General features: G+C 67.0%; 198 protein-coding genes, 4 tRNA genes and 1 pseudogene (2 of these 203 running past the window's edge). 101 read left to right on the plus strand and 102 right to left on the minus strand.

The features are described from left to right. The 3 genes from ACSUZC_RS01025 to ACSUZC_RS01035 all read right to left on the minus strand — a co-directional run. A protein-coding gene (locus tag ACSUZC_RS01025; RefSeq protein WP_439031094.1) for an oxygenase MpaB family protein crosses the window boundary here: on the minus strand, positions 1-50 show its beginning. The gene continues 1,195 nt to the left of window position 1, outside the view; the window shows 50 of its 1,245 coding nt (coding positions 1-50); its start codon is at positions 48-50; the stop codon falls past the left edge of the window. Positions 51-127: 77 nt separating this feature from the next. After that, positions 128-925: a CPBP family intramembrane glutamic endopeptidase gene (locus tag ACSUZC_RS01030; protein ID WP_439031095.1), complete on the minus strand. Its 798-nt coding sequence runs from the start codon at positions 923-925 to the stop codon at positions 128-130. 73 nt (positions 926-998) lie between these two features. Continuing rightward, entirely contained in the window at positions 999-1,751 is a 753-nt protein-coding gene (locus tag ACSUZC_RS01035; RefSeq protein WP_439031096.1) for a DUF2470 domain-containing protein, read from the minus strand. A 153-nt stretch (positions 1,752-1,904) separates the two neighbouring features. Here ACSUZC_RS01035 and pheA point away from each other — a divergent pair, with 153 nt between their 5' ends. Then, positions 1,905-2,882 carry a prephenate dehydratase gene (gene pheA / locus ACSUZC_RS01040; protein WP_439033230.1) on the plus strand — a complete coding sequence of 326 codons (978 nt, stop codon included), beginning with the start codon at positions 1,905-1,907 and terminating at the stop codon, positions 2,880-2,882. Next, positions 2,882-3,541, plus strand: a complete 660-nt coding sequence (locus ACSUZC_RS01045; RefSeq protein ID WP_439031097.1) for a histidine phosphatase family protein — start codon at positions 2,882-2,884, stop codon at positions 3,539-3,541. Before pheA ends, ACSUZC_RS01045 begins: the two co-directional genes overlap by 1 nt. 2 nt (positions 3,542-3,543) lie before the next feature. Here ACSUZC_RS01045 and ACSUZC_RS01050 read toward each other — a convergent pair whose 3' ends face one another. The 4 genes from ACSUZC_RS01050 to ACSUZC_RS01065 all read right to left on the minus strand — a co-directional run bounded on the left by ACSUZC_RS01050 (position 3,544) and on the right by ACSUZC_RS01065 (position 6,478). Next, the gene (locus ACSUZC_RS01050; protein ID WP_439031098.1) at positions 3,544-4,044 is read right to left on the minus strand and encodes a hemerythrin domain-containing protein; all 501 of its coding nucleotides are present in this window, start codon (positions 4,042-4,044) and stop codon (positions 3,544-3,546) included. Positions 4,045-4,174: 130 nt separating this feature from the next. Continuing rightward, positions 4,175-4,525, minus strand: a complete 351-nt coding sequence (locus tag ACSUZC_RS01055) for a metallopeptidase family protein (RefSeq protein WP_439031099.1) — start codon at positions 4,523-4,525, stop codon at positions 4,175-4,177. A 4-nt stretch (positions 4,526-4,529) separates the two neighbouring features. Further along, the gene (locus ACSUZC_RS01060) at positions 4,530-5,699 is read right to left on the minus strand and encodes a septum formation family protein (protein WP_439031100.1); all 1,170 of its coding nucleotides are present in this window, start codon (positions 5,697-5,699) and stop codon (positions 4,530-4,532) included. A gap of 53 nt (positions 5,700-5,752) precedes the next feature. Then, entirely contained in the window at positions 5,753-6,478 is a 726-nt protein-coding gene (locus ACSUZC_RS01065) for a PaaX family transcriptional regulator C-terminal domain-containing protein (protein WP_439033231.1), read from the minus strand. A gap of 140 nt (positions 6,479-6,618) precedes the next feature. On the opposite strand from ACSUZC_RS01065, the pseudogene ACSUZC_RS01070 reads away from it, so the two are divergent. From ACSUZC_RS01070 to ACSUZC_RS01095, 6 genes and pseudogenes are all read left to right on the plus strand, one after another. Further along, positions 6,619-8,269, plus strand: a pseudogene (locus tag ACSUZC_RS01070) (acyl-CoA dehydrogenase family protein). Then, the gene (locus ACSUZC_RS01075; RefSeq protein ID WP_439031101.1) at positions 8,262-9,293 is read left to right on the plus strand and encodes a crotonase/enoyl-CoA hydratase family protein; all 1,032 of its coding nucleotides are present in this window, start codon (positions 8,262-8,264) and stop codon (positions 9,291-9,293) included. Before ACSUZC_RS01070 ends, ACSUZC_RS01075 begins: the two are co-directional and overlap by 8 nt. 78 nt (positions 9,294-9,371) lie before the next feature. After that, positions 9,372-9,785: an ankyrin repeat domain-containing protein gene (locus ACSUZC_RS01080; protein ID WP_439031102.1), complete on the plus strand. Its 414-nt coding sequence runs from the start codon at positions 9,372-9,374 to the stop codon at positions 9,783-9,785. Between the two features lie 66 nt (positions 9,786-9,851). Then, positions 9,852-11,111 carry a serine--tRNA ligase gene (gene serS / locus ACSUZC_RS01085; RefSeq protein ID WP_439031103.1) on the plus strand — a complete coding sequence of 420 codons (1,260 nt, stop codon included), beginning with the start codon at positions 9,852-9,854 and terminating at the stop codon, positions 11,109-11,111. A gap of 14 nt (positions 11,112-11,125) precedes the next feature. After that, complete coding sequence (locus tag ACSUZC_RS01090) at positions 11,126-12,061, plus strand: EamA/RhaT family transporter (protein ID WP_439031104.1); 936 nt, start codon at positions 11,126-11,128, stop codon at positions 12,059-12,061. An 8-nt stretch (positions 12,062-12,069) separates the two neighbouring features. Then, entirely contained in the window at positions 12,070-12,828 is a 759-nt protein-coding gene (locus ACSUZC_RS01095; protein ID WP_439031105.1) for a DUF6544 family protein, read from the plus strand. Between the two features lie 42 nt (positions 12,829-12,870). On the opposite strand, the gene ACSUZC_RS01100 is transcribed toward ACSUZC_RS01095, so the two are convergent. Next, entirely contained in the window at positions 12,871-13,446 is a 576-nt protein-coding gene (locus tag ACSUZC_RS01100) for a helix-turn-helix domain-containing protein (protein ID WP_439031106.1), read from the minus strand. Between the two features lie 74 nt (positions 13,447-13,520). On the opposite strand from ACSUZC_RS01100, the gene ACSUZC_RS01105 reads away from it, so the two are divergent. Next, positions 13,521-13,934, plus strand: coding sequence for a VOC family protein (locus ACSUZC_RS01105; RefSeq protein WP_439031107.1), 414 nt, complete (start codon positions 13,521-13,523; stop codon positions 13,932-13,934). 175 nt (positions 13,935-14,109) lie between these two features. Here the strand turns inward: ACSUZC_RS01105 and ACSUZC_RS01110 are convergent, their stop codons facing one another. After that, entirely contained in the window at positions 14,110-15,681 is a 1,572-nt protein-coding gene (locus ACSUZC_RS01110) for a DUF222 domain-containing protein (protein WP_439031108.1), read from the minus strand. Positions 15,682-15,938: 257 nt separating this feature from the next. Here ACSUZC_RS01110 and ACSUZC_RS01115 point away from each other — a divergent pair, with 257 nt between their 5' ends. From ACSUZC_RS01115 to ACSUZC_RS01130, 4 genes are all read left to right on the plus strand, one after another. After that, entirely contained in the window at positions 15,939-16,322 is a 384-nt protein-coding gene (locus ACSUZC_RS01115) for a hypothetical protein (RefSeq protein ID WP_439031109.1), read from the plus strand. 84 nt (positions 16,323-16,406) lie between these two features. Further along, positions 16,407-17,291, plus strand: coding sequence for a hypothetical protein (locus ACSUZC_RS01120; RefSeq protein WP_439031110.1), 885 nt, complete (start codon positions 16,407-16,409; stop codon positions 17,289-17,291). Positions 17,292-17,359: 68 nt separating this feature from the next. Beyond that, positions 17,360-18,613, plus strand: a complete 1,254-nt coding sequence (locus tag ACSUZC_RS01125; protein ID WP_439031111.1) for a lipase family protein — start codon at positions 17,360-17,362, stop codon at positions 18,611-18,613. Positions 18,614-18,644: 31 nt separating this feature from the next. After that, on the plus strand, positions 18,645-19,151 hold the full coding sequence (locus ACSUZC_RS01130; protein WP_439031112.1) for a GNAT family N-acetyltransferase: 507 nt from the start codon (positions 18,645-18,647) through the stop codon (positions 19,149-19,151). A 121-nt stretch (positions 19,152-19,272) separates the two neighbouring features. On the opposite strand, the gene ACSUZC_RS01135 is transcribed toward ACSUZC_RS01130, so the two are convergent. From ACSUZC_RS01135 to ACSUZC_RS01150, 4 genes are all read right to left on the minus strand, one after another. Next, entirely contained in the window at positions 19,273-19,485 is a 213-nt protein-coding gene (locus tag ACSUZC_RS01135) for a hypothetical protein (protein WP_439033232.1), read from the minus strand. A 233-nt stretch (positions 19,486-19,718) separates the two neighbouring features. Beyond that, positions 19,719-21,170 (minus strand): lipase family protein, encoded by a 1,452-nt coding sequence (locus tag ACSUZC_RS01140; RefSeq protein ID WP_439031113.1) that lies wholly within the window; start codon positions 21,168-21,170, stop codon positions 19,719-19,721. Positions 21,171-21,268: 98 nt separating this feature from the next. Further along, entirely contained in the window at positions 21,269-21,883 is a 615-nt protein-coding gene (locus tag ACSUZC_RS01145; protein ID WP_439031114.1) for a TetR/AcrR family transcriptional regulator, read from the minus strand. A gap of 20 nt (positions 21,884-21,903) precedes the next feature. Then, complete coding sequence (locus ACSUZC_RS01150; protein WP_439031115.1) at positions 21,904-23,508, minus strand: Rieske 2Fe-2S domain-containing protein; 1,605 nt, start codon at positions 23,506-23,508, stop codon at positions 21,904-21,906. Between the two features lie 263 nt (positions 23,509-23,771). Between ACSUZC_RS01150 and ACSUZC_RS01155 the strand changes: the two genes are divergently transcribed. The 4 genes from ACSUZC_RS01155 (at position 23,772) to ACSUZC_RS01170 (ending at position 26,959) form a co-directional block, all read left to right on the plus strand. Continuing rightward, positions 23,772-24,434: a TetR/AcrR family transcriptional regulator gene (locus ACSUZC_RS01155; RefSeq protein ID WP_439031116.1), complete on the plus strand. Its 663-nt coding sequence runs from the start codon at positions 23,772-23,774 to the stop codon at positions 24,432-24,434. Between the two features lie 10 nt (positions 24,435-24,444). Further along, entirely contained in the window at positions 24,445-25,215 is a 771-nt protein-coding gene (locus ACSUZC_RS01160; RefSeq protein ID WP_439031117.1) for a lysophospholipid acyltransferase family protein, read from the plus strand. A 71-nt stretch (positions 25,216-25,286) separates the two neighbouring features. Further along, complete coding sequence (locus ACSUZC_RS01165) at positions 25,287-26,123, plus strand: lysophospholipid acyltransferase family protein (protein WP_439031118.1); 837 nt, start codon at positions 25,287-25,289, stop codon at positions 26,121-26,123. Then, positions 26,120-26,959, plus strand: a complete 840-nt coding sequence (locus tag ACSUZC_RS01170) for an HAD family hydrolase (protein WP_439031119.1) — start codon at positions 26,120-26,122, stop codon at positions 26,957-26,959. The genes ACSUZC_RS01165 and ACSUZC_RS01170 overlap by 4 nt, the downstream gene beginning before the upstream one ends. Before the next feature lie 115 nt (positions 26,960-27,074). Here ACSUZC_RS01170 and ACSUZC_RS01175 read toward each other — a convergent pair whose 3' ends face one another. Then, positions 27,075-28,784: an N-acetylmuramoyl-L-alanine amidase gene (locus ACSUZC_RS01175; RefSeq protein ID WP_439031120.1), complete on the minus strand. Its 1,710-nt coding sequence runs from the start codon at positions 28,782-28,784 to the stop codon at positions 27,075-27,077. A gap of 428 nt (positions 28,785-29,212) precedes the next feature. Between ACSUZC_RS01175 and ACSUZC_RS01180 the strand changes: the two genes are divergently transcribed. Next, complete coding sequence (locus ACSUZC_RS01180; RefSeq protein ID WP_439031121.1) at positions 29,213-30,796, plus strand: SpoIID/LytB domain-containing protein; 1,584 nt, start codon at positions 29,213-29,215, stop codon at positions 30,794-30,796. A 4-nt stretch (positions 30,797-30,800) separates the two neighbouring features. Here the strand turns inward: ACSUZC_RS01180 and ACSUZC_RS01185 are convergent, their stop codons facing one another. Continuing rightward, on the minus strand, positions 30,801-31,484 hold the full coding sequence (locus ACSUZC_RS01185) for a GAF and ANTAR domain-containing protein (RefSeq protein ID WP_439031122.1): 684 nt from the start codon (positions 31,482-31,484) through the stop codon (positions 30,801-30,803). A gap of 217 nt (positions 31,485-31,701) precedes the next feature. On the opposite strand from ACSUZC_RS01185, the gene glf reads away from it, so the two are divergent. From glf to ACSUZC_RS01250, 13 genes are all read left to right on the plus strand, one after another. Next, positions 31,702-32,910, plus strand: a complete 1,209-nt coding sequence (gene glf / locus ACSUZC_RS01190; protein ID WP_439031123.1) for a UDP-galactopyranose mutase — start codon at positions 31,702-31,704, stop codon at positions 32,908-32,910. Beyond that, a complete protein-coding gene (locus ACSUZC_RS01195) occupies positions 32,911-34,854 on the plus strand; it encodes a glycosyltransferase (protein ID WP_439031124.1) in 1,944 nt (647 codons plus the stop codon). Continuing rightward, on the plus strand, positions 34,835-35,593 hold the full coding sequence (locus ACSUZC_RS01200) for a phosphatase PAP2 family protein (protein ID WP_439031125.1): 759 nt from the start codon (positions 34,835-34,837) through the stop codon (positions 35,591-35,593). The genes ACSUZC_RS01195 and ACSUZC_RS01200 overlap by 20 nt, the downstream gene beginning before the upstream one ends. After that, the gene (locus ACSUZC_RS01205; RefSeq protein WP_439031126.1) at positions 35,590-36,510 is read left to right on the plus strand and encodes a decaprenyl-phosphate phosphoribosyltransferase; all 921 of its coding nucleotides are present in this window, start codon (positions 35,590-35,592) and stop codon (positions 36,508-36,510) included. The genes ACSUZC_RS01200 and ACSUZC_RS01205 overlap by 4 nt, the downstream gene beginning before the upstream one ends. Further along, positions 36,497-38,587 carry a hypothetical protein gene (locus ACSUZC_RS01210; RefSeq protein WP_439031127.1) on the plus strand — a complete coding sequence of 697 codons (2,091 nt, stop codon included), beginning with the start codon at positions 36,497-36,499 and terminating at the stop codon, positions 38,585-38,587. Before ACSUZC_RS01205 ends, ACSUZC_RS01210 begins: the two co-directional genes overlap by 14 nt. Positions 38,588-38,959: 372 nt before the next feature. After that, positions 38,960-39,949, plus strand: coding sequence for an alpha/beta hydrolase (locus ACSUZC_RS01215; protein ID WP_439031128.1), 990 nt, complete (start codon positions 38,960-38,962; stop codon positions 39,947-39,949). A gap of 391 nt (positions 39,950-40,340) precedes the next feature. Then, complete coding sequence (locus ACSUZC_RS01220) at positions 40,341-41,798, plus strand: alpha/beta hydrolase-fold protein (RefSeq protein ID WP_439031129.1); 1,458 nt, start codon at positions 40,341-40,343, stop codon at positions 41,796-41,798. Between the two features lie 295 nt (positions 41,799-42,093). Beyond that, positions 42,094-42,630 (plus strand): DUF732 domain-containing protein, encoded by a 537-nt coding sequence (locus ACSUZC_RS01225; protein WP_439031130.1) that lies wholly within the window; start codon positions 42,094-42,096, stop codon positions 42,628-42,630. A gap of 1 nt (position 42,631) precedes the next feature. Continuing rightward, positions 42,632-43,645, plus strand: coding sequence for a cutinase family protein (locus ACSUZC_RS01230; RefSeq protein ID WP_439031131.1), 1,014 nt, complete (start codon positions 42,632-42,634; stop codon positions 43,643-43,645). Between the two features lie 219 nt (positions 43,646-43,864). Continuing rightward, complete coding sequence (locus ACSUZC_RS01235) at positions 43,865-44,875, plus strand: LLM class F420-dependent oxidoreductase (protein WP_439031132.1); 1,011 nt, start codon at positions 43,865-43,867, stop codon at positions 44,873-44,875. 260 nt (positions 44,876-45,135) lie between these two features. Next, positions 45,136-47,037: a long-chain-fatty-acid--AMP ligase FadD32 gene (gene fadD32, locus ACSUZC_RS01240; RefSeq protein WP_439031133.1), complete on the plus strand. Its 1,902-nt coding sequence runs from the start codon at positions 45,136-45,138 to the stop codon at positions 47,035-47,037. 114 nt (positions 47,038-47,151) lie between these two features. Further along, complete coding sequence (pks13, locus tag ACSUZC_RS01245) at positions 47,152-52,470, plus strand: polyketide synthase Pks13 (RefSeq protein ID WP_439031134.1); 5,319 nt, start codon at positions 47,152-47,154, stop codon at positions 52,468-52,470. Positions 52,471-52,481: 11 nt separating this feature from the next. Continuing rightward, a complete protein-coding gene (locus tag ACSUZC_RS01250; RefSeq protein WP_439031135.1) occupies positions 52,482-54,032 on the plus strand; it encodes an acyl-CoA carboxylase subunit beta in 1,551 nt (516 codons plus the stop codon). Positions 54,033-54,134: 102 nt separating this feature from the next. On the opposite strand, the gene ACSUZC_RS01255 is transcribed toward ACSUZC_RS01250, so the two are convergent. The 7 genes from ACSUZC_RS01255 to ACSUZC_RS01285 form a co-directional block, all read right to left on the minus strand. Beyond that, complete coding sequence (locus ACSUZC_RS01255; protein WP_439031136.1) at positions 54,135-57,509, minus strand: arabinosyltransferase domain-containing protein; 3,375 nt, start codon at positions 57,507-57,509, stop codon at positions 54,135-54,137. Continuing rightward, on the minus strand, positions 57,502-60,885 hold the full coding sequence (locus tag ACSUZC_RS01260) for an arabinosyltransferase domain-containing protein (RefSeq protein ID WP_439031137.1): 3,384 nt from the start codon (positions 60,883-60,885) through the stop codon (positions 57,502-57,504). Before ACSUZC_RS01260 ends, ACSUZC_RS01255 begins: the two co-directional genes overlap by 8 nt. Before the next feature lie 92 nt (positions 60,886-60,977). Next, positions 60,978-62,186, minus strand: a complete 1,209-nt coding sequence (locus tag ACSUZC_RS01265) for a DICT sensory domain-containing protein (protein ID WP_439031138.1) — start codon at positions 62,184-62,186, stop codon at positions 60,978-60,980. Between the two features lie 338 nt (positions 62,187-62,524). Then, the gene (locus tag ACSUZC_RS01270) at positions 62,525-63,064 is read right to left on the minus strand and encodes a Dps family protein (protein WP_004018737.1); all 540 of its coding nucleotides are present in this window, start codon (positions 63,062-63,064) and stop codon (positions 62,525-62,527) included. A 178-nt stretch (positions 63,065-63,242) separates the two neighbouring features. Further along, positions 63,243-66,596: an arabinosyltransferase domain-containing protein gene (locus ACSUZC_RS01275; RefSeq protein WP_439031139.1), complete on the minus strand. Its 3,354-nt coding sequence runs from the start codon at positions 66,594-66,596 to the stop codon at positions 63,243-63,245. After that, entirely contained in the window at positions 66,589-69,954 is a 3,366-nt protein-coding gene (locus tag ACSUZC_RS01280) for an arabinosyltransferase domain-containing protein (RefSeq protein ID WP_439031140.1), read from the minus strand. The genes ACSUZC_RS01275 and ACSUZC_RS01280 overlap by 8 nt, the downstream gene beginning before the upstream one ends. Positions 69,955-70,009: 55 nt before the next feature. Next, on the minus strand, positions 70,010-73,381 hold the full coding sequence (locus tag ACSUZC_RS01285) for an arabinosyltransferase domain-containing protein (RefSeq protein WP_439031141.1): 3,372 nt from the start codon (positions 73,379-73,381) through the stop codon (positions 70,010-70,012). 134 nt (positions 73,382-73,515) lie between these two features. On the opposite strand from ACSUZC_RS01285, the gene aroQ reads away from it, so the two are divergent. Next, on the plus strand, positions 73,516-73,974 hold the full coding sequence (aroQ, locus tag ACSUZC_RS01290) for a type II 3-dehydroquinate dehydratase (RefSeq protein WP_439031142.1): 459 nt from the start codon (positions 73,516-73,518) through the stop codon (positions 73,972-73,974). Between the two features lie 101 nt (positions 73,975-74,075). On the opposite strand, the gene ACSUZC_RS01295 is transcribed toward aroQ, so the two are convergent. Then, positions 74,076-74,648: a TetR/AcrR family transcriptional regulator gene (locus ACSUZC_RS01295; protein ID WP_439031143.1), complete on the minus strand. Its 573-nt coding sequence runs from the start codon at positions 74,646-74,648 to the stop codon at positions 74,076-74,078. 131 nt (positions 74,649-74,779) lie between these two features. Between ACSUZC_RS01295 and ACSUZC_RS01300 the strand changes: the two genes are divergently transcribed. The 3 genes from ACSUZC_RS01300 to ACSUZC_RS01310 all read left to right on the plus strand — a co-directional run bounded on the left by ACSUZC_RS01300 (position 74,780) and on the right by ACSUZC_RS01310 (position 76,599). Beyond that, positions 74,780-75,676, plus strand: coding sequence for an oxygenase MpaB family protein (locus ACSUZC_RS01300; protein WP_439033233.1), 897 nt, complete (start codon positions 74,780-74,782; stop codon positions 75,674-75,676). Positions 75,677-75,800: 124 nt separating this feature from the next. Then, positions 75,801-76,289 (plus strand): SRPBCC domain-containing protein, encoded by a 489-nt coding sequence (locus tag ACSUZC_RS01305; protein ID WP_439031144.1) that lies wholly within the window; start codon positions 75,801-75,803, stop codon positions 76,287-76,289. Further along, positions 76,282-76,599 carry an ArsR/SmtB family transcription factor gene (locus tag ACSUZC_RS01310; RefSeq protein WP_439031145.1) on the plus strand — a complete coding sequence of 106 codons (318 nt, stop codon included), beginning with the start codon at positions 76,282-76,284 and terminating at the stop codon, positions 76,597-76,599. The genes ACSUZC_RS01305 and ACSUZC_RS01310 overlap by 8 nt, the downstream gene beginning before the upstream one ends. 179 nt (positions 76,600-76,778) lie before the next feature. Here the strand turns inward: ACSUZC_RS01310 and ACSUZC_RS01315 are convergent, their stop codons facing one another. After that, complete coding sequence (locus ACSUZC_RS01315; RefSeq protein ID WP_439031146.1) at positions 76,779-79,355, minus strand: AMP-binding protein; 2,577 nt, start codon at positions 79,353-79,355, stop codon at positions 76,779-76,781. Between the two features lie 284 nt (positions 79,356-79,639). On the opposite strand from ACSUZC_RS01315, the gene ACSUZC_RS01320 reads away from it, so the two are divergent. Both ACSUZC_RS01320 and ACSUZC_RS01325 read left to right on the plus strand, forming a co-directional pair. After that, the gene (locus ACSUZC_RS01320; RefSeq protein ID WP_439031147.1) at positions 79,640-80,026 is read left to right on the plus strand and encodes a nitroreductase family protein; all 387 of its coding nucleotides are present in this window, start codon (positions 79,640-79,642) and stop codon (positions 80,024-80,026) included. Further along, entirely contained in the window at positions 80,023-80,319 is a 297-nt protein-coding gene (locus ACSUZC_RS01325) for a nitroreductase family protein (RefSeq protein WP_439031148.1), read from the plus strand. The genes ACSUZC_RS01320 and ACSUZC_RS01325 overlap by 4 nt, the downstream gene beginning before the upstream one ends. A 22-nt stretch (positions 80,320-80,341) precedes the next feature. Here the strand turns inward: ACSUZC_RS01325 and ACSUZC_RS01330 are convergent, their stop codons facing one another. The 4 genes from ACSUZC_RS01330 to ACSUZC_RS01345 form a co-directional block, all read right to left on the minus strand. Further along, entirely contained in the window at positions 80,342-81,121 is a 780-nt protein-coding gene (locus tag ACSUZC_RS01330) for an MBL fold metallo-hydrolase (protein WP_439031149.1), read from the minus strand. Between the two features lie 5 nt (positions 81,122-81,126). Beyond that, the gene (locus tag ACSUZC_RS01335; RefSeq protein ID WP_439031150.1) at positions 81,127-83,175 is read right to left on the minus strand and encodes a galactan 5-O-arabinofuranosyltransferase; all 2,049 of its coding nucleotides are present in this window, start codon (positions 83,173-83,175) and stop codon (positions 81,127-81,129) included. Between the two features lie 30 nt (positions 83,176-83,205). Continuing rightward, positions 83,206-83,967 (minus strand): decaprenylphospho-beta-D-erythro-pentofuranosid-2-ulose 2-reductase, encoded by a 762-nt coding sequence (locus ACSUZC_RS01340; RefSeq protein ID WP_439031151.1) that lies wholly within the window; start codon positions 83,965-83,967, stop codon positions 83,206-83,208. A gap of 65 nt (positions 83,968-84,032) precedes the next feature. After that, positions 84,033-85,457 carry an FAD-binding protein gene (locus tag ACSUZC_RS01345; protein ID WP_439031152.1) on the minus strand — a complete coding sequence of 475 codons (1,425 nt, stop codon included), beginning with the start codon at positions 85,455-85,457 and terminating at the stop codon, positions 84,033-84,035. Between the two features lie 149 nt (positions 85,458-85,606). Between ACSUZC_RS01345 and ACSUZC_RS01350 the strand changes: the two genes are divergently transcribed. Continuing rightward, positions 85,607-86,530, plus strand: coding sequence for an AurF N-oxygenase family protein (locus tag ACSUZC_RS01350; protein WP_439031153.1), 924 nt, complete (start codon positions 85,607-85,609; stop codon positions 86,528-86,530). Between the two features lie 24 nt (positions 86,531-86,554). Here the strand turns inward: ACSUZC_RS01350 and ACSUZC_RS01355 are convergent, their stop codons facing one another. The 4 genes from ACSUZC_RS01355 to ACSUZC_RS01370 form a co-directional block, all read right to left on the minus strand. After that, positions 86,555-87,115, minus strand: coding sequence for a peroxidase-related enzyme (locus tag ACSUZC_RS01355; protein WP_439031154.1), 561 nt, complete (start codon positions 87,113-87,115; stop codon positions 86,555-86,557). A 152-nt stretch (positions 87,116-87,267) separates the two neighbouring features. Then, positions 87,268-87,681, minus strand: coding sequence for a DUF5313 domain-containing protein (locus ACSUZC_RS01360; RefSeq protein ID WP_439031155.1), 414 nt, complete (start codon positions 87,679-87,681; stop codon positions 87,268-87,270). A 134-nt stretch (positions 87,682-87,815) separates the two neighbouring features. Further along, positions 87,816-88,319, minus strand: a complete 504-nt coding sequence (locus ACSUZC_RS01365) for a MarR family winged helix-turn-helix transcriptional regulator (protein WP_439031156.1) — start codon at positions 88,317-88,319, stop codon at positions 87,816-87,818. A gap of 71 nt (positions 88,320-88,390) precedes the next feature. After that, positions 88,391-89,017, minus strand: coding sequence for a TetR/AcrR family transcriptional regulator (locus tag ACSUZC_RS01370; protein ID WP_439031157.1), 627 nt, complete (start codon positions 89,015-89,017; stop codon positions 88,391-88,393). Between the two features lie 185 nt (positions 89,018-89,202). Between ACSUZC_RS01370 and ACSUZC_RS01375 the strand changes: the two genes are divergently transcribed. Together ACSUZC_RS01375 and ACSUZC_RS01380 are read left to right on the plus strand one after the other, a co-directional pair. Further along, entirely contained in the window at positions 89,203-89,520 is a 318-nt protein-coding gene (locus ACSUZC_RS01375) for a hypothetical protein (protein WP_439031158.1), read from the plus strand. Positions 89,521-89,624: 104 nt separating this feature from the next. Then, entirely contained in the window at positions 89,625-90,038 is a 414-nt protein-coding gene (locus tag ACSUZC_RS01380) for a hypothetical protein (RefSeq protein ID WP_439031159.1), read from the plus strand. An 11-nt stretch (positions 90,039-90,049) separates the two neighbouring features. Here ACSUZC_RS01380 and ACSUZC_RS01385 read toward each other — a convergent pair whose 3' ends face one another. From ACSUZC_RS01385 to ACSUZC_RS01400, 4 genes are all read right to left on the minus strand, one after another. After that, positions 90,050-91,303 carry an MFS transporter gene (locus ACSUZC_RS01385; protein ID WP_439031160.1) on the minus strand — a complete coding sequence of 418 codons (1,254 nt, stop codon included), beginning with the start codon at positions 91,301-91,303 and terminating at the stop codon, positions 90,050-90,052. A gap of 2 nt (positions 91,304-91,305) precedes the next feature. After that, positions 91,306-92,070 carry an ABC transporter ATP-binding protein gene (locus tag ACSUZC_RS01390; RefSeq protein WP_439031161.1) on the minus strand — a complete coding sequence of 255 codons (765 nt, stop codon included), beginning with the start codon at positions 92,068-92,070 and terminating at the stop codon, positions 91,306-91,308. Continuing rightward, a complete protein-coding gene (locus ACSUZC_RS01395) occupies positions 92,067-93,032 on the minus strand; it encodes a FecCD family ABC transporter permease (RefSeq protein ID WP_439033234.1) in 966 nt (321 codons plus the stop codon). The genes ACSUZC_RS01390 and ACSUZC_RS01395 overlap by 4 nt, the downstream gene beginning before the upstream one ends. A gap of 86 nt (positions 93,033-93,118) precedes the next feature. Next, positions 93,119-94,165 (minus strand): ABC transporter substrate-binding protein, encoded by a 1,047-nt coding sequence (locus tag ACSUZC_RS01400; RefSeq protein ID WP_439031162.1) that lies wholly within the window; start codon positions 94,163-94,165, stop codon positions 93,119-93,121. Between the two features lie 303 nt (positions 94,166-94,468). Here ACSUZC_RS01400 and ACSUZC_RS01405 point away from each other — a divergent pair, with 303 nt between their 5' ends. Further along, the gene (locus ACSUZC_RS01405; RefSeq protein ID WP_439031163.1) at positions 94,469-94,912 is read left to right on the plus strand and encodes an MmpS family transport accessory protein; all 444 of its coding nucleotides are present in this window, start codon (positions 94,469-94,471) and stop codon (positions 94,910-94,912) included. A gap of 25 nt (positions 94,913-94,937) precedes the next feature. Continuing rightward, a complete protein-coding gene (locus tag ACSUZC_RS01410) occupies positions 94,938-97,886 on the plus strand; it encodes an RND family transporter (RefSeq protein WP_439031164.1) in 2,949 nt (982 codons plus the stop codon). A 5-nt stretch (positions 97,887-97,891) separates the two neighbouring features. Here the strand turns inward: ACSUZC_RS01410 and ACSUZC_RS01415 are convergent, their stop codons facing one another. Beyond that, positions 97,892-99,481: a phytoene desaturase family protein gene (locus ACSUZC_RS01415; protein ID WP_439031165.1), complete on the minus strand. Its 1,590-nt coding sequence runs from the start codon at positions 99,479-99,481 to the stop codon at positions 97,892-97,894. Positions 99,482-99,542: 61 nt separating this feature from the next. Here ACSUZC_RS01415 and ACSUZC_RS01420 point away from each other — a divergent pair, with 61 nt between their 5' ends. Then, complete coding sequence (locus tag ACSUZC_RS01420; RefSeq protein ID WP_439031166.1) at positions 99,543-100,373, plus strand: aldo/keto reductase; 831 nt, start codon at positions 99,543-99,545, stop codon at positions 100,371-100,373. A 106-nt stretch (positions 100,374-100,479) separates the two neighbouring features. Here the strand turns inward: ACSUZC_RS01420 and ACSUZC_RS01425 are convergent, their stop codons facing one another. The 6 genes from ACSUZC_RS01425 to ACSUZC_RS01450 all read right to left on the minus strand — a co-directional run bounded on the left by ACSUZC_RS01425 (position 100,480) and on the right by ACSUZC_RS01450 (position 107,882). After that, the gene (locus tag ACSUZC_RS01425; protein ID WP_439031167.1) at positions 100,480-100,992 is read right to left on the minus strand and encodes a GtrA family protein; all 513 of its coding nucleotides are present in this window, start codon (positions 100,990-100,992) and stop codon (positions 100,480-100,482) included. 131 nt (positions 100,993-101,123) lie between these two features. Continuing rightward, a complete protein-coding gene (locus ACSUZC_RS01430; RefSeq protein ID WP_439031168.1) occupies positions 101,124-103,751 on the minus strand; it encodes a dipeptide ABC transporter ATP-binding protein in 2,628 nt (875 codons plus the stop codon). After that, on the minus strand, positions 103,748-104,713 hold the full coding sequence (locus tag ACSUZC_RS01435; RefSeq protein WP_439031169.1) for an ABC transporter permease: 966 nt from the start codon (positions 104,711-104,713) through the stop codon (positions 103,748-103,750). The genes ACSUZC_RS01430 and ACSUZC_RS01435 overlap by 4 nt, the downstream gene beginning before the upstream one ends. 1 nt (position 104,714) lies before the next feature. Continuing rightward, positions 104,715-106,280, minus strand: coding sequence for an ABC transporter substrate-binding protein (locus tag ACSUZC_RS01440; RefSeq protein ID WP_439031170.1), 1,566 nt, complete (start codon positions 106,278-106,280; stop codon positions 104,715-104,717). Positions 106,281-106,431: 151 nt separating this feature from the next. Then, entirely contained in the window at positions 106,432-107,310 is an 879-nt protein-coding gene (locus ACSUZC_RS01445) for a TIGR03619 family F420-dependent LLM class oxidoreductase (RefSeq protein WP_439031171.1), read from the minus strand. Between the two features lie 98 nt (positions 107,311-107,408). Beyond that, positions 107,409-107,882, minus strand: coding sequence for a winged helix-turn-helix transcriptional regulator (locus ACSUZC_RS01450; protein WP_439033235.1), 474 nt, complete (start codon positions 107,880-107,882; stop codon positions 107,409-107,411). A 54-nt stretch (positions 107,883-107,936) separates the two neighbouring features. On the opposite strand from ACSUZC_RS01450, the gene ACSUZC_RS01455 reads away from it, so the two are divergent. Then, positions 107,937-108,764, plus strand: coding sequence for an acyl-CoA thioesterase (locus ACSUZC_RS01455; RefSeq protein ID WP_439033236.1), 828 nt, complete (start codon positions 107,937-107,939; stop codon positions 108,762-108,764). After that, a complete protein-coding gene (locus ACSUZC_RS01460; protein ID WP_439031172.1) occupies positions 108,749-110,173 on the plus strand; it encodes an MFS transporter in 1,425 nt (474 codons plus the stop codon). Before ACSUZC_RS01455 ends, ACSUZC_RS01460 begins: the two co-directional genes overlap by 16 nt. Positions 110,174-110,205: 32 nt before the next feature. Here ACSUZC_RS01460 and ACSUZC_RS01465 read toward each other — a convergent pair whose 3' ends face one another. From ACSUZC_RS01465 to ACSUZC_RS01485, 5 genes are all read right to left on the minus strand, one after another. Further along, the gene (locus ACSUZC_RS01465; protein WP_439031173.1) at positions 110,206-110,382 is read right to left on the minus strand and encodes a hypothetical protein; all 177 of its coding nucleotides are present in this window, start codon (positions 110,380-110,382) and stop codon (positions 110,206-110,208) included. Positions 110,383-110,535: 153 nt separating this feature from the next. After that, positions 110,536-111,456 (minus strand): galactofuranosyltransferase GlfT1, encoded by a 921-nt coding sequence (gene glfT1 / locus ACSUZC_RS01470; RefSeq protein WP_439031174.1) that lies wholly within the window; start codon positions 111,454-111,456, stop codon positions 110,536-110,538. Next, entirely contained in the window at positions 111,453-112,292 is an 840-nt protein-coding gene (gene wzt / locus ACSUZC_RS01475) for a galactan export ABC transporter ATP-binding subunit Wzt/RfbE (protein ID WP_439031175.1), read from the minus strand. Before wzt ends, glfT1 begins: the two co-directional genes overlap by 4 nt. A 13-nt stretch (positions 112,293-112,305) precedes the next feature. Then, a complete protein-coding gene (gene wzm, locus ACSUZC_RS01480; RefSeq protein WP_439031176.1) occupies positions 112,306-113,169 on the minus strand; it encodes a galactan export ABC transporter permease subunit Wzm/RfbD in 864 nt (287 codons plus the stop codon). 127 nt (positions 113,170-113,296) lie between these two features. Next, positions 113,297-113,851 (minus strand): bacterial proteasome activator family protein, encoded by a 555-nt coding sequence (locus ACSUZC_RS01485; RefSeq protein WP_439031177.1) that lies wholly within the window; start codon positions 113,849-113,851, stop codon positions 113,297-113,299. A gap of 60 nt (positions 113,852-113,911) precedes the next feature. Here ACSUZC_RS01485 and ACSUZC_RS01490 point away from each other — a divergent pair, with 60 nt between their 5' ends. Then, a complete protein-coding gene (locus tag ACSUZC_RS01490) occupies positions 113,912-115,108 on the plus strand; it encodes an aminotransferase class V-fold PLP-dependent enzyme (protein ID WP_439031178.1) in 1,197 nt (398 codons plus the stop codon). 149 nt (positions 115,109-115,257) lie between these two features. Then, positions 115,258-115,680, plus strand: coding sequence for a MarR family winged helix-turn-helix transcriptional regulator (locus tag ACSUZC_RS01495; protein ID WP_439033237.1), 423 nt, complete (start codon positions 115,258-115,260; stop codon positions 115,678-115,680). A 6-nt stretch (positions 115,681-115,686) separates the two neighbouring features. On the opposite strand, the gene ACSUZC_RS01500 is transcribed toward ACSUZC_RS01495, so the two are convergent. Further along, entirely contained in the window at positions 115,687-116,658 is a 972-nt protein-coding gene (locus ACSUZC_RS01500; RefSeq protein ID WP_439031179.1) for an NAD(P)H-quinone oxidoreductase, read from the minus strand. A 77-nt stretch (positions 116,659-116,735) separates the two neighbouring features. On the opposite strand from ACSUZC_RS01500, the gene ACSUZC_RS01505 reads away from it, so the two are divergent. Further along, a tRNA-Ser gene (locus tag ACSUZC_RS01505) sits at positions 116,736-116,823 on the plus strand. A 102-nt stretch (positions 116,824-116,925) separates the two neighbouring features. After that, entirely contained in the window at positions 116,926-117,798 is an 873-nt protein-coding gene (locus ACSUZC_RS01510; protein ID WP_439031180.1) for an exodeoxyribonuclease III, read from the plus strand. A gap of 164 nt (positions 117,799-117,962) precedes the next feature. On the opposite strand, the gene ACSUZC_RS01515 is transcribed toward ACSUZC_RS01510, so the two are convergent. The 3 genes from ACSUZC_RS01515 to ACSUZC_RS01525 form a co-directional block, all read right to left on the minus strand. Beyond that, entirely contained in the window at positions 117,963-118,763 is an 801-nt protein-coding gene (locus tag ACSUZC_RS01515; protein ID WP_439031181.1) for an ABC transporter permease subunit, read from the minus strand. Then, positions 118,760-119,713 (minus strand): ABC transporter ATP-binding protein, encoded by a 954-nt coding sequence (locus ACSUZC_RS01520; RefSeq protein ID WP_439031182.1) that lies wholly within the window; start codon positions 119,711-119,713, stop codon positions 118,760-118,762. Before ACSUZC_RS01520 ends, ACSUZC_RS01515 begins: the two co-directional genes overlap by 4 nt. A gap of 121 nt (positions 119,714-119,834) precedes the next feature. Further along, positions 119,835-120,923: a magnesium transporter CorA family protein gene (locus tag ACSUZC_RS01525; protein WP_439031183.1), complete on the minus strand. Its 1,089-nt coding sequence runs from the start codon at positions 120,921-120,923 to the stop codon at positions 119,835-119,837. Positions 120,924-121,075: 152 nt separating this feature from the next. Between ACSUZC_RS01525 and ACSUZC_RS01530 the strand changes: the two genes are divergently transcribed. Further along, the gene (locus tag ACSUZC_RS01530) at positions 121,076-122,338 is read left to right on the plus strand and encodes a hypothetical protein (RefSeq protein WP_439031184.1); all 1,263 of its coding nucleotides are present in this window, start codon (positions 121,076-121,078) and stop codon (positions 122,336-122,338) included. Here ACSUZC_RS01530 and ACSUZC_RS01535 read toward each other — a convergent pair. Next, positions 122,312-122,767 carry an acyl-CoA thioesterase gene (locus tag ACSUZC_RS01535; protein ID WP_439031185.1) on the minus strand — a complete coding sequence of 152 codons (456 nt, stop codon included), beginning with the start codon at positions 122,765-122,767 and terminating at the stop codon, positions 122,312-122,314. The genes ACSUZC_RS01530 and ACSUZC_RS01535 overlap by 27 nt on opposite strands. Before the next feature lie 292 nt (positions 122,768-123,059). Between ACSUZC_RS01535 and ACSUZC_RS01540 the strand changes: the two genes are divergently transcribed. Further along, complete coding sequence (locus tag ACSUZC_RS01540; RefSeq protein WP_439031186.1) at positions 123,060-124,037, plus strand: alpha/beta hydrolase; 978 nt, start codon at positions 123,060-123,062, stop codon at positions 124,035-124,037. A 14-nt stretch (positions 124,038-124,051) separates the two neighbouring features. Here the strand turns inward: ACSUZC_RS01540 and hisC are convergent, their stop codons facing one another. Continuing rightward, positions 124,052-125,119 (minus strand): histidinol-phosphate transaminase, encoded by a 1,068-nt coding sequence (gene hisC / locus ACSUZC_RS01545; RefSeq protein WP_439031187.1) that lies wholly within the window; start codon positions 125,117-125,119, stop codon positions 124,052-124,054. A gap of 118 nt (positions 125,120-125,237) precedes the next feature. Here hisC and ACSUZC_RS01550 point away from each other — a divergent pair. Continuing rightward, positions 125,238-125,329 (plus strand) — tRNA-Ser (locus tag ACSUZC_RS01550). A gap of 55 nt (positions 125,330-125,384) precedes the next feature. Then, positions 125,385-125,457, plus strand: a tRNA-Arg gene (locus ACSUZC_RS01555). A 62-nt stretch (positions 125,458-125,519) separates the two neighbouring features. Here the strand turns inward: ACSUZC_RS01555 and helR are convergent. Then, positions 125,520-127,670 carry an RNA polymerase recycling motor ATPase HelR gene (gene helR / locus ACSUZC_RS01560; protein ID WP_439031188.1) on the minus strand — a complete coding sequence of 717 codons (2,151 nt, stop codon included), beginning with the start codon at positions 127,668-127,670 and terminating at the stop codon, positions 125,520-125,522. A gap of 596 nt (positions 127,671-128,266) precedes the next feature. Here helR and ACSUZC_RS01565 point away from each other — a divergent pair. Continuing rightward, complete coding sequence (locus ACSUZC_RS01565; protein ID WP_439031189.1) at positions 128,267-129,163, plus strand: hypothetical protein; 897 nt, start codon at positions 128,267-128,269, stop codon at positions 129,161-129,163. Positions 129,164-129,224: 61 nt separating this feature from the next. Continuing rightward, the gene (locus tag ACSUZC_RS01570) at positions 129,225-129,878 is read left to right on the plus strand and encodes a putative glycolipid-binding domain-containing protein (RefSeq protein WP_439031190.1); all 654 of its coding nucleotides are present in this window, start codon (positions 129,225-129,227) and stop codon (positions 129,876-129,878) included. Between the two features lie 16 nt (positions 129,879-129,894). Here ACSUZC_RS01570 and ACSUZC_RS01575 read toward each other — a convergent pair whose 3' ends face one another. Beyond that, positions 129,895-130,869 (minus strand): prephenate dehydrogenase, encoded by a 975-nt coding sequence (locus ACSUZC_RS01575; RefSeq protein WP_439031191.1) that lies wholly within the window; start codon positions 130,867-130,869, stop codon positions 129,895-129,897. 78 nt (positions 130,870-130,947) lie between these two features. On the opposite strand from ACSUZC_RS01575, the gene ACSUZC_RS01580 reads away from it, so the two are divergent. The 7 genes from ACSUZC_RS01580 (at position 130,948) to ACSUZC_RS01610 (ending at position 134,075) form a co-directional block, all read left to right on the plus strand. Beyond that, entirely contained in the window at positions 130,948-131,490 is a 543-nt protein-coding gene (locus ACSUZC_RS01580) for a tRNA adenosine deaminase-associated protein (protein WP_439031192.1), read from the plus strand. 23 nt (positions 131,491-131,513) lie between these two features. Continuing rightward, a complete protein-coding gene (locus ACSUZC_RS01585; RefSeq protein WP_439031193.1) occupies positions 131,514-131,978 on the plus strand; it encodes a nucleoside deaminase in 465 nt (154 codons plus the stop codon). A gap of 121 nt (positions 131,979-132,099) precedes the next feature. Then, positions 132,100-132,369, plus strand: a complete 270-nt coding sequence (locus tag ACSUZC_RS01590; RefSeq protein WP_439031194.1) for a hypothetical protein — start codon at positions 132,100-132,102, stop codon at positions 132,367-132,369. 150 nt (positions 132,370-132,519) lie between these two features. Then, positions 132,520-132,729, plus strand: a complete 210-nt coding sequence (locus ACSUZC_RS01595) for a CsbD family protein (protein ID WP_439031195.1) — start codon at positions 132,520-132,522, stop codon at positions 132,727-132,729. 77 nt (positions 132,730-132,806) lie between these two features. Beyond that, positions 132,807-132,897 (plus strand) — tRNA-Ser (locus ACSUZC_RS01600). A gap of 316 nt (positions 132,898-133,213) precedes the next feature. Next, the gene (locus ACSUZC_RS01605) at positions 133,214-133,426 is read left to right on the plus strand and encodes a hypothetical protein (protein ID WP_439031196.1); all 213 of its coding nucleotides are present in this window, start codon (positions 133,214-133,216) and stop codon (positions 133,424-133,426) included. 25 nt (positions 133,427-133,451) lie between these two features. Continuing rightward, on the plus strand, positions 133,452-134,075 hold the full coding sequence (locus ACSUZC_RS01610; protein WP_439031197.1) for a DUF3558 family protein: 624 nt from the start codon (positions 133,452-133,454) through the stop codon (positions 134,073-134,075). A gap of 293 nt (positions 134,076-134,368) precedes the next feature. Here ACSUZC_RS01610 and ACSUZC_RS01615 read toward each other — a convergent pair whose 3' ends face one another. Both ACSUZC_RS01615 and ACSUZC_RS01620 read right to left on the minus strand, forming a co-directional pair. Beyond that, entirely contained in the window at positions 134,369-135,043 is a 675-nt protein-coding gene (locus ACSUZC_RS01615) for an MspA family porin (protein ID WP_439031198.1), read from the minus strand. A gap of 61 nt (positions 135,044-135,104) precedes the next feature. Next, entirely contained in the window at positions 135,105-135,773 is a 669-nt protein-coding gene (locus ACSUZC_RS01620; protein ID WP_439031199.1) for an MspA family porin, read from the minus strand. 198 nt (positions 135,774-135,971) lie between these two features. On the opposite strand from ACSUZC_RS01620, the gene ACSUZC_RS01625 reads away from it, so the two are divergent. Then, positions 135,972-136,664, plus strand: coding sequence for an AMP-binding protein (locus ACSUZC_RS01625; protein WP_439031200.1), 693 nt, complete (start codon positions 135,972-135,974; stop codon positions 136,662-136,664). Here ACSUZC_RS01625 and ACSUZC_RS01630 read toward each other — a convergent pair. After that, the gene (locus ACSUZC_RS01630; RefSeq protein WP_439031201.1) at positions 136,647-138,611 is read right to left on the minus strand and encodes a sigma factor-like helix-turn-helix DNA-binding protein; all 1,965 of its coding nucleotides are present in this window, start codon (positions 138,609-138,611) and stop codon (positions 136,647-136,649) included. The two genes, ACSUZC_RS01625 and ACSUZC_RS01630, sit on opposite strands and share 18 nt — an antisense overlap. A gap of 238 nt (positions 138,612-138,849) precedes the next feature. Here ACSUZC_RS01630 and ACSUZC_RS01635 point away from each other — a divergent pair, with 238 nt between their 5' ends. After that, complete coding sequence (locus ACSUZC_RS01635; RefSeq protein ID WP_439031202.1) at positions 138,850-140,271, plus strand: phytoene desaturase family protein; 1,422 nt, start codon at positions 138,850-138,852, stop codon at positions 140,269-140,271. 152 nt (positions 140,272-140,423) lie between these two features. Next, positions 140,424-140,819, plus strand: a complete 396-nt coding sequence (locus tag ACSUZC_RS01640) for a hypothetical protein (RefSeq protein WP_439031203.1) — start codon at positions 140,424-140,426, stop codon at positions 140,817-140,819. Here the strand turns inward: ACSUZC_RS01640 and ACSUZC_RS01645 are convergent. From ACSUZC_RS01645 to ACSUZC_RS01655, 3 genes are all read right to left on the minus strand, one after another. After that, positions 140,810-142,600, minus strand: coding sequence for a SulP family inorganic anion transporter (locus tag ACSUZC_RS01645; protein WP_439031204.1), 1,791 nt, complete (start codon positions 142,598-142,600; stop codon positions 140,810-140,812). The two genes, ACSUZC_RS01640 and ACSUZC_RS01645, sit on opposite strands and share 10 nt — an antisense overlap. 44 nt (positions 142,601-142,644) lie before the next feature. Further along, positions 142,645-143,124 (minus strand): hypothetical protein, encoded by a 480-nt coding sequence (locus ACSUZC_RS01650; RefSeq protein ID WP_439031205.1) that lies wholly within the window; start codon positions 143,122-143,124, stop codon positions 142,645-142,647. Positions 143,125-143,225: 101 nt separating this feature from the next. Beyond that, the gene (locus tag ACSUZC_RS01655; RefSeq protein WP_439033238.1) at positions 143,226-143,810 is read right to left on the minus strand and encodes a TetR/AcrR family transcriptional regulator; all 585 of its coding nucleotides are present in this window, start codon (positions 143,808-143,810) and stop codon (positions 143,226-143,228) included. A gap of 27 nt (positions 143,811-143,837) precedes the next feature. Here ACSUZC_RS01655 and ACSUZC_RS01660 point away from each other — a divergent pair, with 27 nt between their 5' ends. Beyond that, positions 143,838-144,797, plus strand: coding sequence for a DMT family transporter (locus tag ACSUZC_RS01660; protein WP_439031206.1), 960 nt, complete (start codon positions 143,838-143,840; stop codon positions 144,795-144,797). 41 nt (positions 144,798-144,838) lie between these two features. Here the strand turns inward: ACSUZC_RS01660 and ACSUZC_RS01665 are convergent, their stop codons facing one another. Further along, entirely contained in the window at positions 144,839-146,605 is a 1,767-nt protein-coding gene (locus tag ACSUZC_RS01665; protein ID WP_439031207.1) for a DUF3556 domain-containing protein, read from the minus strand. 184 nt (positions 146,606-146,789) lie between these two features. Between ACSUZC_RS01665 and ACSUZC_RS01670 the strand changes: the two genes are divergently transcribed. After that, positions 146,790-147,749 carry a hypothetical protein gene (locus tag ACSUZC_RS01670; RefSeq protein ID WP_439031208.1) on the plus strand — a complete coding sequence of 320 codons (960 nt, stop codon included), beginning with the start codon at positions 146,790-146,792 and terminating at the stop codon, positions 147,747-147,749. 13 nt (positions 147,750-147,762) lie between these two features. Here the strand turns inward: ACSUZC_RS01670 and ACSUZC_RS01675 are convergent, their stop codons facing one another. Next, complete coding sequence (locus ACSUZC_RS01675) at positions 147,763-148,485, minus strand: GNAT family N-acetyltransferase (RefSeq protein WP_439031209.1); 723 nt, start codon at positions 148,483-148,485, stop codon at positions 147,763-147,765. Between the two features lie 345 nt (positions 148,486-148,830). Here ACSUZC_RS01675 and ACSUZC_RS01680 point away from each other — a divergent pair, with 345 nt between their 5' ends. From ACSUZC_RS01680 to ACSUZC_RS01690, 3 genes are all read left to right on the plus strand, one after another. Further along, a complete protein-coding gene (locus tag ACSUZC_RS01680; RefSeq protein ID WP_439031210.1) occupies positions 148,831-149,433 on the plus strand; it encodes a hypothetical protein in 603 nt (200 codons plus the stop codon). 72 nt (positions 149,434-149,505) lie between these two features. Beyond that, positions 149,506-150,105 carry an LppA family lipoprotein gene (locus ACSUZC_RS01685; protein ID WP_388055585.1) on the plus strand — a complete coding sequence of 200 codons (600 nt, stop codon included), beginning with the start codon at positions 149,506-149,508 and terminating at the stop codon, positions 150,103-150,105. A gap of 5 nt (positions 150,106-150,110) precedes the next feature. Beyond that, positions 150,111-151,781 carry an alpha/beta hydrolase gene (locus ACSUZC_RS01690; protein ID WP_439031211.1) on the plus strand — a complete coding sequence of 557 codons (1,671 nt, stop codon included), beginning with the start codon at positions 150,111-150,113 and terminating at the stop codon, positions 151,779-151,781. A gap of 18 nt (positions 151,782-151,799) precedes the next feature. Here the strand turns inward: ACSUZC_RS01690 and ACSUZC_RS01695 are convergent, their stop codons facing one another. The 3 genes from ACSUZC_RS01695 to ACSUZC_RS01705 form a co-directional block, all read right to left on the minus strand. Further along, on the minus strand, positions 151,800-152,891 hold the full coding sequence (locus ACSUZC_RS01695; RefSeq protein WP_439031212.1) for an HNH endonuclease: 1,092 nt from the start codon (positions 152,889-152,891) through the stop codon (positions 151,800-151,802). 422 nt (positions 152,892-153,313) lie between these two features. Further along, positions 153,314-153,832 carry an OsmC family protein gene (locus tag ACSUZC_RS01700; protein ID WP_439031213.1) on the minus strand — a complete coding sequence of 173 codons (519 nt, stop codon included), beginning with the start codon at positions 153,830-153,832 and terminating at the stop codon, positions 153,314-153,316. 140 nt (positions 153,833-153,972) lie between these two features. Further along, positions 153,973-154,197: an amphi-Trp domain-containing protein gene (locus ACSUZC_RS01705; protein ID WP_439031214.1), complete on the minus strand. Its 225-nt coding sequence runs from the start codon at positions 154,195-154,197 to the stop codon at positions 153,973-153,975. A gap of 124 nt (positions 154,198-154,321) precedes the next feature. Between ACSUZC_RS01705 and ACSUZC_RS01710 the strand changes: the two genes are divergently transcribed. Continuing rightward, positions 154,322-155,920: an alkaline phosphatase D family protein gene (locus ACSUZC_RS01710; protein WP_439031215.1), complete on the plus strand. Its 1,599-nt coding sequence runs from the start codon at positions 154,322-154,324 to the stop codon at positions 155,918-155,920. A gap of 64 nt (positions 155,921-155,984) precedes the next feature. On the opposite strand, the gene ACSUZC_RS01715 is transcribed toward ACSUZC_RS01710, so the two are convergent. The 19 genes from ACSUZC_RS01715 to ACSUZC_RS01805 form a co-directional block, all read right to left on the minus strand. Further along, on the minus strand, positions 155,985-157,757 hold the full coding sequence (locus ACSUZC_RS01715; protein WP_439031216.1) for a penicillin-binding transpeptidase domain-containing protein: 1,773 nt from the start codon (positions 157,755-157,757) through the stop codon (positions 155,985-155,987). Positions 157,758-157,838: 81 nt separating this feature from the next. Further along, the gene (locus ACSUZC_RS01720) at positions 157,839-158,783 is read right to left on the minus strand and encodes a serine hydrolase (protein WP_439031217.1); all 945 of its coding nucleotides are present in this window, start codon (positions 158,781-158,783) and stop codon (positions 157,839-157,841) included. Beyond that, positions 158,780-159,658 carry a LysR family transcriptional regulator gene (locus ACSUZC_RS01725; protein WP_439031218.1) on the minus strand — a complete coding sequence of 293 codons (879 nt, stop codon included), beginning with the start codon at positions 159,656-159,658 and terminating at the stop codon, positions 158,780-158,782. The genes ACSUZC_RS01720 and ACSUZC_RS01725 overlap by 4 nt, the downstream gene beginning before the upstream one ends. A gap of 555 nt (positions 159,659-160,213) precedes the next feature. Then, positions 160,214-160,714 carry an LpqN/LpqT family lipoprotein gene (locus ACSUZC_RS01730; protein ID WP_439031219.1) on the minus strand — a complete coding sequence of 167 codons (501 nt, stop codon included), beginning with the start codon at positions 160,712-160,714 and terminating at the stop codon, positions 160,214-160,216. A gap of 316 nt (positions 160,715-161,030) precedes the next feature. Then, positions 161,031-162,791, minus strand: coding sequence for an NADH-quinone oxidoreductase subunit NuoN (nuoN, locus tag ACSUZC_RS01735; protein ID WP_439031220.1), 1,761 nt, complete (start codon positions 162,789-162,791; stop codon positions 161,031-161,033). Continuing rightward, entirely contained in the window at positions 162,788-164,413 is a 1,626-nt protein-coding gene (locus tag ACSUZC_RS01740; protein WP_439031221.1) for an NADH-quinone oxidoreductase subunit M, read from the minus strand. Before ACSUZC_RS01740 ends, nuoN begins: the two co-directional genes overlap by 4 nt. Beyond that, entirely contained in the window at positions 164,410-166,323 is a 1,914-nt protein-coding gene (gene nuoL, locus ACSUZC_RS01745) for an NADH-quinone oxidoreductase subunit L (protein WP_439031222.1), read from the minus strand. The genes ACSUZC_RS01740 and nuoL overlap by 4 nt, the downstream gene beginning before the upstream one ends. 10 nt (positions 166,324-166,333) lie before the next feature. Then, the gene (gene nuoK / locus ACSUZC_RS01750) at positions 166,334-166,633 is read right to left on the minus strand and encodes an NADH-quinone oxidoreductase subunit NuoK (protein WP_074852089.1); all 300 of its coding nucleotides are present in this window, start codon (positions 166,631-166,633) and stop codon (positions 166,334-166,336) included. Further along, complete coding sequence (locus ACSUZC_RS01755) at positions 166,630-167,418, minus strand: NADH-quinone oxidoreductase subunit J (protein ID WP_439031223.1); 789 nt, start codon at positions 167,416-167,418, stop codon at positions 166,630-166,632. Before ACSUZC_RS01755 ends, nuoK begins: the two co-directional genes overlap by 4 nt. Continuing rightward, positions 167,415-167,984: an NADH-quinone oxidoreductase subunit NuoI gene (nuoI, locus tag ACSUZC_RS01760; protein WP_439031224.1), complete on the minus strand. Its 570-nt coding sequence runs from the start codon at positions 167,982-167,984 to the stop codon at positions 167,415-167,417. The genes ACSUZC_RS01755 and nuoI overlap by 4 nt, the downstream gene beginning before the upstream one ends. Then, complete coding sequence (gene nuoH, locus ACSUZC_RS01765; protein WP_439031225.1) at positions 167,977-169,281, minus strand: NADH-quinone oxidoreductase subunit NuoH; 1,305 nt, start codon at positions 169,279-169,281, stop codon at positions 167,977-167,979. Before nuoH ends, nuoI begins: the two co-directional genes overlap by 8 nt. Further along, positions 169,278-171,695, minus strand: a complete 2,418-nt coding sequence (locus ACSUZC_RS01770) for an NADH-quinone oxidoreductase subunit G (RefSeq protein ID WP_439031226.1) — start codon at positions 171,693-171,695, stop codon at positions 169,278-169,280. The genes nuoH and ACSUZC_RS01770 overlap by 4 nt, the downstream gene beginning before the upstream one ends. Further along, positions 171,692-173,710, minus strand: coding sequence for an NADH-quinone oxidoreductase subunit NuoF (gene nuoF / locus ACSUZC_RS01775; RefSeq protein WP_439031227.1), 2,019 nt, complete (start codon positions 173,708-173,710; stop codon positions 171,692-171,694). The genes ACSUZC_RS01770 and nuoF overlap by 4 nt, the downstream gene beginning before the upstream one ends. Next, a complete protein-coding gene (gene nuoD / locus ACSUZC_RS01780) occupies positions 173,707-175,020 on the minus strand; it encodes an NADH dehydrogenase (quinone) subunit D (RefSeq protein ID WP_439031228.1) in 1,314 nt (437 codons plus the stop codon). The genes nuoF and nuoD overlap by 4 nt, the downstream gene beginning before the upstream one ends. Further along, complete coding sequence (locus ACSUZC_RS01785; RefSeq protein WP_439031229.1) at positions 175,020-175,727, minus strand: NADH-quinone oxidoreductase subunit C; 708 nt, start codon at positions 175,725-175,727, stop codon at positions 175,020-175,022. The genes nuoD and ACSUZC_RS01785 overlap by 1 nt, the downstream gene beginning before the upstream one ends. After that, the gene (locus tag ACSUZC_RS01790; RefSeq protein WP_004021558.1) at positions 175,724-176,278 is read right to left on the minus strand and encodes a NuoB/complex I 20 kDa subunit family protein; all 555 of its coding nucleotides are present in this window, start codon (positions 176,276-176,278) and stop codon (positions 175,724-175,726) included. Before ACSUZC_RS01790 ends, ACSUZC_RS01785 begins: the two co-directional genes overlap by 4 nt. A gap of 38 nt (positions 176,279-176,316) precedes the next feature. Further along, positions 176,317-176,724 (minus strand): NADH-quinone oxidoreductase subunit A, encoded by a 408-nt coding sequence (locus ACSUZC_RS01795; RefSeq protein ID WP_439031230.1) that lies wholly within the window; start codon positions 176,722-176,724, stop codon positions 176,317-176,319. 160 nt (positions 176,725-176,884) lie between these two features. Then, positions 176,885-177,295, minus strand: coding sequence for a hypothetical protein (locus ACSUZC_RS01800; protein ID WP_439031231.1), 411 nt, complete (start codon positions 177,293-177,295; stop codon positions 176,885-176,887). Positions 177,296-177,330: 35 nt separating this feature from the next. Next, entirely contained in the window at positions 177,331-178,407 is a 1,077-nt protein-coding gene (locus ACSUZC_RS01805; protein WP_439031232.1) for a D-alanine--D-alanine ligase family protein, read from the minus strand. A 68-nt stretch (positions 178,408-178,475) separates the two neighbouring features. On the opposite strand from ACSUZC_RS01805, the gene ACSUZC_RS01810 reads away from it, so the two are divergent. Continuing rightward, positions 178,476-179,789, plus strand: a complete 1,314-nt coding sequence (locus ACSUZC_RS01810; protein WP_439031233.1) for a UDP-N-acetylmuramoyl-tripeptide--D-alanyl-D-alanine ligase — start codon at positions 178,476-178,478, stop codon at positions 179,787-179,789. Positions 179,790-179,810: 21 nt separating this feature from the next. On the opposite strand, the gene ACSUZC_RS01815 is transcribed toward ACSUZC_RS01810, so the two are convergent. The 3 genes from ACSUZC_RS01815 to ACSUZC_RS01825 form a co-directional block, all read right to left on the minus strand. Next, positions 179,811-181,235 carry a glutamate decarboxylase gene (locus ACSUZC_RS01815; RefSeq protein WP_439031234.1) on the minus strand — a complete coding sequence of 475 codons (1,425 nt, stop codon included), beginning with the start codon at positions 181,233-181,235 and terminating at the stop codon, positions 179,811-179,813. Positions 181,236-181,284: 49 nt separating this feature from the next. Then, the gene (locus ACSUZC_RS01820) at positions 181,285-182,052 is read right to left on the minus strand and encodes a MerR family transcriptional regulator (RefSeq protein ID WP_439031235.1); all 768 of its coding nucleotides are present in this window, start codon (positions 182,050-182,052) and stop codon (positions 181,285-181,287) included. A gap of 144 nt (positions 182,053-182,196) precedes the next feature. After that, positions 182,197-183,354 carry a PucR family transcriptional regulator gene (locus tag ACSUZC_RS01825; RefSeq protein ID WP_439031236.1) on the minus strand — a complete coding sequence of 386 codons (1,158 nt, stop codon included), beginning with the start codon at positions 183,352-183,354 and terminating at the stop codon, positions 182,197-182,199. 666 nt (positions 183,355-184,020) lie between these two features. Between ACSUZC_RS01825 and ACSUZC_RS01830 the strand changes: the two genes are divergently transcribed. The 14 genes from ACSUZC_RS01830 to ACSUZC_RS01895 all read left to right on the plus strand — a co-directional run bounded on the left by ACSUZC_RS01830 (position 184,021) and on the right by ACSUZC_RS01895 (position 201,281). Further along, positions 184,021-184,590 (plus strand): cupin domain-containing protein, encoded by a 570-nt coding sequence (locus tag ACSUZC_RS01830; protein ID WP_156524291.1) that lies wholly within the window; start codon positions 184,021-184,023, stop codon positions 184,588-184,590. 40 nt (positions 184,591-184,630) lie between these two features. Continuing rightward, entirely contained in the window at positions 184,631-185,965 is a 1,335-nt protein-coding gene (locus tag ACSUZC_RS01835) for an MFS transporter (RefSeq protein WP_439031237.1), read from the plus strand. Further along, positions 185,962-187,203, plus strand: coding sequence for an amidohydrolase family protein (locus tag ACSUZC_RS01840; RefSeq protein ID WP_439031238.1), 1,242 nt, complete (start codon positions 185,962-185,964; stop codon positions 187,201-187,203). Before ACSUZC_RS01835 ends, ACSUZC_RS01840 begins: the two co-directional genes overlap by 4 nt. 17 nt (positions 187,204-187,220) lie before the next feature. Further along, complete coding sequence (locus tag ACSUZC_RS01845) at positions 187,221-188,135, plus strand: alpha/beta hydrolase (protein WP_439031239.1); 915 nt, start codon at positions 187,221-187,223, stop codon at positions 188,133-188,135. Between the two features lie 29 nt (positions 188,136-188,164). Continuing rightward, positions 188,165-189,538, plus strand: a complete 1,374-nt coding sequence (locus ACSUZC_RS01850; protein WP_439031240.1) for an FAD-binding oxidoreductase — start codon at positions 188,165-188,167, stop codon at positions 189,536-189,538. A gap of 426 nt (positions 189,539-189,964) precedes the next feature. After that, positions 189,965-191,056: a Glu/Leu/Phe/Val dehydrogenase dimerization domain-containing protein gene (locus ACSUZC_RS01855; protein ID WP_439031241.1), complete on the plus strand. Its 1,092-nt coding sequence runs from the start codon at positions 189,965-189,967 to the stop codon at positions 191,054-191,056. A 1-nt stretch (position 191,057) separates the two neighbouring features. After that, the gene (locus tag ACSUZC_RS01860; protein ID WP_439031242.1) at positions 191,058-192,245 is read left to right on the plus strand and encodes a thiamine pyrophosphate-dependent enzyme; all 1,188 of its coding nucleotides are present in this window, start codon (positions 191,058-191,060) and stop codon (positions 192,243-192,245) included. Between the two features lies 1 nt (position 192,246). Next, positions 192,247-193,221 (plus strand): alpha-ketoacid dehydrogenase subunit beta, encoded by a 975-nt coding sequence (locus ACSUZC_RS01865; RefSeq protein ID WP_439031243.1) that lies wholly within the window; start codon positions 192,247-192,249, stop codon positions 193,219-193,221. 9 nt (positions 193,222-193,230) lie between these two features. Next, positions 193,231-194,553, plus strand: coding sequence for a dihydrolipoamide acetyltransferase family protein (locus ACSUZC_RS01870; protein ID WP_439031244.1), 1,323 nt, complete (start codon positions 193,231-193,233; stop codon positions 194,551-194,553). Positions 194,554-194,770: 217 nt separating this feature from the next. After that, positions 194,771-196,159 carry a dihydrolipoyl dehydrogenase gene (lpdA, locus tag ACSUZC_RS01875; RefSeq protein WP_439031245.1) on the plus strand — a complete coding sequence of 463 codons (1,389 nt, stop codon included), beginning with the start codon at positions 194,771-194,773 and terminating at the stop codon, positions 196,157-196,159. Positions 196,160-196,497: 338 nt separating this feature from the next. After that, the gene (locus tag ACSUZC_RS01880; RefSeq protein ID WP_439031246.1) at positions 196,498-197,805 is read left to right on the plus strand and encodes an NAD(P)/FAD-dependent oxidoreductase; all 1,308 of its coding nucleotides are present in this window, start codon (positions 196,498-196,500) and stop codon (positions 197,803-197,805) included. Positions 197,806-197,959: 154 nt separating this feature from the next. Continuing rightward, positions 197,960-199,048 (plus strand): S-(hydroxymethyl)mycothiol dehydrogenase, encoded by a 1,089-nt coding sequence (locus tag ACSUZC_RS01885; protein WP_439031247.1) that lies wholly within the window; start codon positions 197,960-197,962, stop codon positions 199,046-199,048. Then, the gene (locus ACSUZC_RS01890; protein ID WP_439031248.1) at positions 199,048-199,701 is read left to right on the plus strand and encodes an MBL fold metallo-hydrolase; all 654 of its coding nucleotides are present in this window, start codon (positions 199,048-199,050) and stop codon (positions 199,699-199,701) included. The genes ACSUZC_RS01885 and ACSUZC_RS01890 overlap by 1 nt, the downstream gene beginning before the upstream one ends. 311 nt (positions 199,702-200,012) lie before the next feature. Next, positions 200,013-201,281 (plus strand): ATP-binding protein, encoded by a 1,269-nt coding sequence (locus ACSUZC_RS01895; protein ID WP_439031249.1) that lies wholly within the window; start codon positions 200,013-200,015, stop codon positions 201,279-201,281. A gap of 335 nt (positions 201,282-201,616) precedes the next feature. On the opposite strand, the gene ACSUZC_RS01900 is transcribed toward ACSUZC_RS01895, so the two are convergent. Continuing rightward, on the minus strand, positions 201,617-202,117 hold the full coding sequence (locus ACSUZC_RS01900) for a hypothetical protein (RefSeq protein ID WP_439031250.1): 501 nt from the start codon (positions 202,115-202,117) through the stop codon (positions 201,617-201,619). A gap of 84 nt (positions 202,118-202,201) precedes the next feature. Here ACSUZC_RS01900 and tgt point away from each other — a divergent pair, with 84 nt between their 5' ends. Next, complete coding sequence (gene tgt, locus ACSUZC_RS01905) at positions 202,202-203,476, plus strand: tRNA guanosine(34) transglycosylase Tgt (RefSeq protein WP_439031251.1); 1,275 nt, start codon at positions 202,202-202,204, stop codon at positions 203,474-203,476. Between the two features lie 7 nt (positions 203,477-203,483). Here tgt and ACSUZC_RS01910 read toward each other — a convergent pair whose 3' ends face one another. The 4 genes from ACSUZC_RS01910 to ACSUZC_RS01925 all read right to left on the minus strand — a co-directional run bounded on the left by ACSUZC_RS01910 (position 203,484) and on the right by ACSUZC_RS01925 (position 207,885). After that, positions 203,484-205,187: a DUF222 domain-containing protein gene (locus tag ACSUZC_RS01910; protein ID WP_439031252.1), complete on the minus strand. Its 1,704-nt coding sequence runs from the start codon at positions 205,185-205,187 to the stop codon at positions 203,484-203,486. 56 nt (positions 205,188-205,243) lie between these two features. After that, complete coding sequence (locus ACSUZC_RS01915; RefSeq protein ID WP_439031253.1) at positions 205,244-206,158, minus strand: SDR family NAD(P)-dependent oxidoreductase; 915 nt, start codon at positions 206,156-206,158, stop codon at positions 205,244-205,246. Positions 206,159-206,278: 120 nt separating this feature from the next. Next, positions 206,279-207,229: a carbohydrate kinase family protein gene (locus tag ACSUZC_RS01920; RefSeq protein WP_439031254.1), complete on the minus strand. Its 951-nt coding sequence runs from the start codon at positions 207,227-207,229 to the stop codon at positions 206,279-206,281. Next, entirely contained in the window at positions 207,226-207,885 is a 660-nt protein-coding gene (locus tag ACSUZC_RS01925; protein ID WP_439031255.1) for a class II aldolase/adducin family protein, read from the minus strand. Before ACSUZC_RS01925 ends, ACSUZC_RS01920 begins: the two co-directional genes overlap by 4 nt. 207 nt (positions 207,886-208,092) lie before the next feature. On the opposite strand from ACSUZC_RS01925, the gene ACSUZC_RS01930 reads away from it, so the two are divergent. Together ACSUZC_RS01930 and ACSUZC_RS01935 are read left to right on the plus strand one after the other, a co-directional pair. Further along, positions 208,093-208,545 (plus strand): MaoC family dehydratase, encoded by a 453-nt coding sequence (locus tag ACSUZC_RS01930; protein WP_439031256.1) that lies wholly within the window; start codon positions 208,093-208,095, stop codon positions 208,543-208,545. Then, complete coding sequence (locus ACSUZC_RS01935; RefSeq protein ID WP_439031257.1) at positions 208,542-209,426, plus strand: HpcH/HpaI aldolase/citrate lyase family protein; 885 nt, start codon at positions 208,542-208,544, stop codon at positions 209,424-209,426. The genes ACSUZC_RS01930 and ACSUZC_RS01935 overlap by 4 nt, the downstream gene beginning before the upstream one ends. A 66-nt stretch (positions 209,427-209,492) precedes the next feature. Here the strand turns inward: ACSUZC_RS01935 and ACSUZC_RS01940 are convergent, their stop codons facing one another. Genes ACSUZC_RS01940 through ACSUZC_RS01965 form a run of 6 tightly spaced genes read right to left on the minus strand, consistent with a single transcriptional unit; the run spans position 209,493 to position 216,477 of the window. Then, positions 209,493-210,086, minus strand: a complete 594-nt coding sequence (locus ACSUZC_RS01940; RefSeq protein WP_439031258.1) for a MarR family transcriptional regulator — start codon at positions 210,084-210,086, stop codon at positions 209,493-209,495. Between the two features lie 19 nt (positions 210,087-210,105). Beyond that, entirely contained in the window at positions 210,106-211,083 is a 978-nt protein-coding gene (locus ACSUZC_RS01945; RefSeq protein ID WP_439031259.1) for a DUF7064 domain-containing protein, read from the minus strand. A gap of 19 nt (positions 211,084-211,102) precedes the next feature. Next, a complete protein-coding gene (locus ACSUZC_RS01950) occupies positions 211,103-212,182 on the minus strand; it encodes a zinc-binding dehydrogenase (protein WP_439031260.1) in 1,080 nt (359 codons plus the stop codon). A gap of 19 nt (positions 212,183-212,201) precedes the next feature. Next, on the minus strand, positions 212,202-213,635 hold the full coding sequence (locus ACSUZC_RS01955; RefSeq protein WP_439031261.1) for an aldehyde dehydrogenase: 1,434 nt from the start codon (positions 213,633-213,635) through the stop codon (positions 212,202-212,204). Between the two features lie 23 nt (positions 213,636-213,658). Continuing rightward, positions 213,659-214,882, minus strand: coding sequence for an NAD(P)/FAD-dependent oxidoreductase (locus tag ACSUZC_RS01960; RefSeq protein WP_439031262.1), 1,224 nt, complete (start codon positions 214,880-214,882; stop codon positions 213,659-213,661). Further along, a complete protein-coding gene (locus ACSUZC_RS01965; RefSeq protein ID WP_439031263.1) occupies positions 214,879-216,477 on the minus strand; it encodes a pyruvate, phosphate dikinase in 1,599 nt (532 codons plus the stop codon). The genes ACSUZC_RS01960 and ACSUZC_RS01965 overlap by 4 nt, the downstream gene beginning before the upstream one ends. 202 nt (positions 216,478-216,679) lie before the next feature. On the opposite strand from ACSUZC_RS01965, the gene ACSUZC_RS01970 reads away from it, so the two are divergent. From ACSUZC_RS01970 to ACSUZC_RS01980, 3 genes are all read left to right on the plus strand, one after another. Beyond that, a complete protein-coding gene (locus ACSUZC_RS01970) occupies positions 216,680-217,996 on the plus strand; it encodes a hypothetical protein (protein WP_439031264.1) in 1,317 nt (438 codons plus the stop codon). A gap of 61 nt (positions 217,997-218,057) precedes the next feature. Further along, positions 218,058-219,059, plus strand: a complete 1,002-nt coding sequence (locus ACSUZC_RS01975; RefSeq protein ID WP_439031265.1) for a DUF7064 domain-containing protein — start codon at positions 218,058-218,060, stop codon at positions 219,057-219,059. Positions 219,060-219,099: 40 nt separating this feature from the next. Beyond that, entirely contained in the window at positions 219,100-220,860 is a 1,761-nt protein-coding gene (locus ACSUZC_RS01980) for a PEP-utilizing enzyme (protein ID WP_439031266.1), read from the plus strand. Between the two features lie 37 nt (positions 220,861-220,897). Here the strand turns inward: ACSUZC_RS01980 and ACSUZC_RS01985 are convergent, their stop codons facing one another. Next, on the minus strand, positions 220,898-221,896 hold the full coding sequence (locus ACSUZC_RS01985) for a helix-turn-helix transcriptional regulator (protein WP_439031267.1): 999 nt from the start codon (positions 221,894-221,896) through the stop codon (positions 220,898-220,900). 164 nt (positions 221,897-222,060) lie between these two features. Here ACSUZC_RS01985 and ACSUZC_RS01990 point away from each other — a divergent pair, with 164 nt between their 5' ends. The 9 genes from ACSUZC_RS01990 to ACSUZC_RS02030 all read left to right on the plus strand — a co-directional run bounded on the left by ACSUZC_RS01990 (position 222,061) and on the right by ACSUZC_RS02030 (position 230,273). Then, positions 222,061-222,477: a PEP-utilizing enzyme gene (locus ACSUZC_RS01990; protein ID WP_439031268.1), complete on the plus strand. Its 417-nt coding sequence runs from the start codon at positions 222,061-222,063 to the stop codon at positions 222,475-222,477. 6 nt (positions 222,478-222,483) lie between these two features. Next, positions 222,484-223,815 (plus strand): hypothetical protein, encoded by a 1,332-nt coding sequence (locus tag ACSUZC_RS01995; protein ID WP_439031269.1) that lies wholly within the window; start codon positions 222,484-222,486, stop codon positions 223,813-223,815. Positions 223,816-223,830: 15 nt separating this feature from the next. Then, the gene (locus ACSUZC_RS02000; RefSeq protein ID WP_439031270.1) at positions 223,831-225,027 is read left to right on the plus strand and encodes a cytochrome P450; all 1,197 of its coding nucleotides are present in this window, start codon (positions 223,831-223,833) and stop codon (positions 225,025-225,027) included. Positions 225,028-225,030: 3 nt separating this feature from the next. Continuing rightward, entirely contained in the window at positions 225,031-225,222 is a 192-nt protein-coding gene (locus tag ACSUZC_RS02005; protein WP_439031271.1) for a ferredoxin, read from the plus strand. Between the two features lie 97 nt (positions 225,223-225,319). Then, a complete protein-coding gene (locus tag ACSUZC_RS02010; protein ID WP_439031272.1) occupies positions 225,320-225,577 on the plus strand; it encodes a hypothetical protein in 258 nt (85 codons plus the stop codon). Further along, the gene (locus tag ACSUZC_RS02015; protein WP_439031273.1) at positions 225,574-226,377 is read left to right on the plus strand and encodes a tyrosine-protein phosphatase; all 804 of its coding nucleotides are present in this window, start codon (positions 225,574-225,576) and stop codon (positions 226,375-226,377) included. The genes ACSUZC_RS02010 and ACSUZC_RS02015 overlap by 4 nt, the downstream gene beginning before the upstream one ends. Positions 226,378-226,382: 5 nt before the next feature. Beyond that, positions 226,383-227,753 (plus strand): PucR family transcriptional regulator, encoded by a 1,371-nt coding sequence (locus tag ACSUZC_RS02020; protein ID WP_439031274.1) that lies wholly within the window; start codon positions 226,383-226,385, stop codon positions 227,751-227,753. 268 nt (positions 227,754-228,021) lie between these two features. Beyond that, entirely contained in the window at positions 228,022-229,335 is a 1,314-nt protein-coding gene (locus tag ACSUZC_RS02025; protein ID WP_439031275.1) for a hypothetical protein, read from the plus strand. A 44-nt stretch (positions 229,336-229,379) separates the two neighbouring features. Next, positions 229,380-230,273 (plus strand): DUF7064 domain-containing protein, encoded by an 894-nt coding sequence (locus tag ACSUZC_RS02030; RefSeq protein ID WP_439031276.1) that lies wholly within the window; start codon positions 229,380-229,382, stop codon positions 230,271-230,273. Between the two features lie 42 nt (positions 230,274-230,315). On the opposite strand, the gene ACSUZC_RS02035 is transcribed toward ACSUZC_RS02030, so the two are convergent. Next, positions 230,316-230,686, minus strand: partial view of a DUF7064 domain-containing protein gene (locus ACSUZC_RS02035; RefSeq protein ID WP_439031277.1) — the end only. 598 nt of this gene lie beyond the right edge of the window; only the last 371 of its 969 coding nucleotides appear in the window; the start codon falls outside the window, past its right edge; its stop codon occupies positions 230,316-230,318.

The following is a 230,686-nucleotide window of genomic DNA, read 5'->3' on the forward strand; positions in this document are numbered from 1 at the left end:
GCTGACGGATGGTCGGCCCGGGCCTGGCCGGTGGGCGCATCGACGGTCATGAGACGAATCTACCGAATCATCTCACCGGTTTCAAAGGTTCCGGCTCGAGGATCAGGGCTCTGACGCCCGCCGCGGGTCACCCGACCCAGGAGAGGTGGTCACGCAGCAGCGCATAGCCGACGAAGGCGATGACGTCGATCACCGCATGGGCGACCACCAGCGGCCACGCACGGCCGGTGACCTGGTAATACCTCCCGTAGACGACGCCCATGACCAGATTGCCCACCCCGGCCCCGAACCCCTGGTAGAGGTGATACCCGCCGCGCAGGATCGCGCTCGACGCCAGCGCCTTGCCGTCGGACACGCCCAGCTGTCTGAGACGCGTGATGAAGTACGCGACGACGACGATCTCCTCGGCGGCCGCATTGCCGATCGCGATGAGGATCAAGACCGGCCACTCCCACCACGTGTCGGCCTGGCTCGGCACGAGGCTCGCGTTGAGGCCCATCGCCCGCGCCACCGCGACGAGTGCGAGACCGGGTAACCCGATGATCGCCGCGAGGACCAGTCCGGCCGGGACGTCGCGACGGGGTGTCCAGCGGCCGAGCCCGACCCGGGACAATCCGAGTCCGCTCCGCCACAGGAGGTAGACACCGAGTGATGCGATCGCGAACAGACGCAGCCCGGACATCACCTGGCGGACCGCATCGATGAGGTCGAGGTCCGAGCGACTGGGGTTGAGCGCGACCGTCTGCTGGCCGATCCCGCCCGCGAGTTCGGCCTCGAGGAGCGCCAGCGCCGCCGACAGTGCGGAGAAGGCGAACGTCAGGACCCCGACGATGATCAGTTCGACGACGATGCCCCGCCGTTCGGTGCGGTCGGTCACGACCGGAATGCCGTGGGGTGGCGGCTTCAGGTACTCGCGCAAGGCCATGCCGGCCAGCCTAGGACCCCGCGACGGGTGGTGATGGTGCGCAGATGGCGCACCGTCGCCACGAGATGCCGTGTCAGTCCGGCATCGAGTTGAGGAACGGGCAACCCGCCAGATTGCGGAGTGCGCGCGACAGTTCGAAGACGTCGGAGACCGGCCGGGCGAAGGGCAGGCGTACATCGGAGTCGCCGTCGAGTCCCTCGATGCGGAAACGGATCCCGAATCGGTCGAGGCCCAGCGGCCGGACCCGACCGCGACGAAGGTCCTCGGGGAGCTTCCGCACGAGCTGGCCGACGATGTCGGCGTGATCGGAGTCGAGATGCTCGAGCCAGCTGCCCTCGTGTTCCCAGAACGGGTCGGGATCTGCATCGGCGAGTTCGGTGGCCGACACCGACGCAGCCCCGTCCGACGACGCGATGACCGCGGTGTCGACCTGCAGTCGCAGCATCGACGCACCATGACCGATGTCGAGGAGACCGTCGTCGGGATGTTCGGCGGCGATCTCGATGGCGAGGTCGCGCTCGAGATCCCGCGGGACCTCGTGCAGCGTGCCGTTCAGCCAGATCACCGAGCGGACGCGTTCCCGCAGGTCGATGGGCGCCCAGTCGGTCACTTCGAGCATGGCCGGCACGCCCTCGGCGTCGTCGACGGCCCGCATGGCCTCTCCCGTGGTGGGCACGAGGACGAATGCCTGCGATTCGAAGAGGTGGACGACGTCGACCGGTGTCGCGTCGGCACCTTCGACGGCCAGGATCGCGGATCCGACCCGACGACATGCCGTCTGGATCATCTCGGCATCCGTCGGGCGGGCGGTCGTCGTTTTCGTCATGACTGTCTCTCCGGTCGGCGTCGCGGGAACGCGTGCAGTTGAAAGGTAACCCTAACCTAAATTCTCCGGACGCAGGCGTCAACGGGGGAAGTCCGGGGGCGCACCGCCCGCCCGAGGCGCCGCGTCGATGTCCACTAGGCTCGTGGGGTGCCTGTGATCGCGTACTTCGGACCCCCCGGAACCTTCACCGAGATGGCACTCGATGCGATCCTCGACGCACACGACCCGGGCTTGGCGGGCCCAGATCTGTCCGGCCCAGATCTGTCAGGCCCAGTCGAGCGGGTGGCCGCGCAGAGTCCCGCCGCGACCATCGAGATGATCCGAAGGGGCGAAGCGGACTTCGGGTGTGTCCCGATCGAGAGCTCGCTGGAGGGGTCGGTCCCCGCGACCATGGACGCGCTCGTGCCCCCCGCCGCGGACGGGCCCGCGGGCCGGGTGCAGGCATTCGCCGAGACCGTGCTCGACATCTCCTTCACGATCGCCGCTGCCGACCCCATCGAACCCGCCGATGTCGCTACGATCGCCGCCTACCCGGTCGCCTCCGCCCAGGTGCGGCAACGTGTCGGTGAACTCTTCCCCAACGCCCGGTTCGTCACCTCGGCCTCCAATGCCGCGGCGGCACAAGACGTTGCGGCCGGAAAAGCCGACGCGGCGGTCACCACCGGGCTCGCGGCCAGACTGTCCGAACTCGTCGTGCTCGCCGACGGCGTCGCCGATGCCCGGGATGCGACCACGCGGTTCCTCCTGGTGGGCCGGCCCGGGATTCCGGCGCCGAGAACCGGTGCCGACCGGACCTCGGTGATCCTCGATCTGTCCAACGAACCCGGCAGCCTGATGGCGGCGATGAACGAGTTCGCCTCACGCGGAATCGATCTCACCAGAATCGAGTCCCGCCCGCAGCGCGACGAGGCGCAGGGCCGCAGCATCGCGGGCCGGTACCGATTCTTCCTCGACGCGGTCGGCCACATCGACGACGCCGCGGTCGCCGAAGCCCTTGCCGCACTGCATCGTCGATGTGAGCGGGTGGTGTTCCTCGGATCATGGCCGGCGGTGCGTACCACCGGTGCGGCTCCGCCCGATCACACCGAGTCCCTCGTCTGGGTCGAGTCGATGCGTCGAGGAGGCATCTGATGGCACGCCTGCACCTGGTCCGCCACGGCGAGACCACCTCCAACGTGATGCGTAGGCTCGACACCGCCCTGCCCGGCGCGGCACTCACCGATTTCGGTGCGCGCCAGGGTGTTCGGTTCGGACTCGAGAACTCCCTCGAACAGCCCGCGGTGCTGCTCAGCTCGCGCGCCCTCCGGGCCAGGCAGACGGCCGAACTGATCGGCTCGGTCTGGGACGTCGAGACCGCCGCGGTCGACGGCGTGCACGAGGTCCAGGCCGGAGACCTCGAGGACCATACCGACCGTGAAGCCCACGAGGTGTTCCACGGCATCATGCAGCGCTGGCATGACGGCGACCTCGATGCCCGCATTCCCGGTGGCGAGTCGCTGGCGATGGTCTACGACCGCTACCTGCCGACGGTCGAGGATCTCGCCGACATGTACCTGACCGGGCCAGACCAGCGTGACGTCTACCTGGTGAGTCACGGCGCGGCCATCCGGCTGATCGCGGCGCGGTTGTCCGGCATCGACTCCCGCTTCGCGGCTGCCACGCACCTCGGCAACACCGGCTCCATCGAGCTCGAATACGCCGACGGAGTGTGGGTGTGCCGGCGGTGGGGGGCGAAGTCGGCACCGTTCGAGGTCGTCGACGAGCCACTTGTCGACGAACCGATGGGTTAGCGCTATTTGATGATCGCGTCGACCGTCTTCTTCAGCGCCGACGGCTGCGACGGACGCCGGGGCGCCTTCTCCCTACGACGCAGCATCTCCTCGCCGATCGCCTGAAGGTCCTTGCGGCCGAGGGCTTCCCGCACCTTGGGGAACCACTCGTCCTCCTCTTCCTCGATGTGGTGTTCGACGTTCTCGATCAGGACGGTGGTCTTGGCGTCGAAGCGCTCGGCATCCGGACTCAGCGCGGCGAGTTCGACGACGAGCACGTCGGCGACGTGGTGCTCCTCGTACGACTCGAGAATGTCGTCCTCGAGCTCCGGCACACGCTTGCGGATCTCCGGGTACATCACCTCGTTCTCGATGTAGGTGTGCACCGTGAGGGCCTCGATGATCTTGTCGACGATCTTGCCCTTGGTCTTGGTGGCATTGGGTCCCTGCGACTTGAAGTCACGGAACAACTTGCGGATCTCCTTGTGGTCGTCCCTGAGGATGACAATGGCGTCTGAGGACATGGACGTACTCCTGAGATAGAGGGGCTGCTCGATCTGCACTCCCTCATACCGCATCGCCGCCCTGCTCAAACATCGGACGCCGAACGGCTGACGCCACCTCCGCCGACCCGGCGACCAGCTGACGTGTCGCTCAGCCCCAGCCGTTGGCATGCAGCCAGTCGTCGTCGATGCCGAAGTGGTGCGCGATCTCGTGCACGACGGTGACCGCGACCTCGTGCACGACCTCGTCGCGCGAATGACACATCGCGAGGAGCGGGGTGCGGTAGATCGTGATGGTGTCGGGCAGGTAGCCGCCGTAGTCGTGGTCGCGCATCGTCAGTGCGACACCGTGATACAGCCCGAGGATCTCCGGCTCCTCGGGATTGAACGGTTCGACCAGGATCACCACGTTGTCGATGGCGTCGGTGAGTTCCGACGGGATCGTGTCCAGCGCGTCGGAGACCAGCCCGTCGAACTCGTCGTCGGACATCGTCACGGCCACCGGATCAGCCCGCCGGTGCCGGAACCTGGTCGGGGTTCGGCGCGATCCCCGGAGGCAACGGAACCGGGGTCGGGAGCGCACGTCCCGGCGGTGCCTCCGGCGGTGCCACCGGTGCTCGGCCGTTGATCAGCAACGCCCCACCCTTGGCGTCCCCGACGATGGTCGCGAAGCCGCCGCGCTTGTCGGGAAGACCCAGATAGCAGACGACCTTTCGGCTTCCCGCGAGCCAGCTGGGTTCGCTCAGTACCGACCACTGGACGTTGAGCGTGGTGGAGTCGAGGGCTTTCTTGCCGCCGACGAAACGTTCGGCCTGCACGGGGCAGATCGAGCCCAGATAGTTGTTCTGGGCCCCGGTGGCGGGCCACGGCTTGTTCGACATCCGATCGCCGAAACGGACCGACAGGTCGACGATGCCGGTTGTTTGGAACGCGTGGGGCTCAGCGCAGTTCACCGCGAAACCGGTGGGGGCGCGGGTCTCCGGGTCGATGCCGACACACGTGCCCTCGGGCCAGACGTATGACTGGTTCTGATCGGCGACACGACCGGAGAATTGCGCGGGCTGCCCGTCTGCGCCGTTCTCCTGGACACCGCAGCGCAATTGCCGTGCGCCCTTGTCCCATTGCGCCTGCGACGGGTACATCATGCCGACCGCGAAGCGCCCCTGCGGGTCCAGTCTGCCCTGGAGATACTGGTCGACGATGACGGGGCACTGCTCGTCACGAATCGTCGCGAATCGTTCCGCACCGGGCCACGGTGCGTCCTCACCGAACTCGGCGCCCGGGACGAGAGCGGTGTCGACGCCCCCGGCCACCTCGAACCGGTGCTTCTGTTCGCAGCCGACCTTCAGCGGCTGACCCGGATTGCCGGCCGGCCAATCCAGGCAGTCGCCGGCCACCGATTTGGTGAAGGCGTTGTGGGTGAGACGCTCGCCCTCCCCGATGTTGCTGCCTCCGACGCTGCCGCTGTCGTCGAAGACGCCCATCGCGAAGGCGATACCGCCCGCGACAAGCGCGCCGACGACGATCGCGGCGAGGACCACATACACCGGGTTGCGGACCGGACGCCCGGGCCGCCGGCGTTTCGTCGACCTGGGGTCGTCGGATGTCGTCGCGGCCGGTGACCACTGGTCGTCGGCTGCGGTGGGGCGGGTCGGGTCGGGGTCGGGCGCGTTCATCGGGATCCATCATGCCTGGCCGGGTCAGCCGGGCACAGTCCCCGGTTGTGCCGTCACGCCGGTTCGGACGCGAGCAGGCGGGCGGCGAGTCCGGTGAGTTCCTGCCGGAAGTCCTCGTATCCGGCTCGCAGGCGGTCGCCCGGCCACCCCGGCGGCAGGAGTTCGCCGGGCAGGAGCGGATCGCGGAGGATATGGCGCACCACGGCCGCGGCGACGCCGAAACGGTCGGCGACCGTGGGCGCGGCCGCCAGCGCGAGGAGCAACTCCTCGGCCGACTCGGCCCACGACGCCGGTGCGAAGAGCCGGCCGACGAGCTCCGCGGGCGGTTCGTCGGGGACGGCGCGGAACATGCTCAACCGTCGTCGTACCTCAGGTGCGAAGTCGACGTCCAGGTTCGCGGGCCGGGACCAGACGCCCTCCCGGAGCTCGCCGAACCTGGCTCGCAGGAGCGCGTCGCGGAGCGCCGCGCGGTCGGACGAGGTCTCCGATCCCACGGTCACGACGGCGAGATCCCACTGACCGTTCCAGTCGCGCGTGGCCGGGTGCAGGGCGTCGTCTTGTCGCCGCTGTCGTTCGACGAGGCGGGGTGACAGGCGGTAGAGGTCATCGGCACGTTCGAGGTCGCCCGCCGCGACGAGTCGGGTGAGCGCCACCCGGACAGTGGCTTGACGGACTCCGAGTTCGGTGGTCAGTGCCAGGATCCTGCGCACCGGGGCTTCGGGCCTGTCCATGCCCAGCAGGCCACTGAGGATGACCGATCGCGCCGTCAGTCGGGGGATGTCCACGGGTGCGCCGGCCACGGTCCGATGCTAGCCAGGGGCCGGTTCCCCGGCGGCAGGAACACGTATTACAGAAGCTCAGCAAACGGAAGAGAAATGTAATATCGTGGCGCGAACAGCCCACCCAGGAAGGCACCGGCATGCCCACACACGCCGTCACCAATCAGGTCCCCGAGCTCGTCGACCACGATGCCGCCGACCATCCCGCGATCACCGAGGCCGTCCACCGAGCGGGTGCTGACCACATGCTCGAGGACCTGCATCGCATCGGCCGACTGGCGGGCAGCGCCGAGGCGATGCGCTGGGGCGACCTCGCAGAGGCCCATCCGCCCGAACTCCGGACTCATGACCGGTACGGCAACCGCATCGACGAGGTCGACTACGACGCCGCCTATCACCAGCTGATGCGGACGGGTATGGGCTTCGGGCTGGGCGGCACAGCGTGGGCCGAGCCGAGTCCCACCGCGCACTTCGAACGAGCTGCGAAGTCGAGCGTCTGGGGGCAGGTCGACGCCGGGCACGGCTGCCCGTTGTCGATGACCTACGGCGTGATCCCCGCGCTGCGCGCGAACCCGGAGCTTTCCAAATCGTTCGAACCGCTTCTGGTCTCGTCGATCTACGACCCGGGGTTGAGGGCGCCGCTCTCGAAATCGGGCCTGACGGCCGGCATGTCCATGACCGAGAAACAGGGCGGTTCCGACGTTCGTGCGAACGCGACGACGGCGATCCCGCAGCGTGACGGAACGTACCGGATCACCGGACACAAGTGGTTCACATCGGCACCCATGAGCGACGTCTTCCTCGTCCTGGCCCAGGCTCCCGGCGGCCTGTCCTGCTTCTTCGTCCCCCGGGTCCTGCCCGACGGCAGTCGGAACACCTTTCTGCTCCAGCGACTGAAAGCGAAGCTGGGCAATCACTCCAACGCCAGCAGTGAGGTGGAGTACGACGACACCGTGGCGTGGCTCGTGGGTGACGAGGGACGCGGGGTCCCCACGATCATCGAGATGGTCAACATGACCCGCCTCGACTGCACGCTCGGCTCGGCGACGAGCATGCGCGCCGGGGTCGTGCAGGCAGCTCATCACGCGAGCCATCGCTCTGCGTTCGGCGGCACGCTGGTCGACCAGCCGCTGATGCGTAACGTCCTCGCCGATCTGGCCGTCGAGTCGGAGGGGGCGACCATGACGGCGCTCTGGCTGGCCGAACTCACCGACAAGGTCGTGGCGGGAGACGACCGGGCCGATGCGCTACGGCGGATCTCGCTGGCGGTCAGCAAGTACTACGTGTGCAAACGCGCACCGGTTCACGCCGCCGAAGCGTTGGAATGCCTGGGCGGCAACGGTTATGTCGAGGAGTCACGGATGCCGCGGTTGTACCGGGAGGCGCCGCTCATGTCGATCTGGGAGGGCTCGGGCAACGTGGCGGCACTGGATGTGTTGCGAGCCATGGCAAAACAGCCTCACGCGGTGGAGGAGTTCCTCGACGAACTCGACCGTGCGGCCGGTGCGGATCGGCACCCTCGACGCCGCGATCGCCGACCTGCGAACCGAGTTCGCCGACCTCGACGGAATGCAGTATCGGGCTCGCCGTGTCGTCGGCCGGATGGCGCAGACCCTGCAGGCAAGCCTGCTCGTCCGGTACGGCCACCCGGCCGTGGCCGACGCCTACGTCGTCAGTCGGCTCGGCAACGACCGCGGCGACGTGTTCGGCACCCTTCCCCCGGGCGTCGACACCACCGCCGTCATCGAACGCGTCACGCCGAAGACGTCGCAGGTGACCGCACGTGGCTGACTCGGAACAGAATGCCGGAGAGCGTCCGGCCGCGTGGCGCGACGACCTCCGCCACGGTGAGGATTCGTTGTTCGCCGGACGCGCGGAAAGTGGATCGAGCAGCGAATACCGCACTCTCACCTACGATGTCACCGGCCGGATCGCCCGCATCACCTTCAACCGACCCGACCAGGGCAACGCGATCACCGTCGACACCCCCGTCGAGCTGGCGCATGCGGTGGAACGCGCGGACGTCGACCCAGGTGTCCACGTGATCGTCGTGTCCGGGCGCGGCAAGGGTTTCTGCGGCGGATACGACCTGTCGATCTTCGCGGAGAACGGTGGCGATCCGTCGCAAGCCGTCGATCCCCGGACCGGCACCGTCCTCGATCCCGTTGTGCAGGCGCGTAATCACGACCCGAACCGCACCTGGGATCCCATGATCGACTACGCGATGATGAGCAGGTTCAACCGCGGTTTCGCCAGCCTGCTCCACGCGAACAAGCCGACGGTCGCCAAGCTGCACGGTTTCGCGGTCGCAGGCGGCACGGACATCGCGCTCTACGCCGACCAGATCATCTGCGCCGACGACACCAAGATCGGGTACCCGCCGACCCGGGTGTGGGGGATCCCCGCGGCCGGTATGTGGGCGCATCGGCTCGGCGATCAGCGCGCCAAACGACTGCTGTTCACCGGCGACTGCCTGTCGGGTCGGCAGGCGCACGAGTGGGGGTTGGCCGTCGAGGCGCCGCCGGCCGACGAACTCGACGCCCGCACCGAGGATCTCCTCGAACGGATCGCGCGGATGCCGGTCAACCAGCTCGTGATGGCCAAACTGGCACTCAACAGCGCACTCCTGGCCCAGGGCGTCGCGAACTCGGGAATGATCAGCACGGTCTTCGACGGGATCTCACGTCACACCCGAGAGGGATACGCCTTCCAGCAGCGTGCCGCGACCGCCGGTTTCCGTGAGGCGGTCCGCGAGCGCGACGAGATCAACGGCGACTGGAAGCGGGCTCAATTCCGCACCCCCCGCGATTCGTAGCGAAAGTGGGCCTATAGCGCGCATTGTCGCTACGAAATCCTGGCGGGGATGTCCTGCCGCGCGCCTACACTCGCGGGCGTGGCAGCCCATCCCGACGATCGTCCCGATGCCGGCGTCCCGAGCCCCGAGGTCGTGGAGCTGGCAACCAGGCTCTTCGACATGGCCCGATCCGGTGACGCGGAGACCTTGAGGGGCTATCTCGATGCCGGTGTTCCGGCGGACCTGCGCAACCAGTCCGGCGATTCGCTGCTCATGCTCGCCGCCTATCACGGACACGCGCCTGCGGTCGGGGTCCTGCTCGGGTACGGCGCCGATGCCGACCTCGCCAACGACAAAGGACAGACACCGCTCGCCGGGGCGGTGTTCAAGGGCTTCGACGACGTGGTCCGGGTCCTCGTCGACGCGGGCGCCGACCCGTACGGCGGGACTCCGTCGGCCGACGCCGCGGCGACCATGTTCGGCCGGACGGACCTGCGACGGTTGTGGAGCTGACCGGGCGGGCTCGGTCGAGGTGGCGTGATCCGGTCGACACGTCGTCCTCAAGTAGGGTTTGAAGGCGTGATCGACCTGAAGATTGTTCGCGACAACCCCGATCTGGTCCGGGCCTCACAGCGCGCCCGCGGCGAGGACCCGGCCCTGGTGGACACCCTGCTCGACGCCGATGCGGCTCGACGGGCCGCCATCGTCGACGCGGACGCGCTGCGATCCGAGCAGAAGGCCCTCGGCAAACAGGTCGGCAAGGCGCAGGGCGACGAGAAGCAGGCGCTGCTGGCCAAGGGCAAAGAACTCGCCGAGCAGGTCAAGGCCGCGGTCGCCCGCCAGTCCGAGGCCGACGAGGCCGCATCCAAGGCACACCGGGCGATCTCGAACATCGTCGCCGACGGTGCACCCGCCGGCGGCGAGGACGACTACGTGGTCCTCGAGCACGTCGGAGAACCCCGCGAGATCGAGAACCCGCGCGATCACCTGGAGATCGGTGAGGCGCTCGGCCTGCTCGACATGGAGCGTGGTGCCAAGGTCTCCGGTTCGCGGTTCTACTTCCTCACCGGCCTCGGCGCCCAACTGCAGCTCGCACTGTTGAACATGGCCGCGGCCAAGGCGACGGCCAACGGTTTCACCCTGATGATCCCGCCGGTGCTGGTGCGCCCGGAGGTCATGGAGGGCACCGGCTTCCTCGGCGCGCATGCCGACGAGGTCTATCACCTCGACAAGGACGACGACCTCTACCTGGTCGGCACCTCGGAGGTGCCCCTGGCCGGCTACCACATGGACGAGATCCTCGACCTGTCCGACGGCCCGAAGCGGTACGCCGGATGGTCGACGTGCTTCCGCCGCGAAGCCGGGAGCTATGGCAAGGACACCCGCGGCATCATCCGCGTGCACCAGTTCGACAAGATCGAGGGCTTCATCTATTGCCGCCCCGAGGATGCCGAGGCGGAGCATCAGCGCCTGCTCGGCTGGGAGAAGGACATGCTCGCCGCGATCGACGTGCCCTACCGGGTGATCGATGTCGCCGGTGGCGACCTCGGATCGTCGGCATCCCGCAAATACGACTGCGAGGCGTGGGTTCCCACGCAGGGCACCTATCGCGAGCTGACCTCGACGTCGAACTGCACCACCTTCCAGGCGCGTCGGCTCTCCATCCGTTACCGCGACGAGAACGGCAAGCCGCAGACCGCCGCGACCCTCAACGGCACCCTCGCGACGACCCGCTGGCTCGTCGCGATCCTGGAGAACCATCAGCAGCCCGACGGCTCGGTCCGGTTGCCCGACGAACTCGCCCGGTTCGTCGGCACCGATGTGCTGACGTCGCGGTGAACTGAGCGCGCGTCGTGACCTCCGGCATCGTCATCGCGGTGATCGGTTCGCTGGCGTTCGCCGCCGCGGCGGTTCTCCAGGCTCTCGGCGCCGAGCAGGTCGCTCAGCGTGCGGCCATCCGTGAGGAGCGACGACGATCGGCGTCCGCGCACCCGTCGCTGCGCTCGACGGCGGCCACGATGCTCACAGCGCCATTCCTCGTCGGATTCGTGTTCGACATCATCGGTTTCGTGGCGACCATCGCTTCGGCGCGGCTGATCCCGCTGTTCCTGTCGCAGACGATCATCTCCGCGCGGCTCGTGGCCACCGCGCTCCTCGCCATGGTGGTCCTGAAGGTGGGACTCACGCTGCGCGACTGGATCTCCGGCGGGGTGGTCGTGCTGTCGCTGGTGCTGCTGGCGGTGTCGGCGGGTCGCGAGGGGGTCGAGCACACCTCGTGGATGCACTGGGCGGTGCTGATCGCGGGTCCCGCGCTCATCCTGCTCGGTGTGGTCGTGATGCGAAGGCTGCGCAAGCACATCGCCGCGGTGACCGGTCTGATCGCCGGCGCGGTGTTCGGGGTGATGGCCGTCGCCTCACGCATCCTCGACGGACTCAATCCGCTCGATCTGTCCGTCCTGTTCACCGATCCCGCCCTGTACGCCTTGCTGCTCAGCGGGATCGGCGGCTTCTACCTGTTCACGGTGGCGTTGCAGACGGGATCGGTCAACGGCGCGGCGGCCGCGCTCGTGGTCGGCCAGACTGTCCTGCCGGGGGCCGTCGGCATCGCGTTCCTCGGCGACGTCACTCGCGCCGGATGGGGTCCGGTCGCGATCGTGGCGTTCGGGGCCGCCGTCCTCGGCGGAGTCGTGCTCGCGTCGTCGGGTGCGGTGACCGCGGTCGAGACGGCCGACGCCACCAACGCTCCAGGCGGTTTCGGGCATCCGCCGCGGGAGGTCGAACGGAGATGAGCGCCGCGATGACGACAGTGCCGCGGGCAGCACGGTCGATCGCGTCCGCGTGGCACGGCCTCGAGGCGACCGGTGGTGACGGCGAGGTCTTCCGCCCGGAGATGTGCGCAACGTTGCCCGACCCCGTCCGGCGATGGCTGACCAGCTCGATCGCGGCGGGCTCGCCTCTCGCCCGGCGAGTGCGGTTGACGATGGGTGGCTCGATCTTCCTGCGTTCCTGGCGGACCTTTCATGCCGATCAGCTGATCGTCGCGGGGCACGGTTTCATCTGGGCGGCGCGCACCCGTGTGGGTGGCCTGTCGGTCCAGGGGTTTGATCGCTTCACCGGGTCCGATGGTGAGATGCGCTGGAAGATGGTGGGTCTGGTCCCGGTCGTGACGGCGACGGGCCCCGACGTCAGCCGGAGCGCCGCCGGCCGGCTGGCTGGCGAGAGCGTGCTGGTGCCCACGTCGCTCCCCGGTGCTTCGTGGAGGGCGGTGGACGCGGCGTCCGCAGAGGTGGTCTGGACACTTCCCGGGGGTTACACCGAATCCGTCACGATCGAGTGCACTGCGGCGGGCGACCTCCGGCGCATTCACATGCAGCGGTGGGGCGATCCGTTCGGCCAGGGATTCGCACGGTATCCGTTCGTCGTCGACCTGTCGGAGCCACGCACGTTCGGCGGGATCACCATTCCCACCCGGTGGGCCGCGCGCTGGGAAGATCCCGTCACCGCAACACGTCTGGAGTTCTTCCGCGCCGAGATCGCCGACGCCGTCTTCGGTTAGCCCCCCAGTTGCACGATGGCCCCAGTCGCATGATGGCCCCAGTCACACGATGGCAGCGAGCAACCGGTCGAGAGCTTGGTGTGTCCGGGCGCGGGCGTCGTCGTCGCCCGGTCGCTGCGCGAGCCACAGCGCGGCCTCGTTCATTGCTCCGGAGAGCTGTGCGGTAAGCGCGTCGACGAGATCGTCATCGACCCCGACGGCGGTGAGCGCATCACGCAGGTGGACAACGGAACTCGCCTCGTCGAGCCTGCGCCACTCCTCCCATCCGATGACCGACGGTCCGTCGATGAGCAGGATTCGTGCCGCCGGTCCATCGGTGATGGCGTCGACGAAGGCGTGTGAGCCGGCCGCCAGTTGGTTCGCCGGGTCGTCACCCGCGGCCTCGGCCGCCGCCACGACGGCGTTGCCCACCTCGATCTGACGCGCCGCGGCGACGGCGGCGAACAGCGCCTTCTTGTTGCGGAAGTGGTGGTACACCGCCCCGCGGGTCACACCGGCGGCTTCGGCGACGTCGTCGAGGGACACCGCGGTGAATCCGCGATCGGCGAACTGTCGTGTCGCCGTGGCGAGGATCGTCCGGGCGGTCTCGGCGGCAGCTTCGGCGGAGGCTCGGGGCACAGGGGTTCCTTTACGTACTCAGCGTATGTATAGTCCGGTGTTATACAAACACACAGTACGTAAAGGAGGCTCTGATGTCAGTGACCAGCGTGTATCCGGTGCTCATGTCCGACAATGTGACGGCGGCGTCGTCGTTCTACCGGGAGGTGCTCGGCTTCGAGGTCACCTTCGCCGCAGACTGGTACGTCAGCATGCGGACAGGCGATTACGAACTCGCCCTTGTGGACGCCGGACACCCGACCGTTCCCGAGGGATTCCGACGACGGTCCCAGGGTGTCCTGATCAACATCGAGGTCGATGACGTCGATGATCTCTACCGACGACTGACGTCCGAGCACGGGCTGCGTCCGGTTCTCGAACTCCGCGACGAGGACTTCGGACAGCGGCACTTCATCGTCGAGGGTCCCGATCAGATGCTGGTCGACTGCATCCAGCCCATCCCGGCGGGTGCAGAGTTCGCCGACGCCTACGTGACGGCCGCGTCGTAGGGCTGCTCCTGAGGTGCGGCAGCGTAAGCGACGAGCCGCGAAGGGTCGGGCGCTGCTGATACGCTCACCAGATCCGTTCCCGATCACCGAAATCCGATGAGCGAGAACGGAATCAGTGAGCGGATGCTGTGGCGGCGAGCCGCGACACCCGCACGCCGAACTGTCTGTTCGACGGTCAGAGTCGTGACAGGAGTTCGACGAGCTGCGCTTCGACAGCCGATAGCGTGGTCAGGGGTGTGCTGATGACCTCGCGCAGGTCCAGGCGTGCGGTATCGCCGGACGGGTCTGGTCCGTGAATGTCGTTGCGCACCTGGGCGAGATGTTTCGCCAGCTGTGCCGGTATGTCGGGGCTGCGGTTGATGTGGATCGGGTTCGGTGGCGCACCGGTGTGGGTGTTGAGTTGCCAGGCGCACCGGCCGGTGTCGGGCCCGGACCGCACGATGTGGGTGGTGTACTGGCCGGGGTTGTCTCCGACCATCCGGTTGTGCCGAGGGCACGCCGGGGTGAGGTGGTCGATGTCGGTGAGACCACCGTCAGCCCAATCGGTTTCGGCGTGATGCATGTCCACCTGGGTGGCGGGTTGATCGCATCCGGGTGCCGAACACACCGCGCCTTCCGGGCGGGCAAACGAGGCAAGACGCTGTCCGCGGGAGGCCAGCCGCCGGCCACGCCCGAAGTACAACGGCACAGTGGTGACCCGGTCGAACACCGCCAGCCAGGGCTGGGCGCCGGCAGCGAGCCGGATGACCTCGGTGATCGGCAGCAGAGTTCCGGTGGCGGTGGTCGCCACCCCGGCGCCACGCTGGAGATCGGCGAGGTCGGCCTTGATGATCAACTGGACCGGCAGGCCACGATGCGACTGCCCGAGGAGTCCGTCGTCGAACACTGCTGCCAACAATGCGTTCAGTGCGTCGTGGTTGATCTGCGCCGGGGAACGGTCATCGCGTGCGACCGCCGCCGCGAGAGCCTCCGCGTCGGCATCCTCGACCGACCCGCAGGGGGATTGGGGATCGGTCGGGTTGTTCATGCCGGGCCGGGCCCACACGGCGAGCATCATCGACAACCGGGCCACCAGTTCCGGGGTGAGGGTGCCGGAGAGTTTGGCGGTGCCGTCGGCGCGCTGCCGGTTGATCCAGAGGTTACGGCGCCGCTTGCGATCGGAGTCGTCGGCGAGTTCACCATCAGGGTCGAGATGGGCCAGCAGCCGGGCACCCAATTGGGTGATCTCGGCGGGGGTGTGGGCGATGGCGATCTCGGTCATCTGCCGCTCGGCCGCGACTGCCACATCGTGGGCCACAGCGTTGGGGATACGGTCGAGGACGTCGATCACCGCGTGCACGTGTGCTGTTCCGACCGCACCGTCGGCGAACGCGGCAGCCAGTCGGGGATGTTCGGGTGCAAGGAGGTCACCGCCGAGGGTGGTGTGGGCGGCGGTGGCATCCAACTGGTGGCGGCGGCGTGCCGGGTTCGACACCCGCAACCGGTGGGTCATGAACTGGATCAGGGTGCGGCAGCCGGTCTTCCGCGGCAGATCACGAGTCTGCGCATCGACGATCTGACGGTCACCGGCGACCGTCAACCGCGCGATCGCCCGCTCGGTGCCGGCCGCCACCTCTACCAACTCGGTATCCGAACATGCGCCCAGATCCACCGTCTGCAGCTCGTCGAGAAGCCCATGCAACTGCGACACCAACTCGGCCGCACGAGAGCACGGCACACCGGTGTCGACGTGTGTCGCGTCGGACATGGAGGTCACCTCCCGGGGCCGAATTCGAATATATGTTCGATGGTACCCGATGATCCGTTGTCTCGCAATGGCTATCGGGGTGGCGCAGGACTCGAGTATCTGTCGGTGGCCTCTGACAACGCCGCACCCGATTCTCCGGCCGCCTCGTCGAGCCGATTCGCGAGAGTCAGTGATCCGCAGCCTTATTCAGTGGACCCATGATCAGGGCGCCACTACTCTCACCGCGTTCCCCCGATATCGACCAGGCAGGTGATGAAGTGGAGTTCTTCCACGTCTCTTCGACGAGCAACCACGCGTCCATCGCGACTCACGGCCTGGATGTGAGCCGAATGGGTGCGGCCCCGGGCATTGCCGGCAGCCGCAGTCCCGAACAGAACGGTTGCTTTCTGGCCTGGAACGAGTGCGAGCGGGATTGGTTCGTACAGATGAACAACACTGGCGGTCCCGTCGACGTGTGGCGCGTACGTGGCGTCGACGCTGGTCGGCTCGTGACCTCGCCCCAGGGTTACAGCTACCTACCGGGCACCATCGCCGTCGAGCAGCTGACCCTCGACGACACGGGCATCGAGCCCGGGACGCGGCCGCTTCTCGGCGGTGGCCGCCCGGGCCGATCGTCGGCAACAGGGAGTACCGCGGACTGAGTCGACGCGCCTGACGTCACATCAGTGCGACGGGCGGTACCGAACCCACCGATCGTCGGCGTCCGAGGCGGCTACTGTTCGATCATGCTGATCGGGATTCTCGCGGCGGTGTTCGCGGCACTGGCGTACGGCACCGCATCCGTGCTGCAGGCGCGGGGCGCGCAAAGTGTGGACACGGGCGCGGCGCCCGATGCGGCACCGTCTTTGCGGTCCACCATCACCGCGATGCTGACAGTGGCTTTCATCGCCGGAATGGCGCTGGACGGTATCGGATTCATCGGCAACATGGTGGCCGCCCGGATGATCCCGCTGTTCCTGGCGCAGCCGATCGTCAGTGCGAATCTGGTGGTGACGGTGGTGCTCGCCACCCTGTTCCTGAACGCGCGACTCTCGCGACGCGACTGGATCGCGATCGGGGTCGTCGTGGCGTCGCTCGTGCTGCTGGGCATCTCCGCGGGCGATGAGGGGCGTGAACACGAATGGTGGCTGCACTGGGCGGTTCTCGGCGCCGGTGCGGTGATCCTCGGCCTCGGCGCCGCGGTGTTGCCGCGGATGCACAACCGGGTCGCCGTCCTGGCCGGCCTGTCCGGCGGTGTGCTGTTCGGCGTCCTCGCCGTCGCGGTTCGAATCCTCGACGGCCTCGACCCCTTCGACCTCGGTGAGATGCTCACCGACCCGGCCCTGTACGCGATCGTGCTGTGCGGCCCGGGCGGTTTCTACATGTTCACCGTGGCGCTGCAGAAGGGCGCTGTGAGTGCGGCGTCGGCGTCGCTGGTCGTCGGCGAGACGGTCGTGCCGGGCGTGATCGGCATCCTGGTGCTCGGCGACACCACCCGGCCGGGGTGGGGTGTGGTCGCCGTGGTCGCGTTCGTCGCGGCCGTGGTCGGGGCGGTGGTGGTCGCGATGTCGCCGGTGGTCGAGGCGGTCGAGCGTGCGGGCGAAGCCCCGGCACCCGATCGCGCGCCGTGACCTCGGGTCCGGGACGAGTCCGTATGAAACTGCCTGCGGGCCTCCCGTGCCGGGCATGATTACCGGTCATGCGTCCCTTCTTCCGCAGCATCGTCACCCTGACCGCGGTCTTCGGGGCCGCGGCCTCGGTATCGGTCCTCGCCCCGTCCGCTCCGGCGGAGCCGATTCCCACTCCGGTGGCCGCTCCCTCGCAGTTGCCATCGGAGGACCCGTTCTACGACGCGCCGGCGGGTTACGAATCGCGTACTCCGGGGAGTGCACTGCGCACGCGCCAGGTCGGATTGGGCTGGCGCGGAACAGATGTGCCGATCGTCGCGACGCAGATTCTGTACCGCACGACCGATCAGTTCGGCGGTCCCGCATCGACCGTCACCACAGTGATCTCTCCACCCGGTGCGCGCAACGGAACACCTCGACGCGTCATCTCCTATCACTCCTTCTACGACGCGCTGGGCTCGCAGTGCGACCCGTCGTACACGCTGCGCGGCGGTAACGCCAAGGAGGCGCCGATCGACATCACCCTGATCTCCGGGTTGCTCGCAGCCGGCTACACCGTCGCGGCGCCCGACTACGAGGGCACAGGTCTGCGCTGGACGATGGCGCGCGAATCCGGTTACTCGGCACTCGACGGAGTCCGGGCCGCGCTCGGTCACCTGCGCGCTCCCGCGCGAACCCAGGTCGGACTGTTCGGCTACTCCGGTGGTTCGGTCCCCACCGGCTTCGGAGCCGAGCTCGCTCCCCGGTATGCGCCCGAGTTGAACATCGTGGGCGCCGCGGCCGGAGGCGTGCTGGTGAACCCGGCGAACAACCTCGGATACGTGAACGGCAGCGAGAACTGGGCGGGTGTGATCCCGGCGCTCATGGCCGTCTACGCCGAGACCTATCGCATCGATCTGCAGTCCTACCTCTCGCCGAAGGGTGCACGGGTACTCCGCCAGGTCGCCGGCGAATGCATCGAAGCGTTCGCCGACAAGTATCCCGGCCTCACCGATCGTCAGCTCCTCGTCCCTTCGGTGAGCGGACTACTCGCCGTTCCCGGTGTGCGGCAGGCGATCTCCCAGAACGTGATGGGAACGCTGGGAACGCCGCGAACCCCGATGATGCTGGGGGTCGGGAACTCCGACGGCACCGGCGACGGTGTGATGCTCACCGCCGACGTCGCCCGGCTCGCCGGGTCGTACTGCGCCCGAGGTGTGCCCACCACCTTCTCCGAGTACCGCGGATCGAACCACACGCGCGCCTTCATCCCATGGAGCGCAGAGGCTCTGGGCTTCCTCGACCGTCGATTCGACGGACAACCGGCACAGGGATGCGGCCGGTGATCACCGGCCGGGCGGGCGTGCGAGTCGTGCCGTGAACTCATGGGTGACCCGGGCCGAGCGCGGCGGGGATGCGGCCGTCATCCGCGAGTTGCTGATCGCGGCCTTCCCGACCGCCGAGGAGGCCCGCATCGTCGACGCACTGCGCGCCGATCCGGACGCGTGGATCGATGGACTGTCGATCGTCACCGAGTCCGATGGGCACATCGTGGGTTACGCCTTGTACACCCGTTGTCGCGTCGATGAAGAGCCCGCTCTGACGCTCGGCCCCTGCGCGGTGTGGCCCTCACGCCAACGTACGGGTGCGGGGTCGGCGGCGATCCGGGCCGGGCTCGAGGCCGCGCGCCGACTCGGCGAGAACCTGGTCCTGGTGCTCGGCCACGCCGAGTACTACCCGCGGTTCGGTTTCGAACGGGCTTCGCGGTTCGGAATCCGCGCCCCGTTCGATGTTCCGGACGAGGCGATGATGGCGCTCGCGCTCGACGACGCCCGACCGGTCCCGAGCGGGACGATCGTCTACCCCGCGGCGTTCGGGGTCTGACGTCTCACCTCCCCAGACACCCAGTTCCCAACACCCGGTCCCGAGACCCCCTGGCCGGAGACACGTCCGCGCCCCGGGAGATGTACTCCCGGGGCGCGGAGGCGTGTGCTCGGCTGCGGTGTCAGTCGGCGTCGGCCGACGGACTGGCGTTGGTGCCGCCATCGGACACCTCGAAGTTCTTCCACTCGCCGTCGTCGTGCACCTGCATGACGGTGCCCAGACTGTCATCCGGGGCGGCGACGGTCTTGAACCAGTCATAGGCGCCGGTCGCGTCGTCGAACTCTTTCTCCTCGACGACGTTCTCATTGGCGTCCACTACTCGGTACTGGGCCATGATGTTCTCCTCACGGTCGATGTGTGCGGCGTCCGGCCGTCGTGCTCCGGCCGAAAGTCCTGGTGACATCGTATGAATCGGATTGCCACCGTCGGCCCGATGCGCGCCCATCGACGTCGGATCGTGTCTGCGCGCAACGGGTCGGTAACGATCGTCTCGGGCCGGTTTCTCCGCCGAACGGTGACTACCCAGTGGTGCGGCAGACAAACATCCACCGCTCACACACGTGGCGATCAGGGCGTCCGCGGCGGATTACCCAACTGCTGATTGATCGCCAGGGCGAGGTTGTTGCCGACGAGATTGACAAATGCACGCCACGTCGCAGGGTCGAGCGCCATCGATCCCTGGTCGCGCGTGGCGCAGCCGGTCTGTACGGGCTTGCCGTCGAGGCGGTCCCGCAGCCACACGATGGCCGGGGCGAAACCCTCGACGGCAAGGGTGACGTGCTCACTGAAGTGGTCGCGTACGTATCGCACACTCGCACCGTCAGCGCAGTAGGTGCGGACCAAATCGTTGACCGGGCCTACCGGGGCGATCCAGTCGGGATTCGACTGATAGATGAACATCGGGAACGCCGGCGTGGAACCGCTTCCGGAATCCGCACCCATCTTCAGCTGCCCCAACACCTTTCGCGGTACCGGGTAGTCCAGCGGATCGCCCGGCAGATTCACCAGGCCCTTGATGTTCACGAAGGGGGCGAGCGCTGCCTGATAGGTGAGGCACAGGGGATTCTTGCTCGCCAGCAGAGCCTTGCCGAGCGGGTTCATGTGTCGCTGCAGGAAGCGGTCGAGCTCCGGATACTCCCGGCTGACCCCGATGATGCCGGCCATGATCAGACCCGACGCCGCGTTCCGGTCGGCGAGATCTACGAGTGCCCGGATGTCGGCGGGCACACCGCCTTCGGCCGCGCCGACGATCGGGAGTTCGGGTGCGTAGCGCGAGTGCAGTTCGGCCGCCCACCCGGTGGCGATCGCCCCGCCGGAGTAACCCATCAGCCCCACGCGCAGGTCGTCCTTGAGTCCCAGGGGTGCGAAGTTCCGCGCGCCCCGGATGCCGTCCAGGGTGATATGACCCGCGAGAGGACCTGCGGCGAAGGCTGATTCGGGACCCTGATGGTCGGGGATGACAACCGACCAGCCGGCGCCGACCAGGGAGGTGATCTGCAGGACCTCGAAGCTGGAGTCCACCGAACCGGTCAACTGTCCCGGGATGGATCCCTGCTGCAGTGCGTACGACGGCGCACAGTACATCGCGGTGGAGTCCTCCGCGGACTGCCAGGACACGAGCTTCGACGGACCCGGCTTCGACGGCCCCTTCGGCTTGAGAACCGTTGCCACCGCGGGAATCGGTTCGCCCCTCGTGTTCGTCGACCGATACGAGATCTGCCAGGCGTCGACGATGACCGGGATCACCGACAGGGCCGCGACATGGACACGGCGCGCGGCGATGAGCTCACCGGGCTTCTTGGCCGCGACCACCGACGGGGGTGGCAGGTAGAAGTCCGTGTCGAACTCCGGGATCGCGGGTGGCACCGGGAACGGCAGTACCGGCGCCACCGGTACCGACGCCGGGGCGGCATCGGCCGCTGCTGCGCCGAGTGGTCCGCCGGCGATCAGCGCAAGCAACCCGACACCGATCGTCAAGCGCACGAACATCCGAGATCCGTGACGTTTCCATCCCCGCATGGCGTCCCTTCCGAAAAGTGAGACGTAGGTGTCTCACACTTCGGGAGAACATACACCGGGTGTGTCCGAGGACACAACGACCGTTGTGTCGGGAAGGCTCAGAGCGTGATGAAGGCGAGCAGGATGTCGGCGAGTACCGCGACGACGTCGTCGAGGGTGTCGGGATCAGGAGATTCGCTCCACCTGTGGACCAGGCCGGTGAGCGCGCCGACGAACGCGATGGCCAGGTGGCGTTGCCTCTCGGTCGCCGGACGGTCGGCGAAGTCGGCCATCGCGGCGACGAAGAAGTCCGCCCACTCCTCGCGGCCGTCCAGTCGGTGACGTTCCACGCGTGAGCTGACGCCGACGATCTGCACGAAGGAAACCGCGGCGCGTCGCGGGTCGGAGCCCACCGAGTCCATGTACGCGCGCATCGCGGCGGTCGACAGATCTCGCAGATCGCGAGAGGGGCAGCCGGCCAACGCTTCCGAGACGGCAAGCCGAGCAGCGCCCTGTACTGAGTCGTACAGCGTGACGAGGAGTTCTTCGCGGTCGGTGAACTCGGCATAGAACTGCCGACGCGACAGTCCGGCAACCCGGCAGATCGAGGTCACCGATGACTTCGCATAACCGGTTTCGGTGAACTCGATGAGTGCGGCGTCGAGAAAGCGTTGCCGGCGTTCGGCGGCTCGATCGCTCACCGAACGGCCGCCGTATGTGCGTTCGGAGGTCACCGGGTCCACGATCCGATCGATTATGAGTCGAGCTTGCTCGCGCGCAGCTCGTGCCCCTTCGACGTCAGGCATCGTCCCGACGACAGATCCCATTGCCAGCCATGGAGATTGCAGGTCAGCTTCTCGCCCTCGATCACCCCGAACTTGCCGAGGTCTGCCTTGAGGTGCGGGCAGCGACGCTGGATCTCCCAGCCGTCCTTGGTGATCGACGCCGAGTCGTCGTGCGCCTCGGCGAACCAACCGTCCGCATAGGCGATCCGCTCGTCGGTGAGGCATTTGAAGAACGTGTAGAGGAACTCGTTGTATCCGCCGATACGCCATGTGGTGAACCGCGTCGACAGGAAGATCGTGTTCACCCAGTCGGGCTCGTCGTCACGCAGGACTGTCCGCACGAGTTCGGTGGCGATGCGGAATCCGTAGCGGTACTTGCCCTCGCCCTCCTTCGGCTCACGCACGATGCGGTTCGGGAAGTCGATTACGACGGTCTCGGTGGCGTCGTTGGCCGGCCCGCCACCCGGCGTCATGACCAACCCGACGGGGTAGCCGATGCCGTCACAGATCAGGTCCGACTGGCGCATGATCGGTTCGAAGAGGTCCCGCAGCGCCGGGAGCAGCGGTTCGCCCTCGGCAGGCGCCCACGACTCCTTCTCGGCGGCGATGACCGGCGCGAACTTCTCTTTCATGCGCTCGAGGTAGGCGCGCTTGTTCTCGCCGAACACGTCGGCGGGGGCATAGGGGTGGGTGACCTCGTTGAGGGTCGGTCCGGTGAAGTCCGCGACCGAGCCCGACACCATCATCAGACCGCGGTGCTTCTCGCCGTCGTCGGTGCCGTGGATGCGCATCTGCTCCAGGAACGTCTCCTGGTCGGGGAAAATCGATGTGGTGTCGGCGTTGTCACCCGAACCGAAGTCGTTCAGATAGAACAGATCCTCGTCGAGGAACATCGGCGGGCCGGCCGACGGGACCACCCACGTCGCGCCGACCTGTTCGATATACGAACGCGCGCGGTCCATTCCGCGCTGACGTTTCTGGGAGGCGAAGTTGGCCTTCGACTTCCGCGGAATGTCGTAGACCATCGGGTACCAGATGGCGCCCGAGTACTGCAGCAGATGGACATCGACGTGCCCGAACGCGTCGTCGACCACGTCGAGGTCGATGGGTCGGGCGTCGTTCATGTTGAAGCAGACGGTCTCGCCGTCGGAGACGACCAGGCCGCTGTCGCCGATCGGGCCGTCGGCAGGCGCGCGCAGCGCGATGATCATGACGTCGAGCGAACCCTTGTCGCCCGTGACGGTCGTCTTCACCGAGTCGGTGGTCTCGACGAACTTGGTGAAGCCGAGCTTCTCCAGTTCGCGGCGCAGATCCGGCACCGGGTAGTCGGGGAGAAGAACGGTGGCGTCCTTGTTCACGTTCTCCCGCAGGTTGCGCTCGTCGAAGTGATCGCGGTGCAGGTGGGAGACGTACAGGTAGTCGCAGTCCCCGAGGGACTTCCAGTCGAGTTCGGAGTTGTCGGGGAAGGGCACCCAGGAGGCGAAGTACGTCGGGTTGACCCAGGGGTCGCAGAGGATCGATCCGGCGGTGGTCTGGATGTGGAAACCGGCATGACCGATGCTGGTGATCTGCACGAAGGGGGCCTTTCATGTGTGCGCGGGGCTGCGCGGCAGTGCACTACAGGCCTCCAGGGTATCGACACGCACTCGAGCCCCGCGTGGGCCATGAGTCCCCACCAGGTGTCGCGGTGATCGTTCTCACGACCTCGCACGGAGGTGAGCGGGCCCTGGGGATGCGACCTGTGACGCGCCGCGCCGCGCCTGCCTGCATCGCCCGGGAACCTGCTCGTCGCGCCGGCAATCGGTCCGCGGAGGTCGGAGGATGCGACGATGAACCGATGACTTCAGGCAGGCTCTGGCGTGGACAGACGCTCGCCGATCGGTCCGATGAACGGCGCGAACAGATGCTGTCGGTCGCCGAGGGACTGCTCGGCACGGGTGGCGCCGCGGCGGTGACGATGCGGGCGGTGGTCCGCGAGGCCAATCTCAGCCCGCGCTACTTCTACGAGAGTTTCGACTCGCGGGAGCAGCTGGTCACAGCGGTGTACGACCGGGTGACCCACCAACTGCTCGCGCACGTGACCGGCGAGGCTCGCGCCGAGGACGGCCGCGACCGGGTGCGGTCGCTGCTCGAGGCGTGCCGGGACTTCTTCGAGGCCGACCCCGGGCGTGCGCGGATCCTGTTGCGCGAACCGCTGGCCGACGATGTTCTGCGCGCACACCGGGCGGCGACCGTCCCGGGCTTCGTCGAAGCCGTGCTGGCGCTGGTCGCCGACCATCGGTCGATGCCTCCGGCGCGACTCGCGGTCGTCTCCTCGGCACTGGCCGGGGCCCTGGTCGTGCTCTACCTCGACTACGTCGACGGTCGGTTGGACATAACGCCCGCGCAACTGGCCGACGCCGCCGTCGACCTCGTGTTCGCGATCGTCGAGACCGGCGGGGGAGACACCGTGGGGGTGGGCGCGACCGATGACGACAAGGGCCCGACGGGGGATCGCTAAGCTCTCTGCCATGGAACCCGTCTACGACGCCGTGATCACCACCGCCCGCCTGCTGTGGCTGGCCGAGGGACTGAAGTTCAAGGTCTCGGGTGTGGAGCATGTGCCGGCCGAGGGGCCGGGGGTCGTCGCCATCAACCACACCGGGTACCTCGACTTCACCTATGCGGGCATCCCCGCGTTCCTGCAGGGCAGGCGCAAGGTTCGGTTCATGGCGAAGAAAGAGGTCTTCGACAACAAGGTGTCGGGTCCGATCATGAGGTCGCTCAAGCACATTCCCGTCGACCGCGGACAGGGTGCGGAGAGCTACCGGGCTGCGGTCGACTACCTCAAGCGCGGCGAACTCGTCGGCGTCTATCCCGAGGCGACCATCAGCCGCAGCTTCGAGCTGAAGACCTTCAAGTCCGGAGCGGCGCGCATGGCCCTCGAGTCCGGGGCGCCGATCGTCCCCACCGTGATCTGGGGCGCGCAACGTGTGTGGACCAAGGGCCACCCCAAGCGACTCGGCCGCACCGGGTTCCCGATCTCCATCGGGGTGTGCGAGCCGATCGCACCCACCGGCGACGCCGATGCGCTGACGGCGAGGCTGCACGAGGTCATGAGCGCCAAGCTGCTCGAACTGCAGGACGGTTACGGCGAGCACCCGAAGGGCGAGTTCTGGGTTCCCGCCCGTCTGGGTGGTTCGGCGCCGACGCTCGAGGAGGCGAACCGCATGGACGCCGAAGAGCAGGCCGAACGCGCTGCCAAACGTGAACGTCGCAAGGACGACCCCGGCGTGATCTGACCGTCGGTCGCTCGACCGGCGTCGGTCGTCGGGCGGATCGGCCCGTCGTGCCTCGCCGGTAATCTTGATCCATGAACCGCAGGGGGCACGCAGACCGGGAGCCGGTGTATCGCGCCCTGGAGATCATCGCGAACGGCCTTGCCCGCGCTCAGGCCCTCGACCTGCACTTCACCGGCATCGACAACGTCCCGGACTCCGGTGGCGCGGTCGTGTGCGTGAACCACACCGGATATCTCGACTTCCTGCCCCTCGCGCTCGGCGTCCAGCGTGCCGGACGCAGGACGCGGTTCCTGATCAAGTCCGAGGTCATGGACGTCGCGATCATGCGCTTCCTCGTCAACCACACGAAGACCGTGCCGGTCGACCGTTCTCGTGGGGCCGAGGCGTATCAGGCGGCGGTCGGTCGTCTGCGTGACGGTCACATCGTCGCCGTCTATCCGGAGGCGACGATCAGTCGAAGCTTCGAACTCAAGGACTTCAAGAGCGGCGCGGTCCGGATGGCCACCGAGGCAGGCGTCCCGATCGTGCCGGCCATCGTGTGGGGAGCACATCGGCAGTGGACCAAGGGCGGTCGGCGGAACATCGGCCGCAGCAGACTCCCGGTTCACGTCCGGTTCGGCATGCCGTTCACCCCCGGTCCCGATCAGACACCCGAGCGTGAGACGCTGAGGCTCCGAGACACCATGGCCACCATGCTCCTCGAGGTGCAGGACGCCTACGGTGCGCATCCGCCCGGAGAGTTCTGGGTCCCGTCGCGACTGGGCGGCTCGGCTCCGACACCCCAGGAGGCCGCGGTGATCGAGGCCGACGAAGCACTTCGCAAAGCCGAGGCGCGGGCACAGCGGGCCGCCGCGAAGTCCAGGGGAGCTGCCGAGAAGGCTCGGTCGAGAGGAAGCAGACGCACATGACATTCGGTCCACCCACACTCATCGCCAGCGACGTGGACGGAACCCTCATCGACGACGAGAACCGCGTCTCCGCCCGGACGTTGTCGGTGCTGGCCGCGGCGCGCGCCGCCGGTGTGGAGTTCGTGCTGGCGACCGGGCGCCCGCCGCGCTGGATCGCCGAGATCACCGATCAGTTCGCCGACACCGACGCCTTCGTCCGATATGCGGTGTGCGCCAACGGCGCCATCCTGTACGACGCCGAGCAGGACAATGTGCTGTGGTCGGCGAACCTCGAGCCCGACGTCCTGCTGAAGCTGGGTGAGATCGCGTACCAACAGATCCCGGGGTGTGGCATCGCCGCGGAGCGGGCGGGGCAGTCGGCGAACGACGCCGCCACGGCGCCCTTCGTGGCGAGCGCGGGGTACGAGCACGCGTGGCTGAACCCCGACCACGTCGAGGTCGGCGATGATGAGGTCTTCGGTCATCCGGCGGTGAAGCTGCTCGTGCGCAAGCCCGGTATGGCCAGCGGCGAGATGGCCGAGCGCCTGACACCGATGGTGGGCGACCTCGCCCAGGTCACGTTCTCCACCGACAACGGGCTCATCGAGTTGTCGGTGCCCGGCACCCACAAGGCCTCCGGGCTCGCGCGCCTCGCCGAACTCGCCGGGCTCCCGGCCGACGCCGTGATCACCTTCGGTGACATGCCCAACGACGTCGAGATGCTGACGTGGGCTGGTCACGGCGTTGCCATGGGGCACGGACACCCGGCGGCCATCGACGCCGCCGACGAGGTGACGGTCGGGAACAACGACGACGGTGTCGCCCGGGTCCTCGAACGCTGGTTCCCCGGCAGCTGATCCCCGGCCCACCTGCGCAGCGCCCGGACAGATCGCCACCCCCGTGGGGATTCGCCGGTTCTCGCCGGCGATCGTTCACGGAGGTGGCGGTCGCGGTGTCTCAGGCCGCGGTGTCTCAGGCCGCGGGCGGCACGGGCGCTGGTGCACCCGGTTCGCCAGGCGGCGCGGGGGCCGGAGCCGGTGCCCCGGGCTCGCCCGGCGGTGGTGCCGGTGTGGCGGGGTCAGCCGGGGGAGCCGGCTCGGGCGCGGGGGCCGCGCCCCCGGCGAGTGCCCGGATCTGGGTGAGGGCGGCATAGCCGAACACCCCAGGACAGCTGGTGCTGTTGTAGTCGCGGTGCCCGGCGATCATCGGCAGATTCGACTGCGTACCGGCCGCGAACTTGCTGCCGGCGAACCCTTCCGAGGTCAGCGTCGCGGTGCCGGCCGGGTTGAGTCCGGCCTTGCCGAGGCGCCAGCGAAGGAATCGGCCGGTCGCCGACACCATGGCCGCGGTCGGCGGAACCTCTTCGAGGTTGCCGATCATCGACACGCCCACCGTGTCCTTGTTGAAGCCACCCGTGTGGGTGCCCTCGACGTTGCGGTCGAGTCCGCCGAACGCGCCTTCGAAGATCTGCCCGTACTTGTCGATGAGCACGTTGTATCCGATGTCGCACCAGTTCAGGCTGCGCGCGTGATAGGCGTAGATGCCGCGGACGATCTCGACCGACTGCTGCGGGGTGTAGTCGTTGCTCCCGGCGGTGTGGTGCACGATCGCACCCCGCATCTGCGGTGAGTACACCGGCTGCGAGCACCGGATCGATTCATCGGCGCCCCATTGCTGGCGCGCCACCACCTGCGGGCCGCCGGTCAGCGGGGTGAGCAGGGATGAACCCAGCGAGAGCAGGCTCTCCGGACTGATGAGCGTGGCCTTGAGGGCGTTGAACGCCGTGGTCGCGAGGGTGGTGACCACCTTGCTCGCGGTGCCGACGGCGAGTTGGGCGAGATCACCGCCCTGGGTCTGGGCCGCGGGGATCGCCAGCCCGTCCTTGCTGGCGGCCACCTGCACCTCGCGTGCGTCACCCACCCACACCGGCTCGGTGCCGACGGGGTTCTCGGCATCGACCTTCGCGCCGCGGGAGATCTGCTCGAGTGCGGTCCACGGGCCCCACTTGCCGTCCGGGTTCTTCGCTCGCAGTGTCAGGTCGACGTCGGCGGGCCGGTCCCAGGTGAACGCAACCATCTTGATCGGGGCGTCGCGCACGATGTGCGTGACCGCGGCCCCGACCTCGCGCCCGTCGGCCATGGTGGGGATCGCGGGCGTCGAGGGTGTGTTCGTCGAGGCGCCGGGAGCGGGGCGGCGGGGAGACGGGGTGCGCGTCGGGGTGTCGGACGTCGGTGACGACTCCGGTCCAGAGGTGTCCGTTGCAGAGGAGTCCGGTGCGGTCGACTCGGTGGTCGACGACTCCGATGCCGACGACTCCGACCCCGACGTCTCGGGAGCAGTCGATGTCGGCGAGGCGGAGGTGGTGCGCGTCGCGGAATCGCCGGTACCACCGGGGACGAGACCCCGGGGGAGCGGGACGGTCAGATCGGGGAGTGGGAACGCATTCGGATCGATCGGCGGAAGGGAGACGCCGGCAGCCGCCAGTCCAGACGTCGCGACGTCGACGATGGCGGCGGGCAGCTCCCGCAACGGCACCTGCTCGATCTCGGTGTCGGCGACCTTCTGCTTGTTGTCCACGAGCTGGGGGTCGTTCGCGCTCGCGACGACCACGAACGGCGTGGCGACGACCGCGGCGGCGATGGCCGCGAGCGCGATCGAGTGTTTCGGTCTGGGGTAACGCACGGGGTCTCCTTGCAGGTTGGTCGGACCGCGACCGGGTGGGTCCGGGGCGTGGTCGAGATCCGGTCAGCCGTGGAAATCGATCGTGGAGATCGACGCAGCCCGAGCCGCCGAAGCGGCATCGAGCGTGTTTCGGTACGGCGGTCATCGTCACCGCACGGCGATCGCAGGTCGAGTGGCACACGCCGCAGTCAGGTAACTCGTGATGCTCTTGTTATCGAAGGGGCAAAAGTGATTGATGTGACTCACGCCCTGTGGAACGAGAGGTCACGATCGGTGGGGCAACTCGTGACTCGGTTGTGATCCCCTCGGGTTGTTGATCGGTCTGTGGTTTCACTAGGGTCACTTAAGTCCCAATCGTCACATCAGTCACAAGCGTTACGAGTCTCGCAGAGAGCGGCACTCGAGGCTGGTGTCGTCGCGACCGAAGGATGTGTTCTGCAGTGACCAGAGTCCGACCCACACGGCGTCTGCCGAAATGGACGGCGAGCGTCGCGCGGCCCGCACGGGCCCGCAATCGCGCGTTGACCTGGGCCGCGGCCGGGCTTGCGCCCGCACTGCTGGCCGGTGGCCTCGCTGTCGCGAGTTCATCGGATTCGACCCCAGAGGTCGAACTCTCGGTCGGGTCGACGGTGACGCTGATCGGGCACGGTCATGGCCACGGCCGCGGAATGGGGCAATGGGGAGCGTACGGCTACGCCCGAAAGGGCTGGACGGCACAGCAGATCCTGCGTCACTACTACGGTGGCACCACCGCGGGGAAGGTGGACAGGCCCGAGATCGTCGTGGCCCTCACGGGTCAGAACTCGGTGAATGTGCACGCGGACGCCGGCATGCGAGTCGGTGGTCAGGCAGTGGCTCCCGGACAGGCGGTCAGCCTGTCCGGGAGCACAGCAACGATCCTCAGCGGGTGCGGTGGGGGTGCGGTGCGATCGGTACCCGCCACGTTCGTCGAACCGCTCAGCATGGCCCCCAACCGGCCTGCCGGTGAATTCCTCAAGTTCTGCGGATCCAACAAGGCCTACCGGGGCGCACTCGGCCTCGAAGGGGGACGTGTCGTCAACCGGATCCACGTCGACGACTACGTCAAGGGCGTCATCCCGCGCGAGAGTCTGCCCGCCTGGGGCGATTCCGGCGGTGCGGCAGCACTGCAGGCGCAAGCCGTGGCGGCCCGAACCTATGCGCTGGCGGCCATCGCCGGCGGCAAGAAGATCGACGACACCCAGAACTCGCAGGTCTACGGCGGTGTCGCGGGCGAGGACCGGCGGACCAACGCGGCCGCCGACGCCACGGGTGGGCAGATCCTGCTGCAGAACGGACAGCCCGCCTTCACCGAGTTCTCCGCATCGACCGGCGGCTTCACCGCGGGCGGGCGATTCCCCGCGGTGATCGACGAGGGCGACACCGTGTCGCCGAACCACAACTGGAGCGCGACCGTCAGCGCCGGCAGCATCGGCTCCGCCTTCGGCGTCGGCGCCCTGCAGCGATTCGAGGTCATCGAGGCCAACGGCCTGGGCGCCGAGCACGGACGCGCGATCAAGGTGCGCGCGGTGGGCTCGGCGGGCACCCGTGAGGTCACCGGCGAAGAGGCGCGCACGAAGCTGCAACTCAAGTCGTCCTGGTTTTCCGTCCAGGGCCAGCCGGCCCCGCCGCGCATCGTCAAGCCGCCGACCGGGCCTGCGTCGCCCGGCGGTGGTGGGATCGACTTCGGCAGCCTCAACCAGCTCGCCGAGCAACTCGTGCCCGGATCGTCGAAGATCCTGGACATGGCGACCTCGGCGATGAACGGACGGTTCGCCGATCTGGGCGGGATCACCGGTCCTCTCGGACAGGCGCTCGGCGTGCCTGCGCTGACGCCCGACGCCGCCGGGGTCACCCAGCTGTTCGAGAAGGGGATGATGTTCTTCACCCCTGCGACCGGACCCCGTGTCCTCGTCGGCAAGGCGCTCCAGCGCTATCAGGATCGTGGTGGCATGCCCGTGCTCGGCTTCCCGAAGCGCGACGCCTTCCGCTGAGGCGTCAGTCGCCTGGCCCCGCCTCCACGATCTGGGCGGCGACGTCGACGAGTTTGGTGTTGGTGTCCTGCGAGAGCCGGGCGAGCAGTGCGAACGCCTCGGCCGCGTCCAGGCCATAGCGCTCCATGATCATGCCCTTGGCTTGGCCGATGATGTCGCGGGTGCCGAGGGCGGCGCGGAGCTGCTCCTTCTCCTTGACCGCGCCGAAGGCGGTCGCGGCATGGGCGGCGAACAACTCACCCAGGAGCAGGGCCTCGTCGCCGAAAGCATGGGCCTCGGTGCTGTGGAGGTTCAGTGCGGCGGAGTCGTCGCCGTCGATGTAGAGGTAGAAGCACGCCATCGAGCGGATGCCCAGGGCCGATGCCGAGGAGGCGAAGGACGGCCAGCGCGACTCCTCACGCATGTCGTCGATGCAGATGGTCGAGACCCCGACCGCCGCGCGCAGGCAGGGCCCCTCGCCGAGTTCGCGCTGCAACCGGTCGGCCTCTCCACCGAGGTCGCCGACCATCACGGGAGTCTCGATGACATTCTTGGTGACCAGTGTCACGGTCGCGTACTCCGCGCCGGGAACCGCATCCACCGCGAACTTGGTCATCGCGCGCAGCGCCGCTTCGGTGTCGTCGCTCTCCTTGCGCATCTCGCCCGCGATGCGCGTCATCTGCGCCCCGAAGTCCGCCAGTTCGGTCACCCCTGCCTCCTTGTGAGACGTGGTTCGGCGCCCTGGCCGGAGTGACAGCAAGGGGCTGACGTCGAACACACCCGTTGTCAGACGTCCCATTATGCCGTACGGTGTGGCGCCGCCGCACCGACAATCGTGGGGTCGCCCCGGAGACGGTTCGTCCCGGTGGCGTGGCCACCCCGTGGCTCGGAGATTCCTCAGGGAGGGTCCGTTACCCTGAGGACCCGTGGCAACCAGTAGCTCCTATGACCTGATCGTCGTCGGCTCCGGATTCTTCGGCCTCACCGTCGCCGAACGGGCCGCGACGCAGCTGGGCAAGCGCGTCCTCGTCCTCGACCGGCGCGACCATCTCGGCGGCAACGCGTACTCCGAGGCCGAACCGACGACCGGCATCGAGATCCACAAGTACGGCGCCCACCTGTTCCACACCTCCAACGAGAGGGTGTGGGAGTACGTCAACCAGTTCACCGACTTCACCAACTATCAGCACCGGGTGTTCGCGCTGCACAACGGGCAGGCCTACCAGTTCCCGATGGGACTCGGACTCGTCAGCCAGTTCTTCGGCCGGTACTTCAGCCCCGACGAGGCGAGGAAGCTCATCGCCGAGCAGGCGAGCGAGATCGACACCGCGGAGGCGCGCAATCTCGAGGAGAAGGCGATCAGCCTGATCGGCCGGCCGCTCTACGAGGCGTTCATCAAGCACTACACCGCCAAGCAGTGGCAGACCGACCCCAAGGAACTGCCCGCGGGCAACATCACGCGTCTGCCGGTCCGCTACACCTTCGACAACCGGTATTTCAACGACACCCACGAGGGACTGCCGGTCGACGGATACACCGCGTGGCTGGAGAACATGGCCGCCGACGAGCGCATCGATGTGCGCCTGTCCACCGACTGGTTCGACGTCCGCGACGAGCTGCGCGCCGACAGCCCCGACGCACCGGTGGTCTACACCGGGCCGCTCGACCGTTACTTCGGTTACTCCGCCGGCCGTCTCGGTTGGCGGACATTGGATTTCGAGACCGAGGTACTCGACACCGGCGATTTCCAGGGCACCCCGGTGATGAACTACAACGACGCCGACGTCCCCTTCACGCGTATCCACGAGTTCCGGCACTTCCACCCCGAGCGCGCCTCGTATCCCGACGACAAGACCGTCATCATGCGGGAATTCAGCCGGTTCGCCGAGAACGACGACGAGCCGTACTACCCGATCAACACCCCCGAGGACCGGGCGATGCTCACCGCGTACCGGGAGCTCGCACGGACCGAGACCGCCGATTCCAATGTGCTGTTCGGCGGCCGCCTCGGCACCTACCAGTACCTCGACATGCACATGGCGATCGCGAGCGCGCTCACCATGTTCGACAACACCCTGGCGCCGCACCTGAGCGACGGTGCGCCGTTGGTGGCCGACCCCGCAGGAGCCGAATAGATGACGGTGACTCCCGTGAACCAGTCCGACATCCCCGACGCAGGCACCGGGCCGTCGAAGGCGAAATCCCTTCTGCAGCGGGTGATCTTCCCGCGGGCGGGTGAGCCGCTCGACGTCCGCTCGCTCTACCTGGAGGAGTCGGAGAGCAACAACCGTCGCGCGCACGCACCGAGCCGTACGTCGGTGCTTCTGGGCGCCGAGTCCGAGGTGAGCTTCGAGACCTACTTCAACGCCTTCGCCGCGGCCTACTGGCGGCGCTGGAGCATCCTGGAGTCGGTCGTTCTCCGCGTCGAGGTCATCGGCACGTGCCGCGTGGATCTCTATCGCTCCAAGATCGACGGGTCGCGCATCGGCATCGGCGGCGATCTCGTCGACACCGACGAAACCGGCCGCGGCGTAGCCGAATTCGAGCTCGACCTGGGTCCGTTCGAAGACGGGGGGTGGATCTGGTTCGACGTCACCACCGACACCGACACCGAAATCGTCTCTGCCGGTTGGTACGCGCCCATCGACGCGCCGACGCCCGACGAGGAGACCAAGCGTGTCACGGTCGGCATCCCGACCTTCAACCGTCCGACCGACGCGGTGAACGCGTTGGCCGCGTTGACCTCCGACCCGATGGTCGACGAGGTGATCGACGCGGTGATGATGCCCGACCAGGGCACCAAGAAGGTCGTCGATGAACCCGGTTACGCCGAGGCCGCCGCGGCACTCGGCGACCGGTTGCATATCTTCGACCAGGGCAACCTGGGCGGCTCCGGCGGTTACGCACGCATCATGTACGAGGCACTGCGGCTCACTGATTCGCCGTACGTGCTGTACATGGACGACGACATCGCGATCGAGCCCGACTCGATCCTGCGCGCGCTGGCCATGTCGCGATTCGCCAAGACGCCCATGCTCGTCGGCGGACAGATGCTCAACCTGCAGGATCGCAGTCACCTGCACTGCATGGGTGAGGTCATCCGTCGGGACAACTTCATGTGGACCGCGGCCCCGTTCGTCGAGTACGACCACAATTTCTCCAAGCATCCGCTGCGCGACCGCGAGAACTCGAAGAACTTGCACCGGCGGATCGACGTCGAGGGCAACGGCTGGTGGATGTGCATGATCCCGCGCGAGTGCGCGGAGCAGATCGGTCTGCCGATGCCGCTGTTCATCAAATGGGATGACTGGGAATTCGCGCTGCGGGCCGCCAAGGCGGGTTACCCGACGGCCACGGTGCCGGGAATCGCGATCTGGCACATGGCCTGGAGCGACAAGGACGACGCCATCGACTGGCAGGCGTACTTCCATCTGCGCAACCGCTTGGTCGTTGCCTCCATCCATCACGACGGGCCGATCAAGGGTATCGTGCGGTCGATGACCAAAGCGACTGCGAAACATCTGCTCTGCCTTGAGTATTCGACGGTAGCCATCCAGAACGAGGCGATCCGCGACTTCCTCGCGGGGCCCGATCACATCCGCAGCCTGCTGCCGACCGCGCTGCCCAAGGTCGCCCAGATGCGCAAGCAGTATCCGGACGCCGTGGTCCTGCCGTCGGCCACCGAGCTACCCCGGACATCGGGCGAGGCAACGCATCTCGGGTCCTCGATCCCGCTGAACCCAGTCAGCAAGATCAAGGCGCTGACCGCGTCGGTGCTGAACAACGTTCGGCCCGCCGACCCTCGGCACCACGAGGTACCGCAGGCCAACTTCCCGCCCATCGAGGCGCGGTGGTTCTCGCTCGGGCGTGTCGACGGGGTCACCGTCACCACCGCCGACGGCCGCGGCGTCGTCTACCGGCAGCGCGACCGCGAGAAGATGATCGAACTGGCACGCGAGCACTTCGCCCTCGTCAAGGAATTGCAGGCGAAGTTCCCGGAAATGAAGCAGCAGTACCGGTCTGCGCATCAGGATCTGACATCGAAGGAGAGCTGGGCGGGTGTCTTCGGAATCGAGTAGTCCGGCCGACGATGTTGCGGTGACGGGAAAGGTTCCGGCCGACGACATCCCACGCCCGCTGTCGGGTGAGGAGAAGGCCCTGGTCGCCATCCAGGCGGGTGTCGGCACGCGCCCGGGAGTGCGTTCGGCGGCACGTGGGCTGTCGCATGTCGGCGAGCACGCCCTGGGCTGGCTCGCGATCTCCGGTGCCGGTTGGGCAGTGGCCCGCCGCCGTGGTGACGTGCGCGCGCAGCAGCGCTGGATCGAGGCGGGCGTGGGCGCCTTCGGGGCGCACGCCGCGTCGGTCGTCATCAAGCGGATCGTGCGCCGACCGCGCCCCGCCCACCCGGCGATCGCCATCGGCGTGTCGACCCCCAGCAAGCTGAGCTTCCCGTCGTCGCACGCCACCTCGACGACCGCCGCCGCCATCCTCATCGGCCGCGCGGCCGGCTGGGACCCGAAGGTGCTGCCGGCTGTCCTGGTGCCGCCGATGCTCCTGTCCCGGCTCGTGCTCGGTGTGCACTACCCGAGCGACGTCACCGCCGGGGCGGCGATCGGTGCCGCGAGCGCAGCCGCCGTCATCGTGGGCGATAAGGTGCTGCTCGAACCCACCCGGAAAGACCCGGCATCCGGACGTGCCCGTCGCGCGGCGCGCGTCCTGGCCCGGCTCGGCCTCACGGCCGCGGTGCCCGGCGGTCCGCTGCGTCTTGCCGCGTCCCCCGTCATCGCGCGGGTGACACGACACAGGGAGAGTGCATGAGCGAGGAGCCGATCGAGCACGGGAAGGTCCTCGGACCGCCGAAGAACCTCGGCGCCGGGCTGATCAAGGCCGTCCGTCCGCGGCAGTGGGTCAAGAACGTCCTGGTCCTCGCCGCACCGCTGGCCGCGGGCAACATCACCGAGGTCTCGGTGCTGCGCGACGCCGGGATCGCGTTCGTCGCCTTCTGCCTCGCCGCGTCGAGCATCTATCTGGTCAACGACGCCATGGACGTCGAGTCCGATCGCAATCACCCGACCAAGCGGTTCCGCCCGATCGCCGCGGGCGTCGTCCCGGTGTCGCTGGCCTACATCCTGGCGGTGGTGCTGCTCGCGGGCTCGATCGGCATCGCGTTCCTGGCGAACTGGCAGACCGCCGTCGTCATCGCGATCTACCTGGTGATCCAGCTCGGCTACTGCTTCGGGCTGAAGAACCAGGCCGTCATCGACATCTGCATCGTCTCGTCAGGATTCCTGCTGCGTGCCGTGGCCGGTGGTGTCGCCGCCGAGATCGAGCTGTCGCAGTGGTTCCTGCTCGTGATGGCCTTCGGCTCGCTGTTCATGGCCGCAGGCAAGCGGTATGCCGAACTGCAGCTGGCCGAACGCACCGGTGCCAAGATCCGCAAGGCCCTCGAGTACTACACGACCACCTATCTGCGCTTCGTGTGGACGCTGTCGGCCACCGCGGTCGTGATCTTCTACGGCCTGTGGGCCTTCGACAAGGGTTCCGATCACGACACGAACGTCGCCTACGCGGTTTCGATGGTGCCGTTCACGGTCGCGATCCTGCGGTACGCGGTCGATGTCGACGGCGGCGCCGCAGGTGAACCCGAGGAGATCGCCCTCGGCGACCGAGTCCTGCAACTGCTCGCCGTCGCCTGGTTAGTATGCGTGGGTGTCGCGGTCTATGCAGTCAACTGATGGGTCGCAATCCGGGCTCCGCCCACCGAAACTCCGGCACAACAGACTGGCGGCAGCCAGTTTCCTGATCGGCGCCGCGACCGTCACCACCTTCTTCGCGATCGGTGCGTGGCAGCGACGCTGGATCGCCGACGACGGTCTCATCGTCCTGCGGACGCTGCGTAACCTCTTCGCGGGCAACGGTCCGGTCTTCAACGCTGGCGAGCGGGTCGAGGCCAACACCTCGACCGCGTGGACCTATCTGCTGTGGTTCTGGGCGTGGATCACCGACGGCCAACTCGAATACGTCGCCCTGTGGGTCGCCCTGGTGTGCTCGGTCGCCGCGATCCCGATCGCGATGTACGGCAGCGCCCGACTGTTCGGCACGCGGATCGGTGGCCTCACCGGTGACGGCTGGACGCTTCTCCTGCCGTTCGGCGCCATCGTCTACATCGCCCTTCCGCCCGCACGCGACTTCGCGACCAGCGGACTGGAGAACGGACTCTGCATCCTCTGGGCGGCGCTGCTGTGGTGTCAGCTCGTTGCCTGGGCGCGGCGCGGCGCGGCCCCGGGCCGCGGCGGAGCGGTCGCGACCCTCGCGCTGGCCTTCACCGCGGGCCTGGCGCCCCTGGTCCGCCCCGAGCTGACGGTGCTCGGCGGTCTGGTCCTGCTACTGGTCTTCTTCGCCCCGCTGGGCTGGAAGATGCGTACCGGCGTGGTCGTGGTCGCGGCCGCGCTGCCCGTCGGATATCAGATCTTCCGCATGGGCTACTACGCTCTCCTCGTTCCGAACCCGGCCGTCGCCAAGGACGCGAGTGGCTCGAAGTGGGAACAGGGCTTCGCCTACCTCACCAACCTCTTCGGGCCCTACGTCCTCGTCCTACCACTCGTGCTGGCCGCGGTGGCGGGGGTGCTCCTCATCATCGGCGGCCGCCTCCGGGCCGGCACCGTCCCGACCACACCTGGGGTTCACGACGACGCGGATGGCGTGGCCGCGCAGACCCCGGCACCGTCGTGGCGGGCCCGGCTCGGAGGCTGGTCGGGTCGGCTGCAGACGCCGGCCGCGGTCGTGACCGTGGTCGTACTCGCCGGCATCGTGCTGATCGTCTACTGGATGCGCCAGGGCGGCGACTTCATGCACGGACGTGTCCTGCTGGTTCCGCTGTTCGTCACATTGCTGCCCCTCATGGTCGTGCCGCTCACCGTTCCGGCCCACGTCGGCGCGGCCTTCCGCCGCCGGACGTCCAGGGACGCCGACTCGGTCATCGCCGATGATGTAGTCGACGCGTCGACCGGATCGGTCGATGACGCAGCGGCGCAACCGGATCGGCGTCGGACGCGCGCGCAGCTGATCGGCGCCGTGGCCATGGCGGGCATGTGGGTGACGGTCGTGGTCTGGGCCGCCACCACGTATTCCAACGTCCTGCCGAATGCCGGCATCGACATCGGCCGCAGCGGGATCGTCGACGAACGTCGCTTCTATGTCACCAACATGGGCAACGAGAACCCGGTGACCGCCGAGGACTACCTCGACTACCCGCGCATGAGCGCGATGGTGGAGAAGATAGACAAGTACCACAAGGACGGCGGCGTCATCCTGCCGTCGTTCAACTACGACGAGTGGTACGTGGCGCAGTTGCCCCCCGTGATGCCCAAGGGCGCGCAGCGGCAGGTGACGGTCTACTTCCTCAATCTCGGTATGACGAGCATGAACGCGCCGCTGGACGTGCGCGTGATCGATCAGATGGGCCTCGCGTATCCGCTTGCCGCGCACACCGAACGCCTGGAGGACGGGCGGATCGGACACGACAAGATCCTGCCGAGCGAGTGGGTGGTCGCCGAGGCCGGCGCCTTCCCTCGCCGCCCCGTCCTGCCCGGTTACCTGGACGAGGACCTCGTCCGGCAGGCGCAGGTCGCCCTGCAGTGCCCCGAGACGCGGGACCGGTTCGCCTCGTTCGAGGCGCCGTGGTCCTTCGAGCGGTTCAAGCACAACCTGCGCCAGTCGTTCACCTTCACCGACTACCGCATCCAGCGCGAACCCGAGTACGAGATCGCGCGCTGCGGGCTGGAGATGCCGCCTCCGGTCAACCCGGAGTAGCGGGCGGCCGCGGTGCACAGGACCCCAAGAAGAACCCGAGAAAACGCCCGGCCGAACCTGTGGAGTTGCTACTCAACATCTCGGATCGGTAACGTCCGGGGCAGCGCGGCCGATAAGTCGGTCGTGACCAAGGTGTTCTGAAGTGCCGGAACGTCTCGGTGACGGGGGTTGTGATCGCAATCACATGGTTTGTCACGTCCGGGGGCATCGAATAGGCTCGCCGACGGTGAATCGCATGCGAGATCGACCCATGAACCGTCGTCGCTCCGCGCAATGCGCCGGGGGACGAGATATGTGTGACGCACAAAGGACCGGTTGACGTAGGGAACCGTGAAGTTCCTGATCGATCGGCTGAAGAGGGAGATTCTGTACATGCGTGAAGCTGCCACCCAGGCGTCCAAGCCTGCGCGCAACCGGATGGGTAACCGGTTCATCGCCGCATTCATCGCCTTGCTGACAGTCGTCGGACTCACCGGCGTGGTCGCCGGGCAGGCCAACGCCCGCATCGGCGGAACCCAGGTCGGCAAGCAGGAGTTCTGGGTGAACGGCTGCGGGATGCCGAACGTCAAGGTCCGCGCCTGGAAGAAGCCCGGCAACTACAAGACCGTCATCCTTCTCGACGGCATGCGCGCCCAGTACGACTACAGCGGCTGGGAGATCAACACCAACGTCCAGGAGATGGTGAAGTCCGGCGTCAACGTCGTCGAACCCATCGGTGGACCGGCCAGCTTCTACACGGACTGGGATGCCCCCAGCAACTTCAACCGGCAGCCCTACCGGTACCGCTGGAACTGCGTCATCACCAACACGCTGATCAAGGAACTCGACCGTCGCGGCTACCGCGTCGGCGCGTCCAAGCGCTATGCGGTCATGGGCCTGTCGATGGGCGGTAACGCGGCCCTGGTGATCGGTGCGCAGAACCGTCAGCACTTCGACCGCGCGGGCTCGCTGTCGGGTTACAACTTCCTGAGCGCTCCCGGTATGCGTACCGCGCTGCGCCTGGCGATGCTCGACGTCGATCCGAAGCCGTGGAACATCGACGCGATGTGGGGCCCGCCCTGGAGCATCCGCTGGTTCCAGAACGATCCCTTCTGGAACATCGGCCTGATGCGCGGCATGAAGGTCTTCGTCGGCTCGGGTAACGGCTTGTTCGGTCGTTACAACGCACTGCCCAACGTGTTCGACGACCTGTTCAAGGGTTCGACGCTGGAACTCCTCGCGTTCACGCAGTCGAAGGCTTTCGAGGCCTCCGCCTTCGTGCAGGGCGTGCCGGTCATGACCTATTACGCCAACGGGACCCACGCCTGGGGCTACTGGCAGGACATGGTCTGGAACGCCAAGAACCGCGGGTTCTTCCGCTGATCTGACACCGCCGGTCTCCACCGGTTCTACGACGCCCCGTCCGGGATCACCGGGCGGGGCGTCGTCGTGTGTCGGGGCCCGGTACCGGGAACCGTCCACCGGCGGAGGCGGCCTTTGCGGGACGCGTACGACGAGCCGCGTCGATATCAACTGTCACACAAATCCCACGTGTCACAGCGTGGCGTGCGGACAGTGCGCCCCTCGGCCGTGTAAGAAACTCCTGAGGCGTTTGGTATTGATGATGCGTATGTGACTGGTGAGAAATCAGTCGCGACGCGACCTGCGTCAGTGAACAGGGGCGAAGGAGTTCTGGAGCGTGATGCGGCGAAACAGTGGTGAAGACCCGAGCGGAACGCGGTCTCGGGGTGTCCGTCCGGCGGGCGGATGGTCGATGGGTCCGGCGTCGGGCGGTGTGAAGGGGCCTGGCGTACTCGCGGTCCTCGCCGTCGCGATCCTGACGGTGACCGGGATCGTGATCGGGCAGGGCCTCGCCGGCGCCGAACCCGCTCCCGCACCCGCGCCGGCCGCCCCGGCGCCCCCTGCAGCCCCCGGCGCGCCGGCCCCCGCGCCGCCGAGTTCACGTGCCCCGGTCGCGCCGGCCTCCATCCCGGCCGCACAGCCGGCGAAGGTGACCAACACCTACTGGTACACCGACCGTCGGGTGGCCCTGTGGGTCTACTCGCCGGCCATGAACACCAACATCCAGGTCCAGATCCTGCTCGCGCGCGACTGGCACGCGAAGCCGAAGGAGAAGTTCCCGCAGCTGACGATGCTGGACGGCCTGCGCGCGCAGGACGACCAGAGCGGCTGGATCATCAACACCAAGATCGTCGACTTCTACAAGGACAAGAACGTCAACGTCATCCTCCCCATCGGCGGCGAGTCGAGCTTCTACACCGACTGGAAGGAACCCGACCGCGGCAAGAACTACAAGTGGGAGACGTTCCTCATGCGGGAACTGCCGCCCATCCTCGAGAACGACTGGCGGTCGACCGACGTCCGCGGTATCGAGGGTCTGTCGATGGGTGGGTCGGCGGCGATGATGCTCGCGGCGCGCAACCCGGGCTTTTACAAGTTCGCGGCGTCGTTCTCCGGCATCCTGCAGCTCAGTTCGTTCGGTATGCCGCAGGCGATCCAGTTCGCCGTGCGCGACGGCGGCGGCTACGACTCGATGAAGATGTTCGGTCCGCCCACCGATCCGGCGTGGAAGGAACACGATCCCTACCTGCTCGTCGACAAGTTGCAGGGGACCAGCCTCTACGTCTCGTCGGGCAACGGCATGGTCGGACCCCACGACAAACCGTCCGACATCCCGATGCTCGCCACGAACTACTCCGGCGTCGGACTCGAGATGCTCAGCCGCGTCACATCACAGCAGTTCGCGATCCAGTTGAATCGCAAGGGGATTCCCGGACAGGCCAATTACCGACCGTCGGGTACCCACACCTGGCCCTACTGGGAGTTCGAGATGATGCAGGCCTGGCCACAGGCCGCGGCGGCGCTCGGCCTGTCCCGCGATCAGGTGGCGTGCCGCGTCGACAACGCGTTCCGCAAGGCGTGGGACGCCAACAAGGCCGCGCTCGGCGGTTGCCTCACCCCGTCGTACGCGGTGGCCGGCGGCAAGGCGCAGGACTTCGCCGGCGGTCGGATGTTCACCGGACCCAAGGGCCCCAAGATCGTCACCGGTGCCATCGGCGGCGCGTATGTGGCCGCCGGCGGACCTGCGGGACGTCTGGGCAAGCCGGTCTCCGACGAGTTGCCGACACGCGACGGCAAGGGCCGGGTGAACTACTTCGAGCGCGGTCGCATCACGTGGACCGCCAAAGAGGGAACCAAAGTCCTGAAGTGACGTAACCGGGACCGATGGCCGCGGTGATCCGGGTGTCGGGGGTGCGAGTCGCGCCCCCGAAACTCGGGCGGACGTGTGCGCGTCCTGAAACTTCGCTGAGGAATCGGCACGTTTCCGCAGGTCGTGCAGGTGCGGCGACCGAAAGTGCGTGTGGTGGACGGTAGCCTGACGTGGTGTGCGATGCAGGGTGCCCCTGCGTCGCAGCCGGCCTCAGGTCGGACGTGTGGAGCCTCGACGGGAAATACCCGACGCCGGGGCGGGAATCTCGACCCGAAAGGTTCGGCAGGAAGTGGCGATGACAACGAAGTGTGTTCGGCTGGTGCTGGCCGCGTCGGGCCTCGCTCTCGCGCTCGGCTCGATCGCGGGTTGCGCCGACGACTCGACGGCGAGTGCTCCCATCACCAACAACCCGGTCACCACCACGTCGCTCTACTCGGCCGCCGAGTCGTCGTCGAGCACGCCGGGGTCGCCGTCCACGGAGACCACCGCCACCGCGCCGGGTGGGACCTCGTCCCTGCCGGACACCGCGCCCAATCCGAGCACCAAGGTGCCCGCCAGCTTCCCGGGCCCCAGCGGGGCGCCGCTCGACGACAAGGCGCGCGCCTATCTGGCTGCGCTCAAGCAGCAGAACGTCACGTTCATGGGTGACAACGACAACTCCGTCGCCCTCACGATGGCGAAGTATGTGTGCGGCGCGAAGCAGAAGGGGACGGATCCGAGCATGGTGAAGGCCTTCGTGACCGCTTCCGTCGGACCGGGCGCCGAGAATGTCGACGATGCGAACGTGAAGGCCGACAAGGTCATTCGCGCGGCAGAACAGCACTACTGCTGACGTGGCGGCCCGTCGCTCGGCCGCGGACCGCACCCGCAAGGGTCCCGTCCGCCGGATCGGCAGGTTCACCCTGCTCCTGCTCGCACTCGCGGTCATCGCGATCGTGCTCATCGTCGTGCTCGTCCTGGTCTGGCTCGCGCCCGGGCCGCCGCCGATCGGTCCCGGCGGCCCGTCGACGACGCCTCCGTCGAAGGAACGTCCCGAAGCCCAACCGGCCGACTGTCCCGACGTCCTGACCGTCGTCATCCCCGGGACGTGGGAGTCCAGCGCGCGCGACGACCCGTACGCGCCGTCGGCGAACCCGAACTCGCTGATGTTGCGTGTCTCCCGGGCGCTGTCGAACGACTTCGAGTCCTCCCGCAGCGAGATCTACACGGTTCCCTACACCGCCCAATTCCGTAATCCGACCAACCTCGGTGATCGGCAGGCCGACTACAACGTGTCCCGCACCCAGGGCTACAAGCGTGCGGCGGGCAAGATCATCTCGACCAACGAGCGCTGCCCGCTCACCCGTTACGTGATCATGGGCTTCAGTCAGGGTGCGGTGATCGCGGGCGATCTGGCGAGCAACATCGGCAACGGCCGCGGCGTCCTCGAAGACGGCGATCAGGATCTCGTTCTCGGCGTCGGACTCATCGCCGACGGCCGGCGTCAACCGGGTGAGCAGAACGACATCGCGCCGAGCCCGGACGGAGTCGGCGCGGAGATCGCACTGGGCGGGATGGGCAACCTCGTCCCCGGGATCACGATGACCGGCCCGCGTGACGGCGGGTTCGGCGACCTCCGCGATCGGGTGCAATCGATCTGCGCGCCTGGCGATCTCATCTGTGATTCGCCGACGATCACCAATCCGCTGGCCGCCGTGTCGAGGCTGGCGAACGCGGCGTCGAATCCCATTCACGCGATGTACGCCACCCCGCGGTACTGGGAGAACGACGGGCAGACCGCGACCCAGTGGATGTACGACTGGTCGAAGGACCTGATCGACGACGCGCCCCGGCCGGCTCACAACTGACCGGGCTCGACTCGCCGGATTCTGCCGGCCGGACACACCCGACCCCCGTCCGATGGGACCGGCGAACTAACCGGCCGGTAACCTCGTCCGCGGCATGCGCCGATCCGTTTGGTGGTGCCGTCACGCTGCATTAACGTGTTGGGCTGGCCCGGGGTACCCCCGGGCGGCGCCGGCGACGCATGCGGCCTGCCGAACCCGGATCACGACGAGAGGACAGCGATGACGCAACCCCCGAGCGATGCGGGTGGCACTTCGTCCGGCTTGCGCAAGTTCCGGTTCGGTGCGGGTGGCGAGGGCAACAAGGACGAGGGCGGCGCCCGCAAGTTCATCAAGCTCGCGCAGACCGCCGAAGAGTACGGCTACGACACCTTCGCGGTGCCCGATCATCTCGGCAACCAGGTGGGCCCGATCGCGGCCCTGGGTGCGCTGACGCAGGCCACCAGCACGATCCGGCTGGCCACCTCGGTCCTCGCGAACGGCTGGCGCCATCCCGCCCTGCTCGCCAAAGAGGCAACCACCATCGACGTGCTGAGCAAGGGCCGGCTCGAACTGGGCATCGGCGCCGGGTGGATGAAGGAAGAGTTCGACAAGGCGGGCATCGAGTTCGAGTCACCGGGTGTCCGCATCCGCCGCCTCGACGAGGCGCTGACCATCCTCGACGGCCTGATGCGCGGCGAGACCGTCGACTTCGACGGCGAGTTCTACAAGATCAACGGACTCGAGGGCAGCCCTCGACCCCGGCAGGGCCCGCGCCCGCCGATCGCGGTCGGCGGCGGCGGACCCAAGATGCTCGCGCTGGCCGCGAAGCACGCCGACATCATCTCGGTCGCCCCGGGGACGACTCTCGACGGCAAGATGAAGCTGTCGGACATGACCATCGAGAAGACCGCCGAGCGCGTCGACCGTATCCGGGCGGCCGCAGGCGACAGGTTCGACGAGATCGAACTGAACTGGACCATCGCGGTCATCGTCATCACCGACGATCGGGTGGCCACCGCGGAGATGGCGCTGCAGGCGCTGGAGCAGGGCTATCCGCCCAACATCGCGCTCGATGCGGAGTTCACCGTCGACGACGTGCTGACCTCGCCCTACCTGGCGATCGGTACCTTCGACGAGATCGCCGAGCAGATCCGGGAGGTGCGACGCCGCACCAGCATGTCCTACGTCGGGGTCTTCCCGACGCAGATGGATGCGTTCGCGCCTGTGCTGGCGCAGTTGAAGGGGGAGTAGGATGGCCGACGGTCTCGCGTGTGAACACCGAGGTGACGGGTCGGTGAACCCGCAGGTGCGCGTCGACGGGCGACGTGCGCTTTTCCGTAGTTGAGCAGAACGAACGCGAGTATTTCGTTGGGTAACTGGACGTGCGCTACCGTATCCCGCGGTCGGCACAGGGCGTGGACGGCAGGACTGCTGGGTGGTGTCGCCGAAGGGACCTCAACAGCGGACCGCGCTCGCGTGGGGGAGTCCACGAGGGGCCACAGGAGTAATGAATGCTGAGTACTGAACTCGAAGACTTCCTCGACGAGACGGGGAACATCGCTTTCACCGAGGAAGCGACGCTGGTCGACTACGTCGAGCAGAACGTCCGTGAGCAGGCCGACACGCTGGCCTACCGGTTCATCGACTACAGCCGCGAACGCGACGGCGAACCGCAGGACCTCACCTGGTCGCAGTTCGGCAAGCGACTCCGCGCTGTCGCGGCGCGTCTGCAGCAGGTGACGAAGCCGGGTGACCGGGTCGCCATCCTCGCGCCGCAGTCGCTCGAGTACGTCATCGGATTCTTCGCCGCGCTGTACGCGAGCAATGTCGCGGTGCCCCTGTTCTCGCCCGACGAGCCCGGTCACACCGACCGCCTGCACGCCGTCCTCGGCGACTGCAAGCCCACGGCGATCCTGACCTCCACCAAGGCCGCCGAGGCCGTGCGCGACTTCTTCGCGCCGCTGCCGGCCAAGGAGCGTCCACGCGTGATCGCCGTCGACGCGGTGCCCGATTCGGTCGGCTCGAGTTGGGTCGCGCCGGTCGCCGGTCGGGACCACAACAAAGAGACCGTGGCCTACCTGCAGTACACCTCGGGGTCGACGCGCGTCCCAGCCGGCGTGGAGATCACCTACCAGGCGGTCGCCGCCAACGTGCTGCAGATCTCCGACACCATCGGGATCGACCGCAAGGCCCGCGGCGTCACCTGGCTGCCGATGTTCCACGACATGGGCCTGCTGACCGTGATCCTGCCTGCACTCGGTGGCCGCTACATCACGATCATGAGCCCCCAGGCGTTCGTGCGTCGTCCCGGCCGCTGGATCAAGGAGCTCGCCGCCGCTGCCGACGGCGCGGAGACCTTTGCGGCCGCCCCGAACTTCGCCTTCGAGCACGCCGCCGCGCGCGGCCTGCCGAAGGAGGGCGAAGAGCTCGACCTCTCGAACGTGATCGGCCTGATCAACGGCTCCGAGCCGGTGACCGTCAGTTCGATGAAGAAGTTCAACGAGGCGTTCACCCCGTACGGCCTGCCCAAGACGGCGATCAAGCCCTGTTACGGCATGGCCGAGGCGACGCTGTTCGTGTCGGCGACGCAGCGTGAGAACGAGGCCAAGGTCGTCTACGTCGACCGCGACGACCTCAACGCGGGACGGTTCACCCTCGTCGACGCCGACGCGCCCAACGCGGTCGCCCAGGTGTCGTGCGGGCAGGTGGCCGTCAGCCAGTGGGCCACGATCGTCGACGCCGAGACCGCAACCGAACAACCCGACGGTCACGTCGGTGAGATCTGGCTGCACGGGCTCAACATCGGCGCGGGCTACTGGAACAAGCCCGAGGAGACCGAGGAGACCTTCCGCAACAAGCTGGTCAACCCGCTGCCGACGGACAGTCACTCCGAGGGCGCCCCGGCGGACGCGACGTGGATGCGCACCGGCGACTTCGGGGTGTGGCTCGACGGCGAGCTCTACATCACCGGCCGCGTCAAGGACCTCGTGATCGTCGACGGCCGCAACCACTATCCGCAAGACCTCGAGTACAGCGCGCAGGAAGCCAGCAACGCATTGCGTCCCGGCTTCGTCGCGGCGTTCTCGGTGCCGGCCAACCAGCTGCCGGCCGAGGTGTTCGAGTTCGCCGGCAGCGGGATCAAGCCCGATGCCGACGACGCCTCCGAGCAGCTGGTCATCGTCGCCGAGCGCGGACCGGGCCGCAAGGCCGACCCGCAGGAGGTCGCCGACACCGTCCGCGCCGCCATCGCGCAGCGTCACGGCGTCATGTCCCGCGATGTCCTCCTCGTTCCGGCCGGATCGATCCCGCGCACGTCGTCGGGCAAGATCGCACGCCGTGCGACGCGGGCCGCCTACATCGACGGCAGCCTCCGCGGCGGCTACAAGCAGACGGCGTTCCCGGACACGGAGTAGGGACAGGAGAACCGGGGCGGGAGAGTGCGCCGAGTTGCCGCGCCCGCGCTCCCGGCGGGCTCATAATGCACCCGGCACCAGTTCAGGTGCCCCGAGATCAGTAGTCTGGAAGCGATGTCTGAACTGAATACCGACGAGCCGCGCAACGACGATCTCCCGGCTGTCGGGACCGACGGCGAGACCGTGGGTGATCTCACGGTCGACCAGCTGCGTGACTGGCTACGCGACTGGGTCTCTCAGGCGACGGGTCTGCCCGTGGAGCAGATCGCCGTCGACCGGCCGATGGAAGAGCTCGGACTCTCCTCACGCGATGCGGTGGCCCTGGCCGCCGACGTCGAGGACAAGACGGGCGTCATCCTGACGGCGACGGTGGTCTACAACCATCCGACGATCGCGACGCTCGCGCAGCGGATCATCGAGGGCGATCCCGACGAGGGCGTCGATGGTGACGCCGACACCTTCTGGCGGCGGGACCGCAGCGCCGACGACGACATCGCGATCGTCGGATTGTCCACGCGGTTCCCCAAGTCGGGCACCACGCCGGAGTCGACGTGGGAGGCGCTGATCGCGGGTGTCGACGGTGTCTCGGACCTGCCCGACGATCGGTGGAGCGAGTTCCGGTCCGACCCGCGGCTCGTGGAGATCCTCGAGTCGGCGAACACCAAGGGCGGCTACCTCGACGACGTCCGCACCTTCGACGCCGATTTCTTCCAGATGAGTCCGCGCGAGGTCGAGATGGTCGACCCGCAGCAGCGTCTCGCGCTCGAACTGACCTGGGAGGCGCTCGAGCACGCCCACATCCCGCCGAGCGACCTCAAGGGTGCGCCCGTGGGTGTGTTCATCGGGTCGTCGACCAACGACTACCAGCTGCTGGCGACGCTCGGACTCAGTGAGGGTGCCGAGGACACGGCCGCCTATGCGCTGACCGGAACCTCGACCGCGATCGTCGCGAACCGGGTGTCCTACTTCTATGACTTCCGCGGGCCCTCGATCGCGCTGGACACCGCGTGCTCGTCGTCGCTGGTGGCCGTTCACCAGGCCGTCCGCAGCCTGCGTACCGGAGAGTCCGACCTCGCCCTCGCCGGCGGCGTCAACATGATCATCAATCCCGCGGCGACCCTCGGTTTCGACAAGATCGGCGCTCAGGCCGCCGACGGACACGTGAAGGCGTTCTCGGCCGACGCGGACGGGTTCATCCGTGCCGAGGGCGGCGGTCTGTTCGTCCTGAAGCGGATGTCCGACGCGCGCCGCGACGGCGACGACGTCCTGGCCGTCATCGCCGGGTCGGCGGTCAACAGCGACGGGCGGTCCAACGGCCTGCCCGCGCCGAACCCCGAGGCGCAGGTCGACGTGCTGCGGGATGCCTACGCCGACGCCGCGATCGACCCGCGCACCGTCGACTACGTGGAAGCGCACGGCACCGGGACCATCCTCGGCGACCCGATCGAGGCCGACGCCCTGGGTCGCGTCGTCGGTCGTGGGCGCCTCCCCGGTTCGCCGATGCTGCTCGGATCGGTGAAGACGAACTACGGCCACATGGAATCGGCGGCGGGCGCCGGCGCGCTGGCCAAGGTCGTGCTCGCGATGCAGCACGACACCATCCCGGCGTCGCTGAACTACAGCGGGCCCAACCCCTACATCCAGTTCGACGCCAACAACCTGAAGGTCATCCCGGAGGCCACCGAGTGGCCGCGCTACTCCGGGCATGCCGTCGCCGGTGTCTCCGGATTCGGATTCGGCGGCACCAACGCCCACCTCGTGGTGCGCGAGGTGCGGCCCGACGACCTCGAACCGGCGTCCGCTCCCGCAGGTGATGCGGGCGCATCCGAGCTGCCCGCGTCGGCGTCCCTCGCCGACGAACCCGATCTCGACGACGACGACGTCTACCTCACCGAGGCGGAGCGCGCCGTGCTCGCCGCGCAGGCCAAGGACATCGATCCGGTGATCGAGGAGACCGCGCCGGATCCGGCCGCCGGCTTCGCGCCCTGTGCGGTCGATGGCTCGGTCGTGCCGCTGGTGATCTCGGGCTTCTTGCCGTCGCGTCGGCGCAAGACGGCGGCGGACCTGCTCGAGTGGCTGGAGTCCGACGAGGCTCGTTCGACCCCGCTCGCCGACATCGGCCGGTCACTGGCGCACCGCAACCACGGACGTTCGCGTGCCGTCGTCATGGCGCGGACGCTCGACGACGCCATCACCGGTGTCCGTGCGGTGGCCGAGGGCAAGAGCAATCCGCTTGTCTACTCGTCGGATTCGCCCGACTCCGCTTCGGCCGTCTGGCTACTCTCGGGCTTCGGCTCGCAGCACCGCAAGATGGCCAAGCAGCTCTACACCGAGAACCCGATCTTCGCCAAGTACGTAGACCGTGTGGACGAGCTGGTCCAGAACGAGCTCGGGTACTCGATCGCGGAGATGTTCGTCGACGACGAACAGACCTACGGCATCGAGCAGAGCCAGGTCGGCATCTACACGATCCAGGTCGCTCTCGCCGACACCCTCCGGCACCACGGCGCGGAACCCGGTGTGCTCGTGCCCCATTCGATGGGCGAGGCCTCGGCGGCCTACATCAGCGGCGGTCTGTCGCTGGAGGATGCGACGCGCGTCATCTGCCAGCGTTCGCGCCTGATGGGCGAGGGCGAGTCGATGCTGCAGGGTGACGACATCCGTTTGATGGCGCTCGTCGAGTACAGCGCCGAGGACATCAACGACGTCCTCGTCGACTACCCGGATCTCGAGATCTGCGTCTATGCCGCTCCGACCCACACCGTCATCGGCGGTCCGGAGTCGCAGGTCGACGCCATCGTCGAACGGGCCGAGGCCGAGGGCAAGCTCGGCCGCAAGCTGGCCACCAAGGGCGCCAGCCACACCTCGCAGATGGACCCGCTCCTCGGTGAACTCGCCTACGAGCTCACCGGCATCACTCCGCTGCGTCCCACGACCGGCTTCTACAGCTCGGTCGACCGCGAGGTCTTCTACCGGGCCGGTCACGAGCCGGTCCACACCATCGAGTACTTCACCAAGGGCCTGCGCCACAGCGTGTGGTTCAGCCAGGCGATCGCGAAGTCGGTGGAGAACGGGCACCGCACGTTCCTGGAGTTGTCGCCGAACCCGGCCGTCCTGATCTCCGTTGCGGCCGTGACGTTCTCGGCGGGACTCCACGATGCCGAGCTCATCGAGACGCTGCGCCGCAAGGAGGACGAGAGCTACGGTCTCGTCAACGCCCTTCTGAAGCTGTACGTGCACGGCCATCCGGTCGACGTCGCATCGCTGTTCGGTACCGGCGACTACGCGGCGATCCCGCGGACCCGGTTCGAGCGCAAGGAGTTCTGGCTGACGGCCAAGATCCCCTCGGGTGGCTCGGCGGGATCGGTGCCCGGATCGCACGTCGCGCTGCCCGACGGCCGTCATGCGTGGGAGGTCAACGCCTCGGCTGTGACCGATCCGCGTGAACTGGTGCGGGCCGCGGCGGCGCAGGTGTTGACCAATGCCGGTGTCGGTGCCTCGGTCGCGCACGGCGAGATCCCGGGCACGGGAACCCTCACGACCACACTCAGCCCGCACCCCGGCGGTGCCGCGGTGAGTATTCATGCCAAGGCGGACAAGAACTTCCAGTTGCTGTTCGAGGCCGCGGTCACGGGTGATCTCGACGACGCGGCGGGTGCGGTCACGCAGGCACCCGCGGCGGAGAAGCCTTCGGGCGCCGAGGTGTTCGCCGATGACACGGTGATCGTCGAGGACGACGTCGTCGACGACATCGGCAACCGCTGGAGCCCCGAATCCGGTGAGTCGGTGGGCGATCGGCTCGCGCTCATCGTCGGGGAGTCCATGGGTTACGACCCCGAGGATCTACCGCGCGAGATCCCCCTCATCGAGCTCGGGCTCGACTCGCTGATGGCGGTGCGGATCAAGAACCGCGTCGAGTACGAGTTCGACATCCCCCAGCTCCAGCTGCAGGCGATGCGGCAGGCCAATCTCGCCGACGTGCAGAAGTTCGTGGAGTTCGCGGTCACGCATCGCGATCAGCTCGACGACCTCGCGCAGAACGCCACCGCGGGTGGTGAACTCGACACGGCGGCGCTCAACGCCTACATCGACGAACAGAACGCCAAGGGCGGCGAGCAGGCGAGCTCCGCACCGGCCGGCCAATCCGACGAGCCCACCGAGCAGTCGCCGGAACCGAAGCGCCACATCGCCGAGGATCTGGCCGACGTCGAGCAGGCCGTCGCGACCTCACCGGAACCCGAGATGCCGGCCAAGGAATCGACCGTTCCCGCCGCGGCAGCTCCGAAGCCCGCGACCGACATCACGTCGCAGCGGGCCGTGGCCGAGGCCGCGGGTTCGGATGTGCCGCCCCGTGATGCGGCCGAGCGACTGACCTTCGGTACCTACGCGGTCGTGACCAAGAAGTCCGCGGGTGGCATCTTCAACAAGTTGCCGGTCCTGTCGGAGGACGTGGCGCAGCAGCTCACCGATCGCCTCAACGAGCGCACGGGTGGCGACATCGACGTCGAGGACATCCTGGACTCGGAGACGATCGAGGAGATGTCGAACTACGTGCGCGACCACCTCGACGCCGGGGCGTCGACCGACGGGTTCCTGCGCTACCTGCGCCTCGTGCCCGAGGACAAGAAGGTCTACGACCCCGCCGCCGGCGATCCGACGCCGATCCTGCTGTTCCATCCGGCGGGCGGCAACACGTCGTCCTACGAGGCGCTGCTCAAGCGGCTGCCCGAGGGTCAGCCGGTGATCGGCTTCGACCGTGGGATCGAGGGTTCGATCGAAGAGCGTGTGCGCGAATACATTCCGCGTCTGCGCGAGTTGCAGCCACACGGCCCCTACGTCGTCGTCGGCTGGTCCTTCGGCGGCGCGTTGGCCTATGGCGTCGCGCAGGTCCTCCGGGAAGCCGGCGAAGAGGTCGCGTTCGTCGGCCTCATCGACGTGGTGCGGCCTCGGGAGGACATGACCGAGACCCCCGACAGCAAGCGGGCCCGTCTCGAGCGCTGGAAAGAGTTCGCGATCCGTAACTACGACCTCGATCCCGACGTCCCGATCCCCATGGACCGGCTCGTCGAAGCGGACGACGAGGGTCAGTTCGCGATCATCATGGAGATGATGTCGATGTCGGGCACCAAGATCCCCGGCGGCATCATCGAGCACCAGCGGACGTCGTTCATCGAGAACCGTGTGCTGAGCAGCATCGCGCCCGAACCCTACGACGGCAAGGTCGTCCTGTACCGCGCCGACAAGATGCACGCGGGCGCAGTCGAACTCGAGCCGCAGTGGGCCGAGATCGACGAGGACGGCAGGTGGGGTGAGGTCGTCGACGACCTGGAGATCATCCACGTCGGCGGCGATCACCTCTCGATCGTGGACGAGCCGTACATCGCCAAGATCGGTGCGGATCTCGCCGACCGGGTCGCCCGGTTGGGGAAGTAGAAAGAAGGACCGTGACTGACACGACCGCAGGCAAGCTCGCCGACCTCCGTCAGAAACTGGAGGCAGCCCGCGAACCGGGAGGGGAGAAGGCGCTCGCGAAGCGCGCCGCGAAGGGAATCTGTTCGCCGCGCGAGCGTTTGAACATGCTCTTCGATCCCGGCACCTTCGTCGAGATCGGTGCCCTCGCCAAGATGCCCGGCGCCGCCGAGAGCGGTTACGGCGACGGCGTCGTCACCGGCCACGGCCTCGTGCACGGCCGCCCGGTCGCCGCGTTCTCCCACGACCAGACGGTCTTCGGCGGCACCGTGGGTGAGATGTTCGGCCGCAAGGTCGCGTCGCTGATGGAGTGGGCCGGCCGGATCGGTTGCCCGATGGTCGGTATCAACGACTCGGCCGGCGCCCGCATCCAGGACGCGGTCACCTCGCTGGCCTGGTACGCCGAGATGGGACGCCGCAACGACCTGCTGTCGGGTCTCGCCCCGCAGGTGTCGGTGATCCTCGGAAAGTGCGCCGGCGGCGCGGTGTACACCCCCGCCAACACCGACATCCTGGTGGCGGTCGAGGACAAGTCGTACATGTTCGTCACCGGACCCGATGTCCTCAAGCAGGTCAACGGTGAGGAGATCTCCGCCGAGGATCTCGGTAGCGCGCACAACCAGGCCCGGTGGGGCAACATCCATCACGTCGCCCCGGATGAGAAGGCGGCCTTCGACTGGGTGCGCGAGTACCTGCAGTACATGCCGTCGAGTGCGTATGAGCAGCCGCCGGTGATCAACCCGGGTCTCGAGCCCGAGATCACCGAGTCGGACCTGTCACTCAACGACTTCATGCCCGACAACGACAACGCCGGGTACGACATGCACGACATCATCATCAAGCTGTTCGACGACGGCGCCTTCCACGAGGTGGGAGAACTGTTCGCGCCCAACATCATCACCGGCTATGCGCGCGTCGACGGCCGCTCGGTGGGAGTGGTGGCCAATCAGCCGAGCGTGATGTCGGGCGTGCTCGACACCGACTCGTCGGAGAAGGCCACACGGTTCGTCCGTATCTGCAACGCCTTCAGCATCCCGCTCGTGTTCCTGGTGGACACCCCGGGGATCCTCCCTGGTCTCGCGGAGGAGCAGAAGGGCACCATCCGCCGCTCCGGTCGATTCCTGTACGCCTACGTCGAGGCCGACGTCCCCAAGGTCACCGTCGTGCTGCGCAAGGCCTACGGCGGTGCCTACGCGGTCATGGGCAGCAAGCACCTGGGCGCCGACATCAACTTCGCGTGGCCTACGGCGAAGATCGCGGTCATGGGTGCCGAGTCGGCGGCTGCGGTGCTGACCCGTCGTCAGACAGAGGGACTCTCGGCTGCCGAGGCCGACAAGGTGCGTCGTGAGTTCATCGACTTCTACAACACGATGATGGCGACCCCGTATCTGGCCGCCGAGCGCGGTTACGTCGACGCGGTGATCGAACCGGCCGAGACCCGGTTGCAGCTGCGGAAGGCGCTGGCACAGTTGCGCGACAAGCAGGTCCTCAAGACCCCGCGCAAGCATTTCCTGATGCCGATCTAGGTCGCTGGTCGGCACACCCACCACCAATGGACAGACGAACCCTCGAATCGGGGGTTCGTCTGTCCATCCGTGGTGGGTGTGGTTCGCCCTGAGTGGGCGCCCCTAGTTCTTCACCGCCCGCATGGGTCCGGGGGTCCACAGCCCGTTGTGGGTGTCGGTGGTGATCGTCAGCTCGGCGTCGGTCTGCGGCAGGATCGGGGTGAGACCCTGGAGCATGCCCCAGTCCTTGGCCCAGTCGTTGCGTAGATACGACGGGTAGACGCGCGGTCGCAGTTCGTTCTCGATGATCCCGAGCGGACCCCCGGAGTCGCCGGCCATCCAGCGCTGCGAATTCACGCGCTCTCCTTCACGGTCGGGGGAGATCCGCCACTCCGGCGTCTCGAGCACCCCGTACTTGACCTGGGCGGGCCGCTGACACGGGAAGGCCAGTCCGGCCTCCCAGTCGATGAGGACCGGATCCTCGCTGCCCACGAGCGAATTCAGGGTCACCATCGACGTCACCCGTGGCGGGGTCAGCGCGAGCCACTGGTCACTCTGCGTCGAGGTGTCCTCGGCGAGCACGCGCACGACGGTCGCGCCGGGCGGCGCCTGGTCCAGCGGGAATCGCAGGTTGCGCCACTCCGGTGCGCCGCCGATGTCCAACGGCATCATCTGCCCGGCGGGCGTCACCGCGCCGTCGGGTGCGACACGTCCGAACTGCAGGCGCACGCGCTGACCGGGCCGCACGACGGCCAGGTCGTCGATGTACTCGACCTGACCGGCCACCGACATCGTCACCAGTGGCTGCGCGTCGGTCCGGTTCGCGGGCAGCTGATACCAGTCGGAGGTGAGACGTCCGGTGCCGGTGGGCGAGTTGTATGTACCGAGTACGGGCGTCTTGCTCGGGGCCAGGCCGAACGGCAGCTTCACCGTCGAACCGTTGACGCCCGCCTGCGACGTCTGTCCGCCGCTGGTGTCGCTCGACCCGGTGGCGGTGTCGGCATCCGCGCTGCTGTCGTCGTCGGTCGGATCGGTCTGCGTGCGGTCGACTTCCGCGGTCGAGGTGCCCGTCGACGAGTCCTCCGACTCCTCCTCGGTCTCTTCGGACAGATCCGAGGCGACCCCGTTGGGGTCGAACCCGACCATCCCCATGCCGGCGAGGGCCGATCCGGGTGACAGATTGTCCTGGCCGGCAACACGTGCGGGCGCCAGGAGCCCTGTGGTGGGGTCGCTCTCCACCAGTACGGCGTCGGCCAGGGCGCACGGTTGTCCCTGCAGTGCGTTCACGTTGGAGCTCAGCCACGACCACGAGTTGCGTTGCGTCCAGTCCGCTTTCGCGAACGACACGAGCGTGAACAGCAACATGATGGTGGATACGACGATGATCGACGGGCTGCGAAGCCGGGCGAACACCGAACGCGGCGCACCCGCGCGGACCGCGTCGTCGACGTAGTCGTCACGGAAGTGCTGCCACAGACCCAGGATCGTCAGGGCCACCGCCACGGCCAGGATGCCCGTCCACAGCGGGATTCCCTTCACATCGGGAACGGCGTCACGCCAGGGGATTCCGTAGCTGCCGACGTACCACCACTGGTTGCGTCCGGAGAACGCCAGGGCCAGAACGTATGCACATGCGGCGGCGAACAGCGTCCGATTGCGCCTGCGTCGCATGATCGTCCGGTCGGCGCACGCGGTGGCGACCGCGGCGAGCGCACCGCCGATGGCGGCGTAGACACCGAGCTGGTGGGTCCACTTGGTCGGCAGGAAGGCCATCAGGACCACGGAACCGGCGACCATGGCGACGAGTCGCCAGGTCGGTCCGGTGGCGATTCCGGGCAGTCGGCGCCGGTTGAGCAACATGACCACGACCAGGATGAAGCACGTGAACACGATGAGAATCCCGAAGCGACGGGCGATGCCGCCGTCAGCGGTCGGGTTCATCAGCATGTAGTAGCGCATCGGTTCTTCCCACCACTGGTTGGTGGGGCCGACCTGCCCGTTCACCGACACCGCCTCGAGGATCGGCGCGAGCGGTTGGTCGGCGAAGATCTCGAACATCACCGCGAGCCCGGCGGCCAGGATCGGCAGGAGCAGTGGCCAGAGGCCATCACGCCTGCGGCGCACCGCCAACCGCTTGATCAGGGGCCGGATACCGGCGACGAGGGCGATCGCCGCGATCACGCCGGTGGGGTGGATGGTCAGGGTGAACGCGGCCGAGATGATGCCCACGGTCAGCGGGAAGAAGCGGCCCGTGGCGATCGCCCGTTCGACGCACACCCAGGTGAACAGCGCGCCGAGCGCGATGAGGGGTTCGACGCGTAGCCCGTTGTTGTAGGGCATCCACGCGGCGAGGAAGACCAGCGCGGCAGCCCACATCGCCGGAGTCGACTCGCGTACCGCCCGTCCGAGACGCGGGATGGCCGCCCGGCTGATCAGCCACCACGACGCCAACGCGAACATGAAGGGCAGCAGACGCAACCACGGTGTGGCGGTGCTGATCTCCATCCACGCCGACAGGTAGTGGTAGTGCCAGCCGAACGGGTCCTGCGGGACACCGAAATAGCGGTAGTAGTTGTCGAGATAGCCTGCCTCGGAAGCTATTCGGCCGACGGTCACCTGGTAACCGTCGTCGGCCGTGTTGCCGCCGACGAACAGCCAGATCAGTAGTACCAGCGCGACGACGCCGTCGACCGGACGCACGCGCCACCAACCGGCGGGGAAGATCTTGTGATGACCGCGCGCGTCGCGGGCGTCGAGCACCGCGAGCGCGATGAGCGACAGCAGGGTCGAGGCCACACCGAGGACCAGCAGCCAGAACTTGAGAGTGGTGGGCGTGGAGACGAATCGGGTGTCGATGGTCGACCGGAACGACAGTCCTTCGGTGCTGACGTTCGCCGGCAGACCCGAGTACACACCGATGATCTGCGGACGCGCGTTGGGGTCCTTCAGGTCGAAGGCGTGCAGGACACCCTCGCCGTCGGGTGCCCCCTGGATCGACCCACGTGTGCCGTCCGTGTCGGCCTCGACGACGATCCGGCAGTCCGGCGAGGCCTGGGCGACGGTACGGGGAGTGTTGAGCAGCACGACGTTTCGTTGCACGACCTGCAACGAATCGGACGTCGCGCGAACGAAGAGGCCGACCTTGCTCGCCTCTGCACCACCTTCGGGCACCGTCGACAGCAGGACACCACCCGACGCCGGCAGTGCGGCGCCGAGCGCGCAGGGGACGCTGACGTCCATCGAGACCGGCACGAACGAGACGTTGGGCGCCGCGACGTTCGCCACCGAACCCTGCTGCGGCCAGGACAGTTCGGCCTTCGTGTAGTCGACCGGCAGGAACGGACTCAGTAGGGCCAGGAGGATGCCCACCGTACCGGCGACCATCGCGATGATGCGCGCTCTGCCGGCGTGGCGTTCGGCGAAACTCTCGGGCGGGACGTCGCCCGCCCGGTCTCGCACGGTGTCACCGCCGTGAACGGCGTCACTGGTGTCAGTCATCTTCGGGCACCACCCTGATCGGGCCGGGTCGGGACCATCCCCACGTGGTCTCGCCTCCGGTCATCACGTCCGCCGGCCGGGCCTGCGGCACCACCGGGTTGAGTCGCTGCAGGTTGCCCCACTCGCGATACCAGTCGTTGTCGAGATATGTGGCCATCGTCGACGGCCGGGTCAGTGCCTCCACCGTCGACAGGAGTCCACCGTCCTCGGCGGCCATCCAGGTCTTGGACTGCGAGTTGGCAATCCACGACTCCGGGAGAATCCGCCAGTCCGGGACGTCGAAGACGCCCGCGTGCGCGGTCATCGGACGCTGGCACGGGAACACCGCGCCCGCGGCGAAGTCGACGAGAACCGGGTCGGTGGAGCCGACGACGTCCTGCAGGGTCTCGAGCACCGGCGCGCGCGGCGGTGTGACGGCGAGCCACTGGTCGGGGTCGAGGTTGTTGTCACGTGCGACGATGCGCATCGTGGTCGCGTCGGCGGGCACGCGATCCATCGGGATGCGGAGGTTGCGCCACGGGCGATTCGTGCGCTCGGCGTCGATCGGGATGGCCGGTGCCCCGACCTGCACGAACTCCGGTTTTCCTGCGGCGCCCCGGGTTTCGCGCCCGAACTGGACTTCGAGGGACTGCCCGAAGATCGGGACCCCGTCCCGGTCGAGACTGAACACGGCGCCTGCGGCGGTGATGACGATCAGCGGCGACGAGTCGCGCGCCGGCAGGCGGTACCACCCGGTCGTGAGAGTCGCCTGACCGGTGGAGGTCTCGTTGCTGCCCAGCACCGGGGTCGTGGCCGGGTCCAGACCGAAGGGGAGCGCGGCGGTGCTGCCGTTGACACCGCGTGGCCCGGTACCGCCGGTCGTGCCGGGATTGGAGCCGTACACGATGAAGGTCTTCGACAGGTCCGCCGAGGTGTTCATCGCGCCCGGCTTCTGAGCGCCGGCCTGCGGTGTCAGATCGGGTTTCACGCCCTGAGGGGTGAAGCCGGCGGACTCTCCCTCGAGCGTGTCCGACGCCGATCTGCCGTCCGTGGGCGTGAGCATCCCTTGATTCGGATCTGGTTCGACGAGAACGGCATCCGCCATCGCGCAGGTGTTTCCGCGCACCGCGTCGACATTGGCCGAGAGCATCGTGAAGGTGTCGGTACGGCCGGCCGCCGCTTTGGCGAAGACCGCGAGTTCGCACACGACGATGAGGACGGCGATCATCGCGATCGGCGCGGAGGCGACGCCGATCCGCCACCCGGCCGGTGCCTTGCCCCGGTCGTGCGCGAGGCCGGTCTCGTCGACGAAGTCCATACGCAGGTGCTGCCAGATCGCGAACACGAGGGCGACGACCGCGAGCGCGAGGAGAACGGTCGACACCTGCAGACCGGCGACCACCGGTGCCTTGTCGAACCACGCGATGCCGAAGTTGTAGGGCCACGGCCACGCGTTCTTGCCGGCGGCCGCGGCTGCGCACGCCACCAGCAGACCGGCGACGAGGATCGACAGGTTGCGCAGCGTCCGTCGCGCGGCCTGCCCGATCGCCACGCACGCCACGGCCGCCAGCGCCGCACCGAGTCCCGCGAAGATGCCGAACTGGATCGTCCACTTGGTCGGCGTGAACGACAGCAACAGGATCGTCAGCAGCGAGGCCCCGAGCACCCGCCACACCGCGCCGGGGTCGAGCCCGTCGATTCGTTTGCGCCGCAACATGATGGCCAGGACCACGAACATCGAGACGGCGAACAGCAGCACCGGGATACGTCGCGCCAGTGCGCCATCGGTGGTGTTGACCGCGAGGAAGTAGTACCGGAGCAGCTCCTGGTACCACGCGAGTGTGGGGCCGACGGAGTATCGGACCCGGAGCGCTTCGAACACCGTGGCCAGGGTCTGATCGCGGAAGACGATGATCACCACCAGGGCCAGGCCCGCGGTCAGAGGTGCGAGCAGGGGCAGCACCCCGTCCTCGGTGCGGCGCCGGATCAGGATGCGCATCATCGGCCGGGCGCCGGCGATCAGCAGCGCGACCGCGACGATGCCGTGGGGTGCGAGCGCCAGGGTGAGCGCGGCGGTGAACGCGGCGAGCACCGCCGGGAGCATCCGCCGGGTCGACACCGTGACCTCCACCGCCCACCAGGTCAGCAGCGTTCCGAGGACGATGATGCCTTCGCTGCGCAGACCCGAGGCCATCGGCAGCCAGAACGCGAGGAAGACCGCGGCGGCGGTGAGCATCGCCCACTGCGACCGCCGCAGCGCGCCGCCCAGACGCGGCAACAACACCCGGCTCAGGATGAACCAGGCGGCCAGGCCCGCGAGCAGCGACGGCAGCCGCATCCACAGACCGGTCGTCGAGATCGACGACCAGTAGGCGAGGAAGCTGTAATACCAGTCGAACGGCGCCTCGGGGATGCCGTAGAAGCGGTAGTAGTTCGCGAGATACCCGGCGTCTGCGGCATTGCGACCCATGTTGAGGATGTAGCCGTCGTCGGGTGAGCCCGCGCCGAGGAACTGCCAGACCACGAGAGTCAGTGTGACGCCGATGTCGGTGGGCCCGGGGCGCAACACCGTGCGCCACCGAAGGCCACGGCCGACTCGGCGGTGATAGCCGTGGATGCGGTCCAGCCGGCCGACCGCCACGAGCGCGACGATCGCCGCGATGACGCCGACGATCATCACGATCCATTTGAGCGCGGTGGGCGAGGAGTCGAACCGGTCGTCGATCTCAATCCGGACATCGAGGCCGGGAGCCGAACGCACCTGGTCTGCCGTCAAGTCGGTGAAGACACCCGCGATCTGCGGATTCGACGCCGGTTCGGCGCGGCCGACATCGCTGCCGCCTGCTGTGGCCGGCCCCGGGGCCAGGCCGGTGAACTGTGCGCCGGTGACCGCCGCGTCGGAGAAGATGCGCAACTCGGTACAACCGGTGATCGCCTCACGCGGAGCCGAGGCGAGGGTCTTGTTGCGGTTGTTGACGGTGACGCCCGCGGCGTCGGCGACGACGAACAGGCCGGTGTCGCGCGCTTTCGATGCCGCCGCGGGCATCGTGGACAGGACGACGGTGGTCGCGTCGTCGGGCGTGGAGGCCAGTACTCGGCACGGGATGGAGATCGCGACGTCGCGTGCGGTCTGCGCGACCAGCGGGGCCGTGACCGACGCCGATCCGTCGGTCGTCGGCTGAGGCCACGTGATCGCTGCCGTGGACGTGCTGACCGGGAGGAACGGGGTCAGAATCCCGGCCGCGACGGCGACGAGACCGGCGACCGTGGCCACAAGGGCGACGCTGCGGGAGCGGGGTCCGCCGGACGTGCGGTGCGCAGCGGCTTCGGCGGTGGTGTCGGCGTTGCCAGCGGACACTTCAGGCGACTTCGGCACAGGCGCATCGTAGTCAGGCATGCTGTGACAAACCCAAATCCCCTGACCGGATCTCGTAGCGGCGATGCGCGTCGACGCCCATCGGCTCTACGGAACGCCGCGCGCGAGCGGGATCAGGCGAATCGCATCAGGATCGAGTGCACCGCCTGGGTGACGGTCATGCGGTCGTAGGTCTGCACGAACTCGAAGGTGCGCTCGAGGTCGGGGCCTGCATCGTGCTGGTCCCGAGCGGAGAGCAGGGCTGCGAAGTGCGGGCCGAGCACCGCCACGTTCCATTCGTTGATGAGGTCGTCGGACTCGTCGAGCGGGGCCCGGTGCACGTTGCCGTCGCGCACGTCGGGCAGACCGACGCCATACACCCCGGCCAGGCCGGTCTTGTCCGACATCTCGCGCCAGCGGGTGGCCGTCCGGTCGGTGAAGTGCTCCGCGAACTGGAAGGTACCGAGGACGATGGCGGCGCCACCGATCGCGGCCTGCTCCTCGAGGGCCTTGCTCATCTCGATGAGGAGGCGCTTGTTGCCCAGTCGGGGAGAGATCGAGGTGGAGGCGATCCGGTAGGGCGTCGACTTGTCGGGGCCGGGGGTGGTCCAGACCGGCATGTCCGGCAGGGGGACGACGGTGCGACTGGCCAGCACCGCCGGATCGGTCACGGCCGGGTAGAGATCGCCGATGCCGAATGCGGCGCCCATCGTCTGGGCCGTGATTCGGCGGGCCTCGTCGTCGACGCCCTCGGCGATCACGACGGCGTGGCTGCGCTCGGTGTGCGCGGCCAGGGCGTGTGCGAGGTGGGCGGCGTCGATGCCGGTGTGCGGCGCGAGGAGCTCGGAACCGGTGATGATGATGTCGGGTTCGACGAGGGAGAGCAGTGTCGCCGCGTGTTCGCTGCGGACGAGGCCGTCGACGCAGATGATCTTCCCGGCCGCGCGGGCCCGGGCGACTCGTGCCAGGGTGCGTTGCGGGCTGCGCTCGACGGCATCGGGGAGGATCACCATCACGTGACGTTCCAGCGTGCGGGCGGTCTCGTCGTCCAGGTTGTCGATGAGGTCGAGGTCGAGCGAGACCAGAAGCGGCAGGATCTTGGCGAGCGACTGCGCGCGCGGCGACGTGGCCATCTGGCGCTTGCGTTCGTCAAGCACCGGATGTTCTTCGACGAGCCGGGCTGCGCGTTTGAGCGCTGCCGCAGTGGCGAGCCGGGTTCCGGCGGGTCCGCGGAGCTGCAGTTCGACGGCGGCGAGAGCGCCGTCGGACAGCCGGCAGACCGGCGCGAACTGCATGTGGAGCTCCAGATCGTCGAACAGGGTGAATGATCGCGCCTCGGACACACGTGCCTCCCCGTCGGGAGCAGAAGCCCCGATCGATCTGATGGACGCGCTTGCTTCACATCCTGCTCACACGGCATTACGCCTGTGGCCAGCGTAACAAACGGGGTGTCCGGACATGGGGCAGCAGCCGCTGGTCCCTGAGGTACCTAGCGGCTCAACGCTATTCAGCTGTGTCCTTGCACGAAGGTCGAGTCAGGCGGCGGGGATGCCTCCGCGGATGGTAGGGGCGGGGGGAGAGTTACCGCGGCCGCGACCAAGGGGGGCGGGAGGTCGCGACCGCGGTTCCGGGGCGGGTCCGGGGGTGTGGTGACCCGCTACTCGGTTCTGTGGGTGCCGAGTCAGCGTGCGGCGTCGGCGGCTTCCTTCTCGCCGCTGGCACCTGCGTGGGTCAGCTCACCGGTGTAGCTCTCGAGATGAGCACGGACGAACCACTGGAACTTCTCCAGCTCGGCGGTCTGGCCGATGAGGATGTCCTCGGTGATGGGGTCGATGTCGCCGATCTTCGAGATCCCGTCGCGATGCGAGGTGATGAAACCGTCGTAGACCAGGTCGAGAGCGCCCAGATGCGCCTGTGCGGTGTCGCGTCCGATGGAGTAGTCACTCCACGAGCGGTCCTGCTCGATGGCCTTGGCGGTGCCCTTCGGGGATGCCCCGAGTGTGGCGATGCGCTCGGCGATGGTGTCGGCGTATCCGCGGACGAGCTCGACCTGGGGGTCGATCATCTCGTGGACGCCGATGAAGTTCGCGCCGACGACGTTCCAGTGGATGTGCTTGAGGGTGAGGTGCAGGTCGTTCAGCGCGCTGAGACGCTCCTGCAGGATGCCGGCGACCTCGTCGGCGGCTTCATTGCTGAGTCCTGGTGCGGTGAATTTCGGCATACTTCGACGCTAGGCCCGCCGCACCGGGGTGACGAGGACTCGCGGGCATGAGTGACGGAACCGAGACGGCAGGTCACAGTGCGGTAACGAACGGGCGCGCGGGTGTTTGCCACGCCGACCCGCGGGAAGCAGTAACCGCAGGTCGGCGAGGGTGCGCCCATGCCCACCCGATCGTTGCTCAGTAGCCGCTCGAGCGCATCGGAGCGGGGTCGTAGAGCCCTGGGCGCCGCGCTGTTCCGAGGTCGAGCTCGGCCGGTGGTGCCGGGATGATCTCGGTGAAGCGCTGCAGCCCGCCCCAGTCTCGGCCCCAGTTGTTACGCAGGTACGTCGGCAGCAATGTGGGACGCAGCATGGCCTCGGTGATGCCGAGCGGACCACCGGCGGTCCCCGACATCCACGTCTGGCTGTTCTTCCGGGTCGCCTCGGCGTCGGGCATGATCCGCCACTGTGGCACCTCGAGGACGCCGTTGCGGACCTTCATCGGCTGTTGGCACGGGAAGACCATGCCGGGCAGCCAGTCGATGAAGACCGGATCGGTCCGACCGACCACCTCGTCGAGTGTGGCCAGCGTGCTCACGCGCGGCGGTGTCACCGCCACCCACTCCGACGGGGCCGCCGCGGTGTCGGCGACCTGCACCCGGACCACGGTCGCCCGGGGTGGTGCGTCGGCGAGCGGGAAACGCAGATTGCGCCACGTCGGGGTCTCCCCGATGTCGATCGGGAACATCTGGCCCACCGGCGTCACGCGACCGTCCGCGCCGGTGCGGCCGAACTGAACGGTGACCTTCTGGCCCGCATGGACGACCCCGATCCCGTCGACGGCTTCCACCGATCCCGCGACCGCCATGGTCAACAGCGGTGCTTCATCGGAGCGTTCGGGCAACTGATACCAGTCCGACGTCAGCGATCCAGTGCCTGACGGAGAGCCGTAGCTGCCCAGCACAGGGGTGACCGCCGGGTCTAGTCCGAACGGCAGACGAACCGTCGATCCGTTGATCCCGCGGGCGCCCTGCCCGCCTTCGGTGCCACCCTGTGCCGACGAACTGTCGCCGGATTCGTCGGAGCCCGCTCCGGTCTGGGCGCTGTTCTGCGCACCGGAGGTACTCGACGACTCGGTGCTCTCGGTCGCGTCGACGGACAGTTTGTCCGGGACGCCGTTGGGTGTGAACCCGGTGTCGTTCGTGCCGGCCAGCGCGGCCGCGAGACCGGGAGCGGGCCTGCCGTCGACGGCGGCGGGCTGCAGGAGCCCGGCTGTGGGATCGGCCTCGACGAGGACGTCGTTGGCCAGGCCGCACGAGTTCCCGGTCAGCGCGCGAGCGTTGGACTTCAACCACGACCACGAATCCCGTTGCTCGTAGGCGCCTTTCGCGAACGAGGCGACCATGAACAACACCATCAGACCCGAGATGACCGGCAGCGGTGAGAACTTCAGCTTCGAGTACCACTTGTCGCTGCCGCGGGTGCGGGTCTGTTCGTCGACGAAGTCGTCGCGGAAGTGGAACCACAGTCCGGCCAGCGCGGTGGCCACGGCGGCGGCGAGGATCAGCCAGGCGATGGTGATGCCGCCCACCGTGGGCGGGCGGTCCCACCAGGGCACTCCGTAGCTGCCGACGAACCACCATCCGTTGGTGCCGGCGAACGAGATGCCCGTGACGGCGAGTACGGCCGCGGCGAAGAAGCTGCGATTGCGCCGGGAACGCAGGATCGCCGGTGCCATCAGGGCCCCGGCCGCGGCGGCGAGACCCGCCGCGATACCGGCGTACACGCCGAAGTGATGGGTCCACTTGGTGGGTGTGAACGCGATGAAGAACATGGTGCCCAAGGTGACCGCGACGAGTCGCCAGATCGGGGCTCGCGCAACGCCGTTCGGGTGCTCGCGCCGTAAGAGGCGGAACAGGACGACGAACAGGCACAGGATCATCGCCAGGACGCCGAAGCGGCGTGCGAGGGTCCCGTCGGCGGTGGGCAGGATCAGGTAGTAGTACCGGATCGGTTCCTGCCACCATTCGAGCGTGGGGCCCACATCGGAGGCGACCTTGTTGCCCGCGATGAGCGGGGCGAGCGGCTGGTCTGCGAAGATCTGGAACAGCACCGCGGTGCCCGCGGCCAGGATCGGCGCCAGCATCGGCAGCAAGCCGTCACGCGAACGCCGTGAGACCAGGGTCTTGACGATCGGACGGATTCCGGCGAGCAGAGCGGCGACCGCCATCAGACCGCCGGGAGCGAGGGCGAGGGTGAAGGCGGCGGTCACGACCGCGATGGCGTAGGGCAGCAGGCGACGGGTGGCGATGGCTCGTTCGACGCAACACCAGGTGAGCAGGGCGCCGACGGCCTCCGCGGGTTCCGGACGCAGACCGTTGTTGAACGGCAGCCAGATCGCGAGGAAGACGAACGCGGCCGACCACACCGCGGGAGTGCTGTGCCGGACCGTCCGACCCAGGCGCGGGATCACCTCGCGGCTGATCAGCCACCAGCCCAGCAGCCCGAGCAGGAATGCCGGCAGCCGCATGAACGGCGCGGCGAGGCTGATCTCGGTCATCGCCGAGATCACCTGGAAGTGCCAGCCGAACGGGTCCTGGGGCACGCCGAAGTAGCGGAAGTAGTTGTCGGCGTAGCCGGCGTCGCCGGTGATCCGTCCGACGATGAAGTTGTAACCGTCGTCGGAGGTGTTGGCGCCGGCGAACCACCAGAACGCGAGGATCGCGAACACCGCGATGTCGGGCGGTCGGATCGTGAACCATCCGGCGGGCAGGAATCGCTTGTGGCTGCGACCGTCCCGGCGATCGAGCACACCGAGAGCGATCAGCGACACGATCGTCATGACGATGCCGAGGACGATGGCGGCCAGCTTGAGAGCGGTCGGGGTGGAGACGTAGCGCGTGTCGATGGTGGCCCGCAGCGTCAGACCGTCGCGCGAGGCGTTCGCGGGGAGGTCGCTGTAGACGCCGACGATCTGCGGGCGCATCTCGTGGTCGGGCAGGGAGAAGCTGTAGGTGCCGCCGGACTCCGCGGTCGGTTCGGGCAGGCCCTCGAAGCGACCGCTGACGCCCTCACCGTCGGCGTGCATGACGATGCGGCACTCCGGGTTCGACTGCACCGCGGCGCGGTCGGCGTTCAGGAGCGCGACGTTGCGATCGGTCAGGGTCACGCTGTCGGCGGTGGCGCGCACGAAAAGCCCGCGGGCCCCGGCGTCCTGACCACCCTCCGGCGTCGTCGACAGCAGGACGCCGCCCTGGGCGGGGAGGCGTGCGGCCAACGAGCAGGGAACCGACATGTCCATGTCGATCGGCACGAACGAGACCAGTGGCGCCGCCACATCGGAGACGCCTGAGCCCTGGGGCCAGCGGAGCTCCGCGGTCGACTGGTCGACGGGAAGCAGCGGGGTGAGGATCGCCAGCAAGAAGCCGAGGAGACCGGTGATCGTCGCGACGACCTTGGGTGCGGGCAGGCGCGACGTGAATCTCGTGTCCGCGGTGGGAACGGCTGCCGCACCGGTGGTCTCGCTCGTGCCGGGGTTGTGGGACTCACTCATCGGATTGGGGCTCCACCCTGATCGAGCCGGTCCGCGACCAGCCCCATTGCGTCGTCTGTGCCGTGTCGATCCGTGCGCCGGGTGCACCTGGCGCCAGCGGGGTCAGCCGTTCCAGCGCCCCCCAGTCCCGGACCCAGTCGTCTTTCAGATACGTCGACACCGCCTGAGCCGACGTCGTCGCCTCCGAGATGCCGAGCAGACCGCCGTCGACGCCGGCCTGCCAGGTCTTGGACTGCGAGTTGGTCAGCGGGTAGTCGCCGAGAATGCGCCACTGCGGCACCTGCGCGACCCCGTGGGAGATGCCGAGCGGCCGCTGGCACGGGAAGTGTGCGGCGACTCCGAAGTCGACGAGCGTGGGCGCCGTCGAGCCGACGACGTCCTGCAGCGTCTGCATCCGCGGTGCCCGCGGCGGGGTGATCCCGATGAACTGCTTGTCGCCGAGGTTGTTGTCCTGCAACGACAGTCGCATCACCGTCGCCCGGGGCGGTGCGGCTGCCATCGGGACGCGCATGTTGCGCCACGGCATGTTGAGGATTACCGGCCCGGGATCGATGGGCGCGACGTCGGGGCCGGCCTGCTCGAAGGAGCCGTCGGGCCCCGGACGTCCGAACTGCACCACCAGCTTCTGCCCGAAGTTGCGCACTCCGAAGGTGTCGACGGTGGACACCGCACCCGCGGTGCTGAAGACGAGCAGCGGCGACGCGGCCCGGTCGGCGGGCAGGTCGTACCAGCCGGTCGTCAGTCGCGCTTCCCCCGGATACCCGTGGCTGCCCAGGACCGGGGTGGTGGCGGGGTCGAGACCGAAGGGCAGCTTGACGTTCGACCCGTTGACGGTCTCCGGGCCGCGGCCCCCGGTGGTTCCGGCGCCGAGTCCGCCGGTGATCGCGAAGGGCCGGGCCATGCTCGCCGAGACGTTCATCTGGCCGGGGCGCTGGCTGCCGGGCTCGGGTTGCAGGTCGTCGGGAATCCCGTTGGGCGAGAACCCCACCGGGTCTTGTCCGCGGAGTGCGTCGCTGATGCTCGCGCCGCCTGCGGGTGTCAGCATGCCCGCATTGGGATCCAGCTCGACGAGGACATCGTCGGCGAGCCCACAGCTGCCGCCACGCAGGGTGTCGAGGTTCTCGGCCAGTGCGGTCGACGCCGGGTAGCGGGTGACGGCGGCCTTGACGAAGAGCAACAGCTCGACCACCACGAGCAGACCGGCGATCACCGCGAGCGGGGACGAGGCGAGGAAGAGCCGGCGGCGGTCGGCCCGGGTCTCGCCGGGGCCGGTGTCGACGTGTGCGAGACCGCGATTGGTCACGTAGTCCAGGCGAAGGTGCTGCCACACCGCGAAGGCGGCGGCGATCACGGCGAGGATGAGGAAGAGGGTCGAGGCCTGGAAGCCGGCGAGCACCGGGGCCCGGTCGAACCACGAGATGCCGTACTCGTAGAGGAACGGCCACGAGTTGTAACCGGCCATGGCGGCGGCCATCGCGAACAGCAGGCCGGACACGAAGACCGTCAGGTTGCGGGCGGAGCGGGCGGCCGACTGGGCGACGGCGATCGTCGCCGCCGCGGTGATCGCCGCGGCCAGACCCGCGAGCACGCCGAACTGGATGGTCCACTTGGTCGGGGTGAACGCGAAGAGCAAGAGGGTGACGCCGACCGCGCCGACGAGACGCCACACGGGTCCCGGGTCGACGCCGCGAATCCGCGTGCGGCGCAGCATGACCGCGACGGTCACGAACAACCCGGCGAGGAGCAGCAACAGTGGGACGCGCCGGGTGAGTGCGCCGTCGTCGGTCACCACGGACATGAAGTAGTAGCGCAGGAACTCCTGGTGCCAGGAGATGACCGGCCCGATCGTGTAGCGCATCTTGATCGCCTCGAGGACCGTCGCGAGGGTCTGGTCGCGGAACACCACGACCAGCACGACCGTCCCGGCGGCGACGATGGGCGCCACGAGTGCCGCCGTCGCCGTCCAGCGCGACCCGCCCAACCGGTCCCGGCGGTCGATGAGGACGTGCAGCAACGAGCGGGCCGCGACCAGCAGGATGGCCACGCCGATCACGCCGTGCGGGGCGAGGGCGAGGGTGAACCCGGCGAGGAGTGCGGCGATCGCGGCCGGGACCAATCGTCGTGTGGCGATGGCATTCTCGGCAGCCCACCAGGTCAGCACCGAGCACAGCACGATGATGCCCTCGCTGCGGAGCCCGCTGCAGAACGGCAGCCAGAACGCGGTGAAGGTCATCGCCGCGGCCCACGTCGCCCAAGAGCTGCGGCGTACGGCCGGACCGAGGCGGGGGAGCAGCACGCGGCTGAGGACGAACCACGACGCCAGTCCGGCGAGGAGCGGCGGGATGTGCATCCACAGGAGCGACGGCGACACCGACGACCACGTCGCGAGGAAGCTGTAGTACCAGTCGAACGGCGCCTCGGGGATGCCGTAGAAGCGGTAGTAGTTGGCCAGGTAGCCGAACCCGTCGGCGGTGCGGCCCATGTTGAGGATGTAACCGTCGTCGGGCGATCCGGCGCCGAGGAAGTTCCAGACGAGCAGGATCGCGGTGACGACGAGGTCGGTGGCCCGCGGTTTGAGGGAGTGCCACCACGCCCGGCCGCGTGCACCGACGCGTCGGTGATACCCGCCCCGATGGTCGAGGACGCCGAGTGCGAGGACGGAGACGATCACCGCGATCACGCCCAGCACCATCACGATGATCTTCGAGATCGACGGCGACGACTCATAGCGGTTGTCGATGCTCACCCGCACCTGCATGCCCGCGGCACCGGCGGCCCTCGCCTGCTCCGGATCGAGGTTGCTGAAGATCCCGTCGACCTGCGGTCGACGATCGGGATCGAGTGTCGTCGGCTCACCGAGGCCCACGAACTGGGCCCCGGGTCCGGTGGGTGCGGAGAAGATGCGCAGTTCACGGCAACGGGTCAGATCGGCGCGCGGTGCGGTGGCGGCGACGGAGTTGCGGAACGTGACGGTGACGGCCGCGTCGGTGGCGGTGACCCACAGGGCCGACGACTTGGACTTCGGTGCATTGGTGGGCATGGTCGCCAGCACGACCCCGGTGGGTGCGGAGGCCAGGGTCGCGCAGGGAATGCGGGCGTCGAGGGTCCGCGGCGTCTGGGCGATGAGCGGGGCCATGACCGACGAGGTGTCGGCCCCGAGGTCCTGTCCCGCGGGCCAGTCGAAGGACGCGTCGACGGCCTTGACCGGAAGCAGCGGAGTGAGTGCGCAGAGCACGATGCCGAGAAGACCGGCCACGACGGCCATCAGTCGCACGGTGCCCGTGGAGATCCCGGTCGAGGCTCCCGACGACGAAGGCCCGGCGGAATCTTCGGCAGAGGTCGGGGCTGTCACAGGCACGGTGCCTCATCGTAAGCGACGGGTGTCGGGCCACCTAGCGCCCACCCCGGACCGCTCAGTGCCGCAGCGGCGCGGGACTCCACAACCCGCTGCGGGTTCGGGTGCCCTCCTCGATCTCGGCGAGGGTGTCGACGCCGCCGTACGGTTCGTAGCGCTCGAGAGCGCCCCAGTCGCGACCGATGTCGGCCATCAGATACGTCGGCAGCGCCGTCGCCTCCTGGGAGACCTCGATCCAGCCGAGCGGGCCGCCGCCGAAGCTGTTCTGCCATGCGGAGACCGCGGCCGCGAGATCCGACCCCGGTTTGATGCGCCACTTCGGGATCTCGGCGACCCCGACGTCGTGGGTGAACGGCCGCTGGCATGGGAACGCGAGGCCCGAGGTCCAGTCGACGTGCACCGGGTCGGTGTCGCCGACCACGTCCTGCAGCGTGTCCATCTGCGGGACGCGCGGCGGGGTGAGGACGATGAAGCGGTCCTCGGCGAGGTTGTCGTCGGTGGCGACGATCCGTACCGCGGTGGTGTCCGAGGGCAGTTCGTCGGTGTTGTAGCGCAGGTTGCGCCACGCCGGCCGCGGTCCCGGGTCGATGAGCTCGGTCTCGCCCGCGGCCTCGAGGTCCCCGTCGCGGGTGTCCGGTCCGAGCGGCTGCGCGGTGTACTCGAGCATCACGTTCGGGTTGTCGTACTCGCCGGCCACCGACATCGTCAGCAGGGGACGGTCGCGCCAGTCCGACGGCAGGGCGTACCACCCGGAGGTGATCCGTGCCGGGACCTGGTCGAGTTTGGAGTAGCTGCCCATGACAGGGGTCGATGCGGGGTCGAGGAAGAAGGGCAGGGCCGCGGTGCTGCCGTTGACGCCGGGCTCGGCGATCTCGCCGCCGCCGGTGCCACCGGGGTTGGAGTTGACCATGTCCGGGTCGGCCCACACGTTGCCCGACAGCACGCCCAGCGATCCCTCGCTGGCAGTCGAGGCGAGGTCGGTGGGGACTCCGTTGGGGGAGAAGCCGGAGGTGGTGGGTGCGGTCCCGGGGGCAGGCGGCGGGCCGCCGAGCGGATTGTCCAGCGTGGCGTCGACGGGCCGGAGCATGTCGCGGTTGGGATCGGACTCCACCCAGACCTTGTCTGCCATCCCGCAGGGCTTGCCCGCGACGGCGGCCAGGTTGGACCGCGGTACCGAGTACGACGAACTCTGGTGGATACCCGCGAAGATCGCGGTGACGATCTGGAACACGACGACCGCCATCGCCAGGTAGGCGAGCGGGGCCGCGGCCATCGACGCGAACAGCCGCCGGTACCAGCGCGGGTGCGATGCGCCGGTGGCGGCGTCGTCGACGAGGTGCGGGTGGGGGTCGGTTCCGGTGAAGGGTTCGCGGAAGTGGAACCACAGCGCGACCAGCAGCAGGGCCAGCGCCGCATAGAGCAGCACGCTGCCGAGCATGATGCCGCCGATCGCGACCTGCTCGACGCCCCACGGCATACCCCATGCCGAGTAGTAGTAATACGAGTTGGGTGCGGTGAACGCGAGTCCTCCGATGAACAGGACGAGCGCACAGAACAGGGTCCGGTTGCGCCGCGAGTGCATCGACTGCTGGCTCGCGGCGATGGCGGCGATCGCGGCCAGCGCCGCCGCGATACCCGCGAACACTCCGAAGTGATGTGTCCACTTGGTCGGTGTGAACATGAGGAAGACCAGCGACGCGAAGGTGATCGCCACGATCCGTCGTGTCGGGCCGATGGCGGTGCCGGGAATGCGGTTCTTGCGGATGAGGACCGCCGCAGACACCACCAGACCCAGGATCATGGCCAGGACCGCGAAACGGCGGGCGATGGAGCCGTCGGCGGAGAACGCGAACAGCGCCGAGTATCGACCGATCTCGTTGTACCAGCTCATCGACGGTCCGAGCGCCGACTTCATGCTCGACGCCTCGGCGAACGACCGCAGTGTCAGGTTCGAGAACACGACGAAGACGACGAAGGTGCCGGCCGCGAGGATCGGCGCGATGAGTGCGACGAACGACCACCGCAAGGAACTGCCCGACGTCGCCGCGACGGCACGGGCGCGTTTGATCAACGCCATGATCATCGGTCGCGCACCGGAGATCAGGGCGGCGACGGCGAGCAGGCCTGTCGGCCCCGCGGCGATGCTGAAGGCGCCGATGAGACAGGCCACCGCGGCCGGCAGCATCCGCCCGGTGGCGATCGCGCGTTCCACCGAGCACCAGGTCAGCAGCGCTCCGAGGCAGATGATCGGCTCGGGACGCAGGCCGTTGTTGAAGGGGAACCAGCACGCGAGGAAGGTGAAGGCCGCCGTCCAGGCGACCATCGGGCGGGTGAGGGCCGCCCGTCCGAGCCGGGGCAGCACCTCGTGACTCACGATGAGCCACACGAGGATTCCGCACAGGAGGGCGGGTATCCGCATCCACGGGCTGGCCACCGAGACATGGCTGAGCAGTCCGAAGACCTGGTAGTACCAGCCGAATGGTGCCTCGGGAGCCCCGTACCAGCGGAAGTAGTTGGCTGTGTAGTCGCTGTCCTGCGCGACTCGCGACATCGTCAGCAGGTAGCCGTCATCGGAGGTGTTGGGTCCGATCATGTGCCACAGGATGAGCGCGCCGATCACCACGTAATCCCGGGCGTTCAACCGCCACCAGCGGGCGGGGAAGATACGCCGGTGGCGGCGGCCGTCGGTGGCGTCGAGTGCTGCCAGCGCGGCCAGGGACAGCAGGGTCGACGCGACGCCGACGATGACGACGAGCCACTTGGAGATCGTCGGGGCGGTGTTGTAGCGCGAGTCGACGGTGACGTGGGCGTCGAGGCCGGCGATGTCGGCGGCCGGGCCGGTGAGGTCGGTGAACAGTCCGGTCACCTGGGGACGCTGGTCGGGCCAGTACTTGAAGGCCTCTTTGTCCTCTGTTGTACCGGCGAGTGGCTCGTCCTCGCCGTCGTCGTTCTTGACGCCGCTGGTCATTCCGACGAACTCGGCGGTCACCGCGTCGGAGTCGGCGTGGACGACGATCTCGCGGCAACCCTGGTCGCGGATGTCCTGCAGGGTCGCCGACACCAGCGGGACGTTGCGGATGACGACTTCCACGCCCTGCCGGTCGGCGGGCGCGTCAGGTGCACCGGTCTTGCGGATGAACAGGCCGCGCTCGCCTGACTTCTCCGCCTGTTTGGGGGTGGTCGACAGCAGGACCGATCCGCCGGGCGGCAGGTCGCCGACGGCGCTGCACGGGATCGACACGTCCAGGTCGACCGGCATGTAACCGATGAGCGGCGCGGCGACCGAACCGATCTGTCCGTTCTGCGGCCAGTCGATCTCGGCGGTCTTCTGCTGTACCGGCATCAGGGGGGTCGCGAGGGCCAGCAGAAACCCGAGCAGGCCGGTGACGATGGCGACGATTCTCGCTCGTCGAACGGTCTGCGCTGGCACAAAGAGAGATGGTAGCCCGTGGGCTGTCTCGCACCGGTCGGTGGCGCTACCGGCACGATCCGTCCTGTCCGCCTCCGTCAGCAGCCACGTTCACACGCGCCGACTGCCAGGTCAGGGCCAGTAAGGTGAAGCCCATGTCCGATGCCGCCGCGCCCGAGCCGTTGCCGATCCTGCTGCTCAACGGGCCCAATCTGAACACACTGGGCACTCGCGAGCCCGCCGTCTACGGTTCGGACACCCTTGCCGACGTGGTCGATCTCGCGGAGCGCACGGCCTCCGAACTCGGTTTCGGGTTGCGTGCGGTGCAGACCAACCACGAGGGTCAGATGCTCGACTGGATTCACGAATCCGTGGGGGAGATCAGCGGCATCGTCATCAATCCCGGCGGGTGGACCCACACCTCGGTCGCACTCGCCGACGCGTTGGTCGTCCCCGGGGTTCCGGTGATGGAGGTACACATCAGCAACGTGCACAAGCGCGAGGCCTTCCGGCATCACTCCTATGTGTCACCGATCGCCGCCGGGGTCATCGCCGGGTACGGAATCCGCGGTTACGAGTTCGCGATCCGACGGCTCGCCGAACTCGTCGACTGACCCTGGTTGAACCCACCACCGATGGACAGACCCTCACCCGAATGGCGGGTGGATGTGTCCATCCGTGGAGGGTTTGCCGCTACACCTCGCGGCGGGCCGAGTCATGTTGAGTCGCGAGTTGATTCGAGAGCGCGGTCGAGGATCGTGCGGAAACCCCTGGCGAGTGCCTGGTGCGAATGTAGCGTGCCGCTCTCGAAACCGATCAGCAGATACATTGCCGCGGTGGCGAACTCCTCGGCCTCGTCGCGGTTGTGAATCACCTCGTCGTAGGTGGCGGCGATGATGTCGCGACGCTCGTGGTCCACGGTCTGCTGAATGGCGAGGACCTCGGGGTCGTGAGCCGCCCACACCCGGATCGCAGCCTCTGTTGCGTGCGGTAGCCGTAGGCCGATACCGGTGAGGACGTCGAGGCGCTCTCGGGGGTCCGCGATGTCACGGGCGTCGGCGATCAACCGCTGGCTCTGTTCGTCATGCCAGAAGCGGATGAGGGCTGATCGGAAGTCGGCCCAGCTGCCGAACGCGTGGTAGAAGCTCCCGGTCGTCGTGCCGGTCGCGTCACAGAGTGCCGCCAGCTTCAAGCCGGCATGACCGCGCTCGGCGAGAATGGCCAGTCCCGCGTCGAGGTAGCGCCGTTGTGTGTACTCCGACGGTTTCGCCTTCTTGCCGGGGGCCATCAGCCCAGTCTGCACGAACCGACAGCGGTGCCCGAGGTACCTCCGCGTCGCGATGACAGCGGTATGTGTGACGCCTTGCACATTTCTATAAGTCGACTTACAGTGACGTGGCACTCACCGAGGAGGATGCGATGGGCAAGGCGACCCGTAACCAGGGACTCGATCCGCAGACGCAGTTCCACGAGATCTACCGAAATCTGTCGACCTTCGACTTCCCGTGGGACATCAATCAAGCGCTGAGCTTCGCGCTGTTCCGCACGTACGCGGTGCCGAGCATCGGTCGGCTGCTCGACGAGACGCGCGCTTTCACGGCCGACACGCAGAAGCGCTACGACGACACCTCGCTCCTGTTGGAGGTGCCGCTCCTGGACGGTTTCGACAGCAGTCGCGGGAAGTCGGCGATCCGACGGATCAACCAGATGCACCGGATGTACGACATCAGCAACGACGACATGCGGTACGTCCTGTCGACATTCGTGGTCGTCCCGAAGCGCTGGATCGACGACTACGGCTGGCGGGCCCTGACCGACGACGAGGTGACCGCGTCGGTGAACTACTACCGCACCCTCGGCCGGCACATGGGGATCAAGGAGATCCCCGAGGACTACCGCGGCTTCGAGACCCTGATGGATGCCTACGAGCGCGAGCACTTCGCGTTCGACGACGGTGGTCGCCGCGTCGCCGATGCCACCAAGAGCCTGCTCGCGTCGTTCTATCCCAGGCCGCTCGCGCCGGCGATCGACGTCTTCAGTCGATCGCTGATGGATGACGCGTTGCTCGAGTCGTTCCGCTACCGGCGACCCGGACGTGTCGCGCGGTTGCTGTCGATCGGTGGACTCAAGGCGCGTGGCCGACTGGTGGCTGCCCTGCCGGCCCGTCGCACGCCGCAGCACGTGTCGGACATGCCGCGAATTCGCAGCTATCCGAACGGCTTCGACATCGAGAAGCTCGGCACGTTCGCCGGTGGCTGCCCGGTTCGGCACCTCCCGGCCGAGCCTGCCCGGCAATCCGCTCCGGCCGGGGGCTAGGGCCCGATCTGCGTCTCGACACATCTGCGAAGAAGGTGGTTCTGTTGCTCCGAACCGTTGCGGCGTGACGGTATTAGTGCAACCATAGGGTTGCAGTAGTAACAACCGCAGCGAGGGAGTACCGATGAGTGAGAACACGCAAGCGAGCAACGTGACCGATTCGGCAACAGCCGAATTCGACCGGATCGAGAGGCGGATCGAGATCGACGCACCCGCCGATCGGGTGTGGTCGCTGATCAGTGAACCCGGCTGGTTCATCAACGACAAGGCCATCACCGATCATCGGATCGAACGCGACGGAGACCTGTCAACCATCCACGATCCGGTACACGGCGCCTTCACCTTTCGCACCGTCGAACTCGACGAACCGCGCTATGCCGCGTTCCGTTGGCTTGCCGATGCCGCTGACCCCAGATCGGATTCGACGCTCGTCGAGTTCTGGATCACCCCGTCGGATTCCGGTGTTGTCCTCGAGGTCGTGGAGTCCGGCTTCGCGTCGCTACCCGGAACGGTTGCCGAACGCCGCGCGCGTTTCGACGGCAACAACGAGGGGTGGACCATCGAACTCGACCTGGCACGCGCCTACCTCGCGCGTGGAAGCGTCCATGCCTGACCTCGCCCCGGTCGAGATCTTCGCGGCGCTGTCCGACGAGAGCCGGTGGCAGATCCTCACCAAACTGGGCTCCGAACCTGCGTCGGCATCGCGGCTCGCGGCCGAACTCCCGATCAGCCGGCAGGCGATCGCGAAGCATCTCGGGGTGCTCACCGCGGCGGGTCTGGTGACGTCGTCCCGTGCCGGGCGTGAGATCCGATACGAGGCGGTGGGGGCCGAGTTGTCGCGGGTGGCAAGGCAACTGGACACCATCGGGCGCGGGTGGGATCGCCGTCTGGCGAACATCAAGTCGCGCGCCGAAGAGGGCTGAGTCGCATCCCTCCGCCGATCCCTGAGGTGTGAGGAGCGCAAGCGACGAGCCGCGAAGGGGTCAGCGCCCTCACGCAGCGCGCCCTTCGAGGCTCGCTCCGCTCGCACCTCGGGGAGCGGGGGCGGGGGTGGGTGTGCACCTGAGGAGGGGGCGGGCGGGCTCGCCGCCGGAAGCCGCGGCTAGTGCTCGACCGACCCCAGAGCCTCGTCGATCGCACGGGCGGTGTCCGCGGCGTGCGGGGCGCGGATCATCGAGATGTGGTCTCCGCCGACGTCTCGGAAGGTCACCTCGCCCGACGACATCTGATGCCACAGTCCGGGATCGTCGGGGTTGGTCCGGGCGCGGATGACCGCCACCGCACCGTCGTAGGGACGCGGCCGGTATCGACGGATCATGCGGGTGCCCAGCCGGAAGAACACGACCCACTGCACGGGCGTCGACAATCGGACGAGCCCCGCGGTACGGACGAGCACGGCCAGCACCGCTTCCTGGATCACGCGTTGGGGCAATGGAGCGGCCGCCGGTTTCTCGTCGTCACCGGTGCGGTCGGGTAGCTGATTCCCCGTGGCCGCCGCGCGCCGGGAACGGAGTCGTGCGGCGATGCCGACCTTGTCGCCTCGCACACGGCGCGCGAGAGCCGGGTCGAACAGCGAATCGAGCACGATGACCGGACCGCACTGCTCGCCCGCCGCGGTCAGCTGGGCGGCGATCTCCATCGCGACGAATCCGCCGAGGGAGTACCCGCCGATCTGGTACGGCCCGTGCGGTTGGACCGAGCGGATGTCGGTGATCGCGCGGCGCGCGGCGGCGCGCACGGAATGGTCTGCACGACCCCGTTTCTCGACTCCCCTGGATTGGATGCCGTAGACGGGTAGGTCGGTGGCGAGTGCGCGCACGATCGGCGTGAGGCTCGTGGCGAGGCTCCCGGCTCCGGCGATCAGGAACATCGGGGTGCCGGTGCCCTTGCGCAGGGGGACCAGCGTTGCACCGGTCGCGGACTTCGCCCGTTGCTTCGCAGCCGACTCGATGCTCTGGGCAAACGAGGCGATGGTCGGCGCCTCCGCGAGCATCGCGGTGTTCACGTCCAGCTGCAGGTGATGCTGGACCTCCGCGAGCATCTTCGCCGCGGCCAGTGAGTCGCCGCCGAGCTCCACGAAATCCTCGTTGCGGCCGATGGTGTCGAGTCCGAGGATCTCGCACCAGAATCGGTGCAACGCCATCTCCGTCATCCCGCGCGGCGGCTCGTGCTCCGGCCGCGGGGCCGGCGGAGGCAGCGCCGCCCGATCCACCTTGCCGCGTTCGTTGCGCGGGAGCTCGGCCACGATGACGATGTCGCGGGGAATCATCCACGGCGTCAACGACTTGCCGAGTTCGCGGCGGATCTCTGCCGGTGACGGCGACCACTTCTCCGGGTCGACGGCGACGTGGGCGGTGAGACGCCCCTCGTCCCGGTTCGCGGTGACCACGGCGTCGGTCGTCCAGGGTAGGGCGCGGATCGCGGCCTCCACCTCGAGCGGTTCGACGAGATAGCCGCGGATCTTGATCGCATCGTCACCGCGACCCAGCAGCACGAGTTCGCCGGTGTCGTTGAAACGACCCAGATCACCTGTCCGGTAGCGGGTTCGACCGTCGGGGAGGGTTTCGAAGCGCGCTGCGGTCATCGTCGGATCGGCGTGATATCCCGACGCGACGTGCCCGGATTCGACCACGACCTCACCTGTCGTGCCTGCGGGCAGATCGTCACCGTTCTCATCGACGATCCGGACGTCCTTGTCCGATGCCGGGGTGCCGACCGGGATGGCCCCGTCTTCGACCTCCCGCTCCGGCGGGAAGAGATTGAACGCGAGGTTGCCGACCTCTGAGGCGCCGGCCCAGCAGCAGAAGACCGTGGTGGGAGCAAGGGTGTCGCGGGCGAGGAGCACGTCGCCGCGGTGCGTCGGTTCGCCGCAGGTCGACAACAGTCGCAGGCTCCCGATGGCGTCGTCGACAGTGAGTTCCCGTGCCCAGGAACGCAACAGTGATGGTGTGCAGTGCGCCGTGGTCACACCCTCGTCGGCGAGCCAGTCGCGCAACCCGGTGGTGGTGCGGCGCCGGACATCCCACAGCAGCATCGTCGCACCGTTGAGGAGGCTCATCGCCATGGCGTCGAGGCCGCCGCCGAAACTCAGGGGGAGCAGCACTGCTGCTCGGTCGTCGGGGCCGAGACCCATGAACCGCCGGCCGTCACGCGCGTGATTGACCGGCATCTTCTGGGACAGCACCACGCCCTTGGGGGTGCCGGTCGAACCCGACGTGAACAGGAGCACGGCCGGGTCGTCGGGCTCGACAACCCTCGGGTCTTCGGGTGCGGACCCGGCGATCGCCGCGCCGCGGTCCGCGGAGTCCACCAGGCGCGCGTCGGAGAGGCGGAGAACGGTCTCGCGCCGATCGTCGGGCAGGAACGGGTCGAGGAGAACGAGGGGACGCCCCGAGCACAGGGCGGCGAGCATCGCGACGACCGAGTCGATGTCGGACTCGATGGCCACGGCCACGGCGGTGTCGGCCGGGGTCGAGGCGGCGATCTCCTGCGCGAGGTGCTCCACGCGGGAAGCCGCCTGCACGAAGGTGATCGACTGCTCCGGGGTCCGGATCGCGACCGTATCGCCGCGGCTCGCGGCAATGGCTCGCCACCGCGCGGCCACGGTGGTCGTCTCGTCGGCTTCGGGTGCGCCGGGTGTGGGAGACAGACTGGTATCAAGGCAGTTGTCGTTGGTCATGTCCTCGAACTTCCCCAAGTGACGGGAGTGTTTACGGCCATGGGCGGGCCGCGGTGCTCGAGCCCGGGCGACGATGCCACGCCGTGCGGAACTCGGCCCCTCCCCCGGTCCCGTCAGCTATTCAGGTAAACCTACCCTTTGTAAGTGCGCTCGGCACGGTCGGAGGGACGGAACGTGGCGGGGGTAACACCAGCGCTCAGTACAGTGGAGTCGGCCGGTCGCGTCCGGGACCAGGCCGGAACCCGGCCAACGGGGCGTCTCGGACCGTTCGAGGAGAGGTTGACGTGCAGTTCGACGATGTGATCATGGGCCGTCGGAGCATCCGGGGATTCAAGCCGGACCCCGTCCCGCGCGAGCTGATCGAGGAGATCCTCGCCCTCGCCATGCGCGCCCCGTCGTCGATGAACACCCAGCCCTGGAACTTCCACGTCATCACTGGTGAACCGCTGGACCTCATCCGGGCGGGCAACACCGAGCGCAATCTGGCCGGTGTGCCGCATTCGCGAGAGTTCCGGACGGGTGCGGAGAAGTTCACCGGCCCGCACCGCGACCGCCAGGTCCAGGTCGCCAAGCAGTTGTTCGGAGCCATGGGCATCGCTCGTGAGGACACGGAGATGCGGCTCGACTGGGTGTGCGCGGCTTTCGCCAGTTCGACGCCCCGGTCTGCGTGATCGTGACCTACGACCGGATTCTGGACGGCAGCGACGACACGCCTTTCGACTGTGGCGCGGTCTCCACCGCGCTGGTCAACGCAGCCTGGTCGCGCGGGCTCGGTGCGGTGATCAACAGTCAGGGCATCATGCAGTCGCCGGTGGTGCGGGAGCACGCGGGAATCCCGGACGACCAGGTCATCATGAAGAGCATCGCGCTGGGTTGGCCCGACGAGACGTTCCCCGCCAATTCGGTGATCTCCGAACGCAAGTCGGTCGACGAGGCCACCACCTTCGTCGGCTTCGAGGACTAGCGGTCCAGCCGCACCGCACGGTTCAGCGCGACAGCGCCTCTCGTGCTGCCGCGGCCACGCTGCCGCGATGGAGAGGACCGTGTCCGGGCAGCAGGATGTCGGCGTCGAGATCGATGAACCGTTGGACGCTACGACGGGCGGTGGGTTCGTCGTGCTGGAACAGCGAGGGAATGCACTGCGGCCCGGTGGATCGCGAGAGTTCGTGGCCGCTGACCAGCGCATCACCCGAGACCAGGGCTCGTCCGTCCGCGACGAGGTAGGCGCTGTGACCGTCGGTGTGGCCGGGGCTCGACACCGGTACCGGCGCGCCGGGGAGGTCGAGAGGCTGCTGCCGATCGGTGGGGAACGGCGATGCCTCGGCGAGCCCTGAGCGATCGAGGACTCCGAGTGGAATGGTCTTGGCGAGCCACGACCACAGCCGGGGATTCACCGCTTGCGGTGCGAGATCCCGCGCATCGGCCTGCTGGATGTGCCGGCGCAGCGCATGATCCACCTCGACGCGGTCCATGTACACGTCGAAGCCGAACCGCGCCTGCAGTCGGGCGAGGCCGCCGACATGGTCGACGTGGGCATGGGTGAGCAGCGCGCCGCGGATGTCTCGGGGCGAGCGACCGATCCGTTCGATGGAGTCGACGACCTGATCGGCCTGACCCGGATATCCGCCGTCGATGAGGGTCAGTTGCCCGTCCTGTTCCAGCAGAACCCAATTCACGACGTCGGTGTGTACGAAATGTGTTGTCGACGACTCGCCGTCGAGGCTCGTGACCGTCATCGGGCGGGTGCGGTCGAACGGTAGGCGCATCCGGTTCACCTCCGGACGACGAGGACGAACGGCCCGACCTCGGTGACCTGGAAACGCGGATCGTCGAACACCGTCGGATCGAAGGTGACGGTGTAGCGCTTCACGTTCGGATCGTTCGGGTAGACGTCCTCGGCGAGCCGCAGTGTGTAACCGTCAGCGCTGTAACGAAAGAGGAAGACATTCGGCGGCGCCCACGGTGACCGGTCGAGCGCGTCGACGAGCTGGTCGGCGTTCTCGGTCTCCGCCCAGCGGGCGATGGCGGCTGCGCGCTTGTCGAACTCGGCGAGCGGGTTCGCGTAGTGCGAGGTGAGTCCTTGGAAACCCCAGTAGGGGTAGATCGAGAGGAAGCCGAAATCCGCGGTGAGGACCACGTTCTCGGTGCGAGGCCTACCGGTCTGCTCGCGGATCAGTTCGTCGAGCTTGCCGAAGTACGATTCGGCTCCGGCCGGACGGGCATCGGCGCGCTCGCCGTATCCGTCGGTGTCGGTGTAGGCGGTGGTGATCTCGGTGGCGAGATGACCCGGGATGCCCTGCGCCATCGCGATCGCGGACAGGACCGCGAGCGCACCCACGACCACGCGTACGTCGCCCAGGCGGCGGACCGCCCAGCGCGCGATGTCGACGACGCCGAAGACGCCGGCCGCGCTGAGCGCCGCCACCAGGATGGGCTCGAGACGGAACGACAGCAGCGTGGACCCGAGCGCGGTCATCAGCATGGACAGCAGGCAGAACACATACACCGTGGCGACGACGGCGCCCATGGCGACAGCGACGGTGCGCGTGCGGAATCGCAGCAGGATCCAGATGAGCCCGACCATCGTGATCGCGCCCAGCAGATCGAGTCCGAACATCGGGAGCGGCAGGACCGAACCGCGTTCGGGGAGATAGTGTTCGGCCGTACCGCCGCTGGCGGGGGTGTTGGTGATCCGGGCCCAGAGGTAGGGCGCCCAGACGAGCAGTGCGATCAGGCCGGAGACGACCCCGACGGCGACGAGCCGACCGATGACGGCCAGCGCGACCGCGCGTCGACGAGACCTCACGGTGGCGGACAGGGTGGCCTTGTTGCCCGCGGCAAACCAGCCCTGCAGGACGAAGTAGCCGGCGAGGACGATCGCGGTGAGCGCGAAGAGTCCGGTGTACAGGGTGTAGGTCGCGGCGGAGATCCCCAGGAACACACCCGAAGCCACGACCGCAGGCCAGCTCGTCGTGCCGCGTAACGGCCCGGTCGGTCCCTCGGCGGCGCGCGTGCGACCCCGCAGCGCATAGGTCAGTGTGATGAGCATCGGCGTCCCGATGAGCACCAGGATTGCGGCATACGGTTCCGGCGAGGCGTACAGAAGCGTGACGGTCGTGACCGCGAGGCCAAGGGCCACACCGCGATCGGCGCCGAACATCCGGATGAAGAGGACGACGCCGACGGCCGCGGCCACCGCCATCGACACGATCGCCCAGGATTTGTACGCCTCCCATCCGGGCTGCCCGAGGAGGTTGGCGAATCGGCCGCCCCACCAGAACCATCCGGCCGGGTAATACGGCGGCAGGTCGGTGTAGGTCATGTCCGCCAGATGCGGGCTCGACGTCATCCGCGTCAGGTACTCGGTGCGGAACTCCTGGTCGACCGACAACCCGAAGAGGTAGAGACGTGTTGCGCCCAGGGGCATCCCGATGGTCACCGTGACGAACCCGGACATCGCGGCCGCGGACAGCGCAGGCACCAGCAGGCGGGCTCTGCCGTATCGGTACAGCAACGCGGCGACCACCAGGATGGCGATGGCCAGCACCTGTCCTGCGGTCGTGAGCGACCGGGTGACGTTCGAGGAGTTGAACGCCGGCCAGTCGACGGTGTCGATCGCCGTCAGGCCCGCCATCGACACGACCCCGCCGACCACGACGGCGACCAGCAACCCCAGTGCCGCGCGCCCGTATCCGGACGCGCCTGCTACCTGAGGTGCGGTGGGTGCGTCTCCCTTTGTTCCCTGGGGTGCGGTGGGTGCGTCCCCCTCTGCTCCCTGAGGTGCGAGCGGAGCGAGCCTCGAAGGGTCAGGTCGGTTCATCACGTCCCACTCAGACTCGGTGTTGCAGCGTCAGATCGGCAGCTTGCGGAAGACCGGCCGCGGGATGTGGCGGAGCACCATCATGATGTAGCGGAACGGCCCGGGGACCCAGACGATCTCCTTGCCCTTGGTGGCTGCGGCGACGGCGAGGCGGCCCACGTCTTCCTTGTTGACGGTGAGCGGTGCTTCCTTGACGTGTGCCGACAACCGGGTGCGGACCTGGCCCGGTCGGATGACGAGGACGCGAGCACCGAAGGGGCGCAACGCCTCTCCGAGTCCGAGGTAGAAGCCGTCGAGGCCGGCCTTGGTCGAGCCGTAGACGAAGTTGCTGCGGCGGACGCGCTCACCGGCGACCGAGCTCATCGCGATGATCTGGCCGTGGCCCTGGGCCTTCATCTTCTCGCCGAGCAGGACGCCGACGGAAACGGCGGCGGTGTAGTTGATCTCGGCTTCGGCGACGGCGAGACCGTGGTCCTGCCAGGCCTGTTCGTCGTCGCCCTGGATGCCGAAGGCGACGATGGCGACGTCGACGTCACCGTCGGCGAAGGCTTTGTCGATGACGGCGCGGTGGGTGTCGGTGGCGCGGGCGTCGAAGTCGATCTGGGTGACCTCGGTGGCGCCGGCGTCCTTGGCCGTCTGGACGGCGGCCGCGGCGGTCGGGTCGCCCGGCAGGGTGGCGAGGATGACCCGGGCCGGTCCCTTGCTCAGGTATTCGGCGGTGATGGCGAGCCCGATCTCGGAGCTACCGCCCAGGACCAGGATGGATTGGGGGACGCCCACGGCGTTCATCATGTGTGTACTCGCTTTCGGTGACGTGCAGGTCGGGTGCGCACGGGTGCGTCGGAAATTGCTGGTGCTCAGGCGAGTTCGAGTCGGCGGCCCATGTCCGACATGAACACTCGGTTGGGGTCGATTCGACGCCGCGTGGCGATCCACTTGTCGATCTCGGGGTACATCGCGTGGAAGCTCTCCGCGGAGGTGCGCGAGTCCTTGGCGGTGTAGAGACGCCCGCCCATCGCCATCACACGACGGTCGAGGTCGTTGAGGAACTCGGCGAGACCGGCCTTGACGGGGAAGTCGAGGCACACGTTCCAACCCTTGAACGGGAAGCTCAACGGCGCCCGATTGCCCTCGCCGAACAGTTTGATGACGTTGAGGAAGCTGACGTGGCCCGACGCCTGGATGTGTTCGATGAGCGCGGTGAACTCGCCCTCGTTGCCAGTCGGCACGATGAACTGGTACTGGCAGAAGCCGCCGCCGCGACCGTAGGCGTTGTTCCAGTCACCGAAGACGTCGAGCATGTGGTAGAACTGCGCCAAATTCTTGACCTTGCCCTCGCTGGGCGGCCCGATCCGGTAGTACGCCTCGCCGACCGCGGAGAAGCTCAACTTGTTGGCCAGCCCTCGCGGAAAGATGTCGGGGAACCGCACGAGCGGTTTGTTGTTGAACGACAACGGGTTCTCGCGGTACTTCTCCGGGAGTTCGTCCACGCGAGCGAGATTGCCGCGCGAGAACGTGCCCCGACCGAGCTTCGGGGGCGCGCTGATGGTGTCGAACCATCCGGACGCATACTCGTATCCGTCCTCGAAGCCGTCCTGGAGGTGCAGGTCGAGGGTCTCCTGCAGCGACCCGGTGCGGGCGGTGTCGGCGATGAAGTACGCACTCTCGGTGCGCTTCATCTGGATTCGCGCACGCAGCACGATGCCGGTCAGGCCGATGCCGCCGACCGTCGCCCAGAAGAGTTCGCCATCGGGGTCGTCGCTCGAGCCCGCGGGGGTCAGCGTCAGGATCTGCCCGTCGGCGACCAGGAGCTGCATCTCGACCACGTGGTTGCCGAAGCTGCCCTGGCTGTGGTGGTTCTTGCCGTGGATGTCGTGGGCGATCGCGCCGCCGACGGTGACCTGGCGGGTGCCCGGAAGGACCGGTACCCACAGGCCGTGGGGGAGCGCGGCCTGCATGAGCGTGTCCAGGGAGACGCCCGCGTCGACGTCGACCGTCGCCGACTCGTCGTCGATCGCGTAGATCCGCGTGAGCGGGGTCATGTCGATCGTCAGCCCGCCGCTGTTCTGGCCCGACTCGTTGTACGACCGGCCGAGACCTCGGGCGATGACGCCGCGCTTGAGGTAATCGGGCTTGTCCGCGTTGTCGTCGGCGACCCGCGCCACCGCCTCGGCGATGACCTCGGGATACGGCGTGGACAGGACGTGACCCTCGATCGGGGTGGTGCGAGACCAGCCCACCAGCTTGCGGGTGGTGATCGGCAACAACTCTTCAGTAGACATCGCTAAAGAGGGTACCTGGGCCGGCCTGCCGCACCGACCGTCCGGCCGCACGCGCCACAGCCATCGGAAAACGCACCATTGACGAATGGCACCATCCGTGGTGGCATGCATCACAAGGTTGAGCACGCGCGTACGGCGAGGAGTCCGGCATGGAAGCACTCAGGGATCTGGTCATCGATGAACCCAGCCGGTCCGACGACGGCGTCGACGAGGTGTCCGAGCGGCTGCTGGCATCAGCGGCGCGGCTGTCGCGCAATGCGCTGACCGAGATCGACTGGGATGCGCCGCTCGACCCGGACAAGTACGGCTGCAGCCCGGAATGGTCGACGCTGTACGGGACCGCGTACTGGAACGAGATGACCGAACCGCAGCGGATCGCCCTCACCCGGCACGAGACCGCGTCGATCATGAGCATCGGCATCTGGTTCGAGATGATGCTGCAGGCGATGGTCATCCGTGACCAGTATCTCGGGAGCTACCACCGCCCCGAGTTCCAGTTCGCTCTGACCGAGGTCGCCGACGAGTGCCGACACTCGCTCATGTTCGCCAAGACCTCACACAAGCTGAGCGGGACCAGTTACACGCCGCATCCGCGTCTTGGCCGCTTCGGCAAGGTGTTCATGCGGGTGGCGGGCAGCGAGGTCGCGTACGCCGGAATCCTGGCCGCCGAGGAAGTGCTCGACGTGTTGCAGCGCGGGTGCATGCGCGACGAGCGCGTGCTGCCGCTCGTGCGCACCGTCAACGAGATTCACGTCCTGGAAGAGTCGCGGCACATGCGGTTCGCCCGCGAAGAGGTCCGTCAGTCGATGCGGGAGGCCAACTGGGCTCGCCGGCAGTTCAGTGCGGTCCTCACCGCGATGGCCGTGTCGTACATCCTCGTCAGCCTCGTCCGTCCGAAGGCCTACGCCGACGCCGGCCTGGATCATCGTCGCGCGGTGGGGGAGATGCGACGCAACCACCATTTCCAGTCGATGGTCCGCTCGGGTTGCGCGCACCTGATGGGTTTTCTCGACGACGTCGGCCTACTGACCCGTCCCGCGGCGCGCATCTACCGCAAGGTGCACATGCTCTGACTTCCCGGCGGCCACGGCCCCGGGTCACCTGCCCATGGCGTAGAACTCGGCGTTGGGTGTGACCGCGGTCAGGTGTGCGAGCCGGTTCGACGCGGCGAAGAACGCGGTGATCGCGCCGACGTCCCATATCTCGTCGTCGGTGAGGCCTGCCGACCGTGCTCGAGCCATGTCGCTGTCCGCGAACAGTTCTGGCGTCCTTGTCAGCGCGAGCGCGAGATCGACGATCGCGCGCTGACGACTGTCCAGGATTGCCCCAGCAGGGTTGGTGGCCACGTGATCGGCCACATGGGGGTCCTTGGAGCGAACCCGCAGAATGGCGCCGTGGGCGACGACGCAATAGATGCAGCTGTTCGCTCCCGACGAGGCCACCACGACCAGTTCGCGTTCGGCTTTGGACAGAGGTCCCGGCTGGTCCATCAGCACGTCGTGGTAGTCGAGAAGGGCTCGCAACTCGTTCGGCCGGTGTCCCAGTGCGCGAAAGATGTTGGGGACGAAACCCGACTTCTCCGCAATCGGCTCGATCCGTTCGCGGAGATCAGCGGGCAGATCGGCAATCTCGGCCAGGGGGAACCGACTCGTACTCATGGGAAGCGCCTTCCGTCGCAGGGCAGACTCGGATCTTCGCTACCGACTGGGATTCATCGGTGCGAGAAGCTCAGGATCGTGCCCGGCGACGCGACTCGCCACCCCCGGAAGAAGGGGCCGCTACGAGTCTCTCCCACGGTGGAACGGATCGGTCACCGCGACTGCCCGCGGTACTTCCGGAAGTACTCGTCGTACATGTCGGAGTTCCGCTCTCGTTCGAGTTTGTTGATCAGCTCAGGATCGAGTCCGTGTTGCACCAGTCGGTAGCGGCGGTAGACGCGGTTGAGCGCGATCGAGAAGAACAGGTACGACAGCAGGATCGGCATGGTCATCGTGATCCGGACACCCATCGGTCCCGGCACGAAAAGCATCGGTAGCACCAGGAGGACGCACGGTATCGCCCATCGGACGACCATGCGGACTGATGCCCGTGGGCCGGCCAGATCTTTGCTCACCCACCCGATCATCGATTGCGGCAGGCGGCCGCCGTACGCGTATCTGACGTACTGCCACGGACTCGGCTTCACCTGTCGCTGCGTCGCCGCGTGATCCATCAGTGTCGCCATGGGATATCCGCCTTCTGCTCATCGTTTCGGGTGCTACCGGCACTCTGCCATTAATAATTAGTGCCCTAATTATTATGCCACTAACTTCCTCGTCCTGACGTGTTCAGGCCAGGGGAGCGGATATGACTCCCTCGCTATGGTTCGGACGCGAGCGCACCTGCCGCCAGAGCGGCGGCGTTGATCCTGGTCAGAACGTCGCGTAACTCCTCGAGTTCCGACATGTCGGCGCCCAGCCGGGCAACCACCGCGGGCGGCACCGTGAGGGCCTTGTCTCTCAGACGACGCCCTTGCTCGGTGAGGTGCACCTCCAGGGTCCGCTCGTCACCCCTCCGGCGCGCGCGGTCGATCAGTCCTTGGGTCTCAAGTCGCTTGAGCATCGGCGACAGCGTCGCCGAGTCCATCTGCAGCATTTCCGCGATGGCCTTCACCGATGGCGGCGTGCTGTCCTCGCCGGGACGCCGATCGCGGTCCCACAGCGCCAGCATCACCAGATATTGGGGGTGGGTGAGTCCAAGGGGTTCGAGGACCGGCCGGTACACGGCCAGCACGGCGCGGTTCGCGACCGCGAGAGCAAAGCACACCTGTTGCTCGAGGCTCAGGGAGTCGGTGCCGTCATCGGCATCTGCGTCGGCGCCCACGGGACCAGAGTACCGCCGCTCAACGGTCCGCAAGCTCCGGTTCTTCCCGGCCGTGTGCAGGTGCGCAGCGATCAGGAATCGCGTTGCGGTGGAGTGATGATCGCGGCGTTGACCAGTGAGAGCAGATCCTCGATTCCGGTGCCGTCGGGCAGTCGGTCGGCGAAGTCGGTCTCCAGGGCCGCCAGGCCGTGTGCCATGGCGAAGGTCGCGACCGCGATGAGGTTGCCGGGTACACCGCCGCCCCATCCGTGATCGGCGGCGTCGGCGACGGTGCGCGTGTGCAGCTCCCACCCGCGAGCGCGTGCTGCCATCAGTTCGGGCGACTTGTTGTCGACGAGACGCGAGCCCATCATCAGCGTGACGGTCGCTCGGTTGGCGCGCGCGAACCGCACGTAGACCTGACCCAGCGTGGCGACGGCCTCACCCAGCGGTGCGTCGTCGGGCAACTGCTCGAGAGCGCGTGTGTGTTCGGCGTACATGTTGTCGAAGCCACGCACCGCGACCGCGGTGAACAGCGCCCTACGATCCGCGAAGTGGTGGGTCACCGACTGGTGCGTGATACCGACCCGGCGGGCGATGGCGCGCAGACTCGCGTTCTCGGGACCGGCCTCGTCGAGTTCGGCCGACGCCGCGACGAGCAGCGCCTCGCGGACCTCGGGCGCGGTCCGGCGTCGTATGGGGCAAGCCGGCTTCTGCATGTTCGCGATTATGGCCCACTCCTCGCGGCGCCTGCGTGATCACCGAGCAGACAGCGGCGGGGATGGCGACTTCGCGTCCTGCCGAGCGCGCTCAGAACAACGTTCGATGATGATCTCGGTGGGTTTCACGATTCGCTCGGACGGGCACGCGGGGTGCACATGACCCGACGAGAGGAGCCCGGCAGATGAGCCACAAGCCACCCAAGGACGTCCAGGAGGCGGCCCGGCGCGCGGTCCGATGGATCGACGACGGAAAGGCGGGGAAGGGATTCACCGACACCGGTCGCCATCGGGCCCACCAGTTGGCCGACGGCAAGGACGTCGACGACGATCAGATCCGCAAGATGCGCAACTACTTCTCCCGTCACGAGGTGGACCGGGACACAACCGGATTCACCAACGGCGAAGACGGTTTCCCGACGGCCGGGCGTGTGGCCTGGGATGCGTGGGGTGGCGACCCGGGACGGCGGTGGGCGAATTCGCAGAAGATCGAGGGTGACTGAACCGGGACCTCGGGAGAACTCGATGAAGATCACGGTGTTGGGGGTGCCCAGTAGCGCCGGCGCCTACTGTGTGGGCGTCGAACGGGCACCCGCCGTGTTGCGTCTTGGCCGCCGAGGCCGATTCACTCCTCGAGCTCTCCGCAGCTGCGGCCGACCTCCTCGCAGCGGAGCAGCGTCTGCTCGTGCTCGGCGGAAGTTGTACGGTCGCCGTGGGGCTGTGTGCCGCGATGGCGCTCGCCGGGGAGCGCCCCCGCAGCGCTCTTTCCTCCGGTCCGTTCGTCGTGCATCTCGACGTCGACGTGCTCGACTTTCTGGACGCGCCGATCGCCGAGAACGTGAACGGGCGAAACAGTGGCCCGACGATCGCGATCCTCGAACAGGCCCTCGTCACGCTCCTGCACGACCCCGATTGCCGGGGGATGTCGATCGGGCAACTGGATCCCGCGCACGCGTCGGCGGATCCAACCGCGGTGCCCAGGCTGGTCTCGGCGCTCGTATCCGCACTGACCTCCACGTAGACAGGCGATGGTCAGGCCGGTTGTCGTTGGAGAAGACCAGTTTTCATGATCACTGCGGCGACCGCCGTCACCACGGCGAGCGTCAGCCAGGGGGCAATGCGGCCGGCGGGGCCGTCACCCACGGTGTCCATCAGGAGTCCGATCAGGGACGCGAACGGCAGCACGAGCAGCCCGCCGACCGAGGCGTAGGTTCCGTAGTACGACCCGAGGTGGCGGTCGCCGGCCAGGCCCGGAATCGCTGCCCGGGCCGTGGGCGAAGTGATCATCTGGCCGAACGCCAAGAGAACGACGAAGCCGGCGGTACCGCTGATCACGGGGATGGGACCTCCGATCCCGGCCCCTATCCCGGCGGCAACCAGCCCGAGACAGGTGATGCCGAGCCCGAGCGAGAGGGCGGTCCGTGTCGGCAGTCGGCCGACCCACCGGGTGACCCGCAGTTGACCGAGCACCACCGTCAGGGACGCCACCGCCAGCAGGACGCCGAGCGGTGCCTGATCGCCCCAGCCTTGTTCGAGTTCGAGCGGAACGAGGAGGTAGAGCTGGTTGTACGCCACCAGTTGCATCCCCATCGTGGCGGCGAATCCGAGAAATGCTCCGTTGCGCACGACCTCCGACAAACCCTCCATGGCCGGTTGTCCGGCGTGCGTCGGACTGTCGGAGGGAAGCCAGCGCAGGTGCGCGAGGCCGATGACCACGAAGACGACCGCACCGGTGACAGCCAGCACCGCGAAGTCGGCCCACAGCAACGCCGCTCCGATCAGCGGTCCGGCGAATGCCCCGATCTGGCCAAAAGCGTTGAAGAGGGCGAACGCATCGAGCCGAGCCGAGGTCGACGACTCGCCTGACGACGCGGCCGAGCGTGCCAAGGCGGCCTCCACCGCGGGAGAGAACAGGGCCCCCGCGAAACCCGTCAACACCGCGCCCGCGAAGACCCCGACGAGTGACGGGCTCAGTCCCAACAGCAGCAGCCCTGCCACCCGCACCGTGCATCCGGTCAGGACCGTGGGCTTGGTGCCGATCCGATCGGCGACCGCGCCACCGACGAAGAACAGCCCCTGCTGCGAAACGGTACGCAGCCCCAGCACCGCGCCGACGATGGCGGTGGCTTGGCCGAGGTCGCGGCTCAGATAGACGGACAAATACGGAACTACCATGAAGAAGCCGACATTGAACGCGAGCTGCGTGAGCACCAGGAGGCGCACCACCGGCGAGGCCTGGGCAAGACCGGCCGTCAGGCCGAAACGGGCGATCAGCGCCGTGCCCACCACTACGGTCGGCCGGGCACGAACCGAATGTGCAGTCCGCTGTCGGTATCCGCGATCTCGGCGCGCACTCGGTACACGTCGGCGATCAGCTCTGCGGTGAGAACGTCCCGAGGTGATCCTCCGGCCACGACCCGGCCTTCCTGCAAGACCATCACCTGGTCGCAGAACGTCGCGGCCAGGTTGAGGTCGTGAATGGCGATGATCGACGTCACCGGCAGCTTCGTCACCAGGGTCATCAACTCCAGCTGGTGGTGGATGTCGAGGTGGTTTGTCGGCTCGTCGAGCAGCAGCTCACGCGGCTGCTGTGCCAGCGCTCGGGCGATCTGAACGCGCTGCTTCTCGCCACCGGACAGCTCATGCCACAACCGATGTGACTTCTCGGTGAGTCCGGTGTGCGCCAACGCTTCTGCGACGGCAGCATCGTCGACGGTCCGGTCGGCACCAAAGGTGCCGCGGTGAGGGATTCGGCCCAGACGGACGACCTCGGCGACGCTCACGTCGACATCGGTGTCGGCGTGCTGTGCCACCACCGCCACCGCACGAGCGACATCGCGGCGGCGCATCGACGCCAGTTCGTGGCCGTCGAGTCCGACGCTGCCCGAGGTCGGTTTGGCGAAGCCGGCCAGCAGCTTCAACAGTGACGATTTCCCAGAGCCGTTGGGCCCCAACAATCCGACGGTCTGACCGGGGTCGGGCTGCACGCTCACCTGGTCGACGGCGAGGGTGCCGTTGCGATCCCAGCTGACGCGGTCGGCATGCAGGGTCATGCGCGTCCCCTTCTGGAGAACATGATCGCTATGAACGCGGGGACACCGATCAGGGCGGTGCCCACACCCAGGGGGAGCGCCGTGGGATGGAACGCCACCCGCGACAGGGCATCCACCCAGACGAGGAAGATCGCGCCGAGCAACGCCGAGGCGGGTACCAGCCGCGCGTGGCCGGGGCCGACGATGAAGCGGGCCGCGTGCGGAAGCACGAGGCCGACGAAACCGACCGCGCCGGCGACGCTGACCAGAGCGGCGGTGATGAGTGCGGTCAGTACCAGGAGGGCCCCACGGACTCGGGCGACGGGGATGCCCAGCGACGCCGCGACCTCGTCTCCGAAGGTGAAGGCATCGAGTACATGCGCCGCGGCCCAACAGCATGCGAGTCCGATGAGCGCAACAGTGGCCGTCAGGTACGCGTCGTCCCAGCGGACGCCCTCGAGGGAACCGAGAAGCCAGAACATGACTCCGCGTGTCTCGTCGGAGTCGGCGAAGGCGAAGATGACGAACGAGGTCAGTGCCGAGAACAGCTGTGTCATCGCCACGCCGGCCAGGATCACCCGGTCGGTACTGCCCCCCGCGAACCGGGCCAGCAGCAGCACGGCCCCGAACGCGATCAGGGCACCGATGAAAGCGCCACCCGACATCCCGAGCGTCGCCGCGCCCAGGCCGAGGACTCCGATCACCACCGCACCGGTCGACGCGCCGGAGGAGATGCCGAGCAGGAACGGATCGGCCAGCGGATTGCGCAGCAGCGACTGCAACAGCACGCCGCACATCGCCAGACCCGCACCCACGGCCGCGGCCACCACCGACCGGGGCATCCGGTCTTGCCAGACGATGGCGTCCTTGTAGGGGAAGACCTCGATGTCCGTGATGCCCAGGTGGTTGGTGAGGATGTCGCGGACGTTCACCAGCGACACGGCCTCGCCGCCCAGCGACACCGCGCACAGGATCGAGGCCAGCAGGGCGAGCACGCCTGCCACCAGCAGCAGCGCAGTCTTTCCGTGCGGCCAGGCCGCGGGGCCGGACGCACCCTCACGTCTGACTTTCACTCGGGGTTGCGGGAGAGCCAGTCGGCGATCTTCTCGACGCCGTCGACGGTCCGGATCGACGGGTTCATCTCCGCCCCGTGCAGTGCGATGTACCGCTGTTCGGCCACCGCGGGCATCACTTTGGTGACGGGGTCCGTCGCCAGGAACTGCTTCTTCTCGGCGATCTGATCGCCCGGGAAACGATTGCGGCTCAGGTCGCCGAGTACCAGGATCTGCGGATCACGTTCTACGACAGCGGTCCACGTGGTGGCCGGCCAATCGTCAGACACCCCGGCGAAGATGTTGCGGGCGCCCACGGTGGTGGCGAGCAACTGGCCCGAGCCGAAACCGCCTGCGAAATAGGGAGTCTTGGTGTCCGCGAACCAGAAGCCGACGCTACGACCGTCCTTCTTGATCTTCGACGTGGCAGCAGTCATGCGAGCCTTGAGCTCGTCGACCAACTCTGCACCACGGCTGGGCACGTCGAAGATCATGGCCAGCTCGATGATCTCCTGATACAGCGAATCGATGCTCAGCTGCTCGGTCCGCTTACCGCCTGCATTGATCGATTCCCCGTTGTCGCAGTCGGTGGGCGAGAGGTACGTGTCGACCTCGGTTTCCGCGAACCGCTCGCGGGTGGCGACTCCGCCCTCCTGCTTGAGGTGACGTCCGAACGACGCGGATACGAAATCAGGGTTGGCGCCCATCACCGACTCATAGCTCGGGGCGTTGTCGGACAGCCGCGGAACCTCGGCGTTTGCCTCCGCCAGATTCTCCCGTATCGGATCCGTCCACGACGCGGTGCCGACCACGCGATCCGCGAGGCCGAGCGACAGGAGGATCTCGGTGGAACCCTGATCCAGCGACACGACTCGGTCGGGAGCGCTGTCGAAGGTCTGCGTGGTTCCGCAGTTCTCGACGGTCAACGGATACGACGTCTTGCCTTCACCGGTCGCGGAGGAGGTACTGGAACCGACTGTCTCGGATTGCCCGCAGCCTGTGAGCAGGCCCAGGGCGACGGTGGCTACGACAAACGGGCCGGTCAGGCGAGCAGCCAACGACATCAGAAACAAACCTTCTTCTCCGGATACAGGTCTGGCCTACCTCGGGGTGTCTAGATAGGCATACCTAACCAATAAGAACATCAAAGACGGCGTTGACCAAATGCCCGAGTTCGGCAACGACGTCGTCGGAACTCCGTCGACCACCCGGCCCGCGAGCCGTTCGCCGAGGCACCGCCGAATCAGCGAACCTTGCCAACGATCGATGTCACATATAGAGTCCCTGCCACTGGCAGGCTGATCGCGCGCGGACCCCTGAACACTCAGGTCGGCGCACGTCGCAGCCTCGTAGTCGATGGGGGTCCGATGAAGAAATCCGGTGCGCGCGGTGTCTCGTGGTGGATCGTGCTCGTGGTCATCGCCGTGATGACCGTGTCGGGCGTGTACGTGGGCAAGCTGCGGTTGAGTGAGATCCCCGACCGGGCGATCGGGCATTCACCACCGGCGCCGCAGGCCGGCACCGCACGCGACAAGTCGATCGAGTACGTCGTGACCGGACCGGAGGGATCGTCTGCGCGGGTGTCGTACATCGAGCCCGGGGGGCGGGTCGTCGACGACAAGGTGTCGATTCCGTGGCGTGTGGTTCTCCGGACGCGGGAACTGACGACGTCGGTCGGTGTCCTGACGCAGTCGTCGGGCAGTGGCGCGGTGTCATGTGCGGTGCGGGTCAACGGATTCGAGCGTGCACGGCAAGCCGGCTCGGGTGCAGACGGCAGCAGCGTGGCCAATTGTCTGGTCCCGGTGGCGTAGTGCAGAGGACGACGGGGGGCGACAGATGACCGACGTACATGGGCGGTTCACTCGACTACGACACGGACTCACCGCGGAGATCCGGCACCCCGTGCGCCTGGAGATGATGCGCCACAAGTCATCGAGGCCACGGTTCGCACGATTCCTCTACGCCTGCTCGCTGCCGGTGATCGTCATCTGGCTTCTCATCGCCGGCGGGCTCAACATCGTTGTACCGCAACTGGAGTCGACGGTCACCGAGCATGCGCAATCATTCTTGCCCGACGAGGCGTCGTCGGTGCAGGCGCTGGTCAAGATGGGCGAGTACTTCGGCGGCGGAGGCAGCAACAATTTCGTCTACGTCCTGATGGAGGGTGACGAACCCCTGGGCTCGGAGGCCCGGACGTACTACAACGAGGTGTTGGCGAAGCTGACCGCGGACACCGAACACGTCAACTCCGCGATGGACCTGTGGTCGAACCCCGACCTGGTCCCGGCGGCGCAGAGTTCCGACGGTCACGTCGCCTACGTCCTGGTGAACCTCGCCGGCAACATGGGCACCGCCCTGGCCATGGAATCGACCCAGTCCGCACGTGACACGATCGCGGCGACGACACCACCACCCGGCGTCGACGTGCACGTCACCGGACCGTCGGCCGTTGTCAACGACGAGATGGTCGCCATCAACGACTCCATCATCCTGTTGGTGTCGGTGTGCGCGTTGCTGGTCGGCGCTGTGCTCTTGCTGGTCTACCGGTCGATTGTCACCGCGATGGTGCCGCTGCTCGGGGTGGGTCTCGCGTTGGCCGTGGCCCGCGCCACCATTTCCTTCTTGGCGGAGAACGGCGTCATCAAGGTCTCGATCTTCGCCGCGGCGCTGTCGGCGGTGATCGTCCTCGGCGCCGGCACCAACTACGGGATCTTCCTGGTGGGTCGGTATCAGGAGGCCCGCCGAAAGGGTCGCGACCGGGAAGACGCCTATTACGACGCGCTGGCCGGTGTCCAGCACATCGTCATCGCGTCGGCGCTGACCGTTGCGGGTGCGATGGCCTGTCTGGCCGCGACGCGTCTGGCAATGTTCAGCACCTCGGGATTGCCCTGCACCATAGCCATTCTCATCACGCTCGCCGCGGCCCTCACGCTCGGACCGGCCGTGCTCGCGGTGACGACGCGACTGGGCTTCGTCGAGCCGCGAGAGTCGGCGTCGCCGCGACGCTGGCGCCGGATCGGGACGACCGTCGCACGTTGGCCGGGGCCGGTCCTGGCCGCGGCACTCGCTGTTCTCGCGGTCATGATCATCCCGCTCGCGATGTACGCGCCGAGCTACAACGAGCGTCGCGCCCAGCCGGCGGACTCGCCGGCGAACGTGGGATTCGCTGCCGCAGACAGGCATCTGCCGGCGAACATCATGGCGCCGAGCGTGCTCATCGTCGAATCCGACCACGATATGCGCAATCCGGCCGATCTGGTCGCGCTCGCGCAGATGACCGACGCGGTGGCCTCGATCGACGGCGTGAACGCGGTCCAGGGGATCACCCGCCCGCTCGGGCAGACGCTCGACCAGGGCACCCTCACCTCTCAGGCGGGGTACATCGGCAACCGGTTCGGCCAGATGACATCGCTTCTGCGGGACCGCATCACCGACCTCGATGCGATCGGCGCGACTGTCGACGACCTCGACACCGCAATCGACGGAATCGACACCGCGCTCCGGCAAGGAGCGGCAGGTGCGGGCTCGCTGTCCGACGCCACGTCGGCGTTGCAGCGGACAAGCGATTCGACGCTGAGCAAGGTCGACGAACTCTCGGCGGGAATCGCACCGATGCGCGGACTCGTCAGATCGATCCCGCAGTGCCGGGATGTCGCCGCGTGTCGCACCGCGCTGACCGGATTGTCCGTGCTCGACGACGTTCCGGCGCTGCGGGAATCGGTCCGGGATCTTGCCGGCGGCACCCGGTCCCTGAGCAGCGCTCTGCCCACCGCGGCCGAGCAGATCCCGATGTTGCGTGCCGCGGTCACACAGATCCGCGAACTCATCGGCCCGTTGCGCACCACACTCGGTGCCCTGCTACCGCAGGTCGGCGAGATCACGGACTTCCTCGACGAGGTCAGCGGCGCGTATTCGACGGGTAGTCCCGCAGCCGGGGGCTTCTTCCTGCCCAGCCAGGCGTTGGAGAGTCCGCTCTTCCAGAGCGGCATCCCGTACTACTTCTCCGACGACGGCAAAGCGACCCGGATGATCGTCACCCCGCAGCGCGAGGGCTTCAGCCGGGACGCGATGGACGTCAGCGCGGAAGTGATCCCCACCTCGCTGGCGGCGATCAAGAACACGTCGCTGGCCGGATCGACCGTCAGCATCGGCGGACCCGGTGGCACGCTCCTCAACATCGAGTCGTTCGCGCACGAGGACTTCATCGCCATCGTCGTGGCCGCCTTCGCATTCGTGTTCTGCGTTGTCCTGTTCCTGCTCCGCAGTCTGGTCGCAGCGCTGGCCGTGATCGGGACCGTCGGGCTGTCGTATCTGTCCGCGATGGGAGTGTCGGTGTTCCTGTGGCAGGGCATCATCGGCAATCCGTTGCACTGGTCGGTCGCGCCCATCGCGTTCACCTTCCTGGTGGCGGTGGGCGCCGACTACAACATGTTGCTGGTCAGTCGTTTTCGCGAGGAGTACGGGGCCGGCGGCGGTACCGGACTGATCCGCGCCATGGTCGGAACGGGAAGTGTGGTCACCCAGGCAGGTCTCACGTTCGGGATCACGATGCTGGCGATGCTCGCCAGCTACGCGCACAACGTCGCGCAGATCGGCACGACCGTCGCCATCGGCCTCCTCATCGACACACTGATCGTCCGGACCCTGGTCATGCCGGCGATCGCGCGACTGTCCGGCCGGTGGTTCTGGTGGCCGACACCGTTCGTGTCGCTACCGGCGCGACGAACGGCCCGGGAGACCGCACCGAACGCGCAGGCCGTTCCCCTCGACAAGGTGCGCGTCTGACAGACCTACCGCGGTAGCCCCAGCGCGTCCTCGCCCAGCACCGCGGCAGCGGCATTGCGACCCGGGATGCCGCTCACCCCGCCGCCGCGTCGCGCACCCGCCCCGCACAGCAGTACCCGCGGATGCGGGGTCTCCACACCCCAGCGGCCGACCTCGGTCGCGGTCTCGGCCCACGGCCACTGCAGTGCGCCGTGGAAGATGTGGCCGCCGGGGAGACCGACCGTGTCCTCGAGGTCCTGCGGCGTCTTGACCTCGATGCACGGGCGACCGTCGAGGTCATGGGCGATGACCGATTGGATCGGTTCGCCGAGTACCGCGTTGAGGGACGCGAAGGTCGCGCCCACCGCGTGGTCGACGGCGCCCGGCTCGTCGAACACCTCCGGCGGCATGTGCAGACCGAACAACGTCAGCGTGTGCCGACCGCTGAGTTCGGGACCGAGGATCGACGGGTCGGAGAGCGTGTGGCAGTAGATCTCGCACGGCGGTAGCTCGGGTACCTCGCCTCTGGACGCCTGACGCCACGCCGCGTGCAACTGCTCCGCCGACTCGTTGATGTGGAATGTCCCGGAGAACGCCGCGTGCGGTGACACCGAGTCGTCGCGCAGGCGCGGCAACCGGTCGAGGAGGAGATTGATCTTGAGCTGTGACCCGCGCGCCCGGGTGTCACAGGTGATCGGCGTGCCGTCGAGGACGGTGTTGAACACCTGCGGCGCGCAGGCGGCGTAGATCATCGATCCGCGGACGGTTCCGGTTTCGGTCTCGACGGTTCCGTCGCCGGGATCGACGCCGGTGATCGAGACGCCGGTCCTGATCTCGGCGCTGGCCGACGTCGCCGCCTGGTAGAGCGCGCCCGACACCGCGCCCATCCCGCCGACGGGCACATCCCAGTCCCCGGAACCGCCGCCGATCACGTGGTAGAGGAAGCAGATGTTCTGGCGCAGGGACGGATCGTCGAGGTCGGCGAAGGTGCCGATGAGCCCGTCGGTCGCGGCGATCCCGCGCACGAGGTCGTCGTCGAAGTACTGGCGCAGGAGCGCGCCCAGCGGCAGGGTGGTGAGCGCCTCCCACAGTTCGGCGGTCGAGGTGTCCGGGGTGGATTCGCCTGGGCCGACGACCAGTTCGTGCATCTCGGCCGCGGTGCGCAGTGGTTGCGTCATCGTGGGGAACACGCGCGCGGCGACGGTCGAGATCCGGCGATAGAACGACTGCCACGCGGTGAAACCGAGGTCAGAGCCAGTGACCTGCCGGAACGACGCGGCCGTCGCAGCGTCGTCGAGGTTGTCGACGAGGATCCCGCGCCCCGGGTCCCTGGGCATCGGGGTGTACGACGAGTAGCGGCGTCGGATGAGTTCGATGTCGAGGTCGAGGTCGGCGATGATCTCGCGCGGCATCAACGACACCAGGTAGGAGTACCTCGACAACCGCGCCGACAGCCCTGGAAACGGCGTCGCCGAGACGGTGGCGCCACCGATGTGGTCGGCCTTCTCGAGTACGAGAACACGGCGTCCGGCGCGGGCGAGGTAGGCCGCCGTGGTGAGCCCGTTGTGCCCGGCGCCGACCACGATGTCGTCGTACGACAAGTCTTCGGTGCCCATCCGCCCAGCGTTCCAGATCGACCGGCGGCGCAGGACGCGGTTGTCGACATATCCTGATGCGGTGGACGTCCCCTCGGTCGAGCTCAGCAACGGCACCGCCATCCCCATGGTGGGGTTGGGCACCTACAACATGCTCGGCCGACCCTGCGTCAGCGCGGTCGGGGCGGCGATCAAGGCCGGCTATCGACTGCTCGACACCGCGCCCCGCTACAGCAACGAACTCAGCGTCGGCATGGGACTGCACGGTGCCGGGGTCCCCCGTGACGAGCTGATCGTCCAGACGAAACTCGGAGGTGGCGACCAGGGCTTCGACGAGGCGATCAACGCCGCCAAGGAGAGCGCGCGACGCCTCGGGGTGGCCCACATCGACGTCTACCTCATCCACTGGCCGTGCCCGAGCCTCGGCCGCACCGTCGACTCATGGAAGGCGCTGCTGACCCTCGCCGACGAGGGATATGTCCGCACGCCGGGCGTGTCGAACTTCAAACAGCACCATCTCCAGATGCTGTTCGACGAGACAGGGCGGTGGCCGGTGATCAACCAGATCCAGTGTTCACCCGTGCTGCCGCGCACCGAACTCCGAGAGTTCATGGCCGAAAAGGGCATACACGCGCAGGCGTGGCACCCGACGGGTCGCAAGGAGGGGCTGCTCGCCGATCCGGTCATCCTCCGCATCGCGCGCAAGTACGGCAAGTCGCCCACTCAGATCGCGCTGCGGTGGTCGGTCCAGCACGGGATCAGCGTCGTCCCGAAGTCGTCGCACACGGGCAGGCAGCTCGAGAACGCCGACCTCTTCGACTTCTCGCTCGACGACGCCGACCTCGCCGATCTCGCCACGCTCGACCGTGGTGAACGCGCCGCCCGCGACTCCGACGTCGACGAGGAGTTCTGAGCCCCTCGTCGACCGTGCGTCGTTATCCGTCGACTGTGCGTCTCAAATCGTCGACCGTGCGTCTCTAGTCGTCGACTGTGCATCGTTCGGCGTCGACCGTGCGTTGTCAGCGAATCTTGAAGATGACCATGCGCTGGACTACGAAGTTGATGACCGTCGCAGTGCCTTGCGCGACGACGTAAGCCGCGAAGCTATAGAGCAGCGTCTCCTGCCAAGCATGGGACAGGCCCGTGTAGATGCCGACGTTGACGAAGTAGGTCACCAGATACAGGGCGACGACCGCCACGAACCGTGCCTTGCTCGGTTCGGCCCTGAACGTCCAACGACGGTTCAGGAGGTACGCGACGGTGGTGCCGAGGATGAAACCTGCCGATTTGGCCGGCCAGAAGGGGATGTCCAGGCCGTACTGCAACAGGATCGTCAGCCCGAAGTCCAGCAGCCCGGAGAAGCCGCCGGTGATGACGAAGCGGACGAGCTGGGTCTTCAGGTCGACATTCGTTGACGCCTCTTCGTCGTCGAGAGGTAGCTCGATCGGCATGGGCGCATGCCGCGTTGCGTAGTCCTCGTGGTGTGGTCCTTCTTCGTCGTGGACGTGGTCACCGGGGTCGGGTCGAGACACGCTGACACCCTAGCCGACAACGTCATGGGAACACTGCGCCGACGGGCGGGCCCGGAGTTCGGGCACAGCCAGGGGCGCACGGTCGACGAGAAACGACGCCCAGTCGACGCGAAACGACGCACAGTGAACGGTCAGGCCCGCTGGGGGACCTCGGGTGGAATGGCCGCCAACAGCTTTCGGGTGTAGTCGGTCGTCGGGTCGTGCAGGATCACCGACGCCGGCCCGCTCTCGACGACCCGGCCGTCCTGCATCACCGCGACGGTGTCGCTGATCTGTTCCACGACGGCGAGATCGTGCGCGATGAACAAGTACGTGAGGTTCTTCTCACGCTGTAGCTCGGCGAGCAGATCCAGCACGCTGGCCTGCACGGAGACATCCAACGACGCCGTCGACTCGTCGAGGATCAGGATCTCGGGGTCCGAGGCCAGCGCACGCGCGATGCTCACCCGCTGTCGCTGTCCGCCGGACATCTCGTGCGGATAGCGGTCGAGGAACGACGCATCGAGGCTGACGTCGGCCAACAGGTGTTCGGCGCGGCGGCGTATCCCGTCGCGGCCGTCGGCCAGCCCGTGTGTGCGTAGCGGTTCGGCGATCGACGCGGCCACGGTCATGCGCGGGTCGAGTGATGCGGCCGGGTCTTGGAAGACCATCGCGACCCGGCGGCGGAGGAGCGCTTCGTCGGAGCCGCCGACTCCGACGGCCTCCACCTCGCGGCCGTCGACGGTGACCGTGACGCTGCCCCGGACCGTCGTCCCCTGGCCGGAGGTGATGAGTCCGGTGATGACACCCGCGATCGTCGACTTACCCGAACCCGATTCGCCGACGATGCCCAGGGTGCGACCGCGGGCGACGTCGAGATCCACCCCGTCGGCGGCGTGCACCACCTGACGCCCCGACGGGCCGCGGACCACGTAGTCGACGCCCAGCTCGGTGACGCGTAGCAGCGGGTTGTCGTCGGTGCGTTTCGCAGAGGCTGGGGCGCCGTCGCGTTCGACGACCTTGCTCAGCAGCGGACGCGAATCGAGCAGCGTGCGAGTGTAGTCGTCCTCCGGGGCGTCGAAGAGCGTTGCGACGTCGCTGCTCTCGACGATCCGACCCTCTCGCATGACCATCACCCGGTCGGCGATCCGGCCGATGACGCCGAGGTCGTGGCTGATCCACAGGACTGCCATTCCCCGTTCGCGCTGGAGCTCGGCGACGAGTTCGATGATCTGTGCCTGTGTGGTGACGTCGAGTGCGGTGGTGGCCTCGTCGGCGATGAGTAGTTCGGGGTCGCAGGCGAGTGCGATGGCGATCATCACCCGCTGTCGCTGGCCACCGGACAGCTGGTGTGGGTATGAGCGCAGACGATTTTCGGGATCGGGGAGGTTCGCGTCCCGCAGCAGCTTCAGCGCGCGCTGTCGTGCCTCGGCTCGCGTGAGGCCCAGGTGGCGGCGCGGTCCCTCGGTGAGTTGCTGCTCGACGGTGAGTAGAGGATTGAGACTCGACGACGGGTCCTGGAAGACGAAGCCGACGCGTGAACCGTGCAGGGCACGTAGTTTCGACGGTGTGGCGCCGACGATCTCGGTGTCACCGAGGACCGCCGATCCGTGGACGTAGGCGCTCGGGGCGTCGAACAGTCCGGTCGCAGACAGCACACTCAGCGACTTCCCCGATCCGCTCTCCCCGACGATGCCGAGGGTTTCACCCGGCGCGACGGAGAAGCTGATGCCGTGCACGACCTCTCGTGGGCCGACCCCGACGATGAGATCATCGACGCGCAGGACCGAACCGTCGGGTTCGCGACGCTGTCCGGTCGAAGGCCTTGTCACCGTCGGTGACCTGCGCTCGTGTCCGCGGTTGCGCAGCAGCGTGCGCTGACGCGGATCGAGCACGTCGCGGACCCCGTCGCCGACGAGGTTGAACGCGAAGACCGTCACCAGGATGGCCAGACCGGGGAAGACGCCCATCCACCACGCGGTGGTGATGAATCCCTGTGCGTCGAAGAGCATCCGGCCCCATGACGGGTCGGGCGGCTGGACGCCGAGGCCGAGGAAGGACAGTGCCGCCTCCGACAAGATGGCGAAGGCCAGCGAGATCGAGGTCTGGACGATGACCGGACCCGAGATGTTCGGCAGCACATGACGTGCCAGGATCGCCGGGGTTCGCACACCCATGGTGCGTGCGGCCTGGACGTACTGGGTCTGCCTCACTCGCAACGTGTCTGCGCGGGCGACGCGCGCGAAAATGGGGATGTAGACGACGCCGATCGCGATCATCGCCGAAGTCACCCCGGGCCCCAGGACCGCGACGATGGCGAGAGCGAGCAGCAGGACCGGGAAGGAGAACACGACGTCGACGATTCGCATGAGCGCGGTGTCGAGCACCCCGCCGGCGAATCCCGCGACCATACCGAGGATCACACCCACGGTGAGGGATATCGCGACGGCGATGACCGCGACCCGCATGCTCACCGATGCGGCGAGCACGACGCGCGAGAAGACGTCGCGCCCCAGATCGTCGGTGCCGAAGAGGTGCGACCAGCTCGGCGCCTGCAACGCGTTCGGGACGTCGATCTCGTTGGCGCCGTAGGGAGCGATGAGCGGACCGAACACCGCGCAGACCACCACGACCGCGATGATGACGAGCCCGATCACCGATGTGCGGTTGCGCAACAGCAGCCGCCAGGCCGAATCGGTCGGCGCTCCGGTGGTCGACGCCCCGGCGGCGGTCTCGTCTGAGGTGCCCGGCTCGGGAGGATCGGGTGAGGTGAGGGTCATGACAGTCGAATCCTGGGATCGATGACGGCGTAGAGGATGTCGACGACGAGGTTGACGAGCAAGAAGATCACCGCGATGAGCAGGATCGCGCCTTGCAGGACCGGGTAGTCGCGGGCGGCGACGGAGTCGTACACCAACAGACCCAACCCCGGCCAGGCGAACACGACCTCCACGACGATGACACCGCCGAGCAGGCCGGCGAACTGGATGCCGGAAATCGTCAGGACGGGTACGAGCGCGTTGCGGCCGACGTGGTCGAGCATGACCCTTCTGGCGCTCAGGCCCTTGGACTCCGCGGTGGTGACGAATTGCGCGTTGACCACGTCGAGCACAGACGAGCGCACGTACCGGGTCATGATCGCCCCGGTGACCACCCCGACCGTGATCGCAGGCAGCACGAGGTGTTCGAGCCAACCGAGCGGGTCGTCGACGAAGGGTTGATAGCCGGCGGAGGGTAGCCAACCCAGCGCGGTGGAGAACAACCCGATCAGCAGGATGCCCATCCAGAAGTCGGGCACCGAGATCCCGAACTGACTCACGACGCGAATGACATTGTCGGCCAGACGACCTTCGCGCAAGGCGGCCCAGAATCCCAGCGGAACGGCGATGAGCAGCGCGACGACGATCGCCGCGGTCGCGAGTGTGATGGTGGCGGGGAGCCTCTCGAACAGCATCGTCGTGACCGGTTCACTGTTGCGGAAGCTGACTCCGAGATCACCGGTGAAGGCATTGCCGACGTAGTTGACCAGCTGGGTGGCCAGCGGTTGGTCGAGGCCCGACGCGCTGCGTAGCGCCTCGTAGGATTCCGGCGTGTAGCGGGTACCCAGGGCGATGCGCACCGGATCGCCCGGGACGATCTGCATCAGGAAGAACACCGCGACGATCACGCCGAGAAGCACTGCGACCGTGTAGAGCAACCGCACGAGGATGAAACGCAACAGCGGTGACTGCAGTGCGGTCATCTCAGCTCCTCTCCAGCCGGGCGTTGCGGAACCGAATGGCCTTGTCGGGGCGGACGACGTACCCCTGCAGCTGTGTCACGAAGGCCTGCGTCGACGACGGGTTGTAGAGGTAGAGGTAGCTGACGTCGTCGGCGATGATGCTCGCGGCGTCGGCGTATGTCCGCTTTCGTGTCGCGACATCGAGCTCGGTTCGGCCGCGGTCGAGCAGCGCATCGACCTCGGGGTTGGAGTACTTCTGCGAGTTCGACGTGCCTTCCGAATGGTGTTGGGCGTAGTAGAAGTCGTCCGGATCGATGTTGCCCAGCCAGCCGAGCAGCAGGGCGTCGAAGTCGCCGGCGGCCTGACGGTCGAGCCATGCGCCGAAGTCGAGCTGTTCGATCGTCACCGAGATGCCCACATCCTGCAGGTTCGAGGCGATGACCTGAGCGGCGGTCACCGTCTCCGGATACTCGGTGGTGACCATGAGCCGCATGTCGAGGCCGCGGATACCGGCCTGGCGCAACAGATCTCTGGACTTCGCGATCGCAGCGTCGCGGTCGGGGCCCGCGGTGTAGCGGTCGTAGGGGGCGAACCAGGGGCTGGTCGACGGGATGGCGAGCTGGTTCGGTGTCGCGGTCCCGTATCCGACGACCTGGGCGATCGACTCGCGATCGAGCGCGTAGGCGACGGCTTGCCGGACCCGGGTGTCCCCGAAGGGTTCGGCGTCGAAGTTCATCGTGACGTACCAGTAGTCGTTGGCGACGACGGTTCCCACATCGAGTGTGTCGTCGCGGCGCAGGATGCTCAGCTGCTGAGCGGGAATGGCGTCGGTCCAGTCGATCTCACCGGATCTCAGTGCCGACACCGCGGTGGTGCCCTGCGAGATGAAGCTGAAGTGGACTCCGTCGACGGCGGGTGCGCCACCCCAGTAGTCCGGGTTGGACGCGAGGACGATCGAGGCGCCGGGGGAGCGGGAGACGAACCTGAAAGGGCCTGTCCCCACGGGTTTGGTGGCGATCTCGCCGGATTCGACGTTGCGCCGGTTGACGATGGCCAGTCCTTTGAACCCGCCGATGCTGGTGAGGAGGTTGGGTGTCGGTGCCTTGACGGTGAATCTGACCCGGCGTTCGTCGAGTGCGGTGATCGAGGCGATGGCATCGAGTTTGTATGCGTTGGAGAGTTCTTCGTCGATGATCCGTCGGAAGGAGTACTCGACGTCGGCTGCGGTGAGTGGGTCGCCGTTGTGGAACGTGACCCCGTCGCGCAGGGTGAAGTCCCAATTCAGGCCGTCGGGACCGACCACCCAGCTCTCGGCCAGGGCAGGGCGCATCTGCAGTTGTTCGTCGGGTTCGACGAGGGTGTCGAAGACGTTCTCGAGAACTTCGAAGGTGAAGTAGGAACTCGATTTCTGGGGATCGAGCTGGTCGGGCTCACCCGCGATGGCCGCCTTGATGGTGTTGGCGGTGTCCGACGATCCGCCACCGCATGCGGCCACCACGGACGCGCCGAGGAGTGTGGTACCGGCGACTCTGAAGAACCCTCGCCTGCTCAGCGGCGACGACACCGACCCACCGGCCGAATCGGTCATCGCTGTCCTCCCGCCCGAGGCGTCCACTCACCGGGGTGTGCGCTCTTGTCCGCTCGTGCAGTCTGCCCCAGGGTCCGGGGTGGTGCAACAACGGGAGCGGTGGCGCGTCGGGTCGGTGCGGCGAGTCGAGTGCGGTGGGCGGACCCCGAATTCAGCCGTTCACTTTGGCGATCACGTTGTCTGCGTACCAGTTCAGGTGATCGATCTTGGTCTGCAGCGGCTCGGTGTCCTCACCCATGACGTACGGCAACCGGAAGCCGACGATGACGTCGGTGATCCCCTTGTCTTCCAGGCGCTTACAACCGTCGACGGTGTAGGCGTCCGTCGAGATGACATGGATCTCGAACGGGTCGTTGGTCTTGCCCTCCTCCTTGCGGATCTCGGCGATTCGGTCGAGAAGGGTGTCGAGTTCCTCGGGCGGTCCGCCGCCGTGCATCCAGCCGTCACCGCGGATGACCGCACGACGCAGCGCGGCATCGGCGTGCCCGCCGACGAGCAGAGGGATGGGCTCGGTGGGCGCGGGCGTCATCTTGATCTTGGGGATGTCGTAGAACTCGCCGTGGAACTCGAAGTACTCGCCGGTGGTGAGGCCGCGGATGATGTCCATGCACTCGTCCATCCGCTTACCGCGGCGGCGGAAGTCCACGCCCATGAAGTCGTAGTCCTCGGGCCAAGGGCTGGTGCCGACGCCCATCGCGAACCGGTTGTTCGTCAGATACGCCACCGAACTGGCCTGCTTGGCCACCAGTGCCGGCGGCCGCACCGGGAGCTTCACCACGAAGGGCGTGAAGCGGATCGTCGAGGTGACCGCCCCGAGCGCCGCGGCCTGGATGAACGTCTCGATGAACGCCTTGCCGTCGAGGAATTCGCGGTTGCCGTCGGGGGTGTACGGGTACTTCGCGTCCGACTCCTCGGGGTAGGCGAGCGAGTCGGGAATGGTGAAACCGGCGTACCCTGCCGCCTCGGCGGCCTGCGCGAGCGGCGCGTAGTACGACGGATCGGTCATGGCCTCGGCGAACGTGAACCGCATCATGCTCCTCGGGACGGCAAGTAGAACTGCCCTCACAGTAGAACACGTTCTAGTTAGGCGGCATGGAGTTCGCCATCGTAGCAGGTCGGAGCAGGTGCTCAGCGACGCCCGGCGAGCGGATTGGCCGCAGTCGCGCCGGGGCCGGCGTGCACGCGCAGGTCGTCGACCGCGATGTGATCGCCGCACGCCGAGCAGGTGGGTTCGACGGTCATGGTCTGTCCACAGGAGTGGGTCGACACCACCGGCGGGCCGCCCTCGGCTGTCCACTTGTCGCCCCATTGACGCAGTGCGGCCAAGACCGTCCAGAGGTCCCGGCCCTTCCCGGTGAGGCGGTAGTCGTGGCGCACCGGGTTGTCCTGATACGGCTCCTTCGTCAGGATGCCGTGCTCCACCAGAGTGTCCAGCCGCTGGGTCAGGACGTTGCGGGCGATGCCGAGGCGTGACGAGAACTCGTCGAACCGGGTCACGCCGAACATCGCGTCGCGAACGATGAGCAGTGTCCACCATTCGCCGACGATCTCCAGTGTCTGGGCGATCGAACAGTTCATCTCGGCGAACGAGGCGCGACGCATGAGGCCGAGGTTAGTGGGTTGCGTCATGCAACTCAACCTGATTGCATGAGTTTCGTGACGCAACTCAGCAGGCAGATGCCTGCCGACGACGGATTGATGGACAGTTTCGGTGCGGCCCCGATGTCCGGGGGCCGATGGTCGGCGACCATCGATCCCAGCTGGTGGGGATGGTCGGGACCGCACGGCGGGGCCATCGCGGCCCTGGCCGTCCGGGTGGCTGCCGAAGCAGTACCGCGCGCATCGGTGCGCTCCGCGGATCTGCGATTCGTCGGCAAGCCCGACGGTGGGGAACTGATCCTGACGCCGTCGGTCCGGGAGGTCGGTCGGCACACGAAAGTCGTCGACGTCGCGGTCACCCAGGCGGGCAACGAGATCGCGACAGCCTCGGTCATGGCCGGTCGGGTGGGGGAGCCCGGACCCACGGATGTCGTGGACCGGGTGGCAGGCGTTCCCGGCCCGGAAGGTCTGGACCCTTTCGTCATCCCGCCGGAGATCGTGCCGATGGGTGCGCATCTCGATCTGCGGCCCGTCGACGGTCCGCTGCCGCTCACCGGCGCGAGCGAGCCCTGGATGCGGGCCTGGATCAGCACCCGCACCCCGATGGTCGTCGACGCCGCGTACCTCGCCCTGCTCGCCGACTGTCTGCCGCCCGCGGTCTTCCCGACTCTGACAGCGCCGCTGGCACTTCCGACGGTCACGCTCTCCTTGCACGTGACGGCGCCGCTGGACGATGCCACTCCGGCGCCGGTCCTCGTCCACACGCGTAACACCTCGACATCTGGCGGTTGGTCGGTCGACGACACCACGCTGCGCGACCGCAGCGGTCGGCTCCTCGCCTCCGCACGTCAGAGCCGACGCGTCCTGGGATGGCCGGTCCGATGACCGTCGCTCGCAGCGAACGCGATCCGGTGACGCCGGCACCGGCAGTCGCGCGTCCGGGCATCGTCCTGCTCATCCTGTCCGGGGCCGCGTTCATGGCCAGCCTCGACGTGTTCATCGTCAACGTGGCCTTCGACGACATCGGTGCCGACTTCGCGGGCGCGACGCTGTCGCAGATGTCGTGGGTCCTGAACGCCTACGCCATCCTGTATGCGGCACTGCTGGTCCCGGCCGGGCGGATCGTCGACAGATATGGCCGCAAGGGCGGATTCCTTCTCGGTCTGGCGATCTTCACCGTGGCGAGTGCCGCATGTGCGGCAGCGCAGGGGGTGTGGTGGCTGGTGGCGTTCCGGGCCCTGCAGGCGCTCGGCGCGGCAATCCTGACCCCCGCGAGTCTGGGGTTGGTGGTGTCGACGATCCCACCGGAGCGTCGTGCCCGGTCGGTGCGTATCTGGGCGGCCACCGGGGCGCTCGCGGCAGCGTTCGGGCCGGCCGTCGGCGGATTGCTGGTCGAGGCCTCTTGGCGCTGGGTCTTCCTGGTGAACATTCCGGTGGGTGTGGCCGCCCTCGTCGCGGGGGCGGTCGTGCTGGCTCGTCCGCGTAACGAGTCGGTGAGCGGCTTTCCGGATTCACTCGGCGCGGCGTTGCTGGTCGTCTCGGTGGGAGCGCTCACGCTCGGACTGGTCCAGGGGAGTGAGTGGGGCTGGTCGGATTTCCGGATCACCGGCGCATGGGTGATCGCCGTTGTGGCCCTTGTCGGTTTCGTCGTCAGTTCGATGCACCACGACGAGCCGGTGATCGCCCCGGCTCTGCTCCGGGTGCGTGCGTTCAGCGTCGCCAACGTGACGATGCTCCTCTTCTCGATCCCGTTCGCCGGCGCGCTTCTCGCGAACATCCTGTGGCTGCAGCAGGTCTGGGGCTTCTCACCGATCGCGACAGGTCTCGCGGTGTCGACCGGGCCCCTGATGGTCCCGATCTTCGCGGCCGTCTCCCACCGCCTCAGTGTTCGTGTGCCGGTCGGCGTGCTCGTCGCGATCGGGTGCGCCCTGTTCGGACTCGGCATCGTGCTCGTCGCGTTGTCGGTCGATGCCACACCGGATTTCGCTACCGAGTTCCTGCCGGGCTGGCTGATCGGCGGCGTCGGGGTGGGATTCGCGTTGCCGTCGATCCTGTCGTCGGCGACCGCCGACCTGCCCGCCGATCAGGCGGCGACCGGCAGTGCGGTGGTGAACATGAGTCGTCAGATCGGCATGTCATTCGGGGTCAGCCTGCTGGTCGCGATCCTCGGTACTTCGGTCGTGTACACCGATGTGCATGACTCATTCGTGACCGCGTGGTGGGTTCTCGCCGGAATCGCTGCGCTGGGCGCGATCTCGGCGTTCGGCATGACACCGCGCCGTCCCGCTCCCTGACGACCGGGGTTCGAGTGCAGCGCAGTGGCGGACTAGTCGCGGACGATGCGCAGCTGCGGCCGCGTCGTCGACTCCGTGTCGTCATCACTGGTGCAGTCGGGACAGAAGTCCGTGAGGCCCATCGTCAGCCAGCCGGCGGCGCTGAGTTCCCTGTCGATGGCCACGGCCCGCTGAACTGCGGAGATCCGTCGTCCGCCGGTGACCGTCACCGTGATCTCCCTGCTGCACCCGTCGCATCGCACCCGTACGGCTCCCCCCATGAGTGCAGGATCGCACATTGGCCGATGCAGTACGTCGAATTGTTGCCGAACGGTGGTGCGACCTTGGTCACTGCCCGGAGGCTCTCCAGTCGGAAAGCGCACTCAGGGCCGGGTGAACCGCTCCCGGCGACCGAGGCCCCGCAGCCGAACCCACTCGGCGAATCCCTTCGGATCACGTTGCTGCACAAGGAAGAACCAGCCGAACCGCGCGTACTCTTGTGGCAACAGTCTCCGTAGCCCGGGCTGGCTCATCAGATAGCCGCGGTTGCGGTAGGTGAAGAAGCGCTTGGTGGCGTTGTCCGGGTACTGCGTGTGCATGCGGCCGCCGAGAATCGGCCGGAACTCTGCGGACCCGTCCGGGTGCAGGTAGCCGGCGCGCAGGCACGTTCCGAAGCGCACGCCCGATCGAACCAGGCGACGATGCACCTCGACCTCGTCGCCGCGGAAGAACAGTCGCAGATCCGGAACACCCACCTGCTCGAGGCAATACGCGGAGAACAGCGCGCCGTTGAACAACGACGCGATGCCCGGCAGCAAGTCATCGTCTTGGGTCTCACCGTCGGCAAAGAGTTCCGACCGCTTCCGCCGCCACACGAGTCCACGACGCAGCGGGAAGGCGAGGGTATCCGGGTCGTCGAGGTTGGCGACCACGGGGGACACCTCGTCGAGCCGATGTCGCGCGGCGCAGTCGAGCAGCGTGGAGAGCACTGTCGACCCGTCGGGGCGCCCGTCGTCATCGGCGCACCAGACCCAGTCGGCACCGAGAGCGAGTGCGTGCAGCATGCCGAGGGCGAATCCGCCCGCGCCGCCGAGGTTGCGCTGGGAACCGAGGTACGTCGTCGCAACCGGTTGTGATGCAACCAGTTCCGCCACCGCGGGTTCGTCGGCGTTGTCGACGACGATGAGGTGGTCGACGGGGCGGTCCTGTCCTGACACCACGGCGAGCGACTCCGCCAGCAGCTCGACGCGACGGTGGGTGACCACCACCGCGATCACCTTCTGGCCGGCGTCGCCGTCGGTCACTCCGGCTTCCCTTGTGTGTCGGACTTCGCGATGTCGGCGATCACCCTACGAACGTGAGCCGCGGCGTCGGGTCCCTCGTATGCGCCGACCACCTCTTCGATGCCGCCTTCCATGCGGATCTGGCCGTGGTCGATCCATAGGGCGCGATCGCACAGTTGGGCCAGGAACTCGTTGGAATGACTGGCGAACACCAGGATTCCGGACCGTTCGACGAGCGCCTGCAGCCGGCCCCGCGCCTTGCGCATGAAGTCGGCGTCCACTGCGCCGATACCCTCGTCGAGGATGAGGATCTCGGGGTCGATGGAGGTCACCACGCCGAGGGCGATTCGCACGCGCATGCCGGTCGAGTAGGTGCGCAGCGGCATCTGCAGATAGTCGCCGAGCTCGGTGAACTCCGCGATGTCGTCGATCTTCTTGAGCATCTCCTTGCGGGTCATGCCCAGGAACATGCCGCGGATGATGATGTTCTCGTAGCCGGAGATCTCGGGATCCATGCCGACACCGAGGTCGAAGACGGGTGCGACGCGGCCGTGGACGCGGCAGGCGCCGCGCGTGGGTTCGTAGATGCCGGAGAGCAGACGCAGCAGCGTCGACTTGCCTGCGCCGTTGTGTCCGACCAGACCGACACGGTCACCGTGCTTCAGATGCAGGTTGATGTCCTTGAGCGCCTCGACGACCACGACGTTCGACTCGGTGGACCCGATGACTCCGCCGGCCGCGCCGATGACCGACTTCTTCAGCGAGCGCGTCTTGGCGTCGAAGATGGGGAAGTCGACGCACGCGTCCCAGGTGTCGACCCGGACCCGATCGTCGACGGGGTTGCTGTTCTTGGCCATCTCGATTCCGTCCCTACACCCAGTACGCCACGCGGGCCCGGTAGTTGCGCATCACCAGCATCGCCAGCACCCAGCCGACGGCCGTGCAGCCCAGGACGACGGCCCAGTGATAGAACTCCACCGGCTCGCCGAGCAGCGGCCCACGTGCGATCTCCAGGTAGTGGAACATCGGGTTGAGCTCGACGAGCTTCAGCCGCGACGATGTCTCGCCTGTTGTGTTGCCCAGGCTCTGGGTGGTCCAGATGATCGGTGTCATGAAGAACACCAGCTGCACCACCGTGGTCAGCAGCTGGCCGATGTCGCGGAACCGCGTCGACAGGATGCCGAAGACGATGGTCACCCAGATCGAGTTCAGCACGTAGAGCATCAGTGCCGGGACGATCAGCGTCACAGTCCAGTTGAGCGGCGGCGGGAAGATGACGAACAGCAGGACGATGATGACGACGTTGTGCGCGAAGATGATCAGGGCTCGCCACACGACCCGGTAGACGTGGACGCTCACCGGCGCGGGCAACTGCTTGATGAGGCCTTCGTTCTTGGAGAAGACCTCCGCGCCCTCGAGGATCGAACTCTGGATGAAGTTCCAGAAGATGAATCCGAGGGCGACATACGGCAGGAACACCTTGATGTCCATGCCGAACAGCTCGCCGTAGAGCAAGCCCATCGCCATGGCGGTGACACCCGTCGCGATGACGATCCACAACGGCCCCAGGACCGAGCGGCGGTAACGCTGCTTGATGTCTTGCCAACCGAGGTGGAACCAGAGTTCGCGGCTGCCGAGCCCGTCGCCGAGGTCTTTCACGGCGCGCGCGAAGCTGCGCGAATCGGACCCCTCGGGACGCGCGGGAATCGCGTCGTCGTCTACTACCGCTGACACGAGGAGTCAGCGTACCTGTCGGCTCTTCTGCTGGTTGAGCCGGTGACGAGCGAAGCGACCCCTGCCGGCTGAGCAGGTCGCGAGCACAGCGCGGAACCGTGTCGATGCCACCTGACCCGGCCCGAAGTCAGAGGTACTGCCCGGTGCTGTGTCCCGGTCCGCCACCCGCCGCGGGCATTCCCGGCGGCAGCGCCCCCTGGCGCATCTGCTCGAGCTGGGCGCGCGCGGCCATCTGCTGGGCGAACAGCGCGGTCTGGATGCCGTGGAAGAGCCCCTCGAGCCAGCCGACGAGCTGTGCCTGCGCGATCCGCAGCTCGGCATCCGACGGCGTCCCCTCGTCGGAGAAGGGCAGTGCCAACCGTTCCAGTTCTTCGCGCAGTTCGGGGGCGAGGCCTTCCTCGAGCTCGCGGACCGACGACTGATGGATCTCCCGCAACCGGTTGCGCGACGCCTCGTCGAGCGGAGCCGCCCGCACTTCTTCGAGCAGCTGCTTGATCATCGTGCCGATGCGCATGACCTTGGCGGGCTGTTCCACCATGTCCGCGACGCTCGTCGAGTCCGACGCCTCGTCGCCCGACTGTGGTTCCGCGCCGGCGCCGACGACGATGACGTTCTCGGAGTCGCCGGCGGTGCCGAATGGTCCAGGAGTCGAGCCGGGTCCTTGGGTGCCTTCGATAGCCATGGGGTCCATTGTGCCCGGACACCGCAAAAGCGCCGATGGCCGACGTCTATCCTCGTGCCCATGGCTTTCGAGGTCGCCTATGTGCGTGGATTGATTCCATCGCTCGGCGACGGCTGGATCCACCTCGACCCCCAGGCCGGAATGCAGGTTCCCGATTCGGTCGCGACCGCGGTGACCACCAGTTTCCGGCACCTGGCGGCTGCTCCCGGCGGGGTGTACCCGGCGGCGCGGGCGAGCGCCGAGGTGGCGGACGGTGCGCGACGGGCGATCGCCGATCTGGTGGGCGGAGATGCCGCCGGCGTGTCCCTGGGGCCTTCGCGGTACGCATTGCTGTCGTCGCTGGCCGAGGCGTTGGCGCCGCACGCATGGCTGAGTGGCGACGTGGTGGTGACGAGGCAGGACGACGAACCGAACATCGTGCCCTGGCTGCGGGCCGCGGACCGATACGGCGGACGGGTCCGCTGGGCCGAGGTCGATGTCGAGACCGGTGAGCTCCCGGCCTGGCAGTTCGGTGACCTGATCACCCCGGACACCGAGGTCGTCGCGGTGACCCTCGCCTCGTCGACGACGGGTGCCATCACCGACATCAGCGAGATCGCACCTCTTGCCCGCGCCGCTGGGGCACTGCTCGTCGTCGACGCGACCAATGCCGCGCCCTACCTCAGCCTCGACATCCACGATCTGGGCGCCGACGTTCTGGTGGTGTCGGCCGAACGGTGGGGTGGCCCGCGTATGGCGGCGATGGCCTTTCGCGAACCCCACCTGATCGATCGGTTGAAGCTGATGTCGATGGACCCGGGGGCCAGGGGACCGGCGCGGCTCGAGCCCGAACCCCATCAGGGCGCGATGCTGGCCGGGCTGGTGGCCTCGGTGGAGCATCTGGCGGGACTCGACGAACACGGAATCGGCAAGCGGCGCCGGCGTCTCGTCACATCCATGGACGGCGTCTACGAGTACCTGCAGAGGCTCACCTACTACCTGGTGACCACGCTGTCGCAGCTCAATCACGTGAACCTCGTCGGCACCGAGGAGACCCGCGTGCCGCTGGCGAGCTTCACCGTCGAGTCGGTCGGCGCGGACAAGGTGGTCCGTCGACTCGCCGACAACGGTGTCTGCGCGCTCGCGGATGTACCGAACCGTGCGCTCGCGCGGATGGGGGCGCCCGATTTCGGCGGGGCGGTGACCGTCGGCCTCGCCCCGTATTCGACTCCCTACGAAGTCGACCACCTCGTGCGCACGCTGGGCTCCCTGGCCTGAAAATCGTGCCCGATCCGACGGTCGGGATTCACTATGGTGTTGTTTGAGTTCACGACAATGTATGTTGGCGTGCTGTGTCGGCAAATCTCATCAACGGTCCAGAAAAGGGCCCGCCCCGGTCGCTCACAGTCGCGGAAGCCGAAAGCTGGCTGAACCTCGTCGACGGCGGATGGGCGCTCTTCGCGCGCGTCAACGACGAATTCGCCAAACGCGGTCTCTCCGTCGCGGACCTCCGCATCCTCGAGGCGGTCTGCCGCGCGCGGCAACCAGGCGTCAGCGAGGTCGCCGACGCCGTCCACATGCGGGTGAGCACCGTGTCCCGCATGATCGCCCGACTCAGCAACGACGGCGACATCCAGCGCCTGGAGTCGAAGGCCGACGGACGGCACCGCCTCGTCCGTCTCACCGATCAGGGGCGGCGCACTCTCGCCGATCACGTCAGCATCCGCGATCGGGTGATCCGACAGTTCGTGGTCGACGCGATGAGCCCGGATGAGTTCGCCGCGCTCGGTGTCGCATTCCGCAAGATCCGCGCGGCGGTCGACGCCGCGGAACCGCCTGTCGCCGACTGACCCCGCTCAGTTCTCGACGCTCAGCAGCACCTTCCCGATCACGTCTCCACTGTTGAGGTGGTCGTGCGCGGCCGCGGCGTCGGCGAGCGGGAACACGCGGTCGACGACGGGCACGACCGTCCCGGCCTCGATCAGCGGCCAGGTCCGTGTCAGCGTCGATGCGACGACCTCGGCTTTGCCTCCCGGGCCGTGAACCGGGCGTGCGCGGAGGGTCGTCCCCATCACCGACAGTCGCTTGCTGAGCAGATGTCCGAGGTTGATCTCGGTCTTGGTGCCGCCCTGCATCCCGATGATGACGAGGCGTCCGTCGGTGCGCAGCGCTTTCAGGTTCGACTTCAGGTACTTGGCGCCGATGATGTCGAGGATGACGTCCGCGCCGCCGGCCTCGCTGACGACTTCGGCGAAGTCCTCTGTCGAGTAATCGATGAGGAGGTCGGCGCCGAACTCGCGGCAACGCTCGAGCTTGTCCCGGGTGCGCGCGGTCACCGCGACGCGTGCGCCCATGGCGTGCGCGATCTGGGTGGCGTGCGTGCCGATACCGCTGGACCCGCCGTGGATGAGGAGGAGTTCGCCGGTGGTGAGGTGTGCGGTGTCGAAGATGTTCGACGACACGGTGCACGCCACCTCTGGCAGCGCGGCAGCGGACACGAGGTCGACGCCCTTGGGGACGGCGAGCAGCTGCTCGGCGGGCACGGCCACTTTCTCGGCATAACCGCCGCCGGCCAGGAGAGCGCACACCTCGTCGCCTTCGGACCATCCGGAGACCCCGTCGCCGAGCGCGGAGATTCGTCCCGACACCTCGAGGCCGAGGGTCTCGGACGCCCCGGGCGGGGGCGGGTAGTTGCCCGCGCGCTGCAGGATGTCCGCGCGGTTCACACCGGCGGCGACCACATCGATCACCACCTCACCGGCAGCGGGAGTCGGGTCGGGCACATCGGAGAGGGACAGATTCTCGGATTCGACGACGATGGCTTTCACCCGTTCGATGGTGTCACAGCTCGCACGCGTGCCTCCGGAAGTCCGACGCGGGTCTGCTGTGTACCCTTGCTCGTCAGGGAAGCGTGGCAGAGCGGCCGAATGCACTCGCCTTGAAAGCGAGCGTGGGTAAAACCACCGGGGGTTCAAATCCCTCCGCTTCCGCCAGAGGCCCTCACCTGTTTCCGGGTGGGGGCTTTTTCGTGAAGCTGCTGATCCGCCGCCGCTGACACGGCCTGGGCGGAGGCGAGACCGTGGAAGGCAGGGGTGATGGGCACCGGCGGATTCACCGTTGCGTCGTTCAACGTCAACGGGATCCGGGCCGCGCGGCGTCGTGGATTCGACGCCTGGCTCGCGGAACGGCAGCCCGATGTGGTCGGCCTGCAGGAGTTGCGTTGTGGCGTCGACGATGTCGGCGACTTCGACGGGTATCACGCGTCGATCGACGTCGGCTCCATCGCGGGACGGAACGGCGTCGCGGTGCTGACCAGGAGTGAGCCGGCAGCGGTGCGTACCTGGATGACGCATGCGCCGAAGGCCCGAGGACTGGCCGCCTTCGCTCACGAGGGTCGCTACATCGAGGTCGACCTCTCCGATCGGCCGCTGACCGTCGCGAACATCTACCTGCCCAAGGGCGGGCTACCGGCCGAGTTGCAGCGACCCGGCTCGTTGCGCGAGACGCCCGACGACGGCGCCAAACATGCACGCAAGCAACGCTTCCTGGCCGGGTTCGCCCGTGAGCTGGCTCGCAACCGGCTCGCCGCGCGACGCGCCGGCCGGGAGTTCCTTCTCCTCGGTGACCTCAACGTGGCGCACCTCGAACACGACGTCACCAACTGGCGTGCGGCCCGCAAGATGGAGGGCTTCCTGCCCGAGGAGCGCGCCTGGTTCGGCGAGATCACCGGTCCGCGCCGACTGGTGGACGTGGTCCGCGCACTGCATGGCGATCGTCCCGGACCGCTCACGTGGTGGAGCTGGGCGGGGGAGTCCTTCGTCAAGGACGTCGGGTGGCGCATCGACCACCAACTCGCCTCGCCCGCGCTGGCCCGGCGGGCTCGCGCGGTGGCGGTCGACAAGGAAGCCGCGCCGGACGTCCGGTTGTCCGATCATGCTCCGCTGGTCGTCGAGTACGCCGACCTCTGACACGGGCCTGGAACTCTCGCTCACTCGTTCCGTATCCGCTCACATTTCCCGCGTGAGCGGGAACGGAACGAGTGAGCGGGAACGAATCGAGCGCCTCTGAGCCGGGTCGGCGCTTCGTGCAGGCCCGCCTACCATTCGAAATGGCGCCGGGTCCCCGGCCACACTCAGGCGATGTCCCGCCGGAAGGTCGTGTATCGGCCGATGATCGCGAAAGCCGCGATGTAGACGAGCATGACCGCCGCACCGGCCCACTGCGGCAGCAGGTCGTCGCTGCCACCGCCCATGGTCGCGAAGAAGCTCGACCCGACGAGCGCGTCGGCTGCGGAACCGGGCAGGAACTTCGACACCGATGACGTCACATCGAACGACGCCAGCGCGATGCGGGCAACCGGTTCGACGAGCTGGGTGAACGCCAGCAGGATGACGATGGCCGCAACCTGATTCGACACGAGAGAGCCGAACGCGACACCCATCGCGGTCCACAGCACCATCACCAGCATCGACAACACGATGACCTCGAGGGTCGCACTGTCACCGAGGAAGGCGCCGTCTCCGGCCCCGGCCAGGATCGGCGCCGCAGTCGCAACGACCGCCAGCGTGCCCAGCACGCCGTACAACAGTCCCATCGGGATCCCGGCGATCAGCTTGGCCACCAACAGGATTCCGCGTCGAGGTTCGACCAGGAGACTCGCGGTGATCGTCTTGTGTCGGAACTCGCCGGTGACCGCCAGACTTCCGATCACGAGTGCGAAGACGTACCCGATCGGGCTGGTGAGCGCGTACACCGACCGTGCCAGATCGCCGCCGACAAGCGCGGTCGGTTGCTCGATGGCATCCTCGGTGGTCATCGAAAACGCCAGCGCGGCACCGATGAAACCCAGGTAGGCGACCATCGCGATGAGCAGCACCCACCACATCCGCGTCGACGTGAACTTGCGGTACTCGGCGATCAGTGCGGCCCTCATCGGATATCTCCCGTCGCCGGCCCGGCCAGGGGAGGCCCGGTGAAGGAACTCGTCGGCGCGTCCGACGATCGGGTCAGGTGCAGGAAGACCGCCTCGAGATCGGCGCCCACGTCGGCGAGCTGATGGAGTTCGACCCCCGCTGTGAATGCGGCGGCACCGACAGTGGCCGCGGTGACGCCGTGCACGCGGAAGCCGTCGTGGGTGTCCTCCAGCCGCCACCCACGCTCCGCGGCGAGTGCGGCGAACGATGCGCGCGCCGGAGTGCGCACGGCGACGGCGTGTTCAGCCAGCGCCTCGAAGTCGGCCAGCGTCGACGCGCGGACCAGCTTGCCGTTACCGATCACCACGACGTCGTCGACGGTGCTCCGCACCTCCGCGAGCACGTGACTCGACACCAGCACCGTCCGTCCCTCGTGTGCGAGAGAACGCAGCAGGCCGCGCAGCCACACGATGCCCTGCGGGTCGAGGCCGTTGGCCGGCTCGTCGAGGAGGATGATCCCGGGGTCGCCGAGCAGTGCGGTCGCCAGGCCGAGGCGTTGCCGCATGCCCATCGAGTAACCGCCCACGCGCCGGTCGGCGGCCTGCGACAGGCCGACGAAGTCGAGCACCTCACGACACCGCGATGTCGGCACCCCGACTTGCGGGGCCAGTGCCTTGAGGTGTCCGAGGCCGGTCCGCCCGGGGTGGAAGCTCGACGCCTCCAACGCTGCACCGACGTGCTGCGCGGGTTGCGGGATCTGCCGGAACGGACGGTCGCCGATCAGCGCACGCCCCGCCGTGGGCTCGACCAGCCCCAGCAGCATGCGCAGCGTGGTGGTCTTGCCCGATCCGTTCGGTCCGAGGAATCCGGTGACCCGGCCGGGTGCGACGGTGAACGACAGGTCGTCGACCGCGGTGAGGTCGCCGAACTTCTTGGTGAGTCCGTCGATCGTGATGGCGGGTGACTCCATCGGTGCCTTCCGTCGGTGGTGTGCGCACTCACGCTACCAATGTCGGGCAGTGCCTTCAGGTGATCGGCGCCGGCACTTCGATCATGCTGCGGCACAGCGCTTCAGGATGACGGGCGTGTCGTCAGAGCCAATCGCGACGACGGAACGAAACATACAGTCCTACAACCAGGAAGAGGATCAAGGTGGCGCTGGTGATGAAGCCGGCCGCCTTCTCGAAACCGGGGAACGGCACGTTCTGTCCGTAGAAACCGGTGATGGCCGTGGGGACGGCGATGATTGCCGCCCATGCGGTCAGCTTCTTCATGACCGTGTTCAACCGCGCGTCCGCGAGCGTCAGGTTGGTCTCGAAAACGGTGGTGATCATGTCCCGCAACGATTCCGTCCATTCCGAGGCGCGCAGGGCATGGTCGTAGAGGTCGGAGAAGTGTGGGTCGAGTTCGGGTGGGGCGTGGTTGTCGAACCGTCGCCGTTGGATCCCGGCGATGACCTCGCGCATCGGCAGGACCACGCGGCGCAGCACGACGAGATCCTTGCGCAGGTCGTATGTGCGGCGCTGGAGTTCGCGTCCCGGGATGCGTTCGTCGAACAGCAGGGCCTCGAGGTCCTCGATCTCGTCGTCGAGGCGCTGCACCGCGTCGAAGTGCCCGTCGACGACGACGTCGAGCAGGCCGTGCACCAGCGACCCGATCCCGTATTGCATCGCACCGCTGTCCGACCAGCGCCGGACCACCTCGTCCATGTCCACCGCCGACGTCAGCCGGACGGTGATGAGCGCGTTGTGCTTGACGAAGATCGAGATGCGGTGCAGGTCGAACATCCGCGCGCGACCATGTCCGGAGGCGCGGAACTCGGTGCCCTTCGACGACTCGTCATCGCCGTCCTCGTCGTCATCGGATGCGTCGTCGTCATGGAGTGCGACCGCGTAGACCATGACGAAGGTGTGTCCCGAGTAGGTGACCGTCTTGACACGTTCGGCCGCCGCGACGGTGTCCTCCATCGCGAAGGAGTCGAGTTCGAGCTCTGCGGCGAGTCGCGAGAGGGTGTCGTGCGACGGACATTCGACGTCGGCCCAGATCAAGGTGTCCTCTTTCTCGAGGCACCCCGAGATCGACTCCAGGTCGAACCCGTCCACCGGTTCGCCGTTCTCCCAGATCTGGCCACGCACACGCTCGACGCCACAGGGTTCTGACGAGTCGGTGGGCACTGTCATGTGGTCATCGTGACACCACTCCCCGTGATTCCGCAGGTACGACAGGCGACGAGATCTCGCCCACACCGGGCATGCGAGCGCCGCGGGTAGCATCGGAATCGGTGTCCGCGGACCGGTAGGGGCATCGATTATCCAGGTAAGGCGGCGGTGGCATGGTCGACAACAGCGTTGGTGGGCACCGGATGATGCCTGCCCGCACGAGCGAACAGATCCGCGAGTGGTGCGACCGTTCGGCGATACCGGGCGAGCGCCGCGAACTGTCCGACACCGCGGCACTTCTCATCGCATCCGGCTACCTCACGCCCGGCGGACGCGCCATCGTCGTGCGCCGTATCTCCACCGGGCGACCCATGCCGTCGACGTCGTCGGGCTTCGGAGATCTACGACGACTCCAGCGGGCGATCGTCCAGATCGAGCACCAGCTGTCGAATCCGATGGTCCCGAGCGTGGTCGCGGCGGTGATGCGCAACCGGCTCAACGGCCTGCACCGGCGCCGGGAGGACGCGCGCAAACAGATCGTGTCCGCGAAGGGTGTGTTCGCCTCGGGGACCCGGGCCATTCGTCGCGAGCGTCGGGAGAACGTCTACCTCGAGATCGAGGAACGCGAGCGGTTGTTCGCCGGACTGCTGTGCACCCCGACTCCCAACGTGAACGCCTCGAGCTACGTTCGGAGGGCCGGTACCGCGGCCTTCGACCGGATCGCCGGGATGGTCGGGCAGGTGGCGTCGAAGTCGGGCAACACCCAGGCGGGGCAGTGGGCGGATCAGTTCCTCTTCGGCACACGTGAGACGCGATCGGCGGGCGGCCAGGGCGGCGAGTCCCAACCGGGCGTCCCCCGGGCCGCGAACTTCGTGGACGGTTACGAGACGCTGCTGTACATCACCGGGCACTACTACGACCGCATCCTGAACAACCCGGCCTGGCGGTCGGATCATTTCGAGGTCCAGCGCACCCAGGTCAATCTGCATGCCGAGGTGGCCGAGATCGCCGCCGACGTCATCGCTCTGCGCGCAGTGCGCATCGACCTCGATCGCGCCAAGCGCAACGGCGGCTTCGACCGCACCTTCGCCGCCCAGATCGACAAGCGCGAGACCACGTTGCGGCCGGTGTGGACCGAACTCATCGATCGCGTGCAGGCGCTCAACGAGGTCGCTCACGTCGTCGAGTCCGCGGCGGTGGAGCTCCAGGTCTTGTCGGAGTACAACAAGGCGGCCACGATCGACGACCGCATCGACGCGTTGATCGCGCGGTCGGGTGACCGGGAGATCTCGGTCGACAACGCCAAGCGACTCACCGAACAGGTCCGCAGCGGCGAGGAGCAGCTGCGGATCTACCGGGATGTGTTGCAGGGCAACATCGCCCGCATTTCTCCCGCTGTACCGCGAGAGTTACCCGCCCGCTACGAGCCCTCGTGACCAACTGCTGAGGTAGGTCTTCTCGTCGGCGCTCAGGCGGCGCAGGGTGTGCTTCTCGATGTCGACGACGGCCATCTGCGTGCTCGCCACACAGGCGGGGCGGCTCCCGGGATCGGCGTCGGCGCCGCGGATCTCATATCCGATGGTGAAGTCCACCGAACGGAACTTCTTGATCCACATACCGATTCGCAAGGGCGAATCGTCGTCACGCAGTTGTGCCTGGTAGCGGATGTCGACGTGGACGATCATCGCGCTGGTGATGAGCGGTGCGTACGCCTCGCCCGCGCTCAGCAACCACGCGATCCGCGCCTCCTCCATCAGCGTCACCATCCGGGCGTGGTTGATGTGGCCGAAGGCGTCCATGTCCGACCATCGGACCCCGACCTCCGCGACGAACGCGAAGTCCGACGGCCCCAGCCCCTGGCTCATCGATGCGCCTCCCGGGTGAGCGTTCGGTCGGGTCGACGCAGGTCGGGCCGGTTGCGGTCCAAGGGCTCGCTGCCGGGCTGAACGATTGATGAACTGTGCATGTCGACTTTCTTTCGGCGACACCCGGCGATACGCGGTGTCGCAGTCGTGACCTTCCACTCCGGTGGGCGCCGGGTAGTCTAGGGAGTCTAGATGTCCGCGTCGGACCCATCCGGTCGGCGCGGACTTGCACGTGGTGACACGACGAGGTCCGGGTGCACTCGGGGGGCACTGCCGGTGAGGGAGTAGACGAATGTCGAGGCGATTGATCGCGGGCTTGGTCTGCCTGCTGGTGGGAGCGCTGGCATCCCCTGCGCTCGCCGACGCCGCACCCAAGCAGGTCGCTCGGATCGCCAAGGCCGAGAAGCTGAGCGCCCTGCGCACCGACATCTGGGTCTTCTCCCCGGCGATGAACGAACGCATCAAGCTGTCGGTCCTCACCCCGGTCGGCGGTTCGACGCCGCGTTCCACGGTCTACATGCTCGACGGCGCGGGCGCCGACGGCGAGGTCAGCGACTGGATCACCAAGGGGCGGGCCGGCCGTTTCTTCGCCGACAAGAACGTCAATGTCGTGCTCCCCACCGGCGGCAAGGGCACCTTCTACACCGACTGGCAGAAGAAGGACGCCGCGCTCGGCAAACCGATGTGGGAGACGTTCCTCAGCAAAGAACTCCCACCGCTCATCGACGCGAAGTTCGACGGGAACGGCCGCAATGCCGTCATCGGATTGTCGATGGGCGGGCAGGCAGCTTTCTCGCTCGCCATCCGCCATCCCGAGTTGTACACCGGAGTCGCATCGCTCAGCGGGTGTCCACCCGTGTCGGGTCCGCTCAACGAGGCATACGTCCGCACGACCGTCGGGCGCGACGGCGGCGACGCGACCAACATGTGGGGTCCGTTCGGGTCGGCCGGGTGGCGCGCACACGATCCGAGCCTGCATCTCGACCGGCTGCGCGGGAAGAACATCTTCATCGCCGCCGGTTCCGGCGCGATCGGCCCACTCGACCTGAGGCGCCAGATCGAACCCGAGGAGGGCCCGCGGGAGGTCGTGACGGCGTCGTCGTCGGCGCTGGAACTCGGGGCCTACCGCTGCTCGCTCGAGTTCGCGATTACACTGCGCGCCGCCGGGGTGCCGTACACCGACGGCTTCCGTCTCATCGGCACCCACACCTGGGCCTACTGGGAGCGCGACCTCGGGGTGCTCTGGCCGACCATCGCCCGGGGCCTGTAGGCCGGCCGCAACGCTCAGTTCCGAGGGCCGTCCCAGCTCTCCGCGAACCGCAGGAACGCGTCGTCCTCCTCGGCATGCGTGATGGTCACCCGAACGCCGTCGCCGTCGAACGGACGGACCACGACTCCGGCTTCGACACACGCGCGGGCGAAGTCCATCGTCGCGGCACCCAGGTCGAGCCACACGAAGTTCGCCTGCGAGTTCGGGACCCGGTACCCGGCGGCACGCAGACGTTCGGTGACGCGACCGCGTTCGGCGACGACGGCGTCGGTGCGGGCGAGGAGTTCCTCGCCGGCTTCCAGACTGGCCAGGGCGGCGGCCTGCGCCACACTGTTGACCGAGAACGGGACATGGACCTTGCCGAGGGCGGTGATGACCTCGGGGTCGGCGACCGCGTACCCGACGCGCAGACCCGCGAGGCCGTAGGCCTTGGAGAAGGTCCGCAGGATCACCAGGTTGGGAAACTCACGGCGGAGTTCGAGGGCGTCGTACGTCTGGTTCGACGGCAGCCGCAGGTACTCGAAGTACGCCTCGTCGAGTGCGACGACGATGTCGGACGGTACGCGCGTGAGGAACTCGCGAAGGTCATCGGCCTCGACCACGGTGCCCGTCGGGTTGTTGGGGTTGCACACGAAGATCAGTCGGGTGCGCTCGGTGACGGCGTCGGCCATCGCGCGGAGGTCGTAGGTGAGGTCACCGGTCAGGGGCACCTGCACAGGTGTGGCGCCCGCGACGCGGGTGGCGAGGGGGTAGGTCTCGAAAGACCGCCAGCCGAAGACGACCTCGTCGCCCGGGCCGCTGGTGACGAGAATCAGGTTCTGGCACAGGATGACCGAGCCGCAACCCACCTGCACCTCGTCCTCGGTGACACCGAGTTCCTTGGCGAGGGCGGCGGTGAGCGCGACCATACCGTTGTCGGGGTAGCGGTTGACGGCGGCAGCGGCGGCGCCGATCGCGTCCAGCACGCTGGGCAGCGGGCCCTCGGTCACCTCGTTGCTCGCGAGCTTCACGGCTCCCGGAAACGTCTTGCCCGGTACGTACACGGGAAGGTCGTCCAGATCGGGGCGGATTCGCAAGCTCACCCGACCAATGTAGGCCCCGGTCCGCAACAGGCAAAAAGTGGCTCTGACCAAACGGTTTGCTTGTCAGCGCGCAGGGTGTGTAACCTTTCGACTCGGCAGTTCGAAAGGACTCCGCCGAGGAGGCGTGCCAGAGCGGCCGAATGGGACTCACTGCTAATGAGTTGTCTCGCTAAAACGGGACCGGAGGTTCAAATCCTCTCGCCTCCGCCAGCCGTAGTCGGCCGACCGCGGTACAACTGAACAGCACGACACAATTGAACAGCACGCGCCCGTAGCTCAACGGATAGAGCATCTGACTACGGATCAGAAGGTTTGGGGTTCGAATCCCTACGGGCGCACTCGCAGAAGCCCGCCACCGGTTCACGGTGGCGGGCTTCTTTGCGTGGTATCTATTCGACTCCTACGTGCGAACGATCACCAGCTGCTGGGTCGCGCGTGTCATCGCCACATACCGATCCACCGCGCCTTCGATGCCGGCCCCGAAGGAGTCCGGGTCGACGAGGACGACGAGATCGAATTCGAGGCCCTTCGCGAGAGTGGGAGTCAGGGACCGGACCCGGTCGGTGGTGGGGAAGTCCGGTTCGCCGATGACACAGGCCGTCCCCTCGGGGTGGGTGGACGTCCACTCGTCGACAACGTCGTCGAGCTCGGATCGTCGCCTGTGGGTGACCGGGATTCCGGTGCTCCGCACCGAAGTCGGAACGTTGGCGTCCGGAAGTGCGGCGCGGATGACGGGTGCCGCCGCACCCATGATCTCCTCGGGCGTGCGGTAGTTGATGGTCAGGCCGGTCATGGTGACGTCGTAGAAGCCGACCCGCCGCATCCGCTCTTCCCAGCTCTCGACGAACCCGCGTCGTGCCTGGGCGCGGTCGCCGACCACGGTGAAGCTCTTCGACGGGCAGCGGCTCAGCAGCATCTGCCATTGGGCATCGGTCAGTTCCTGCGCCTCGTCGACGATGATGTGCGCGTACGGGCCGGCGAGACGGTCGGTGTCGGTCGGGTCGTCGATCGTCCCGTCGCCGAGATTGTCGCGGAGGTTCTCGTGCCGGAGCATCGACATCACGCCCTCGCCGTCGTCGTGGACCTCGGCGGCGATCAGATCCTCCACCACTTGGTCGATCCGCTCGCGCCCGGCATCGAGCTCGGCCTGCCTTGTGCGACGTCGTGCTGATGCGTCCGGATCGCCGATCCGCCGCCGCGCGGCGTCGAGGAGAGGAAGGTCGGCGTCGGTCCACGCGCCGGGGTCCTTGCGTTGCAGAGCCGCGGTCTCGGTGGATGACAGCCATGGCGCGCACATACGCAGGTAGGCGGGCACCGACCACAGGTCGCCGACGATCTCGGCGGCGTCGAGTATCGGCCACGCGCGGGAGAATGCTGCCACCAGGTCGACGTTCGCCGCGAGGGCACGCCGCAGCGGACCGTAGGGGACGTCGTCGTCGTGCCGGTCGGCGATGATCGACACCAGCTCTTCCCACACCTCATCGCGACCGTCGTTGTGCGGCGTGCCGCGTTCCGGGGCGTCGAAGGCGTCGGCCCAATCGGTGGGGGTGAGAGTGATTTCCGCCCAGGGGGTTTCGACCCGGAACGGTGTGGTGGGTGGTTGCTCGTAGAACCTGACCGCGGGCTCGATGGCACTCACCATCCGTGCAGAAGACTTCAATCGCGCCACATCATCGTCAACTTCGGTTGTGGCGCAATCACCTTCGGTGACCAGGTCGGCGAGGGTGCAGGTCTGCACGCTCTCCTCGCCGAGGCTCGGCAGTACGTCGGCGACGTAGGCCAGATACGGTCGGTGCGGTCCGACGACGAGCAGTCCGCCACGGTTTCCGGCGAGTCGCGGGTCGGCGTAGACGAGGTAGGCCGCACGATGCAGTGCGACCACCGTCTTTCCCGTACCGGGCCCACCGTCGACGACGAGGGCGCCGTGTGACCCGGCACGGATGATCGTGTCCTGGTCGGCGGAAATGGTGCCCAACACATCCCGCATCCGCGGTGAGCGGCTGGCGCCGAGGTCGGCGATGAAGGCCGATTGGTCGTCGAGCGCCGCATGCTGCGCGAGAACAGCCGGGTCGTCGACGAACACCTCGTCCCAGTAGTCGGTGATCCGGCCGTGGGTCCAGCGGTAGCGGCGTCGACTGACGAGTCCCATCGGGTCCCGGTGAGTCGCGGCGAAGAACGGCGCGGCGAGCGGTGTCCGCCAGTCGATGAGCAGCGTCTCGCCCTGCGCATCGGTGAGACCGAGCCGTCCGATGTAGACGATCTCGCCGTTGTCGCCGACCAGTCGTCCCAGGCACACGTCGAGCCGGAACCGGCGCAGGGTGCGGATCCGTGAATTCAGGGAATGGATCTCCAAGTCCCGGTCGACAGCTCGCCGGCCTTTGCCACCCGCGGCTCGGCGCAGCTCGTCGAGTCTGCTCTCGGCATGGTCGAGCGAGTTGCGGAGATTGGCGGCGATCGAAGTGAAATGCGCTGTGTCGTCGGCGATGAGGCCGGGGTCGTTCTTGGCGGTCAGGTGCTCGGGCAGGTCGAAGACCCGGTCGGCATGGGGCATCGGGTCGAGACGTGGGGTCGAAGAGGGGATCGAGGACGGCACAGATGAAGCTCCGTATCGGCAGGCGGCAGGGGACTCTCGGCAGGTGAGACAGCGATTCTGCACCGTTCAGGGGGCCTTGCGGCAAGCCCCCGTCCAGGGCTTATGGTGAAAGGGGATCAGAGAGCGTCACTCGCAGGTGAACCGGACCCTGATGTCACTTGTGCCGTTGCACGGCCGAAGTATTGCGGGCGGCTGCCCAGTATGTGAAAGTACTTTCAGTTCACGACAGTGAACTTCGATCGGTGGGGCTTGTCAGGGGGCTGCCGCCCCCGTGTATCGGGGGTGGGGCGGCAGCGCGGCCACGCGGAACCCTGGTCACTCGGTGCCGAACTTCGCCCCATGAGGTCTGTTGCTGTGCAGCCGATCCCGGAGTCATCTCGGAGTCCGGTGGTCGAATCAGCCCGATCTGATCGTCGGGTGGTCGCTCGCCGGAGGTCCGAGAGTCACCAGCGCGGGTCATTCACCCAACCGGTTCGTGTAGGCGTCCTATCGCCGCGGTCCTGCGGCTTCATCGTCGTGCGTGGGTGCGGTCGCTGCGACGCGCCGTAAGGTCGATGGGGAGGACTGACGACGCGACCGCCTCCCGGGACGTACCCGGGGCTCCCGACGTCGTCGACGACGACAGAGATCTCGACCGGAGGCCGACGATGGGACAGCCGTACGGCGGGCCGAACCCGGGTGTCACTGAACCGCGGCGCACCGACGGTCCGCACGGACCGACCCGAATCGCGCAGGGGTACGCCGGCGGCCCGTACGACGCCTACGGACAGCCCGAGTCGTCGCGGCTGTATCCGCCACTCGGCTACGCCGCCGACGGCACGCCGATGTTCCGTCCCGGCCAGCCGACGAACACGGAGCTGAACGCCGCCGAGCGCGCTGAGCGAGCCGAGCAGCATCGGGCCGCCGCTGCCGCGCGAGAGGCGGAGGCATCGAGCGCCGGCTCCACCTCCGGCTTGCCGAAGCTGTCCACCGCAACACTGATGCTGTCCCTCGGGATGGTGGTCTTGGTGGTGATCGCGGTGCTCGGTTTCGCCGGACTTCGTGGCTCGGAACCCGACGAAGTCGTCGCCGACCCGCCCCTCATCACCGACACGATGCCGATCCCGCGCACCTTCGAACCGCCGAGCCTGACCCCGCAAGACCCGGGTGGCAACCTCCCCGGCGGGCCCGGCGAGCGGATCGATCCACAGAACAAGCCGGTGACGTACGAGGTCACGATCGACGGGCAGGCCACGATCCTCTACGTCGACGATGCGGGGTTGCGATCGGATTTCGCGCCGAGGAATCCATGGACCGTCGAGTTCACCGGGGGAATGAACCCGCTGCGTCTCCTGGTGATCGCGGGCACGGGCAGCACTGTGAGTTGCTCCATCACCGTCGACGGCGAGGTGGTCGTGGAAGACACGGTGACCCCGACGTCGTCTCGTCGAACGGCGTCCTGCATCGCCTGATGTTCGGCATTTCGTTCCCTCGGATTCGGCGTGTCACCGGGATGACCTGCTCGTCCGATGTGTGATCGGCGGCCCGGCTCGCTACCTTGGTCACGTGAGTTCTCCGCAATCAGCCCCAGACAGCGGGCAGACCTCCGCCGCCAACGACGAGTTCAAGACGATGCTCACGTGGCGCGGCGAAGACACCGATCGACTCGAGCAGGTCCGCCTGGTCGTGTCCGGCACCCGACTCAAGGCGTACGGCCGGATCATCGCCGCCGCGACCGCCGACCACGAGGCGTTCTCGGCGTCGTATGAGTTGCAGACCACCGATGCCGGTGTCGTCAAGCGCCTGACGGTGCACCTGGTGCGTGCGGACGGGGAGACCCAGTTCGGCATCACCCGTGATGACGAGGGCACGTGGTTGATCCGCCGCCCGGACGGGGAGACCACCCGATCGGACTTCGACGGTGCGCAGGACGTCGAGCTTGCCCTGTCACCCATGTTCAATTCCCTGCCGATCCGTCGCGGCGATGTCTCGGCCGCGTCGGCCAAGGCCGTCGAGGTCCCGGTCGCCTACATGTATCTGCCGAGTGGTGAGGTGAAGTCGGCGACGATGTCCTACACCGCGGTTCAGGGCGGTTTCGAGGTCGTGTCGCCGCTGGCGACCACCACCATCACCGTCGACGACAACGGGTTCGTCGTCGACTATCCGGGTCTCGCGCGCCGGGTCTGAGGAGCCGCTCGCTACCTCACCCCACCCACACCCGACCCTGGTGGGCCTGTCGACGCAGTTCTTGCTGCCAGCCTCCGTCGCCGATCTCGACACCAGAGATGACCTCGGCGGTGCCGGAATGCAACTGCTCGTAGGCCGACCGTGCGCGGTGCCCGTCGTCGATGAGTACCTCGACGGTTCCGGAATCGCGTAGCTCGTCGCGCGCGGCAACGAGTCGGTCGATGGTCTCGCTGAGAACGTTGAGCACGGCGATGCCGTTCGCCTCGATCATCGCGCGCTGCAGATCGGGTGCGGTGCCGGCGACCCGGGTTCCGTCTCGGAAGCTGCCTGCGGCCAGGCGCAGCGCGAGGCCGCTCTCGCCTGCGCCGACAGCAGCGGTCACCGCGGCGGTGAGGTGGGGTAGGTGCGAGATCGCGGCTGCGGCGCGGTCATGCGCGTCCGGCGCGACGGGTACCACCCGCGAGCCGACCGCCACCGCAAGCGATGCGACCGGTAACCAGTCCGCCGCACGGGTCTCGTCGGTGGTGGTCACCGCCCACATCGCACCGTCGAAGAGCGTGGCGTCGGTCGCCGACCACCCGGAGCGGTTCGTTCCCGCCATCGGATGTCCGCCGACGTACCGTCCGTTCGGGTGCAGCCGGCCGATCACCCGCTCCACTTCCTGCTTGACGCTGATGACGTCTGTTAGCAGGACGTTCGGCGCGTGTTCGGCGATGGCGGTCACCAGCGGCTCGATCGTCGTCACCGGGGTCGCGAGCACCAGCAGTGCGTCCGAGATGGCTGCACGTTCAAGTGTGGCAACGAGATTCGACGACGCGTCGTAACCGTCCCGGGTGGCGGCGTCGACGGTGGCAGCGGATCGGTTGTAGCCGAACGCTTCGTGCCCGGCGTCGTGCAGCGCGCGTAGCAGCGACCCGCCGATCAGACCGAGACCCAGCACGCACACCGGTTTCGCGAGGACGGGGGAGTTGGATGACGGGTCGGCAGTCACCCTGACACGTTCCCACACCGGTCGGGACCGGTGAACCGGGACTTGGGAGTACAGGTGATAGGGGCTACGGTTTGCTGCATGGCCGGTGCCGGATTTGGGAAGTCGGGGTCGAACGCGCAGGACGCGGACGACGACATCGACGGTTTTGCCGTGGCGGTGGTCCGCGACGAGGGCGGGTGGAAGGTGTCGGCGCTCAAGCCGTCCGCCCTGACCGATCTCGAAGACGCCGAGACGCAATTGCGTGAGCTGCGTTCGGCTGGCGCCGTGTTCGGACTGCTCGACGTCGACGACGAGTTCTTCGTCATCATCCGCCCCGCCCCGTCGGGCGCTCATCTGCTGTTGTCCGACGCCACCGCCTCGGTGGACTACGACATCGCCGTCGACGTCCTCGACGCGCTGAACGTCGAGGTGCCGGACATCGACCCGGACGAACTCGATCAGATCGACCCGTGGGAAGAGGGAGACCTCGGCGTGCTCGCCGATCTGGGTCTGCCCGACGCGGTCATGAGCATCATCGTCGGGGACACCGATCTGTACGCCGACGAGCAGCTCGGGATGATCGCGGCCCGACTGGGCTTCGCGGACGAGCTGGGTAAGGTCCTCGACTCGCTCGGCCACTGACCGGGTACGTCGGCAACCACCCGATGAGTTCGCGCCGCTGGGAATCGATGATCCGTTCCGCGCTCGATGCGGCGGCGCTCTCCGGATCCGACGACGTCCCCATCGGGGCTGTCGTGTTCGACCCCGAGGGAGTCGAGCTCGCGCGGGCGGCCAACCGTCGTGAAGCCGACGGGGACCCGACCGCCCACGCCGAAGTGCTCGCGCTGCGCGCCGCGGCCCGGGCCTTCGGTGACGGCTGGCGATTGCCGGGTTGCACCATCGCGGTCACGGTCGAGCCGTGCACGATGTGCGCCGGGGCCATCACCCTGGCCAGGGTGGAGGCCCTCGTGTTCGGCGCCTGGGAGCCCAAGACGGGCGCTGTGGGCTCGTTGTGGGACGTCGTACGCGATCCCCGGCTCTCGCATCGGCCGCAGGTGAAGGGCGGCGTGCTCGAGGACGAATGTCGCGCCCTGATGGTCGACTTCTTCGCGGCACGCCGCGACCACTGACCCACACCCTCGGGGTCGGTGGCGCTGAAGATCGGTGAGATCTCAGGGTCCTGACCGATGGTCGGCGTCGGGCCGCTCTGGCAGATTGGAGTCGAGAGTCCCCGACCTGCGAGGAGCAGTCATGACCGAACCCGCCGACAAGGTGAGCGCCGCCTTCGACACCGCCAAGACCAAGATCAACGAGTTCGCCGAGAGCGGCAAGGTGCAGGAAGCACTGGGGACCGCCCGCGACAAGATCGACGAGTTCGTGGAGAGCAAGCAGGTCCAGGACGCCCTCGGTACCGCCAAGGACAAGCTGAACGAGCTGGCCGAGAACGAGAAGGTCCAAGAGGCGTTCAGCACGGCCAAGGACAAGATCAACGAGGTGTCCCAGAAGTTCAACAGCCGCTGACCTGCGGTTCTGCAGACCCATACGGTCTGTGGCACGGTGGGAAACAGGAGTCAGCTCCTGAGCGGCGGCGGTGGCGTCGAGCCATGGCGCGACGAACGTCGCCGAGCACTTCCACTCGGCCGATGGGCCGAACCCTAACGAGGAGGCTTCATGGGAACCACTGACGACGCACAGAACAAGGCCGAAGAGCTCAAGGGCCGCGGCAAGGAAGCCGCCGGCAGCCTCACCGACAACGACGACCTCAAGAACGAGGGCAAGGGCGATCAGGCGCAGGCCCAGGGCAAGCAGAAGATCGCCGACGCCGCCGACGCCGTCAAGGGCAAGGTCGACGACGTCAAGAACAAGCTGACCGGCCACTAGAGTCTCGCTGCACCCGATACGGCCACTCTGACCAGGCAATTTAAGCCTGACCGACTGACTGCGGTACAGTCTTCGGCGGTGGCGTGTCCGAGCGGCCGAAGGTGCAGCACTCGAAATGCTGTGTGCGGTAACCCCGTACCGAGGGTTCAAATCCCTCCGCCACCGCCAGAGAATGGCCTCCCGTCTTCGCAGACGGGAGGCCATTGTCGTATCTGGAGTCCACCCCGGGCTGATACACAGCGAGCGCTCGGCTGGCGACGATCACCGCACGACGGGTTAGTCTGTTCCCCGATGTGGCTGGGGAGCCACCACGAGCGCGCGAGGGGGAGCAGTGACCGCACCGTACCCGGACCAATCGTTACCCGGCCCCGCCCCGACCCCGATCCCACCCGCCCGCGCCTACGTCCTCCGCTCGGAGCGCACCCAATGGGAACGTCGCGCGGCTGTGGCTGGGGATGCGGCGGAGTCGCTTCGAACAGCCGCGATGGATCTTCAGGCAGTCCTCGACGGCAACTATTTCGGCCACTGCGTGGAGGGGGACGGCCTCTACGAGGCGCTGCGCTTTTCAGTGCGGGCGTTGGTGGAGACCGTTGAACAGCAATCGGATAGCGCGGAGGAGCTAGCGCGAAAGTGTCACACCGCGCTAAGAGCGCTAGCGGACGCCGATCTTTCTGGCGCCAAAGGTATCGAGATCTGAAATCGTGCCTCTTACGCGAAGCTCTATGCTGCTTGCAGCAGCCGTGGTCGGCTTGTCTGCTACTGGATGCGCAGTTGAAGGGCAACCTGTTGCGAACCGAGACCCCTTGATTCCTGCCTCCTCGTCGTCAGTGCCAGTTCGTCAAACCGATGCATCGGGGAACGTACTGCCGTTTGCTACAAATTTCCCGAATCGCTGGAATGCTAACAACGACGGCACGAGTTACGAATCCTGCACTGCTGTGACTGGTGAGACTTTGAGAGCAAACGGTCTCGATGAACGGTCTGTTGCTGACGTGGCCAAATCAGACCGCCAGACGGCTCGTGGTTGTTCATGGAAGGCGGCCGGCGAACCACGCATAATTGCAGAGCAGTTCGTTGCGAATCTTCTTCCAGGCGAGTTTGATCTGACCGGTTATAAAGGGCGGAACGCTGCTGGAATGCAGTGGCTCGCGGATACTTCGATAGATGGCCGCAGAGTCGCAATTGGATCGATGACCAAGTATCGTTGCGCGACCTACCTTGTTTCCGGGAAAGCGGTAGTAGTAACTGCGGTCAACGACTATACAAAGCGCGGAACCAACACCGCAGCGATATGTCAGCGGGCACTAAGCTTCACTCGGTCCGTTGTGGACGAAATTCCCCGCTAGGTAGAGTTGTGTTCCTCAGTCTCCGTGATTCATCCGCAGTTCCTGTCCTGACAATGGAGTCGGCCTGAACCGTGCGGTGAACAACACTGCGTCGCACTGTGCCCGCCACACAACCACTGGCCACGCCAAGGCGTGACCAGTGGTTGTTGTGAGAGGGTCGAAACGACCCGTCACCCCTGGCTGGGGCTTCCCCCGGGGGTAACGATTCTTGGGTAGGTGATCGCCCAATCGCGTTGCGTTTCAATCCGGAAGCCGGGAAATACACGCAACGTGATCAGTAGGCGAACTCCCCGTCAGCCGAGGCTGAAGGGCTTGCCCCACAGGGTGACGCTCTGCGTCGCGCGCTCGGTGGCGATGCTGATCTTGGCGTACGACCGTGCCTGGGCGTAGCCGGCGCAACCGTTCACCATCATGGTCTCGTTGGTGTAGGCGAGAGTGCCCTTGCCGCCGGTGAAGCTGATCGAAGAGGAGTGTCCCGCGGCGCCGAAGGCGTCCTTGTACTCGCGGTCGTTGATCACGTAGTTGGCTGCCTGGCCCGGTCCGATGGTCACTCCGGCGCCGGTTTCGGCGGTGACGGTGGCGCTCTGCAGGTCGTACTGCGGTGCGGTGCCGCCGCCCTTGGTGGTGGAATTGCCGCCGAGGGTGAGCTGGCAACCGACGACGTATCCGGCGGCGACGCCGAGCTGCGCGGCCGGATCGGAGCTCGACACCGTGTATTTGCCTGAGACCCAGGCATTCCGGTGCAGAGGCGTACCGCCCATCGACGGGTTCACGCGTGCGGACTCGTTGGAGCGGGTGATGGTGACGGTCGTGCCGTCGGCGAGCTTCTTCGTCAGTGTCTGCCCCGGCAGCTTGGTCGTCGTGTCGGCGTCTGCGGTGGCGCCGACCGTCAGGGGGAACAGTGTCGCGCAGGCGACCGCGGTTCCGGCGAGGGTGGCGCGTCGGAGTCGTTGTCCGGTGATGGTCATGAGAGCCTCGATTCGGCGAATGTAATTGTGATGCAACGGTTGTGGGAAGGAAACGGCGATATCAGCCGATCGAGAACGGCTTGCCGTAGAGATTCACCTTCTGATGCACCTCGCCGGTCGTCTCGATCGTGGTGAACGCGCGTGCCTGCGCATACCCGCCACAGTTCTGGACATCGATCTGGGCATCGTCGTAGCCGAGGTGGTAGGTGCCGGGCTTCTCGATGTTCTTGCTGGTCAGCACCACGAATGTCACGTCACCGGCGGCCAGTGGGACGGTCAGGCTGCCCGACACCGTCGGAGCGGTGGGAGTGATCGTTCCGGACAGCCCACCTTGCAGGCCCTTGATGTTCACCTGGCACCCGACGATGTAGCCGGTCGACAGGGTTGCGGCCGCGCCGTTGGTCGCGGTGCCGTTGCTGCCCGGCAGCGTGGTTTCACCGGCGGCACCGGCACTCGGACCGGCCTTGGCGGGCTTCAGGTGGGGTGCGTACAGGGTGATCTGGCCGCTGACCCAGGTCGTGCGTGACACGCCGTTGGCGGCCATCGACGCCGAGACGCGTGCGCTCTCGTCGGACCGGACGATGCGGATGCCCTCGCCGGTGGCGGTGCCGTCCGGAAGTCGGACGAAGGCGTCCGCCCCGGCCGACGCGGCGCCGGCAAGCAGTGCGGCCGACACCGATCCGCCGATGAGTGCGGACAATCCGACGGCCCGCAGGGTTCGTTGTGTCATCTCTCGTGCTCTCCTCGTTCTTCTCGTCGACGCCGGAAGTCGCGTCACGCGTCGAAGTTGAACGCGGCCGTCGCCGCTACCTGAGCGGTGCGTCGACATGGCCAGCGCGAGCTGAACGTACCCTAAACGGGAGATTAGTGAAAAGCTAAGTAGAGCGGGTTGACAAGTTTGGGTGAGGTAAAGGTAACCTAACTCGGCGTGAGACCTCCGGTAGCACCACCCTCGTTGCTCGATGAGGCGCAGCGCACCCACGGACTCCGCGCGGCAGTGCATGCAGGTGACGCCGTCATCGACTTCGAGCGCTTCGCCGAGTCGGCCGGGTGGATGTCAGGCGAGCTACGAATGTGCGGTCTGGAACCGGGCATTCGAGTCGGCCTGGCGATCCGCACCGGCTGGGAGTTCGTCCTCGCGTGGCACTCGCTCGTCGACCTCGGCGCGGTGGTCGTTCCGATCGACCTGTCGACATCGACGGTGACGGAGGTCATCCGAGACCTCGAGATCGGTTTCTTGCTCGCCCACGCCGACCACGGGACGACTCTGGAAGACATCGTCGAAGCCGTTGTGCCCGCGGACGCGTTCTATCCGTTCTACGACGTCGCCGACGGCTTCACCCTTGTCGACCTCGGGAGTCGAGCGCACCTTGCCCCGGTGGGCGGGCTCGTCTCCGACCACTCCGCCGGTAGCGTCGAACCCATAGCGGACCTGCTGCGTGAGGCGCGTGACATCGTGCGCGCCGGGAGGATTCGTCGGGGCACACGCGTTCCGATCCGGGGGACACTCGACAGTCGCGAGACGATGATCGTCATCATGGCCTGCGCGGCGGCGGGCGCGTGTGTCTGCGTCGACGCCCCGTTCGGCGCGCCCTCGTGGACGCTATCCGCCGCGTCGTGAGGAGGACTGCCACTTCTCGACGAGCTCGAGCAGAGTGGTGTCCTTTCGGAGCCGCAATTGCTCGATGACCGCTTCGATTCCCGAACCATCTGGCAACCAGAGAGATTCGATCAGAACGTCGGCGATCTCGGACCGCGTCACCCGTTGCGGCCTACGGCCGAGCTGATCGAGGATGGCCGCGGCGATCGAGCGGCTCCGGGTGCCTGCGCGTCGGACGTCGAATCGATTCGGCGCGAAGTCGAGGAACACCGGGTCGCCGTCGGCGAGGCCCATGTCGGCGACGAACCGGTTGATCGAGCCCGATCGTGCTTGCACAGAAGCCCATACGAACGACTGCGGCCCGAGCCGTGAGTCGAGAGTCACGGGCGTTCCGGGTCGGACGCCGATGAGACCGGCGAGCGCACTGGGGATGTTGAAGTTCGATCCGCGGACCTGCGCGCCGGTGATGGTCGTCGCCCAGTGGGTCGTCTCGCCGTCGCGGAACAATCCTCGCGTCCGCGCCGGGGTCTTGCGGGGACGGAAGGGGCGTTCGCGTCGGCTGACAACTCCGTTCGAGGTCATGAACTCGCCTGCGCCCGCGTACGCCCGGATGCTGGCGGCGCTCACGTCGTAGCGGTTGCGGATGACTGCGACGATGTCGTCGAGCGGAACCCGTCCACCTCGGGCGTCGACGATCTTGCCGATCTGGACATGAACCGGTTCGTAGCGGGTCCCGCCCCATCGAACGAGCCCGTAATGGGTGCGATCGGTCTTGATGATCCGCGGGTCGGCGACGAGGGCGTTGCGAATGCTGGCGTCTGCGCGAGGAAATGCCGTGAGTGCCGCGCTGATCTGGTCGAAATCCTGTGGTTCATCAGCGATAGCGAGAACAGCTGCGACGAGATCGCCGGTCGACGCGGTCGCGGCGATGGCGTGATCGTCGAGCAATGCGAAGCCCGTGCGCTTCAACCAGTGTCGTGTCGCATCGCGGGTGAGGCCGAGCTGCGCAGCGACGCGGTGCACCGGGGCGGCCCCTTCGGGTGAGGCCGCGTCGCCCACGACGGAACGCGTTGTCTCGGCCACCGACCGCAACGAGCCCCGGATGATCCATTCGTCGGTTGCGCGGAGTCCGGCCGCAACGGCGGCGAGCCGCCAGAACTCGGCGCCGGTGTCGCCCACCGGGGTGCTCGCCAACGGAACGGCGTGACAGATGCCTTCTGCGTCGGTCACGGGCGTCGCACGGTCGGTGATGGCCCGGGCGAGGTCCGCCAGACCCGGACTCGCCTCGACGAGATGACGGATGCGCGCGCGCATCGCTCGGTCGATCTGGGTCACCCGCTCCCGGGATGTCCCGATGATGTCGGCCAACTCCGACTGGGTGCTCGGACGCGCCGCGAGCACACGGTCGCCGAGCACGAGGCGCTCGCGACCGTTCAGTGACTCCACGAAATCGCTGACCGCCGCAGTCGCCTGCGCGTCCACCCCCGGACGGTCGGTCAGCGCGGACAGTCGGACGAAGGCCTCGATCGTCTCGTGTATCGCCGACGCGCCGACGCCTTCCGCCATCACACCGATCGGTGAGTGGGTGAGCAGGCTCTCCATGTCGCCGATGGTGCGAGTCAGCGCTTTTCGTGTGTCCGAGCCGGCGGGCAGGTCGTCGATCCGAAGGTCGGGCGACACGACGGGGAAGTCGAGACTCAACCGCCTGTCGGATCGATCCCGGAGATATCGATCGGCGACGCGTTCACAGAACCTGTCGAGTCCCGCGGGATCGATGGTGCGTGCAGGCGACGACTCGATCCAGCTGTTGCCGCTCACGTCGCCGTCGGCAGCGACGAGGTCGACGGAGATCGCCGGACCGGAACGATAACCGTTCAGCCATGGGAGCAGCGCCCGCCATGGCGCCACCGAGAGGTCCGCGCGTTCGATGCCCTCGGACGACGAACTCTGGTGCGAGGACGAAGTCATCGGTGGCGTTTCCTCGGTGAGTGACGACGAAAGTCGGTGGTGGAGCGCGGATCGGGTCCTGGCGCGGGGCTCACCCCAGGTTACTCGGCAGCATCGTCGTCGGCGCCACATTGATCCCCCGGACCGAGTGCGACGTTGACGCCCGCCGTGCGGTCGACGATCCTGGGGCGATGCGGAAACCGCGGATGTCCGACTCCGGCGCGGCGTCGCGCGGTGTCCCGATGGCAGGCGGCGGCCGGTGAGCACTGCCGTCGTGGTGGGCGGCGGGCCCAACGGTCTCGCCGCGGCTCTTCATCTGGCCCGTGAAGGCGTCGACGTCCAGGTGCTGGAGGCATCGGACACGGTGGGCGGGGGTGCCCGATCCGGCGAGCTCGCGGTGCCCGGCGTCATCCACGACCACTGCTCGGCGTTCCACCCGCTGGCCGTCGGTTCGCCGTTCTGGTCCGAAGTGGGGCTCGAGCGCCACGGCCTGGTGTGGAAATGGCCCGAGATCGACTGCGCCCACCCGCTCGACTCCGGCGACGCAGGCCTGTTGTATCAGTCGATTTCGACGACTGCAGACGGTCTCGGCGCAGACGGTGGTCGCTGGCGCACGATGTTCGGCGACCTGGCCGAACATTTCGACGACCTCGGTGAGGATCTGCTCCGTCCGATCGTCAACGTGCCTCGTCATCCGTTCCGCCTGGCTGCTTTCGGACCTCGCGCAGTTCTGCCCGCGACGATCCTCGCGCGATGGTTTCGCACCGAACGCGCCAGAGCGCTCTACGGAGGGATCGCCGCGCACCTGTTCTCCCGGTTGGACCGACCACTCACCGGCTCCCTCGGACTGATGATCGCCGCCAGCGGACACCGGTACGGTTGGCCGGTCGCGGAGGGAGGTTCGGGGGCCATCACAGCGGCTGTCGTCGCGGCGCTCGAGGCCAGCGGCGGCAAGATAGAGACCGGTGTTCGTGTGAGATCTCGAGCCGACATCCCGCCCGCGGACATCACGATGCTGGATCTGTCTCCGGCGCAGATACTCTCGCTGTACGGCGACGAGATGCCCGCGCGTATCCGGCGGTCGTACCGTCGGTACCGGGTCGGGTCGTCGGCCTTCAAGGTCGACTTCGCGATCGACGGGGACATCCCGTGGACCAACGCCGCATGTTCGCGCGCCGGAACAGTCCACCTCGGCGGGAGCTTTGCCGAGATCGCAGACACCGAGAGGCAACGCGCCGAGGGGAAGACGGTGGCTCGACCGTTTGTACTGCTGGGCCAGCAGTACGTCGCCGACCCCACGCGCAGCGCCGGCGGGATCAACCCGATCTATGCTTACGCCCACGTGCCGCGCGGTTTCGACGGAGATGCGACCGAGCAGATCGTCGCGCAGATAGAGCGTTTCGCGCCTGGTTTCCGCGACCGCGTTGTCGCGACGACCAGTTGGAGTACCGGACAGCTCCAGGCCTACAACCCCAACTTCGCGACCGGGGACATCATCGGCGGAGCCAACGACGGGCTGCAGATCGTTCTGCGCCCTCGCGCTGCGATCGACCCGTACGCGACCGGTGTTCGAGGGGTGTACATCTGCTCTCAGGCCACCCCGCCGGGCGCGGGCATCCACGGGTTGTGCGGCTTCCACGCGGCCGGATCCGCTCTGCGACACGCACGCTCGGGACGGTGACCGTCACGGGCATGTGTCACCGGCGCCGGTGAGATCACCGACTGCCCGGGAACGTGCGAGACGTGGCGCGATGTCGAGCAGCTGGTGAAGCGTGGGTGAAGAGTGAGTCGTTCACGTCCGATACGACGATGAGCGCACCTAGGGTTGCCGGCATGAAACGATCTGCAATCACAATGTCGATGGCCGCGATCTCGATCGGCGCCGCAGGTGTGCTGACCGTATTGGGAACGTCTGCAGCGCAGGCAAATTCGTTCTCCACCAGCACCCACGGCGGCACAGCGAGCTACGACGACGGCGGCGACAGGTTCTGCGCATTCGCCTGGAACACCGAAGGCGTTCGTACGGTGCGGGTCACATTGACCGCGGTCAGTCGCCCGGGGCCGAGCTTCGACTTCACCGAGCGGAACACCTACGCCGGTGGCAACGCGGGGAACACCTGCCGGAGCCTCGCGACAGCGTATGAGGACACCCAGTACAAGGCCGTGATCCGCGGATACTGGGGCGAGCCGGGAACCACCGAGACCAAGACCGTCACCTTCTACAGCTGACGATCGTCGTCCGGGCTCCCGTTTCGCCACTCTTCCCCGGCGTCACGGGGGCCCGGCTCCGTCGGATCGATGTCGCTGCGCCAGGTCCCGGTGATCTCGTCGATCTTCGCACCGGTCGTCGGTGCGAACCGCGAATCGTCGAACCGCGGCTTTCCGTCGATACGGAGGTCGTAGCGGCGAAGTTGTTCGCGCACCGGATCTTTCATCTCCGCCAGGATGAGGGTGATTCCGTGCGAGCGGAGATAGTCGTCGAGCTCGACGAGTTCGTCCACAGCCGTTGCGTCGATGTCGACGATGGGTTCCGCCGCGACGATCACTGTGTGCACCCGCCTCCCAGCCGATCGCGCCTCCCTGACCTTGCCGCGGACGAAGTCGTCGAAGATGCCGCCGTTGGCGAAGAACAATGCGGCGTCGAAGCGGACGATGAGGACTCCTTCGATTCGCTCAGCCGTGGGGTAGCGGGTGACGTCGTGGTAGCCGCGGAGGCCGGGCACCCGACCCAGCTCGGTCCGATAGGGGCGCCAGGCGAGATTCACGAAGGCGATGAACGACAGTCCGATCGCGATCAGGATGCCCTCCAGGACACCGATGAGCGCGACGCCCAGGAACGCCGCCACCGACAGTGCTCCCTCGACCCAGTTGGCGCGGAACAACTTCACGATCCCCGAGATGTCGATGAGCGAGATCGCCGCGGCGATGACCACGGCGGCCAGTGCGGCCGACGGCAGATAGGCGGTCACCCCCGGGGCGGCGAAGATGAAGACGATGATCAGCAGCGCACCGACGACCGCGGCCAGCTGGGTCTTGGCCCCGGCCTGTTCGGCGACCGGTGTGCGTGACGACGACGCCGAGATGGCGAAGCCGCTGAGGAATCCGGTGGCGATGTTGGCGGTTCCGATGGCCGACATCTCCTGGCTACCGTCGACGGTGTCACCGGCACGCGCCGCGAATGTCCGTGACAGCACACTGGTGTCGGCGAACGCGATGAGCGCGATGCCCACCGCCGGGCCGATCAGGCTGATCACGTCGTCGACGGTGATCCCCTCCAGCGACGGTGACGGCAGGCCACGAGGCATCGCGCCGACGACCGGGAGATCGTCAGACCATCCGAAGGCCCCGACGACCGCGATCGCACCCACGACGGCGATCAAGACACCGGGAATCGCTCTGCGCCACAGACGCAACGCGAAGATGGTGACCAGACAGGTGACGCCGATGGCCGACGGCAGTGCTCTCGTCTCGCCCGCGCCGATCGCGGTGACGATGCCCGTCGCCTCCTCGAGCACAGAATCCCCGTCGACGCTGAATCCCAACAGTTTCGGCAGCTGACTCAGGATGACCACCAGAGCGATCCCGTTCAGGTAGCCGATGCGGATGGGCTTGGACAGCAGGTCGGTGACGAAGCCGAGCTTGAGCAGGCCACCGATCACCAGGATCAGCCCGACCTCGATGGCGAGTACGCCTGCGAGCGCGACGCGTTCGGCGTCGAAGGCGGCCAACGGAATGATCGATGCGGCGATGATCGGTGCCAGCGAGGAGTCGGGGCCGAGCACGAGGATGCGTGAGGGGCCCACGACCGCGTAGACGAGGAGGGGGATCACCGTCGCGTACAGACCGGTCACCGGTGGTAGACCTGCGACCTCGGCATACCCCATACCCGCCGGGATGAGCAGCGCCGTCAGCACGACGCCGGCGACGAGGTCTCCCTTGAGCCACGACCTGTCGTACGAGCGGAACACACCCCATCCAGGGAGAAGCCGTGACACCGCACCCGCTCGCATGCCGCGATTATGGCCTCTGCCCGCCGGGTTCGGTCCGCGATCGCTCAGGTTGTGACGACGGTGGGCTCCTCGATTGCTGTCGAAGGGGCCGGAGTCTGTTGCACCGGTGACAGGGCCAGGGCGATCGTGCCCGTCACGACGAGATGCGCCGGGAGTTCGGCGTGCAGGGTTCGGCGGTGCCGGGAGAGGTCGACGACCGTGATGTCGGCCATCGCCGCGCCGGCGAGGGGTGTGCCCGGGAAAGCGACGTCCAGCAGGGACGAGTGCAGCGGCAGCGAGGCATCGACGTGCAAGACAGCGCGCCCGCGGGTGACGGTGACCGACGTGAGGCGGGTCACCAGCGTCGGGAACCAGGCCGACGTCGGGCACAGCGACTGACACACCGGTTGCCCGTCGTCGTCGAGGTAGAAAGCGATTCGGCGATGCAACGATTCTTCGCGCAGCGAGATGTCTCCGGCGACCACATCAGCGCCCGCGGCGCGCAGAGTTGATCCCCAGATCTGTCTGTCGAACGTTCTGGTCACGGTGATCCTTTGTAGGGAGGGCAATTGGTCGAACAATGTCACCGGACCAGATCTACTCCGCAACCCGTTGTAGCGGAACACAATAACGCGTTAAGAGATCGTCAAATCGCGTCGGCGAGTACGCGGAGCGCGAGATCGCGGGTGATGTCGAATGCCTCCGGCTCCACGCCGAGGCCGGCGCTGACGAGGGCACCCTCGTGCAGGATCAACAGTCGGCGCGCCACTTCTCGGGGGGCTGGGGTGGCGCCGGCGATGCGGGTCAGGAGCTCGAGCATCTCCTGCTTCTGCCCCACGATGATCGGATACGCGGGATGGTCCGGATCGCTGATCTCGGCGTGCGCGTTGATCATTGCGCAACCCTTGTGGCCGCGTTCGGCGGACCAGTCGCGCGTGGCGTCGAACACGGCCGCGAGCTGGGCTGCGGGCGAGGTCGGCGCGGCATCCAGCCGCGACTGTAATAAGAGCTTCCACGCCTTGTCACGCGCCCGCAGGTACTCGACGACAAGCTGTTCCTTCGACCCGAACCTGTCGTACAGCGTGCGTTTGGTGACCCCGGCTTCAGCGGCGATGGTGTCCACCCCGACCGCATGGATTCCGCGCTCGTAGAACAACCCGGACGCGGCGTGCAGGATCTGCCGTGCCTTGGGGGTCCATTCCACCTCGTGGGTCGTCGTCACCTGACAAATACTACACCGATCTGTAAAGTCGGCCGCATGCGCACTTCACCGATCGGTATACCCAGCAGGTGGCTGACCTTCGCGATGTCCGCGGTCTTCGTCGTGTGCTGGTCGTCGGGCTTCATCGGAGCCAAACTGGGAGCCGGCGAGGCGTCGGTCCTGACGATCCTGATGTGGCGGTTCCTGATCATCGCCGCCGTTCTCGGAGCGGCAGTGTGGGTGCTGTCCCGTCGGCGACGGGTACGACCGATGTCGCCGCGGCAGTTCGGTTCACAGTTGGTGATCGGGGTGTTGTCGCAGTGCGGGTACACCGTGACCGTGTACTGGGCGATCTCACTCGGGGTCAGCACCGGCACCACCGCGCTCATCGACGGTGTGCAACCGTTGGTGGTCGCCGCACTCGCGGGCCCGATCCTCGGCGCGGTGACACGTGGCCGTCAATGGTGGGGTCTGCTGGTCGGTGCGGCCGGGGTGGTGCTGGTGACGTGGTCGGACGCCTCGTCGTCTGCGGGGGCGCCGTGGTGGGCCTACCTGGTGCCGCTGCTCGGGATGGCGAGTCTGGTGGTGGCGACCTTCCTGGAGCGGCGTGTCATCGACGCGCCAGCACCCACTGTCATCCTCGCCATCCACTGTGGCGCATCGGCGGTGATCTTCTCTGCCGCGAGTGTTGTCGCGGGGGTGGCCGTGCCGCCGATGGCCGGTACGTTCTGGCTGGCGATCGCGTGGCTGACCCTCCTGTCGACCCTCGGCGGCTACGGCCTGTACTGGGTGCTGCTCCGACGATCGGGGGTGACCTCGGTCAACACCCTGATGTTCCTGATGCCGCCGGTCACCGCCCTGTGGGGAACGGCTATGTACGACGAACCGTTCACGTGGACAACGGCTCTCGGACTGGCAATGGCCTGCGGGGCCACGTGGGTGGTCAATCGTGGGGCGCCGGAGCGGTCGGTCGACGGTGGGCGGACAACCAAAGAGGTTGCCGAGGTTGCTCGATGAGGCATGGCGTACCGACCGACGTCGTCGCGGCAGTGTGCCCGCTAATCGGACGAAACTGCCCCATCTGGCCGCTCCGGAACGACGCCGTCGGCCCGCCACGTCACCGTGACCGGAACCTGGTCGTCCCACGGTTGCCGTGTGACGAGGTCGGCGACGCGCACGTAACCGCGTTCGAATTCGCCTGTCGCAGGATCGACGAGGCGGTATTCCTGTGTCTGGCGATGAATCGGTTGAGCGTCGAGCAAGACGATGCGAACCTCACCGGGCTCGAATCGGCAACGCTGCTGGAGTGATTCGATGAGCTGCTCGTTCGACAGGTGGCCGTCGCCGAAGTTCCAACCCATCGCGGTGCTGCAGATCCGTTCGCCGTCGGTGAGCACGTACTGCTCCTCCGGGACACCCGCCATCGCACGATGCGCCAGCGTGAACAACGCCCGACCGTGACTGTTGAAGGACCGGAACGCATATCCCATGTACAGCGGGATCTGCGCGGCTTCGGGACTGCCGTAGAACCGTTCGAGCTGGGCGGCCGGCATCGACGCGATGGCCACGATTCCCTTCTCGATCTTCGCCGAGGCCGACGGTTTGATACACCACAACCCGGTGTCCCAGTTGCCCGCGTAATACCGCATGCCCGGCAGGAACGACACCTTGCGCGGGAACAGGTTTCCGACGATGACGGTTCCGACGGACACTGCGAAGAGCACCAGGGGCCAAGGAGATCGAAGATCCTCGAGTCCGATCCCCGGATGTCCGACGAACAGCGCGAGGATGCCGAACATCATGAAGACGTTCCACTCGAGCGGCACCCCCATCGGGATCGACGAGAGGATGCCGAAGTGGAAGATGAGCATGATCGCCGCCGCGATCGCAGCGACCCAACCACCGTGCGAGAAGAACAGCACGAGTGGGACGAGTCCTTCGACCGCGGTGGAGAAGTGGGCGATCCAGCGTGAACGCCGACCAGGTCGGAGGTCGTCGGGGAAGTCCTCGAAGAACTTGCGCTTGATCTTCGGAGATCGCCAGATCGGATTGTTCGACATCATCGTGGCGATGACGAACGGGAAGTGCTTGTTCAGTTTCGACGTAGCGGCGCCCAACCAGATGCACAGAAAGATCAGTTTGGCGGCAATGATCATGTCGACGCCGCTGAACAGAAAGGTCACGGTGAGCGCGCCGTACACCTCGCCGCGGGCGGCGAGGAACACCGTCTTGTCCCGCAGGCCGATGGCGGCGAGGAGGCCGAGGATGGTCCAGATCTGCCAGACCGGAAGGACGCCCACGGTGGTGCCCAGTTCGGGAACGTCGCCGGTGCCGGGGCTGAACAACGCGATCAGGATGACGATGATGAGCGCGCCGTACAGCGCGACGTCGATGGGAGTGCGGCTGTCGCCGGCGGTCAGCGGGATGCGGGGCCACGGCGGTTGCCGAATGGTTCTCGGACGCAACCAGTACAGGATCGACCCGAGGGGCGGGAAGAAGCGGTTGTTCAACGGGCCGAACCCGCAGCCGAGGCCCACGACCTCGAACAGCATCGTGTACAGCACGACCTTCTGGAACACGATCGGCTCGTTGTACCAGGCAGTGATGTCGAAGAACCCGTCGATGCCGGGTGTGCTGACGACCACCGCCCAGCCGATGAGGATGTAGGCGAGGATCTTGCCGACGTAGAACAGGTGCAGAGCGACCGGCGTCCCGAACCCCACTTCGGCCCAGTGTCGCGCCATCGGGCGGATCTTCTCCGCCCGACTGCCTTGACTCCAGGTTGCGAAGTCGATCTCCGGAGTGGTCTGTTTCAGGAATCCCATCGCCGCAGAACCTAGCAAACCAAGTGCTTGCTTGGTCCGGTTTCGCTGATCCGCGTGCGTCCCACCGCCCCAGGAACCAGGGATGACCGTACCGACGACATTCGGCGGTCGACGGCACGCGGGGTCCCCGGTCAGCGCTTGCGAGTCCGTGCCCCGCCTTCGCGATGCGTGGTCTACTGGATGAATGATGTACGTCCTGATCGCCGTCTTCGTGGTGGTCATGGCGGCGGCCCTCGTCGTGCTGTTGGGCATGGCGATCGGCGCGTTCTCGGCGATGTTCACGGGCATGCGTGACGACCTCCGCACCCGGAGGTCCGACGCACGGTCGCAATCGGACAACCCGATGGCGTCGCGCGGACCCGCGACAACCTCGGCAGACCCCCTGGGCGACCTCGCCGACACGCTTCGACTGGCCCAGGCCCGACGCTGGGAGTCGTGTCAGACGATTCGGCGGCGACTGAACAGCGATCGCTCCGACGACGTGCAGAGCGATGCCGGCGGGTTCATCGTCCTCGCGCTGGACATCTGGCGCGGTCTGCCGGTCGAGGCAGGAGACGCCGGACCCGACGATGCGGCAGGCCGGGTTCGCCGTCACGAACATGACGCGGGCGAACTCGACCACTTCTCATCCGACCCGGTCGGCCAGATCGCGTGGACGACCGCGGCGGTCGCCGATCGCATCAGTGACCTCCCCGCGTGGCGACTCGACTTCTTCGATCGTCACTCCGTGCGCGTTGACCTGGGTGGTGAGGTCACCGCCATCGCGAACGCGGCCGTCGGCCTCCGCGACCAGTTCGTCCTACTCGGCGACGCGCCGTCAGGGCACCTGGCCGCTGACCCGGACGTCATCTCCACCTTTGCCGAGAAGTCGCTCCTGCTGTCGGGCCGGCTCGATGAACTCGTGCGGCGCCTGGAGGCCTTCGCCGGTTACGAGCAGATCGTCGCGCAGATACAGCACCGCCAGGAGAAGCAGGCGTGGCTAGACCGTGTCGGCGGGATCGACGATTTCGAGCACGTCGTCGCCACCGAGTGGGATCGGGCGGAGGCCGACCGGGTGCGGCACATGGCCGACGAATCGGGTGTGCTGGCCTCGATCTACCTCGATGAGATTGCGCCGCTGGCGAAGTCGTTGAAACGGCGGTGACCTCGGGGAGTGTTCACCGCGGGGCGGTGAACACCCGGAACCGCACCTCGGCGCGAACGTCGAAGCCGAGTTGTTCGTACAGTCGGATGGCGACGGTGTTCCCGGCATCCGCGTGCAGGATCGGGACGTCACCGCGATCCCGAATCCCCTGTGCGAGAGCGAGTACGAGGCGCGACGCGAGTCCACGTCCACGATGATCGGGGTCGGTGCAGACGGCGCTGATCTCGGTGTGACCGGGAATCCTGAGTCGTTCACCGCCCATCGCGATGAGCCGACCGGCGCGTCGGATGCCGATGTAGGTGCCCATCTCGATGGTTCGGGGACGGAACGGACCGGGCCTGGTGCGTCGGACCAGATCTGTCATCTCCGGCACATCCGCTGTCGTCAGCGTCACGGCTTCGTCGTCTGGTCGCGTGACCACGCCGGTATCGATCATCTGGACGCCGGGCCGGTCCATCGTGGTCTCCCAGCCGGAGGGCGGACGGTCGGCGACGACGGGCAGGAACAGGGAACCGCCCGGACCGACGAGTTCGGCAGCGTCGGACCAGTCCTGCGCGGTCGGGTCATCCGGGAGAGCGGCCATCGGGCAGACATCGGGGTCGTACCGTAGGGCCGCGCCGTGGCGTTCCGCGAAGTGCGCGTGCGGCCCGGTGAGGGCCGCGAGAGCCGGGTGGTCGAGTAGCGCGTGACCTGCGCTGTGTTCGGATGCTGATTCTTCGGTGATGCGGTCGGTCACACGGCGACGATACGCCTGGACCGTGGGGCGGTGATCGGGGACGCGTACGTTCTAGAGCCTGTGGACGGACCCGGATGGTGGCCGCCCGGCGCTGTTACTGTCCGCCGTGTGAATTCGCCCCAACCGCCGGGATTTCCTCACCACCCCAATCCCGATTCGCGGCAACACCCGACTGTCGGCCATCCAGGCCAGGCCCCCTATGTCGGTGGCCTGTTCAACACCGGCACGCAGGGTCTTCGGCCGAATCTCGGATCTCCCTGGCCCACACAGCATCCCGGCCCGTTTCCAGGTCCCGGCGGGCCTATGAGCCGCACTCCGCCACCGAAGAAGCAGGGAAGCGGCTGCATGGTCGCGCTGCTGATCGGTGGAGGGGTCGTCCTCGGTGTAATCATTCTCACCGCCGGGCTCATGACGGCGTTACGCGACGGACAGAGCGGCGCGGACAGGGAACGAATGTTCGCGGTAGGGGACTGCGTGGTGTGGAATGCGGCGGGCACGGTGGTGGACCGCGTCTCGTGCTCGTCCCCGCGTGCTGTGAACAGGGTCTACGAGGTGGTCGAGCTGACGGAGTTGGCTCGATGCGTCGAGGTAGACGGGGTCGAGCGCACGGTGACGCTGACGTCGCCGCAACGCGCAGCCCTGTGCGTCGGACCGAAGGACCTCGATCCAACGACGTCTATCAACAATGTGCAACGGGGCGAGTGCATCTCGTCAGAGATGCCACCCCAGCGGCCGCACCGTGTGGCGTGCACTGAACAAGGGGCAAGGAAGGTCGACGCGCGTGTCGACGATCCGCTGCCACAGAACCACCCCGACGCGAAACAGGATTGCATCAACGCCGGTGCCGCTGACTCGACGCTGATGCTCTACTACGGGGCCGAGGGCGTGGTGGACGGGAAGCGCGAGGCGCATTACCGGTTGCTTTGTCTTTCGGATGCGCGCGGTTGATCATTCGTGTCGTACCCCGTTCGGGTGAGGTGCCATACAGGGTCAGGGGGCTCGTTGATGCGTGGACGTTTCGTGAGTGTGCTGTTGGTGGCGGGTGCGCTTGTGTCCGGGTGTTCGGCGGTCAATCAGGCGACGTTCGGTCCGGCCGAGGAGGTGTCGGCTGAGCGTATTGCGGAGTTGAATGGGCAGCTTCGTGAGTTGCCGAGTCTGGAGGCGACGCTTGAGGAGTACCGGGCGGTGCGGGCCTCGCTGGTCGAGCAGATCGAGGCGATCGCGCCGGGGGTTCGGTTTGAGTCGACGATGGAACCTGGGGATCACTACCCGGACCACCGTCGGCCGTGTTCCGGAGAGTGGTTGGACACCGATGGGATGACCGTCCAACTGGATGCGCGAGTCTCGGATGTGCCTATCAGCGAGCAGGCGTGGCCCCAGGCGGCTACTTTGGTACGTACCGCCGCCAGGGATCGTGGGATCACCCACGAGTCGTCGTTCAAGAACGAGCCGGGCAATAGGGAAATTCGCTTCACGAATTCAGAGAACGGTTCGATGAAGCTCATGTCCTTCAAAGCCGGAGTGCTCTCCATCCGGACACCGTGCCGGCGCCCCGAAGGCCCGGCGATGCCTACTCCACCCAGTTTGCAGACGGGCATGTCTCCAGCAGGTGAGGGCTGAAAACGATGGATCTGGCCACCATTGATGCCTGGAACACCGGCGCGCTGGACACGATGGCCGACTCGCTCAGTAAGCGGGTGACGACTGTTTCAGAGGTGGACGAAGCACTCCGAACAGCGAGCCGGCTCCCGGGCTGGTACAGCGAGGGAGCAGACTCCGCTCGCCAGCTCTACACTCTCACCGCAGACGACCTCCGCGACGAGGCCGCCGTCCTGGGCGCGGCGAGACAACTTGCGGTCGAGACGTCTGCGGCGGTCAATCACCTGAAAGTTCGGTTGGCCGGCCTTCGCGCGCAAGCCGCGGGTGCGTCGATGACCATCCACAATGACGGGTCCGTCACCGCAGTGCCGACGCCCGATCGGGAGGACGACGAGGCCCGTGAGGGATTGCGCAAGTCCCTGGAGACAGCCGCGAAAGCCCTGATCACCCAGGCTGCCGACGTCGACGGTGACGCCGCCCGGGTGTTCGATGCGATCCGTGACGGCAAGATCACGTCGGATGGAGCCGCCACCGTCGACGATGCGATGAAGGCCGGCGCCGACCAGGGCGGATTGACCGCCCTCGAACCGCCCAAGGACAAGACCCCGTACGAGGTGAAGGCCTACTGGGACGCGCTGTCTCCCGAGCAGCAAGCGGAACTGCTGCGCGATCGTCCCGAGCTACTGGGCAACGTCGACGGCATCCCCTCCGCTGTCCGGCACGAGGCGAATGTGGCCCAACTCAACCCGGTGTTGAAGCAACTCGAGGATCGTCGCGATCAGCTGAAGGAGCAGATCAAGTTGTGGGGTCTGTTCAGCAATGAGGATGCGGAACTCGAGCAGGTCGAGAAAAAGATCGATGACGTTAAGAAGTTGCAAGAGCTGATCGGAACAGACGAGTGGAGCCCGGACAATCCGCTCGGTCGAATGTTGCTTGTCATGGAAATGTTCTCGGCCGAACAGGGCAAGGCGGCGGTTGCACTGGGGAATCCCGACGACGCAGACCACGTCTCGGTGACAACTCCGGGCTTGGACACCAACATTCGTAACAGTTTCGGCTCGATGCTCGGCGAGTCCGCTGCGCTTCGAGATGAGACCCTGGACGAGCTACGAAATGCCGGCCGCGGCAACGAGAAGGTCTCGACGATCTCCTGGCTCGATTTTGAGCCACCAGACAAAGACAGCAGCCGACCTTTCGGCGTCCCGTGGCTGGAAGTCGCGCAACAAGACAGGGCGAGTGACGGGGCGACCGATCTCGCCAACTTCTACCGGGCGATCGACGCCACGTCGACCAAAGACGACCCGCATATCGTGGCGTTGGGGCATTCCTACGGGTCTCTAACCCAGGGACTGGCACTGCAGGATCCCGGTGGCCATCCGGTTGACGAGGCGGTCTTCTATGGTTCGCCCGGATTCGAGGCCAACGACGAACCGGAACTCGGTCTCAAGGACGGGCACGGGTACGTGATGATGGGCACGAGCGATTTCATCGACAGATTGGGAGGAGTCGGCAACGGTCCGGCGCCGCCGCTGACCAAGCTGGAGCAGCTCGATGTCGGCAGCAGGACTACCGCCGACGGCGTCGAACGCGAAGGTGCGTACATCCACTCCGACTATCCCCGGAACGGGCAGAACGGTGAATTGCGGGTCTCCGGCTACCTGATGGCCCGAATCTTGGCCGGATTGTCCCCGGAATGAGCGAAATCCAGGAAAGACTCACCGGCCACTGTTGCGGATTCCCGGCCGACGCCAGTTGATGTCGGTGCGGGGGAACGTAGTGATGTTGTTGCGTCCGAGCCAGATCGGTGTGCTGTCCGGCTGCGTGGCGTAGAGGCCGTGACGAGCTGCGACGACGCGGTCGTACTGGCTCGGCCAGTTGATGTCGGCGCCGATCTCGTCGAGCGTCGAACGTCCTCGGTCGAGGGCGCGCTGCACGTGAAGCGGAGCCGGCAAACGGTCGGACTTGTTGATGTTGCAACTCCGACAGGCGGTTACGAGATTGGCCAATCCGTCGATGCCTACGCGCGACCACGGCAAGACGTGGTCGATGTGCCGGATGCGCGTTGTCGTTGTCCCACAGTAGAAACACGACGGGCCGAACTCGTCGACGAGAGCGTCACCGGCTCGCTGTAGCGACACTCGGTCGGTACCGAAGAGATGACCGGCGAGGTCCGGACCGTCGTCGAGAATGGTCTTGTTCATGCGACGGACATCGTCGATCCAGGCGAGTTGGAAAGCAGGCTTCAGCAGCGGCGCAAGACGTGCGAGGGTGAGGCAGACCCCGGGGAACAGGGTGAGCCTGTTGCCGTGATTGGCGACCGCCTTCCGCGAGTCGGTACCCATCCACGAGTCGTCATAGAGAAAACGCTCGTTGTCGTCGTCAGAAGTGAGATTTTGCAACAGTTTCAGCGGGTACCGGACGAGGGTGCGCTTCACACTTGCGTGGGCGATCAGGTAGGCGCTCGAGTCCCGTGTCGCGAAGAGGCCGACTGCGCGCTCCCGATGCGCAATTGTCTGGGACCGCAGATTCGCGACGGCGTCGAAGATGACCCCTCGGCCATCGTTGGATTGCCGCAACCGGGTGCCGTCTAGGGGACGCATCTGACGCCAGTACAGCTCGATGACGCGGCTGGTGAGTTCGTCGAGATCGATGTCCACACTCGCGTCTGGGGTCTCGGGAACCGATTCGACTGCGAGGTCGAGTAGTACCACCAGCACCGCGAGCTTGTAGGTGGCTGTGCGCCTTCCGCTCTCGAGGACCGCTACGAGCTTGTGACCAAGAACCAGGGGATCGGCGGGAGCGGGCACAAGGCGAGTCTACGACTCCGCCAACTCTCGAAGGTGCGCGACGACCTGCTCCCCATTCTCGAGATCTGGCTGGAACGCCTCGACAGCGCCCGGCATCGGGTCCATCAGAGAGGAGATGCCGGTACATCGTCGAGGTCGCCTTCGAACCTCCGACGCTCCACCTCGCTGAGTATGATGTGGTGCAGATTCCTTCTGCGCTGAATCGGTTGTGGTAGTGGCTCATTCTTCCGGCCACATTCGGCGGCCCGCTGTCGAGAAGCGGCCTCGATCACCTGATACTCACAGAAGAGGACGGGGATACGACACTCTGACCGCTGCGCACCAGCACGGCACAAGGCTGGGCGAGCGCACGTGGTCCCTGCACTCGCCCAGCTTCTTTCGGATCTCGACCAGACGGTCGCCGAGTCCGAGAACTCCGAAACTCAGTTCAACACGATCTCCACCGGCACCGCGCTGGCCAGGGTGTGTCCGACCGGCGAGCTGGCTTTGACCTTCGCGTGCAGCTCGTCGAGCTTCTCGCGCGGGGCGTCGGACTCGATGGTCACCTTGGCGCTGATGGAACTGAAACCGGCGTGCCCTTCCTCGAGGCCGAGGAAGACGTGGAGATCGACATCGCCCTTCAGGTCGATGCGCAGGTCCTTGAGTTCGATGCCGGCGAGTGTCGCGTTGGCGGCATAACCGACTGCAAGGCAGTTGCCGAGGGCGCCGAGAAGCTGTTCCACGGGGTTCGGGGCGGCGTCGCCACCTCCGAGAGCGGCGGGCTCGTCCGACGCCACGGGCGAGAAGGTGCGCACCTTGGCCTCTGACGCGAATGCGCCATTCCATTGAACGTGTGCTGCCCACGTCGTCTGTGCTTTGGTCGCATCGGCCTGGATGGCCTCGACGAGCTGGCCTACTGCAGCGATGTCGACGTCGTTGAGGCGGGTGGCGGTCTCGGTCATGGTTCTCCTTCGCGGCAATTCACCTGCCGTCGAAGCTAAGGGGTACCGAGACGAGCGACGACGTTCAGCCTCAGAGTGAGCGAAACACTTGGCGGCCGCCTCTCACGGGCGCATGCTGCGCCGTTCCCCGGAGCGGATCACTACCAGGTGATCTCGATCTCCAACTCGGATTCCTCGGCCCCGCGCTCGATCTCGACCTTCAGCTTGACCCTCGGCGGGATGTCGACGCGGACGGTCTTGTTGTTCTCCACGAACGACACCTCGTTGTGGCGCGCTATCGCGTCCGCGAGCTCGTGAAGTCGCTGCGCGGCTTCTTCGCGAGTGAGTTCGGACTTGGTCTTGTGTTCGAAGAGTTCGTCACCCATCCGTCCATCTGAGCCCACGCGCACCGAACGGTCAAGGGGTCCTTGGTCCGCGTGGCGGGGCTGGACACCGGGACGTCACCCGGACTTCACCGTCGCGTGGAGTTGGTGCGCGAGGGTGGCCCGCATGGCTGCAACCAACGGATCTCGTGACGTCTCCCGCCGAACGATCCTGCGCAGTGCCGGCGCGGGTGCACTCCTGGTACCACTCGGGGCGGCGATTGCGGCGTGCGGATCGTCGAACTCGACGCCGTCGTCGACGAGCCTGGTCCGAAATCGGCCGGTGCTGACACACGGAGTGGCGACCGGCGAGGTGACGAGCGGCGGGGCACTGGTGTGGGCTCGGTCGGACCGCCCGGCGACTCTGATCGTCGAGACCGCGTCGAACGAATCATTCGGTAACGCACGCAAACTGCGGGGTCCACAACTGACACCCGCGTCCGACGGCACCGGCCGGTTGCGCGTGGCCGGACTCGAACCGGGGCAGACCGTGCATTATCGCGTCACTCTCGAAGGCGAGGGCGGCGCGCTCGGCGAACCGGTGACCGGCACGTTCACCACCGCTCCGGTGCGCGACGGTGACATCCGATTCCAATGGTCAGGTGACGTGGTGGGCCAAGGGTGGGGGATCAATCCCGACATGGGCGGCATGACGATCTTCTCCACCATGGCCGACCGCAATCCGCAGTTCTTCATTCATTCCGGTGACGCCATCTACGCCGACAACCCCGTCGAACCCACGCAGAAGCAGAACAACGGCAAGATCTACCGGAGCGTGACAAGCCCGGCGAAAGAGCAAGTGGCACAGACAGTCGAGGAGCTCCGCGGCAACTACGCCTACAACCTCACCGACGAGCACTTTCGACGCTTCGTCGGATCGGTCCCCCAGCTGGTGCAGTGGGACGACCACGAAGTCGTCAACAACTGGTTCCCCGGTGAGAGTCTTGTCGGCCAGGGGCGTGAGGGTTACACCGAGATGAGCGTCGACGTGTTGGCGCGCAGAGGGCGTCAGGCATGGCAGGAGTGGCAACCTGTCGAGATCGGCGCGTCGGACCGCGTGTACCGCCGAGTGCCCTACGGACCGCTCCTCGATGTGTTCGTCCTCGACATGCGGAGTTTCAAGGACCCCAATCCCGATGCGTGGTCCAAGGACAACGTCGACGGGTTGCTGGGAGCCGAACAGACGCAGTGGCTCATCGACGGGCTCAAGGGTTCGCGCGCGACGTGGAAGGTCGTCGCCAACGACCTGCCGCTGAGCATCGTTGTCGGAGACAAGAACACGACACCGCCGAACGGTCCGAAGGCGATGGAGGCCGTGGCACAGGGGGACAACGGCGATCCGCTGGGGCGGGAAATCGCGTTCGGACGCATCCTGTCGGAGACGAAGCAGGTCCAGAACGTGGTCTTCTTGACAGCGGACGTCCACTACACCGCCGCGATCTCCTACGAGCCAGACCGAGCCGGCTTCAAGGACTTCTCGCCGTTCTGGGAGTTCGTCGCCGGACCGCTGCACGCCGGAGCGTTCCCCGAGAGCCCGCTCGACGGAACGTTCGGCGCTGAATACGAATTCGTCCATGCACCCACCGAATCGAATGTCTCACCGGCCGAGGGCTTTCAGCACTTCGGTGAGGTGTTCATCGACGGGAGGACCAAGGTACTGAGTGTGGAACTCGTCGACGCGTCGGGGAAGGTGTTGTACCGCAAGGATCTGGAACCGGTGAGGTGAGCATCTGGATGCAGAGTGAGGGATCTGCCGGATCTGGTTCTCCATCCTCCATCTGCGGGGCAAGCTAGTTCGTCAACGGTCGCAGAAACTCTCCGGTCACCTCGACCGCCGGACTCGACGATCCGCCGCCGACGACCAACGTGGCGAACGCCAGGTCACCGACTATTCCGGCGAACCATCCGTGCGGGTTCTTGTTGTCACCGTATTCGGCGGTCCCGGTTTTGCCTCCCAGGCCCGGAATGTCGCGCAGAGTGGTCGCCGTTCCTCGGGTGACGGTGTCACGCATCATGCTCCGGATGGCGCGCACGACGTCGTCGGGAATGTGCTGCGGCTGAACGTCGCCTGTGGTGCTCTGACCTGCGACGAGGGACGGGGTGACGGTCTCGCCGCGTGCCAGGCTCGCCTCGGCCAGGGCGAGGCCGAACGGACTCACCGTCACAGTTCCCTGACCGATGCCGTTCTCGACGCGCAGCGCGGGCGTGTCGGCGCGGGGCACCGAGCCGGTGACGGTCGTCAGGCCCGGGATCGCGTAGTCGGCGCCGATGCCGAAGCGGCGCGCCATCGTGGTCAGGGCGTCGTCGGACAAGGTGTTCGCGAGCGCACCCATCGTGGTGTTGCAGGACCGGGCGAATGCGGTGGGAAGTGTTGTGGTCCCGAGGTCGAAGTCGTTCTCGTTCGGGATGGTTCGTCCTTCGATCGTTGCCCGACCAGGACACCTGACCTGTGACGTCGGCTGCACGGCGTCGGCGTCGAGTGCCGCCGCGGTCGTGATGGTCTTGAAGGTCGAACCCGGCGGGTACAGACCCGACAGCGACACCGAACCCGACCTGTCCGCAGCGCTGTTCTGTGCGACAGCGACGATCCCACCCGTCGAGGGTTCGATCGCGACGATCATCGCCGGACGCCGTTCGCCGTCGACGGCGAGCTGGGCGCGGGACTGGATGTCGCGGTCGAGGGAGGTGCGTACGGGTGGCGTCGTGCCGGGCTGCGCGGAGTCGACGAGATGAGTGGGGGTGCCCTCGGCGTCGACGATCTGGATCGACCACCCTGCCGTGGCGTCGATCGTTCTCCGCCAGATGTCCTCGAGGCCGGCCATCGCCGGCGAATGCAAGGCCTTGGTCGCGCTGAGCAGCGCACCCTGTTCGGTGAGCGAGACTCCCGGGATCTTTTCCACGGACGACTTGACGCGTGTGAGGTCGGACTCGCGAAGCCGGATGACTGTCTGCTGTGATGCGTTGTTGCCGTCGAAGTTCTTGCGGATTCCCGCGGCGGTCATACCCGCTTCGACAGGGCGTAGTGCACGCGCAAGCGCCTCAGCCGAACCGAGTTGGGCGCGTTGGAGATCGACCAGGGTCACCGTCTGCCAGGTCATGAGTGGACGACCGCTGGTGTCGAGCACAGGTGTGCGGTAGGCCCGGTCGTCGCTGTAGGAGAAGGTGTCACCGTTACGGAGTTGTCGATGCAGCACTGAGGGCTGCCACTGGAGACGCCACCCTGAATCCGTATCGGCGAGCACGACAGAGGTCTGATAGGCGACCGCGCGATCACGGATCTGCCACCGGTGGTCGAGTGTGCCGCTGACCTTCTTGTCGTCGACGAGTTCCCCCGTCACGGAGAGCTTGGGTGTCGCGCCCATGCCATCGAACATCGACGAGATCGCGACCCGAGCCGCAGCCGGATCGTTGGTGAGCGCCGCGGCGGCATCGGCGTCACCCTTCTGCAGCGATGCGGCGAAGGACCGCAGGGTGTCCTCCGGTGACTCCGAAGACAGGAAGCACCCCGAGACCGTCCCCACGACCATCACGCACACGCACACCAGTGCCCACCATCGACGCATGCTGCGAGCCAACTAGTGCGGCCGCGGAGATGCAAAGATGCGACGCGCGATCGGTCGATAGCGATTCGCTATCGGACCAGTTCACCGCCCACTGTTCTCGGTGTCGTCCGGCGAGCGGAGTTCGGTCACCACCGCCCGTGCCACCAGGCCGATCGCCCGGTCGACCTCGGGGAGCGCCATCTCCGACCTGGCGCTCATCGTGAACACCGCCACCGCGACGGGAAGTTCGCCCGGAAACTCGATGACGCCGATCTCGTTGCGGATGGCGACGAGGGTTCCCGTCTTGCCTGCGACGTCGACACGCCGGAACGGGAACCCTGACGCGAGGCGCGATGTGAAGACCTGTTTCCGCATCGTCTGTCGGATGAACGCACACGACGCCGTCGACGCAGCACGGTCGGTCCAGACCGCATCCAGGAGTGACGTGCATTCACGTGGCGTGGCCGAACTCGAGTACGCGGCGTCGTACGCGCTGACCGACACATCGGAATCCGGATCGGCCAACGCCGCGAAAGCTTCTGCGACGGTGCTGGTTCCGGTCTCTCGCTGCAGACGATCGTGGAGTTCGGCGACGCCGCCGACGATCCGGGTGTGTGTCATGCCGAGAGCGGTGAGGTCATCATGGATCTGTTGCAATCCGATGTGGGTGAGGATGACATCGGCCGCGACGTTGTCGGACACCGTCATCATCGACGTCGCGAGGTCGCGCCAGGAGATGGTCACCGGGTCGACGAAGAGGCCGAGGCCGGTCGGGCCCTGCGCCCACCGGGTGGGATCGACGGTGAGCGATGACTCGAGATCGATGTCACCGCGATCTGACATGCGGCACAACGAGATCAGTACCACCAACTTGTAGACGGATGCGAGCACGACGGGGGCGTCGGCGTCGAAGCAGTACTCGACCGGAGCCGGCCCGATCGTGCGCGCATGCAGCCAGCCGGAACAGCCGGCGTCGTTGAACAGTCCACCGACGGTGTGGTCGAGGTCCGATCGGACGGTCGAGGGAAGTGAACCCACCCCGCTCACGATGCCTTGCCGATCTTGTAGAGCGCCGCGGTGACGACCTCCGCGACCTCGCCGACGGCGGCTTCGCGGTGCACCACCCGCAGGCGCAATGCGGTGGCGTCCCGACCGATGGACACAGCGCGCACCGCCTCGACCGAGGCAAGGACACCGGGTTCGGCGGTCAACGCGAAGGCGCGACCGGCGGCGACAGCGGCGAGTACCTGATCCGAGGAGGCGACGGGGAGCAGATGCGGATCGAGGCCGGATTCGCGAAGTCTGTCGATGAGCTGGTCGTGAGCGGGCGGGTTGAACGAGCGCGGCGTGTGGCAGAAGTCGAGCCCGGCCAGATGCCGAAGGCGAGGGCGCTCAGCGGTCGCCGCCGGGTGGGATGCCGGAACGATGACGGAGCGTCGCACGACCACCACGGGCCCTGCGATCAGCGGGCCGGTGACACAGGGGGCTTCGACGACGGCGAGATCGAGCGAGCCGGAGGACACCTGGTCGATGAGGCTCACCGTCGACGCGCTCGCCATCTCCTGTCCCGAGGAGATCCGCGCGATACGTTGCGCCAGAGTGGCGGTGAGGGTCGTCCCCACCAGAGACACTGCGCCCCAGCGGAGTACCTCTCTGCGGTCCCGGAGTCGTCGCGCCTCTCCGTGGAACCGCGCGGCATCGTCGATGAGGAGGCGCGCGCGGGGGAGTAGTTCTCGCCCGGCGTCGGTGAGTTCCGCGCCGCGCGTCGTTCGCCGGATGAGTTGGACTCCGAGGTGCTTCTCCAACCGGCGAAGACCCTGGGAGACCGGAGGCTGGGTCATCTCCAGCCGGGCGGCCGCCTCGCCGAAGTGCCCTTCCTCGGCAACGGCGACGAAGAAGCGCAGGTGCCTGATGAGATCCACGGATTCCAGGATGGCATGGTGGGTGGGCCGAGTATCCGGGAAGGGAATGCTGCGTCGCGGCTTGCGTCGAGCGAGCCAGGTAGATGGCACGCATGCGGCGGTTGCCGGAATGTAGTCGGGGGAGACGGGTGTGGAGTCGCCTCTATCCGGCGTGAAGGCGAGTCAGAACGGCGTGCGCGTCCGACGGCGGGTTCGGTCCAGTTGGATGAGCGCGTCCCGATCCGAGAGGTTCACATAGAGATGACTCCGGGCACATCAGCCATGAAACTCGCCTTTGGGTAACCGTGGTCTCGCCGAGTTAGGCCACCCGTTCGGCGGCGTGGTGATCGTCCAGTTGTCCGGCACGCGGCTGAAGTCCATCCACCGACCGTGCCCGAGATAGAGCGAGTATGCATCCTCGTCGGGAAAGTCACCCATTCGTACAAAGATCGGGTGATCATCGACCTCACCGACGTACCACGTTCTGTCTTGGGGGTCGGCGACGAAGTCGATTCGTGAGGCAAGAGCTTCCTCGAGATTCGACACCCCGTCCGCACGTGAAACCATGTCGCCTCCTCAATCCTCGAGACGTGCGGAACCGACCGTATCGATCATTGTCGACCGCGTCGTCAGGTCGGTCGATGCCGTAGTGCCGGTGCACTGGAGCAGATACGCGACGTTCGCGCGTTGGTAGGCCGCGTATTTGTTGACCGTGTACAACCATCTCCCGGAACTGTCGAGGTAACTGCCGGCCTGCACGGTCGCCCCACTGGTCCGCGTGCCGATCGGATAGCGATCGGCACGCTGCTCGGTCCACTCGTTGAATGCACGGGCTGCGTTGAACGCGTGGTCGAAGAGGTCGTTGATGTCAACTGTCGCATCGACGACAAACCGAGTGAGGACTACGACGACGTTGTCCCGAAAGCCGGGGTCAGCGGATCTGCCCGCGACGAATACAGAGAACAGTCCGAGTTCTGAACCCGACTGGTCGGTCTGGTAGTCGGCGGTACCGATCTCCAGTCGTACGTCGCCCGCCAGCGTTCGCGGGTCCGTCACCCGCGCTTGGACAACCGCCATCCGACCGAGTCGGTCGTAGAGAGTCCAGTTATCGCCCAATCGAACAACCCACCAATCTGCTTCCCGAAGCTGCCGCCGATCAGTCCATCGGCGACACCACCCGCACCTGCTCCTGCACCCGTCGCGATAGTGCCGCAACGCCGACTCCGTCCGGCATGCAACTGAAGCACCATCGCTCGACGACGCGGCCTGACCGGATGTCGCATCAGACGTTGCGGCAGTTTGCGTCGCATTGCGGACACTACTGCCGCACCTGGGCCCAGCGACCGCCACGGGTCCGTGTACGTACCTCACAACAACATGAGGGGACTGGCACTCAACGCAAGAACACTGCCGCCGAGTCGGCGAGGTCGAGTAGCGGCTGCGGGAAGATGCCGAGCACCACGGTGATCAGCGTGCACACGGCGATGCCCGAGGTCGTCAGCACACTCGGTTTCACGACGTGTGGGGCACCGTCCACCGGGACGTCGTCGAAGAACATCGCGACGATGATCTTGATGTAGACGTAGGCGGCGATGGCGCTGCTGACGACACCGACCACGACCAACACACCACCTCCGGCGCCGGCAGCCGCGGCGAAGACGTCGAACTTGGCGATGAAGCCACTGGTCAAGGGGATTCCGGCAAATGAGAGAAGGTATACCGCGAACATCGCACCCACCAGCGGGTAGCGACGTCCCAGCCCCGACCACTGGGTCAGGTCGGTGGCTTCGCGCCCGGACAGGTGTGGGTTGCGCACAGGGGTCGCGGTGCCCTGGACGGCGGCTCTGCGCGCGGAAGTCGCTGCATCCGTGTCGGGTTCGCGGATGACGGCCACCGTCGCGAAGGCTCCGAGCGTGGTGAATGCATAGGCGGCGAGGTAGAACAGGGTCGCCCCGAGGCCTGCCTCGTCGAACGCGATCAGTCCGAGCAGGATGAAGCCCGTGTGGGCGATCGACGAGTAGGCGAGCATCCGCTTGATGTCGTTCTGCGTCACGGCCATCACCGATGCGATCACCATGGACGCGATCGCGACCGCCCACAGAGCGGGTTCCCACTGGTCGCGCAGGGCACCGAAACCGACGTAGAAAACTCGCAACAGGGCGCCGAAGGCGGCGACCTTGGTGGCTGCGGCCATGAACGCCGTCACCGGGGTCGGGGCGCCCTGGTAGACATCGGGAATCCACGAATGGAACGGCACCGCACCGACCTTGAACAACAAACCGACCGCGAGGAGGGCCAGGCCGATGAGTGCCAGTGTGGTGTCGCCGCCGGACTCGGTGACCGTCGTGAGCGACGCACCGATGGTCGACAGGTTCAACGAGCCCGTGGCGCCGTAGACGAAGGCGGCCCCGAACAAGAAGAATGCCGAGGAGAAGGCGCCCAGGAGAAAGTACTTCAGAGACGCTTCCTGCGAGATGAGGCGTCGACGCCGCGCCAACCCGCACAGCAGGTACAGCGGCAGCGAGAACACCTCCAGCGCAACGAACATCGTCAGGAGGTCGCCGCAGGCGGGGAACAGCATCATCCCGCCGACCGCGAGGAGGGCGAGGGGGAACACCTCGGTCGTCACTGCGCCGGCACGGGTCGCCTCGAACTCGGCGTCGGTGTTGGGGACCGAGGCGCCCGACGGTGTGAACATGTCGGCGTCCACGCCGCCGCCGTTCAGAGTGCGGGCAGGCGGCTCGTCACCGTTGCCTGCCCCGGCCAGTGTTCGCATGGTGACCGGCGCGACGACTCGCTCGAGTCGGCGCTCGGCCATGAACCCGACAGCCACGATGGCGACGATGAGAAGCAGACCCTGGAGATAGAGCGTCGGGCGGTCGAGGAGCACCGCTCCCGACATGGCGATCTGGCCGTTCGCGCCGCCCTCGGTCTGCGCGACAGACACGGTGACAAGCGCGGCCATCGCGACGGCGAGTGCGCCCAGCGAGAGTGTCAGCTGTAACCGGTAGCGCAGCCGAGGAGGGGCGAACGCCTCGACGAGCACCCCGACGACCCCGGCGCCGAAGACGATGAGCATCGGTGACAACGCGGCGTATTCGACGTCGGGTGTCTCTATCGCCGCCAGAAGTGCTGCACCCCCGGTCGAATTCATCGGTGTCCCTCCGCTTCCGCACTGGTGCCGTCGGGGTCCGAGTGCACCGGTGGCTCAGGCTCGGTGACGCCGACCGTGGTCAGCGTGCTCTGCACGGCAGGGTCGATCAGATCGATCATCGGCTTCGGATAGACCCCGAGAGCGAGGAGCAACGCGATCAGGGGCGCAACGACAGCCAGCTCGCGCCCGGCGAGATCACGCATCGACGACGACCGGACGTCGGCCAGTTTCGGCGGACCGCCCATCATCCGCTGGTAGGTCCACAGGATGTAGATCGCCGACAGCACCAGCGCCGAGCACGCGAGAACCGCTGCCACCGGATAGCGGGTGAAAGTGCCGATGAGAACGAGGAACTCGCTGATGAAGGGGGCGAGGCCGGGTAGTGACAACGTGGCCAGGCCGGCGACGAGGAAGGTCCCGGCCAGGACCGGCGCGACCTTCTGGACCCCGCCGTAGTCGGCGATCAATCGGCTGCCCCGCCTCGACACGAGGAAGCCGGCGATGAGGAACAGTGCCGCCGTGGAGATCCCGTGGTTGACCATGTACAACGCGGACCCCGTCTGACCCTGGTCGGTGAGGACGAAGATGCCGAGGATGATGAACCCGAAGTGGGAGATGGACGTATACGCGATCAGGCGCATGACGTCGGTCTGTCCGATCGCGAGGACCGCGCCGCAGACGATGCTGACCACAGCAAGGGCACAGATGAACGGTGCGAAGTACTGGGACGCGTCGGGGAACAACTGCAGGCAGAAGCGGAGCATCGCGAAGGTGCCGACCTTGTCGATCACTGCCATCATGAGGACCGCGGACGCCGGAGTCGCGGCAACGGCCGCATCGGGGAGCCACGAATGCAACGGCCACAGTGGAGCCTTGACCGCGAACGCGAACATGAAACCGAGGAACAGCAGCTTCGCCAGCCCGGTCGAATCGTCGATCTGTCCGCTGGAGACGGCGGCGACGATGTCGGTGAGAGCGAACGTCCCGCCCCCGTCGGTGCCGACGCCGTTCTGCGCGGTCACCACGTACAGTCCGATCACCGCCGCAAGCAGGAGCAGACCGCCGAAGAGGTTGTACAGCAGGAACTTCACTGCGGCGCCGGACCGATTGGGTCCGGTGCCGAAGCCGCCGATGAGGAAGTACATCGGGATCAGCATGGCCTCGAATAAGATGTAGAACAGCAGCACGTCGAGCGCGACGAAACTCATCAGTACCATCGCCTCGGTCGCGAGGAACAACGCGAGGTAGATGTGCGGACCCTTCTGCGCACGGCCACCCGAATCATCCAGCGAACCGGACGGATCCGCATCCCGCCAACCGGCGAGCAGCAGCAGTGGCAGGAGCGCGGCGGTCAGCAGGATCAAGACGAGTCCGATGCCGTCCAGTCCGAGCGCATATCGGGTGCCCAACGCGGGAATCCAGCTGAGGTCTTCGACGAACTGGTATCGGTCGCCGGACGGATCGAAGCCGATGGTGAGCCCGACGGCGAGGACCAGAACGCCCGCCGACACCGCGAAAGCGAACCACTTGGCTGCCGCGACCCGCGTCGCGGGAATCGCCAGCACCAGCGCCGAGCCGATCGCGGGAGTGAGCCAGAGGGCCGTGAGCCAAGGAATGTTCACAGCACATTCACCGCCATCACGAGTGCGACGATCACGGTGGTCCCCGCGAACATCGACAGTGCGTACGACCGCACGTATCCGTTCTGCCAACTCCGTATTCGACGAGACGTACCGGTCACCGCATGGCCGACCCCGCTCGTCAACCCGTCGACCCCGTCGGATTCCACGGCGACGAGCCCCGCCGTGAATCGCTGGCCCGGACGCATCAGCAGTTCCTCGTTGAATGCGTCCCCGTACAGGTCGCGGCGGGCGGCGACGGTGAGCGCCGAGACGTCATCGGGGGCGACGACCGGCACGGGACGTGTCGCGTACTGCCGGTAGGCAACCCCGACTCCGATCGCCACCACGACCAGGATGATCGCGGTCATCGCCCAGACCGGGATCAGGTGGTGTTCGGTGTGTTCGCCGACGACGGGTTCGAGCCAGTGTTCGAGTGCCCCGCCGAACGCCAGGACTCCGCCTGAGACAACCGAACCGAGGGCGATGAGGACCATCGGGCCGGTCATCACTTTCGGCGCCTCGTGCGGGTGGGGTGCGGGGGCGTCGGAGCCGTCGTGCCAGCGCTTCTCCCCGAAGAAGGTGAGCAGCATGACCCGAGTCATGTAGAAGGCCGTGATCCCGGCGCCGAGAAGTGCGGCACCGCCGAGGAGAAGGCCCTTCGCCCCGCCGGCGCCGAACGCGGCTTCGATGATGTGGTCCTTCGAGTAGAAGCCGGCGAACGGGGGCACGCCGATGATGGCGAGGTACCCGACCCCGAAGGTGACGAACGTGATCGGCATGAGGGTGCGCAGCCCGCCGTAGCGGCGCATGTCCGTCTCGTCGTTCATCCCGTGCATCACCGAGCCGGCACCGAGGAACAGGCCCGCCTTGAAGAACCCGTGGGTCAGCAGGTGCAGGATCGCGAACGCGTAACCGGCGGGCCCGAGGCCTGCGGCCAGGACCATGTACCCGATCTGACTCATCGTCGAGGCGGCGAGCGCCTTCTTGATGTCGTCCTTCGCGCAGCCGATGATGGCACCGAACAGCAGGGTCACCGCGCCGACCACGACGACGCCGACCTGAGCGGCGGGCGCGAGATCGAAGATGGGTCCGGACCGCACGATCAGGTAGACGCCTGCGGTCACCATCGTGGCGGCATGGATGAGCGCCGACACCGGGGTGGGGCCTTCCATCGCATCCCCGAGCCACGACTGCAGCGGCACCTGCGCGGACTTGCCGCACGCCGCCAGCAGGAGCATGAAACCCAGTGCGGTCAGGGTGGTCTCGCCGGCCTGGGATGCGCCGTCGAACACCGCGGTGAACGACACGGCGCCGAACGTGGCGAACATGATCATCAGTGCCACGGCGAGCCCGATGTCACCGACCCGGTTGACGACGAACGCCTTCTTCGCGGCCGTGGCGGCGGAGGGTTTGTGCTGCCAGAAGCCGATGAGCAGGTACGACGCGAGGCCCACACCCTCCCAACCCAGGTAGAGGCCGAGATAGTTGTCGGCGAGAACCAGGACGAGCATCGCGGCGAGAAACAGGTTGAGGTAGGCGAAGAAGCGGCGGCGGTCAGGGTCGTCGGCCATGTAACCGATGGAGTAGACGTGGATCAAGGACCCGACACCGGTGATCAGCAGGACGAAGCACATGGACAGCTGGTCGAGGCGAAAACCGAAGTCCACCTGGAGCTCCCCGACGGGGATCCAGCTGAAGATGATGTCGGAGACCTCGCGGTTCTCGGCCGGCCGTGACACCATCCCGGCGAACATGAGCAGTCCGGCCGCGAACGACGTGATCGCCAGCCCGGTGCCGAGCAGGTGACCCCAGCGATCCGTCGCACGACCACCGAGGAGGAGGATCACGGCGCCGAGGAGTGGCAGTGCGGGAATCGCCCAGAGCAGTGACGCGGTCAGTTCGGCGTTCACCAATCCTCCTCTACCGCTTCAGCAGATCCGCGTCGTCGACCGACGCCGAGCGGCGCGATCGGAAGATGGTCATGATGATCGCGAGGCCCACCACGACCTCGGCGGCGGCGACGACCATCGTGAAAAAGGCGATGACCTGGCCGTCGAAGGACTGGTTCAGCCGCGCGAACGTCACGAATGCGAGGTTGGCCGCGTTCAGCATCAGCTCGATGCACATGAACACGACGATGGCGTTGCGCCGCAGCAGGACCCCGGCGGCGCCGATGGTGAACAGCAGCGCAGAGAGGTAGAGGTAGTTCTCGGGATTCATGACTCGTCGCCCGACTGATTCGGCGGTCGTCGGCGCAGGGTCCGCGCGGCCAGGATCGCGTTCACCGACAGATCTGACGGGGAGCCGTCAGGCAGCCGAGCCGGGACGTTGACCGCGTTGTGCCGGGCGTAGACACCGGGCGTCGGTAGCGGGGTCAGGTTGACGCCGCTTCGGAAACGGGCCTGCGACAACTCTTTCTGCGTGAGGCGCGGGCCGAATCGTTCGCGGTGTGCGAGCACCATGGCGCCGAGGGTCGCGGCGATGAGCAGCGCGCCGGTCAGTTCGAACGCCCACAGGTACCGGACGAAGATCAGTTCGGCGATGGCCTCCACGCTGGAGTCGCTGCCCGCGGCCAGGGTTCCCGGTGCGGTCGCGCCGGTCACGACTCCGACGGTGGCGCTGCCGATCCCGGCGATGAGCAGCACACCGAATCCGATGCCGATGAGCGCGGCGGAGAGTCGTTGTCCGCGCAAGGTCTCGATGAGTGAATCCGACGAGTCGACGCCGATGAGCATGATGACGAAGAGGAACAGCATCATCACCGCGCCGGTGTAGACCACCACCTGCACGACGCCGAGGAACAGGGCGCCCTGCGCAACGTAGAAGACCGCCAGGATGATCATCGTCGTTGCGAGGAAGATCGCGGAGTACACGGCCTTGGTGGCGAAGACGACGCCGAGCGCGCCCGCTACGGCCACGGCGCCCAGAATCCAGAATTGGACGGCCTCGCCGGTGGAGGTGCGCACCGCCTCCTCGGCGAGCAACGTCACAGGGACCGGGGTCATGGCCGCGACTCCCGCAGGCCCTCACGCAGAGTCGGTGTCGGCAACGGGGTCACTCGCCCGTCGGCGCCGACCTCGCCGCGGTAGTAGTTCTCCTCCGTGGAGCCCGGCGCCATGTCGTGTGGTGGCGGCGCGGCCCCGGGAGGTAGCGGCGCTAGCAGCCGATCCTTCTCGTAGATGAGGTCGGCGCGATTGTCGTCGGCGAGTTCGTAGTCATTCGTCATCGTGAGTGCACGTGTGGGACATGCCTCGATACAGAGCCCGCACCCGATGCACCGCAGATAGTTGATCTGGTAGACGCTGCCGTACCGTTCGCCCGGCGAGTAGCGTTCGTCGGGCGTGTTGTCGGCGCCCTCGACGTAGATCGCGTCGGCCGGGCACGCCCAGGCGCACAGCTCACAGCCGATGCACTTCTCCAGACCATCCGGATGCCGATTCAGTTGGTGTCGACCGTGATAGCGAGGAGCGGTGGGCCGCTTCTCCTCGGGGTACTGCTCGGTGATGGTGGGTGTGAACATGCCGCCGAAGGTGACGCGGAGTCCGCTCACCGGCTTCAGGAAGTCAGGCATCGGTGGTCTCCCTGCTCGGTGTCGGTTCGTGATCGGTTCCGGTGGAGATGATCTGACCCGGCATCGGCGGGACCGGGAAGCCGCCGGCCATGGGATCGAAGTCGATCGGGGCCGCGGGGTCGGCGGGGTCGTCGGGCGGATCCGGAACGCGCATCAGGTGCCATATCGAGTACGCGATCAGGCCGGTGACCACCAGGCCGGCACCCGCCGACACGATCGCGCGGAGCAGATCGGCCTCCTCACCGACAATCGATGCCCGGATGATCGCCACCACCATCACCCACGTCAGGGAGATGGGGATGAGGACCTTCCAGCCGAGGTTCATGAACTGGTCGTAGCGCAGGCGTGGGAGGCTGGTGCGCAACCAGATGAACACGAACAGGAACGCCCAGACCTTCAGGGTGAACCACAGCACCGGCCACCAGCCGGAATTGGCCCAGTCGAAAGCGCTCAATGGCGGCGGTGCCTGCCACCCGCCGAGGAACAGCGTCGTGGCGAGCGCGGAGACGGTGACCATGTTGATGTATTCGGCGAGCATGAACATCGCGAACTTCAGCGACGAGTACTCGGTGTGGAATCCGCCGACGAGCTCGCCCTCGGCTTCGGGCAGGTCGAACGGGGCACGGTTGGTCTCGCCGACCATGGAGATCGCGTAGATGACGAACGAGGGCAGGAGCAACAGCACGTACCAGTGGTGTTCCTGTGCAGCAACGATTCCCGACGTCGACATCGTCCCGGCGTCGAGGAATACGGCGGCGAAGGTGAGCCCCATCGCGATCTCGTACGAGATCACCTGAGCGGTCGAGCGCAATCCGCCGAGCAGCGGGTACGTCGACCCCGACGACCACCCGGCGAGCACGATGCCGTACACACCCACCGAGGTCACGGCGAGGACGTAGAGCACGCCGACGGGAAGATCGGTGAGCTGCAACGGCGTCTGATGCCCGAAGACCGACACCATCGGTCCGAACGGGATCACCGCGAAGGCCATCACCGCGGGGACGACCGCGATGATCGGCGCGAGAAGGTAGATCACCTTGTCGACACCCGACGGGATGATCCCCTCCTTGAGGGCGAGCTTCACGCCGTCGGCGAGACTCTGGAGGATTCCGTGCGGTCCGACTCGATTGGGTCCGAGGCGGGACTGCATGCGGGCCATGATCTTGCGTTCGAGCAGGATCGCCACGAGGGGATTGACCACCAGGAACGCGAACACCGCAACGGCTTTCGCGGTGATCAGCCAGAGGGGATCGGTACCGAAGTCGTCCAGGGTGGGGTAGTCGATGGCAAGGGTCATGCGACACCTCCGTCCTCGGCGGGCGACCCCGGTGCCAGGGCGACCAGGTCCCCGGCCTGCGCACGCAGGGCCGCATGCACGTGGGAGCCCGCCGAGTGCAGCGGCAACCACACGACCCGATCCGGCATGGCGGTGATCTCCACTGGCAACGTGATCGACCCGTCGGCGGTGCTGACCCGAAGCCGGCTCGCCGCGTCGACCGGGGCGATCCCGGCCTCGGCGGCCGTGGTCGCCGACAGCCGCGCCACGGGACGACGCGCGGTCCCGGCGAGATGCGGTTCACCCTCCTGCAACCGACCGTCGTCGAGCAGCATGTGCCAGCTCGCCAGCACCGCCTGCCCCGAGGCCGGTTGGGACGTGGGCGTCTGCGACGGTGTGACGTGGCGTCGGTTGCCCGTCCACGCCCCGATCTGTCGCAGCTCGGTGTGGATGGTGTGCACCGAGTCGCAGTGCAGTTCGACACCCATGTGCCGGGCGATCGCGTCGAGGACGCGGTGATCGGGCAGGTGGCCGCTCGTGGTGAGCGCCGCTGTGAAAGCGCGCGGGCGACCCTCCCAATCGACGAACGTGCCGTCTTTCTCCGCTACCGCCGCCACCGGGAACACGACGTCCGCGTGGGCGGTCACGGTGCTGTGACGCTGTTCGAGCGCGACGACGAACGGCGCTTCGGCAACTGCCTCGGCCGCGGCGGTCGGGTCGGGGAGGTCGTCGAGGTCGACACCCGCGACGACGAGTGAGAGTCCATGGAGGCGGGCGGCGTCGACGATGCCACGGGTGTCGCGTCCGGGGCGACGATCGATCGTGGAGTTCCAGATCTGTTCGACCGCACTGCGTGCCGTGTCGTCGTCCACCGGTCGGCCGCCGGGCAGGAGGTGGGGTAGCGCGCCGACCTCGAGGGCGCCTCGCTCGCCCGCACGCCGCGGTATCCACGCGAGACGCGCGCCGGTCCGATCGGCCAGCGCCGCGGCGGCGGCGAAGGCGCCCGGGCTCGTCGCGAGCCGTTCGCCGACGATGATGACCGAGCCGGGAGACGTGAGATGACCGGCGATCACCTCGGATTCGAGGATCTGCGCCTCGGTGCCGGGAACGGCGGGCACCAGGCGGGCATCGAGTTTGGCTGCACCGCGGCTCAGGAACGGGGCGACGGTGACGACGCGCTGATGAGACGATCGCACCGCCCGCCGCAGACGGAGGAAGACGATCGGCGACTCCTCCTCCGGCTCGAAACCCACCAGCAGCACCGCAGGCGCCGCGGACAGGTCGTCGTAGGTCGTCACGAGTCCCCGGCCGGCGACCACGACGGCCAGGAAGTCGGCCTCCTCGGCACTGTGCCCGCGGGCGCGGAAGTCGATGTCGTTGGTGTGCAGCGCGGTCCGTGCGAACCGGGAGTACGCGTAGGCGTCCTCGACGGTCAACCGGCCGCCGGTGAGCACACCGACATTCCCGAGTGCTGACGTCAACCCCTCGGCAGCGACTCGGATGGCGTGTGCCCAGGACACCTCGCGCAGCTCACCGTGTCGGTCGCGGACGAGTGGTGACGTGAGACGGTCGGCCGCGGAGGTGTACGCGAATGCCCATCGGCCCTTGTCGCAGTTCCACTCGGCGTTGACCTCGGGATCGTCGCCGGCGAGGCGCCGGAGCACCTTGCCGCGTCGGTGGTCGGTGCGTTGTGCGCAACCGCTCGCGCAGTGCTCGCAGACGCTCGGTGTCGACACCAGATCGAAAGGTCGTGCGCGGAAGCGATACTGCGCGCCGGTCAGTGCGCCGACCGGACAGATCTGCACGGTGTTGCCGGAGAAGTAGGAGTCGAATGGCTCGTCGGCGTAGATGCTCACCTGCTGCAGCGCACCGCGATCGGCGAGTTCGATGAGCGGGTCACCGGCGACCTGCGTGGAGAACCGCGTGCACCGGGCGCACAGTACGCAGCGTTCCCGGTCGAGCAGCACTTCCGACGACAGCGGAACGGGTTTGGTGAAGGTGCGCTTGACGCCGTCGAACCGGGACTCGCTGCGGCCGGTCGACATCGCCTGGTTCTGCAGCGGGCATTCGCCGCCCTTGTCGCACACCGGACAGTCGAGCGGATGGTTGATGAGGAGCAACTCCATCACCCCGCGCTGGGCGTCGGCGGCGATCTCGGAACTGAGCTGGGTGCGCACGACCATGCCTTCGGTGGCCACCGTGGTACACGACGCCAGCGGTTTGCGCTGGCCCTCCACCTCGACGAGACACTGGCGGCAGGCGCCGACCGGGTCGAGGAGGGGATGGTCACAGAACCGCGGAATGGTGACGCCGATCTGCTCGGCGGCCCGGATCACCAAGGTGCCCTTCGGTACTCGAACAGCGCGACCATCGATGGTGAGGCCGACCAGGTTGTCGGCCGCGGTGGACGGATCGCTGCCGTGGGTGAGGGTCATCGTGCACCTCCCGACCAGACGGTCGACGCCGAGTGATCGAACGGGCACCCGTGGTCGAGGTGAGCGAGGTACTCGTCGCGGAAGTACTTCAGCGACGACACGATCGGGCTGCCGGCGCCGTCGCCGAGAGCGCAGAACGACTTGCCGACAACGCTGTTGGTGACGTCGGCGAGGGTGTCGAGGTCGGCCGCGGTGCCACCGTCGTGCTCGAGACGATGCAGCAGCTGTGCCAGCCAGTAGGTGCCCTCGCGGCACGGTGTGCACTTGCCGCAGGACTCGTGTTCGTAGAACTCCGTCCAGCGCAGTACCGCACCGACGACGCACGTCGTCTCGTCGAAGATCTGGAGGGCCTTGGTGCCGAGCATCGATCCGGCGGCGCCGACTCCCTCGTAGTCGAGCGGGACGTCGAGGTGTTCGGGGATGAGGATCGGCGTCGACGACCCACCTGGCGTCCAGAACTTGAGTTCGTGACCCGCGCGGACACCGCCGGCTCGATCGAGCAACTGGCGCAGCGTGATTCCGAGAGGCGCCTCGTACTGGCCGGGGTGGGTGACGTGCCCGGACAACGAGTACAGGGTGAACCCGGGCGACTTCTCCGTACCCATCGACCGGAACCAGTCGACTCCGTTGCGGACGATCGGCGGGACGCTGGCGATCGACTCGACGTTGTTGACCACCGTGGGACTCGCGTACAGGCCGGCGACCGCGGGAAACGGCGGACGGAGCCGTGGCTGGCCGCGACGACCCTCGAGCGAGTCGAGCAGCGCGGTCTCCTCGCCACAGATGTAGGCACCGGCGCCGGCGTGGACTACGAGCTCGAGGTCGAATCCGGTGCCGAGGATGTCGGTCCCGAGATAGCCGGCGGCATAGGCTTCGTCGACCGCGTCGCGGACTCGGCGGAGGACGGAGGCGACTTCGCCGCGCAGGTAGATGAACGCGTGGTGCGCCCGGATGGCGTAGGCCGCGATGATCACCCCCTCGACCAGCGAATGCGGCGACGCCAGCATCAACGGCATGTCCTTGCAGGTGCCCGGCTCGGACTCGTCGGCGTTGACGACGAGGTAGTGGGGGACACTCGGGTCACCCTGGGGGATGAACGACCACTTCATGCCCACCGGGAAGCCCGCCCCGCCGCGGCCGCGGAGCCCTGAGGCCTTGACCATCTCGATGACGCCGTCGGGTGGGGTGTCCAGCGCGATGCGCAGGCCGCGATACCCGTTGTGTCGCAGATAATTCTCCAGGGTCCACGACTCGGCTTCGTGCCAGTGCCGGGAGAGGACGGGGGTGTCGGGAGGTTCGGGCTCGTGCTCGGGGGGTGGTGTGTCGGTCGGCAGGGGGGAGACCTGACCGGTGACCACTCCGGCCAGGTCACGTCCGATCTCCCGGAAGCTGCGTACGGCGCCGGTCCCGCGTGCTGGGGTGACGGGGACGCCTGCTCGCAGGTCCTCGATGAGTTCGACGGTCGACTCCGGTGTCTGGTCGTCGAAGAACTCCCAGTTGACCATCACCACGGGCGCGAAGTCGCAGGCCGCGTTGCACTCGACGTGTTCGATCGTGATGCGCCGGTCCGCGGTGGTGTCTCCGGGTGCGACGCCGAGGTGGTCGCAGACCCGCCGGAGGATCTCATCGCCACCGAGGGTCGCGCACAGAGTGTTGGTGCAGACACCGATCAGGTACTCCCCGGTGGGGGTGCGGCGGTACATCGAGTAGAAGGTGGCGACCGAACTGACCTGCGCGGGCGTCAGACCCAGTTGCCGAGAACAGAATTCGATCCCGGCGCGGGTCAGGAAACCGTCTTCGGCCTGCACGAGGTGCAGAAGCGGGAGCAGCGCCGACCGCTCCTGCGGGTACCGCGCGATGATGGGCGCCGCCTCGGCGGCAAGTCGTTCGGTGACGTCGTCGGGATAGGCGGCGGGGCCGTCGAACCTGATCGTCGGGACGGGCGCGGCCGTCGTCGGGAGCGAACCCTCCGGTGGCGGTGAGGTGGACAGGTCCACGAACACGGGATCGGTCATCGGTCCACGCCTCCCATCACGGGGTCGATACTTGCGACGGCGGTGATCACATCGGCGACCATCCCGCCCTCGCACATCGCCGCCACCGCTTGCAGATTGGTGAACGACGGGTCGCGGAAGTGGACACGGTACGGCCTCGTGCCGCCGTCGCTGACCATGTGGACACCGAGTTCACCGCGAGGCGATTCGACGGCGACGTAGCACTGGCCGGCCGGGACCCGCATCCCCTCGGTGACGAGCTTGAAGTGGTGGATGAGCTCCTCCATGGACGTGCCCATGATCTTCGCGATGTGCTCGGGCGAGTTGCCCAGACCGTCGGGGCCGAGGGCGAGGTCGGCGGGCCAGGCGAGTTTGCGGTCGGCGACCATGACCGGGCCGGGACGCAACCGCTCCAGGCACTGTTCGACGATGCGGATGGACTCGCGCATCTCCCGGACCCGGATGAGGTACCGGCCGTAGGAGTCGCAGGTGTCCTCGGTGATGACGTCGAAGTCGTAATCTTCGTAACCGCAATAGGGTTGGGATCTGCGTAGATCGTGCGGGTATCCGGTGGACCGCAGCACGGGCCCGGTGATCCCCAGCGCCATACATCCGGTGAGGTCGAGGTAACCCACACCCTGTGTCCGCGCTTTCCAGATGTAGTTGTCGTTGAGCAGATCTCCGAGCTCGTCGAGCCGACCGGGCAGGAGTCCGATCACCTCGGCCACGCGCTCGGCGCCATCGTCGGGCAGGTCCTGCGCGATCCCGCCGGGACGGATGAACGCGTGATTCATCCGGAGGCCGGTGATGAGCTCGAACAGGTCGAGGATCATCTCGCGTTCTCGGAATCCGAGGAACATCGCCGTGACCGCACCGAGTTCCATGCCGCCGGTCGCGAGCGCGACGAGGTGGCTGGAGATCCGATTGAGCTCCATCAGCATCACGCGGATCACGGTGGCGCGCTCGGGGATGTCGTCGGTGATACCCAGCAGCTTCTCGACCCCGAGGCAATAGGCCGTCTCGTTGAAGAACGGCGACAAATAGTCCATCCGGGTCACGAAGGTGACGCCCTGAGTCCAGTTGCGGTACTCGAGGTTCTTCTCGATCCCGGTGTGCAGATAGCCGATTCCGCAGCGCGCCTCGGTGACCGTCTCACCCTCGATCTCCAGGATCAGGCGCAGCACGCCGTGCGTCGACGGGTGCTGTGGGCCCATGTTGACGACGATGCGCTCGTCGCCGGGCTGTTGTTCGGCGCGGGTGCGGACGTCGGACACGATCGAATCCCAGTCCTGCCCGGAGACCGTGTACGTGCGGGTGTGCGTGTCGGTCATCAGTTGTACGACCTCCTGCGGTCCGGCGGATCGACGCGGGTCCCCTTGTATTCGACGGGCACACCGCCAAGCGGGTAGTCCTTCCGCTGCGGGTGTCCCTCCCAGTCGTCGGGCATCTCGATGCGCGTGAGCGACCGGTGGCCGTCGAAGACGAGGCCGAAGAAGTCGTAGGTCTCGCGCTCGTGCCAGTCGTTGGTGGGGTAGATGTCGCAGATGCTGGGGATGTGCGGGTCGGCGTCGGGGGCGGCCACCTCGAGTCGTACCCGTCGGCCGTGCGTCAGTGATGCGAGCGGGTAGACCGCGTGCAGTTCGCGTCCGGCGTCGTCCGGGTAGTGGACTCCGTTGACGCCCAGGCACAACTCGAAGCGCAGTTCGGGTGCATTGCGCAATGTCAGGGCGACCGTGGCGAGATGTTCCCGGGCGAGGTGGATGGTCATCTCGTCGCGGAAGACGACGACCTTCTCGACCGCGGCGTCGTAGAGGTCGCCGAGTTCGGAGGCCAGCGCGTCGGCGATGTCGTCGAAGTAGCTGCCGTAGGGCCGAGAAGAGCTGGGCGGCAGCGTGACCGGCCGGACCAGTCCGCCATAGCCGGAGGTGTCACCAGAACCCGGCGGACCGAAGAGCCCGTGGCGCACGCCGATGACCTCGGCGTCAGGGGGCGGCGGCGCCGGGTTCTCGGGGTCCTGATGGCCCGCGGGCGTGGTCATCGGAGCAGGCCCTTCAACTCGATGGTCGGGGTCGCCTGCAGTGCGGCCCGCTCGGCCGCCCAGATGGCCTCCTCGCGATTCACGCCGAGTGGCATCTCTTGAATCTTCTCGTGCAGCTTCAGGATCGCGTGGAGGAGCATCTCCGGACGCGGGGGACATCCGGGCAGGTAGATGTCGACGGGCACCACGTGATCGACGCCCTGAACGATCGCGTAGTTGTTGAACATGCCGCCCGACGATGCGCAGACGCCCATGGCGAGAACCCATTTTGGCTCGGGCATCTGGTCGTAGATCTGTCGCAGCACCGGTGCCATCTTCTGACTCACCCGGCCGGCGACGATCATCAGGTCGGCTTGCCGGGGTGAGGCGCGGAAGGCCTCCATGCCGAAGCGCGCGAGGTCGTACCGCCCTGAGGTGGTGGCCATCATCTCGATCGCGCAGCAGGCGAGTCCGAAGGTCGCGGGCCACAGGGAACCCTTGCGCATGAAGCCGGCCAGATCCTCGACGGTGCTCAGCAGGAATCCGCTGGGGAGTCGTTCCTCGAGTCCCATGAGTGACCTCCTGGCCGTGTTGATCCGTTGAAAAGCTCTCAGTCCCAACTCAGTCCGCCGCGGCGCCACTCGTAGGCGTAAGCGACGGAGACATTGACGATGAACAAGAGCATGGCCATGAGGCCGAACCATCCGAGGGAGTCGAAGGCGACGGCCCAGGGGTAGAGGAAGACGATCTCGATGTCGAAGATGATGAACAGCATCGCGGTGAGGTAGTACTTCACCGGCACGCGCTGGACCGAACCGACGGTCGCCGTACCGCCGGCACCCTGGACCGTGGCCGGATACAGCAGGCTCTGCTCGACCGGCTCGATACCGCACTCGTAGGGTTCGAGTTTGGCGCGGTTGTACCGTTTTGGTCCGATCGCGACACCGATGAAGACACTGAAAACGGCAAACGCCACGCCGATTGTTCCGAGGATCATGATCGGCACGTAGGCGTTCAAAGCGCGGACCCCTCCTCGCTTGTGGCGGCCGGGGCGCATCTGGTCGGTGCTGCCGGCTCGGGTGTTCGTCCTCGTCGCGCGGCTGAACGTTCTGGTCCGCCAGTACGACTGTGAGCTACAACACAAGCCTAGGTGAGTGCGTGGCGCGAGTCACTGTTTTCTACAGTTCGGCGTTTCCCGTCATCATGTCGACGAACGCCCGGGGCATGCCGATCGGATCGACCGGTAGGACGGCCACGGCATCGGCGCGGGACCAGTCCGCGAGCCACCGGTCGTCGGCGCGACCGAGCAGGACCAGCACCGGAGGGCTGGGGTCCAGTTCGTCCTTCATCTGCTTCGCCACGCCCATCCCGCCCGCGGGCGACGCCTCGCCGTCGGCGATCACGGCGTCGATGACGCCCGCGTCGAGCTGGGCGAAGACCATTGGGGCCGTGGCGACCTCGATGAAGCTCACGGGTGGGATCGCCGGATCGGGGTGGGTGCCGAGAGCGCCGATCACCTGCGCGCGGGTCTGGGAATCGTCGGAATAGACCAGCACTCGCAGCGCCCGGGCTGCCTGGGAGTCGGTCACGGTTGCGATGCTACAACCCGCCGACCGCGGGTGGCTCAGTGTTCGGTGGAGAACCCGACGCGTCGACGATGCACCTCGAGCGCGAACGTGACCAGCTGGTCGATCAGATCCGGGTAGGTCACCCCGGTGGCCTCCCAGAGCTTCGGGTACATCGAACCGGGGGTGAAGCCGGGGATGGTGTTGACCTCGTTGAGCAGCCACCCGCGTCCTGGCTCCTCGTAGAAGAAGTCGACACGCGCCATGCCGCTGCACCGCATCGCCGTGAAGGTACGGGCGGCGAGCTCTCGGACCTCGGCGGCCGCGGCGTCGGACACGTCAGCCGGGATGACGAGCCGGGCGGCGCCGGTGACGTACTTGTCCTCGTAGTCATAGAAGTCGCTGCCGGGCTGGATCTCGCCGGGAACCGAGGTCTCCGGCGCCGTGTCACCGAGGACCGCGACCTCGATCTCGCGGCCGGTCACCGCCTCCTCGATGATGACGACGTTGTCGTAGCGCAGGGCGAGGTCGATCGCGGAATCGAGTTCGGACACGTCGTGGGCCTTGGTGATGCCGACCGACGAGCCCAGGTTCGCGGGTTTGACGAACACCGGGAGTCCGAGTTCGTCGACGGCCCGCTTCGTGATCGTCTCCGGGTCGTCGACGCCGTCGCGGAACTCCACCCAGCGGCACTGCGGAATTCCCGCCTGAGCTGCGACGATCTTCGCCATCGCCTTGTCCATGCAGACGGCCGAAGAGAGCACTCCCGCGCCGACGTACGGCAGCTTGAACAGCTCCAGCATCCCCTGGATGGTGCCGTCCTCGCCGTGCGGGCCGTGCAGCAGCGGCAGCACGACGGTGATGGCCTCGGCGGCGTGACCGCGCAGTTCGGTCAGCGGCTCGACCTGCGTGCCGGCGACCTCGAGGCTGTCGGGCAGCGGCGTGCCGTCGTCGATCGCGGCGATCGCCTTGTCATTGCGCAGCCAGGTGCCGTCCTTGCCGATGCCGATGGGGACCAGGTCGTATTTGGTGCGATCTGCCGCTGCGAGGACGTGCGCTGCGGTGACCCGGGACACATCGTGCTCGGCGGAGACGCCACCGTAGAGAACCACCAGACGCAGCAGCCGAGAAGACATGCCTGTCACGATACGGGCCGGTGCAAACACGTTCTCGTCGTGTATGGAGCTTCGGCTAGCGTGAGACCGTGCATTTCAGAGCGAGCGAGCTAGCGGCCGCGGTGGGCGGGCAGCTCATCGGACCGGACGTGGAGATCGACGGGGCGAGCATCGACTCGCGCAGTATCCGGCCAGGTCAGCTGTTCGTGCCGATCGTGGCCGAGCGCGATGGGCACGATTTCATCCCGGCGGCCCTCGCGGGTGGCGCGACGGCATACTTCACCACGCATGCCGAGCCGGTCGGCGGGACGGCCATCCGCGTGGCCGACACCGCGCTGGCCCTGGCCGACCTCGGCCGTGCGGTGCGGCGGCGTATCCCCGATCGCGTCGTCGGCGTGACCGGGTCGGTGGGCAAGACGTCGACCAAGGATCTGCTGGCCGGTGTGCTGGCCACGACTTATCGCACCGCGGCCAGCGAGAAGTCGTTCAACAACGAGCTCGGGTTGCCGATCACGCTGGCGGCCGCGGCCGACGACGTGGAGGCCGTGGTCCTGGAGATGGGCGCTCGCGGTATCGGGCACATCGAGCTGTTGTGCTCCATCGCGAGTCCGACGGTCGGGGTCATCACCCGGGTGGAGGGTGTGCACCTGGAGTTGTTCGGCGACATCGAATCGGTGGCCCGCGCGAAAGGTGAACTGGTCGAATCCCTTCCGTCCGACGGGATCGCCGTGCTCAACGCCGACCATCGCTACGTCGCGGCGATGGCCGACCGGACCTCGGCGCGGGTGCTGCGGTACGGACTGTCACCGGATGCCGACGTGTACGCGTCGGACATCGTCGTCGACGACGAGTTGCGCGCCTCGTTCCGCCTGCACACCCCGTGGGGTTCCACCGACGTCCGCCTCGGCGCGCGCGGCGAACACCAGGTACCCAATGCGCTCGCGACCGCCGCAGCCGGCGGTGGACTGGGGGTCCCCGTCGAGGCGATCGCGGCGGGGATGGCCGCCGCCGAACTGTCCGGTCTCCGAATGGAACTCGCGACGTCGCCGCAGGGTGTCACCGTCCTCAACGACGCCTACAACGCGAACCCCACATCGATGTCGGCGGCCCTGCGGTCGTTGGCCGCGCTGCCCGCGTCCCGTCGCGTGGCCGTGCTCGGCACGATGGCCGAACTCGGTGCCGACTCACCCGCCCAGCACGAGGCGATCGCGCTGGAGGCCCGTGAGCTGGGCATCGAGGTCATCGCCGTCGCGGAGGACAGCTACGGCGACACCGCCCGGCACGCGGCCGGCGTCGATGAGGCGGTGGCCGAACTCGCCGAACTCGGCGACGGGGCCGCGGTGCTGGTCAAGGGCAGCCGCGTGGCAGCACTCGAGCGCGTGGCGCAGGCGTTGCTGGCCTGAGGGTTTCGGTTCCCGTAGGGCTCAGTGGTGGAAGTGTGACCCGTCGCCTTCGCGAGGCATCGGACTCTCCAGTCGGTCCAGGAACTCGACCTCGGCCTTGATGTCGGCGATGAGGGCTCGCGCGAGATCGTGACTCAGCCCGGCGCGCACGACGATTCGTTGCACGGTCAGGTCGGCGAGGTCGTCGGCCATCGGGTATGCGGGAACAAGCCAACCCTTCATGCGCAACCGGTCGGACAGGTCGTAAAGGTTCCAGTTCTCGGTGTGTCCGGCCTTCAGTTTCCAGGCGAAGACCGGGATCGTGTCGCCCTTGCTGACGAGTTCCAGACCGTCGATCTGCGCGATCTGTGACGAAAGCCATTGCGCGACATCGAGGGAACCCTGTTGGACCTGGGTGAAGCCGTCGCGACCGAGCCGCAGGAACATGTAGTACTGCAGCAGAACCTGCGCGCCCGGCCGCGAGAAGTTGAGCGCGAGGGTCGGCATGTCGCCGCCGAGGTACGAGCAGTGGAACACCATGCTCTCCGGCAGTGCCTCGGTGTCACGCCAGACGATCCAGCCGACGCCCGGATAGACGAGACCGTATTTGTGGCCGGAGGTGTTGATGGAGACGACGCGGTCGACCCGGAAGTCCCACTCCAGGTCGGGCTGGCAGAAGGGTGCGATCATCGCCCCCGACGCGCCGTCGATGTGGATCTTCACGTCGAGCCCGGTGTCGGCCTGGATCTCGTCGAGCTTCGCGGCGATCGCCGTCACCGGTTCGTACATGCCGGTGTAGGTCTGCCCCATGATGGCGACGACGCCGATGGTGTTCTCGTCCACGTACTTCTCGAGTTCATGGCCGTCGAGCACGAGGTGATCGGGACTGATCGGTACCCATTTCGGTTCGACCTCGAAGTAGTTGCAGAACTTCTCCCAGCACACCTGCACCGCGGTGGAGAGCACGATGTTGGGGTTCTCGGTCGACTTGCCCTCGGCACGTCGTCGGGTCTGCCAGTGCCGCTTGAGGGCGAGCCCGCCGAGCATGCACGCCTCGGACGAACCGATGGTCGAGGTGCCGATCGCGCTCTCGACGTCGGGGTTGTGCCACAGATCGGCGAGGATGCGCCAGCAGCGATCCTCGATCGCCGCGGTCTGCGGGTACTCGTCCTTGTCGATCATGTTCTTGTCGACGGTCTCGGCGTACAGCTTCTGCGCCTCACCGTCCATCCACGTCGAGACGAACGTCGCCAGGTTGAGCCGCGCGTTGCCGTCGAGCATCGCCTCGTCGTGGACGATCTGATAAGCCGTCTCCGGCAACAACATCGAGTCGCTGAGCGAGAACTTGGGGAGTTCGGTGGCCTCGCCCGTTCGGGTGAACACGGTCCGCAGCGACATCGCATCGCCGATGTTGGTCGTAGCGCGTGCTCCGCCGGACTGGTTGTGGACGCCCTCGTCAGTGGTCATGAACTGCAAATCTAATGCACCACCGACGAGGACGGGTGCCGATCGAACCTCATCGGCGCTGTTCGGCGTTCGCGCGAATCACCTCCCGCAAGTACACAGCCAGGCCGGGTGCCTGCGCGTCGTAATGTTCGGTGAAGCGCGGGTCGGCGACGTACATGTCGGCCAGGCAGACCTGCATGTCGTGGTCACAGTCGTAGAAGCGGCCGATCTGCGCCCGATGCTCCTCGGCGAGGCCATTGGCCTCGGCCGAGCCTGGTGTCACGTCGCGGCGCATGGCGTCTGCCAGGCGTCGTTCCAGGTCGTCGGTCTCGTCCTTGATCCGCTGCCAATCCTCCTTGGAATACTGGGCGGTCCGCTTCTGGCTCTGCTTCCACGCCTCGGTGTTCCCCCAGCGCTCCTCGGCCTCGGCGGCGTACTCCTCGCCGGGCCAGTCGTCCCCGAAGATCTCGGCCTGTTCGCTCGCCGACAGCGAGATGCCCTCGTTCTTGGCGTTCATCATCTCCTCCAGTGATGCGACCATCCGGAGCAAGCGGTCGATCCGGTCGGTGAGGAGCGCACGCTGGGTCTGCAGATGACTCAGCGGGTCCGCATCGGGGTCGTCGAGCAGGGTCGCGATCTGCTCGAGGGAAAAGCCCAGCTCTCGGTAGGTGAGGACCTGGTGGAGACGTTCGACGTCGGCGTCGTCGTAGACGCGGTAGCCGGCCGGTGTCCGACCCGACGGGACCACCAGACCGATCTGGTCGTAGTGGTGCAGCGTGCGGATGCTGACGCCGACCATGCCGGCGACGACGCCGACGGTCAGGTCACGGGTGTCCATCTCCGAAGTGTGCTTTTCCTCGCTCACATCGACAACCCTGCTGCCTGACGTCACGTGAGGGTCAAGTGCGATTCGACCCCATCGTCTTGTCGCGGGGGACGCGACGGGCCGTGTGTAACCGTCAGTCCCGATCAGACCTCGGAATCATGGACCGGGTGGCCCGGACTTGGGTGCCAGAGTGCGGATCTTCAGCGCGAGGTGCAGCATCAGACGGTCGGAACCGGAGCTGAGGTCACACCCTGTCACGTCCTCGATGCGCTTGAGACGCTGATAAAACGTGGCGCGGTGCACGCAAGCGACGCTCGCGGCGCGACGGACGTCGCCGGCCTCGTCGAGGAAGCACTCGAGGGACTCGAGAAGAGTCCCATGGTGGTCGGCGGCCTGGAGGGCCTGGAGGGCCGGGACGGAGGACACGGCCGCGATATCGCTGCTGTTCATCCGTAACAGCAGCTGATAGGGACCGAGGTCTGCCCACCTCGCGAACGGCGAGAATGACGTCACGAGGTCCGCCGCGCGGGCCGCCATCAACGCCTGACGGTATGACAGATGCAGGCCGCTCAGCTCCGTGACCACGTCGCCGAGACCGAAGGTGACCCCAGGCTCGCCTGACGTTCCCGTGGCCAGGCGGTCAGCGATTTGGCTCTTCAACGACTTGATGCGTAGGTCGGACCATGGCTCTGGACCGGCCAGGAGCAGCCAGGCACGCGCCGGACCTGCGACTGCCATGGCAGTTCCGGGTGGCAGCCGTCCAGCGATCTCGCGGACCGCCTGTTGCAACTCGGGGTCGCCCGTCGGGGTGTCGGCCGAAGTCGACGTCCGGACCGCCAGCACCTGATACGGCTGTGCATGCTCGGGAAAGACCTGCTCGGCCCGGAGGTCTTCGACCGCCTGCGACCGCGCGGCTTCGTCTGAGGACACCAGCTCGCGCAGCATGGCCTCGTGGCGATTGCTCAACCTCTCGTGCATGAGCCGACTGCGGAAGAGGAGTGCGCTCGCCTGGCCGGCGGCGGCAACGGCCCGCTCGACATCCTCGGGCGCGATGGGATGGGCGGGCCACTCGATGAGCCACATGTACCCGAGCGGTAAGCCGTGATATCGGACGGGCACACACAACCTGCGTCTCAGGCCCAGCTCGGAGTCTTCGATCCACCCGGGCTCCGTCCAATCCGCGATGCCCATGCCCAAGATGCGCTCGACGAGCGAGCTGGGAATCTCGCGATTGAGGATCGAGCTGGATCGCAGCTCGTCTTCCTCTCCGAAGTGGCGACTCGACGCCATCAGCCGCATGGATGTGTCGTCCACTGCGACTGACCTCTGAAGACGGTTGGCAAGGTCGTCCACTATCGACTGCACGGTGTCGAAACCTACGGTCGCCATCGGCGATGGCCCATGACGTCGGTCGGGCCCGAGGAAGTTCTCTCCGGTGCGAGATGTCACCGTACCGCTCCTTGGTTCAGATGCCCGTCGCACCGTTGTGCGACTACCGGGTTCGCGCGAGTAGGCCGATGCTATCGGGCTTTGACGGGCCGAGGTTGACGGATGTCGTATCGGTGGGTTCGACGCACGCGAGCTGACCTGCGGCGTGTGCCGACGATACCGACCTGTCCCGGTCAATGTCAGTGCACCACTGCATGATTCGACGCGCGCGAGACGGCGTCGCGGTACCGCGCGCCCTCCCGCGGTTTATCCGATGGTGGAGCCACGGTGGATCCGGTGACGGCTGCGTCCTCGGCTACACCCTCTGCTCGTGTCGGTACGGATCGCACGCTCTGGCCGAGCCGCACGCTTGGATGACCGGGGCAAAGGGCTTGAGGTCCGCTCACCGACACGACAGCTGTCGACAAAATCGCGCCTACGGGATGACATACCGCTATGGCCGGTTGGCGTTGTCTGGATCACACTTCATGCAGCCAGTGACGAGAACCGATCAGAGATCGTGCATCGCCGCCCGATGACGGCCGCAAATCGATGACCCAGACGAAGGAAACGATCATGCTCAGACGAGTGGTGTCAGCAAATGACGAGAACGGCAATGCCGTATTCGTCGAAGATTCTTCGATCGAGGCGCGATCGGCCGAGGCACTACCCGGTGTGGCCATGCACCACATCTGGGGCGCGGACGAACGCACTCTGCCTCGTGATGGATCGCAACCGTTGTGGCACAGCCATTTCCCGCCGACCGACGGCTGGCGCTTCGTGCTACTCACTCTGCAGCCGGGACAGGCCGCCGCTCCGATCGACGACCCGACAGAGAGCCAGCTCGCGGAGCTGGAAGAGGCCTTTCCTGGCCTTTTGTCCACCGTCGAGCCCGGCACGGACGGCATGCACACGTCGGAGACGATCGACTTGGTTGTGGTGGTGGACGGCCCCATCACTCTTGAGCTCAGCGACTCACAAACCAAGGAGCTGAACACCGGAGACGTGATCGTGCAGGTCGGCAATGTGCACCGGTGGGTGAACCGGAGCAGCAAGCCGTGTGTCGTCGCCGCGGTGGTAATAGGCGCCACCTACGAGACCACACCATCAGCTGGTTCCTGACCCGAGACCTAGTGAGAGATGCCTCGTGAGAAGTGAGAACGTGAAAGAGTCTCTGAGCACGGTGAAGGAACCCAGCTTGCGGCGCACGGTGGTCGCGGCATCCATCGGGAACTTCGTCGAGTGGTATGAGTTCGCGATCTATGGCGTGGTTGCGGCGTTCATCTCCGTCGCCATATTTCCGTCCGACGATCCCACGGCAGCCATGCTGAACACGTGGGCAGCGTATGGGATTGCGTTCGTAGTGCGCCCGGTCGGCGGGGTGATCCTGGCGCGGATCGGTGACCGGTACGGGCGACGCCACATCCTCTACGTGACGATCACGATGATGTCGGTCGCCACGTTCTCCATAGCGCTGATCCCGTCGTACACGACAATTGGCATTGCGGCACCAATCCTGCTGATCTGCGCCCGCATCTGCCAGGGCATCGCAGCCGGCGGTGAGCTGGCAGGTGCTGCGGCCTTCCTCTACGAGCACGCCCCGGCGGGCAAGCGCGCTCGCGTGATCAGCTTTCTCGGCGTGAGCACGTTCTGCGCCACGGTCCTGGGTTCATTGCTGGGAACTGTGCTCACCGTGGCGTTGCCGGCCGCAGCGATGCAGTCGTGGGGCTGGCGCGTGGTCTTCGCCACCGCTCTCCCTCTCGGATTCGTCGGCCTCTACATCAGGCGTTCCCTCGAAGAGACGCCCGAGTTCAGGCAACTGCACGAGAAGCGCGACGGCGAGGATGCCGAGCCAAGCCCGAGCACGGGGGGCTTCTGGCCGACCATGCGACAGAACCGGCGTGCCATCTTCCTGTATTTGGGCTTTGGGTCGTTCTACTCGATCGCCATCTACGTCAGCGTCGCGGCCTACATGGCATTCATGCTCTCAAACGGCTTCTCGGCGAGATCGGCGCTGACGATCAACACCATTGCCGGCCTGGTGATCATCGTGGGCATACTGCTGTCGGGCGGGCTTGCCGACCGGTTGGGCCGCAAGCCCATACTGGTCATCGGCGCGAGTGTCATGGCCGTGGCCGTAGTGCCGACCTTCCTTCTCGGCTCCACCGGCACGTTCGCGCTCGGATTGCTGGGCGCCCTGATCTTCGTCATCCCACTGTCTGTCTTCATCACTCCGGCCGTCATCAACGTGGTCGAGCTGTTCCCCACCGAGGTCCGTGTCACCGCCGGGGCTGCCGCGTACAACCTGACGGTCATCGTCGGCGGATTCATGCCCTTCATCGCGGTATCACTCACCGAGGCCACTGGCTCGCGACTGGCTTTCCCAGCCTTCGTCGCATCGACGGCAGTCCTTGCCATCACCGTGGTGCTGGTCTGGTACCGCGATCCGCAGGATGATCGAGTGTCAATGCCAGTGGTGAAGGAGGCTCGACATTGACACAGATCATCTTGGAGAACGCGCGGATTTTCGACGGTGTGTCCGAGGAGTGCGCTGACGGGATGGCGGTGCTCGTGGCGGATGGTCGCATCCGCGAGATCTCGAACCGTCCGATTCGTTCGGACGACGCACAACGGATCGACGTCGCGGGCAAGACACTGATGCCGGGTCTGATCGACATGCACGTGCACTCGTACTTCTCGGATCTCGATCCGCGCGTACTCAACGACCGCGATGCGCCATACCGGACCGCATATGCGATCAAGAAGCTCGGCCATGCACTCGACAGCGGGTTCACGACGGTGCGTGACATCGGCGGAGGCGACTACCCCCTGTCCGCCGCCATTTCCGACGGATTGATCCGGGCGCCGCGCTTTTTCTATGCGGGCAAGATTCTGTCGATGACCGGCGGTCACGTCGACTACCGCACACCCAACGAAAAACACCACACGCACGGGTACTGCTCGTGCGATGCGATGAACTGGGCGGGCGTGATCGCCGACGGTGTCGACGAGTGCATCAAGGCCACCCGCGAGGAGCTGCGCCGCGGGGCCCACTGCATCAAGATCGTCGCGTCCGGTGGCGTCATGTCTCCGAGCGACCCGATTTGGATGAATCAATTCCGCGAGGACGAGATCCGCGCGATCGTCCAGGAGTGCGCCGAGCGCCGCACCTATGTCGCTGCGCACTGCCTGACGAGCGAGTCGACGCGCCGGGCCGTCGACTTCGGCGTCCGCTGCATCGAACACGCGGCCCTGATCGACGCCGAGACGGCGAAGTTCGTCGCGGATCGGGGCGCGTACGTCGTGCCCACGATGGTCTGTCTCTACTCCCTCGTCGAGCAAGGCCTGGAGATGGGGTTACCGGCCGACCGCATGGACAAGCTGCGCACCATCTACGAGGACTCGATGGCCGGACTGGAAACGATGCGCAGCGCCGGCGTCAAGCTCGCCTACGGTACCGACCTGCTCGCCGGTTTCTACCCCCAACAGTCGCGTGAGTTCGAGCTCCGTCGCGAGGTCTTCACCCCGCTCGAGCTCCTTCGCCAGGCCACCTCGGTGGGCGCGGAGATCCTGATGCAGACGGGCGAGCTGGGCTGCGTTCAACCGGGCGCGCACGCCGACCTGATCGTCGTTGACGGTGACCCACTCACCGACATCGGCCTCCTCGCCGCGGAAGGTCGCCATCTGGACCTCATCATGCGCGGCGGCGAGGCCGTCAAGAACCGACTCAACTGAAGGAGCAAGAGCTCGAAATGACCGAGGACGCGACGAACCGCAACCGACACGGGGGCGTGACCGCCCCGACGATGACCGTCGACCAGGTGTTCGGCTCGACGGAGTACTTCGAGATGGACTCGACGTCAGTCGGTGCCCGGTTCGCGATCTGGGTGACCACTTCTCCGACGTACGGCCAGGACGAGCAGGATTACCCAGTCCTCTACATCACGGATGGCAACTACAGCGTTGGGCAAACGGCCCCGCTGGCTGTGATGCAGAGCGACCCGGCACTTCCGATCGCGCCATACCTTCAGGTGACCGTGGGCTATTCCGGGGCCGACGCTGAGGACTGGAACCGCGTCCGCAACCGGGATCTGGTGCCACCCGGCGAGCCGATTCCACCGGCGATGCGGTCCTCGCTGGAGACTGCGATCGAGAACCAGCTGATGACGCAGGAGGAAGCCGACGCCTACCTCGACCAGCTCGCCGACACGCGTGCCGACGCCTTCCTCTCCTTCATCACCGACGAGCTCCACCCGGAGATTGCCCGTCGCTATCGGGTCGCCCCCGAGGGTCACGGGCTGTTCGGCTACTCCTACGGTGGACTCTTCACGCTGTACGCCCTGCTCACGGGCTGTCCCTTGTTCGCGGCTTACGGCGCGGGCAGTCCAGGCCTGGCCTCGTCGGAGAGCACACCTCTCGTGCTTGCCATGAAGGCGCTCGACCTCACGGGCAAGCGGCTTCACCTCACGATCAATGGGCCGGAGATGACGGGGGAGCTGCCGATCTATCGCATGCTCGGACGGGGATTCACCCAGCTCGTCGAGTCCCTGCGCACGACCGACTCAGGGCTATCGCTGACCACTCAGGTGTTGGGCGACACCCATCTCACCGGTCTGCAACCCTCGTTCCTGAGCTTCATGCGGAACTGCTGGACCAGTCCAGCGTGAGCGACCATCACAGACCGCGAAGGGTGCCAATGCTGATCGAACGCCTTCAGGAGCGCCTCCACGCTGATCGCATCCAGCTGGATCCCGAGGTGATGAAGGGATATGCCCACGACGAGGCCGAGTGGGCACCCCACGGGGTGCCGCTCGTTCTCGTCAGACCCCATACTTCCGAAGAAGTCCAGGAAGTAGTGCGCGCCTGCATAGAGTTCGGCGTTCCTCTGGTGTCGCGTGGGGCGGGCACCGGGCTGTCCGGTGGGGCGAACGCTGTCGATGGGTGCGTCGTCCTGTCCACCGAGGCGATGGCAGCCGTCACCGAGATCGATCCCGTTGAGCGGTTGGCTGTCGTGCAGCCGGGCGTCGTCAACGACGACCTGCGCGCCGCGGTGGCAGAGTACGGCCTCTGGTACCCGCCGGACCCCGCCTCCTCGCCGTGGTCGACCATCGGCGGCAACGTCGCGACAAATGCGGGGGGCCTCTGTTGCGTGAAGTACGGAGTCACGGCGGACTATGTGCTCGAACTCGAGGTCGTCACCGGCACAGGTGAGCTGGTCCGGATCGGTCGGCGCACAGCAAAGGGCGTCGCGGGGTACGACCTCGCACGACTACTCGTCGGCTCCGAAGGCACGCTGGGTGTCATCACCGAAGTCACGGTGAGGCTCCGCCCGCAACGAGAGCCGGAGCGCACCGTCGCCGGGTTCTTCTCGTCGATCGTGGATGCCGGGCGCGCTGTCACCGCCGTCGGAGCGGCGGGTATCGTCCCCTCCGCCCTCGAGCTCATCGACCGGCACTGCCTCGAGGCCGTCGACCGGTGGAAGAAGATGGGTCTCGCCGTCGCGGCCGACGCTGTTCTGCTGGCGCGCTGTGACGTCCCGGGCGACGCGGGCGAAGAAGAGGCCGACGCGATTCGCGACTGCTTCGAGCGCGCGGGCGCCACATGGGCGGCCCGTTCGACCGACCAGGTAGAGGCGGACGCCCTGTTCGAGGCGCGACGCCTGGCCTACCCGGCCCTGGAGCGTCTCGGCCCTGTACTCACCGAGGACGTCTGTGTGCCGAAGGCAGCGGTTCCGGAGATGCTCGCCCGTATCGAGGCGATCGGCAAGAAACACGACACCCTGATCGCCAACATCGCCCACGCCGGGGACGGAAACCTGCATCCCCTGCTGGTGACGCCTCGTGACGACGACGCGGCCAGGGTGCGGGCACAGCGAGCCTTCCGCGAGATCATCGACGAGGCGCTGATGCTCGGCGGGACGGTGACCGGAGAACATGGCATCGGTCTGTTGAAGATGGACGGACTCGCCCAGGAGCTGCCGCCGGCAGTCATGACCCTGCAGCGTGCGGTCAAGGCGGCGCTGGACCCGCACGGCATTCTCAATCCCGGCAAGATCATCGCGGCCGAGTAGCGCTCGCCGTCCCTGCTGATCGCGGCCGGTCTGTGCCGTCGCCGGTCGCGATCAGCTGATCAGCGCGTCGGGTTCGCCGATTCGTCACCCACCACCGATCCGTTCCGCTGGACTCGACATCGACCGGATGGCGTCGTTCTGCCCAGCTTCGACTGCCCTGGTGTCCCACAGGAATTGACCGGCGACGCCCCGACGACGCCGGCTCCGAGGACGGTGACGACCGCACTCAGATTCACCGGATAACGGGGGAGCGCTACGCGTGTCGCGGAAGGTCACCGAATCCCGCGACAGCCGTCTCTAGACCTCGGCTGTTCAAAATTCCCATCATTTAGACAGCGAAGTGTTCGGCGAGATCCGCCGGACAGTCACCCTTTGGCCTGACGAGACACGAACTCGGATGGTCAGTCGATTGAAAGTTGCGCCCCCATGAACACAAGCGTTCTCGACCAGCCCCTCGCGCCCCTCGCCGTCTTCGACAGAGATGACGAACTACGCGACGCCAACCACGAACAAGTCGTGTTCTGCCGAGACGAGCGGACTGGTCTCAAGGCGATCATCGCGATCCATGACACCACCCTCGGGCCGGGCCTGGGCGGAACGCGGTTCTACCCGTACGCGAACGAGTCGCTCGCGCTGACCGATGCGCTTCGGTTGTCCGAGGGAATGACATACAAGGCGGCCGGTGCGGGGGTGCCCCTCGGCGGTGCGAAGGCAGTCATCATCGGCGATCCGGCCACCCAGCGGACCGAGGGTCTTCTCGAGTCCTACGGCAAGTTCGTCGAGTCTCTCGGCGGCCGGTACTACACGGCGGCCGACGTGGGCACGACCTCCGAGGACCTCGACATCATCGGGCGTACCAGCACCCACGTGGTGGGACGGACCACGGCCGCCGGCGGCTCCGGCGACAGCGGCTACGCGACGGCTCTCGGAGTCTTCTCCGCGATGCAAGCCGCGGCGACGGCGACCTGGGGTGAGAACGGCCTGGCTGACAAGGTCGTCGGGGTTGAAGGCGTGGGCAAGGTCGGACGGCATCTCGTGAACTTGCTCCAGTCGGTCGGAGCCCGGATCGTGGTCTCCGACCCGCGAGCTGACGCACTGACCGAATTCGTGGGGCGCGATCCGGTTGTCCGGGTGGCGGATTCGGTGCTCACCGAAGAGCTGGACGTATATGCGCCATGTGCGCTCGGCGCGAGCCTGACCGTGACCAGTGTTGCTCAGCTGAGGGCAAAGGTGGTTTGCGGCGCGGCGAACAACCAGCTCGCCGACGGCAGTGTGGCCCAGGCGCTCACGGACCGGTCGATCCTGTGGGTCCCCGACTACCTGGCCAACGCCGGCGGTCTGATACAGGTCGGTGGCGAACTCACGAACGAGGACCGGGACGACGTCTTGGCTCGCGTGCGGCGTATCGAGCACACGGTCGGCGAGGTGCTCCGCTCTGCGATCGACACCCACCTCACCACGTCGCAGGCCGCACGGCGCATCGTGGACGAGCGACTCGCCGCCGGACGGGAGGGATGATTTGTCCACCACCGCAACGACTCTCGCCATCGAACCTTCTGCCATCACCGCCGAGGGGACTCCGCCCGTGAACACGGCCGCGACCATCGATGCGGTCGGGACGCTTCTCGTCACCGCCCGCCAAGACGACCAGGCATCGACAGCTCCATTCCGGCTCGTCGACGAGAAAGGTGAGCTCACACCTGCCGGCCGCGAGATCGGCGTCGATCTGGAGCTGGCGAAGAGCCTCCACACCGACATGGTGCTGGCCCGTCGACTGGACCACGAGGCGCTGGCCCTCCAGCGGCAAGGGGAGCTGCACCTGTGGATCATGTCGTGGGGACAGGAGGCCGCCCAGGTCGGGTCGATACGCGCACTCCGGGACACCGACCACGTCTTCCCGAGCTACCGCGAGCACGCGGTGCTGCTGTGCCGAGGCATCCGGCCCGCCGACGTCATGCGGCAGTGGCGTGGGGCAACGCACTCGGGCTGGAACCCCGCAGACTCGCACGTGCACATCAACTCGCTCGTCCTCGGTACCCAGACCCTCCACGCCACGGGCTACGCCGCTGGTGTCCGGCTGGACCGTGCCGACGACGTCGTGATGACCTACTTCGGGGACGGAGCGGCCAGCCAGGGTGACGTCAACGAGGCGTTGAACTGGGCGGCCGCCGGCACCCTCCCGGTGATCTTCTTCTGCCAGAACAACCAGTGGGCGATCTCGACCCCCACTGCCACGCAGATGCGTACCCCCCTTCATGTCCGCGCCGCAGGCTTCGGAGTCGCGGGCTACCACGTGGACGGTAACGACGCGCTCGCCGTGCACGCCGTGACCCAGTACGCCAACGCTCGAGTCCGAGCGGGCGAGGGGCCGGCCCTGATCGAGGCCCAGACCTACCGCCTGGCCGGGCACTCGAGCTCAGACGACCCCACGCGCTACCGCACCGATGACGAGCTCGCCGGTTGGCAGGCGAAGGACCCCATCACCCGGCTCGAGCGACTCCTCCGCAACGCAGGCGTCAGCGAGCGCTACTTCACCAACCTCGAAGCCTGCGCCGACGACTTCGCGGTCGAGGTTCGGGCGCAGTGCAAGTCGGTGCGCGGCGAAGACCTCGCGACGGTCTTCGAGCACACCTACGCCGAACCGCACCCGGTCATGCAGTCCGAGATGGCGCAGCATCTCGCGCGTCACGACCGGACGGTGGCCTGACATGGGCACCCGATACGCCCTCGGCGCCGCGATCAACGCGGGCCTGCGCGCCGCGATGGCTCGTGACGAGAAGGTCCTCCTGATGGGTGAGGACATCGCCACCCTCGGTGGGGTCTTCCGCGTCACCGACGGACTGGCAGCGGAGTTCGGCGCCGAGCGCGTCGTAGACACCCCGCTGGCCGAGTCAGGCATCGTCGGCACCGCAATCGGTCTGGCGTTGCGCGGGTACCGGCCGGTCTGTGAGATCCAGTTCGACGGCTTCGTCTACCCCGCCTTCGATCAGATCGTCAGCCAGCTCGCCAAGATGCGGGCCCGATCCCAGGGGCACCTCGCCCTGCCGATCGTCATCCGCATCCCGGTGGGCGGCGGCATCGGTGCAGTCGAACATCATTCGGAGTCCAACGAAGCGTACTTCGCTCACACTGCCGGACTGCGGGTCGTGTCGTGCTCTACCCCCGACGACGCGTTCCACATGATCCAGCAGGCCATCGACTCCGACGACCCGGTCATCTTCTACGAGCCCAAGCGACGCTACTGGGACAAGGCGGAAGTCCTGGACGAGCCCACCCGATCCCTGCACGAGGCGGCGGTCCTACGCGAAGGCTCCGACTGCACCCTGGTCGCCCACGGGCCGACCGTGGCCACGGCCCTGGCCGCGGCACTCGCCGCGCAGGAGGATGGCTTCTCGGTCGGCGTGGTCGACCTGCGTACCATCTCCCCGCTCGACATCCCGACGTTGCGCAAGGTTGCGACCGACTCACATCGCGTCGTGGTGGTTCACGAAGCTTCTACCTTCCTCGGGATCGGTGCGGAGATCGCCGCGACCATCACCCAGGAGTGCTTCTACGAGCTGGAGGCACCCGTCCTCAGGGTCGGCGCCTACAACCTTCCGTACCCGCCCGCTCACATGGAGGGCGAGTTCCTCCCTGACGTCGACAGGATTCTCGAAGCTGTTGACGCCAGCCTGAACTTCTAGGAGTTCCCTGTGTTCGAATTCAAGCTTCCCGACGTCGGTGAGGGCCTCACCGAGGCCGAGATCCTCAGATGGCAGGTTGCCCCCGGCGACACGGTGCAGGTCAACCAGCCCCTCCTCGAGATCGAGACGGCGAAGTCCGCAGTCGAGCTTCCATCCCCGGTCGCCGGCACAGTCTCGGTCCTGCATGTCGACCCCGGGCAGACCGTCTCGGTCGGCTCCGTCATCATCTCGATCGAGGACGGGAACGAACCTTCGGGTGCAACGGGGGAGAGAGCATCCTCCGCCGTTGGTGCGGGCGAGTCTGAAGAGGTGCCAGAGGAGAAACCGTCGGTGCTTGTCGGACCCGGACCTACCGCAGCGGTTCCTCGGACTCGCCGACTGGCCCGCAGGAGTCACTCCGCCCCGGCACAGGCTGCCGTGACGCACGAATCTGACGAGACCATCGCCGGCCCTCGGCTTGGCGCGGCTCGCGCCAAGGCGCCCGTCCGCCTCCTGGCCAAGCAACTCGGCGTGGACCTGACCTCAGTCGTCGCATCGAACGGCGAGGTCATCTCCCGCCGGGACGTCGAGGCCGCGGCCGGCAGGGCCCGACCCACCCAGACGACCTCGCGACTGGCTGCGGAGTCGGGCGATCGCGAGACAAGGACTCCCATCAAGGGGGTACGCAAGGCGACGGCCGCGGCCATGACGAGATCGGCCTTCACCGCGCCGCACGTCACGCTCTTTCTCACCGTGGACGTGACAAGGACGATGGATCTACTCGCCAGGCTGAAGGCCGACCGGGACTGGACCGGTGTGCGTCTCACGCCGTTGGTCCTCGTGGCCCGCGCCCTTCTGATGACCATCCGTCGCTACCCCGGCATCAACGCGCGTTGGGACGAGGCCGCTCAGGAGATCGTGGAGCCGCATTACGTCAACCTGGGGCTGGCTGCGGCGACCCCTCGCGGTCTGATCGTCCCCAATATCAAGGACGCACACGACCTCTCCCTGCGCGGCCTCGCAGACGCGATGAGCGAGCTGGTGGCCACTGCGCGCGCCGGCAAGACCTCGCCCGAGGAAATGGCGCGGGGGACCGTCACGATCACCAATATCGGTGCGCTCGGGGTCGACGCCGGCACGCCCATCCTGAACCCCGGCGAGGCGGCGATCCTGGCGTTCGGCAACGTTCGGGACACGCCGTGGATCGTCGACGGGGAGGTCCGGGTCCGCAAAATCACGCAGCTCGCGCTGTCGTTCGATCACCGACTGGTCGACGGAGAGCTGGGGTCCAACGTATTGGCGACGCTAGGGCGCCTTCTGGGGGACCCCGGCGAGGCCTTCGTGCTGGCCTGAGGGCCTGGGCCTGGGCCTGGTGCGCTGCGACGAGCGCAGCTCTCGGACTTCGTCGTCCTGTCCGCGTGCCTCGCCCATATGCCCTGCCCCACAGGGCATATGGGCGAACTCCGAGACGGTCCATCAAACAATCGACCTGTAGACAGGCGCTTGCGTCGAGAACTGGCCTGAATCCGCTCCTCGTGCCCGCGCTGACCCGACAAGTAGGGACCCTGACATGCCAGAGGTGTACGACATCGTGATCCTCGGAGGCGGGAGCGGCGGCTACGCCGCCGCCCTCCGCGCCAACCAACTGGGCCTCTCGGTTGCCCTCATCGAAAAGGACAGGCTCGGCGGCACGTGCCTGCACAACGGCTGTATACCTACCAAGGCGTTGCTTCACTCCGCCGAGATCGCCGACGCGGCTCGCGAGTCCGAGTTGTTCGGTGTCAAGGCGACATTCGACGGTATCGACATGAAGGGCGTCAACGCATTCAAGTCCGGAATCGTCGAGCGCCTCTATAAGGGCCTGCAAGGACTGCTCAAGTCCTCCGACAACCTCACGATGGTCGAGGGCGAGGGCAAGCTCGTCTCGACCGACAACGATGGTGGCGGCACCGTCGAGGTGAACGGTGAGATGTTCAGCGGTAAGAACGTGATACTCGCGACCGGCTCGACAGCTCGAACTATGGGCCTCGAGATCGGCGGGCGCATCGTCACCTCCGACGAAGCCCTCGAGATGAACGAGGTCCCCGAGCGCGTTGTGATCATCGGCGGTTCCGTGATCGGCGTCGAGTTCGCAAGCCTCTGGAAGTCTTTCGGCGCCGACGTCACGATCATCGAGGGGTTGCAGTCACTCGTCCCGCTGGAGGACCCGTCGCTGAGCAGACATCTCGAGCGCGCATTCCGCAAGCGCAAGATCGCCTTCAAGACCGGCGTCAAGGTCAACAGCGTTGAGCAGGCTGACAGCAGCGCCACCGTCTCACTGGAGAACGGCGACACAATCGACACCGATGTGGTCCTCATCGCCGTTGGTCGCGGCCCACGCAGCGAGGGCATGGGATTCGAAGAGGCCGGCGTCAGGCTCGACCGTGGCTGGGTCCCTACCGACAAGCGTTTGCGCACCAACGTCAAGGGTGTCTTCGCCGTCGGCGACCTGGTGCCCGGCCTGCAGCTGGCGCACCGCGGCTTCGCGCACGGGATCTTCGTGGCCGAGGAGATCGCCGGCCTCGACCCACAGCCGATCCTCGACGTCGCCATCCCGCGCGTCACGTATTGCGAACCTGAGCTGGCCAGCGTCGGCCTCACCGAGCCGCAGGCCAAGGACAGGTTCGGCGAGACCAACGTCGAGATCGTCGAGTACAACCTCGGCGGCAACGGCAAGTCGCAGATCCTCCAGACCGCAGGCACCGTCAAGCTCGTACGTGAGAAAGACGGACCAATCGTCGGAGTGCACATGATCGGCAGCCGCTTCGGCGAGCAAGTCGGTGAGGCCTCGCTCATCGTCAACTGGGAGGCCTACCCGGAGGACGTCGCTGCATTCATTCATGCGCACCCTTCGCAGAACGAGTCACTCGGTGAGGCCGCACTTGCACTTGCCAACAGACCACTGCACTCCCACAGCTGACCAGTTCACAGATCCTCAAAACGTGTAGTCGAAGGTCGGCAAGCCAGAAGTGTGCGAAAGTGCGGTCGGCGCAACAGGTCTGGACAGCGCCTGCCTCGTGGTCGCGGCGAAGCCGCCGGACGACATGACCTGTCTGTGCATGTTGAACGCAGGGGTGGGTGTTCACCGGAACACCCTCACAGCCTTGCGCTGGGAAACGGATGAGAGGCACCTGCGTCGTGCGCGTACACAGGGTGCTGGTCCCGAGCGCGCCGACACTTCTAGTGTCGCGGTCGGTCATCAGATTCCTTGACAGCCGACTATTCCCGGGAGGGCTGCCGCCGATGGACCCTTGTCGGGTGAATCTCAGTGTGGACGTCATTGTCGTCGGAGCCGGCGTCATCGGCTCGTCGACGGCCCTCGAGCTTGCACGCGCCGGCCTACGGGTCGTAGTCGTGGACCGGCTCCCCGGACCAGGCCAAGGCTCTACGAGTGCCTCGAGCGCCGTGGTCCGGTTCAACTACTCGATCTTCCCCAGCGTCGCGGCGGCATGGGAATCCAAGCACTGCTGGGAGGACTGGGCCGGCCACCTCGGCATGGTCGACCCCGCAGGGATGGCCGGCTTCCGTCGTACAGGAATGGCGTTCCTCGACGTCGACGTGGCGCCGACCAAAAAGGTCATGCCCCTGTTCGACCGGGCCGGCGTGCCATACGAGCTGTGGGACGCGACGACCCTCGCCGGCCGAATCCCCGGCCTCGACCCGGGCCGATTCTGGCCTCCCAAACGGCTCGACGACGAGAGCTTCTGGGACGATCCAGTGGGCCAGCTCGGCGCTCTGTGGACGCCCGACGGTGGCTACATAGACGACCCCATGCAGGCCGCCGCCAACCTGGCCACTGCCGCGCGCCGGGCCGGCGCACAGTTCATCTTTCGAAGTCAGGTCACGGCCGTGCGCCGGTCCGGTGGCCGCGTCGCCGGCGTCGACCTGGCCGACGGGGAACGGGTGAGCGCACCCGTCGTCGTCAACGTCGCCGGCCCGTGGTCGTCGACGTTGAACGAACTGGCCGGTGTGGGAGATGACTTCTCGATCACGACGCGGCCGATGCGACAGGAGGTGCACTATGTGACGGCGCCTTCGGGCTTCAACGACGGAGACCGCATCGGCCCGGTGATCGCAGACCTCGACCTCGGCACGTACATGCGTGGAGCACCCGGCGACGGTTTCTACATCGGCGGCACCGAGCCCGAGTGCGATCCCCTGCCGTGGATCGACGACCCAGATGTCGCCGACCTCCACCCAACTCAAACCGCGTTCGAGGCGCAGGTCATCCGCGCTGCGCGCCGCTTCGGCGAGCTCGGCGTACCTCCGCGCCCACGGGGCATCGCCGGCGTCTACGACGTCTCCTCGGACTGGACACCCATCTATGACCGGACAGGGCTCGACGGGTTCTACGTCGCGATCGGCACGAGCGGCAACCAATTCAAGAACGCCCCTGTCGCCGGTCAGTTCATGCGGGACATCATCCTGGCCGTGGAAGCCGGGCACGACCACGACACCAACCCTGTCCAGTACCACGGCGAGCGGACCGGACTCAAAGTCGACCTCGGGGCCTACTCCCGCCGGCGCCCGGTCAATACCGAGTCCAGTGGCACGGTGATGGGATAACAGAATCGGGCCGGATAGGACGCAGCCGCGATCAGCCCGAGCGACCGGGACCAGGTCTCGAGGACTCGTGTAACAACGTCCCCCTGCTCCGGTTTTCGAGCGAACGAACACAAGCCACGCACCGCCAACAACGCAGTTGCGGAAGGAACATCGCATGTCGCAGACAGTCAAGGGAGTCATCTCGCGCAGTAAGAAGGCGCCGACGGAGGTTGTCGATGTGGTGATCCCGGATCCGGGTGCGCGTGATGTGGTGGTGGCGATCAGGGCGTGCGGGGTCTGCCATACCGATCTGGCCTACCGTGAGGGTGGCATCAACGATGAGTATCCGTTCCTGCTCGGGCATGAGGCCGCGGGTGTGGTCGAGTCGGTGGGTTCGGATGTCACTCATGTCGAGGTCGGCGATTTCGTGGTGTTGAACTGGCGTGCGGTGTGTGGGCAGTGTCGTGCGTGTAAGCGGGGTCGTCCGTGGTATTGCTTCGACACTTTCAACGCCAGCGTTTCGATGACGCTGACCGATGGCACCGAGCTGACTCCGGCGTTGGGGATCGGGGCGTTCGCTGAGAAGACGTTGATCCATGAGTTGCAGTGCACGAAGGTCAATCCCGACACCGATCCGGCGGTGGCCGGTCTGTTGGGTTGCGGTGTGATGGCCGGTATCGGTGCGGCGATGAACACCGGCAACGTGGGTCGTGGTGATTCGGTCGCGGTCATCGGTTGCGGCGGTGTCGGTGATGCGGCGATCGCCGGGGCGCGGTTGGCCGGTGCGACGACGATCATCGCGATCGACCGTGATGCGTCGAAGCTGGAGTGGGCGAAAGACCTTGGTGCCACCCACACCATTGACGGTTCGAAGGTCGACGACGTGATCGCCGCGGTGCAGGAACTGACCGGCGGTAACGGCGCTGATGTCGTCATTGATGCGGTCGGTCGCCCGGAGACCTACAGGCAGGCGTTCTACGCTCGCGACCTCGCCGGGGTCGTCGTGTTGGTCGGTGTGCCGACTCCGGAGATGACCTTGGAGTTGCCGCTGGTGGACTTCTTCTCCCGTGGTGGTGCGCTCAAGTCGTCGTGGTACGGCGATTGTCTGCCCGAACGTGACTTCCCGATGCTCATCGATCTCTACGAGCAGGGCCGTCTGCCGCTGGAGAAGTTCGTCACCGAACGCATCGGCATCAACGATGTCGAGGCCGCGTTCTCGGCGATGGAAGCCGGCAAGGTGCTGCGTTCGGTGGTGGAACTCTGATGTCGGAGCTGCGGATCGACAACGTCGTCACCTCGGGCACCTTCAGCCTCGACGGCGGTACCTGGGATGTGGACAACAATGTGTGGCTCGTCGGCAACGACGACGAGGTGATCATCATCGACGCCGCGCATTCGGCGCCGCCGATCCTCGACGGCGTCGGCGACCGCACGGTCAAGGCGATCGTGCTCACCCACGGGCACAACGATCACGTGACCGTGGCCCCGGAACTGTCGCAGGCCACCGGCGCGCCGATCCTGTTGCACCCGGGTGATGACATGTTGTGGAACGACACCCATCCCGACGTCGCGCATTCCGACCTCGAGGACGGTCAGCGGATCAGCGTCGCGGGTACCGAGTTGATGATCATCAACACCCCCGGTCACTCGCCGGGGTCGTCGGTGATCCATCTGCCCGAGGCGAAGGTGCTGTTCTCCGGCGACACCTTGTTCCAGGGTGGTCCGGGCGCGACCGGCCGCTCGTACTCCAGTTTCCCCACGATCATCGCCTCGATCACCGAGAAGATCTTCACCCTCGACCCCGAGACCAAGGTCTACACCGGCCACGGCGATGGCACCACCGTCGGCGCAGAGGCACCCCACCTCGAGGAATGGATCAAACACTACAACAAACGACATGTCATCAGATCGCCCTGATTCTTTTCGATACTGTCTGCTTCAGCAGGTTGGAAAGTGTTGCACGACCACGAACATCTGCGCCACGTGGAAGATGGGCAGCTCTCATATCGGTGTCGAAACAACATCAATTATCGAGTGATATCGAGTTCGATTTCCGGAGTGCGAAGCGGAACGCGTTCCGGAGACTGTCATATCTGATCCGAGGATAGATCAGTCGCACACCGTCGAACCCTCTCACCACACGACACCTAACGACATCAATTCTCCTGCTCGCCCGGCCTCAACCGCGGCGAAGTGCGGAAACTCAACGGAACGGGGGAACTATCCCAATGGACTGGCATCTTCGCGATTTTGCCCCTGAGGACCTGGAAGCAGCAATCCGCCTCGATGGTGATTCCGCAACCACGTCGCAGCCACCGTTGTTTGGTGCGGCCGATGTCGTAGCGAGTTTGCAGGAGCGCCATCCGGCGGTCGTGGCAGTGAACAGGGGAGTCATCATAGGCGTCGCGGTAAGTCGAGTTGATGCCGATCGAGCATGGGTGCTACGACTTTCGCTTGATCCGAACTGGCGAGGTAGAGGACTCGGCAGCAGTCTGCTGAGCGAACTCGAACACCGGGTCCTCGGACACGGCGTCAGGCGAATCACCGCCCTGCTCCCAGAGGGTGAGACCGGCACAACCGCATTCGTGAACTCTGGGTTCGTCAAGAGGGGCGGCGTAACGTACTTCGACAAGCAGGAGACCGTGTCGCCTCAGTCCGCCGCAATATTGAACAGGATGGGTGGATACGTTCCTCCTTCGGCAGAGTGGGATCAGATCGCTGGAATGACTCGCGAGAAGGCGCTGATCGAGCGAAGAATCGTCCTGCCGTTGTCGTTGCCCGAGCAAGCCGCGGAACACGGAGTTGTGCCGCCACGGGCAATCGTGCTTTTTGGTCCGCCCGGCACTGGGAAGACGACATTCGCGCGAGGTATCGCCAGCCGCCTCGGCTGGCCGTTCGTAGAACTGTTTACATCCCGTCTCGCCGGTCGCGACGGCGGTCTGGCGGCGGGGCTCAGCGATGCGTTCGCGCGGCTCGGCGAGCTGGAGAACGTTGTGGCCTTTATCGATGAGGTCGAGGAGATTGCCTCGCAGCGTCAGGTCGGCGAACCCGCCAGTACGGCCGTTGTGAACGAGCTCCTCAAGTCGTTGGTGCAGTTCCGCGATCGTTCCGGCCGGGTATTGGTTTGCGCGACAAACTCAATCCGCGATCTGGACTCGGCATTCTTGAGGCACGGTCGGTTCGACTACGTCCTACCTGTCGGGCTTCCGGATTCTCCGGCAAGGGAGGCACTGTGGTCGCGGTATCTGGACACTCACGCAGCAGATGTCGATCTCTCTCATCTGGTATCTGCGACCGACGGATACACACCCGCAGATGTCGCGCACGTGGCACGCGCAGTGGCTCAGTCAACCTTCGAGAAGACTCTGGACAGCGGTTGCCGTTGTTTCGCATCTACATCCGACTACATCGACGCGATCGCGCTCACGCGTCCCACTCTACGTGCAGAGCAAGTTGCGGATTTCGAACGCGACGTTGCTGAGTACGCGCGGCTGTAGCGGTACATGTCGCAACAAACGAGAGCGCAAGCCATTCCCTTGTCGACCGTAAAGGAACCTGCTGTGCGTCGAACTGTTGCAGCCATCAGTCTAGGTGCCAGAGTGGTGCTCACCACCATCACGTTCGCTGGGGGACTCGCTGTACTGATCGTCCTGAGCCTTCTCCTGGGCCTTCTCGAATCAGTGTCGCGAAACCGCCGCACGGTGCTCTGAACTGCCAGTCGCCAGTAGGGCCGCGGGTGGGATCTGCTCTGGAGCTGTGGTCGACTACCTGAGGACCTCGATTTCGCCGGAGCCGTCAACTGTCAACCCTTGACGATTGGTCCCAACTCCGATCAGGGGGCGAAGCCGATGACCGCGGTGCCCTTCTGGCATGCGGCGAGAATCCCTTCGACCTGCGACGGCGCGCAGGTCCAGCCGGCGACCGACTGCTGCTGGCCCGTGGCGATCTTCGGCCCGTATTGGGTGGCGATGCTCTTCGCCGAGTCGCAGGCCACGTCCCCGGCGAGGATGAGTACCCGCAGCGATCCGTCGGGTCCGGGGATGGTTCCGCAGGTGGTGTCCGTGTCGTCGGACGCAACTGCGCTGGACGTGGCCGTCGACACGGGCTTGCGGCCGGGGACCACCGGTGGTGAGGTTGCGGGCCGGTCCGAGGCCGACTCGCTGGCGGCCGCGCTGGTCTCCGGCGTCGACGACGCAGCCGTGACGTCTTGTTCGCCGCCACATGCGGCCAGTGTCATCATCGCCACCGACAGCCCGAGCGCTGCTCCCGCGACTCTCAGCGAGCTACGGAGTCGGATCGGTGCGGCAACTGCGTGGCGTGTTCTGCGCGACATGGTTCACCACGGTAGCGAATGGGGTTCGCGAGATCGGCGCCGCTCGCCACCGCCGGTTTGGGTGGTACGCCTCGACCTGGGAAGATGCTCGGGGTGAGCAGTACCGGAACCGAAGTCGCCGACCCCACCTACACCGTCGGCACCACCCTGGCGGGCACCCGAGGGCGGACGGGGACCATCAATACCCCGCACGGACAGATCCACACCCCGGCTTTCGTCCCGGTGGGCACCAAGGCCACCGTCAAGACGGTCCTGCCCGAGTCCGTCGCCGCATTGGGCGCCCAGGCGGTGCTCGCCAACGCGTACCACCTGTACCTGCAGCCGGGACCGGAGATCATCGATGCCGCGGGTGGGCTGGGTGCATTCATGAACTGGCGCGGACCCACCTACACCGACAGCGGCGGATTCCAGGTGATGTCGCTCGGTGCGGGGTTCAAGAAGGTCATCTCGATGGAGGCCACCGGGACCCCTGACGACGACCTCACCGCGAACGGCAAGGAACGCCTCTCGCGCGTCGACGACGACGGGGTCACCTTCAAGTCGCACCTCGACGGTTCGGCGCACCGGTTCACGCCCGAGGTGTCGATGCAGATCCAGCACCAGCTCGGGGCCGACATCATCTTCGCCTTCGACGAGCTGACCACCCTCATGAACACCCGCGTCTACCAGGAGAATTCGCTGGAGCGCACTCGGTTGTGGGCGATTCGCTGTCTCGCCGAACACAATCGGCTGAGCGTCGAGCGTGCTCACCGCCCACAGCAGGCGCTGTGGGGTGTGATCCAGGGTGCCCAATACGAGGACCTGCGTCGTAAGGCCGCGCGGGATCTCGTCGCACTGAGTGAGGCTGATCGCGCGGCCGGCGGCAAGGGTTTCGGCGGTTACGGCATCGGCGGCGCACTGGAGAAGGACAATCTCGGCACCATCGTCGGGTGGGTGAACGACGAACTGCCCGAGGACGCACCGAAGCATCTGCTCGGGATCAGTGAACCCGACGACATCTTCACCGCCATCGAGAACGGGGTCGACACCTTCGACTGCGTGTCACCCACTCGCGTGGCACGCAACGGGGCGATCTACTCCCTCGACGGCCGGTACAACGTCACCAACGCCAAGTACCGCAGTGACTTCCGGTCGCTCGATCCCGAGATCGAGAACTACTCGTCGCAGTACAGCCGCGCGTATCTGCACCACCTGTTCAAGGCGAAGGAAGGACTCGGCCCGACCCTCGCGACGCTGCACAACGTGTCGTTCATCGTGACCCTCGTCGACCGTGCCCGCGAAGCCATCGAGAACGGGACGTACACCGAGTACCGCGACGAGTTCCTGCGCCGGTATTACGGGGCTCCACAGAGGCCGTGACCGACTTCTAGAAGGGCGGCGGGTTGGCGTCGTCCCAGCGTTTCTCGGCGCGCTGCTGTCGTCGGAAATCGTTGTCGCGCAGTGTATCCAGCCGTGCGCGGGCGGGGTGATCGGGCCGCCGGGTCGGGGTGAGTCGGTTGAACAGATCCCGCCCGCTGTAGGCGTTGCCGACGAACATGTGCCCGGTGGGTGTGGTGAACCACGCGGTGTGGAATTCGTCTTGGTGGTCCTGCCAGCTGGTGAAGGTCTTGATGCGATGGTGAAACCGGCACAAGGGTTTCAGGTTGCGCGCATCGGTGCGGCCACCGCGTCGCGGGTCGGCGTGGTCGAACGGATCGGTGTGGTCGAGGTCGATCTGCCACACCGGCGCATTGCAGCCCGGAAAGGTGCAGCACAGTTCACCCGCACGCACCAGGGCCTGCAGCTTCTTCGACGGGGCGTACCGGGTCACTGAACTGTTGGCGTCGGCAACCGGTGTCGGGGCCGATGGGGCGTCGGGTTCGGCCGGGGTGGGATGGATGTAGGTGCGGCGGGCTTCGGTGAACAGCGTTCGAGCCGTGGCGGCGTCGATGATGCCGTGCCGGTCGAGGAACGCGGGATACTCGTCGAGTCCGAGCAGGGTCGACAGGTTCACCACGATGTGGAAGGTCGCGCGCGGAGGTTGCGGTGACAGCAACGGCGAGACACCTGGGTCGGTAGCCGATGCACCGTCGACAGTCACGTCGTTGGTGGCGTCTGCAGCGGGCGCGGGCCAATCCACCGCAGGGTCGGCACCCTGGGGCGTCTCCGCGTCGAGATCATCTACTGCATCGGTTTCGGTGGCGGTGGTGGCGCAGTCGTCGCACCGGCAGGTGAGGGCGGTTTCGCCGCGGGCGAGGGCTTTGAGGGCGTCGGCGCGTCGCATGGGCAGTGTTCGTGGGTCACCGGCATGGACCGCGGTGGCCATCGACGACAGCCGGGCATCGAACTCGGCGGCATCGGCGTCGGGCAGTGTGCCCGAGATCCGGGACTGCCCGGGTGTGAACCGATCAGGCGTGACCGTCACCTTGCGATCGCCCGCCACCCGCTCTTTGCGTCGGCGGATCGCGTCGGGCGCCCACTGCGCGACGATGGCGTCGACCATGGCGGTGAACCGTGCCGTCGACATCGGTGCACGCGCGAAGATCGCCTCCGCCAGATGCGCGTCCACGGTCTGCATCTCATCGGCGTCGGTGATCAGATCGGTGCGCTTGAGCGCGATCAGGAAACGGCGCTTGTCGATCCGTCCGCACGCCAAAGCGTGTCCGGTGAACGCAAGCCGGTAGCGCAGCGCGTCACCGGCCTCGATGAGACCTTTCGCCTCGGCCGGTGTGACCGTGAGCGTGGCACCGACTTCGGCGATGGCCTGCTCGAGCCCGTTCGGCCCGAACCGCTCGTACGGGTCCTCCCCGGCCGCCACTCGTGCCGACAGGTTCTCGAAGGCTTCGATGGAGTCGAGTTCACCGGTGTGCACCTCGGCGCGCTGCTGCGCATAATCTATTTCGCGTTCGTCGTGAATGAGACTGGCCACGACCATCATCCGATGCGCGGACGCTGCCGCCAGCCCGGCGCAATGACTCAACACCTCGACGAGTTCGGACGCGGAGAGTTCATCGTCGAGACGGAGACGTGGTTCGACCGAGTGCTGTGATGAGTCCACCGATGTTGATTCGGCCCCCGCCCCCGATGACATGCCTCCACGATACTCGAACATGCATTCGAGTCAAGGATTCTTCGGATCTTGCCCTACTAGCGGGAATCCTCGGCGACCATCCGTTCGCGGATTCCGCCGGACACCCCGGTGCTGTCCGGATTCGGGTCGTGAATGGCCCCCGGGTGCGCCTTCACGGGTGCTCCCTTCTCGGTCTCCGACTTCACGACCGCCGCCGAGAACCGTTCGGTGATACCCGGCATCACCGAATGAGAGGCGCTCGCGGCCTTGGCCTTGTAGCCCACCGGTTGATCGAGCTTCGGATCGGTGCACGCGGCGACGATCGCGTCGACGACGATCTGCGGATCGTCCATCGCGGCCATGCGCGGTTCGTGGCCGGTGTAGTTGGCGGCGTGGGTCCACCACGGTGTGTCCACCGCCCACGGCAGGATGGTCCCGACCCGGATGGCGTCGTCACCGGACATCCGCAATTCCTCGGTCAGCGAGTGGCCGAGACTGCGGACCGCGGCTTTGGTTGCCGCATAGGTGTTCTGCAGGGCGAGCGGCACCTCGGAGTCGACCGACCCGACATTCACCAGCGTGCCCCGGCCCTGAGCACGGAACACACGGAGCGCTGCGTGTGCGCCGTAGATCAGCCCCTTCAGATTGACGTCGACGACCCGGGCATGGTCTTCGACGGGGATGTCCCAGAAGTAACCGACTGCTCCCACGCCGACGTTGTTGACCCACACATCGATGGCGCCGAAGCGCTCGAGTGCCGCTGCGGCGAGGTGACTCACCGCGCGGGGATCGCTGACATCGGTGGCCACCGCGATCGCGGAGCCGCCCTTGCCGGTGATCTCGGCGACGACCTCGTCGAGCGCCTCGCCCCGACGGGCGGCCACCACCACGTTGGCGCCGACCTCACCGAGCCGCACCGCGGCGCCGCGCCCGAATCCGCTGGACGCCCCGGCGATCACGATCGTGGATCCCTGCACGTTCTCCTCGGCCATGGCGGCCACCTCCTGCGTCGACAACAGATCGGTGGTCGCGTACCCGACGGCGACATCACCAAACAGCGGCAGTCACCACACAGCGGGAACCACCGAACAGGTGCGCCGCTCATGCTGGGTTCACGAGGGCCGACGCGCCTCCACGAACGTCTCGATCGCGGCGAAGTCGTAGGAACTCGCCGCGGTGCCGATGCCCTGTGCGACGTGCGCCGCGACGGCACAACCGAACTCGGCGGCGGCGGCGAGGTCGAACCCCCGGTGCCGCGCGGTGATGAACCCGGCGGAGAACGAATCGCCGCACCCCGTCGTGTCGACGACGTCCACCGCGAAAGCGGGGACCGAGACCACCTCGTTGTTCGTCACGACCAGAGCGCCGTCGGCTCCTCGGGTCAGCGCGACACACCCGACGCCGCGCGCCAGGAGCGATCGCGCACCCGCTTCGAGGTCGCCAGACCCGGTCAGGCCACGGACCTGCTCGTCGTTGGGTAACAGGTGGTCGATATGCGGCAGCGCCTCGCCGATCCACTCGAGAAGACCCGGGTCGCCGCCCGAGAGCAGATCGACCGACGTGGTGATACCGCGGTCGCGAGCTCGGCCGAGGAGTTCGGCCGCGACCGGTCCGCCGAGGAACTCCGGGCCTCCGAGGTGTAGATGATCGAGCCCGTCGAGCGCGTCCGGCCCGAGGTCGTCGAGGCCGAACCGGGCGTTGGCGCCGATGCAGTGCCACGCCGGACGGTCCCCGTTGGGGCGCACGGGGATCACCGACGACGAGGTCTGGATGTCCGGTTTGGCGACGAGCCCGCGTGTGTCGACGCCCTCGGCCACCAGCAGATCGGTCAGCGACCCGCCGATGGGGTCGGTGCCGATCGCGCCGAACGTGCGGACCGCTGCACCGAGCCGACTCAGCACGAGGGCCGTTCCGCCCGCGGTACCGGCCGCGGAGAAGGAGATGGTCTCGACCAGCGCGCCGTCGGAACCCTCGGGTATGGACTCGATCCCGATGACGTGGATGTCGAGCACCTGGACGCCGACGGTGGCGATCGAAAGCGGCGGTGGCAGTTCGGTGTTCACGTTCGGTTCTCCTTCGGGCTCCCGTACTCCAGCCGGATCGCCTGGGTGATCGCGGCTTCTTGTTCGTCGGCGGTGAGTGCGCGAGGGCGACCCATGCTGCTGGTCCGGTGATATAGAGTGGCCAGCCATTCCAACAGCAGCGCATTGTCGACGGCGTGCGCGAGCCCGGAACCCCGTGCCACCGACCCGTGATTCGCCATCAGCGCCACCTGTGAACCGGCCAGCGCGGCGGCGACGGTCTCGGCCAGCTCGGGACTGCCGAACGTGGCATAGGGCGCGATGGGTATGGCCCCGCCGAGACCCAGCTGTTGGTAATGAAGCACCGGCAGCGACGTCAGGCCGTCGACGCACGCGACCGCCGAGCTGAACGGTGCGTGGGTGTGCACGACCGCCTGCGCATCGGTTCGCTCGTACACCCGGAGGTGCAGACCGAGCTCGGACGAGGGCCGGACCTCGCCGAGCACGACGTCGCCGGCGAGGGTAACCACGGTCACGTCGTCCGTCGAGCACTCGGCCAGGACGACACCTGTGCCGGTGACCGCGACTCGGTCGCCCGTTCGCGCCGACACGTTGCCCGACGTCCCGATGAGCAGACCCTCGGCAGCCAGCCGCCGGGCGGCGTCGGCGACCTGCTCGCGCAGGAACGCGTCGCTCATCGACCCACTGGGCTCTCGGCTCGTCCGTCGTCGGCGTCAGTTCTCATGCTTTCCCGCTCCTCTGCTCCCCCGATCACCGTCGAGAATCATCTCTCGGGCACGCGGAGAGCACGGGGAAAACGTCGAAGCCGACGAGAGAGGGGTAGGTTGACCCTACCGTTTTATGGTCGTACCATTTGCAGAACTGTCGAGTGCGAGGAGTTGACTGTGCCTGGAGTCTGGTTCGATGAGCTATCGGTGGGGCAGAAGTTCGACCATCCGATCCGGCGGACGGTGACGGAGACGGACAATGTGCTCTTCACCGCCATGACCCACAATCCCGCGTTGCTCCATCTCGACGAGGAGTACATGAAGGGAACGCCGTTCGGCCAACGCATCGTCAACAGCGCGTTCACGCTCGGTCTGATGGTCGGTATCTCGGTCGGGGACACCACGCTCGGGACCGCGGTCGCCAACCTCGGATGGGACGAGGTGCGATTCCCCAAGCCCCTGTTCCACGGGGACACCATCCACGTCGTGACCGAGGTCATCGAACTGCGTGACTCGAAGTCACGTCCCGATCAGGGGATCGTGACCTTCCTGCATCAGGCGTTCAACCAGCACGACGAACTCGTGGCCTCGTGCAAGCGGAGTGGACTCCAGCGGAAGAAGCCGGCATGACGACACCCATCCGTTCGCTTCTCTTCGTGCCGGGGGATAGCGAGAAGAAGCTGTCGAAGGTCGAGACCTCGACCGCGGATGCGATGATCCTCGACCTCGAAGATGCGGTCAGCGCGGGCCGTAAGACCGTCGCCCGGCAGCTCGTCGCCGAGTTCATCGGCAGCCGGAGCGGTGCGGAGGCCGGCCCGCGGCTCTGGGTGCGAATCAATCCGATCGACACCGACTCTGCACTGCTCGACCTCGCCGCGGTCGTGCCCGCCGGTCCCGCCGGTGTCATGATCCCCAAGATCGACGGACCCGCGGACGTCATCCGGGTCCACCACTACCTCGAAGCTCTCGAGGTGGCGCACGGTATCGCGCGGGGAGCGATCCGCGTCCTGCCTGTGGCCACCGAGACCGCGATCGCACCGTTTCGTCTCGGCGACTTCGCGACTGCGGGGATCGAACGGCTCTACGGGCTCACGTGGGGTGCCGAAGACCTCAGTGCGGCACTGGGCGCGTCGACCAACCTCGCGCCGGACGGCGGGTGGGCGAACACCTATCAGCTGGTGCGGTCGCTGACCTTGATGGCCGCTCGTGCCGCCGACGTGGAGGCGGTCGAGACGCTCTATGTCGACATCCGCGACGAGGCGGGGCTCGAGCAGTCCTCGCGGCGGGCGCGAGCCGAGGGTTTCAGCGGGAGGATCGCCATCCACCCGGGGCAGGTAGACATCATCAACGCCGCGTTCACCCCGTCTGCCGACGAGGTGGAGTACGCGACCCGGGTGGTCGAGGCCTTCTCCGTCGACGTCGGGACCGTCTCACTGGACGGAAAGATGCTCGATCTGCCGCACCTCAAGCAGGCGCAGCGCGTCCTCGCACTGGCGTGCGAGAAAAAATGATGCGGGGGAAATCGCTTCCCCCGCATCATGATCGCGCTTCCACAAACGGCCCGCGCGCCGGCCGCGTCACTCGTCGTCGTCGGTGCGCGCCCGGCCCAGGGTCAGCAACAGGTCCTCGTGGAGTTCCATCCAGACGTCGTGATAGGAACCCGACATCGGGCGCGCGAGGGCCGAGGTCTCGCCGCTCCGGAACGCCTCGAGTGCCCGGGTGAAGCGAGGACGGTAGGTGGTCATCCTGGGCACCGACGCGCCGGCGAGGTCCAGCACCTCGGCCACACTCTCGTCGATGGCGAGCAGACCCGGCAGCACGACCGAGGTGTCACCGTCGGCCTCGGTCTGCCATCTGGTCGTCAGCGCCTTGAACTCCCGGTTGGGGCCGAGAAAGGCGTCATAGGCGCGCGACAATCCGGCCGTGTCACCCGGGACATGCGCGCCGCGCAGGTCCTCGTGGCGGGTGCGTCCGCCTGCGGTGAGCATGTAGCCCTGCACCCGACCGCCGGACCGTTTGCGCGCCTGCTCCCGTTCTACGGCGGTGTCGAGGACCTCGGTCACCAGGTCGACGTCGAGACCGGTGGCCTCCGCGATCTCGTCGGGCTGGGTCATGCCCTTGATCCGCAGTGCGTGGAGGACCTCGAACTCGTCTTTGTCCGTGTAGCTCATCGTTTCCTTCTTCCAGGGATCAGTCGCGGTCGAGGGTGAGCGCGTTGCGCTCGCCGACACCGACTCCGTCGGTGCGGTGGTGGGCGATGTACTCGGGCGGCCAGGCGCATTCGATGTACCCGACGCCCTCCACGCCGTCGACCGTGGTGAACATCGCCGCCTCGTGGATCCAGAGCCGTGGACTGACCGGCCACTGCAGGTCGGCTCCCTGTCGGCACGTCACCTCAGTGCGACGACCCTCGTCGTCGTGGATCGTCGCGCGGACCTCCGTGTGCACGAATCGTTCGTCGAAGGTCATGTCGGCGTCCATATCGGTGATCGTCGCGATCACGCCGTCCTTCTGGACGTACCCGTGGAGGGTGGTCTTGCCGAAGTACTGCAGTTCCATCGCGTGAATGGCGGTGTCACCCTCGGTCAGGATGTTCCACCATTTCCAGTGCGTCGCGCCGCCCCAGTCGCGCATGCCCCACGAATGGTCTCGGTGACCGAACCCGTCGAGCGCGTGCTCGGTGCCGTCGATGGCCAGGGTGCCCACCACGTGACCGCCCTGTTCGGTGCGGTCCCAGGCCAGCCACTGCGGGCAGCCGTTGCGGTTCGCGGCGAATCCGAAGGACGGATTCAGCCCGGTCCAGTCGTACTCGACCGACACGCGGTCACCGTGAAAGGCGATGGTGGACTTCATCATGTCGTCGGAGAGCGTCAACCGGCCCGGCCCGACCCGCCAGTCGTCGAACCCCATGGAGTCCGGCACGCCGATGTTGTCGTGGACCTCGAAGATCGGTTCTCCGACGCCTGGTCCGAAGACGATCAGTGCCGAACCCGCCCTGGCCTGCCCGTCCGGTCCCTGGGCGTGCACCCAGGTGTAGAAGATGATGCCCAATTGGGCGGACGGGATCGGCACGAGGTAGGCCAGTGATTCGCGGACGTCGGGATGCGCGTCGGCGTCGTAGAAGATGTGCCGGCGCTCGGCGCCGTTGTCGAGGAGCGTGATTCCCATGTTCTTCCTTCCGATCTGGTCAGGGCTGGGTGGTGAGAACGATGCGCAGGGCCTCACCGGACTGCTGTTTGGCGACGACCTCGTTGATCTCCGAGAGGTCCGCGGTCCCGGTGATCAGCTTCTCGACCGGCAGGCGTCCGGCACGCCACAGTCCGACGAGCATCGGCAGATCGCGGTGCATGCTGATGCCGCCGTGAAAGCTCCCGGTCAGCTTCTTGTCGTCGTGGAACAGTTCGTAGGCGTTGATCTCGACGGTCTGGTCGGGACGGCCGGCGCCCACGACCGTCACCGTGCCGCCCCGCCGAACGGCCTTCCACGCTCCCGCGACCGTGGTGGGAGCGCCGACGGCGTCGATCACCACGTCGAGTCCGGACAGTTCGGCGAGCCCGTCGGGTGCGACACCCTCCGTCGCGCCGACCTCGATCGCCAACGCCCGCCGCTCCGGCATCGGGTCGATGGCCACGACGCGAGCCGCACCGGCGACCACCGCACCCATGACCGCATTCAGTCCGACTGCACCGCATCCGATCACGGCGACATCGTCACCGGGTTGCACGTGCGCGCTGCGGAGAGCCGCGCCGACGCCGGTCGGTACCGCGCAGCCCATCATCGCCGCGACCGGGAACGGGACGTCGTCGTCGATGCGCACGACTGCGTTCGCGGGTACGACGGTGCGTTGCGCGAAGGTCGAGGTGGCCATGCCCTGGTGGATGGTGGTGCCGCCGACGCTGAGCGGCGACGCCCACGCCGCGCCCTTCCCGGCGCGCTTGTCCGCCGAGGAACGACGGTTGGCGCACAAGTAGTCGTCACCACGCCGGCAGGGCGCGCACTTCCCGCAGGGTGGGACCCAGACCAGAACGACATGGGCGCCGACGTCGATCGTGTCGACGCCGTCACCGATCGCCGACACCACCCCCGCCCCCTCGTGTCCGAGGACCACCGGGGTCGGTTGTCCGAACGCGGTGGTGAGGGACAGATCCGAGGCGCACACACCACAGGTGTGCAGGTCGACGGCCACCTGTCCGGGCGCCGGCGCCGCCACATCGATCTCCTGGACTTCGAAGGGCTTGCCCGGACCCCACATGACTGCTGCTCTCATCAGACTCTCTTCTCGATGTTCAGGACGGGTAGTGGATCGACGTGTACTGGAGGTAGGCGGTGAGGCCCTCCATGCCGAATTCGGTTCCCAGGCCGCTGTCCTTGTGCCCGCCGAAGGGTGCGACCGCGTTGGACCCGTAGTGGTTGATGCCGACGTTGCCCGTCTCGAGTCGTTGCGCCACAGCGCTCGCACGGTCCGGGTCCGTGCCGAACACCGTTGCCGCGAGGCCGTATTCGGATGCGTTGGCAATGGCGACGGCATCGTCGACGTCGCGGTAGGCGATCACTGACAGGACCGGACCGAAGATCTCCTCGCGTGCGATCGTCATGTCCGGTGTGACATGGGCGAAGACAGTCGGTTCGACAAAGAAGCCCCGGTCGAAGCGCGTCGACACGTCGCCGCCCGTCACGGGTTTCGCGCCCTCGGCGTGGCCCGAGGCGAGGTAGCCGGCGACGCGGCTTCGCTGTCGGTCCGACACGAGGGGACCGAAGAACGTCGCCGGGTCGAACGGATCGCCCATCGGTGCCGCGGACACGATGTCCGCTGCCAGCGAGGCGATCTCCTCGTGTAGATCGGCGGGTACGAGTAACCGGGTGCAGGCCTTGCAGGTCTGCCCGGTGTTCCGCATGGAGACCCGCAGCAGGTTCTTCGCGAAGACATCGCGGTCGAAATCGTCGAGGACGATGGCGGGTGACTTGCCGCCGAGTTCGAGCGTCACCGACCGCAGCCGCTCTCCGCACTCTCGTGCGATCCAGCGGCCCACCTGCGTCGAGCCGGTGAACGATATCTTGTCCACGCCCGGGTGCCGCACCAGTGCGCTCCCGGCCCGCGTCGAACCCGTGACCAGATTGACCACCCCGTCTGGAATACCGGCTGCGACAACGGCATCCATCAACGCCCGAGTGGCCATCGGAGTCTCGGGAGCGGGTTTGACGACCACCGTGCACCCGGCGAGGAGGGCAGGCCCCAGCTTGATCATGATCAGACCGAGGGGGAAGTTCCACGGTGTGATCAGACCCGCCACGCCGACCGGCACCCGGCGCACGACGGTGTGGCCCGGTGCCATGGGGTTCGGCCGATCATCCGGTGCGGCGAGCGTCTCGGCCAGGCCGGCGGTCAGGCGCAGGTGGGCGGCGCTGTGCGCGGGTGCCGCCCCGCTCTCGGCGATGGGCGTGCCGTTCTCGGTCGTGATGATGCGGGACAATTCGTCGGCGCGGGCGTCAAGCTCGTCGGCGAGTCGGCGGAGCACGGCCGCACGGTCGGCGGGGGCGGTCGCCGCCCAGGCCGGGAACGCCGCCCGGGCCGCCAGGACCGCGTCGTCGATGTCCTGCTCGTCCCCGTCCGGGACCGACGCCCAGATCTCCTCCGTCGCAGGGTTGAGGATGGACGTGCGGTCGGGGGAGTGCGACCGCACCCAGCGGCCGCCGATGAATACGTCGTCATGGTGCTGCATGAAGGTCTCCTCGGGTCGCGATGTCACAGTGCGGCGGCCGCGTTGCGCTTATCGGCGAAAGCCAGTGCCTTGTCCCAGGTGCCGCGGCGGGAGATCTGAACCCGGTACTTCATGATGTCACCGCGCCGGTTGACCGCCAGGGCGCCGATGAGGCGGTCGCCGTCGCGATAGAGGGCGACGAGTTCATCGGAGTCCCAGCCACCGCTGACCACATGCGGCTCGCCGATCGCGAGGCCGGCGAACTGGATGCGGTGCCCGTACCAGTCCGACCAGAAGTAGGGAACATGGCCGTAGGGGGTGGCGTCACCGGGGGCCAGGAGGTTCTCCATCGCGTGGACCGCCTGCTCACCGGCATTGGTCCAGTGCTCGAGTCGCATCGGCACGTCGAACAGTGGATTGGCCCACCGCGCGACGTCTCCGGCAGCCCAGACGGACTCGTGGGCGCGCAAGGTCTCGTCGCAGACGACACCGTTGGCGATCTCCAGGCCCGAGTCCGCGAGCCATTCGGTCGACGGGTCCGCGCCGATGCCGACCACCACGAGGTCGGCGGGGATCTCGGAACCGTCGGCGAGCCGGACTGCCTCGACGCGATCGTCGCCGACGACGGCCGACACGGCCACTCCGCAACGCAGTTCGACGCCGTTGCGAGCGTGCATGCGGGCGAGACCCGCTCCGGCGGCCTCACCGACGGCCCGGACGAGAGGAGTGGGTGCCGCTTCCAAGATGACCGGCTCGAGCCCACGTTTGACCGCTGCCGAGGCCACCTCGGCGCCGATGAAGCCGGCGCCGATGATCACCACCCGGGCGCCGGGCCGGAGTCCGTCACGGATGGCCCGCGCGTCGTCGAGGTCACGGAGTACGTGCACGCCGCGCAGCTGGTCGGTCCCGGGGAGCCGTCGGGCCCGGACCCCGGTGGCGATCAACACGGAGTCGTAGTCGACGTCGCCGTTGGTCGTGTGCACGACGCGCCGGGCGAGATCGAGACCCGTTGCCCGGGTGCCCATCTGGAGGTCCACGCCGGTGGTGCCGGCGAGATCGGCACTCTCCGGGAACTCGTGTGCGGAGGTCTGCGGTCCGTCGGCGAGGAACTCCTTCGACAACGGGGGCCGGTCGTAGGGGAGATGGGGCTCGTCCCCGATCAGTGTGAGGCGGCCGGTGAATCCGACCTCGCGGGCCGTCTGCACGGCACGCAGACCGGCGAGGGAGGCGCCGACGACGACCACGTGTCCCGGCCCGGAGACTGTCATGCCGGTGTCGCCTGACGCTCGCGTGCCCAGTCCTCGATGCGCTCGAGTTGCGGAAGCCGCTCGGCGACAGCTCCTTCGATCTCCTCCGACGAGCCGGCGACTTCGCCGACCCACACGCAACCGGCGGCGCCGTCGATGGTGATGACCTCACCCGCGCGGACCACGACCCCGTCCTCGGACCGGACCTCGTCGCCGTCGATGACCAGTGAATCGGCGCCGACCACGGCCGGGACCCCCCAACCACGGGCGACGACCGCCGCATGGCTTACGAGACCTCCACGTGTGGTGAGGATTCCGACCGAGGCCGACATGCCGGCGACGTCTTCGGGACTGGTGCTCGTGCGGACCAGGATGACGTCGTCGTCGGCGCACATCGCATCATCGGCGGTCAGGACGATGCGGCCGGTGACACGTCCGGGCGACGCACCGAGACCGCTCGCCAACAGGGTGATCTCCTCGCCGGGGTTGTGAGCTTGGGCGGCGACCTCCGCCCGCGCCCGTGCCCGGAGTGCCTCCGGTACCCGATCGAGGACCTCGGCGGGAGTCAGTGCGATGTCCGGGTCGTCGGCGAGATCGACCGCGATGCGTACGGCGGCCACCGCGCCGCGCTTGCCGATCCTGGTCTGCAACAGCCAGAGCCGGCCGTTCTCGACGGTGAACTCGACATCGCAGACGTCGCGGTAGTGCAATTCGAGACGCCGCAGGGCGGTCAGGAGGTCGGCGTAGGCGTCGGGCTGGTGTTCGGCGAGGAAAGCCAGCGGCTTGGTTCTCGTCGTGCCGGCCACCACGTCCTCACCTTGCGCGCAGGGTAGGTAGTCGCCGAACGGCCTGGCCTCGCCGGTCGACGGGTCGCGGGTGAAGACGACCCCTGTCCCGGAGTCGGCGCCACGGTTACCGAAGACCATCGCCTGGATGTTGCATCCGGTGCCCATGTTCTCGTCGATGCCCTCGTGCCTGCGGTAGGCACGGGCACGGTCGGAGCCCCAGGACCGGAAGACGGCCTCGATGGCCTCCCGGAGCTGCTGCCCGGGGTCGGACGGCACCGGGCGGCCCGCCTCAGCCGCGATCCGCTGCTTCAGCTCGACGACATGTGTTCGCAAATCCTCGGTGTCGGCACCCTCCGGGAGCTCCGGCAGGGACTCGGGTGTGACGCCCATGACGGTGTTCGCGAACATCTCGAGGAAGCGGCGGTAACTGTCCCAGGCGAAGCGGTCGTCACCGGAACTGCGAGCAAGTCCCTCGACGGTCTCGTCGTTGAGTCCGAGGTTGAGGACGGTGTCGAGCATTCCCGGCATCGAGACGGGTGCGCCGCTGCGGACGGCGACCAGTAGGGGATCGCCCGGGTCGCCGAGGTGGCGGCCCATGATCTCGCCCAGGCGGCGGACGTGTCCGTCCAGATCGGATTCGAGCTCGGCGGGCCACCCGTTCTCGAGGTAGTCCCGGCACACCGGTACCGCGATGGTGAATCCCGGCGGGACGTTGAAGCCGAGCGCGTTCGTCATCTCCGCCAGTCCGGCTCCCTTGCCTCCGAGGAGGTGGCCGAGTTCACGAGCGGGTACGTGGTGGGCGTGATCGAAGGAGTAGACACCAGTCACGTTTACCTCCGTCTGATTGGTCTGACCGTTTAATGGTTGGCCGTAACCTAGCGCGATGACACCGCTCACGGGAAGCCCTGAGAGTGACGCGACACACACTTCCCCCTTTCGGGGGATGTGCTCCTACGGCGGAGTGGAGCACCCTGACGTCACCGATCAAATGGTCATTTGATGTGAATGATCAGTCCTTTTGAGGAGAAACATGAGTGACACGACCGAAGAAGCAGTGGATTTCGCGGCGTTCATCGAAAAGTTCATGGCGGAGATTCCGGGAGGGCCCGAAGGCGATGCGATCCTGCGGCGGCGTGACCCGCATCCGTTCGTCGACACCACCGCTGCCGACATCCGTCCGGACTCCCTGGACGACGACCAGATCGACAGCTGGTTCAACTACATGGCCTGGAACCTGTGGGAACTCATCGCCTCACGGTCGACGGAGGGGGAATCCGGCCTGATCCCGCGCCAGGAGTACGAGAGCCTGTCCTTCCTGCAGCAGTGGGACGTCTACCCCGACGCCATGCGTGCCATCACCGAGAAGATCGGCGTCGACGGTCTCGTGGACCTGGGCAGCGTCTCCAAGCGGGAGGTCGGTACCAAGGTCAACCACCTCCGAAACTATGCGTGCGCGCTGATGGCCATCCTCGGGCGCGGCGTCGGCGTCACCCTCGAGCTCGTCGACCCGGCCGCGCACCGTGAGGACATCGAGACCTGCATCCAGTTCGGCCGCCGCCTGTGGCACGGCACCTGGGGCGACGGTCCCGGACTCGCCTCCGGTCGCGGGTTCAAACTCCCGCACCTGGACCGCGATATCCTCGATCCCCTTGTTGCCCAAGCGGTATCGGTGGAGGACCCGGACTACCGGGCCGCCTTCCGCCGCTTCAACGCGACGACCGAGCTCTTCGGGTTCATGCTCCATTACGACAACCGGCTCGGCATGGGTGACACCGGCCCGTATCCGCTCCCCGGCGGCGGCTTCGCACTCGTGCGCGATCACTTCCTCCATGAGTCGAACTACCCGTGGGCGACAGTGGCGGAGGGGATGCCCTACGCGGTGACCGAGGTGATGGTGTTCCGCGACGACGACATCGAGGTGACGATCAATGACATCGGCACCACATTCACCACGCCCTCGACCTACCTGGACAGCCTCGACAGGGTCGTCGTTTTCGCACGCGACACCGAGGACACGCCCATGTCGGGACTGCGCGTGGTCGACCGGGACGAGATGCGCTCCATCGCGGCCCAGGCCGAGAAGGGAGTGCTCGACCTTTACCGGATGTACTCGCGGAAGAGTGTCGACGAGAAGATATGGGACGGCATCACCGTGTACTCGCACGACTTCATCCGGCCCATCGCCCAGCGGGCCGGCCTGTGGGACGAGATCCGCAAGGGTGGATTCGACGCACCGACCGAGCTGACGAAGAAAGCGTGGCCACACCTCACCGACGGCAAGGCCGCGGCCGTCTTGGGCCCCGTCTTCATCACCGGCGCCGGCTTCCCTTCGATCACACCTGCCTGACCCACGCCCACACCGGGTTCGCCCCAACGAGTTCGCCTATCAACGGGTTCGAGAGGACAACATGACACACGCATTCACACTGACCGACCGCGACGACCGCAGGCACAAGCTGCAGAACTCCGCCCTCGAGCGCGAGAGCCTCATCTTCATCCTGTTCCTGCCCGACGAGGACATCGGCGTCATCGCCTATACCTGGGTGGACGGCGAGAGCAAGGCGGGTTCGATGGGTCTCGTGTTCGGCCGGAACAACGAGCGCATCGCGCAGTTCCACACCGAGGGAGTCGCCATGGCTCCCGATGCCGACTTCGACGACTGGACCGTGGGACAGATCTCCGTTCGGCACGGCGTGCCCCACGAGGATGCGCGTGTGCGGTTCGAGCACGGCGACGTGGCCCTCGACTACCGATTCGAGGCGACCACCAAGCCGTTCACCTACCACGACAACGCCGACGGGTGCCCCAACTGGCTGGCCGACAACCGGCTCGAGCAGAGTGGTCTCGCGAAGGGAACGCTCCGGATCGGTGATCGGATGATCGAATTCGACACGACCGGCCATCGTGACCACTCGTGGGGCCGTAGGGACTGGACCGCCATCCACCAATACCGTTGGGTCAACGTCCAGTCGGGCCCCGACATCGCGATCAACTTCCTCGAGGGCGCCGCCCTCGACCAGCACTACCAACTCGGGTACGTCGACCGCGACGGCGAGCAGTCGCCGATCCGCTCGATCAGCGTCGACATCGATCGCGACCTCGAGCACTACTCCTACACCTCGGCCAGGTTCGTCCTCGTCGACGAACTCGATCGTGTCACCGAGATCGAGGCCGATCATCGTGATGCGCTCGCCGTATGGCCGGCGGGCGGGTTGCAGTCACACGACGCCGGAGGGCCCTGCCTGGTCGCCGGACGCCCGGGGCGTATCCACATCGAAGAAGGGTGGCGACCGGATTTCGTCGAGCAGCAGAAGACGATGCTCGCCGAGCGGTTCGACTCCGACGCCGACCGTGCGGTGCTCACGGTCAACCGTGGCGTCGGAGTCCTCGACGACTCGCTGGTCCGATGACGCCGCCGATCCCGACATTCGCGTCGAAGGGGAACAAGTCATGACAACCACGAACGCAGCGTCAGACGACGCCGAGACCCTCGTCCGCATCGGTACCGGCATCGCGGTGATCGAGGACTCCGCGGTGATCGAGGGGCCCACGATCTGGCTGGACTCACCGGAGGCGGTGATGGAATTCGTCGACCGCGACGACGTCGACGACCACATCGTCATCGCCCGGGGTGGGACCACGACCTTCCTGACCCCCGCGCTCGTCGCGGGACCGAAGGGGATACTCACCCTGCAGGGTGCGCCGACGAGCCACCTCGGAATCGTCTCCCGCGAGTACGGAATTCCCTGCATCATGTCGGTCGCGTTCGGCGCGGGCGAGGAGAACACTCGGGGCGAGATCGTCCCGGCCGACGGAACCGTTGTCCGGCTGGACATCTCGGCGCCGCCGCGTGGGGTCGTCCTGGCGAAGGGGCTCGCCGACGCTGCCACGGTCGAGGGCGGACCGGAACAGGGGGCCGAGGACGCGACCGCTTCTGTCCCGACCGACGCCAACGGCGTGCCCGGTGGCACTGCGGGGCACGAGATCAAGGCCGCCGGACTGTCCACCGGGGTCCTCGAACTCACCGACGAGTCACTTGCCCGCGACCTGACCACGGCCGAGGCGAATGACCTCCTCGACTACTACGGATGGAATCTGTGGGACATCCTGGCCGCCCGGATCAGTGAAGGCGAGTCCGGCCTCGTCCCCCGTCAGGAGTACGAGGTCATGGGTACGTTCCTGCAGTGGCAGCGGCATCCGCGTTTTCATCGGATGATCACCGAGGCCGTGGGTGTGGACGGACTCCGGGAGATCGGTTCGCGAATCCGCCACGAGATCGGTACCAAGCTCAACCCGTTGCACATCTGGGCAGCGGGAGTGCCGTCTGCTCTGGGACGGGCGATCGCCGTCGACCTCGGGTTGGAGACCGCGGGCGAGCGTGCGGATGACCTGAAGGGCGCGATGCAGTTCACTCGGCGCCTGTACCGGGGGATGTGGGGGGACACCGGACCGATGTTCACCTCGGCGCGCGGATACCAGGCGCCGCTCCTCGACGACGAGTGGGTCACCCGGTTCATCGACGAGAAGACCGCACTCCCCGACGACCCGCAGGCGCGCAAGGCGTTTCAACGCTTCAACGGCAGTACACAGCTGGCGTCGTTCCTGTTGCACTTCGACTGCCGTAACGGTGTCGCCGACACAGGTCCCTACCCGCTGCCCGGCGGTGGCTGGGCATTGGTCCGCGATCACATCCTCAACGATCCGGGCTACCCGTGGGCGGATGCGGTCGGCGACCTGCCGTGGTCGGTGACGCTCGTGATGTTCTTCGAGGGCGAGCAGGAGATCAACAGTCGAGTGGTCGACATCGGGACGATGTTCACCGAACCCGCCAACTACCTCAAGCACCTGACCGGGTACGCGGTGTACCTCCGTGAACGTGAGGACTCACCGGTCTCCGAGATCCGATTACTCGCCGAAGACGAGTTGGAGCCGATCGCGATCCGGGCCGAACAGGGTGCAGCCGCCCTTTACCCGCGCATCGCCGCGATGTCGACGCGCGAGAAGGTGCTGGCGGGCAGTCACGTCTACTACACCGATTTCGTCGGCACGATCGGTAAGGCCGCGGGGATCTGGGACCAGATGCTCGCCGAGGGTTTCTACGACCTCGACGACGCGATCGCCAGAGGATACGGGCCGATCGTCGAGGAGGGGCGCGCGTTCGATCTGCTCGGTCGTTTCTGGGCCAGCAACGAGGGCATGATCCACCTGTAGTGGGTGCGGCGGCGCCCGGACCGGGTGCCGCCGCACCTCACGCGCTCTGCTCGAACAACTGGTGGTACATCGCGCCCGCCCGGGACCGGTTCGGTACCCCCATCTTGCGCATCAGCTTCTTGGCGTGAGTCTTGGTGGTCTCTTCACTGATGTACAGCCGGGCGCCGATCTGTGCGTTGGTCAACCCCATCGAGATGAGCCGCAGAACTTCGCGCTCGCGGTCGGTCAAGGCGTCCAGCCATCCGGCCTGGACCCCCGGGGGAAGTGCGTCGGCGGTCTGCGGCGTGGTGTCGAGGAGGCGGTCCAGCGCGACGCCGATGTTCTCGCAGAACAGCGCGAGGAGGTCGCGATCGAACTCGTCGGTGAGTCCGGTATCCACATTGCGGTCGGCGTGCACCATCGCGGCGACCCGATCGCGAGCGACCACCGGCGCGGCTACGTAGGTCACCGACTGTGAGACGGGCATGATCTGCGGATGAGCTCTCGGACTCGACAGCGCGTCGAGCACGAGGATGGGTCGTCGCTTGCGCACGACGTCCACCTCGAAGAGTTCACGGATCGGCTGATACGGCGGTCCGCCGGCGGCCATCATCGCCTGTGATTCCCGGGGTCCGCTCATGGTGTGTGAACTCCGCGGCACCCACCTTTCGTTCTCCACCCATGAGAACATCACCCGTTCGTAGCCCAGCCCCGACGTCTCGATCGGCACCGACTCGACGAGGTCGTCGAGTGTCCGCGCCGACCGGATCCGGGCGATCTGCTCGGTGACGCGTGCCATCGCCGACCGCTGCCGCGCCAATTGAACCGACAGCATGTCGGCGCGCGCCGCCCGCAGGGTCAGCGTGGCCGCCCGCTGCTCGGCGCCCTCCGGCAGGTCGGACAGACCCCGTTCCAGCGCCGTGATCATCTCCAGCGCGGTCTGCGGGGTGGTGACCCCGCTGGTGACGCGCGACGGTGTCACGGCCAGCTGCAGGGCGGCCTGTTGGATCGCCTCGACGGCCCGACCGACCGCGAGATCCAGCTCATCCCAGCTCATCGATCTCTCCTATCCACCCCGTGTCTCTCCCCGGACTACCCCGAAAGGGGGAAATAGCGGTGAGTCATGGCCAACAGGTTGACCCAAGTGTGACATCCGCTACATGATCTGACCAATTGGTCTAACAATTCGCGACACGTCGCCCCAATGGTAGGAGAAGCACGATGACCAGTAGTGAGACTGTCACCGGCAAGCAGATCGGTGCGGGTGTCAAGGCCTTCACCTCGGCTACGGGAGCAACCGGCAAGATCCGCTTCCTGGATTCGCCGGAGGAGGTGCTGGACTTCATCGACGGGCCGGACGTGGAGAACACCGTCGTGATCTCACGGGGTGGTACGACCACCTTCATGTCGCCGGCGCTGATGGCCGGGGTCGCCGGCCTGATCACCCTGCAGGGTGCCCCGGAGAGCCACCTCGGGATCCTGTCCCGCGAGTTCGGTATCCCGTGCGTGATGTCGACACAGTTCACCGAGGGCATCCAGACCTCGCGCGATGAGACCATCCCCGCCGACGGCACCACCGTCCGACTCGACACGTCGGGCGAGACGGGTCTCGTGTTCCTCGTCGACGAGAAGGCCTGAGCAACCATGTCGACGACCAACCCGGCCTCGGAGACCCCCGCGGACTTCGACCCCACACCCTTCCTGCAGGCGTTCAAGGCGGAGGTGCCCCAGGGTGTGGAGGGCGACCGCCAGATGCGCGAACGCGTGCAACTGCCGTTCATGGACACGACCTCGACCGATGTCCGACTGACGACCCTCGAGGACGAACAGATCAACAGCTGGCTGGACTATGCCGCCTGGAACCTCTGGGACTTCATCCTCGGACGGGCCTCGGAAGGCGAATCCGGGCTCATCCCGCGCCAGGAGTACGAGACCGTCTCGTTCGTCCAGCAGTGGAACAACTACCCGCGGTTCATCCGGATGCTCACCGACGAGATCGGCATCGACGGGCTGCTCGACCTGGCGAAGACCTCCAGCCGGGAGGTCGGCACGAAGATCAACGTCACCCGAAACTGGGCGGCGTCGGTCTGCCCGATCCTCGGTCGCGGTATCGCGATCGAGCTGGGGCAGGACACGGCCCAGAGCCGGCGTGAAGACGTCGAGACGCTGATCCAGTTCGGCCGGCGCCTCCAGCACGGGACCTGGGGCGACGGGCCCGGTTTCGTCTCCGGCCGGCAGTACACCGTTCCCGTACTCGCCGCGGACGTCCTGCAGTCGCTCGTCGACCAGGTCCGGCCGCTGGACGATCCGGACGCGCTGCAGGCGTTCCGACAGTTCAACGCGCGCACCGAGCTCTTCGGCTTCATGCTCCACTACGACTGCCGCGCGGGCATGGCCGACACCGGCCCGTACCCGCTTCCCGACGGCAGGTTCGCCATCGTCCGGGACCACTTCCTGAACGAGACCGCATATCCGTGGGCGGGGGTGGCGCAGGGGCTGCCGTACTGCGTCACCCAGGTCATGGTGTTCTCGGCCGACAAGGTCTCGGCGACGGTCAACGAGATCCAGACGACCTTCAGCGAGCCCTCGAACTACCTCGAATACCTCGAGAGTGGAGTGGTCTTCGCCCGCGACACCATGACGACGCCGATGAGCGAACTGCGTGTGCTCGACGCGGAGGAGATGGCGCGCATCTCCGCGCAGTGCCAGACCGGCACCCTGCAGATGTACAAGACCCTCGCGAAGAAGTCGACCGAGGAGAAGATCCGCGACGGCGTGATGGTCTACACCCGCGAATTCCTGCTCCCGCACGCGTCACGAGTTGGGTTGTGGGACAAGTTCGTCGCCGAGGGCTTCGACACCCTGCACCCGAACGCCGAGGCCGCGTGGCCGACGCTGACGAGCCCGCGCGCCGCTGAGATCCTGACCCCGGTGCTGCTCTTCGGCAACGGATTCCCGCACGTCTCGTCCGACTGACCCTGTGAGGACCGAATGACTGTCGACCAACAGTCCATCGACCTGATGGACCTGGGGCCGTTCATCGACGGCACCGAGAACATGATGCTCGCGCAACTCCGCGAGCACGAACCCCTGCACTGGAACGACGAGGCCGAGGGGCCTGGTTTCTGGTCGGTCACGCGGTACGACGACGTCATCCGCGTCGTGACCGACCCGGAGACGTTCATCAACGGTGACGGCACCCAGATCCTCAGCCGGAAGGTCGAGGGCGGGACGAGCACGGTGCACAACACCGATCCCCCTCGTCACGGCAAGCTCAGGAAACTGGCGGCGCCCCATCTGCGGGCGGTGAGGATCAAGGAGTGGCAGGACGTCATCGACCGGTCCGTCAGCGCGATCCTCGACGACATAGAGGCACGCGGCGAGGTCGAGTTCGTCCATTCGGCGTCGGCGCTCCTGCCCATTCAGGCGCTGGGCCAGGTCCTCGGGGTACCACTCGAGGACTGCGGGCTGCTGCTCGACTGGACGAACCGGGTGGTCTCCGACGACCCGGAGTACATGGTGCGGCCGGACGAGAAGGAACGGGCGCGAGCCGAGATGTTCGCCTACTTCCGCGAACTCAGCGACGAGCGGCGACGGGAGCCCCGCAACGACATCGTGTCGAAACTCGTCCACGCCGAACTCGACGGTGAGCCGCTCCCGTGGGAGGACCTCGCGGCCTACTACTTCGTGCTGGTCGGTGCAGGCAATGAGACGACGCGAAATCTGTTGACGGGCATGATCCTGGCGTTCGACGAGTTCCCGGACCAGTGGGACAAGCTCGTCGCCGACCGGTCGCTGCTGAAGCCCGCGATCGAGGAGATGCTTCGCTACATCACCCCGATCCGGGCGATGCGGCGCACCGCCTCGAAGGACGTCGAGTGGGACGGCCGGACGATCAAGGCCGGCGACAAGGTCGTGTGCTGGTTCCAGGCGGCCAACCGGGATCCGGCGATGTTCCGCGATCCCGACATGGTGAGGATCGACCGCGAGGACAACGAACACGTCGGCTTCGGCTGGGGTATCCACGCGTGCATGGGATCGCACCTGGCGCGTGCCGAGGCGGTGGCCTTCCTGGGGCAGATGCTCGATCGTGGTCTGCGGATCAAGCCTCTTGGCGAGCCAGATCGGTTACACACCAATCAATTCCACGCATTCAAACGCTTGAATGTCCGCGTCGAGAAAGAGTAGACGATGAAAATCCACGTGGACTGGGATCTGTGTGAGGGCCACGGGCAGTGCGAGTACGCCGCCCCGGATGTCTTCACCATCGACGACGACGGCGAGCTCGAGGTGCTCGACGAGACGCCGGGTGAGGATCAGCGCAAACAGGTCGAACATGCGGTGCGCCGCTGTCCGGTACGGGCGCTGTCGGTCGAGGACTGATGTGAGCTGCCGCACTCTATTTGGTCTGTCCAAATAGGGTATGGGGTTCTACTCTGGAAGGCGCGGGAACGCGACGAGGATCGGTGGAGGACGAATCATGACAAGTACTGTGCGGCAGCCGAAGCAACGCGACGAGGCACTCGGCATGCTCCGGTTCCTCGACCGGTGGGCACCCTTTGCCGGTGGGGACGAGGAGATCTTCCCGACTTTCGGGGTGTTCCCGACGGTGTTCTATTCGCGTCTGGCCCAGTGCCTTCGGGCCGACCCGGCACTGGCGGCAGGCCGCGACGTCGATCACCTGATCGCCTACTGCATACGAAAATCCGGGGACTCCGCGGACGCGCGCACCCGATGACCGACACCGACCGCCGGATCCCGCTCCCGGGAACGTCGAACCTTCGGGACATCGGGGGATATCGCACGCGGGACGGGTCGGTTGTCGCCCGCGGGCGCGTCCTGCGGTCGGAGGCACTCGTCCTGCCCGGCGGTCCGGACTCGTATGCGATCTACGACGCGACCGCGGATGCACAGTATCGGGGTCTGGGAATCCGCACGGTGATCGATCTGCGTGCACCCGGGGAGATGTCCCGCGCGCCGACGGCATGGGCAGACGTGTGTGGTGCCGCACTCGTCACGATCCCCATCGAGGAGGGGGGTGAGGGGAGTGACACCAACTACATGCGGATGCTGCTGTCCGGCGAGATGGCGCGGTTCGGTGTCGCGGACATGACAGCCTTCTACACCCGACTCGTCGAGAACCGGGCCGCCGAACTCGGCGACGCCATCCGGGTGATCGCAGACGCCGATCGACTGCCGGTTCTGGTCCACTGTGCCGCGGGCAAAGACCGCACCGGGGTCCTGATCGCACTCGTCCTGTCCGCGCTCGGCGTCCCCGACGAGCAGGTGGTGGGCGACTTCGCGCTGACGGGGATTCTGCGTCCCAACCGGATAGACACCTACGCCCACCTGTTCGTCGAGGCGCAGCGCGATCCTGAGATCGCCCGGGTGTTGTTCGAGTCCCCACCGGAGTCGATGAGCGCACTGCTCAGGCATCTGGAAACGGCCTACGGCGGTGCGCGGGGGTACCTCGCGGAGCGTGCGGGCGTCGACGACGGCGTGATCGCTGCACTCCAGTCGGCTTTGACCACCGTCTGAATCCGATGTCACCGCCCTCGGACGCCCCGATCGCCCGGGAAGCCGGTGGCCACCCGGCGCGGCGGTACGAACTCTTGCTGCGGCGGCACGAAATCGAGGTTCGCCTCGCCGACCGATTGGGTGCCGGCTGCGGCTTCACCGAACTCTTCACCGCCATCACCGAACTGACCGATCTCGACCTGTGGCTGTACGACCACGGGGGACACGTGACGATGTCGGCGCGGACCGGTGGGACCGCCGATGCCCCCGATGTCGACCTTCCCGATGTCGACCTTTCCGATGTCGACGCCGAGGGCGTCGAATCCGCTTCGCGAGAACGGTGTCCGCGTCTGGGAATCGTCCGGACCGCGTCTGGCGTGGCACGCCGGTGCCTCATGGAGCCGGTCTCGGACCCGGAGACGGGGGAGCCCTGCGACTGGCTCGTCATGGTCGAGGGCGACCGCGAGTTCGGCAGCCACGACCGGTTCCTCCTCGAACGCGGCGGTGTGTATCTCGCTCGTCATCGCAGCCTCCACCACGCCGTGCACCGATCGATCTCCGAGCGCACCCGTGGGCTCGTCGAGCGACTTCTGCGTCGCACCGAACTCGACCGCAGCTCAGCGGAACTCGCGTCCGAGCTGCGAATCGATGCGGAGAGCACATGTGTGGTCGTCGCGGTCGACGACTCGGTCGGTGCGTCCGGAATCGACGACATCGATGTCCTCACCCGGGCGATGGGAGACATGCTCGACTGCCGGGTCCTGGGTGCGCGCACCCCGCGCGGTCCGGCACTCATCGTCGACGCCGGGCGGTCCGAACGAGTCGGAGATTCGCGGCTGATCGAGGATGTGTGCCGATGCCTGGCCGCTTCGATGCCGCAGACCGGAATCCAATGCGGGGTATCGGGCGCGGTCGGCGTCACTGCCATCAGCGACGGTTATGAGGAGGCCCTGGAGATCGTGGCCTGTCTCGAGCGGTTCACCGCCGAGCACACGAGAATCCTCAGCGTGCGGGACCTGGGTCCGGCGCGAATCCTGGTGGCCAACGGGAACATCGCCGCGATCCGCCGCTACGTCGAGCACACCCTCGGGCCGCTGTGGACCGACCAGTCCGACAGCGACATGGAGACGCTGATGGCAACTCTTGCCCAGTTCTCGCGCGGAGGTCACAACGTACGCAGGACCGCCGCGGTGATGTCGGTGCACGAGAACACCGTCCGCCAGCGACTGGCCCGGGTGCGAAAGCTGACCGGCCTCGACGTGTTGAACGATCCGTTCGCCCAACTCTCGGTCCACACCGCGCTGTCGATCATCGCGCTCCGGAACCGGGCCCATCCGCTCTGGGATCCGCGGGCCCGCGGGTCCCAGCGACTGGGCCGGTCGCGCCCGACCAGCTGAACCCGCCCGGCCGCTGAACCCGCCCGTACGGCTGAACCCGAGGCCTGCCGCCGGTCCGGAAGGGTGGAGAAACCCACGTTCGAGTGTGTTCGAGGTCACAGGCATCCTGGGCGTTCGGCCGTCCCGGGGTCCCCGCGCACCCGGGGCGAATGTAGAAACCTCCACTCCCGGCTCCGTCGACTCCGAAGCGTGCCGGCGCTGCCTGGTTGCATGTGCCTCACCGGCTGCGGCACCCGGCCGCGAGCCGCACGAGCAGATCGGAGAGGTCATGTCAGACATCGATTTCGAGGTGATGCTGCAGAGGTATCGAGGTGTGCACCCGCTCGGCAGCGACGGTGACACGAGCATTCTGGCGACTCTGCGGTCCGGCATCGTCGACACAACGGATCAGAACGTGAAACCCAACCGCCTGTCGGTCGAGGAGATCGACGACTACCTGGCGTACTCGGGCTGGAATCTCTGGGATCTTCTCGCCCGTCGCTCGACCGAAGGTGAGTCCGGACTGATCCCTCGTCAGGAATACGAGACCGTGGCGTTCGTCCAGCAGTGGCTGAAGTTCCCGCACCTCTACGATCTCGTCACCGAGGCGGCCGGGGGAGCCGATGGTCTGGTCGAACTGGCGCGAACCCACTCCTCTCGGCCGGCGGACAAACTGAACAACACGCGGGCCTGGGTCAACATCTGCACCCTCATGGGTCGCGGTCTGCTGACGTCGCTCGGGCTGCAGAAACCGTACGACAGACTGCACGAACTCAACTCCGCCATACAGTTCCAGAGGCGGATCCAGCACGGCGTGTACGGATCCGGACGGGGTTTCATCTCCGGCCGGGATTACAAGCCACGCGTACTCGACCAGGACTGGATCGAACGATTCGCCGACGAACGCAGACCTGTGGAGGACGCCGAGCATCAGGACTTCTGTCGGAAATTCAACGCTGCGACAGAGGTTTTCGGGTTTCTCCTCATGTTCGACACCCGATCGGCGACGAACACCAGCGGGCCGTATGAGCTCGCCGATGGACGTGTGATGCTGGTTCGCGATCATTTCCTCCGTGAGCAGCTGTACCCCTGGGTCGACGACGCCGCGGGCGAGCTGCCGTACTGCGTCACCCAGGCGATGATCTTCGACAGCACCGCACCGGAGTTCAACATCAACGACATCGGCACCACCTTCACGGTCGATCATGCCGACTACTGGAAGTCGCTGACACACTTCGCGGTGTACCGCAAGGATCGCTGGGACAGCACGGAACTCACGATCATCGACCGAGACGAACAACAGGACATCACCGATCGGTGCCGGAGGGGCGTGGCCCGGTTGTACCGGCGGATCGCGAGCATGAGCCGTCGCGATCGGATCATGGCCGGCGTCCTCGTCTACACGCGAGAGATGATGGCGCCGTTCGCGCGTCCCGTCGGCCTCTGGGATCAGTTCGTGCAGGAGGAACAGTTCGACGAGCTCGATCCGCTCACCGCGCAGGCCTACTTCCCACTGACCAACGGCCAGGCCCAGGATCTGCTACCGCCGGCGTTCGTGATGGGCGAGGCATTCATCCCCCTGGGGCGCAGCGCCACCTGGTGACCGCCGCAACACGGCACATCCCGACAACACGAAACGGAGCCACCATGTCTCTGACAAGCACCGACCATCTCCGGCACGAGATCAGCGGACGATTCGCGCGCGAGAGTGTCGCGTACTGTCTCATCCTCCCCGAGCACGGTCTGATGGGCCATTGGTACACCTGGGTCGACGACGCCGGGAAGGGAGGACGGGCGTTCGTACTCCACGGCGCCGGTCCCGACCCGGTCTTCTTCGACCATCGCGACGGTCTCGAGGTCGGCGGTCAGGACTTCGACAACTGGAACGTCGACGGCGCGAGTCTCAAAGTGGGACAACCGCTCCGCACCGCAGAGGCCGCGTTCGAGTCCGCCGAGTTGTCGGTCGAGTTCGCCTTCGAGGCGATCCACCCGGCCTTCGACTACGGGTCGAATGCGATCGGCACCCCGGGGTATCTCGCGGACAACAGATACGAACAGACCGGACGCATCGTGGGAAAGCTGGAATGGCAGGGAGAGGTCCGGAGTTTCGACGGCCCCGGTCACCGTGACCATTCGTGGGGGACCCGCGACTGGGATGCCATCCACCACTACAAGTGGATCGCGGCATCGGGCCCCGACTGCTCCACCAACCTGATGTGGACGCTCGCCGAGGGCGAGGTCGATGTCAACGGATACCTGTATCTGGACGGGGTGCAGTCACCCGTGGTCAGTGCCGCGATCAGCACCACATACGGAGACGGTTTCGTCCAGGACGTCGTGCGGGCGGAGATCGTCGACGAGGCCGGACGTACGAAGATCCTGGATCTCGACACGCGGCACACGCTCGCGCGCTGGGATGTCAGTCCCACCTTCAACTTCTCCGACACCATGTTCACCGGTGAACTCGACGGGCACGCAGTGCGTGCTTACGTCGAGTACACCTGGCCGCGGTCCTACCTCGACCACCTCCTGGCGAGGTGACGGTCGACGACGGCTCGAGTGCCGCTGGGTCGAGCAGCTTCCTCAGTTGTACAGCCTGGTGAAGTGATGGAGGTCGAGGAAGTCGGTACTGGTCCCGTAGCCGGTCCGGTCGCCCATGGTCCAGCGCGGCAGGACCATGAACGCCATCGACCCGGGCCAGAACTGGCACGGGAACTGGGTCTGTGCCGTACCGGAGAGCTCCCATTCGCGACCGTCCGCGTCGGTCAGATGCAGGTCGATGGTGTCGGCGTACATGCCGCGGCGTCGGATGGTGGCGCGCCCGTCCCGCAGCCCGATTCCCTTGCCGTGGTCGAGGACATAGCCGTGGGTGATCTCGGCGACGACGGTCTGGTCGGGACCGATGGTGGGGTCGAAGGCGAACATCGAGTGCACGGCGAGGTCGTGATCGAAGT

Origin of the sequence: Gordonia terrae, from assembly GCF_051789125.1 — a bacterium.
In the GTDB taxonomy this organism is placed as follows: Bacteria; Actinomycetota; Actinomycetes; order Mycobacteriales; family Mycobacteriaceae; genus Gordonia; species Gordonia terrae_A.

Coding starts and splice junctions, on each gene's coding strand:
- ACSUZC_RS01700 (WP_439031213.1), bottom strand. CDS start 153,832: ATGACCGAGACCGCCACCCGCCTCAACGACGTCGACATCGCTGCAGTA.
- ACSUZC_RS01305 (WP_439031144.1), top strand. CDS start 75,801: ATGAGTGAGAACACGCAAGCGAGCAACGTGACCGATTCGGCAACAGCC.
- ACSUZC_RS01315 (WP_439031146.1), bottom strand. CDS start 79,355: ATGACCAACGACAACTGCCTTGATACCAGTCTGTCTCCCACACCCGGC.
- ACSUZC_RS01910 (WP_439031252.1), bottom strand. CDS start 205,187: ATGTCATCGGGGGCGGGGGCCGAATCAACATCGGTGGACTCATCACAG.
- ACSUZC_RS01950 (WP_439031260.1), bottom strand. CDS start 212,182: ATGAGAGCAGCAGTCATGTGGGGTCCGGGCAAGCCCTTCGAAGTCCAG.
- ACSUZC_RS01710 (WP_439031215.1), top strand. CDS start 154,322: ATGGCTGCAACCAACGGATCTCGTGACGTCTCCCGCCGAACGATCCTG.
- ACSUZC_RS01120 (WP_439031110.1), top strand. CDS start 16,407: ATGCTGATCGGGATTCTCGCGGCGGTGTTCGCGGCACTGGCGTACGGC.
- ACSUZC_RS01820 (WP_439031235.1), bottom strand. CDS start 182,052: ATGGACACCCGTGACCTGACCGTCGGCGTCGTCGCCGGCATGGTCGGC.
- ACSUZC_RS01270 (WP_004018737.1), bottom strand. CDS start 63,064: ATGCCGAAATTCACCGCACCAGGACTCAGCAATGAAGCCGCCGACGAG.
- ACSUZC_RS01805 (WP_439031232.1), bottom strand. CDS start 178,407: ATGTCTTCTCGGCTGCTGCGTCTGGTGGTTCTCTACGGTGGCGTCTCC.
- ACSUZC_RS01955 (WP_439031261.1), bottom strand. CDS start 213,635: ATGCAGCACCATGACGACGTATTCATCGGCGGCCGCTGGGTGCGGTCG.
- ACSUZC_RS01865 (WP_439031243.1), top strand. CDS start 192,247: ATGGGCACCCGATACGCCCTCGGCGCCGCGATCAACGCGGGCCTGCGC.
- ACSUZC_RS01335 (WP_439031150.1), bottom strand. CDS start 83,175: ATGAACCGACCTGACCCTTCGAGGCTCGCTCCGCTCGCACCTCAGGGA.
- ACSUZC_RS01370 (WP_439031157.1), bottom strand. CDS start 89,017: ATGCAGAAGCCGGCTTGCCCCATACGACGCCGGACCGCGCCCGAGGTC.
- ACSUZC_RS01715 (WP_439031216.1), bottom strand. CDS start 157,757: ATGCGTCGATGGTGGGCACTGGTGTGCGTGTGCGTGATGGTCGTGGGG.
- ACSUZC_RS02020 (WP_439031274.1), top strand. CDS start 226,383: ATGTCACCGCCCTCGGACGCCCCGATCGCCCGGGAAGCCGGTGGCCAC.
- ACSUZC_RS01275 (WP_439031139.1), bottom strand. CDS start 66,596: ATGAGTGAGTCCCACAACCCCGGCACGAGCGAGACCACCGGTGCGGCA.
- ACSUZC_RS01220 (WP_439031129.1), top strand. CDS start 40,341: ATGGGTCCGGCGTCGGGCGGTGTGAAGGGGCCTGGCGTACTCGCGGTC.
- tgt (WP_439031251.1), top strand. CDS start 202,202: ATGCTCGGGGTGAGCAGTACCGGAACCGAAGTCGCCGACCCCACCTAC.
- ACSUZC_RS01755 (WP_439031223.1), bottom strand. CDS start 167,418: ATGACCCCGGTCCCTGTGACGTTGCTCGCCGAGGAGGCGGTGCGCACC.
- ACSUZC_RS01030 (WP_439031095.1), bottom strand. CDS start 925: ATGGCCTTGCGCGAGTACCTGAAGCCGCCACCCCACGGCATTCCGGTC.
- ACSUZC_RS01180 (WP_439031121.1), top strand. CDS start 29,213: ATGTGTTCTGCAGTGACCAGAGTCCGACCCACACGGCGTCTGCCGAAA.
- ACSUZC_RS01035 (WP_439031096.1), bottom strand. CDS start 1,751: ATGACGAAAACGACGACCGCCCGCCCGACGGATGCCGAGATGATCCAG.
- ACSUZC_RS01585 (WP_439031193.1), top strand. CDS start 131,514: ATGAGTTCGCGCCGCTGGGAATCGATGATCCGTTCCGCGCTCGATGCG.
- ACSUZC_RS01525 (WP_439031183.1), bottom strand. CDS start 120,923: ATGACAGTGCCCACCGACTCGTCAGAACCCTGTGGCGTCGAGCGTGTG.
- ACSUZC_RS01680 (WP_439031210.1), top strand. CDS start 148,831: ATGGTCGCGCTGCTGATCGGTGGAGGGGTCGTCCTCGGTGTAATCATT.
- ACSUZC_RS01620 (WP_439031199.1), bottom strand. CDS start 135,773: ATGACACAACGAACCCTGCGGGCCGTCGGATTGTCCGCACTCATCGGC.
- ACSUZC_RS01535 (WP_439031185.1), bottom strand. CDS start 122,767: ATGAGCCAGGGGCTGGGGCCGTCGGACTTCGCGTTCGTCGCGGAGGTC.
- ACSUZC_RS01730 (WP_439031219.1), bottom strand. CDS start 160,714: ATGGCGGTTGTCCAAGCGCGGGTGACGGACCCGCGAACGCTGGCGGGC.
- ACSUZC_RS01405 (WP_439031163.1), top strand. CDS start 94,469: ATGAAGAAATCCGGTGCGCGCGGTGTCTCGTGGTGGATCGTGCTCGTG.
- ACSUZC_RS01440 (WP_439031170.1), bottom strand. CDS start 106,280: ATGACCGATTCGGCCGGTGGGTCGGTGTCGTCGCCGCTGAGCAGGCGA.
- ACSUZC_RS01590 (WP_439031194.1), top strand. CDS start 132,100: ATGACCGAACCCGCCGACAAGGTGAGCGCCGCCTTCGACACCGCCAAG.
- nuoD (WP_439031228.1), bottom strand. CDS start 175,020: ATGACCGACACGCACACCCGCACGTACACGGTCTCCGGGCAGGACTGG.
- ACSUZC_RS01520 (WP_439031182.1), bottom strand. CDS start 119,713: ATGGAGTCACCCGCCATCACGATCGACGGACTCACCAAGAAGTTCGGC.
- ACSUZC_RS01610 (WP_439031197.1), top strand. CDS start 133,452: ATGCTGCTTGCAGCAGCCGTGGTCGGCTTGTCTGCTACTGGATGCGCA.
- ACSUZC_RS01615 (WP_439031198.1), bottom strand. CDS start 135,043: ATGACCATCACCGGACAACGACTCCGACGCGCCACCCTCGCCGGAACC.
- ACSUZC_RS01890 (WP_439031248.1), top strand. CDS start 199,048: ATGTCGGAGCTGCGGATCGACAACGTCGTCACCTCGGGCACCTTCAGC.
- ACSUZC_RS01300 (WP_439033233.1), top strand. CDS start 74,780: ATGGGCAAGGCGACCCGTAACCAGGGACTCGATCCGCAGACGCAGTTC.
- ACSUZC_RS01045 (WP_439031097.1), top strand. CDS start 2,882: ATGGCACGCCTGCACCTGGTCCGCCACGGCGAGACCACCTCCAACGTG.
- ACSUZC_RS01225 (WP_439031130.1), top strand. CDS start 42,094: ATGACAACGAAGTGTGTTCGGCTGGTGCTGGCCGCGTCGGGCCTCGCT.
- ACSUZC_RS01350 (WP_439031153.1), top strand. CDS start 85,607: ATGGAAGCACTCAGGGATCTGGTCATCGATGAACCCAGCCGGTCCGAC.
- ACSUZC_RS01215 (WP_439031128.1), top strand. CDS start 38,960: ATGCGTGAAGCTGCCACCCAGGCGTCCAAGCCTGCGCGCAACCGGATG.
- ACSUZC_RS01935 (WP_439031257.1), top strand. CDS start 208,542: ATGACGACACCCATCCGTTCGCTTCTCTTCGTGCCGGGGGATAGCGAG.
- ACSUZC_RS01665 (WP_439031207.1), bottom strand. CDS start 146,605: ATGGGATTCCTGAAACAGACCACTCCGGAGATCGACTTCGCAACCTGG.
- ACSUZC_RS01260 (WP_439031137.1), bottom strand. CDS start 60,885: ATGCCTGACTACGATGCGCCTGTGCCGAAGTCGCCTGAAGTGTCCGCT.
- ACSUZC_RS01640 (WP_439031203.1), top strand. CDS start 140,424: ATGAAACGATCTGCAATCACAATGTCGATGGCCGCGATCTCGATCGGC.
- ACSUZC_RS01235 (WP_439031132.1), top strand. CDS start 43,865: ATGACGCAACCCCCGAGCGATGCGGGTGGCACTTCGTCCGGCTTGCGC.
- ACSUZC_RS01195 (WP_439031124.1), top strand. CDS start 32,911: ATGACGGTGACTCCCGTGAACCAGTCCGACATCCCCGACGCAGGCACC.
- ACSUZC_RS01530 (WP_439031184.1), top strand. CDS start 121,076: ATGGTCGACAACAGCGTTGGTGGGCACCGGATGATGCCTGCCCGCACG.
- ACSUZC_RS01390 (WP_439031161.1), bottom strand. CDS start 92,070: ATGACCCTGCATGCCGACCGCGTCAGCTGGGATCGCAACGGCACCCTC.
- ACSUZC_RS01170 (WP_439031119.1), top strand. CDS start 26,120: ATGACATTCGGTCCACCCACACTCATCGCCAGCGACGTGGACGGAACC.
- ACSUZC_RS01580 (WP_439031192.1), top strand. CDS start 130,948: ATGGCCGGTGCCGGATTTGGGAAGTCGGGGTCGAACGCGCAGGACGCG.
- ACSUZC_RS01460 (WP_439031172.1), top strand. CDS start 108,749: ATGGCCGGTCCGATGACCGTCGCTCGCAGCGAACGCGATCCGGTGACG.
- ACSUZC_RS01510 (WP_439031180.1), top strand. CDS start 116,926: ATGGGCACCGGCGGATTCACCGTTGCGTCGTTCAACGTCAACGGGATC.
- ACSUZC_RS01430 (WP_439031168.1), bottom strand. CDS start 103,751: ATGACCCTCACCTCACCCGATCCTCCCGAGCCGGGCACCTCAGACGAG.
- ACSUZC_RS01375 (WP_439031158.1), top strand. CDS start 89,203: ATGAGCCACAAGCCACCCAAGGACGTCCAGGAGGCGGCCCGGCGCGCG.
- helR (WP_439031188.1), bottom strand. CDS start 127,670: ATGCCCCATGCCGACCGGGTCTTCGACCTGCCCGAGCACCTGACCGCC.
- ACSUZC_RS01790 (WP_004021558.1), bottom strand. CDS start 176,278: ATGGGACTCGAGGAACGACTCCCCAGCGGATTCCTGCTGAGCACCGTC.
- ACSUZC_RS01540 (WP_439031186.1), top strand. CDS start 123,060: ATGTCGAGGCGATTGATCGCGGGCTTGGTCTGCCTGCTGGTGGGAGCG.
- ACSUZC_RS01490 (WP_439031178.1), top strand. CDS start 113,912: ATGGCTTTCGAGGTCGCCTATGTGCGTGGATTGATTCCATCGCTCGGC.
- ACSUZC_RS01060 (WP_439031100.1), bottom strand. CDS start 5,699: ATGAACGCGCCCGACCCCGACCCGACCCGCCCCACCGCAGCCGACGAC.
- ACSUZC_RS02015 (WP_439031273.1), top strand. CDS start 225,574: ATGACCGACACCGACCGCCGGATCCCGCTCCCGGGAACGTCGAACCTT.
- pks13 (WP_439031134.1), top strand. CDS start 47,152: ATGTCTGAACTGAATACCGACGAGCCGCGCAACGACGATCTCCCGGCT.
- ACSUZC_RS01165 (WP_439031118.1), top strand. CDS start 25,287: ATGAACCGCAGGGGGCACGCAGACCGGGAGCCGGTGTATCGCGCCCTG.
- nuoN (WP_439031220.1), bottom strand. CDS start 162,791: ATGAATTCGACCGGGGGTGCAGCACTTCTGGCGGCGATAGAGACACCC.
- ACSUZC_RS01355 (WP_439031154.1), bottom strand. CDS start 87,115: ATGAGTACGAGTCGGTTCCCCCTGGCCGAGATTGCCGATCTGCCCGCT.
- ACSUZC_RS01605 (WP_439031196.1), top strand. CDS start 133,214: ATGGATCTTCAGGCAGTCCTCGACGGCAACTATTTCGGCCACTGCGTG.
- ACSUZC_RS01830 (WP_156524291.1), top strand. CDS start 184,021: ATGACCCAGACGAAGGAAACGATCATGCTCAGACGAGTGGTGTCAGCA.
- ACSUZC_RS01850 (WP_439031240.1), top strand. CDS start 188,165: ATGCTGATCGAACGCCTTCAGGAGCGCCTCCACGCTGATCGCATCCAG.
- ACSUZC_RS01895 (WP_439031249.1), top strand. CDS start 200,013: ATGGACTGGCATCTTCGCGATTTTGCCCCTGAGGACCTGGAAGCAGCA.
- ACSUZC_RS01855 (WP_439031241.1), top strand. CDS start 189,965: ATGAACACAAGCGTTCTCGACCAGCCCCTCGCGCCCCTCGCCGTCTTC.
- ACSUZC_RS01645 (WP_439031204.1), bottom strand. CDS start 142,600: ATGCGAGCGGGTGCGGTGTCACGGCTTCTCCCTGGATGGGGTGTGTTC.
- ACSUZC_RS01210 (WP_439031127.1), top strand. CDS start 36,497: ATGCAGTCAACTGATGGGTCGCAATCCGGGCTCCGCCCACCGAAACTC.
- ACSUZC_RS01975 (WP_439031265.1), top strand. CDS start 218,058: ATGACACACGCATTCACACTGACCGACCGCGACGACCGCAGGCACAAG.
- ACSUZC_RS01985 (WP_439031267.1), bottom strand. CDS start 221,896: ATGAGCTGGGATGAGCTGGATCTCGCGGTCGGTCGGGCCGTCGAGGCG.
- ACSUZC_RS01400 (WP_439031162.1), bottom strand. CDS start 94,165: ATGTCGTTGGCTGCTCGCCTGACCGGCCCGTTTGTCGTAGCCACCGTC.
- ACSUZC_RS01205 (WP_439031126.1), top strand. CDS start 35,590: ATGAGCGAGGAGCCGATCGAGCACGGGAAGGTCCTCGGACCGCCGAAG.
- ACSUZC_RS01340 (WP_439031151.1), bottom strand. CDS start 83,967: ATGATGAACGCCGTGGGCGTCCCCCAATCCATCCTGGTCCTGGGCGGT.
- ACSUZC_RS01770 (WP_439031226.1), bottom strand. CDS start 171,695: ATGACCCTCACCCACGGCAGCGATCCGTCCACCGCGGCCGACAACCTG.
- ACSUZC_RS02000 (WP_439031270.1), top strand. CDS start 223,831: ATGACTGTCGACCAACAGTCCATCGACCTGATGGACCTGGGGCCGTTC.
- ACSUZC_RS01435 (WP_439031169.1), bottom strand. CDS start 104,713: ATGACCGCACTGCAGTCACCGCTGTTGCGTTTCATCCTCGTGCGGTTG.
- ACSUZC_RS01925 (WP_439031255.1), bottom strand. CDS start 207,885: ATGAGCGACGCGTTCCTGCGCGAGCAGGTCGCCGACGCCGCCCGGCGG.
- ACSUZC_RS01660 (WP_439031206.1), top strand. CDS start 143,838: ATGCGCACTTCACCGATCGGTATACCCAGCAGGTGGCTGACCTTCGCG.
- ACSUZC_RS01110 (WP_439031108.1), bottom strand. CDS start 15,681: ATGTCCGACGCGACACACGTCGACACCGGTGTGCCGTGCTCTCGTGCG.
- nuoH (WP_439031225.1), bottom strand. CDS start 169,281: ATGACCCTTGCCATCGACTACCCCACCCTGGACGACTTCGGTACCGAT.
- ACSUZC_RS02010 (WP_439031272.1), top strand. CDS start 225,320: ATGACAAGTACTGTGCGGCAGCCGAAGCAACGCGACGAGGCACTCGGC.
- ACSUZC_RS01105 (WP_439031107.1), top strand. CDS start 13,521: ATGTCAGTGACCAGCGTGTATCCGGTGCTCATGTCCGACAATGTGACG.
- ACSUZC_RS01885 (WP_439031247.1), top strand. CDS start 197,960: ATGTCGCAGACAGTCAAGGGAGTCATCTCGCGCAGTAAGAAGGCGCCG.
- ACSUZC_RS01980 (WP_439031266.1), top strand. CDS start 219,100: ATGACAACCACGAACGCAGCGTCAGACGACGCCGAGACCCTCGTCCGC.
- ACSUZC_RS01330 (WP_439031149.1), bottom strand. CDS start 81,121: ATGCGCCTACCGTTCGACCGCACCCGCCCGATGACGGTCACGAGCCTC.
- ACSUZC_RS01705 (WP_439031214.1), bottom strand. CDS start 154,197: ATGGGTGACGAACTCTTCGAACACAAGACCAAGTCCGAACTCACTCGC.
- nuoI (WP_439031224.1), bottom strand. CDS start 167,984: ATGCCTGACTTCCTGAAGCCGGTGAGCGGACTCCGCGTCACCTTCGGC.
- aroQ (WP_439031142.1), top strand. CDS start 73,516: ATGTCCGATGCCGCCGCGCCCGAGCCGTTGCCGATCCTGCTGCTCAAC.
- ACSUZC_RS01565 (WP_439031189.1), top strand. CDS start 128,267: ATGGGGAGGACTGACGACGCGACCGCCTCCCGGGACGTACCCGGGGCT.
- ACSUZC_RS01785 (WP_439031229.1), bottom strand. CDS start 175,727: ATGACCACGCCCGCGGGCCATCAGGACCCCGAGAACCCGGCGCCGCCG.
- ACSUZC_RS01050 (WP_439031098.1), bottom strand. CDS start 4,044: ATGTCCTCAGACGCCATTGTCATCCTCAGGGACGACCACAAGGAGATC.
- ACSUZC_RS01515 (WP_439031181.1), bottom strand. CDS start 118,763: ATGAGGGCCGCACTGATCGCCGAGTACCGCAAGTTCACGTCGACGCGG.
- ACSUZC_RS01670 (WP_439031208.1), top strand. CDS start 146,790: ATGATGTACGTCCTGATCGCCGTCTTCGTGGTGGTCATGGCGGCGGCC.
- nuoK (WP_074852089.1), bottom strand. CDS start 166,633: ATGAATCCCGAGAACTACCTCTACCTCTCTGCGCTGCTGTTCACCATC.
- ACSUZC_RS01140 (WP_439031113.1), bottom strand. CDS start 21,170: ATGCGGGGATGGAAACGTCACGGATCTCGGATGTTCGTGCGCTTGACG.
- ACSUZC_RS01360 (WP_439031155.1), bottom strand. CDS start 87,681: ATGGCGACACTGATGGATCACGCGGCGACGCAGCGACAGGTGAAGCCG.
- lpdA (WP_439031245.1), top strand. CDS start 194,771: ATGCCAGAGGTGTACGACATCGTGATCCTCGGAGGCGGGAGCGGCGGC.
- ACSUZC_RS01445 (WP_439031171.1), bottom strand. CDS start 107,310: ATGCGGTTCACGTTCGCCGAGGCCATGACCGATCCGTCGTACTACGCG.
- ACSUZC_RS01125 (WP_439031111.1), top strand. CDS start 17,360: ATGCGTCCCTTCTTCCGCAGCATCGTCACCCTGACCGCGGTCTTCGGG.
- ACSUZC_RS01135 (WP_439033232.1), bottom strand. CDS start 19,485: ATGGCCCAGTACCGAGTAGTGGACGCCAATGAGAACGTCGTCGAGGAG.
- ACSUZC_RS01450 (WP_439033235.1), bottom strand. CDS start 107,882: ATGCGTCGCGCCTCGTTCGCCGAGATGAACTGTTCGATCGCCCAGACA.
- ACSUZC_RS01255 (WP_439031136.1), bottom strand. CDS start 57,509: ATGACTGACACCAGTGACGCCGTTCACGGCGGTGACACCGTGCGAGAC.
- ACSUZC_RS01160 (WP_439031117.1), top strand. CDS start 24,445: ATGGAACCCGTCTACGACGCCGTGATCACCACCGCCCGCCTGCTGTGG.
- ACSUZC_RS01690 (WP_439031211.1), top strand. CDS start 150,111: ATGGATCTGGCCACCATTGATGCCTGGAACACCGGCGCGCTGGACACG.
- ACSUZC_RS01155 (WP_439031116.1), top strand. CDS start 23,772: ATGACTTCAGGCAGGCTCTGGCGTGGACAGACGCTCGCCGATCGGTCC.
- ACSUZC_RS01970 (WP_439031264.1), top strand. CDS start 216,680: ATGAGTGACACGACCGAAGAAGCAGTGGATTTCGCGGCGTTCATCGAA.
- ACSUZC_RS01485 (WP_439031177.1), bottom strand. CDS start 113,851: ATGGCTATCGAAGGCACCCAAGGACCCGGCTCGACTCCTGGACCATTC.
- ACSUZC_RS01345 (WP_439031152.1), bottom strand. CDS start 85,457: ATGTCTACTGAAGAGTTGTTGCCGATCACCACCCGCAAGCTGGTGGGC.
- ACSUZC_RS02005 (WP_439031271.1), top strand. CDS start 225,031: ATGAAAATCCACGTGGACTGGGATCTGTGTGAGGGCCACGGGCAGTGC.
- ACSUZC_RS01295 (WP_439031143.1), bottom strand. CDS start 74,648: ATGGCCCCCGGCAAGAAGGCGAAACCGTCGGAGTACACACAACGGCGC.
- nuoF (WP_439031227.1), bottom strand. CDS start 173,710: ATGACCGATCCCGTGTTCGTGGACCTGTCCACCTCACCGCCACCGGAG.
- ACSUZC_RS01945 (WP_439031259.1), bottom strand. CDS start 211,083: ATGGGAATCACGCTCCTCGACAACGGCGCCGAGCGCCGGCACATCTTC.
- fadD32 (WP_439031133.1), top strand. CDS start 45,136: ATGCTGAGTACTGAACTCGAAGACTTCCTCGACGAGACGGGGAACATC.
- ACSUZC_RS02030 (WP_439031276.1), top strand. CDS start 229,380: ATGTCTCTGACAAGCACCGACCATCTCCGGCACGAGATCAGCGGACGA.
- ACSUZC_RS01940 (WP_439031258.1), bottom strand. CDS start 210,086: ATGAGCTACACGGACAAAGACGAGTTCGAGGTCCTCCACGCACTGCGG.
- ACSUZC_RS01415 (WP_439031165.1), bottom strand. CDS start 99,481: ATGGGCACCGAAGACTTGTCGTACGACGACATCGTGGTCGGCGCCGGG.
- ACSUZC_RS01915 (WP_439031253.1), bottom strand. CDS start 206,158: ATGGCCGAGGAGAACGTGCAGGGATCCACGATCGTGATCGCCGGGGCG.
- ACSUZC_RS01990 (WP_439031268.1), top strand. CDS start 222,061: ATGACCAGTAGTGAGACTGTCACCGGCAAGCAGATCGGTGCGGGTGTC.
- ACSUZC_RS01410 (WP_439031164.1), top strand. CDS start 94,938: ATGACCGACGTACATGGGCGGTTCACTCGACTACGACACGGACTCACC.
- wzt (WP_439031175.1), bottom strand. CDS start 112,292: ATGGCCAAGAACAGCAACCCCGTCGACGATCGGGTCCGGGTCGACACC.
- ACSUZC_RS01815 (WP_439031234.1), bottom strand. CDS start 181,235: ATGACCACTGACGAGGGCGTCCACAACCAGTCCGGCGGAGCACGCGCT.
- ACSUZC_RS01630 (WP_439031201.1), bottom strand. CDS start 138,611: ATGACTTCGTCCTCGCACCAGAGTTCGTCGTCCGAGGGCATCGAACGC.
- ACSUZC_RS01310 (WP_439031145.1), top strand. CDS start 76,282: ATGCCTGACCTCGCCCCGGTCGAGATCTTCGCGGCGCTGTCCGACGAG.
- ACSUZC_RS01845 (WP_439031239.1), top strand. CDS start 187,221: ATGACCGAGGACGCGACGAACCGCAACCGACACGGGGGCGTGACCGCC.
- ACSUZC_RS02025 (WP_439031275.1), top strand. CDS start 228,022: ATGTCAGACATCGATTTCGAGGTGATGCTGCAGAGGTATCGAGGTGTG.
- ACSUZC_RS01960 (WP_439031262.1), bottom strand. CDS start 214,882: ATGACAGTCTCCGGGCCGGGACACGTGGTCGTCGTCGGCGCCTCCCTC.
- ACSUZC_RS01595 (WP_439031195.1), top strand. CDS start 132,520: ATGGGAACCACTGACGACGCACAGAACAAGGCCGAAGAGCTCAAGGGC.
- ACSUZC_RS01095 (WP_439031105.1), top strand. CDS start 12,070: ATGACGACAGTGCCGCGGGCAGCACGGTCGATCGCGTCCGCGTGGCAC.
- ACSUZC_RS01900 (WP_439031250.1), bottom strand. CDS start 202,117: ATGTCGCGCAGAACACGCCACGCAGTTGCCGCACCGATCCGACTCCGT.
- ACSUZC_RS01995 (WP_439031269.1), top strand. CDS start 222,484: ATGTCGACGACCAACCCGGCCTCGGAGACCCCCGCGGACTTCGACCCC.